180 protein-coding genes and 3 tRNA genes (2 of these 183 only partly in view) are annotated in these 230,686 nt (G+C 45.1%); 101 read left to right on the top strand and 82 right to left on the bottom strand.

Annotated features, from left to right (window positions below; all coding sequences use genetic code 11):
* From BMZ72_RS11485 to BMZ72_RS11395, 19 genes are all read left to right on the top strand, one after another.
* Nucleotides 1–39 carry the 3' end of a glycosyl hydrolase family 18 protein gene (locus BMZ72_RS11485; protein WP_089808355.1) on the top strand. Its footprint begins 4,053 nt before the window's first position, so the window shows 39 of its 4,092 coding nt (coding positions 4,054–4,092); the start codon falls outside the window, past its left edge; the stop codon is at nucleotides 37–39.
* A gap of 232 nt (nucleotides 40–271) precedes the next feature.
* Nucleotides 272–1,726, top strand: a complete 1,455-nt coding sequence (locus BMZ72_RS11480) for a T9SS type A sorting domain-containing protein (protein ID WP_255373185.1) — start codon at nucleotides 272–274, stop codon at nucleotides 1,724–1,726.
* 170 nt (nucleotides 1,727–1,896) lie between these two features.
* Nucleotides 1,897–3,510 carry a glycosyl hydrolase family 18 protein gene (locus BMZ72_RS11475; RefSeq protein WP_089808353.1) on the top strand — a complete coding sequence of 538 codons (1,614 nt, stop codon included), beginning with the start codon at nucleotides 1,897–1,899 and terminating at the stop codon, nucleotides 3,508–3,510.
* Nucleotides 3,511–3,589: 79 nt separating this feature from the next.
* Complete coding sequence (locus BMZ72_RS11470) at nucleotides 3,590–4,759, top strand: carbohydrate-binding protein (RefSeq protein WP_012789855.1); 1,170 nt, start codon at nucleotides 3,590–3,592, stop codon at nucleotides 4,757–4,759.
* 41 nt (nucleotides 4,760–4,800) lie between these two features.
* The gene (locus BMZ72_RS11465) at nucleotides 4,801–6,879 is read left to right on the top strand and encodes a T9SS type A sorting domain-containing protein (protein WP_089808351.1); all 2,079 of its coding nucleotides are present in this window, start codon (nucleotides 4,801–4,803) and stop codon (nucleotides 6,877–6,879) included.
* A 289-nt stretch (nucleotides 6,880–7,168) separates the two neighbouring features.
* A complete protein-coding gene (locus BMZ72_RS11460; RefSeq protein WP_089808349.1) occupies nucleotides 7,169–7,753 on the top strand; it encodes an RNA polymerase sigma factor in 585 nt (194 codons plus the stop codon).
* Between the two features lie 198 nt (nucleotides 7,754–7,951).
* Nucleotides 7,952–8,959, top strand: coding sequence for a FecR family protein (locus BMZ72_RS11455; RefSeq protein WP_089808347.1), 1,008 nt, complete (start codon nucleotides 7,952–7,954; stop codon nucleotides 8,957–8,959).
* Nucleotides 8,960–9,260: 301 nt separating this feature from the next.
* Entirely contained in the window at nucleotides 9,261–12,920 is a 3,660-nt protein-coding gene (locus tag BMZ72_RS11450; RefSeq protein WP_089808345.1) for a SusC/RagA family TonB-linked outer membrane protein, read from the top strand.
* Between the two features lie 11 nt (nucleotides 12,921–12,931).
* The gene (locus BMZ72_RS11445; RefSeq protein ID WP_089808343.1) at nucleotides 12,932–14,386 is read left to right on the top strand and encodes a RagB/SusD family nutrient uptake outer membrane protein; all 1,455 of its coding nucleotides are present in this window, start codon (nucleotides 12,932–12,934) and stop codon (nucleotides 14,384–14,386) included.
* Nucleotides 14,387–14,416: 30 nt separating this feature from the next.
* The gene (locus BMZ72_RS11440) at nucleotides 14,417–15,328 is read left to right on the top strand and encodes a zinc-binding metallopeptidase (protein WP_089808341.1); all 912 of its coding nucleotides are present in this window, start codon (nucleotides 14,417–14,419) and stop codon (nucleotides 15,326–15,328) included.
* A 33-nt stretch (nucleotides 15,329–15,361) separates the two neighbouring features.
* Nucleotides 15,362–16,645: a DUF4302 domain-containing protein gene (locus tag BMZ72_RS11435; RefSeq protein ID WP_089808338.1), complete on the top strand. Its 1,284-nt coding sequence runs from the start codon at nucleotides 15,362–15,364 to the stop codon at nucleotides 16,643–16,645.
* Nucleotides 16,646–16,697: 52 nt separating this feature from the next.
* Nucleotides 16,698–25,640, top strand: coding sequence for an Ig-like domain-containing protein (locus BMZ72_RS11430; RefSeq protein WP_089808337.1), 8,943 nt, complete (start codon nucleotides 16,698–16,700; stop codon nucleotides 25,638–25,640).
* Between the two features lie 148 nt (nucleotides 25,641–25,788).
* On the top strand, nucleotides 25,789–29,829 hold the full coding sequence (locus tag BMZ72_RS11425; protein WP_255373184.1) for a PKD domain-containing protein: 4,041 nt from the start codon (nucleotides 25,789–25,791) through the stop codon (nucleotides 29,827–29,829).
* Between the two features lie 21 nt (nucleotides 29,830–29,850).
* Nucleotides 29,851–30,858, top strand: a complete 1,008-nt coding sequence (locus BMZ72_RS11420; protein WP_089808332.1) for a PorP/SprF family type IX secretion system membrane protein — start codon at nucleotides 29,851–29,853, stop codon at nucleotides 30,856–30,858.
* 38 nt (nucleotides 30,859–30,896) lie between these two features.
* Nucleotides 30,897–32,681 (top strand): OmpA family protein, encoded by a 1,785-nt coding sequence (locus tag BMZ72_RS11415; RefSeq protein ID WP_089808330.1) that lies wholly within the window; start codon nucleotides 30,897–30,899, stop codon nucleotides 32,679–32,681.
* Nucleotides 32,682–32,713: 32 nt separating this feature from the next.
* The gene (locus BMZ72_RS11410; protein WP_089808328.1) at nucleotides 32,714–33,745 is read left to right on the top strand and encodes a PorP/SprF family type IX secretion system membrane protein; all 1,032 of its coding nucleotides are present in this window, start codon (nucleotides 32,714–32,716) and stop codon (nucleotides 33,743–33,745) included.
* A 70-nt stretch (nucleotides 33,746–33,815) separates the two neighbouring features.
* Nucleotides 33,816–34,376, top strand: coding sequence for a hypothetical protein (locus tag BMZ72_RS11405; protein WP_089808326.1), 561 nt, complete (start codon nucleotides 33,816–33,818; stop codon nucleotides 34,374–34,376).
* Nucleotides 34,377–34,485: 109 nt separating this feature from the next.
* Nucleotides 34,486–35,067 carry an RNA polymerase sigma factor gene (locus tag BMZ72_RS11400; RefSeq protein WP_089808324.1) on the top strand — a complete coding sequence of 194 codons (582 nt, stop codon included), beginning with the start codon at nucleotides 34,486–34,488 and terminating at the stop codon, nucleotides 35,065–35,067.
* Between the two features lie 340 nt (nucleotides 35,068–35,407).
* Nucleotides 35,408–37,954, top strand: a complete 2,547-nt coding sequence (locus BMZ72_RS11395) for an outer membrane beta-barrel protein (protein ID WP_177222762.1) — start codon at nucleotides 35,408–35,410, stop codon at nucleotides 37,952–37,954.
* Between the two features lie 82 nt (nucleotides 37,955–38,036).
* Here BMZ72_RS11395 and BMZ72_RS11390 read toward each other — a convergent pair whose 3' ends face one another.
* Complete coding sequence (locus BMZ72_RS11390; protein ID WP_089808320.1) at nucleotides 38,037–39,110, bottom strand: class I fructose-bisphosphate aldolase; 1,074 nt, start codon at nucleotides 39,108–39,110, stop codon at nucleotides 38,037–38,039.
* A 40-nt stretch (nucleotides 39,111–39,150) separates the two neighbouring features.
* Complete coding sequence (locus BMZ72_RS11385) at nucleotides 39,151–39,852, bottom strand: peroxiredoxin family protein (RefSeq protein WP_089808318.1); 702 nt, start codon at nucleotides 39,850–39,852, stop codon at nucleotides 39,151–39,153.
* A gap of 401 nt (nucleotides 39,853–40,253) precedes the next feature.
* Here BMZ72_RS11385 and BMZ72_RS11380 point away from each other — a divergent pair, with 401 nt between their 5' ends.
* Both BMZ72_RS11380 and BMZ72_RS36955 read left to right on the top strand, forming a co-directional pair.
* Nucleotides 40,254–41,114 carry a sensor histidine kinase gene (locus BMZ72_RS11380; protein ID WP_143087669.1) on the top strand — a complete coding sequence of 287 codons (861 nt, stop codon included), beginning with the start codon at nucleotides 40,254–40,256 and terminating at the stop codon, nucleotides 41,112–41,114.
* A 13-nt stretch (nucleotides 41,115–41,127) separates the two neighbouring features.
* Nucleotides 41,128–43,089, top strand: a complete 1,962-nt coding sequence (locus tag BMZ72_RS36955; RefSeq protein ID WP_089808314.1) for a sigma-54 dependent transcriptional regulator — start codon at nucleotides 41,128–41,130, stop codon at nucleotides 43,087–43,089.
* A 3-nt stretch (nucleotides 43,090–43,092) separates the two neighbouring features.
* Here BMZ72_RS36955 and BMZ72_RS11370 read toward each other — a convergent pair whose 3' ends face one another.
* From BMZ72_RS11370 to BMZ72_RS11355, 4 genes are all read right to left on the bottom strand, one after another.
* Entirely contained in the window at nucleotides 43,093–45,396 is a 2,304-nt protein-coding gene (locus tag BMZ72_RS11370) for a histidine kinase dimerization/phosphoacceptor domain -containing protein (protein WP_089808312.1), read from the bottom strand.
* Nucleotides 45,397–45,524: 128 nt separating this feature from the next.
* The gene (locus tag BMZ72_RS11365; RefSeq protein WP_089808310.1) at nucleotides 45,525–46,541 is read right to left on the bottom strand and encodes an NADPH-dependent aldehyde reductase Ahr; all 1,017 of its coding nucleotides are present in this window, start codon (nucleotides 46,539–46,541) and stop codon (nucleotides 45,525–45,527) included.
* A gap of 12 nt (nucleotides 46,542–46,553) precedes the next feature.
* Nucleotides 46,554–47,054 carry a DinB family protein gene (locus tag BMZ72_RS11360; protein WP_089808308.1) on the bottom strand — a complete coding sequence of 167 codons (501 nt, stop codon included), beginning with the start codon at nucleotides 47,052–47,054 and terminating at the stop codon, nucleotides 46,554–46,556.
* Nucleotides 47,055–47,074: 20 nt separating this feature from the next.
* The gene (locus BMZ72_RS11355; RefSeq protein WP_255373183.1) at nucleotides 47,075–47,923 is read right to left on the bottom strand and encodes an oxidoreductase; all 849 of its coding nucleotides are present in this window, start codon (nucleotides 47,921–47,923) and stop codon (nucleotides 47,075–47,077) included.
* Nucleotides 47,924–48,210: 287 nt separating this feature from the next.
* On the opposite strand from BMZ72_RS11355, the gene BMZ72_RS11350 reads away from it, so the two are divergent.
* The 3 genes from BMZ72_RS11350 to BMZ72_RS11340 all read left to right on the top strand — a co-directional run bounded on the left by BMZ72_RS11350 (nucleotide 48,211) and on the right by BMZ72_RS11340 (nucleotide 50,764).
* Nucleotides 48,211–49,089, top strand: a complete 879-nt coding sequence (locus BMZ72_RS11350; protein WP_089808304.1) for a helix-turn-helix domain-containing protein — start codon at nucleotides 48,211–48,213, stop codon at nucleotides 49,087–49,089.
* A gap of 84 nt (nucleotides 49,090–49,173) precedes the next feature.
* Nucleotides 49,174–49,905, top strand: coding sequence for a hypothetical protein (locus BMZ72_RS11345; protein ID WP_089808302.1), 732 nt, complete (start codon nucleotides 49,174–49,176; stop codon nucleotides 49,903–49,905).
* 16 nt (nucleotides 49,906–49,921) lie between these two features.
* Nucleotides 49,922–50,764, top strand: coding sequence for an alpha/beta fold hydrolase (locus BMZ72_RS11340; protein ID WP_177222760.1), 843 nt, complete (start codon nucleotides 49,922–49,924; stop codon nucleotides 50,762–50,764).
* A 44-nt stretch (nucleotides 50,765–50,808) separates the two neighbouring features.
* Here the strand turns inward: BMZ72_RS11340 and BMZ72_RS11335 are convergent, their stop codons facing one another.
* Complete coding sequence (locus BMZ72_RS11335) at nucleotides 50,809–53,160, bottom strand: mechanosensitive ion channel family protein (RefSeq protein ID WP_255373182.1); 2,352 nt, start codon at nucleotides 53,158–53,160, stop codon at nucleotides 50,809–50,811.
* A gap of 443 nt (nucleotides 53,161–53,603) precedes the next feature.
* Between BMZ72_RS11335 and BMZ72_RS11330 the strand changes: the two genes are divergently transcribed.
* From BMZ72_RS11330 to BMZ72_RS11305, 6 genes are all read left to right on the top strand, one after another.
* The gene (locus BMZ72_RS11330) at nucleotides 53,604–54,425 is read left to right on the top strand and encodes a hypothetical protein (protein ID WP_089808296.1); all 822 of its coding nucleotides are present in this window, start codon (nucleotides 53,604–53,606) and stop codon (nucleotides 54,423–54,425) included.
* Between the two features lie 37 nt (nucleotides 54,426–54,462).
* Nucleotides 54,463–54,870: a DUF2846 domain-containing protein gene (locus tag BMZ72_RS11325; RefSeq protein ID WP_177222759.1), complete on the top strand. Its 408-nt coding sequence runs from the start codon at nucleotides 54,463–54,465 to the stop codon at nucleotides 54,868–54,870.
* Nucleotides 54,867–55,901 (top strand): DUF4421 family protein, encoded by a 1,035-nt coding sequence (locus BMZ72_RS11320; protein ID WP_177222758.1) that lies wholly within the window; start codon nucleotides 54,867–54,869, stop codon nucleotides 55,899–55,901. The genes BMZ72_RS11325 and BMZ72_RS11320 overlap by 4 nt, the downstream gene beginning before the upstream one ends.
* Nucleotides 55,901–57,250, top strand: coding sequence for a DUF3943 domain-containing protein (locus BMZ72_RS11315; protein ID WP_089808290.1), 1,350 nt, complete (start codon nucleotides 55,901–55,903; stop codon nucleotides 57,248–57,250). Before BMZ72_RS11320 ends, BMZ72_RS11315 begins: the two co-directional genes overlap by 1 nt.
* Nucleotides 57,251–57,640: 390 nt before the next feature.
* Nucleotides 57,641–57,985 (top strand): LytR/AlgR family response regulator transcription factor, encoded by a 345-nt coding sequence (locus tag BMZ72_RS11310; RefSeq protein WP_089808288.1) that lies wholly within the window; start codon nucleotides 57,641–57,643, stop codon nucleotides 57,983–57,985.
* A gap of 260 nt (nucleotides 57,986–58,245) precedes the next feature.
* A complete protein-coding gene (locus BMZ72_RS11305; RefSeq protein ID WP_143087668.1) occupies nucleotides 58,246–59,193 on the top strand; it encodes a hypothetical protein in 948 nt (315 codons plus the stop codon).
* Between the two features lie 91 nt (nucleotides 59,194–59,284).
* Here BMZ72_RS11305 and BMZ72_RS11300 read toward each other — a convergent pair whose 3' ends face one another.
* On the bottom strand, nucleotides 59,285–59,620 hold the full coding sequence (locus BMZ72_RS11300; RefSeq protein ID WP_089808284.1) for a hypothetical protein: 336 nt from the start codon (nucleotides 59,618–59,620) through the stop codon (nucleotides 59,285–59,287).
* Nucleotides 59,621–59,742: 122 nt separating this feature from the next.
* Complete coding sequence (gene prmC, locus BMZ72_RS11295; RefSeq protein WP_089808282.1) at nucleotides 59,743–60,603, bottom strand: peptide chain release factor N(5)-glutamine methyltransferase; 861 nt, start codon at nucleotides 60,601–60,603, stop codon at nucleotides 59,743–59,745.
* Nucleotides 60,604–60,680: 77 nt separating this feature from the next.
* On the opposite strand from prmC, the gene ribD reads away from it, so the two are divergent.
* Genes ribD through BMZ72_RS11280 form a run of 3 tightly spaced genes read left to right on the top strand, consistent with a single transcriptional unit; the run spans nucleotide 60,681 to nucleotide 63,979 of the window.
* Nucleotides 60,681–61,739 carry a bifunctional diaminohydroxyphosphoribosylaminopyrimidine deaminase/5-amino-6-(5-phosphoribosylamino)uracil reductase RibD gene (gene ribD / locus BMZ72_RS11290; protein ID WP_089808279.1) on the top strand — a complete coding sequence of 353 codons (1,059 nt, stop codon included), beginning with the start codon at nucleotides 60,681–60,683 and terminating at the stop codon, nucleotides 61,737–61,739.
* Entirely contained in the window at nucleotides 61,736–63,376 is a 1,641-nt protein-coding gene (locus BMZ72_RS11285; RefSeq protein ID WP_143087667.1) for a hypothetical protein, read from the top strand. The genes ribD and BMZ72_RS11285 overlap by 4 nt, the downstream gene beginning before the upstream one ends.
* Nucleotides 63,377–63,379: 3 nt before the next feature.
* Nucleotides 63,380–63,979, top strand: coding sequence for an IMPACT family protein (locus BMZ72_RS11280; protein ID WP_089808274.1), 600 nt, complete (start codon nucleotides 63,380–63,382; stop codon nucleotides 63,977–63,979).
* A 101-nt stretch (nucleotides 63,980–64,080) separates the two neighbouring features.
* Here the strand turns inward: BMZ72_RS11280 and BMZ72_RS11275 are convergent, their stop codons facing one another.
* Both BMZ72_RS11275 and BMZ72_RS11270 read right to left on the bottom strand, forming a co-directional pair.
* Nucleotides 64,081–64,977, bottom strand: a complete 897-nt coding sequence (locus BMZ72_RS11275) for a 3-hydroxyacyl-CoA dehydrogenase family protein (RefSeq protein WP_089808273.1) — start codon at nucleotides 64,975–64,977, stop codon at nucleotides 64,081–64,083.
* 39 nt (nucleotides 64,978–65,016) lie between these two features.
* Nucleotides 65,017–65,697, bottom strand: a complete 681-nt coding sequence (locus BMZ72_RS11270; RefSeq protein ID WP_255373181.1) for a carboxypeptidase-like regulatory domain-containing protein — start codon at nucleotides 65,695–65,697, stop codon at nucleotides 65,017–65,019.
* A gap of 168 nt (nucleotides 65,698–65,865) precedes the next feature.
* Here BMZ72_RS11270 and BMZ72_RS11265 point away from each other — a divergent pair, with 168 nt between their 5' ends.
* A complete protein-coding gene (locus tag BMZ72_RS11265; RefSeq protein ID WP_089808268.1) occupies nucleotides 65,866–66,963 on the top strand; it encodes an Mrp/NBP35 family ATP-binding protein in 1,098 nt (365 codons plus the stop codon).
* A gap of 83 nt (nucleotides 66,964–67,046) precedes the next feature.
* On the opposite strand, the gene BMZ72_RS11260 is transcribed toward BMZ72_RS11265, so the two are convergent.
* Both BMZ72_RS11260 and BMZ72_RS11255 read right to left on the bottom strand, forming a co-directional pair.
* A complete protein-coding gene (locus BMZ72_RS11260) occupies nucleotides 67,047–68,402 on the bottom strand; it encodes a Gfo/Idh/MocA family protein (protein WP_089808266.1) in 1,356 nt (451 codons plus the stop codon).
* 21 nt (nucleotides 68,403–68,423) lie between these two features.
* Entirely contained in the window at nucleotides 68,424–69,287 is an 864-nt protein-coding gene (locus BMZ72_RS11255) for a sugar phosphate isomerase/epimerase family protein (RefSeq protein WP_089808264.1), read from the bottom strand.
* A gap of 308 nt (nucleotides 69,288–69,595) precedes the next feature.
* Between BMZ72_RS11255 and pyrF the strand changes: the two genes are divergently transcribed.
* The 3 genes from pyrF to BMZ72_RS11240 all read left to right on the top strand — a co-directional run bounded on the left by pyrF (nucleotide 69,596) and on the right by BMZ72_RS11240 (nucleotide 72,804).
* Complete coding sequence (gene pyrF, locus BMZ72_RS11250) at nucleotides 69,596–70,420, top strand: orotidine-5'-phosphate decarboxylase (protein ID WP_089808262.1); 825 nt, start codon at nucleotides 69,596–69,598, stop codon at nucleotides 70,418–70,420.
* A 134-nt stretch (nucleotides 70,421–70,554) separates the two neighbouring features.
* Nucleotides 70,555–71,733 (top strand): acyl-CoA dehydrogenase family protein, encoded by a 1,179-nt coding sequence (locus BMZ72_RS11245; protein WP_089808260.1) that lies wholly within the window; start codon nucleotides 70,555–70,557, stop codon nucleotides 71,731–71,733.
* Nucleotides 71,734–71,778: 45 nt separating this feature from the next.
* Nucleotides 71,779–72,804 (top strand): FAD:protein FMN transferase, encoded by a 1,026-nt coding sequence (locus BMZ72_RS11240; RefSeq protein WP_089808258.1) that lies wholly within the window; start codon nucleotides 71,779–71,781, stop codon nucleotides 72,802–72,804.
* A gap of 61 nt (nucleotides 72,805–72,865) precedes the next feature.
* Here BMZ72_RS11240 and BMZ72_RS11235 read toward each other — a convergent pair whose 3' ends face one another.
* The 7 genes from BMZ72_RS11235 to BMZ72_RS11200 form a co-directional block, all read right to left on the bottom strand.
* Entirely contained in the window at nucleotides 72,866–73,486 is a 621-nt protein-coding gene (locus BMZ72_RS11235) for an outer membrane beta-barrel protein (protein WP_089808255.1), read from the bottom strand.
* A 25-nt stretch (nucleotides 73,487–73,511) separates the two neighbouring features.
* Complete coding sequence (locus BMZ72_RS11230; protein ID WP_089808253.1) at nucleotides 73,512–74,141, bottom strand: DUF4136 domain-containing protein; 630 nt, start codon at nucleotides 74,139–74,141, stop codon at nucleotides 73,512–73,514.
* A gap of 391 nt (nucleotides 74,142–74,532) precedes the next feature.
* Complete coding sequence (locus BMZ72_RS11220; RefSeq protein WP_089808249.1) at nucleotides 74,533–75,177, bottom strand: HAD family hydrolase; 645 nt, start codon at nucleotides 75,175–75,177, stop codon at nucleotides 74,533–74,535.
* A gap of 70 nt (nucleotides 75,178–75,247) precedes the next feature.
* Nucleotides 75,248–76,132, bottom strand: coding sequence for a hypothetical protein (locus BMZ72_RS11215; protein ID WP_089808247.1), 885 nt, complete (start codon nucleotides 76,130–76,132; stop codon nucleotides 75,248–75,250).
* The gene (locus BMZ72_RS11210; RefSeq protein WP_089808246.1) at nucleotides 76,110–78,590 is read right to left on the bottom strand and encodes a DUF2339 domain-containing protein; all 2,481 of its coding nucleotides are present in this window, start codon (nucleotides 78,588–78,590) and stop codon (nucleotides 76,110–76,112) included. Before BMZ72_RS11210 ends, BMZ72_RS11215 begins: the two co-directional genes overlap by 23 nt.
* Before the next feature lie 388 nt (nucleotides 78,591–78,978).
* Entirely contained in the window at nucleotides 78,979–79,821 is an 843-nt protein-coding gene (locus BMZ72_RS11205; RefSeq protein ID WP_089808244.1) for an oxidoreductase, read from the bottom strand.
* Between the two features lie 86 nt (nucleotides 79,822–79,907).
* Nucleotides 79,908–80,846 (bottom strand): helix-turn-helix domain-containing protein, encoded by a 939-nt coding sequence (locus tag BMZ72_RS11200; RefSeq protein ID WP_089808242.1) that lies wholly within the window; start codon nucleotides 80,844–80,846, stop codon nucleotides 79,908–79,910.
* A 199-nt stretch (nucleotides 80,847–81,045) separates the two neighbouring features.
* On the opposite strand from BMZ72_RS11200, the gene modA reads away from it, so the two are divergent.
* The 4 genes from modA (at nucleotide 81,046) to BMZ72_RS11180 (ending at nucleotide 84,257) form a co-directional block, all read left to right on the top strand.
* Complete coding sequence (modA, locus tag BMZ72_RS11195; protein ID WP_089808240.1) at nucleotides 81,046–81,801, top strand: molybdate ABC transporter substrate-binding protein; 756 nt, start codon at nucleotides 81,046–81,048, stop codon at nucleotides 81,799–81,801.
* A complete protein-coding gene (gene modB / locus BMZ72_RS11190) occupies nucleotides 81,798–82,472 on the top strand; it encodes a molybdate ABC transporter permease subunit (RefSeq protein WP_089808238.1) in 675 nt (224 codons plus the stop codon). The genes modA and modB overlap by 4 nt, the downstream gene beginning before the upstream one ends.
* A gap of 24 nt (nucleotides 82,473–82,496) precedes the next feature.
* Nucleotides 82,497–83,345: an ABC transporter ATP-binding protein gene (locus BMZ72_RS11185; RefSeq protein WP_089808236.1), complete on the top strand. Its 849-nt coding sequence runs from the start codon at nucleotides 82,497–82,499 to the stop codon at nucleotides 83,343–83,345.
* Between the two features lie 165 nt (nucleotides 83,346–83,510).
* A complete protein-coding gene (locus BMZ72_RS11180) occupies nucleotides 83,511–84,257 on the top strand; it encodes a glycerophosphodiester phosphodiesterase (RefSeq protein WP_177222757.1) in 747 nt (248 codons plus the stop codon).
* A 149-nt stretch (nucleotides 84,258–84,406) separates the two neighbouring features.
* Here the strand turns inward: BMZ72_RS11180 and BMZ72_RS11175 are convergent.
* Nucleotides 84,407–84,490, bottom strand: a tRNA-Leu gene (locus BMZ72_RS11175).
* 64 nt (nucleotides 84,491–84,554) lie between these two features.
* Nucleotides 84,555–85,703, bottom strand: coding sequence for a sensor histidine kinase (locus BMZ72_RS11170; RefSeq protein ID WP_012789912.1), 1,149 nt, complete (start codon nucleotides 85,701–85,703; stop codon nucleotides 84,555–84,557).
* Nucleotides 85,704–85,816: 113 nt separating this feature from the next.
* Here BMZ72_RS11170 and BMZ72_RS11165 point away from each other — a divergent pair, with 113 nt between their 5' ends.
* A complete protein-coding gene (locus BMZ72_RS11165; RefSeq protein ID WP_089808231.1) occupies nucleotides 85,817–86,842 on the top strand; it encodes a glycosyltransferase family 2 protein in 1,026 nt (341 codons plus the stop codon).
* A 51-nt stretch (nucleotides 86,843–86,893) separates the two neighbouring features.
* Entirely contained in the window at nucleotides 86,894–87,094 is a 201-nt protein-coding gene (locus BMZ72_RS11160) for a hypothetical protein (protein ID WP_012789914.1), read from the top strand.
* 1,109 nt (nucleotides 87,095–88,203) lie between these two features.
* Here the strand turns inward: BMZ72_RS11160 and BMZ72_RS11155 are convergent.
* Nucleotides 88,204–88,276: transfer RNA gene (locus BMZ72_RS11155), tRNA-Gly, on the bottom strand.
* 75 nt (nucleotides 88,277–88,351) lie between these two features.
* Nucleotides 88,352–88,424: transfer RNA gene (locus tag BMZ72_RS11150), tRNA-Gly, on the bottom strand.
* A gap of 534 nt (nucleotides 88,425–88,958) precedes the next feature.
* On the opposite strand from BMZ72_RS11150, the gene BMZ72_RS11145 reads away from it, so the two are divergent.
* Nucleotides 88,959–90,497: an alpha-N-arabinofuranosidase gene (locus BMZ72_RS11145; protein WP_089808229.1), complete on the top strand. Its 1,539-nt coding sequence runs from the start codon at nucleotides 88,959–88,961 to the stop codon at nucleotides 90,495–90,497.
* Nucleotides 90,498–90,600: 103 nt separating this feature from the next.
* Here BMZ72_RS11145 and BMZ72_RS11140 read toward each other — a convergent pair whose 3' ends face one another.
* The 7 genes from BMZ72_RS11140 to BMZ72_RS11110 all read right to left on the bottom strand — a co-directional run bounded on the left by BMZ72_RS11140 (nucleotide 90,601) and on the right by BMZ72_RS11110 (nucleotide 103,226).
* Nucleotides 90,601–93,132 (bottom strand): TonB-dependent receptor, encoded by a 2,532-nt coding sequence (locus BMZ72_RS11140; protein WP_255373180.1) that lies wholly within the window; start codon nucleotides 93,130–93,132, stop codon nucleotides 90,601–90,603.
* Between the two features lie 384 nt (nucleotides 93,133–93,516).
* On the bottom strand, nucleotides 93,517–95,766 hold the full coding sequence (locus BMZ72_RS11135; protein ID WP_177222756.1) for a DUF4838 domain-containing protein: 2,250 nt from the start codon (nucleotides 95,764–95,766) through the stop codon (nucleotides 93,517–93,519).
* Nucleotides 95,767–95,786: 20 nt separating this feature from the next.
* On the bottom strand, nucleotides 95,787–98,654 hold the full coding sequence (locus BMZ72_RS11130) for a tetratricopeptide repeat protein (protein ID WP_089808223.1): 2,868 nt from the start codon (nucleotides 98,652–98,654) through the stop codon (nucleotides 95,787–95,789).
* 2 nt (nucleotides 98,655–98,656) lie between these two features.
* Nucleotides 98,657–100,153 (bottom strand): glycosyltransferase family 2 protein, encoded by a 1,497-nt coding sequence (locus BMZ72_RS11125; RefSeq protein ID WP_089808221.1) that lies wholly within the window; start codon nucleotides 100,151–100,153, stop codon nucleotides 98,657–98,659.
* A gap of 26 nt (nucleotides 100,154–100,179) precedes the next feature.
* The gene (locus BMZ72_RS11120; RefSeq protein WP_089808219.1) at nucleotides 100,180–101,640 is read right to left on the bottom strand and encodes a glycosyltransferase family 2 protein; all 1,461 of its coding nucleotides are present in this window, start codon (nucleotides 101,638–101,640) and stop codon (nucleotides 100,180–100,182) included.
* 8 nt (nucleotides 101,641–101,648) lie between these two features.
* Complete coding sequence (locus BMZ72_RS11115; RefSeq protein ID WP_089808217.1) at nucleotides 101,649–102,776, bottom strand: HEAT repeat domain-containing protein; 1,128 nt, start codon at nucleotides 102,774–102,776, stop codon at nucleotides 101,649–101,651.
* Between the two features lie 63 nt (nucleotides 102,777–102,839).
* Nucleotides 102,840–103,226, bottom strand: coding sequence for a response regulator (locus BMZ72_RS11110; RefSeq protein ID WP_089808215.1), 387 nt, complete (start codon nucleotides 103,224–103,226; stop codon nucleotides 102,840–102,842).
* 429 nt (nucleotides 103,227–103,655) lie between these two features.
* On the opposite strand from BMZ72_RS11110, the gene BMZ72_RS11105 reads away from it, so the two are divergent.
* From BMZ72_RS11105 to BMZ72_RS11085, 5 genes are all read left to right on the top strand, one after another.
* Entirely contained in the window at nucleotides 103,656–107,078 is a 3,423-nt protein-coding gene (locus BMZ72_RS11105) for a response regulator (RefSeq protein WP_177222755.1), read from the top strand.
* Nucleotides 107,079–107,093: 15 nt separating this feature from the next.
* On the top strand, nucleotides 107,094–107,915 hold the full coding sequence (locus BMZ72_RS11100; protein ID WP_089808211.1) for a CheR family methyltransferase: 822 nt from the start codon (nucleotides 107,094–107,096) through the stop codon (nucleotides 107,913–107,915).
* A 24-nt stretch (nucleotides 107,916–107,939) separates the two neighbouring features.
* Complete coding sequence (locus BMZ72_RS11095) at nucleotides 107,940–108,500, top strand: chemotaxis protein CheB (protein WP_089808210.1); 561 nt, start codon at nucleotides 107,940–107,942, stop codon at nucleotides 108,498–108,500.
* A 54-nt stretch (nucleotides 108,501–108,554) separates the two neighbouring features.
* A complete protein-coding gene (locus tag BMZ72_RS11090; RefSeq protein ID WP_089808207.1) occupies nucleotides 108,555–109,640 on the top strand; it encodes a sensor histidine kinase in 1,086 nt (361 codons plus the stop codon).
* A gap of 73 nt (nucleotides 109,641–109,713) precedes the next feature.
* The gene (locus tag BMZ72_RS11085; RefSeq protein WP_089808205.1) at nucleotides 109,714–109,926 is read left to right on the top strand and encodes a hypothetical protein; all 213 of its coding nucleotides are present in this window, start codon (nucleotides 109,714–109,716) and stop codon (nucleotides 109,924–109,926) included.
* Nucleotides 109,927–110,054: 128 nt separating this feature from the next.
* Here BMZ72_RS11085 and BMZ72_RS11080 read toward each other — a convergent pair whose 3' ends face one another.
* Complete coding sequence (locus BMZ72_RS11080; protein ID WP_089808203.1) at nucleotides 110,055–111,194, bottom strand: FecR family protein; 1,140 nt, start codon at nucleotides 111,192–111,194, stop codon at nucleotides 110,055–110,057.
* Nucleotides 111,195–111,236: 42 nt separating this feature from the next.
* Nucleotides 111,237–111,770: a sigma-70 family RNA polymerase sigma factor gene (locus BMZ72_RS11075; RefSeq protein WP_089808201.1), complete on the bottom strand. Its 534-nt coding sequence runs from the start codon at nucleotides 111,768–111,770 to the stop codon at nucleotides 111,237–111,239.
* A 456-nt stretch (nucleotides 111,771–112,226) separates the two neighbouring features.
* Here BMZ72_RS11075 and BMZ72_RS11070 point away from each other — a divergent pair, with 456 nt between their 5' ends.
* Genes BMZ72_RS11070 through BMZ72_RS11060 form a run of 3 tightly spaced genes read left to right on the top strand, consistent with a single transcriptional unit; the run spans nucleotide 112,227 to nucleotide 118,514 of the window.
* Complete coding sequence (locus BMZ72_RS11070; RefSeq protein WP_089808199.1) at nucleotides 112,227–115,751, top strand: SusC/RagA family TonB-linked outer membrane protein; 3,525 nt, start codon at nucleotides 112,227–112,229, stop codon at nucleotides 115,749–115,751.
* Between the two features lie 19 nt (nucleotides 115,752–115,770).
* Nucleotides 115,771–117,126: a RagB/SusD family nutrient uptake outer membrane protein gene (locus BMZ72_RS11065; protein WP_089808197.1), complete on the top strand. Its 1,356-nt coding sequence runs from the start codon at nucleotides 115,771–115,773 to the stop codon at nucleotides 117,124–117,126.
* Nucleotides 117,123–118,514, top strand: coding sequence for a TlpA family protein disulfide reductase (locus BMZ72_RS11060; RefSeq protein WP_089808195.1), 1,392 nt, complete (start codon nucleotides 117,123–117,125; stop codon nucleotides 118,512–118,514). Before BMZ72_RS11065 ends, BMZ72_RS11060 begins: the two co-directional genes overlap by 4 nt.
* A gap of 596 nt (nucleotides 118,515–119,110) precedes the next feature.
* On the opposite strand, the gene BMZ72_RS11050 is transcribed toward BMZ72_RS11060, so the two are convergent.
* The 4 genes from BMZ72_RS11050 to BMZ72_RS11035 are packed head-to-tail and all read right to left on the bottom strand — an operon-like array spanning nucleotide 119,111 to nucleotide 121,890.
* On the bottom strand, nucleotides 119,111–119,392 hold the full coding sequence (locus tag BMZ72_RS11050; protein ID WP_255373179.1) for a hypothetical protein: 282 nt from the start codon (nucleotides 119,390–119,392) through the stop codon (nucleotides 119,111–119,113).
* A 36-nt stretch (nucleotides 119,393–119,428) separates the two neighbouring features.
* Nucleotides 119,429–120,460 carry a hypothetical protein gene (locus tag BMZ72_RS11045; protein ID WP_089808191.1) on the bottom strand — a complete coding sequence of 344 codons (1,032 nt, stop codon included), beginning with the start codon at nucleotides 120,458–120,460 and terminating at the stop codon, nucleotides 119,429–119,431.
* Nucleotides 120,461–120,469: 9 nt separating this feature from the next.
* Nucleotides 120,470–120,883, bottom strand: coding sequence for a MauE/DoxX family redox-associated membrane protein (locus BMZ72_RS11040; RefSeq protein ID WP_089808189.1), 414 nt, complete (start codon nucleotides 120,881–120,883; stop codon nucleotides 120,470–120,472).
* A 26-nt stretch (nucleotides 120,884–120,909) separates the two neighbouring features.
* Complete coding sequence (locus tag BMZ72_RS11035; protein ID WP_089808187.1) at nucleotides 120,910–121,890, bottom strand: AraC family transcriptional regulator; 981 nt, start codon at nucleotides 121,888–121,890, stop codon at nucleotides 120,910–120,912.
* A gap of 207 nt (nucleotides 121,891–122,097) precedes the next feature.
* On the opposite strand from BMZ72_RS11035, the gene BMZ72_RS11030 reads away from it, so the two are divergent.
* The 5 genes from BMZ72_RS11030 (at nucleotide 122,098) to BMZ72_RS11010 (ending at nucleotide 129,672) form a co-directional block, all read left to right on the top strand.
* On the top strand, nucleotides 122,098–123,363 hold the full coding sequence (locus BMZ72_RS11030) for a Gfo/Idh/MocA family oxidoreductase (protein ID WP_089809786.1): 1,266 nt from the start codon (nucleotides 122,098–122,100) through the stop codon (nucleotides 123,361–123,363).
* Between the two features lie 17 nt (nucleotides 123,364–123,380).
* Nucleotides 123,381–124,829 carry a HEAT repeat domain-containing protein gene (locus BMZ72_RS11025; protein WP_089808185.1) on the top strand — a complete coding sequence of 483 codons (1,449 nt, stop codon included), beginning with the start codon at nucleotides 123,381–123,383 and terminating at the stop codon, nucleotides 124,827–124,829.
* Between the two features lie 97 nt (nucleotides 124,830–124,926).
* A complete protein-coding gene (locus BMZ72_RS11020) occupies nucleotides 124,927–125,340 on the top strand; it encodes a hypothetical protein (protein ID WP_089808183.1) in 414 nt (137 codons plus the stop codon).
* Nucleotides 125,341–125,745: 405 nt separating this feature from the next.
* On the top strand, nucleotides 125,746–128,373 hold the full coding sequence (locus BMZ72_RS11015; protein WP_255373178.1) for a glycoside hydrolase family 2 protein: 2,628 nt from the start codon (nucleotides 125,746–125,748) through the stop codon (nucleotides 128,371–128,373).
* Nucleotides 128,374–128,922: 549 nt separating this feature from the next.
* Complete coding sequence (locus BMZ72_RS11010; protein ID WP_089808179.1) at nucleotides 128,923–129,672, top strand: hypothetical protein; 750 nt, start codon at nucleotides 128,923–128,925, stop codon at nucleotides 129,670–129,672.
* Here BMZ72_RS11010 and BMZ72_RS11005 read toward each other — a convergent pair.
* The 12 genes from BMZ72_RS11005 to BMZ72_RS10950 all read right to left on the bottom strand — a co-directional run bounded on the left by BMZ72_RS11005 (nucleotide 129,656) and on the right by BMZ72_RS10950 (nucleotide 143,681).
* A complete protein-coding gene (locus tag BMZ72_RS11005) occupies nucleotides 129,656–130,894 on the bottom strand; it encodes a WcaI family glycosyltransferase (protein ID WP_089808177.1) in 1,239 nt (412 codons plus the stop codon). The two genes, BMZ72_RS11010 and BMZ72_RS11005, sit on opposite strands and share 17 nt — an antisense overlap.
* A gap of 8 nt (nucleotides 130,895–130,902) precedes the next feature.
* Nucleotides 130,903–132,306 (bottom strand): undecaprenyl-phosphate glucose phosphotransferase, encoded by a 1,404-nt coding sequence (locus tag BMZ72_RS11000; RefSeq protein ID WP_089808175.1) that lies wholly within the window; start codon nucleotides 132,304–132,306, stop codon nucleotides 130,903–130,905.
* Between the two features lie 83 nt (nucleotides 132,307–132,389).
* Entirely contained in the window at nucleotides 132,390–133,127 is a 738-nt protein-coding gene (locus tag BMZ72_RS10995) for an FkbM family methyltransferase (RefSeq protein ID WP_089808173.1), read from the bottom strand.
* Nucleotides 133,124–134,227 (bottom strand): glycosyltransferase family 4 protein, encoded by a 1,104-nt coding sequence (locus tag BMZ72_RS10990; protein WP_089808171.1) that lies wholly within the window; start codon nucleotides 134,225–134,227, stop codon nucleotides 133,124–133,126. Before BMZ72_RS10990 ends, BMZ72_RS10995 begins: the two co-directional genes overlap by 4 nt.
* 4 nt (nucleotides 134,228–134,231) lie before the next feature.
* Complete coding sequence (locus BMZ72_RS10985; RefSeq protein ID WP_089808169.1) at nucleotides 134,232–135,668, bottom strand: hypothetical protein; 1,437 nt, start codon at nucleotides 135,666–135,668, stop codon at nucleotides 134,232–134,234.
* A gap of 11 nt (nucleotides 135,669–135,679) precedes the next feature.
* The gene (locus BMZ72_RS10980; protein ID WP_089808167.1) at nucleotides 135,680–136,582 is read right to left on the bottom strand and encodes a hypothetical protein; all 903 of its coding nucleotides are present in this window, start codon (nucleotides 136,580–136,582) and stop codon (nucleotides 135,680–135,682) included.
* Nucleotides 136,583–136,588: 6 nt separating this feature from the next.
* Nucleotides 136,589–137,230, bottom strand: coding sequence for a class I SAM-dependent methyltransferase (locus tag BMZ72_RS10975; protein WP_089808164.1), 642 nt, complete (start codon nucleotides 137,228–137,230; stop codon nucleotides 136,589–136,591).
* The gene (locus tag BMZ72_RS10970; RefSeq protein ID WP_089808162.1) at nucleotides 137,223–137,918 is read right to left on the bottom strand and encodes an FkbM family methyltransferase; all 696 of its coding nucleotides are present in this window, start codon (nucleotides 137,916–137,918) and stop codon (nucleotides 137,223–137,225) included. Before BMZ72_RS10970 ends, BMZ72_RS10975 begins: the two co-directional genes overlap by 8 nt.
* On the bottom strand, nucleotides 137,915–139,264 hold the full coding sequence (locus tag BMZ72_RS10965) for a flippase (protein ID WP_089808161.1): 1,350 nt from the start codon (nucleotides 139,262–139,264) through the stop codon (nucleotides 137,915–137,917). Before BMZ72_RS10965 ends, BMZ72_RS10970 begins: the two co-directional genes overlap by 4 nt.
* Complete coding sequence (locus BMZ72_RS10960; protein WP_177222754.1) at nucleotides 139,257–141,614, bottom strand: GumC family protein; 2,358 nt, start codon at nucleotides 141,612–141,614, stop codon at nucleotides 139,257–139,259. The genes BMZ72_RS10965 and BMZ72_RS10960 overlap by 8 nt, the downstream gene beginning before the upstream one ends.
* Nucleotides 141,615–141,622: 8 nt before the next feature.
* Nucleotides 141,623–142,387, bottom strand: a complete 765-nt coding sequence (locus tag BMZ72_RS10955; protein WP_089808157.1) for a polysaccharide biosynthesis/export family protein — start codon at nucleotides 142,385–142,387, stop codon at nucleotides 141,623–141,625.
* Nucleotides 142,388–142,445: 58 nt separating this feature from the next.
* Nucleotides 142,446–143,681, bottom strand: a complete 1,236-nt coding sequence (locus BMZ72_RS10950) for an acyltransferase family protein (protein WP_089808154.1) — start codon at nucleotides 143,679–143,681, stop codon at nucleotides 142,446–142,448.
* 330 nt (nucleotides 143,682–144,011) lie between these two features.
* On the opposite strand from BMZ72_RS10950, the gene BMZ72_RS10945 reads away from it, so the two are divergent.
* The 8 genes from BMZ72_RS10945 (at nucleotide 144,012) to BMZ72_RS10905 (ending at nucleotide 152,994) form a co-directional block, all read left to right on the top strand.
* Complete coding sequence (locus BMZ72_RS10945) at nucleotides 144,012–144,908, top strand: hypothetical protein (protein ID WP_089808152.1); 897 nt, start codon at nucleotides 144,012–144,014, stop codon at nucleotides 144,906–144,908.
* A 27-nt stretch (nucleotides 144,909–144,935) separates the two neighbouring features.
* Nucleotides 144,936–145,736 (top strand): FkbM family methyltransferase, encoded by an 801-nt coding sequence (locus BMZ72_RS10940; RefSeq protein WP_089808150.1) that lies wholly within the window; start codon nucleotides 144,936–144,938, stop codon nucleotides 145,734–145,736.
* A gap of 107 nt (nucleotides 145,737–145,843) precedes the next feature.
* Entirely contained in the window at nucleotides 145,844–147,265 is a 1,422-nt protein-coding gene (locus BMZ72_RS10935; protein ID WP_255373177.1) for an RtcB family protein, read from the top strand.
* 74 nt (nucleotides 147,266–147,339) lie between these two features.
* On the top strand, nucleotides 147,340–148,305 hold the full coding sequence (locus tag BMZ72_RS10930; protein ID WP_089808146.1) for an MBL fold metallo-hydrolase: 966 nt from the start codon (nucleotides 147,340–147,342) through the stop codon (nucleotides 148,303–148,305).
* A gap of 603 nt (nucleotides 148,306–148,908) precedes the next feature.
* Nucleotides 148,909–149,328: a hypothetical protein gene (locus tag BMZ72_RS10925; RefSeq protein ID WP_143087666.1), complete on the top strand. Its 420-nt coding sequence runs from the start codon at nucleotides 148,909–148,911 to the stop codon at nucleotides 149,326–149,328.
* A gap of 75 nt (nucleotides 149,329–149,403) precedes the next feature.
* Complete coding sequence (locus tag BMZ72_RS10920) at nucleotides 149,404–149,886, top strand: DUF3347 domain-containing protein (RefSeq protein ID WP_089808142.1); 483 nt, start codon at nucleotides 149,404–149,406, stop codon at nucleotides 149,884–149,886.
* Between the two features lie 27 nt (nucleotides 149,887–149,913).
* Complete coding sequence (locus BMZ72_RS10915) at nucleotides 149,914–152,031, top strand: multicopper oxidase domain-containing protein (protein ID WP_089808140.1); 2,118 nt, start codon at nucleotides 149,914–149,916, stop codon at nucleotides 152,029–152,031.
* A gap of 390 nt (nucleotides 152,032–152,421) precedes the next feature.
* Nucleotides 152,422–152,994: a hypothetical protein gene (locus BMZ72_RS10905; protein ID WP_089808136.1), complete on the top strand. Its 573-nt coding sequence runs from the start codon at nucleotides 152,422–152,424 to the stop codon at nucleotides 152,992–152,994.
* Nucleotides 152,995–153,098: 104 nt separating this feature from the next.
* Here BMZ72_RS10905 and BMZ72_RS10900 read toward each other — a convergent pair whose 3' ends face one another.
* The gene (locus BMZ72_RS10900; RefSeq protein ID WP_089808134.1) at nucleotides 153,099–154,031 is read right to left on the bottom strand and encodes a helix-turn-helix domain-containing protein; all 933 of its coding nucleotides are present in this window, start codon (nucleotides 154,029–154,031) and stop codon (nucleotides 153,099–153,101) included.
* A 106-nt stretch (nucleotides 154,032–154,137) separates the two neighbouring features.
* Here BMZ72_RS10900 and BMZ72_RS10895 point away from each other — a divergent pair, with 106 nt between their 5' ends.
* The 6 genes from BMZ72_RS10895 (at nucleotide 154,138) to BMZ72_RS10870 (ending at nucleotide 162,090) form a co-directional block, all read left to right on the top strand.
* Nucleotides 154,138–154,992, top strand: coding sequence for a bifunctional helix-turn-helix domain-containing protein/methylated-DNA--[protein]-cysteine S-methyltransferase (locus tag BMZ72_RS10895; protein WP_089808132.1), 855 nt, complete (start codon nucleotides 154,138–154,140; stop codon nucleotides 154,990–154,992).
* A 517-nt stretch (nucleotides 154,993–155,509) separates the two neighbouring features.
* Nucleotides 155,510–157,960 (top strand): AAA family ATPase, encoded by a 2,451-nt coding sequence (locus tag BMZ72_RS10890; RefSeq protein ID WP_089808130.1) that lies wholly within the window; start codon nucleotides 155,510–155,512, stop codon nucleotides 157,958–157,960.
* Nucleotides 157,961–158,016: 56 nt separating this feature from the next.
* Nucleotides 158,017–158,463, top strand: a complete 447-nt coding sequence (locus BMZ72_RS10885) for a hypothetical protein (protein WP_012789968.1) — start codon at nucleotides 158,017–158,019, stop codon at nucleotides 158,461–158,463.
* A 187-nt stretch (nucleotides 158,464–158,650) separates the two neighbouring features.
* Complete coding sequence (locus tag BMZ72_RS10880) at nucleotides 158,651–160,027, top strand: DUF5458 family protein (RefSeq protein WP_089808128.1); 1,377 nt, start codon at nucleotides 158,651–158,653, stop codon at nucleotides 160,025–160,027.
* An 87-nt stretch (nucleotides 160,028–160,114) separates the two neighbouring features.
* A complete protein-coding gene (locus tag BMZ72_RS10875; RefSeq protein WP_143087665.1) occupies nucleotides 160,115–161,002 on the top strand; it encodes a hypothetical protein in 888 nt (295 codons plus the stop codon).
* 17 nt (nucleotides 161,003–161,019) lie between these two features.
* The gene (locus BMZ72_RS10870; RefSeq protein ID WP_089808124.1) at nucleotides 161,020–162,090 is read left to right on the top strand and encodes a lytic transglycosylase domain-containing protein; all 1,071 of its coding nucleotides are present in this window, start codon (nucleotides 161,020–161,022) and stop codon (nucleotides 162,088–162,090) included.
* 153 nt (nucleotides 162,091–162,243) lie between these two features.
* On the opposite strand, the gene BMZ72_RS10865 is transcribed toward BMZ72_RS10870, so the two are convergent.
* Genes BMZ72_RS10865 through BMZ72_RS10855 form a run of 3 tightly spaced genes read right to left on the bottom strand, consistent with a single transcriptional unit; the run spans nucleotide 162,244 to nucleotide 165,525 of the window.
* Nucleotides 162,244–164,076, bottom strand: a complete 1,833-nt coding sequence (locus tag BMZ72_RS10865; RefSeq protein WP_089808122.1) for a type VI secretion system baseplate subunit TssF — start codon at nucleotides 164,074–164,076, stop codon at nucleotides 162,244–162,246.
* A 9-nt stretch (nucleotides 164,077–164,085) separates the two neighbouring features.
* The gene (locus BMZ72_RS10860) at nucleotides 164,086–164,517 is read right to left on the bottom strand and encodes a GPW/gp25 family protein (RefSeq protein WP_089808119.1); all 432 of its coding nucleotides are present in this window, start codon (nucleotides 164,515–164,517) and stop codon (nucleotides 164,086–164,088) included.
* Nucleotides 164,518–164,535: 18 nt separating this feature from the next.
* Complete coding sequence (locus BMZ72_RS10855) at nucleotides 164,536–165,525, bottom strand: PKD domain-containing protein (protein WP_143087664.1); 990 nt, start codon at nucleotides 165,523–165,525, stop codon at nucleotides 164,536–164,538.
* A gap of 233 nt (nucleotides 165,526–165,758) precedes the next feature.
* On the opposite strand from BMZ72_RS10855, the gene BMZ72_RS10850 reads away from it, so the two are divergent.
* From BMZ72_RS10850 to tssD, 5 genes are all read left to right on the top strand, one after another.
* Nucleotides 165,759–166,712: a type VI secretion system baseplate subunit TssG gene (locus tag BMZ72_RS10850; RefSeq protein WP_089808115.1), complete on the top strand. Its 954-nt coding sequence runs from the start codon at nucleotides 165,759–165,761 to the stop codon at nucleotides 166,710–166,712.
* 76 nt (nucleotides 166,713–166,788) lie between these two features.
* Nucleotides 166,789–167,649, top strand: coding sequence for a TssN family type VI secretion system protein (locus BMZ72_RS10845; protein WP_089808113.1), 861 nt, complete (start codon nucleotides 166,789–166,791; stop codon nucleotides 167,647–167,649).
* A 45-nt stretch (nucleotides 167,650–167,694) separates the two neighbouring features.
* On the top strand, nucleotides 167,695–168,870 hold the full coding sequence (locus BMZ72_RS10840) for a hypothetical protein (RefSeq protein WP_089808111.1): 1,176 nt from the start codon (nucleotides 167,695–167,697) through the stop codon (nucleotides 168,868–168,870).
* 22 nt (nucleotides 168,871–168,892) lie between these two features.
* Entirely contained in the window at nucleotides 168,893–169,405 is a 513-nt protein-coding gene (tssO, locus tag BMZ72_RS10835; protein ID WP_089808110.1) for a type VI secretion system TssO, read from the top strand.
* Between the two features lie 113 nt (nucleotides 169,406–169,518).
* Entirely contained in the window at nucleotides 169,519–169,905 is a 387-nt protein-coding gene (gene tssD / locus BMZ72_RS10830) for a type VI secretion system tube protein TssD (protein WP_012789979.1), read from the top strand.
* A gap of 129 nt (nucleotides 169,906–170,034) precedes the next feature.
* On the opposite strand, the gene BMZ72_RS10825 is transcribed toward tssD, so the two are convergent.
* Genes BMZ72_RS10825 through BMZ72_RS10815 form a run of 3 tightly spaced genes read right to left on the bottom strand, consistent with a single transcriptional unit; the run spans nucleotide 170,035 to nucleotide 171,312 of the window.
* The gene (locus BMZ72_RS10825) at nucleotides 170,035–170,364 is read right to left on the bottom strand and encodes a DUF2185 domain-containing protein (protein ID WP_218155230.1); all 330 of its coding nucleotides are present in this window, start codon (nucleotides 170,362–170,364) and stop codon (nucleotides 170,035–170,037) included.
* An 8-nt stretch (nucleotides 170,365–170,372) separates the two neighbouring features.
* On the bottom strand, nucleotides 170,373–170,765 hold the full coding sequence (locus tag BMZ72_RS10820) for a hypothetical protein (RefSeq protein WP_089808106.1): 393 nt from the start codon (nucleotides 170,763–170,765) through the stop codon (nucleotides 170,373–170,375).
* A 13-nt stretch (nucleotides 170,766–170,778) separates the two neighbouring features.
* Complete coding sequence (locus BMZ72_RS10815) at nucleotides 170,779–171,312, bottom strand: YceI family protein (RefSeq protein ID WP_089809784.1); 534 nt, start codon at nucleotides 171,310–171,312, stop codon at nucleotides 170,779–170,781.
* Nucleotides 171,313–171,479: 167 nt separating this feature from the next.
* Here BMZ72_RS10815 and BMZ72_RS10810 point away from each other — a divergent pair, with 167 nt between their 5' ends.
* Complete coding sequence (locus BMZ72_RS10810) at nucleotides 171,480–171,926, top strand: DoxX family protein (protein WP_089808104.1); 447 nt, start codon at nucleotides 171,480–171,482, stop codon at nucleotides 171,924–171,926.
* Here BMZ72_RS10810 and BMZ72_RS10805 read toward each other — a convergent pair.
* From BMZ72_RS10805 to BMZ72_RS10790, 4 genes are all read right to left on the bottom strand, one after another.
* Complete coding sequence (locus tag BMZ72_RS10805; protein ID WP_089808102.1) at nucleotides 171,919–172,494, bottom strand: Crp/Fnr family transcriptional regulator; 576 nt, start codon at nucleotides 172,492–172,494, stop codon at nucleotides 171,919–171,921. The two genes, BMZ72_RS10810 and BMZ72_RS10805, sit on opposite strands and share 8 nt — an antisense overlap.
* A gap of 15 nt (nucleotides 172,495–172,509) precedes the next feature.
* Complete coding sequence (coaA, locus tag BMZ72_RS10800; RefSeq protein WP_089808100.1) at nucleotides 172,510–173,451, bottom strand: type I pantothenate kinase; 942 nt, start codon at nucleotides 173,449–173,451, stop codon at nucleotides 172,510–172,512.
* A 48-nt stretch (nucleotides 173,452–173,499) separates the two neighbouring features.
* Nucleotides 173,500–174,858, bottom strand: a complete 1,359-nt coding sequence (locus tag BMZ72_RS10795; RefSeq protein WP_089808098.1) for an NAD-dependent succinate-semialdehyde dehydrogenase — start codon at nucleotides 174,856–174,858, stop codon at nucleotides 173,500–173,502.
* 289 nt (nucleotides 174,859–175,147) lie between these two features.
* Nucleotides 175,148–176,155: a helix-turn-helix domain-containing protein gene (locus tag BMZ72_RS10790; protein WP_089808096.1), complete on the bottom strand. Its 1,008-nt coding sequence runs from the start codon at nucleotides 176,153–176,155 to the stop codon at nucleotides 175,148–175,150.
* A 581-nt stretch (nucleotides 176,156–176,736) separates the two neighbouring features.
* On the opposite strand from BMZ72_RS10790, the gene BMZ72_RS10785 reads away from it, so the two are divergent.
* On the top strand, nucleotides 176,737–179,583 hold the full coding sequence (locus tag BMZ72_RS10785) for a TonB-dependent receptor (protein ID WP_089808093.1): 2,847 nt from the start codon (nucleotides 176,737–176,739) through the stop codon (nucleotides 179,581–179,583).
* Nucleotides 179,584–179,785: 202 nt separating this feature from the next.
* Here the strand turns inward: BMZ72_RS10785 and pyk are convergent, their stop codons facing one another.
* Together pyk and pfkA are read right to left on the bottom strand one after the other, a co-directional pair.
* Nucleotides 179,786–181,276 (bottom strand): pyruvate kinase, encoded by a 1,491-nt coding sequence (gene pyk / locus BMZ72_RS10780; protein ID WP_177222753.1) that lies wholly within the window; start codon nucleotides 181,274–181,276, stop codon nucleotides 179,786–179,788.
* A gap of 11 nt (nucleotides 181,277–181,287) precedes the next feature.
* Nucleotides 181,288–182,268, bottom strand: a complete 981-nt coding sequence (gene pfkA, locus BMZ72_RS10775; protein ID WP_012789989.1) for a 6-phosphofructokinase — start codon at nucleotides 182,266–182,268, stop codon at nucleotides 181,288–181,290.
* A 404-nt stretch (nucleotides 182,269–182,672) separates the two neighbouring features.
* Between pfkA and BMZ72_RS10770 the strand changes: the two genes are divergently transcribed.
* Together BMZ72_RS10770 and BMZ72_RS10765 are read left to right on the top strand one after the other, a co-directional pair.
* Nucleotides 182,673–184,730 carry a prolyl oligopeptidase family serine peptidase gene (locus tag BMZ72_RS10770; protein WP_089808091.1) on the top strand — a complete coding sequence of 686 codons (2,058 nt, stop codon included), beginning with the start codon at nucleotides 182,673–182,675 and terminating at the stop codon, nucleotides 184,728–184,730.
* A gap of 320 nt (nucleotides 184,731–185,050) precedes the next feature.
* Nucleotides 185,051–185,944, top strand: a complete 894-nt coding sequence (locus tag BMZ72_RS10765; protein ID WP_089808089.1) for an SDR family oxidoreductase — start codon at nucleotides 185,051–185,053, stop codon at nucleotides 185,942–185,944.
* Nucleotides 185,945–186,425: 481 nt separating this feature from the next.
* Here the strand turns inward: BMZ72_RS10765 and BMZ72_RS10760 are convergent, their stop codons facing one another.
* From BMZ72_RS10760 to BMZ72_RS36540, 4 genes are all read right to left on the bottom strand, one after another.
* Nucleotides 186,426–187,547: an HU domain-containing protein gene (locus BMZ72_RS10760; protein WP_255373176.1), complete on the bottom strand. Its 1,122-nt coding sequence runs from the start codon at nucleotides 187,545–187,547 to the stop codon at nucleotides 186,426–186,428.
* Between the two features lie 178 nt (nucleotides 187,548–187,725).
* Complete coding sequence (locus BMZ72_RS10755; protein WP_089808085.1) at nucleotides 187,726–189,381, bottom strand: TonB-dependent receptor; 1,656 nt, start codon at nucleotides 189,379–189,381, stop codon at nucleotides 187,726–187,728.
* Nucleotides 189,382–189,402: 21 nt separating this feature from the next.
* Nucleotides 189,403–192,471: a tetratricopeptide repeat protein gene (locus BMZ72_RS10750; RefSeq protein WP_089808083.1), complete on the bottom strand. Its 3,069-nt coding sequence runs from the start codon at nucleotides 192,469–192,471 to the stop codon at nucleotides 189,403–189,405.
* Between the two features lie 338 nt (nucleotides 192,472–192,809).
* A complete protein-coding gene (locus BMZ72_RS36540) occupies nucleotides 192,810–192,947 on the bottom strand; it encodes a hypothetical protein (RefSeq protein WP_177222752.1) in 138 nt (45 codons plus the stop codon).
* A 114-nt stretch (nucleotides 192,948–193,061) separates the two neighbouring features.
* On the opposite strand from BMZ72_RS36540, the gene BMZ72_RS10745 reads away from it, so the two are divergent.
* The 4 genes from BMZ72_RS10745 (at nucleotide 193,062) to BMZ72_RS10730 (ending at nucleotide 196,723) form a co-directional block, all read left to right on the top strand.
* Nucleotides 193,062–193,475, top strand: a complete 414-nt coding sequence (locus tag BMZ72_RS10745; RefSeq protein ID WP_089809781.1) for a DoxX family protein — start codon at nucleotides 193,062–193,064, stop codon at nucleotides 193,473–193,475.
* Between the two features lie 89 nt (nucleotides 193,476–193,564).
* The gene (locus BMZ72_RS10740; protein WP_089809778.1) at nucleotides 193,565–193,984 is read left to right on the top strand and encodes an acyl-CoA thioesterase; all 420 of its coding nucleotides are present in this window, start codon (nucleotides 193,565–193,567) and stop codon (nucleotides 193,982–193,984) included.
* Nucleotides 193,985–193,987: 3 nt separating this feature from the next.
* Entirely contained in the window at nucleotides 193,988–195,244 is a 1,257-nt protein-coding gene (locus tag BMZ72_RS10735) for a CinA family nicotinamide mononucleotide deamidase-related protein (protein ID WP_089808081.1), read from the top strand.
* 42 nt (nucleotides 195,245–195,286) lie between these two features.
* The gene (locus BMZ72_RS10730) at nucleotides 195,287–196,723 is read left to right on the top strand and encodes a dihydrolipoamide acetyltransferase family protein (protein WP_089808079.1); all 1,437 of its coding nucleotides are present in this window, start codon (nucleotides 195,287–195,289) and stop codon (nucleotides 196,721–196,723) included.
* A gap of 307 nt (nucleotides 196,724–197,030) precedes the next feature.
* Here BMZ72_RS10730 and BMZ72_RS10725 read toward each other — a convergent pair whose 3' ends face one another.
* Entirely contained in the window at nucleotides 197,031–197,357 is a 327-nt protein-coding gene (locus tag BMZ72_RS10725) for an RNA recognition motif domain-containing protein (protein WP_012789999.1), read from the bottom strand.
* A gap of 191 nt (nucleotides 197,358–197,548) precedes the next feature.
* On the opposite strand from BMZ72_RS10725, the gene BMZ72_RS10720 reads away from it, so the two are divergent.
* Nucleotides 197,549–198,268, top strand: coding sequence for an HAD family hydrolase (locus BMZ72_RS10720; protein WP_089808078.1), 720 nt, complete (start codon nucleotides 197,549–197,551; stop codon nucleotides 198,266–198,268).
* Between the two features lie 179 nt (nucleotides 198,269–198,447).
* Here the strand turns inward: BMZ72_RS10720 and BMZ72_RS10715 are convergent, their stop codons facing one another.
* From BMZ72_RS10715 to BMZ72_RS10680, 8 genes are all read right to left on the bottom strand, one after another.
* A complete protein-coding gene (locus tag BMZ72_RS10715; RefSeq protein WP_089808076.1) occupies nucleotides 198,448–199,062 on the bottom strand; it encodes a DUF4230 domain-containing protein in 615 nt (204 codons plus the stop codon).
* A 243-nt stretch (nucleotides 199,063–199,305) separates the two neighbouring features.
* Nucleotides 199,306–199,821, bottom strand: coding sequence for a cupin domain-containing protein (locus BMZ72_RS10710; protein ID WP_255373175.1), 516 nt, complete (start codon nucleotides 199,819–199,821; stop codon nucleotides 199,306–199,308).
* Nucleotides 199,822–199,911: 90 nt separating this feature from the next.
* Nucleotides 199,912–200,736 carry a DUF6597 domain-containing transcriptional factor gene (locus BMZ72_RS10705; RefSeq protein WP_089808073.1) on the bottom strand — a complete coding sequence of 275 codons (825 nt, stop codon included), beginning with the start codon at nucleotides 200,734–200,736 and terminating at the stop codon, nucleotides 199,912–199,914.
* A gap of 647 nt (nucleotides 200,737–201,383) precedes the next feature.
* The gene (locus BMZ72_RS10700) at nucleotides 201,384–204,152 is read right to left on the bottom strand and encodes a S9 family peptidase (RefSeq protein WP_255373174.1); all 2,769 of its coding nucleotides are present in this window, start codon (nucleotides 204,150–204,152) and stop codon (nucleotides 201,384–201,386) included.
* Between the two features lie 60 nt (nucleotides 204,153–204,212).
* Nucleotides 204,213–205,094 (bottom strand): DMT family transporter, encoded by an 882-nt coding sequence (locus tag BMZ72_RS10695; protein ID WP_089808070.1) that lies wholly within the window; start codon nucleotides 205,092–205,094, stop codon nucleotides 204,213–204,215.
* A 7-nt stretch (nucleotides 205,095–205,101) separates the two neighbouring features.
* Entirely contained in the window at nucleotides 205,102–205,848 is a 747-nt protein-coding gene (locus BMZ72_RS10690) for a polyprenol monophosphomannose synthase (RefSeq protein ID WP_089808068.1), read from the bottom strand.
* A gap of 69 nt (nucleotides 205,849–205,917) precedes the next feature.
* Nucleotides 205,918–206,691 carry a 3'-5' exonuclease gene (locus tag BMZ72_RS10685; RefSeq protein ID WP_089808066.1) on the bottom strand — a complete coding sequence of 258 codons (774 nt, stop codon included), beginning with the start codon at nucleotides 206,689–206,691 and terminating at the stop codon, nucleotides 205,918–205,920.
* A gap of 9 nt (nucleotides 206,692–206,700) precedes the next feature.
* The gene (locus BMZ72_RS10680; protein ID WP_089808064.1) at nucleotides 206,701–208,053 is read right to left on the bottom strand and encodes a UDP-N-acetylmuramate--L-alanine ligase; all 1,353 of its coding nucleotides are present in this window, start codon (nucleotides 208,051–208,053) and stop codon (nucleotides 206,701–206,703) included.
* Between the two features lie 334 nt (nucleotides 208,054–208,387).
* Here BMZ72_RS10680 and ytxJ point away from each other — a divergent pair, with 334 nt between their 5' ends.
* The 3 genes from ytxJ to aroQ all read left to right on the top strand — a co-directional run bounded on the left by ytxJ (nucleotide 208,388) and on the right by aroQ (nucleotide 209,963).
* Nucleotides 208,388–208,717 (top strand): bacillithiol system redox-active protein YtxJ, encoded by a 330-nt coding sequence (gene ytxJ / locus BMZ72_RS10670; protein WP_089808060.1) that lies wholly within the window; start codon nucleotides 208,388–208,390, stop codon nucleotides 208,715–208,717.
* A gap of 94 nt (nucleotides 208,718–208,811) precedes the next feature.
* Nucleotides 208,812–209,375: a UbiX family flavin prenyltransferase gene (locus tag BMZ72_RS10665; protein WP_089808058.1), complete on the top strand. Its 564-nt coding sequence runs from the start codon at nucleotides 208,812–208,814 to the stop codon at nucleotides 209,373–209,375.
* 174 nt (nucleotides 209,376–209,549) lie between these two features.
* Nucleotides 209,550–209,963, top strand: a complete 414-nt coding sequence (aroQ, locus tag BMZ72_RS10660) for a type II 3-dehydroquinate dehydratase (RefSeq protein WP_089808056.1) — start codon at nucleotides 209,550–209,552, stop codon at nucleotides 209,961–209,963.
* A 103-nt stretch (nucleotides 209,964–210,066) separates the two neighbouring features.
* Here aroQ and BMZ72_RS10655 read toward each other — a convergent pair whose 3' ends face one another.
* From BMZ72_RS10655 to BMZ72_RS10640, 4 genes are all read right to left on the bottom strand, one after another.
* Nucleotides 210,067–211,167, bottom strand: a complete 1,101-nt coding sequence (locus tag BMZ72_RS10655; RefSeq protein ID WP_089808054.1) for a M42 family metallopeptidase — start codon at nucleotides 211,165–211,167, stop codon at nucleotides 210,067–210,069.
* A gap of 64 nt (nucleotides 211,168–211,231) precedes the next feature.
* On the bottom strand, nucleotides 211,232–212,068 hold the full coding sequence (locus BMZ72_RS10650) for a UbiA family prenyltransferase (protein ID WP_089808052.1): 837 nt from the start codon (nucleotides 212,066–212,068) through the stop codon (nucleotides 211,232–211,234).
* A gap of 92 nt (nucleotides 212,069–212,160) precedes the next feature.
* Nucleotides 212,161–213,699 (bottom strand): acyl-CoA carboxylase subunit beta, encoded by a 1,539-nt coding sequence (locus BMZ72_RS10645; RefSeq protein WP_089808048.1) that lies wholly within the window; start codon nucleotides 213,697–213,699, stop codon nucleotides 212,161–212,163.
* Nucleotides 213,700–213,794: 95 nt separating this feature from the next.
* The gene (locus BMZ72_RS10640; protein WP_089808046.1) at nucleotides 213,795–214,238 is read right to left on the bottom strand and encodes a hypothetical protein; all 444 of its coding nucleotides are present in this window, start codon (nucleotides 214,236–214,238) and stop codon (nucleotides 213,795–213,797) included.
* Nucleotides 214,239–214,348: 110 nt separating this feature from the next.
* Here BMZ72_RS10640 and BMZ72_RS10635 point away from each other — a divergent pair, with 110 nt between their 5' ends.
* Nucleotides 214,349–215,350, top strand: a complete 1,002-nt coding sequence (locus tag BMZ72_RS10635) for an acyl transferase (protein ID WP_255373173.1) — start codon at nucleotides 214,349–214,351, stop codon at nucleotides 215,348–215,350.
* On the opposite strand, the gene BMZ72_RS10630 is transcribed toward BMZ72_RS10635, so the two are convergent.
* Complete coding sequence (locus BMZ72_RS10630) at nucleotides 215,347–216,054, bottom strand: hypothetical protein (RefSeq protein ID WP_089808044.1); 708 nt, start codon at nucleotides 216,052–216,054, stop codon at nucleotides 215,347–215,349. The two genes, BMZ72_RS10635 and BMZ72_RS10630, sit on opposite strands and share 4 nt — an antisense overlap.
* Before the next feature lie 285 nt (nucleotides 216,055–216,339).
* On the opposite strand from BMZ72_RS10630, the gene BMZ72_RS10625 reads away from it, so the two are divergent.
* The 3 genes from BMZ72_RS10625 (at nucleotide 216,340) to BMZ72_RS10615 (ending at nucleotide 219,264) form a co-directional block, all read left to right on the top strand.
* A complete protein-coding gene (locus tag BMZ72_RS10625) occupies nucleotides 216,340–216,543 on the top strand; it encodes a hypothetical protein (protein ID WP_089808042.1) in 204 nt (67 codons plus the stop codon).
* A 463-nt stretch (nucleotides 216,544–217,006) separates the two neighbouring features.
* Complete coding sequence (locus tag BMZ72_RS10620) at nucleotides 217,007–218,539, top strand: T9SS type B sorting domain-containing protein (protein ID WP_177222751.1); 1,533 nt, start codon at nucleotides 217,007–217,009, stop codon at nucleotides 218,537–218,539.
* 512 nt (nucleotides 218,540–219,051) lie between these two features.
* Nucleotides 219,052–219,264, top strand: coding sequence for a hypothetical protein (locus tag BMZ72_RS10615; protein ID WP_089808038.1), 213 nt, complete (start codon nucleotides 219,052–219,054; stop codon nucleotides 219,262–219,264).
* Nucleotides 219,265–219,342: 78 nt separating this feature from the next.
* Here BMZ72_RS10615 and BMZ72_RS10610 read toward each other — a convergent pair whose 3' ends face one another.
* Both BMZ72_RS10610 and BMZ72_RS10605 read right to left on the bottom strand, forming a co-directional pair.
* Nucleotides 219,343–219,732 (bottom strand): response regulator, encoded by a 390-nt coding sequence (locus BMZ72_RS10610; RefSeq protein WP_089808036.1) that lies wholly within the window; start codon nucleotides 219,730–219,732, stop codon nucleotides 219,343–219,345.
* Between the two features lie 9 nt (nucleotides 219,733–219,741).
* Complete coding sequence (locus BMZ72_RS10605; protein WP_089808034.1) at nucleotides 219,742–220,470, bottom strand: sensor histidine kinase; 729 nt, start codon at nucleotides 220,468–220,470, stop codon at nucleotides 219,742–219,744.
* Nucleotides 220,471–220,899: 429 nt separating this feature from the next.
* Here BMZ72_RS10605 and BMZ72_RS10600 point away from each other — a divergent pair, with 429 nt between their 5' ends.
* The 9 genes from BMZ72_RS10600 to BMZ72_RS10560 form a co-directional block, all read left to right on the top strand.
* On the top strand, nucleotides 220,900–221,604 hold the full coding sequence (locus BMZ72_RS10600; protein WP_089808032.1) for a response regulator: 705 nt from the start codon (nucleotides 220,900–220,902) through the stop codon (nucleotides 221,602–221,604).
* Between the two features lie 144 nt (nucleotides 221,605–221,748).
* Nucleotides 221,749–222,540: a polysaccharide biosynthesis/export family protein gene (locus tag BMZ72_RS10595; protein WP_089808030.1), complete on the top strand. Its 792-nt coding sequence runs from the start codon at nucleotides 221,749–221,751 to the stop codon at nucleotides 222,538–222,540.
* Between the two features lie 52 nt (nucleotides 222,541–222,592).
* Nucleotides 222,593–224,977, top strand: a complete 2,385-nt coding sequence (locus BMZ72_RS10590) for a GumC family protein (protein WP_089808028.1) — start codon at nucleotides 222,593–222,595, stop codon at nucleotides 224,975–224,977.
* 190 nt (nucleotides 224,978–225,167) lie between these two features.
* On the top strand, nucleotides 225,168–225,725 hold the full coding sequence (locus tag BMZ72_RS10585; protein WP_012790027.1) for a UpxY family transcription antiterminator: 558 nt from the start codon (nucleotides 225,168–225,170) through the stop codon (nucleotides 225,723–225,725).
* Nucleotides 225,726–225,745: 20 nt separating this feature from the next.
* Nucleotides 225,746–226,765: a mannose-1-phosphate guanylyltransferase gene (locus BMZ72_RS10580; protein ID WP_089808026.1), complete on the top strand. Its 1,020-nt coding sequence runs from the start codon at nucleotides 225,746–225,748 to the stop codon at nucleotides 226,763–226,765.
* A 15-nt stretch (nucleotides 226,766–226,780) separates the two neighbouring features.
* Entirely contained in the window at nucleotides 226,781–227,722 is a 942-nt protein-coding gene (locus BMZ72_RS10575; RefSeq protein WP_089808024.1) for a GDP-L-fucose synthase, read from the top strand.
* 35 nt (nucleotides 227,723–227,757) lie between these two features.
* Nucleotides 227,758–229,104: a UDP-glucose dehydrogenase family protein gene (locus BMZ72_RS10570; protein ID WP_089808022.1), complete on the top strand. Its 1,347-nt coding sequence runs from the start codon at nucleotides 227,758–227,760 to the stop codon at nucleotides 229,102–229,104.
* Nucleotides 229,105–229,147: 43 nt separating this feature from the next.
* Nucleotides 229,148–230,245 (top strand): GDP-mannose 4,6-dehydratase, encoded by a 1,098-nt coding sequence (gmd, locus tag BMZ72_RS10565; RefSeq protein ID WP_089808020.1) that lies wholly within the window; start codon nucleotides 229,148–229,150, stop codon nucleotides 230,243–230,245.
* A gap of 9 nt (nucleotides 230,246–230,254) precedes the next feature.
* A protein-coding gene (locus BMZ72_RS10560) for an MATE family efflux transporter (protein ID WP_255373172.1) crosses the window boundary here: on the top strand, nucleotides 230,255–230,686 show its 5' end (the start). The gene runs 912 nt beyond the window's last position; 432 of the gene's 1,344 nt are visible here — the first part of the coding sequence; it begins with the start codon at nucleotides 230,255–230,257; the stop codon falls past the right edge of the window.

Raw genomic sequence — 230,686 nt, 5'->3', positions numbered from 1 at the left:
AGCGGCCGTAAAGGTTCCGCGAAGGTGATACGCCTGTAATATTTTAAATAGAAATTAAGAATTAGGAATTAAGAATGACTGCCATTGCAAGCTTCTTAATTCCTGATTCCTAATTTTTTCGAGTTTCTGTCAACCATGTCAAGCGAGAGTCTGTATGCTGCTTTTTATGTACTGTATTTTCACGTGCTCTTTCTGTGGAGCCGGCTATGATAGCCCGTTTCACTTCCCTCAGAATAAATAAGGTTCACAGTTAACGCTAAAATTCCAACGTATGATGATGAAATTTACACACGTATTTCTTCAGGTTTTCATGATCAGCTGCCTGCTCCTGGCAGCGCTTGAAAGTGTATCTGCACAGTCAGGTATCTATGGCGGCGGTCCTATCTACAAAAACCGCAGCTATGCTATTAATGAGCTCAGAAATTCCGGTTACACCTATGTGGTGGTATGGACCATTCACATCGATGCAAGCGGCAATTTTAACTTCAATGCGGAATTTCCCCTGGTACAGAATGGTACTTATATAGGCGGGAATTCCTATCCGAATTTTGTGGATGATATGGCCAGACTGAAGTCAGCACCGACCAGCATCAACAGGCTGGAATTTTGTCTCAGTGCATGGGGTTCATCCACTTTTACCAATGTGAAAAATCTGATCGCTGCACAGGGTACCGGTAGTACCAGTACGCTGTACAAAAATTTCCAGGCTTTACGCAACACCTTTCCTATGGTAGATGCCATTGGCTTTGATGACGAAAGTGCCTATGATGTCAGCTCTGCTACAGCATTGGCGGTGATGCTGGGCAACCTGGGATTTAAGGTAAGTCTGGTACCATATACCAATTCCGGTTACTGGACCAGTGTGGCGACCAATACAAATAATCAGCGTCCCGGTACAGTAGACAGGATCGACCTGCAATGTTATGCCGGTGGCGCAGGTAATTCTCCCTGTAACTGGAATTTTGGTACCATACCGGTATATGCGGGATTGTGGGATACGGAGAAGTCAACCACACAGGTACAGAATCAGCTGAACACCTGGAAGAACAGTTGCAGTGCGCGTATCAAAGGTGGTTTTATCTGGCTGTATGATGATATTGATAACAGTTCCCAGACGGCCGCCTATGCGACCGCTATCAGGAATGTGTTTGGCGGCGGTACACTGAGTACGGCAGCTGTTACATTTTATCGTGATTGTAATTACGGTGGCCTCGCGATCAGTTTGCCAACGGGAGATTATACCCTGTCCAGACTACAGTCATTCGGTATCCGTAATGATGATATTTCTTCTGTAAACGTCAACAGTGGTTACAGTACCCGTCTGTATCAGAACGATAACTTTGGCGGTACATCCCTCGCGCTGACAGCCAGCAATTCCTGTCTGGTAGCTGCGGGCTGGAATGACGTCGCCAGTTCACTGACCGTACGTGCAGGCAGTGGCGCAAGAACTGCTGAAGATGTAGCTATACAGAAGAGCACTATCCCTGTGACGTCTTCAAAAGGATTCCTGCTCTATCCCAATCCTGCTGCGGGTGAGTTGAGATTTCAGGCAGATGAAGACCTGAGCGGTGCACGTATACAGATCTTTGATCTGAGTGGCCGGCTAGTCATGACTGCCCGTAATATGGCAAACAGACTGGATATTTCCAGGCTGCATGCCGGTGTGTATACCATTGTGTTCAACAGCAATGGCAGCATGATCACCCGCCAGTTTGTAAAACAATGAAAATAACCATTTAAATCGCTGATAAATCCTTTTTGCAGGTTCTGCTTTACACTTCTTGTAATTGAACGTATTAAGGGAAACACTTCTTTGCCTGGAGGCGGTGGGCGGAACTTGCAATCAGTAACGCCGGTGTATGGCCGGCGCATTTTAAATCCCTCAAAACATAGATCATGAAAGCAAAAAATTGGATGAAGGCAGGTCTGCTGTTTGCAGCAGGTTTGTTGCTGTCCGCACAAACTTTTGCACAGTTTAAAGTAGTAGGCTATATGCCCTCCTGGTCTGGTAGCGTAAGCGCTATCCAGTACAGCAAACTGACGCATATTAACTACGCCTTTGCCTTGCCTACTTCCACAGGTGGCCTGCAGCCAATTGAAAACCCGTCTAAGTTATCCAGCCTTGTGAGCAGCGGACACGCCAATGGTGTGAAAGTACTGATCGCAATAGGTGGATGGAATAACGGAGATGATGGCGCATTTGAATCACTGGCAGCCAATGCTACCTACCGTACAAACTTCGTGAATAACGTCATGAATTTTGTTAATCAGTACGGTCTGGATGGTGTGGATATGGACTGGGAATACCCTGACGCGGGTGCTTCTGCCAATAACTACCTGGCGTTGATGCAGCAGCTGTCCACAGCACTGCATAACAACGGTAAACTGCTGACAGCAGCAGTGGTAGGAACCGGTGGGGCCAGCATCCTCAGCGGCGTATTTAACGTAGTCGATTTCTTAAACCTCATGGCTTATGATTATAATAATTACGAACATTCCACTTACACTTACGCATCACAGTCACTGAGCTATTGGGTTGGCAGAGGTTTGCCAGCTTCAAAGGCAATATTAGGTGTACCATTCTACGCACGTCCATCATGGAATAGCTATGCTACTTTGCTGGCGAATGGTGCAAGTCCTAATTCCGATTATTTCGGTAGTGACTATTACAATGGTATTCCTACCATCAAGAGCAAAACCAACCTGGCATATGATCAGGGAGGTGGTATCATGATGTGGGAATTATCACAGGATGCAACCGGCGCCAACTCATTGCTGAGCGCTATCTACCAGGTAAAAGTAGACCGCGGTGGCGGAACACCTCCTCCAACCGGCGGCACCCTCATCCAGGCAGAAAATTATACATCCATGTCAGGCGTACAGGTGGAAGCTACCACTGACGCAGGTGGTGGCTCTAATGTGGGCTACATTGAAACCGGTGACTGGATGGCATATGCAAACATCAACTTCCCGACTTCCGGCGCATACAAGGTAGAATACAGAGTAGCCAGCCAGAGCACAGGTGGTCAGTTATCACTTGACCTGAATTCCGGCTCTATTGTACTGGGTTATCTGAATGTACCTGCGACCGGTGGATGGCAGACATGGACAACTGTTTCACACAATGTAAATGTTACGGCAGGTACCTACTCACTGGGCGTTTACGCACAGTCAGGCGGATGGAATATCAACTGGATCCGCATCACCAAAGTGGCTTCCGCTGCACGTACAACAGCTGCAACAAGTGTGAAAGAGCCGTTGTTTGACAACAAGGTGGTTGAAAAAGCCCCATTACTCTTCCCGAATCCTGTTGCTACTTCACTCAACCTGAGAGGTGACTTCAACCAGCCAGGCGGTGTCATTACCATTTATGATCTGAATGGTAAACAGGTACTGAATGCCAAAGGCGGTGTTACCAGTATCAGTGTTGATAAACTTCCTGCCGGTACATACCTCCTGGTATATGTAAAAGGCACGAAGAGAGTAACACAGCAATTCGTGAAACAATAATCTGACCGCCTGCCTCCGGCAAAGAGTGTTTCCCTTATTTACAAGTCCCTTTTTATTAACCATTTAAACAAAAACCCGTATGATGCGATCATTAAAGATGACCCTTATGTTAACCGCTGGTCTGGCACTCGGTAGTAGTGTCGCGTCAGCCCAGAACTGGCAGCTGGTCTGGCAGGACGAATTCACGAACAGTATAGGCCCTGACTGGGTATTTGAAACCGGCACCGGTTCCGGTGGCTGGGGAAACAATGAACTGGAATACTATCGCCGCGAAAATGCGACCATCGAAAATGGTCAGCTGGTGATCACCGCAAAGCAGGAGAGCTTTGGTGGTATGAATTACACTTCTGCCCGTATGAAAACCCAGGGCAGAAAATCCTGGACATACGGTAAGATCGAAGCCCGTATCGCTATGCCATCTTTCCAGGGCTCCTGGCCGGCGTTCTGGATGCTTGGCAGTAATATCACTTCCGTAGGATGGCCGTCCAGCGGAGAGATCGATATTATGGAACATGTTAACACAGATGCCAATGTACACGGTACCGTACACTGGACCGGCACCAACGGAGGTTATGCTTCCTATGGCAGCTCTACGCCGGTAGGTGTAACAGGTTACCACGTTTACAGTATCGAATGGGACGCCAATGCCATTAAATGGTTTGTAGACGGCGTACAATTTAACGTTATTAACATTGCCGGTAATGTAGGCAGTACGGAAGAGTTTCACCGCGATTTCTTCATTCTGCTGAACTTTGCCATTGGCGGTAACTGGCCCGGCTTTACAGTGAACAATGCTGCGCTGCCTGCAAAAATGTACGTAGACTATGTGCGCGTATACCAGAATTCAGGTGGTAATAACAATCCTTTTTCCACGACTATTCAGGCCGAATCTTATAGCTCTATGTCCGGCGTACAGATAGAACCTACTACTGACGCAGGCGGAGGATCAAATGTCGGTTACATTGAAACAGGTGACTGGATGGCTTATCCATCAGTGACCATTCCTACAAGCGGTACTTATAAAGTAGAATATCGCGTTGCCAGCCAGACTGGCGGCGGACGTTTATCGCTTGACGTAAATGCAGGTGCAAATGTGCTCGGTTACCTGGACGTTCCGTCTACCGGCGGATGGCAGAACTGGACCACGATCTCGCATAACGTGACGATCAACGCAGGTACTTATAATTTTGGGCTGTTTGCGCAGACCGGCGGATTTAACATTAACTGGTTCCGCATCACCAAATTGTAAACCATCATCTTTTAACCAACATCTTCAAACAGTTTTACCCTATGAGCAAAATGTTAAAATATATAGCCGGCACGTCTCTGGCGTTAATGGCGACTGCTGTTACTTTTGCACAGCAGAAAGAACCCTATCGTCTTGGTACACCTGCCGGCCTCCTGCAGGATATCCGTACGCAGGCTACAAAACCACATGCAAGACTGGTAAGCGCTGCTGAACTGAAAGTAGGCCCTGGTACTGTGCTGACCGGTAAAGTAAATACCCGTCGTACAGATGGCAAGAACATGGAGTCTATGATCGGTGAGATCGAAAATGTACCCGGTTCTTCCTTCTTCCTCCAGGTAAAGGATGGTACCGTTACCGGTAACATCATCCTGCGTAACAGCAAAAAAGGTTATAAATATTATACTGATAATACCGGTACTGCTTTTGTAAAAGAAGTGGCCCTGGATTCATTATTGTGTATCGATTATAATAAGGCGCCACAGGAAACAGCCGGCAGAACAGCCAGTGCGAATGATGTAGCATTGGCGCTTGGTGAACTGCAAAGCCGTCCGAACGCTAACGGTGTTGTACTGCTGGACTTCGACGGACAGTATGTATCCGGTACACTGTGGAATAACGGTAATCCCATTAATGCAGCAGCAGCTACGCTGACAGAAGCACAGCAGCTGGAAGTATGGGAGCTCGTAAGTGAAGACTTCCGCCCGTTCAACCTGAATATCACCAACAGCGAAGCAGTATATAATACCTATCCTGCCAACAGAAGAATGCGCTGCATCTTCACGCCAACCAATACAGCTGCTCCGGGAGCAGGTGGCGTGGCGTACATCGGCTCATTCAACTGGGGTAATGAAACACCTTGCTGGGTGTTCAACGGTGGTGTAAAAGGCGCAGGTGATGCTGCTTCTCACGAAGTAGGTCATACTTTCGGTCTGGGTCACGATGGCCGTACCACTCCTTCTGAAGGTTATTATGCCGGTCATGGTAACTGGGCGCCTATCATGGGTGTAGGTTATTATGTACCCGTTGTACAGTGGAGCAAAGGCGAATACACCAGCGCTAACCAGCTGGAAGACGACCTGGCTAAAATTTCCAGCAGTACTTATGGCGTAGGTTACAGAACAGATGACGCAGGTGGTTCTACCGGTGCTGCTGCTGCACTGACTGTTAACACCGGCGGTGCTGTTAACACCAATGGTGTGATCGAGCGTACCGGTGATGTGGATTTCTATAGCTTCACTACAGGAGGTGGTGCATTGTCGCTGAATTTTGCGACACCTACCCGTCATCCTAACCTGGATATCCTGGCTACATTATATAATAGTGGTGGCGGCGTAGTGGCAACCAGCAATCCAAATGACCTTTCTGCTGCTATCAGCGCAAACCTGAGTGCAGGTACTTATTATGTATCTGTAACGGGTACCGGTTATCTGAATCCATTGAATACAGGTTATTCTAATTATGGTTCACTGGGTAGCTATGCGATCACCGGTTCTATTTCCTCCGCTACAGGTGCAGCCGCTACAGTATATAAAGACTGTAATTATGGTGGTTATGCAGTAACCCTGCCGGTAGGTAGCTATACCCTGTCTCAGTTACAGGCAAGAGGCGTAGTGAATGATGATATCTCTTCACTGAAAGCAGCCAGCGGATATGAGGTGATCCTCTATCAGCACGACAATTTCGGTGGTGATGCCTACGTGTTCAGAGGAGATTTCTCTTGCCTGGTAGACCTGTCATTAAATGGTGCACCGCTTAATCTGAATGACTGGACCTCTTCTGTGGTGGTACAGCCATCAACAGCCGCTGCTGCACGTACAACAGGAACTATACAGTATATTGAGAAAGTGAAAACAGAAGAAGCAGCTGACAGCAAACTGAATGCGACCTTGCATGTGCTGCCGAATCCGTTTGTAAATGAAGTGGTTGTGAGAACTACAGCGACCACAAAAGAGGGTTATCTGTATGTAAGCGTATTCGCACTGGACGGTAAGACCGTACTGCCGGCGAAACGTATCGTAAATGGCGAAAGGATCGATCTGTCAAACGTTGGAACCGGCGTTTACCTGATTAAGATCTTTAACGGTAAAGACACCGAGATCAGAAAGATCGTCAAGCAGTAATAATTTTCCTGTCTGACAGGATCATTTAATGGGCAAAAAACGGGAGTACCACCTAAAAAAGGTGAGGCTTCTGTTTTTTGCCTTTTTTGTTTTCTCCTTTTCTACAGCAGTAAATACATTTCAAATACTTTTAATTTAATTTTTTGTTATAAAATGCTATACAATAAAAAGAATTGTTACTATTTTATAAGTCGAAAAGATGGAGAAAACATTGTAATGAAAACCCGGAGCCATTAAAACTGCCGTATAATTTGTACCCGGAGGGGGCGAATTATATAAACGACGTGATATGAATACACAAGATGCCGAGTTAGTTATTAAATTACTTGCCGATGATGTAACAGCCTTTGATGCCCTGTACTGGAAATACCACCAGGCAGTCTACCGGAATATTTTCAAGTTTGTTAAGGAGCCCATTGCAACAGAAGATATTTTGCAGGAGGTCTATGCCAGACTATGGGAAAAGCGGAAAGATATTAATGCCGGTCAGTCCGTAGCCGGCTGGTTGTTTGTAATCAGTTTTAATCTTTCAGTAGATTATCTGAGAAAGAAACTACGCGAGCATACTTTCCATAAGGAGTTGTACAATCTGAATATTGATGCTGGCGACTGGGAAGATAATCCTGGTGCTTATGAAGAACAGTATCACCTGCTGGAAGAGGCTATCTCACAGCTGTCTTCCAAGAAACAGAAGATTGTCACCCTATGTAAGCTCGAAGGTAAAACATACGATGAAGTAGCAGCAGAAATGAAGATTTCCAGGAACACCGTCAAAGAGCATTTATCCATCGCGATGACCCGTATTAATGAATACATTCAGAAGAACAAGGAGCACAAATATGTGTTGTTGCTGCTGTTGTTCCTGAAGAATTAGTTCGTAAACCCGTGACAGACTGCCGTTGCATGATAACGAAACGCAACGCCGGCGCTGTTGTACAACCAGAAACATATGTCAATTATCAACCAAAATCATTGTGGACACATTATTAATAAGAATATGTAACAAATTTCGTAAACGCACCCACCCATATGCTGAGGAGCACCGTATTTAGGTTAAATAATCATTAAAATAGTGCAGAACAGGAAGGAATACCTAAAGCAACTGTTGCAACAAAAGGAGTGGAAACAGGAAGACCGGGATTGGCTGCTGCAGTATTTAAATGAGAACGATCTAAAGGATCTGCAGGATGCAGCGTCAGAAGCCTATAACGCTGAACTGCAAAGCGCAGACCCTGTACTGGAACGAGAACACTCAGCGCGTATACTGGAGCAGATACATCAGCGCATCAGCGTACCGAAAGGCGCTGTAGTGAGAAGTATGTGGTTTAGTCGCTGGAAAGTAGCTGCTGCTGCCATTATTATCCTGGCTGCAGGAGCAGGCATCCTGAGCCTGTTCAGAAAACCCGTAAAACAGCTTTTAGTTACAGCGGAGAAACAACGGAAGACATTTACACTGCCTGATGGCACTATCGTGTATCTGGAACCCGGAACGACTATACAGTATGCTACCAGCTATGGTAAAGAGGAACGTAATGTGACACTGACAGGTGAGGCGCTGTTTAAAGTAGAAAAAGATGATGCACATCCTTTCATTGTAGCTTCATCCCTGATCAGCACCAAAGTACTGGGCACCTCTTTTAATATGGAGGTAAGAAACAGTTCTGAAGCAAAAGTAGTGGTGCTGAATGGTATGGTGCAGGTGGCGGCAAAAGGAGAGGAGAATCAGAAAGGGAAGGAGTTGATCCTGACGGCCAACAAAAGTGCAGTATATAATAAGGACACGCATCTGCTTGAAATGTCTGATGCCACAGACGATGCACGGTTTTATTCGCAAAAACAACAAGGACGGTTTGTATATGATGGAGAAGAAGTTATAAAAGTAGTAAACGACCTGCAGAGATACTATAACGCGGAGATCAGATTAGATAAAAGAATACAGCACTGTGCATTTTATGGAGATGTAAACATTGTGGATGACCTGGAGAAGGCACTCGATCTGATCGCAGTGTCGCTGAACGCCAAAATCGATAAGGATAAGAATGGAAACGGCTATATAATTGCCGGAGGTAACTGTCAATAGGACAAAAGACACATCACCAGCAGTTAACCTTACCTGATGCCTTAGAATGTACTGAGCATACACATGTATGCTAGCCAGCTTGTTATTATACGTAGATTAAATATTGCACACAACCAAACTAAATCGCTTTATGACGAATCAGGAAAGAACGCCATCCGGTTAACTATACCCTATTTAGGTTAACTCAGTAACGATAAGAATTGAACTGCACCGCAGCTGGTGCCCTATTGCCCTGGTCCCGCAAGGACTGGTAATGGGAATGCTATTTCCCGAACCGAACCAAAATCAAATCATACACGAAATGCTGAAGAAGGCAACCCTATCCCTCCGCCTGATTGTGCTTGCGCTGCTGATCCTGTTGTCACAGGCTATCGCAGTTCCCGCAAACGCTTCAGGAATACAGGATGCGCTCGACAAGAAGATTTCTCTGGAACTGAAAAATGTGTTGCTGAAAGAAGCACTCGACCAGATCGGTAATCTCGCAGAAGTCTCTTTTATCTATGCAGGCAACAAAACGATTGTCGGCAATAAGGTAGATGTAAACGCTCACAATGAAAAAGTGAGTGACCTCCTTAAAAAGCTGCTGAAACCTTTAGCCCTTTCCTATACGGTTGTATATGACCGTGTAGTGATCCGGCCCGTTGAAAAAAAAATGGAAGGCCTCTCCGTACCGGAAAGCGAGCGCCAGGTAGCGCCGCGTACCCAGGATATAAGAGGTACAGTAGCGTCCCCAAAAAATGAAGCACTGCCCGGTGTGGCTGTCGTTATCAAAGGGACTACCCGTGGTACTACTACTGATGAGAAAGGATTTTTTCAGCTCAAAGGCGTTCCTGCCGATGCGATACTGGTATTCAACTTTACCGGTTATCAGCAGCAAGAAGTGAGTGTGGCCGCTTATAAAAGCGGCGTGATCAATATTCAGCTGAAAGAGAAAACAACCAAACTACAGGAAGTAGTGGTGACCGGTTTCCAGGATATTGATAAAAGCAAATTCTCCGGTGCTGCTGCCCGTATTAAAATGGATGAAGCCAAGATCGATGGTATGGCAGATGTAAGCCGTATGCTGGAAGGCCGTATCGCCGGTGTGGCCATACAGAACGTATCCAGCACCTTTGGTACAGCGCCTAAAATACGTGTACGTGGTGCTACCTCTATCAATGGTGATAACAAACCACTGTGGGTGGTTGACAACGTGGTACTGGAAGATGTGGTGAATATATCTAACGATCAGCTGTCCAGCGGAGACCCGACCACCTTGCTGGGTTCTGCGGTAGCAGGTCTGAACCCGAACGATATCGAAAGCTTCGACATCCTCAAAGATGCGGCAGCTACTGCATTATACGGTGCACGTGCGATGAACGGCGTAGTGGTGATCACTACCAAAAAAGGACGCTCCGGGTTAAAACCTGTTGTTACCTACAGTGGTAATTACAGCACTCAGCTGAAGCCTAACTATAACAACTATAATATCATGAACTCCGCCCAGCAGATGTCAGTACTGGCAGAGCTGGAGCGGAAGGGCATGCTCACTTCCGATATTCTTTCCCGCGGTGATATCGGTGTATACGGTAAGATGTATGAAATGCTGAATGCAGATGATAAAGGTAATTTTCCGCTGGAAAATACACCTGCTGCAAAACGCAAATTCCTGGAACGTTACGCTTCCGCTAATACTGACTGGTTCGATATCCTGTTTAAGACAAGCTTTATACAGGAACATTCCCTGAGTATCTCTAATGGTAATGACAAGGGTCAGTCCTATTTCTCTACCAGCTTTTATCATGACAACGGTTGGACAATTGCAGATAAAGTAAGCCGCTATACGCTGAACTTCCGCAACAACTACAAGATCTCTGAAAGAGTGAGCACCGGTTTCTCTGTACTGGGTTCTGCCCGTCAGCAAAGAGCACCGGGTGCCCTGTCCCGTACCAGTAACCCCGTAGAAGGCCAATACGACCGCGATTTTGACATTAATCCGTTCAGTTATGCACTTAATACCAGCCGTACCCTGACCGCCTACGATCAGGACGGAAAACTCGAATATTTCAGAAGGAACTATGCGCCGTTCAACATCATTAACGAATCGGCTAATAACTACCTGAACCTGAGTATGATGGACCTGCGTCTCCAGGGAGATGTATCCTGGAAGGTGACTAAAAACCTGCGTTACGAATTTGTTGGTGCACTGCGTTATGTGAAATCTTCCCGTGAACACCAGATCACTGAGAACAGTAACATGGCAAATGCTTATCGTGCTGCTGACAACGCAACTATCGCAGAGAATAACAAATTCCTCTACCGCGATCCGAATAATCCGGATGCCTTACCGATGATCGTACTGCCTTATGGTGGTTTCTATAACCGTACAGAAGACCAGCTGCTCAACTTCGACTTCCGTAATAGTCTGAACTATAACACAACGATCAATCAACGTCACAGCATTACCGCCATGGTGGGTCAGCAGGTGAAGTATGCAGACCGCCAGAACTCCTCCAATACTGGTTACGGTTACCAGTATAACAATGGTGGGGTACCTTTTACCGACTACCGTATACTTAAGCAAACCATCGAAAGCAGCTTCCCATATTATGGTATGGCCAAGGATTATGACCGCTTTGCGGCATTCTTTGCAACCGCTACCTACGGACTGGATGGTAAGTATAACCTGACCGGTACTACCCGTTATGATGGTTCCAACAGACTGGGACGTTCCAAGAGCGCCCGTTGGTTGCCAACATGGAGCGTGTCTGGTTCATGGAATATCGATAAAGAAGATTTCGTGCAGGACCTGGGCTGGGTAGATTACCTGGCGCTGAGAGGAAGCTATGGTCTGACGGCAAGTCTTGGCCCCGCTACCAACTCCAACATCGTATTCCAGACAGTTAACTCTAAAAGAACACACCTCGATGAAGTAGAATCAGTGATCAAAATTGCTCACCTCCAGAATGATGACCTGACATGGGAAAAGCTCTACACAACTAACATCGGTCTGGATGGTACGCTCTTCAACAGACGACTGAACTTCTCCATCGATGCTTACCGCCGTAATAGTTTTGACCTGATCAGTATCATCAAAACATCTGGTATCGGTGGTGAGACTTTCAAAGCAGCCAACTACGCAGATATGAAATCGAAAGGTATAGAACTGCTCGTAGGCGGCGATATCATCAAACGTAAGAACTGGGGATGGAAAACCAGTGTGACCTTCGGTTATAATACCAATAAGATCACCAATGCGAAGAACATCCCGCGCATCTTCGACCTCGTAGTAGCAGAAGGTGGTAACAAAGAAGGATATCCTGTAAGAGGCCTTTTCTCACTTGAGTATAAAGGACTGGATCCGCAGACCGGTGCACCACAGTTTGTTGATCAGCATGGTGGTGTTAGCAAGGATGTATTCCTGCAGGACCTGAATACAGATCACCTGGTATACCAGGGCCCTGTTGACCCGCCTGTGAATGGTGGTGTGAATAACACCTTTCACTATAAGAGTTTGTCTCTGAACGTATTCGTGACTTACCAGTGGGGCAATAAGATCCGTCTCTATCCTGCATTCAAAACATCCTATTCTGACCTGGATGCCATGCCAAAAGAATTCTATGACCGCTGGATAATGCCGGGTGATGAGAAGGAAACACAGACACCTTCTATTCTGGATGGACTGGAGCAGGCGTTCCTGGGTGGCGCTTATCCTTACAACAACTATAACTACTCTACTGCAAGGGTGGCCAAAGGAGATATGATCCGCCTGAAAACGGTATCACTGACCTGGCTGGCGCCAGCACCTGTACTGAGAAGAACAGCCTTTAGCAATATCTCAGTGACCGGCGCTGCTATCAATCCATGGCTGATCTATGCTGACAAAAAGCTGAGAGGACAAGACCCTGAGTTCTTCAACACAGGTGGTGTTGCACAGCCGATACAGAAACAATTTACACTATCCTTAAAAGCAGGTTTCTAAATAAGATGGTTATGACGAAATTTTTTACAAGAGCATCTGTTATCGCGGGATGTTTGATAACCATGGCCGGATGTAATAAATATCTGGATAAGTCGCCGGATAGCACCTGGACAGAGCTGGATTCACCTGCAAAGGTATCCCAGTTGCTGGGCACCGCTTATCCACAGGCCAACTATATCGTGTTTGCGGAAGCCATGACTGACAATGTGGAAGATAAAGGCGCCGGTGTTACCGACAGAACGAACCTCGACCCTTACTTCTTCAATGATGTATCTGCTACAGAACAGGATTCTCCGGAATACTACTGGCAGGCCTGTTACGCCGCTATCGCAGCAGCAAACAATGCGTTAAAAGCCTGCGAAGCAGCTCCCGATAAAAGCCGTTATACAGCCCAGAAAGGGGAGGCGCTGGTAGCAAGAGCTTATGCACACTTTATGCTGGTAACGTTCTTCTCCAAATTCTATGATGAAACAACTGCCGCCAGTGATCCGGGTATCCCTTATGTAACAGAACCGGAGAAAATAGTAAATAAACAATATGAGCGTAAAACAGTCGCCTATACTTATCAGATGATCGAGAAAGACCTGCTGGCAGGTATGGCACTCATCAGTGATGAAAACTATGCAGTGCCGCGCTATCATTTTAACAGGTCGGCCACCTACGCATTCGCCACCAGGTTTTACCTCTTTAAGAAAGACTATCAGAAGGTGCTGGAATATGCGAACCAGGTATTCCCTAACAATGACCTGGCCAGCAATATGCGCCCCTGGAATACAACCTATAAAACACTCAGCCCGGCTGCTATCTGGGATACCTACGCAAAGGCTACCGAAAACGCGAACCTGCTGCTGGTGGAAACCCAGTCCATGTATGGCCGCTATGTAGCACAATACAGATACGGACTGACCTATAATAAACAAATTGAGATACTCGGCAGCAATGTAACAGGTGGCAGCTATGCTTATCCATTATACTACTACGGTACAAGAGATTACTTCGTACCAAAGCTGACAGAGTATTTCGTAAAAGCTTCTGTAAACGCAACGATCGGAGACCCTTATGTGATGGTGCCACTGTTCACGACAGAAGAAGTATTGTTCAACAGGGCAGAAGCGAATGCTTATCTCGGTAACAACAATGAAGTACTGGCTGACCTGAACCTTTTCGCCAGCAAACGCATGACCAATTACAATGCTGCTTCACATAGAGTCACACAAACCAAGATCAGGACCTATTACGGTATTACTGATGTGAAAAACGGTCTGCTGCAAACCATACTTGATTTCAAACGCGCAGAGTATGTGCAGGAAGGACACCGCTGGTTTGATATTCAACGCTACAAAGCAGCTGTTACCCATTACACTGATAAAGGTGCAAAGATGGTTCTGGAAGCTGGCGACAAACGCCGTGTATTACAGATCCCGGCTGCTGCCACCAATTCAGGTATCACATTGAATCCAAGATAATAGCAACCATTCATACAAGAACTCACAGATATGAAACGTATAAAAATATTCTTCTTGCTCCTGACACTAGCTGTATTTGCAGCCTGTGCAAAGAAAGAAGACGATCTCAGTGGTGTGCAAGATATCCCGGGCCTGGGTGGCGATACCTGGGTACCGGGATCTTTAGATGCCTGGTTACATGACACGATGACTGTTCCCTATAACATTGAAGTGAAATATAAATGGGACCAGTTTGAGTTTGATGTAACAAAGACCCTGGTGCCTCCAAAGGAGGAGGTTGTGATCCCTGCGATCAGGGCGATCAAAAAAGTATGGATAGATAATTACATCAGGGAAGCGGGAGAGATCTTCTTCAAAAAGTACTGTCCTAAGTTCTTCATCCTGTCAGGTAGCGCCAGCTGGAATGACAATGGAACGATTACACTGGGTACCGCAGAAGGTGGCCGTAAGGTAGTGATGTATCTCCTCAATGATTTCCGTACGAAGGAAATGCCGGGGTATAAGAAGAGTGATACAGGCAACGTGAAACAGATCTTTCATGTGATAGAACATGAATTCGGACACATCCTGCACCAGACAGTAATGTACCCGGTAGAATTCAAGAAGATCTGTGCAGGTTATTACACCGGTAACTGGAACAATATCGCTGACTCTGAAGCAAGAAAAGACGGGTTTGTAACAGCATATGCCATGTCCAATGAGAACGAAGACTTTGTAGAAATGATCGCTATGATGCTGATAGAAGGAAAGGCTGGTTTTGACAGAATAGTGAACAGTATTCCGGAAGGATTCAGTGTGAACGGAAGTTCTCAGGCACAGGCAAAAGAAAGGTTGCGTCAGAAGGAAGCAATGGTGGTGAGTTACTTCAAAACTGCCCATAAAGTCGATTTCTATAGTCTGCAGGACAATACCAGAAAATCCATCGTACAGCTGCTTTATTAAGCCTTTATCAACCAAGATCAATCAACACTCCTTATGAGAAAAAATCTATCATTATATCTTTTACTGATCATCGTCGCACTGGCTTCCTGCCGGAAGGAGTACGATGATGTATTTGATGAATCGCCAGACGAAAGGATTAACGAAACACTCGCTGCCTATAATAAAACGCTCATTGACGCTCCGAATGGCTGGAGAGCGCTGGTATATCCTTCTGCACTGGAAGGCACTGCCTTTGGCTTTTATTTCAAATTTGACGGCAATAACAGAGTAGATATGTTTTCAGATTTTGACTCTGTGTCTGCCGTAACGGTAAGGACCAGCAGCTTCCGTCTGAAATCATTACAGCAACCTTGTCTGTTGTTTGACACCTATTCCTATATCCATGTACTGTGTGATCCGGATGCCAGCAAGAATGGCGGATACTATGGAAAGGGTTTATTTTCTGACTTTGAATTTGCTATAGACGGTGTCTATGGTGATACCATAAAACTTACAGGACGTCTGAATGGCAGTAAAGCCATCTTCGTCAAAGCTACCTCGCAGGAGGCACAGGATTATTACGATAAAAAACGGAACTGGGAGTTCAATAAATTTTCCCGGTTCCTTACTTATTTCAAACTGCTGACTGTGGGAAGTAACAAGTACGACATATATGTCGATCAGCTGTATCGTCGTATTACCTTAAAGTGGGTCTCCAATAATGGTGAGAAAGAGTTTCGGACTAATTATTATTTCGATAATAATGGTATATCGTTCACAACTCCTTTCAGAGATGGCGCCGTGTCTTTTGCCGGTTTCTCTGACATCAAATGGGATGTATCTGCACAACGCCTGACTGTAAAAGCAGGTGAGAACAGTGCCGTGATCACCAGTTCCATCAAACCCCAGGTACTGGATAAAGAAGCCGGAAAACGCTGGTACAATACGGCTGCTGCCACTGAAAGCTACTGGGCATCGCTGAGCGGTTTCCATGTTGACGGTGTGGATGATGCATATGGCGTGACAGGTATTGCCGGCTTCAACTTCATGTTTTATTACCCCGTTTACGATGGCGAATATGACTTTGCCGGTATACTGCCAGCCGATCGTCCCTTTGGCCCCGCTTTTACCCCGGTGTTCAATACCAACGGTACTGTAACATTTGACTTTTCGGGACTCGCCTTTGGGCAAATTCCTGAAACTGCTTCTGCAACCGTTGGCAACATCATTACCAAATATCAGGAAAGTGCAGGCTTCTATTTCGTGCAGACAGGCGAAAGTTCCTATGACATGGTCAATGCAAAAGATGCCAGAACCTGGATCACCTGGCAGCAGTAATGGCATCGCCCATCGCATTATTTAAAGAAAGAAATACTTAAAACAAACAGCCATGAAAAATCAGCCTGTTTCTGTATTATACAAGGCTTCTTTATACCTGATCATGTTGCTGCTATCTGGCCTGCATACTTTTGCACAGATAGACATCCCGATCGGGTCTAACAGCGGTGTCAATGGTAGCACCGGTTACCCCTGTCCATTGCAGGATTATTACGAAGGTTCCCGATCACAGTTCCTTTATCGGGCCAGTGAGCTGACAGCCGCTGGTATGCAACCGGGTTATATCAATGCAGTAAAGTTTACTGTCAATAGCCTGAACAGTACCGGTATTGTCGAGGACTACACGATTAAAATCGGCAGTACTACCATAGCGACGCTTGATGCAGGCAGCTGGGTACCTGTCAATACAACTGTTTTTGGACCGGTGAACTATCAGCCGGTTGTTGGTGTGAACGCTTTCAACACTTTACCCACTTTTTTCTGGAATGGTACGGATAATATCATCGTGGAAGTATGTAATGGTGGAGACAACTTCACCAATAACCCAAGTGTAAGATGGACAACAGGTCTGGGTTTTAATGGCTCTCATACATTCAGGTCGGATAACCTGGGTAACCTCTGTGGTACGGCAAATGTCTCCAACACAGGTACCATGACCACCCGTCCTGATATCATATTTAATTACACACCTGCCGCTGCGTGTACAGGTACGCCGCAGGCAGGTACGGCTGTTTCGACACAGACCACTGTCTGCTCAGGACAATCGTTCTCTCTTTCCCTTAGCGGAAACACCGCTGCTACCGGTCTGACTTACCAGTGGCAGTCTTCTACAGATAATGTTAACTGGACCAATATCACGGGTGCCACAACGCCTTATCTGCCTAACAAAATACAGACAGTTACGACCTACTACCGTTGTGTGGTAACCTGTTCCGGCAGTGGCGCTGTAGCTAACTCCACCGCTGTACAGATAAGCAGTCCGGCACTGGTACGTGGTGTCTTTACCATCAATAAAAATGCGCCTGCCGGTAACGGTAACTTTATTTCCTTCAACGCAGCTTACGATTATATCAAATGCGGTATTGACAGTGCAGTTGTATTCAATGTAGTAGCAGGCAGCGGCCCTTATGATGAACAACTGATCATCACTCCAGTGGGTGGTGCATCTGCAACTAATACGATTACATTCAACGGTAATGGCGAGACCATCACCAATCTTTCACCGAGTACGGCAGAGTGGGCAGTGATCAAACTGAATGGTGCGGATTACTTTACATTTAATAACCTGAAAATAGTACCGAAAGGTACCACGTCCTCTCAACGTGGTATTGGTGTGCAATTGCTGAATGACGCTGATTTCAATACTATCAAAAATTGTACGATCACTTTACAGGCGACCATTACTTCTTCCAGTTATGTAGGTATCGCGCTGAGCGCTTCTGCTACAGATCCGGTAGGAAGGGGAGCAGCTAATTGTGATGACAATACTTTCAGTGATAACACCATTATTGGTGGTTATTACGGTATTACACTGGTAGGTAGTTCTTCCGTGGCCAACCAGCGTAACAAGGTGACTGGTAACACCATCACGGAGTCTTACTACAGAGGTGTGTATGTGCACGGTGCATTTAACGCGCTGATTAAGAATAACAAATTCAGCCGTCCTACCCGTGATAATGTAACTACCTATGCAGCAATTCACCTGCAGGACCTGAGTACCAAAGTGATCATCGATGGTAACAGGATCAGTAATCCTTTCGGTGGATTGCTGACCACCACTTCTTCTTTCTATGGTATCTTCCTCGAGAACGTAGAGGCTATTTCCCAACTGGAAAACGAAGTGACCAATAACCTGATCTATAATCTGAATGGTCAGGCAAACCGTTATGGTATCTATAACAGCAATGCAAGTAACGTTAAGATCTATCATAACACCATCTCCATGGATGGTACTTCTACTTCGACCAATAATACTTATAAGATAGCAGGGTATATACAGACAGGCGGCGCAGCAGGTGTTGAGTTTATCAACAACATTATCACACTGACCACGACTTCCAATATCGCGCAGTTTGGTCTGTATTATGGTAATGCATATCCTAATACGGATGTGATCTCTGATAAGAATGACATCTTTATCACCCCAACAGCAAACAACAAGTATACCGGTTACTACACCAGGAACCTGCCTACCTTACCTGAATGGCAGGCAGCCAGTCAGCAGGATGCTGGTTCATTTGCCGTGAATCCGTTATATCAGGATATTGCTACCGGCAACTATTCAGCCAGCAATGCCAGTCTGAATAACAGGGGTAGTGTGGTAAACGTTGCGGTGGATATCAACAATACTGCCCGTAACATCAGTGCACCGGATCTGGGTGCCTATGAATTCACGCCGCCACCATGTGTTACGCCGCCAACAGGAGGTACGACACAGCTGAGCAAACAGATTGTATGTGCCGGTACGCCGGTACTGGTAAGTCTGGCGGGCAACTCTATGGGACAGACACAGACCTATCAGTGGCAAACTTCTCCAACACTTGGTGGTACTTATACAAACCTGGGTACTTCTTCTGAGTATGCGGATACGACTATCATTGCCAACACTACACTGTACTACAGGGCAGCGTTGACCTGTGGTGCGAATACCAGCTATTCAACACCAATACTGCTGACAGTAAACGGCGCACTTGCTCCGAACACTTATACCATCGATAAAACACTGCCTACCGGTGGTCTGAACTTTACCAGCTTCAATGATGCCAAGCAGGCAATGATGTGTGGTATAGCTGGTCCGGTGATCTTTAATGTGGTGGCAGGCCGCACAACTTATGAAGAGCAACTGATACTGGATTCTATCCCTGGTGCATCTGCGGTAAATACCATCACCTTCAGAGGTAACGGTAATACGATCCACTATTCAAGTGCTGATGGTGCTGAAAGAGCGGTGATCAAACTGCGTAAAGCGGATCATATCACTTTCGACAGTCTGAGAATAGATGCTACCGGTACCAATACCTATGGATGGGGTGTGCAGTTGTACAATCATGCCGACAGTAACGTGATCACCAAATGTGAGATCATTACAAAGGCAGACGGTACTACCGGCGACCACGCAGGTATTGTGATGAGTACATCAGAAACAGATGCGGCAAGCTCAGGCAGCAATGCATTCAGTGTTGGTAATACCTTTAGTAAGAATAAGATCTCTGGTGGTTACTATGGTATCACCGTGATGGGATACACCAACGCCGGTACATCCAATAACCGCATCATTGCAAATGAAATAAAGGACTACTATAGCAGAGGTATTTACGCTTCTTACACCGGCTTTACCCTGATTACAGATAATATCCTGACCCGTCCGACCAGAACTGGTTCAGACTGGACCTTGTATGGTATTTCCCTGACCAGCAGACATAACAATGCGAAAGTACTTCGCAATGCGGTGTCTAATGGTACGCCATCACCAACAACCAACACGGTATATGGTATCAGCTTTGACAACGTAAACGCTGATGATACCAAACAGGATACTATCGCCAATAACATCATCTACAATATGAATGTAGACGGTAGCCGCAGAGGTCTCTCACTGACCTGGTCTACCAATATTATTGCGCTGCATAACACCATCTCCATTGACAGAGAAGGCTCTGCGCAAACATGGAACTCTTCTTATGGTGCGTATATCTACTTCTGTAATACCAGCAAGTTTATCAATAACAATATTACAGTCACCAGCAGCGGTAACGAATCGAAATATGCGATCTACCTGAGCGGAGATGCGGATATTCAGAATAACAACTATTATGTAAAAGCAGGTGGTAAGGAAAACTATACCGGCTATTTCAACGGTGCCCGTAAAACATTGGGCGAGTGGAAAGCTGCTACACAGAAAGATACTGCTGCTACAGACTATGATCCGATCTATGCTGATCTGCCGAATGGTAACCTGCAACCGGCGTTCTATAAAATGGATAATACCGGTGTGCCACAGGGTGTAGCGACAGATATCCTGGGAAGAAGCAGAAGTACGACTACGCCGGACGTAGGTGCTTATGAAATCAGTCTTCCATTGTGTCAGACCCCGATCAATGCGGGTAAGGCAGTGGTAGCTCCGAATAACAACATCTGTATGGGTACCCCGGTTAGTCTGGACCTGATCGAGAATACCACTGCAGGTCGTCTGACCTATCAGTGGCAGGCATCTTATTCTGCTACCGGTCCATGGGTGTACATCAGCGATACTGCTTATGTACCAGGATTCAAAACAGAACTGGGTGCCAATAACTACTTCCGTTGTCAGCTGGTATGTAGCGGTACAGATACAGCCTGGTCAGAAGTGGCCTTCGTAAACATGAACCAGCCACTGATCAAGGGTATTTATACGATCAATCCGGCAGGATCCGGCAACAGGAACTTCCCTTCATTCACAGCAGCAGTAGCTGCCATGGAATGTGGTATCGCAGGTGAGGTGATCTTTGATGTGGTACCTGGTACGTATACAGAACAGGTGTATATGCATAAGATCCCTGGTGCATCTGATACCAGCCGTGTGACCTTCCGTAGCCAGAATGGCGACCCTGCATCTGTTACCCTGACATACGCAGGCACAACAGCAAGAAACTATGTACTGAGACTGGATAGTGCCAGCTATATCACTTATAAGAATATCACGATCACTGCCACCGATGCCACCAATGGCCGTGCAGTAGTTTTTGGCGGTAATGCTGTAAGAGATAGTCTGCTGACCAATAAGATTAATGTGCCGGTTGCGACTACAGACAATACAAATGTAATCGGCGTATTTGCCGACGACTTCAAAGGTGGCAGCATCGCTATCGTTGGTAATACGATCAAAAACGGTGCAAGTGGTATCCACTTCTCCGGTACTTCTAATGATGATGAAGTACGTGGCCTGTTAGTCGATAGCAATCATGTAAGCGGCGTGTTCGCCAGCGGTATCAATATCAATTTTGTCAGCCGTCCGGTGGTATCCAGAAACATTGTGGATATTAAGAGTCCGATGACTGCATCAGGTTATGGTATCGTACTCAGCTCCGGCGACAGCGCTTATAAAGTGATCGGCAATACCCTCACCATCAGTAACCTGAGTACTTCCATCTGGGGTATCGCATTGCAGGATTGTAAAGGTTCTGCTGCTGCTACCGGTCTGATAGAAGGCAACAAGGTGATTGCTGTAACTGGTAATACCGGTATGATCTGGGCACTGGCGAATGTGGGTTCTTCTTACAACACGACGGTGAATAACGTTGTGTCTGTAAAAACCACCGGTGCTGTAGCCTACGGTTTATACAGTAACGAGGGTAATAACATCAACTACTATAATAACTCCGTATACAATGCCTCTACAGCGGTAGGTGCGAATGTAACGGCTTACATCTCTCATACAAGTCCTGCGGATGGTAACGTGAAACTGCGTAACAATATCTTCTCTAATGAAGGTGGCGGTCTCGCAGCTGAAATAGCGCTGAGCGACTATATCAACAGTGACTACAATACTTATTATACAACAGGTACGACACTGATCTCCAGAAGTGGCACAGGTGATGACTATGATAACCTGACTGACTGGATCGCGGCTTCTGACCTCGATATCAGTTCCATTGTACACAAGCCTGCATTTGCAAGCATCAATACACTGGAACCTGAGCTGACAAACCCTGATGTATGGGCTATCCATGGCCGTGGCGTACAGATACCAGGTAACGACCACGATATCAACAAGAAAGCAAGACCGGTAACGCTGACCGCAGGTGTACCTGACATGGGTGCGTACGAATTCCTGCCAACAGCAGTACCTACCGTATTACAGGCGATCCCGGCAACACCGGCTCCTGGTATTACACAACAGTTCCTCTATGGATCTGACACGGTAGCGAAGATCACATGGGACCCTAATACTGCCGTACCGGCTACTATTACCCTGAAACGTTACTCAGGTGTAGTACCGCCAAATCTGGCACAGGGTACGCCATTCATGTACTTCTATACAGATGTGGACGTCACAGGTGCGGGTAATTATAAATTTAACCTGGAGCAGTTCTATGTGGATTCCTGGCTGGGTTATATGGACAGAGAGAAGAACGTGCGTCTGGGCAGAACAGATGCTGCGAATACCTGGATCGTTAATGACAGCAGCACAGTAGATGTAGCAAGGAATATCATCGCAGATACAGCACTCCATTACCTGGATAAATTCACCGGTCTGAGAGGTAAACTGATCTTCGAACCGAATGGTCCTGTTGGTGCAGATACTTCGAATACAGGTACACGTTTCTGGGTAGCATATGGTCATGACAGAAGTTTTATTACCGACAATGACCAGAACCTGGCGCTACACTTCGTAGCAGGTGCTACAGCAGCACATGTGGTAGTGAAAGTGAATGGTACTGCATGGGGTAGAGATTATACTGTGCCTGCAAATGGTTCCTTTACTACTGACTTTATACCAAAATCCGGTCTGAGCGATGCCCGTCTCTCCGGTGAAGGTTTATATCCTTTCGGTATCAGCATCGAAAGTGATGCACCGATCAACGCTTATGCACACCAGTACAGCTGGTCTACAGCAGGCGCTACACTGTTATTGCCTGTAGGTACGTATGGTTATGAATACCGTCCGATGACCGCCCGTCAGTATGCAGATGCAGATGCTTTCTCCTGGTTCTACATTATTGCAGATAATGACAGCTCGGTAGTAGAGATCACGCCTTCACAACTGACAGCAGGCGGACACGCAGCAGGCATACCATTCCAGGTAACGCTGAACAGAGGTGAAGTGTACCAGGTATTAGGTGCATCGAAAGACCTGAATGAGGGATATGACCTCTCCGGTAGTATCGTTCGTTCTATACAGAATGAGAAAGGCAAGTGTTATCCGGTAGCCGTATTCTCTGGTAACAGCTTTAGCTCCTTCGAATGCGGTGGTTCCGGCGGACCGGTTGGAACAGATGGAGAGAACATCGTACAGCAGAACCTGCCGGTGCAGTCATGGGGTAAAACATTCATGTCAGCTCCATCTTCCGGTATGACAGATCCTGTTCGTCTGATGAATAACATTTATCGCGTACTGGTGAAAGATCCTGCGACGATCGTGAAAAGAAATAATATACAGCTGCCATTGAGTACGCTGATCAATAACAGCTACTATGAATTTGAAAGTAAAGTAGCAGAGTATATCGTAGCTGATAAACCGGTAACTGTTGCGCAGTACTTCGCTAACGATGGCGCATGTGGCAACGCAGCAGGTGGAGACGTGGAAATGGTATATCTGACACCTGTAGAACAAGGTGTGAAGAAAGCTACTTTCTATCGTAATGCGGATGCAGGTGTAAGTGCCAACTTCATTTCCCTGGTGATCCATAAACAGGGTCTGAACTCCCTGCTCATCGATGGTAGCAATGCATTCAGCTACACCTTCAACCATCAGAACAAGGCTGACTATGTGGTGGTTGTAAAACGCTGGGATGCCAGTGAGGGGCTGAGCACTGTGAAGAGTGATTCTGCATTCACCGCTATTACCTATGGTTTCGGATATAATGTCAGCTATGCATATAACGTAGCAATGCAGATCAGGAACCTGAACATACAGCCTGCATTTACCAATACAAATAATCAGACGACTGCCAGGAATGCTTATACCTGTGCGAAGACGCCGTTCCGTCTGAGTGCTACCCTGCCAATGATACCATCGACACTGACATGGCAGTTGAGCGAGGTTGCTAACCTGGCGCCGGCAACAGATATTGTATCCAACAATCCGGTAGCTGCTGATACACTGGTGATAGATGGTGTGACATACTATCAGTTCCAGCTTACAACAGACTATACTTTCTCTGCTCCGGGTGATTATGTGATCCCTGTGAAAGTGACCGACCCGGCTATCGAAAGCTGTGATAACAGTATCACCACTTATCTGAAAGTGAAAGTAATGGCTGCTCCGCACGTAGACTTCGCCATCAGCTACAACGGTTGTATCAGCGATATCGCGGTACTGAACGGAACAGCAACAACAGAGAACAATGCAGCGATCAGCAAATGGAAATGGCTATTTGGCGACGGTACGACTGCTGATACACGCAATGTGACCAAACAATACCCTGCTGCAGGTGAATACACAGATACCCTGCGGGTGATCACGAAAGACGGTTGTGTGGGAGATACTGTGAAGAAGATCGTTGTAAATGAGCCAGGTGCTGCTGCACTGATCGCAGACACACTGATCGTATGTGCGCACACAGATGCCACATTCACGATTCAGAATGCAGATGCGAATGCTACCTACAACTGGTATAATTCAGCAACCGGTGGTGCATTGATTACCTCAGGTCCTGCACTGGAAATCAAAGACGCGGTAAGTCCTGCGGTATACTATGTGGAAACTACCACGGGCGGTTGCGCCGGTGTAGCACGTACACCAGCCACCTTACTGGTGAAACCACAACTGGCAGTGCCTGTACTGAGAGTAGATTCGATCGGTGTAGATCAGATCCGTTTCACCTGGAATGAGATCGCGGGTGCTGAAGGTTACCTGGTATCTACAGATAACGGAGCTACCTGGACAGCGCCATCTTCCGGCGGAGAAGGACTTGAACATGTAGTGAAAGGCCTGAAGCCACAACAGTCAGTGACCCTGATGGTGAAAGCTACCGGTTGTGAGGATAAAGTATCACAGGCTGTTACAGGTAAAACATTACCAGACGGCGTATACATTCCATCAGGTTTCTCGCCAAACGGTGATGGTCTGAATGATACATGGCAGGTATACGGCGCTATAGTAAGAGAAATTCATTTCATGGTGTTCAACCAGTGGGGTGAGAAAATATTCGAATCCAATAATCAGAACCTGGGATGGGATGGTAGTTACAGAGGTAAGGCGCAGCCTTCCGGTGTATACATCTACATCTGTAAACTGAAATTGGCTGATGGTACCAGCGTCGAAAGAAAAGGTACGCTCAACCTCTTGAGGTAATCTAAAAAATGGTTTTATGGAGAAATGGACATTCAGATCAACCCAACAATTCTTTGCTTGCTATTGCTCTCCGCCTGCTGGCGGGAGCAACAGCAGCAGGATGTTGCTCCGCAGCTGCTCTGCTGCCTTAATAATCCTGTTAACCTGTTTGCAAACCTATGGTCAGAATTTATCCAACAGAGGAAAAAGCTTCTGGGTAGGATATGGCCACCACCAGTTCATGGAACCCAACAGAGGTAACTCACAGGAAATGGTACTCTATCTGAGTGCGGAAGAACCTGCTAATGTTACCGTTACTATTGATGGCACCACCTGGTCAAGATCTTATACAATTCCTGCCAACACTGTTATTGCAACCGACCAGATTCCTAAGACAGGTACTTTTGACGCAAGACTTTATTCTGTACCGCCTACTTTCGGTGGTACCGGGGGTGAAGGTCTGTTTCAGCGGAAAGGTATTCATATCGTCAGTGACGTTCCTATTGTAGCTTATGCACACATCTACGGTAGTGCTTCATCCGGCGCGACCATGCTGATGCCGGAAGATACCTGGGGATATTACTATGTTTCACTGAACAGTCAGCAGGACTATGACTTTGACTGTTTCTCCTGGATGTTTGTCGTTGCAAAAGAGAATAATACGGTAGTAGAAATTACCCCTTCCGTACCTACCCGTAATGGTAAACTGCCTGGTGTGCCATTCACTGTTACCCTGAACAGGGGAGAGATCTATCAGGTGATCGGTGCATCGCTTGGTGGAAGTGCCGGACATGAAATGACAGGTACGACTGTCAGATCGATCGCAAATGTAAATGATACCTGTTTTCCTGTAGCGGTATTCTCCGGTAGTAGCCGTACAAGTATTGCCTGTGTTGGCAATTTCGGCTCCAGTGGTGATAATAACATTCAACAGGTATTTCCATCACAGGCATGGGGAAAACGTTACCTCACAGCGCCAAGTTCTGTTGATAATACGCCCAGCAGTTTTATGACCAATCCTTATAAGGTGGTGGTAAAAGATCCGACCACTGTGGTAAAGCGTAACGGCGTACAGTTAACAGGCTTGCTGAATAACTCATATTATGAATACGAAAGTAACACGCCGGATCTCATCGAAGCGGATAAGCCGGTATTAGTTGCACAATATATGTCATCTACAGGCGCCTGTAACAATACGGGTGGAGATGGTGACCCTGAAATGGTGTACCTGAGTCCTGTGGAGCAATCCATTAACAGGATCGGATTCTACAGAAACAACCGTGAGAACATTAACGTGAACTACCTCACGATGATCATACCCACCAACGGTCTGAATACACTGACGATCGATGGTGTGGCCAACTCCTGGAATGTGGCGATCCCACACCCGAATGTGCCGGGCTATTCTGTCGTTGTCAAAAGATGGAATGCCACGCAGGCCCAATGTATTGTACAGAGTGATTCCGCCTTTACCGCGGTAACTTATGGTCTGGGATCGGTAGAAAGTTATGGTTATAACGCGGGTACGCTCATCAATAACCTGAATGTGATCGGAGTTATCCACAATGAACAGGATACCTCATCTTATAAAAATGATTTTACCTGTACACAAACACCGGTTGAACTGTCCGTGCTGCTGGCATACAAACCTACAGAGATGCACTGGAATATCAGTAAACTGGGTAATGTCGTAACACCAAATGCGGATGTGGCACAGACGAACCCTGTGCCGCTGGGAGAGGAGCTGGTGAATGGTGTACCATATTATAAATACACCCTGCCAGGTACCTACCTTTTCAGTACGATCGGTAAATATGAAATTCCAATCGTTAACACACATCCAAGTATCGAGAAGTGTGATCATAAAGAGGAAGTAAAGATTTCTGTAGATGTAAAACGTAAACCTACTGCTTCGTTCACTACCGATTTCACCGGTTGTACAATGGATACAGTGTATTTCAAAGCAGATAGCAGCGGTAATGGTTATACAATTGACCGCTGGAAGTGGACATTCCCTGGTGCTGTAAAGGATAGTGGAGCCATTGTACAACGCAGATTCCCGGTAGGACAGCAGAATATTGCACTGAGTGTGATTTCAAAAGAGGGTTGTCTGGCAGATACCGTTATAGCTGTGAATGTGGTAGCGATCCCCGTAGCTGATTTTACCACAGCACCAGCTGCTGTGTGTGAAGGAGGTAGTGTACAGCTGACGGACCAGTCCACTTACGGAGGCACAGCCCCTATGAAGAACTGGTACTGGAATTTTGGCAATGATACGACTGCATCTGTTGGTACCGACACTGTGCAGAAAGCCCATTACAGCAGATATGGTACTTATACAATAGCACATGTGGTGAAAGTAAGTGAACTATGTGTGAGTGATACGGTAAAGAAAACAATCGCTGTCAATGCTAATCCTGTTTTAGGATTTACCTATCCGGATACCTGTCTACTGGCAACCGGTGAAGTACAGTTCAACAGTACGACGACAGCACCAGACGGACAGGCCATCAGTACCTATGCATGGGATTTCGGAGATGCGAATGCTACTCCTGCCAACCCTAATACAGCCACTATTGCTGATCCGCTGCACAGCTATTCCAGGTTTGGGACCTACACAATTAAATATGCGGTGACCACTGCACAGGGATGTATGAAAGATACAACTGTACAGGCCACCTTCAATCTGAAACCAGCGCTGACATTTGGTGCGACATTGCCTGCTGTTTGTATCAATGACAAAACAGTCATCTCTGTAGCAAAGGCAAGCGTAACCAACGGCGTGACCGGTACGGGCATCTACAAGGGGAATGGTGTGTCACAGGCGGGTATCTTCAATCCGTTGACAGCCGGCGCCGGCACACATACTGTCTGGTATGTATTTACCGCACAGGGTGGTTGTACAGATTCTATTTCTGCCACCATCACCGTGTATCCGAAACCACAGGCACTCTTTACTGCCAATGCAGATGTTTGTCTCGGTGAGGCAGTCAGCTTCGCAGATCAGTCTTCTATTACCACCGGCAACATTGCTACCTGGAAATGGATCTTCGGAGATGGCAGCACAGAAAACCGTACCGACAATACCACATTTGATAAGACTTATACAGCATGGAAAAACTATAACGCCAAACTGGTCACTGTCAGTGATCACGGATGTATCAGTGATACGGCAGCAAGAACGGTAGCTGTACATGCGCTGCCGGTGCCTGACTTTGCACTGCCGACCAATATCTGTATGCCGGAAGGAGCTGCGCAGTTTAATAATCAGTCAGCAGTGCCTGATATGTCAACCCTGGCTTATCAATGGGCATTCGGTGATGGCGGCACAGCAACAACTGCTTCTCCTTTACATCATTATCAGGATGCAGGTTCCTATACAGTCGTACTGACTACTACATCTGTATATGGTTGTACCGCTACAAAAGAGAAAGTGCTGGCTGACTTCTACGCACAACCAATGGCTGATTTCACCGTATCACCGGATACGCTGTGTCAGGGTGCTGATAATGTCTTCACCGACAGAAGTGTGGATGCCAATAACAACATCGTATCATGGGCATGGACCTTTGGTGATGGTAACGGTTCGACCGATCGTAATCCTGTAAAACGCTATACAGAACCAGGCGATTATCCTGTACAGCTGGTGGTTGCCAATGGCGCAGGTTGTGTATCCGTACCGTTCACCAGCAATGTTGTGGTATATCTGCAACCAGTGATAGATGCAGGTCCTTCCTTCATCGTTGCGCAGGGTAGTCAGGTGAGATTTGCACCAACTGCAAACGACTCTTCGCTGAGCTTCCGCTGGACACCACCAGATGGACTGTCTGATCCTACTGCACTGCGACCGGTGCTGAATGCGATGGAAGACCAGATCTATACACTGACGGCGATCGGAGAGGGCGGTTGTATAGCGACAGACGAAACCTCCGTGAAAGTCTTCAAAAAAGTGAGTATCCCTAATGTGTTCTCTCCGAATGGAGATCAGATCAACGACAGATGGGTACTGACCAATCTGTCTGATTACGCGGAGTGCACAGTAGAGATCTTCAACCGTTACGGACAACAGGTATACTATTCCGAAGGATATAAGACGCCATGGGACGGCACCTATAAAGGCCATTTATTACCGCAGGCCACTTATTACTATGTCATTAAACTAAACAATGGTACAGCCCCAATGACAGGCTATGTAGTCATCTTACAATAACATCTGAAAATATCGACCAAAATGAGAAATATACTATCTATCATCCTGGTATTGCCCTTTCTGATCTTCATAGGGAATACAGCAACAGCACAGACAGATCCGCATTTTTCCCAGTACTATGTGTATCCGTCATGGCTCAACCCGGCACTGACCGGTGCATTTGATGGCCAGTACCGCATTGGCGCCATCTATCGTAATCAATGGGGAAACATCAGCGATCCGTTTACCACGTATGGTGTTGCCGCCGATTTCACGACCAACAAACAGTTTAATTTCGGCGCCAGCGTATTGAATCAGAAAGCAGGCGATGGTGGTTATAACTACACGACTGCTTACGGAAGTGCTTCCTACACCGGTGTACGCTTTGGCGCTGAAGGATACCATCGCGTAGTATTCGGCTTACAGTTCGGTATGATCCAGCGTAGGTTCGATGCCTCCAAATTAACATTCGGAGATCAGTGGAATCCTATTACCGGTTACAATCCCGGTACGCCTAGTGCGGATGGTTTCAGCAGAACATCCTCTACTTCTTTTGATGCAGGAGCCGGTGTACTGTATTATGACGCGGAACCAGGAAAGAAGTATAACATTTTTGGCGGTTTCGCCGTATCGCACCTGACACGTCCGACCGATCAGTTCAGCGTTACTGGTGATGCACGTTTCCCTATGCGTTTTACAGGTCATGCAGGTGTGAAACTGGCAGTGACGGACGCGATCAGCATAACCCCTAATATCCTGTACCTGAGACAGGGTAATGCAGAAGAGAAAATGGCCGGTGCTTACGGACAGCTGTTTGTAAATCCGATCACAGACGTATTGCTGGGTGTCAACTACAGGTTCAAAGATGCGGTATCCACACACGCCGGTTTTACCTACAAGGGTGTAACACTGGGTGTAAGTTATGATATCAATACTTCTGAACTGAGCAAGATGGCAAGAGGCTCCAACGCCTTCGAACTGTCACTCACTTTCATTGGCAGAAAGCTTTTCAGATCACAGGAAGTGGAGTTTGTTTGTCCGCGTCTCTAATATGAACCTCATCCGTCAACACGTATCAAAAGAAGAACATGAAACGTATTTTTCTTACCATAGCAATGTTTTCAGCAGTAGCCATCAGCAAGGCGCAGGTAGCGTACAACTATCTGAGAGCTGCTGACTATTACTACAAGAATGCAGAATATAGCTCTGCTGCACCTTATTACGAAAAATACCTGGCAGGCGCCAGGAAGATTGTAAGTGATGCAGCATACAGACCATATAATACACAAGCGTCTGCAAAGAAGTCGCTGGCAACTGTCAGCAGCGAACAGCAGGCTATTTACAAACTGGCAGAAAGCTACCGTTTGTTGCACGACTATAGCAAAGCTGTACCCTGGTATGCAGAAGCAACTGAGTTTGATAAAACGTCTTTCCCGTTGGCAGGTTACCACTATGCGGTAGCTCTCCGTGCGCTGGGAAGACATGAACTGGCAGAGAAAGCATTTACTGACTTCCTGACCTATTATACTGTAGAAGATAACTATCGTGCTACCGCACAGCGTGAATTACAGAACCTGCGTTTTGTGATCGCTGAAATGGCTAAACCAGATCTGAACCTGTACAAGGTAGAAAAGGCGCCGGCAGTGATCAATCCTGTGGGGGCTAACTATGCACCGGTATGGTATAAAGAAAATGTGCTGGTGTTTACTTCTACCAGACCCGATAAAGATGTAAAAGGACATGCTTTTGTAAACCGCCTGTACAGTGCGGATTATGCAGCAGGACAGCCTGACACTGTAAGCCATCTGAACATACCGCAACCTAAGGATGTGGACCAGGGAGTGATTGCCCTGACACCTGATGGTAATACATTATTCCTGACCCGCTGGACAGTTAAACAGGGTAAGAAAAGCGCCGCTATCTACAGTAGCAAAAAAACAGGCGATACCTGGAGTGAGCCGGTAATACTCGATACGGTGCTTAATGTGCCTGGTTTCAGTGCACAACAGCCCTTTGTAACCCCTGATGGCAAGCGCCTGATCTATGCGAGTGACAGACCGGGAGGCGCAGGTGCATTTGATCTCTGGGAAGCGGAGCTGAATGGAGAAGGCACCCCTTTCTTTACAAAGAACTTAGGACCTGTTGTAAATACCCCATGGAATGAGGAAGCGCCTTATTATCATGCTGCATCCGGTTTACTGGTATTCTCTACTGATGGCCGTGTGGGTATGGGCGGATTTGATTTCTTCTATACAAAGGAATCTGCAGGTACATGGGCTGAACCTGTGAACTTTGGTTATCCGGTGAATTCTGTGAAAGATGATATGTATTTCACCAGCAAAGGCAGTAAAGACAATATCCTTGAATCTGTATGGTTGTCTTCTGACAGAGATGCGGCCTGCTGCCTGGAACTGTTTTCACTGAAGAAAGTTGTACCACCACCACCGCCACCACCGCCAGCACCAAAACCGGAACCACAGATCATTGCACTGGAGCCGCCAACAACAGACGGACCTATTGTACTTGAAAATGTGTATTACGACTTCAATGAGTCTTACCTGCAACCTGCTTCTTTCCCTTCACTGGACAGACTGGTAGCTATGCTGAAGAAGTATCCGAAGATCACGATCGAGCTGAGTGCACACACAGATAGCAAAGGTTCGAATGACCTGAATGAAAAATTATCCGATGCACGTGCGAAAAGCTGTGTTGACTACCTGGTAGGTCAGGGTATTGAAAGTGCCCGTCTGCAGGCAAAAGGATACGCTGCTTCCCGTCCGGTAGCACCAAACACCAATAAGGATGGTTCTGATAATCCTGAAGGCCGTGCGCGTAACCGCAGAACGGAGTTCAAGATCCTCAGCCGCGAATAAGCTAATGCACACCACTAAAAAACAAAAAGCTTATGAAAAGAAAACCATTGTTGCTGCTGTTGCTGGTAGTCTTATCGCAGGGCTTACATGCACAACAACAGCCGCATTATACACAGTATATCCTGAATCCTTTCATTATCAATCCCGCAGTGGCTGGTATTGAAAATTACTGGGATGTAAAGGCAAGTCACCGTCATCAGTGGACAGGACTGAACGGAGCGCCGGTGACGACTTACCTGACAGTGAATGGTCCGCTTCGCAAAAGCGATTACCCTGTAGCCAGTGTAACCGGTTTAACCCCTCCGGGAGATAATCCCAGGGGCCGGGCATACTGGCAGGAATACACCACACCGCCGGCACATGCAGGTGTGGGTATGACCATCTTAAATGATAAGACAGGCCCGTTGAACAGGTTCTCCATCAGCGCAACATATGCACATCATATTCCACTGTCAACAAGACTGAGCATCAGCGGAGGTATCTCTGTAGGTATGCAGTCCGTATCGGTAGATGCGGCGAAGTTACAGTTCCAGCAACCAGGTGACCCGGTAGTAGCATCCAGTGCACTACTGAATAAATGGAGACCTGAGGTGAATGCAGGACTGTTGTTGTACGGCCCGGATTTTTATTTAGGTGCGGCTGCCCAGAATATCGTTCCCCAGGAGGTAGCCTATGATAATGGTAAAGTAGTGGGTGACTCTCTTTACAGAGGGAAGCTGGTGCCGCACCTGTTTTTCTCCGGTGGTTACAGACTATGGCTGAGCGAAGATTTTACCCTGCTGCCATCTGTGATGGTCAGACTGGTCACCGCAGCGCCGGTAAGCTATGATGTAAATGCAAAGCTTATGTATCGTGACCGCCTGTGGATAGGCAGTTCCTATCGTGTGAAGGATGGTTTTGCTGCTATGCTGGGTGTGAACATCAGTTCCACCATCAATATCGGCTATGCCTACGATTACACGACCTCTTCACTCAATGCAGTCAGTAAGGGCACACATGAAATACTGATCGGATTCCTGATCGGTAACCGCTACGGCGATCTGTGTCCCCGGAATAATTTCTGATCAACGGATAGAATGACACACTTATAAATTATTAAACCAAACATCTTAACCAAAACACAAACAATTACTTATGAAACGAATTTCCAGTTTTTTCTTTGTTGCAGTTATGTTCTCTTTAATGGTAGGTATGGCTTCCTGCGGAAAGGATGGTGATGTAGGACCTGCGGGACCTGCCGGTGAAAATGGCTCTAAAGGCGACAAGGGAGATAAGGGAGACAAAGGTGACGCAGGTTCTGCGAATATTATCTACTCCGAATGGCTTGAAACACAATTCGCACTGGATACTGCCAGCGGTGAGTACGAATGGGGTGTTGAAGTACCTGAAATTACCAGTGAAGTACTCAACACAGGATTGGTGAAAATATATTTCAATCTGTACCTGGCTACAGATCCAAGAGTATCATCTGTGCCTTATGTAGAGGGAGATCTGTATATCAGAGATCTGCTGGCTGAAGGTGGATTGATACTGTTAAGTAACTACAATGTAAGTACACAGACGAACTCCTCTGGTCAGAAGAGATTCCTGGTAAGATATGTGATTATTCCTGGTGCTGCTGCAGGACGTGTATCCAAAGGCATCAACTGGGGTAACTATGATGAAGTAAAAGCTTACTTCGGTCTGAAGAACTAGTTTACTAATGACCATCTCCATCAAAACCACATGTAAGATGGCTGCTTTATCCAGGGCGGCCGGTTTTTTTAAACACCTTTTTTGCCCGGTATTTTAAAAAATTAATGACATGAACAGCTATTGTGACCTGACAGATGAAGAACTCATAAGATTGTACAGATCCGGCAACGACCGTGCATTTACTGTACTTGTGCACAGACACAAGAACAGGATCTTTACAACCATCATGCTGTTGGTAAAAGACAGATGTCTGGCGGAAGATATATTCCAGGATGTGTTCATAAAGATCATCAATGCCTTCAATGAAGGCCATTATCTTGACAACAGCCGCTTTATAGCCTGGGCCGTCAGGATTGCCCACAACTGTTGTATCAGCCATTTTCGTAAAAAGACAGCAGCTTTTGCCATTATCTACAGAGATGAAATTTCCAATCAGATATACCACCAGGTAGAAAGTCAGGAACAACGTATTATCACCAGAGAAACGCATGCCTCTGTACAAATGTTGATAGATCGTCTGCCTGAGGCACAGCGGGAAGCGCTTATCTTAAGATATTATGCCGACCTCTCCTTCAAAGAGATCGCCCAGATCGTTAATGTAGGTATTAATACCGCATTGGGAAGGGTGCGATATGCCGTCATGAATATGCGTAAAATGATGGAAAGAGAAACAAGCCCTGAAGTCGTATAAAAGCTCCGTATGGAGCTTTTTACCGCTTTTATCCCCATACCGCAATCAGTATGCAGTAGGTCCATTTTTTTAATGGCTATCTCCCTAAAAATGACTAAATTCATCAGGTAAACAGCATTATGCTGCGAGGATACTTTTGCCACTTTACAGGATACCCGGAATCATGATTGTTTGTTATTAGCCGTATAGTCAAGTTAACCAGTTTGCCCGTTAGCCCGTAATCAGCAGTATCCATTCAACAGGTCTGAAATGAATTCCATATATTCTTATGAAGAGGATCTTCCTGCTCATTTGTTTTTTTTGCTGCCTGCAAGGGTTGTCGGCGCAAACAACATATAACGTGTCAGGTACCATCAGAGACACTACCGGCCAGGAAATGATTGGCGCTAACGTGTGGCTGATGGCCGGACGTGATACCCTGCATACTATCAGTAACGAAACCGGCAGATTCTCTTTTCAACAGGTGCGCCAACCTATATTTACCATCCGTGTCAGTGTGCTGGGATATGAAACCTGGTACCGGGAATTTTCCTTTCGGGATGCCGGTGCACAGATCGACCTGCCGCTGATTAAACTTACCATGAAGACCAGTGAACTGAAGGAAGTCGTGGTAAAAGGAAAACTCTCTCCCGTCATCATAAAGGAAGATACCATAGAATACCGGGCAGACCAGTATCGTCTGCGGCAGAATGCTGTCGCGGAAGATCTGCTGAAACGATTACCGGGCATGCAGGTGGATATGGAGGGGAATGTCCAGACCATGGGTAAGAAAATTACCAAGGTCAGGATCAACGGAAAAGACTTTATGATCGATGATATCAAAACCCTGACCCGCTTACTCCCGGTTGACCTCATCGACAAAATACAGCTGATCGACGACTATGGTGATCTGGCCAGGGCGACCGGCAGGAAAGTAGGAGAACCGGAGAAAATACTGAACATACAGACCAAAGCCGATCTGGAAAAGGTATATCAGGCACAGGCACTGGCAGGAACAGGCAATGATGGCCGGTATAATGCCGCTCTGCTGGCTAACTTTTTCAGTGAAAAGCAACAACTCTCTATAAACGGTAATACGAATAACATAACGGCACAGGTAGGAAATACGGTTACTTCTACGGGCAACATCAACTACAGGGGTAATTATTCGAAAGAGTTTTCTATGAACGTAGGGGTGATGGGTGGACGCACTACCAGTGAACTGGAATCCCTGAGTACTGTAAAGACGGTCACAACCGACGGTACATTATCCAGTGTCAACAGCAGTAATAACGGCAGCCGGAATGACAACTATAACATCAATATCGGAACAGAATACAAGCCGAAGGAAGGAGATATGATCAACTTCAATATCAATGCAGCCGGCAATAAGAGTTTCAACAACAACTTTACCAGCGCTATTCAAAGTGGTTTACAACGAAAGGATCAGATCACCTCCAGCAGCAATACGAATAATACGCCCGTCTATCTGGCGGGTCTCTTTGCGACACACCGCTTTTCAGGACTGGGAAGGATACTCTCCCTCGGATTGTATGCCAATACGACCAACAATAAAAATCTGCAGGATGGTATCGATAGTCTGCGTTATTACAATCCCGATAGCACCGTTGCAAAAGATTCCGTATTACATCAGTTGTTAGACAAGCAGAACAGGAACTTCACTGCAAACGGGCAATTGTCCTATGTAGAGCCGCTGGATTCCGTGAATAGTCTTGAGTTCCGTTATTCCCTGAACTACAACCGTACGGAGAATATACAGGATACCCGGTGGATCAATGCAGATGGAAAGATCAACCGTATCGATTCTCTCAGTAATAGCTACTTCTATACGCAAACACAACATCAGATCGAACTGAACTACCGGCGGGCAAAAAATAAATGGGATATGACCTTTGGTATGCGGCTGTTGCCAGCAAGTCTGAACAGCAGTATGGCGGGTGGCTTAAACAGGGCGGTAGTTAAAAGCAACAAACTGGTGCCGGTCTTCCGCATACAATACAAATTACCGAGACAGGCTATGATGAGTTTATCATATGCAGGGAATGTGATATTCCCAACCTATCAGCAATTGCAGCCTGTTCCGGATCTGACGAATGCACAGTTTCCTATCATAGGTAATCCTGATCTGCGACCGGCTTTTGCGCATTCTCTGTTTTTCAATTATCGTAATGCGGGTCTGAATACTTTGTTTGTACACCTTTCGGCTAACTATACACAGGATAAAGTGGTGACAAATGTCTCACTTGTCAAGGATAGCTTTAATACTGTAAAGCAGGAAACCCGTTTTCTCAATACGGATGGTGATTATAATTTCCGCTTTATTTACGGATGGTCTTACCGGATAGATGATGGTAAGTATAATTTATTCCTGGATGGAAACAGTTCGTACAACAATAATATCCTCTACATGGATAATGTGCGGAAAACAGGACAGAACCTCGTGATCAATCAGTCATTAAGAGCAAATATGTTGCGTGAGTGGATGGAGCTGACAGGTGGTGCATCCTATACTTACAACCGCAATGTCTATGTATTGCAGGAGAATAATATTACGAATATCAATACCTGGAACTTTAACTTCAATGGCAAAGTATATTTTCTGAAAACATTCAGTCTGTCAGCTGATCTTACCAAACAGCTGAACAGTGGGTTTAGTGGTGCACTGACAGCAAATCCGCTGCTGGTCAATGGAACAATTGAAAAAATGTTTTTCAAGAGAAAGCTGACCTGCCGTTTGCAGGGATTTAATCTGCTGGACGAGACCTCCAGATTGTCGCAGACGATCAGTGGAAATACGGTAGTGGAGAACCAGAACAGGTTACTTGGACGTTACTTTATGTTCTCTTTGCAGTGTGATCTGCGCATGTTTAAGGGAGCCCGGAAATAGTTGATCTTTATTATGAAGAGGCAAATAAAAATGGCATGTAGTGTTAAAACTGCATGCCATTGTTTTTATGCAGAACATAACGTTAAGCAACATCAATTTCCTTTGATAAATAAATGTCCTGTATGCTATGCAGCAATGATACCCCTTCTTCAAACGGACGCTGGAATGCTTTTCTGCCGGAGATGAGTCCCATACCCCCCGCACGTTTATTGATCACGGCTGTTTTAACAGCTTCTTTCAGATCGCTGGCGCCAGACGATGCACCTCCGGAATTGATCAATCCGATACGTCCACTATAACAGTTCAGTACCTGATAGCGGCAGAGATCAATCGGATGATCGGTAGCCAGATCAGTGTACATTCTTTCATCCAGTTTGCCATAGCTGCTGCTACCCATATTAAGTGCTTTGTAGCCACCGTTATTTTCAGGCAGTTTTTGTTTGATGATATCTGCCTGTATGGTTACGCCCAGGTGATTCGCCTGACCGGTAAGGTCTGCTGCTACATGATAGTCTTTTCCGCCGGTTTTAAAGGCGTCATTACGCAGATAGCACCAGAGGATGGTCGCCATACCGAGTGAATGTGCTTCTTCAAATGCAGCGGCTACTTCTGTGATCTGGCGGCGTGCGTCTGCAGAACCGAAATAAATAGTTGCGCCAACTGCAACAGCACCCAGGTTCCAGGCATCTCTTACCGTGCCAAACATGATCTGCTCAAAACTGTTGGGATAGGTGAGCAGTTCGTTGTGATTGATCTTGACGATGAATGGTATCTTGTGTGCATACTTGCGAGACATGAGTGCCAGTCCGCCGTAAGTAGTAGCCACACCGTTACAGCCGCCTTCAATAGCCAGTTTAACGATGTTCTCCGGATCAAAATACATCGGATTCGCAGCAAAAGAAGCCCCTCCGCTGTGCTCGATACCCTGATCGATAGGTAAGATCGATACATATCCTGTTCCCCCCAGGCGGCCTGCGCCATATAATTGTGCAAGGCTTCTTAATGTCTGGGGCGTTCGGTTGGAAAACACAAAATGTTGGTCGAGAAAATCAGCTGAGGGGAGGTGTAATCTTTCTTTCGGTACTTTGGTACATTTGTAAGTGAGCAGATCCTGGGCTTCGTCTCCGAGTATGCTATTGATTTTTTCTGGAGTCATGGTTTTGTGTTTTTTGTGATATGATGGAATATATAATTACTTATAACACCTGATCAATTGCCTTTGTTAACTGCTGGCGTATAGTTGCCTGACCACCCTTTGTAACAAACTTAATAATCCCTTCTTTGTTGATTACAAAGCTCACAGGCCAGGACGTCACATTATACGCCACATCTGTGTCGTGAGAGTCGACCAACAGGTTATAATCAAATGTATGCGCTTCCAGGAAATCAGTCACCTTTTCCTTATCGTTATAAGTCATCGCCAGGAATACCACATCTTTCGATTGATAATCTTTGGTCAGCCCGTTGAGTTCCGGCATTTCCTGTATGCAGGGCGGACAAGTGACAAACCAGAAGTTTAGTACGACTACTTTTCCTTTCAAATTTTTCAGTGACCATTTTTTGCCGTTAATATCCAGGAGTGTAAAACCAGGGGCGGGCTTATCGACCATATCATTCAGTAATTGCTGCCTTTTGGCGCTGGCCTCCTGCATCTTTTGGGCCATTTCATCGGTGATTTTAACAAGATGCATGATACCTTCCCTGTCATCTTTGGCATTGTGACTAAATACGAGTCTGCCGGGTCCCCAGGCAGCGCGCAGGCTATCCAGTTTGTCAGCCGGGAGTACCTTCCCGTTTGGCAGTATGTATTTGGTATTACGCCTTGTTTGTGCAGATAGCTGTTTACTGATACCACAAACAAAAAGAAAACAGGCAAGGAACAAAACGGTTGTCTTCATGAAAATGGGTCTTTGGGTTGATTAAATGTATGTTTGTTGAAGGTATGAACAAAGTAAAATGTTACCAGTATGCGACTGGCATTCCCTACTGTTAATTTATCCTAAAGAGGCTTAACGACTTCCGTGCCAATGGTTAACCAATTGATTATTAGCAGATTGTTTTTTAGCCTAAACAGTTAACACGATCATATTTCGCAGATCAGCGAAATATAACAGATCTCCGAAACCCGGTTTTTGCTACAAGTTATTATAAATCAGTTTATTAAAGAAATGGCATCACGCTTGTTGCACTTGTGTCGAACTGACCAGGATACCGGATAAGCAGACTGTCCGTTATTCAGGTAAGCAGTTCGGTTTTTCATGGATCGGATCCATTATTATCAATTGATAGCATTTTCGCTTTGAACACACTACCTGTTGCCTTCACCATTACTCACAGCTTTATGTGCCTGCATTCCACATTTGTTAACGCCGGTGCCGGGTATCCGGTATATGCCATTGCAGGCATCGTGTTACTGTTGGTAACTGGTATTGTGATCTGGCGTCAGAGATGGCGGCATCACCAGGCGCTTGATGAAATAAAAAGTTTACGGTGTAAGCTGTATGAGTTTGACAGGTATCTGGGAAATATTACCCGCGAAAAAGACTGGTTGATAGAAGAAACACATCACCGGGTAAAGAATAACCTGCAGATGGCGATCAGTTTGCTGAATACCCAGTATACCTTTCTGGCAGACAATGAAGCACGTCAGGCGGTCCGTAATACACAACACAGAATGTTTGCCATTTCGCTGGTGTACCAGAAACTGTATCAGGAAGATGCATTGTCAACGATTGATATTCCCCGGTATATCAGCGAACTGTTAGATTATCTTAAAGATGAATATGAGGTAGATACCGATATAGACTTCAACCTTAAAACAGTACCTTTAAAGCTCGATGTTACACTCGCTATACCCTTCGGACTCATTATCACAGAAGCCATCAGTAATATTTTCAGACATGCTTTTACCGGCAGGGAAAAAGGCAGTGTGTACATCTCTATGGAAAGCAATAACGGCAGGCATTATAAATTGCTGATAATGGATAATGGGGTAGGACTGCCTGTCTCTTTTGATCCCTATGCGGACACGTCTATGGGATTCATGCTGATGACAGGGCTAAGCCGGCAGGTGAGAGGAACCTTGCATATTTACAATGATAACGGTGTTACGGTTGTACTGGATTTTCTGAATGATGGCAGACTGCCGGAGAACTTATAAATTACATTGAGAAATGACCATGAAGGAAAATATACTGATCGTCGAAGATGAATTTATCGTAGGAAATGATCTCAGACTGATGCTGATCAAGGCAGGATATGCCGTTTGTGGTATCGCCGCTTCTGTGGATGAGGCCAAAGCCATGATAGAGCGGAATAAGCCGACCTGGGTATTGCTGGATATCTTTCTGCTGGATGGATCATTAGGAACTGACCTGGCCGGATATCTCCGCCAGAAAAATATCGGATTTATATACATCTCTGCGAATACGAATCAGAGTATACTGGAAATTGCCCGTGCTACCAGACCTTACGGTTTCCTGGTAAAACCTTTCCGGGAAAAGGACCTGCTGATCATGCTGGATATTGCCAGGTACAAACATCAGAATAATCTGCAACTGTCATTGCAACGTGAGCAGTTAATGCAAAAACAATTGCAGCAGATCATTGAGGCTCCCTTTGAACTGACTGATAAGATTGCCCGTATCCCTGATGTCTTACAGACATTCGTTCCGTTTGATTATCTCCATATTGCCATCACCGGTAAAAAACAGCATACACTGGAAGAACTGAGCTTCCAGCGAACAGGCTATGATGAGTATGAACAACTGGACAACATAGCATTGTGTAAGACTTTGGGTCTTGATAGAAATAGCATCCTGTCCGAAAAAATTGCACAGCTGCAAAATGAAAAAGGAGGGTATCTGAATGATGCAGAATTCAGACTATGGATAGCTGATAAGACATGGGAAGGTAAACTGGGTAATCATCTGCGTTTAAACGCCAGACTGGCTGTTGCCGTGATGTTGCCGGCCGGTAATATAGCTGTCATTTCTTTTTACAGCCGCAATGCTGACACGTATACGGAAGAGCAGTTTACCTTGCTGGGAAGAATGGAAAATGGTATCCGTCAGTTACTGGAACAGGTTCAGCAAAAGTATGATCCACTGAGTGCGCGTATTGTTGCAAGGAAACGTGTGGAAAAACCGGTTATAGACAATGATAACCTGTTTGAAGGAATAGTCGGCCGTAGTCCTGCTTTTCTGAGTGTATTACACAGTATCAACATGGTATCTGCAGCACCCAGTTCTGTACTGATACTGGGTGAAAGTGGTACTGGTAAAGAACTCATCGCGCGATGTATACACAAACAGTCTCCCCGTAAGAGTAAACCACTGATCACGGTGAATTGTGCAGCCTTGCCTGCTGAGCTCATAGAATCTGAATTGTTTGGTCATGAGAAAGGCGCATTCACGGGTGCTACTGATAAACGCGCAGGTAAATTTGAACTGGCTGATGGTGGTACGATCTTCCTGGATGAAATAGGTGAATTGCCGGTCGAATCACAGGTAAAGCTGCTGCGTGTTTTGCAGGAGAAAGAGTTTGAAAGGGTAGGAGGTAGCAAGGTCATTAAGATAGATGTACGTGTGATCGCCGCTACAAACCGAAACCTGGAAAAAGAAGTAGCAGAAGGGCGTTTCCGGTTAGATCTCTATTATCGTCTGAATGTATTCCCTGTAGAATTACCATCGCTCAGAGAGCGTAAAGATGATATCCCTTTGCTGGCACAACATTTTGTAGATAAACTATCTGAGAAGTTAAGCCGTAATGTCACAGATATCAGTCCTGATGCCTTAAAAGCTTTGCGTTCATACGACTGGCCCGGGAATATCCGTGAGATGGAACATGTAATGGAAAGGAGCCTGCTGATGACAATAGGCACTGTTCTGAAACAGATCATGCTGCCAAAAGTCGTTACACAACAGGTAGGGACAACTATCTCCTCTTCCGATGGAAACAGGATCAAAACCCTGGAAGAAATGGAAATAGAACATATTCTGCAGGTATTGAAAAGCTGTAAGGGAAAAGTATGTGGTGTCGGTGGTGCAGCGGAGCTGTTAGGGCTGCCACCCAGTACCCTGAATTCCAAGATCAGGAAGCTGGGGATCAAAAGGGATTTTCATTTTAAAGATTAGTACTTAAGCCGTATAGTTGTGCTTAGTTTGCTCCTTTGCGCCGAGCAGATTTATTTTCTGTACGATGATCCGGATATGAAATCCTTCTTTATTTTTACACTCCATCGTTCCTCCCAGCTGCCTGGTTAATCCCTGCATCAGGTTCATGCCAAGCGATGAACTGGTACTGAGATCAAAGTCTGGCGGAAGTCCGGCGCCATTATCACTGATGCTGAGCAACAAGCCCTGTTGCTCCTGCTGTCTGAACGAAATATTGATCTTTGCATCCTCCTGCCGCTCCTTAAATGCATATTTGATCGCGTTCGTAATTGCCTCGTTAAGGATCAGGCCCAAAGGTACTGCCTGTGATACATCCAGCATCAAGCGTTCTATATCCATCATGAATGCGATCTTTCCCCGCGTATCAAAACTATCCTGCAGGTAAATAGCCAGTTCGAAAATATAATCCCGCATATCGATACCGGACAAATTATCACCCTGATATAATTTCTGATGTATCAGGGAAATGGAATTCATTCTGTGCTGGCTTTCCCTGATGACATTTAATGCGGCATTGTCTTTCAGGTAGAGGGACTGCGAGTTCAACAGGCTGATAACGATCTGCAGATTATTCTTTACCCTGTGATGAATTTCTTTCAGCAGCCATTCGCGTTCATTGACCAGTTGTTTAAGTGAATCATTTTGTAGATTGATGGAAGTCTGTTTTTGTTCCAGCTGCTTGTTCGCCTGCTGTTTCAGCCGATAGCGGCTATATCCAAGTAATAGTATCAGTCCGAGTAACGCTATACCGGCAAATAGCAGATTCCGGGAGATCGCTTCACTGCTCAATGCTCTTTTTTGGAGGTCGTTCTGCTTTTGCAGCATCTGTATATCATTTGCCTTATTGGCGATGTCGATATCTTTTTTCTCTGTTTCAAACTGTATTTCCATTTCTGCAATCTGTTTGTCGTGATTGCGTTTATTAACGGTGTCCAGTATGGCTCTGTATTGCTGATAATGTGTAATAGCTGACTGATAATTGCCCATCATGGAATCTGCCATGAACTGATACCGCTCTATACTACCACGTACTTTCAATTCTTTGGTGCTATCTGCAATTTTCTTCAGTATGTCTATATGTGGCCATACTTTGCTGACTTCCTGTTTGCCCAGAAATAAATTGATAGCAGCATAGTGAAAGTTAGCGATATAGGGTTCAGAAGCATGATCTCTTCTGACCAGCGGATTGATCTGGTTATAGTAACGTTCCGCCTGTGTATATTCTTTTACAACAGTATGCGCTTCCAGTAGTATACTCACAAGGTGTATGAGATAGGTCGTATCCCTGATGGGGTACCTGTTTAGTACTTCTGTTAAAGCTTTTATGGCTTTTCTGGGTTGATTTGAATGGATATAGGGTGAGCCTGTATTGGAAGTGATCAGTATAATGGCAGAGGTGTCGTTATTTCGTTTGGCATAAATGAGCGCTTTTTCAAATGCTTTAGCAGCATCTGCAAAGTTGTTCATGTAGTTGTAGATATATCCCAGTCTGTTGTAGGTAGCAATGGCAGTACCACTACTATCCTTTTTACGTTCTATCAGCCGGGTGCCTTTCAGCTGGTAATCGAGTCCTTCTTTCAGGTGTCCTGTCTCTACACTTACAAAGCCTAACAGACTGTATAAGTCCTGTATGTCCGTATAATGGGCTGCCTGGTAGAGATGGAGTGCTTCTTCCAGGTATTGAAGCGCCAGTCGTGGATTGCCTTTAAAAGCAATCAGATCTCCCAGAAACTTAAGTGCATCAGCCTGTTTGACGGGATCTGCGCCTGCCTGTTTCAGCAGGCGGACTGCCCTTGTGTAATAAACGATCTTGGTATCTAGTTCTAATTCATTGTCTATGCTGTAATAGGTAGATATCTCTATATAGGCAGCTGCGGCTTCTACCGATGCAGGTGTATTCTCCGGAAAGTAACTGATGGCTTTCTCTGCGTATGCTTTTCCTGATTTTCTATCGTCTTTTTCCCGGTATATCTGTGCCAGCAATGCGTATGCCCCACCTTCTCCTTTGGGAAAGGCCAGTTTATGGGAAAGTGCAATAGCTTCTTTGGCGTAAGATAGGGCTGCCTGCATATCCACTGCTTCGCTTCCCGGTTTATTCACATAAAAATTACCTGTTTCTATGAACAGGCGGACCTTGTTGCTGTCTGCTACAGCATTGGCGAGTTTGTGGAGTAACGTTTTCTCATTGTCACTCTTTTGTGCGAAGACTGCTGTTGTACACAGTAGAAGAATAAATACAATATGATATTTGCATATATATGAAGACATGAAATGCTAGGTTTATACGGGTAGAAACCACTGGACAAACTTAGTCAATCATTACTGAAAACTATCAGAATTGTCGTCGTTATGACAATATACCCATCCGCCTGAAGACGGACGGGTGTCACTCACTATTAGAAATCTACATCTAAAACAACGCGGTAATTCGCTTTGCCAGATTCAAGATGCGCAATGGCATCATTGATCCTGCTCATAGGAAAATGTTCCACCATGGCGCGGATATTATGTCTGGCCGCAAAGCGAAGCATTTTGTCAAAGGCACTTCTGGAGCCGGCAGGAGAAGCAGATACCACTGCCTGTGGTATTAACAGCGACAACACTGTTACTGGTATTGCCTCGTAAGGAATACCTACAAAGTGCAGTCTTCCCCTTGGTGATAGCATGGAAATGATCTTGTCCCATTCGAGTGTTACGCCTACAGTCACGATGATCAGATCGAAATGTCCTTTCAGTGATGCCCATTCATCGCTGTTCCGACTGGAAACAACATGGTCTGCGCCTAATTTTTTCGCTTCTTCAAATTTCGCAGGTGTAGAAGAAAACGCTGTTACCTCAGCTCCCCAGGCATGTGCAAACTGTACTGCCAGGTGTCCTAGTCCGCCCACGCCTATAACGCCTACTTTATCAGTAGCCTGGACGCCGTATTCCAGTAACGGATAAAACACGGTGATACCAGCACAGAAGAGTGGTCCTGCGTCTGCAGCACTGATACCTTCAGGTACCGGTATTACCCATAACCAGTGCGCTTTAATACGGTTGGCAAATCCGCCATGATATCCCAGTACGGTAGCTTTCAGGTTTACACATAAATGTGCGTCTCCTTCCAGACAGGGATCGCAGTGTCCACAGCTTTCTTTATTCCAGCCAACACCTACTGTTTGTCCGATAGTCAATCCTTTGGTTTTTGCTACTTCACCCAGGGCGACAATCCGGCCTGTGATCTCATGTCCTGCTACAAGCGGAAATGGTAATCCGAAGTCGCCATTTAAAACAGCAAGGTCTGTGTGACATAATCCACAATTCTCAATAGCTATCTCCACTTCCTCTGCTGTAACGGAAGATAATTCATAACTGTAGGGTTGTAGTTTCCCCTTTGGCTCCAGCTGAGCCCATGCATTAACTGTTGACATATTGCTGCTTTTTTATTCTGCAATGGGGAGGCCCATTTTAATCCAGTCTTCTCTTACAGGGCCATATAGCTCCGGTAACGGGAGCTCCAGGATGCGCATGATAACCGACATCTGACTGCGATGATGGATCTCATGTTGTACAAGCAATGAGAGCACATCTCCTTTTTTCCATGCTTTGCCAAAAAGGAGTACATCACTATCAAGGATATTATCCTGCCAGTGCGTCTGTACGGCTGAACGCATCCGCTGGTGATAGTCTTTATATATTTCAATAAGCTGTGATAAGTCAGCAGGTGTAGGTTTTGCCGCCAGTTCATCCTGGTCTAACAAACCTACCTGCATGCCAATGTCGCTGATGACCTGTGAAATATGGAATGCCAGCCGGTCCAGTGTGCGTACGTTATCATGTACTTTCACATTCCTGGTAGTTGTTGTCAGTAACGAAAAAACGCTGACTGTTTTATGCACTTCAAAGTCCCAGTCTCCGATAAACGCCGTTATGCTGTGATACATCTGTTAAATGATTGATGACGTTATTTTTTTACAACATGATCTGTACTGACTGACAGCGTTATCCAGCGGGCAGCTTCTTCCAGCGTAGCTGCTGCGTTGTTCCTCAGCATTTCAACAGCATCTGTACCTACAGGCAGATGCAAAGGCGGGTGATCTGTATGTGCTATCTGTATGACTACCTGGGCCAGCTTTAAAGGATCACCAGGTTGTTGTCCGTGTAGTTGTTCGGGAATCTGTCTCACCTGTCCGACTGTATCCGCATAATCATCTATCTTATTCACACTTTCCTGGTAAGAACCTTTGCCGAGGAAGTCAGTGGAAAATAATCCAGGGGCAAGGGAAGTTACTTTAATACCTAATGGCGCTACTTCTTTCGCAAGTGCTTTTGAAATACCTTCTACCGCAAATTTGGTGGATCCATAGATACCCCAGCCGATGACGGAGTCATAACCAAAGAGAGATGAAATGTTAATAATATGACCGCTTCTGCGTTGCCGCATAGAGGGCAATACAGCCCGCAGTACATTCAGCAGACCGAATACGTTTGTATCATATTGTTTTCTGACTTCAGCGTCAGAAGCTTCTTCTACACCAGTCAGCATGCCGTAGCCTGCATTATTGATCAGTACATCGATCTTCCCAACTTTTTCGAGGGCTGTTGCTACTGCCGATTTTACCTGCGCTTCATTGGTAACATCCATCGTCACAACCGTAAGTGCTGCCGGTTTACCTAACGCCGTAAATAATTGATCTGCACCTGAACGAACAGTAGCTACCACCTGGTCACCTGCTGTCAATGCCGCTTTTACTATTTCCAGTCCGAACCCCTTGGATGCCCCTGTTACCATTAATACTTTCTGTGATGCCATATTGATCATGATTTGAGATTGATAAATTGTAGGAACTGACATCAAAATTACCTGTCTGTATAAGCAGGATCAATGGATGGATGATTCTAGAAAAGGTATGCTTCGTAGCTATAGATAAAGAACGTAGATCGTGTATTACCGGCGACGAAAAACAGTGTTATCAGCGAAATATCGCTGCCTGGGTACTTTGGGTGGTATTTAAATGATTGATATCCATTGTTTTGTTTAGGTGGCATGTTATTCGGGTTTATGGGAGAACAATAGGGAAAACCTAAAAATCAGGACTTATGATAATGAGACCAACATTTGCCCCGGATAGCGTTATCACCGCAACCATCAGTGAACGTCTGCTAAACGCAGGAACTTTTTCCATCGAAGAGATCAATGCGAAAGAGGCATACATTATAGAAACCTCCACACAGGATAATCATTATAAGATCATACTACTGACGCAGGGGGATTGTTATTGTAATCTTGGTCCGGTTAATCTGCATATGAGCGCTTCAAACATTGGGATCATACGTCCTAAACAGGCCTGTACGATGCTTGTCGATGAGGGAACAACAGGTTTTTTATTGTCTTTCAGTTATGACTATCTCCAGTTGATCGCCGGTACGCCAGGTATTATATTGCCCAATCTGCACGCAGGTTTATCTGAATATTATACAATATCGGCGACGACTGTCGAGCGTGTGCCTATTACAGAAATTGCGTTACAGATTGCTGAAGAGCACCGTTCTTTTTCCTCACTCAGGGAAGAGATGATCAGGAGCCTGTTCCGGGTTTTTATACTTTACGTATGCCGGCTGAATAAAGTGAAAGGTGATATTGATTATAACAGATGTCCGCCGCTCGTAAAGCGCTTTTTCACACTGCTGGAAAACTATTTTCTGACATTAAAGATGCCTGCTGACTATGCGGACCTGCTGGCGGTTACTCCCGCTTATCTGAATGAACTGGTGAAAAGAAGCTGTGGTTTTACAACCAGTTATTGCATACAACAAAGGATTGTAGCAGAAGCCAAACGCCTTATTATGAATTCGGAATTAAGTCTGAAGGAAATTTCTTACCGGCTGGGTTTTGATGATGCTTCTCACTTCAGTAAGTTCTTTAAAAAATTCACAGGGAAACGTTACTCTGATTTCCGCAGACAAATTATCAACTGATCATAAGCATACCATAACTACCGCTAACGATACATTGATAGCGTTGTGATGTGCTGCTAACTTCGATAACAGATACAAACTTTTATGAAAAATACAAATGAGTTATTAAGCCGGGTGCTGGAAGCCCATGGCGGAATGGACAAATGGAATGCTTTCCAGCATATCGAGGCACATGTACAGATCGGTGGACTGACATGGACGATTAAAGGACATGAAGGTATACTTAGCGATATCGTGTTCACCGGCGCATTGCATGAGCAGAAAGCCAGCTGGGAATCTATTTATTCACCAGGATGGACATCTGAATTTGATGCCGGCCGTGTAGCGTTGCTGGATGCCGAAGGTAAAGTGGTAGAAGAGTTGCGCAACCCGGGAGCTTCTTTCGCAGGTCATACTATTGAAACGCCCTGGAGCCGTATGCAGTTGATCTATTTTTGCAGTTATGCGACATGGAACTATCTCACCACTCCTTTTAATTTTACTTTACCTGGTTATGAGGTAAATGAAATTGAACCATGGCAGGAAGGAGAGGAGACATGGCGCCGACTGGAAGTGACATTTCCTGGCAATATCGCGACCCATAGTAAAAAACAGCGCTTCTATTTCGATCAGCACTATCATTTAAGAAGACATGATTACTGGCCTGAAGTACTGGGTGGAGCTGCTGCAACACAGATCATAGATGGCTATAAAGAATTCTCCGGGATTAAAACCGGTACGGAGAGAAGGATCTATATCTTGAATGATGCAGATAACAGTTATCAGACGGAGCCCGTACTGGTATCTATCGATGTACTGGATATACAGTTTTCCTGACCATAAAATGACCACCATGCATACACCGTCCAATGACCACGCAACTGCACCCACTCAATATATTGAAGCAAATGGTACCCGTTATGCTTACCGTTCACTGGGAGCGCCGTCTGACATTCCATTAATATGTTTTCAGCATTTTACCGGTACCCTGGACAACTGGGATCCTGTGATCACGAATGGGCTGTCAAAAGGCCGTCAGCTGATTATTTTTGACAATAAAGGCGTGGGTCTCAGTTCAGGTACGACGCCTGATAGTGTTGCAGAGATGACAACAGACGCACTGGCATTTATAGCCGCATTAGGTATTCGCCGGTTTGATGTACTAGGCTTTTCTCTTGGTGGATTTATTGCACAGTACATGGCGCATATCCGCCCTGACATTATCAGAAAGATCATCATTGTAGGTGCTGCACCACAAGGCGTGAAAGTACTGCATACCTTTCCTGATCTTATCGCCCGTGCAATGCAACTGGATCCCCGGGAACGGTTTTTATTCATTTTCTTTGAGCAATCGGAACGTAGCCGTAGCAAAGGGCTGGCGACGCTTGGCAGACTGTATGAGCGAAATGCAGACAGAGATTCCGATGCTTCTGTGCAGGCAATTGGCGCGCAGCTGACGGCTATTACCAACTGGGGAAAGCAATCACCTTCTTTTGATATTGCATCTATACAACAGCCTGTATTTGTTGTACAGGGCAGTAATGATGAAATGATGGATACATATAATTCTTATGAGCTGTTTAAGCGTTTGCCTGATGCAATATTATCGTTGTATCCGGATGCCGCACACGGATCATTTTATCAGTATCCCGAATTATTTGTAAGTCAGGCGGAGTATTTTCTTGACAGTTATTGATCCCGGAGCAGCATTCATAAAATCTGTCACAGTGTAACGTGATTTTATGGAAGCTGCTCTTTATCGTTATCTTTTTTTTCTGCTGTATCTTCTCTGATAATGTGTATATCCTGCTGCGGGAACGGAATACTGATGTTACTAGCTTTAAATACCTGATCTATATTGACAATCAGATCACTTCTGACTGGAAAACCATCATTCATATCTCTGACCCAGAAGAACAGCTTCACATCAATGGCACTATCACCAAATTCCTGGAAAATGACAGCCGGCGCGGGATATTTTACAATTCTCTCATCTGCCTGCATAATGGTGATCAGTAGTTCCTGTACTTTTTTCAGATCAGTACCATAGGCAATGCCTAGCATCAGGTTCATCTTTCGTTTGCTTCCTCCTAATGTCCAGTTGATCAGGTGTGAATTTAACAGGTCGCCATTGGGCATCACCATATCAGCTCCATCGCCGGTAGAAATAACACTGCTTCTGAAACCGATGGATTTCATGGTGCCTGACTGGTTGTCTATTTCTACCACATCACCTACGTTCACTGGTTTTTCAAAGGCGATAATGAGTCCGCTGACGAGGTTATTAACGACCGTCTGTAATCCGAAGCCGATACCCACACTCAGTGCCCCAATGACAATGGCAAGTTTATCCATAGGAATGCCTGCTGCTGCGAAGGCGAAGAACAAACCAAGACTGATGATGCTTATTCGTATCAGTAGAAGCCAGCTGCCTATTTTAGGTTTTTGTGCCTGTTGGCCGGAAGCGGGTAGGTGTCTGTCAGAAGCAAAGTAAGAGACGATCTTAGATATCATTACAGAGAGTCCCATGATGAGAATAAACAACAGGAGTGTATTAATAGAGAAGGTATAGTCTCCTACATTTCTGTCCTGTGACAGGAAGTCCTTTACAGGTCCGGATATCAATCTGAATGCGTAGAAATTCCGGCCGAAAAGGATAAACCATCCTGCAATCATAAAACAATAAAAGAGGATAGGGGCTCTGTCGCCGACACGGGAGAAGTTGATAAAGAAAAGCTTTTTATCCTGACGGGTGTATACATGTGCGGCAAGGCTGATACCCTCATTGATAATACGGACAGTCCATAGAAACATAATAGCTATGATAACATTGAAATAGCCACTGGTAAGCAGTGTTTTCGCAAAGTTATAACGGCCGCAGAGATTGGCAATGACAGATGCAAGTTCAAGTATTGCCAGCAAACCAATAAAATATACGATCCATTGTTCTCTTAAATCTTCTTTCCTGCCTTTCATAATGGCCCGCAATCCGACAACAATACCAGCCGCTGCAAGTAGCAACATCCCCCATCTTTCAATCCGGGATGCCTGTAGTAGAACATTATCGGCACAAGCCAGCAGAAACAATAGTATTAATGCCATCCATATCTGCATCCAGAAACCTTTAATAAAGCCCTTAAACATAACAGTGAGGGTCAGTGCAGGAATAATCCAGATGATTGCACTAAAGAGAAAAGGAGGGGCGGGCAGAATGAACTGGAATACATTTAGTACGATGAAGATGGCAGATAACACAGGATAGCGTAATACTAGTTGTCCGTTAAAGTCTTTGTTTAACAGATTTTTCTGCCGGTATATTCTTTTGAGAGAGACAAGGTAGATGGCAGATAGTACCATGAGCACAAATAATAGACATATATTGCCAATGGTGTTTTCTGTATAGAATAGCAGTGTAAGCGAGCTTTTGGCCTTTGAATAGCGAAGTGTTTCCCGGAATGGCTGGTAAACAGTATCATCGGACATGGATAATTCACGACTGAAAGTACTGCGATAGATCGTATGCTGATTGGACTCTATTTCCTCCTGCGTACCTGCAATTTTGTATACCTGCAAATTAACCTGTGTTTGCAGCGTCTGTACATCACTCATTGCTTTTTTTAATGTACTGTCGATGGGGCTTATTTCACGTGCAACCACAATCAGTTTTTGCAGATATTTCATCAGTGTTGCAGAGTCATCCGGGAATGCGAACATGGCTGAGTCACTGGTCAGGGAATCTAACTGAAAACGGAAAGAAGACAGCCGGTGTTGAAAGTTGTCAAGCGTCAGTTTGTTTTTAAGTGCCCTGCTTTCAAGCACTTTCAGGAGATTATAGGTAGTCGTCAGATCTCTGTATGTGATCAGTGATTGTCTGTGTGTAAGTATGCCGTCGCTGGCAACTTCGTGCCAATACTGGATGTTTAACAGGTCTTCATTGATACCTGTAGTGTCCAGTCCATTCTTCAGGTATGTTTTTGCCCGCTGCATTGTCCGCTTTACTGTTTCCAGTATCTGATCCTGTAGAATAGCCGCCTTATCGCTCTCCCGTTCAGCAATACTTTTCTTTTTAGTTTCTTCTGCGAACTTTTTCATCCGCTCTACAAAGTTTTGTGGATTGGTGTCTGCGACAGGCTCGTTTTTTATGCTGTCTGTATGTTGCGCATATAATATGGATGAGCTGTATATAAAAAGTAGTAGTAATAACAGGGGGCGTAGTACAGACATATGCAGATTATTATTTGGGCGTTGCGGATTTGTCTACCGGATACAATCATTCTCTTATTGAAAATAACCAAGTTTTATAACTTTTCACAGTCCGGTGGATGGTATTTTCTGTTATGCTCAGTCCGGTATAACCCTTTTTCAGTCAATAAATATTCAGTATCTTTTGAACATTTGGCGGGCCTTAGTGTTATAAGATGTATTGCTTATATGACGAAAAGGATAGGAGTGAACCCGGATAATTATCTTCTTTATGTAAATCTTCACCTGTTGCTATGCAAACACCCAAACTACTCAGCCATTTACTGTGCCTCTTGATAGTTATTTTATTTTCTCAGCAAACAAAGGCTCAGACAGAAAAGAAACATGATATTGTATTAAAAAATGATGGCGAAGAAATGAAAGGCGATGTAACTGCTATCAGCGATAGTACGATCACATTTAATTACGCCGGGGAGAAACTTGTCTATATAATAAAGAAGGCAGATCTTTCAAAGATCACTTTTGCCAGTGGTAGAGTACAAACCTTTAATAAACCGGCAGCAATCGTAGAAAATAGAGCGCCGGTGGCACAACCGGAGACTGCATCCAATAAAGAGGATAGAAGAAATAAAGTAGCTATTTTACCTTTTTCGTTTGTAAAAGATGGCCAACCTGCGGCTCAGGAGGTCAGTGAGGAAATTCAAAGTGAATGTTATGCGATGCTGAATAAGCATGCCGGCGTCTATGAAATTGTAAGTCCGCGTGCGATTAATGTAAAATTGAGTAAAGCAGGTATTTCGAGGGTGAACATACTAAACTATAGTATGAGTGAGCTTTGTGAAACCCTTGGTGTGGAATACATATTAGATGGTATGGTTACCCAGAACCGTACGACGCAAACAAGTTATGGTAACAGTACTTACACGAACAAGGAAAATGAGAATGATAAGTCAGGTAAAAAGAAAGGTAGCGGGACTTCCAGTACCTATGCTACAAATTTGCAGAATTATCAGACAGTCATGGATATGAAAATCTACAATGATAAAAGTGAGGTCATATACAATCAGAACAGAAAGGCCTTCTGGAATACAGAAGATGCGTATAAAAATACGATGGAGTATTTAATAAAGCGTTCTCCTATTTATAATAAATAATGTTGTCCTGCAATCACTCACCTCAAAAATGAAAAGTATGCGTAAATACTGTTGTATTGCTTTGTTACTTGTCAGCCTATTGTTGTCTTTTGATTCTTTTGCACAAGCCACCGGACAAGTGTGTTTTATACGCGCGACCGGCTACGTAGGGTCAGCAGTTAACTTCCGCGTGTTTATCGATGATAGCCTCGCCTGTAAAATGCAGAATAAGACGTACTCTATCCATACGGTAAGTGCGGGCGAACATACAGTTTCAGCCAGTAGTGGCGGATTAGGTTCTCATAAGAAATCCACCCCATTTAAAATAACTGTGGAGGAGGGGAAAACAATCTATGTAGATGTGATATGGGCTAATACGGTTTCCTGTGAGGAGATAACAAAGAACTCTGCAGAGCTGAAGTTGAAGAAACTTAAACAGAATACTAAATGCATGGCCGGCGAATGAGAGGTCGGTTATGGTTGTTGAATAGTACCCTGTTGCTGATTTTGTTGCTTTATAGCGGACTGGTTATTGCCCAGGATACCGCCTTTCGTAGAAACCCGTCTGACAGTGGATGGATTGAAAAATTCAGTGATCAGATCAACATTAAGTTAGCCCTCATCAATACAGCTGATGCATTGGTGTTACAGGCCGATAGTGTCAGGCAGGTGTTACAACCTAATCCATCGGAGTTATTCCGCCTTTATGTGAATTACAGATTTATTTCATTCTACATCAACTATGTCCCGCATTTTTTACCCGGCAATAATGATGACGATGAAAAAGGACGTACATCAGGTATCGGGTTAGGCACCAGTCTGAATTTTCGAAACTGGTTCACAGACCTGTATTTTTCACACACTAAAGGTTATTATCTGGAGAATACAAAGGATTACCGGCCCGACTGGCAACCGGGAGATCCTTATTTTCAGGTGCCTGCCATGCATGTAACCCGTTTTGAGGGGCAGACAGGGTATAATACGAACGCCAGACATTCGCTACCAGCTATCATCTCTCAGACAGAGCGGCAAATGAAAAGTGCAGGCGCGTTTATACCAAAAATATTATACAAGTATGATATCATCGATAACCGTACGCAGGGCACTTATTCTACGCAGAAATCGCAGAATGTGCAATTAATGCTGGGAGCTGGCTATCAGCATACGTTCGTTGTCAAAAGATCACTGTATGCGTTTGGTGGATTTACACCTTCATTTGGTTATATCTTTTACAAAGTAACTACGAGAATAGGCCCGGAACGTTTTACGTTTAATAATCGTGGCCCTATCTATCAATGGGATGCCAAATTTGGATTTGGGTATAATGGTCATCGTCTATTCACAGGCACTTATCTCAGTGCCTATTCCGCCAGATATGCACAGGGATTGTCTACTGTAGTGGATCAGGATGTGAGTGTATTTTTTCAATTGTTCGTTGGTGTACGACTGTCAGCTCCCAGATTTATCAGTAAGAAAATGGATAAAGTATTTCACTGATGGGAAGGATAATATTTTGTAGCATACTATTGTCTGTTATTGCTTTGCAGGGTTTCTCCCAGCTAAGAGGAGATACTGCTCGTCCGGTGAAAAAGAAATTTCTCAGAGCTGCCGGCGAACTTGTCATTACAGAATTATTGCCCTGGTCGTTCAATCGCTTTGTACGAAAAGCTGAATTTGCAAAAGTGAGTTTTAAAAGTATCGGTACCAATCTAAAACCATCCAGCTGGGAATGGGATGATAATAATTTTAAGACAAACCAGTTTGCACACCCCTATCATGGTAATTTATATTACAGTACATTTCGCACAAATGGTTATTCTTTCTGGCAGTCTGCGCCTGCGGCTTTCGCGGGTAGTTTTCTCTGGGAAATAGCAGGTGAGACGCATTTCCCCGCTCCCAATGATTTTATTAATACCAGTCTGGGAGGGATCGCATTAGGTGAGATGACTTACCGTATTGCCAATAAGATTGTAAACAACGGCGCCGTGGGAATGAAACGCCAGTTACAGGAAGTCGTAGCGTTGGTTATTAATCCGGTGAACGGATTAAATCGCATTCTTGATGGGAACTGGGGACGGGTATATGGTGATACTGATAGCACAGCATTGGCTGTTTATCTGAACATTGGTACGCGCCATTTTAATATCCGTACACTGAATGAATATACAAAGGGGAATAATGAACTGTATTTTCGGTTACGTCTGCTTTATGGCGACAGGTATAAACCTTCCAATATCCCATTTGAAAGCTTTTATGCACAGATAGAAGCAGGCGGTGGTGATTCAACCTATCTGAATACTGTTCAGGTGATCGGTGCATTGAAGACATGGACGCTGCAGGAGAGTCCTGATCAGCTGCATCTTTATTCAGTAACGATGAATTATGATTTCATCAAGAATAATGCATTTCAATATGGCGGGCAGAGTTTCACATTCAGACTATTATCAGACTGGTTTAGAAAAGGGAAAACGAAACTCTACACCGAAATAGGAAGTGGGATTGTTGTGTTAGGCGCCGTTCCGGATAAGTATCTTTATTATGGCGAAGGACGTAACTATGATTACGGTCCGGGTATTAGTCTGACGACAAGCGTATTTTTAAATGTAAATAACCGTTTTGAAACGGAGCTGAATTATAAAGGCAGTCGTTTTAAAACAGTGAATGGAAATAATTCTTCTTTTATATTGAATACATTATCGGCAGATGTAAGAGTGCGGATTGTAAAAGATTTTACACTCGCTGCGGGGATAGGTCAGTATACGTTAAACGGGTTTTATAAAGGGTTCCGGAATGTAGCAGAAATTTATCCTTTTGCCAGGTTTTCTGTAGGGTATAAGTTTGATTAATTGCTAAATTACAGTCGTGCTATAGTCTGATAATACTTATCCTCCGCTAGTCCTGCCTTGAAATCGAAGCATTGACACAGCATAAGTACTATCAGACTATAGAAAGATGTTTTCCGGAAAAAAAATAGTGTCAAATTGATCTTGTAATTATTATTTTTTCATAAACTTGCAGTATAGTTATACCCACCCAAAATCAACTCAAAATGACCTATTCAATTTTCATTCCTAATGCTATTGCCATGAATTCTCCTATGTCCACTGTTGCCCTGAGCGCATTAACTGTATCTTATTTTTCCAACCTACGACTATCCCTACTACTATATTCCCTAGCAGGCCTAAACCATTTCTCCCGTATGTTATTCCCTTCTTTCAACCTTCACAACTTATCTTATGTACGAACATATTCTGGACAAACCAATATTACTTCCCCACAAAGGCAATATTTATAAACCCGTCATCTTACGAGATATTATTTATGCAAAAGTAGATGGCGCTTATATAGTTATAAAGTACGTCAACGGTAGTACAGTTCCCTTTGAATTAAGCATGTCCAGGCTACAGGAAATGCTTCCTCCCACTCACTTCTGCCGCATCAGCAGAAATTATCTGGTCAGTATCACCCATATTGACTTTCTTGAAAAGAACAATCACACAATTACAATAAGTAAAGAGTCGCTGCCCCTGAGTGAGAATTTCAGGAAGGAGTTTTATGCCCGTTACCTGCTGCCAGTTTAACGACGGGATATTCGTAGGGCGATTTCCGGCCTTTATGAACCATTTTAACCTGTTTGTACGGTTTGTTATTTGTGGTAGGCTGAATCATCTTTAATATTGCTTTATCAATCTGATTTATAGATCACACCTGGCTGGTAGCACGCTGCAGCCAGGTGATGATAAATGATTTTATAAAATGATAGTAGTTAGCTGCTATTGTTAATGACAAACTATTGCCTTCAGTTTTGATTTTATTATTGACCTTTTAAACATTCATTATTATGAACACATTAATGTACTTCGAGCAGATTATCAATGTAGCATTGGATGAAGAATTTGAAGAAAGTAAAGAATTACGGACTGAGTTTATTGAAGCTGTTTTGTACGGTGGATCCCGGCACAGAAGAGCGATTAAAACAAACTTTATCTTTTTCACGGAAGAGTTAAAGACTGAAAGCGAAACATTGGTAGCGATCCGTAAGCACCAGGGAAAGTTAATTGCGTTAATGGATAAAGTGTTTTCATTTATTCCTGTTCAGTATCAGGAGGATACTGAATTACCGGAGGAACAAGATACGGTGTACCTCCTGAAATATCTTTATCAGAGTCTTCTGTCAGGGTTACATTACATTGAGCGGAACTTCACCCGCTATATAGATCACGACATCAGTATTCCTGCAGGTGAACGGATCGCATTGTCGAAACGGGCGCGTGAACAGCTCCCGTTGATTATGGATACTCCACGCATGCGTGGAATTGGAGATGTACTAAGGGATATCGTTACCAAACCTTTGTTACAGTTGCTATCGGATAACGAAGAAAAAGAGCTCGTTACCTTGCGGAAGAAAACCTATTTAGAAAAATTAATGAAGCAACTGCGCTCATTTACGCAGACTGGTGAGGTCCTGGCAACAGTTGTTATGGAAGCCCAGTTACACAGCTTATTACAACGGATCAATTTTAATAGTACGGCTTATATAAATTATTTGATCAGTGTGATGGATGATGAGATCAACGAACAGCGTTCTCATCGTGAGAAATGTACGAAGATCATCACACAGCAAAGAACGATCAATAAATATGTGACGGAGAAGAAGATCGCATACGACGTTTATCAGATGCCCTTAAAAGATATATTACTGGAATGGCTGAGTTGTGAGTTGGATTGCTTTGAAAGTATGATCAGGCTGGATGTGATGACCCAATCTCAGGGGCATTGTTTGAACTAATCACGCATGTTGGGGTTTCATTGTAAAACTAATGGGGCAATAGTCTTGTTGCCCCGGATTATTATTGCTCCGCCCGTTTTCTGTTTGAGTTTTAACACTCAACCAGTGTAGCGTCCTCAAACGTTTTTACGATGTTAACACTGGCATTGATAGCGCCCAGGATATATCCTCTCTGCTTTTGCAGGGCGGTATTGTTTTCGGTGGAAGTGTGCTGATAGATCTTAAAAATAGAGGAAATTTCTTTTTTCAGTACTCCTTTTACGTGTGTGTTCTGACACATAAATGCACAGTAGGCAAGTGCGATACAGGTTTTAAGGAGCGTATTCCTGAATTCTTTACGGTCTTCTTCCGTAAATAAATACTGTTGTTGCAAAGACTCACGCAGGTGTACGAGGGTCTTTAGCTGATTGGCTAGTGACAGATGCATTGGTAGGGTGTTTACATTGGATTATGGATCTAACTTGTCTAGTTGGCTGTGTTGCGATTAATGGTAAAACCTGATGATATGTGAATATACGTAGTTGGGAAGATTCTGCCAAGGGGAAATTATTATTTCCACACCCCCTTCACCATCCGCTCCTTCCCAAACAGATCCCTCTTAATCTCCACTTCCGCATATCCCATACCTTCCAACACTGCTGCTGTCTCTTTCCCAAACGCCTCATTGATCTCAAAATACAAGGCTCCGCCACTCCGCAACTTCTCTTTCCCCATTAACCCGATTTCCCGGTAAAACAGCAGTGCGTCCTCATCCGGCACAAATAAAGCCAGAGAAGGCTCGTATGATACCACCTGTTCCTGCATATCCGCGCTTTCACGCTGACAGATATACGGTGGATTACTCACAATGATATCAAACACCGGCAGATGTGCCCATGCTGTTTTATCAAGAATATCTACCAGTTCAAAAGTAACGTCCAGTTGCTGCTTTACAGCGTTATCCTTTGCCGTTTGTAAGGCGCCTTCACTTACATCTACTGCCTGTACCAGGGCCTGTGGCAGTTCCTTTTTGATGGCAAGCGGAATGGCACCGCTGCCGGTACCGATATCCAGTATCCGGGGATGGGGGAGTGATGCGGTACGGACATCCTGTACGACCCATTCCACCAGTTCTTCTGTTTCCGGACGGGGAATCAGCACATGTGGATTTACCTGTAGCTCCATACCATAGAACCAGCTGGAACCAATCACATATTGTACAGGCTCATGAGCCAGCAATGCTTTTACAGCGTCGGTCAACTGTTTGTGCTGTGCTTCTGTCAGCTCCCGTTCTTTGTACACGATCCTGTCCATTTTAGACATACCGGTCAGATACTCCATGACGATATGTGCGATATTGGCTGCTTCACGCTGGCCCTGTATGGGTTCCAGCGATGTGACGATATGTGTAAAGGCGGTCTGTATAGTCATATAAAAATGGGTCTTACAGGGAAAATCCCTGCTGAAACGATATTTTTGCACACAAATGTATAATATCAGACGCGATCATGGACAGCTCTCTTGATGAATTTTACATGCAAAGATGTCTGCAGCTGGCAAAGCTGGGGGCAGGAAATGTAGCACCCAATCCGATGGTAGGGGCTGTATTGGTGTATGAAGGCCGTATTATTGGTGAAGGTTATCACCGGCAGTATGGTTTTGCACACGCAGAAGTGAATTGTGTGCATTCTGTAAAACCGGCGGACAAACACCTGATCCCGGCGTCTACGATGTATGTAAGTCTGGAGCCCTGTGCGCACTACGGCAAAACGCCTCCCTGTGCAGAACTGATCGTATCTCAACAAATAAGCACCGTAGTGATCGGTTGTGTAGATACCTTTTCTCAGGTCGCGGGTAAAGGTATTGAGATGTTGCAGGCTGCAGGGATCACTGTAAGAACAGGGGTACTGGAAGCTGCTGCCCGCGAACTGAACAGCCGTTTTTTCACATTCCATGAACAAAAACGGCCGTATATCATACTGAAATGGGCGCAAAATGCAGATGCTTTTATGGCAGGGGCAGACGGACGACCTGTTCGTATCTCCAATCCACTGACCGACAGACTTGTACACCGCTGGCGTAGTGAGGAAATGGGCATACTGGTAGGGACAAATACCGCTGTTGCGGATAATCCCCGCCTGAATAACCGTCTGTGGACAGGAAAAGACCCTGTCAGAATTGTGATAGACCGAACGTTAAAAACACCGCGTGATTATCATCTCTGGCATGGACCAGCCACCTTGTTCATCACCGGTGAACAAGCAGGAAAGCAGGATACAGCAGAAATGGTAACAGCAGATTTTACGCAGCCTTTGCTGCCGCAGCTGATGAAGATCCTGCATGGCAGACGTATCCTGAGCGCACTGGTAGAAGGAGGCGCGCATGTATTAAGGGAAATGATAGCAGCAGGATTGTGGGATGAAGCCCGTGTCATCATTGGGAATAATCCATCGGCTCAGGGCGTGAAAGCGCCTGTATTGCCATATGCGTTGCTGAAGGAAATACAAACACTGGAAAGTGACCAGATACTGTTTTACCGGAATAGAAAGGAGGAAAAGACGGCATGATGTATTTACTGCGTCCTATATACCTGTTGATCGTATTTTGTTGCTGTATGCTCACTGCCAGTGCCCAGAAAGATAAATGGGTGGGTACCTGGTCAATGGATTATAAACCCTGGCCAACTACCGGAGGGATTAAAATGCAATTGCAGATTGGCAATCCTGTCTATAATACCTTATATCCTGCACAGCTGAAGGTGATCTACCCACCGTTTTCAGGCACTTATGAAATCTTACTGGCAAAGAAGAATGACAGGCAACTGGGGATTGGCCGTAATAAATATCCTGTTGCCGAAGCACCTTTCCGGCTGGGTGCCTGGATGCTCTATCTCAATGGTACATTGAGCTATGAGGCAAAGAGTACGCCGGAGCTTTCAGTACAGCGTATGTGGATCAACTCGCAGGACTTATACATGCAGGGATTGTATGATGATGATGAGATATATGCATACATGAAAGACCTGCTGAGGGAACTGCTTTCCCGGAAAGAAATCGCACTGAAGAAAATAAATAATACGCCCTGGCAACATAAGGATATTCAACGTATACTTCATCCTGAAGGTGATTCTATCTACTTTGGGATCTATGATAAAGTAGATATTTACGATAGCATTGTACCGCTTTCTATCAGAGATGAAGATGCGATCGATAAAGATACCGTGACGCTATTGCATAACGGAAAAGTATTACTGGATAAAGCCTACATCAATGAAACCGGTAAGGTGTTTCAGTTGCCCCTGGATACCGGTATCAACATCGTTACTTTATTTGCAGATAACTATGGCCGCCTCCCGCCAAATACGGGCGCATTCCGGGTGAAAAGTTCTACCGGCGGATACATTTACGATTTCACAGATCGTCCCAACCGCTACGCTACTTTCCTGGTAGCACAACTGAACCGTGTGCCACGTAAGCCTGTTATAGATAGTGCAGCGCAAAAGGTTAATCTTAATAAGCTAAGCGCTGATGTCAAACAGGGCACATCAAACACTGTCAGTGTGAATACGACAGGCAACCGGCCTTCCATCATAAACGGGAAAGTTGTATCGACACAAGAGACTACAACAGGTACTGCTACCGGACAACAATCAGCTGTAACCGGCATCGATGATAACCAGTCAGGTGGCAGTACCGCTGAAATAACAGCCACGCAGCATGGTGATATCTCTACCCTGAAAGGCAGGCATTCCGGTCCTCCGGGATGGGATACGGTTAAACCGGTATTGCTGAAACATATTGATGATAAACGTATCACCGAACGCAGGAACAGTTTGCTGGAAAAGACATTTGAAGTCGATGAAGCAGAGATCATGCTGGAACTGTGGGATGATGCGGCAGAAGATGGAGACAGCATTTCTATCCGTCTCAACGGACAGGAAGTAGTGACAGGATTTCCGGTGAAAAAGAAGCGTCAGCAACTGAAGGTAACCCTGCAGGAAGGAGAGAACCGCCTGATCATGGTGGCGGACAATCTGGGCAGCATTCCTCCCAATACAGCAGTGTTGCGTATTGTGGCCGGCACTTTACGTAGATTTGTAAGCATTAAGACGAATATGAAGCAGAACAATATGCTGCTGATCGTATATGAGCCGAAGCCAGTTTCTACCGGCAGATCCGGGAAAGGGAAACCCCGAAAAAAATAACGCATGGAAGTTTACTATACAATAGAAAAGTCTGCAATGGCAGAATTCAAGGACAGGGGCAGTAAATTCCTGGCCTATGCCTGGCCTGTGAAAACAGTGGAACAGGTGAAGGAATGCCTGCAGGAGATCAAGAAAGAACACCCGAAGGCAACGCATCACTGCTTTGCTTACAGACTGGGCACTGACGGATTGCAGTTCCGTGCCAATGATGATGGAGAGCCTTCTGGTACGGCTGGTAAACCCATCCTGGGACAGATAGACAGCAAACAGCTGACAGATGTACTGGTAGTGGTAGTACGTTATTTCGGAGGAACATTGCTGGGCGCGCCAGGGTTGATCAATGCCTATAAAGTATCCACCTCAATGGTGCTGCAACTCGTACCGGCAGTGCAGAAGAATGTGGAAGCAAAATACCATCTCAGTTTTGATTATACGATCCTGAATGAAATTATGACAGTTGTGAAACAGCAGAACTGTACAGTTTATTCACAGGAACTACAACTGTTTTGCGCAATGGATATCGGCGTGCCGAAAGCAGTACAGGAGCTGACCCTGTTAAAACTGAATGATATAAGAGGACTGGAGATCAAAGCAATTAAGTAGGAATTGAAGAACATCCGTATAAATTAAGCGGCGTCCACCATATAGTGGACGCCGCTTAATTTATACGATATGCGTAGCTTGTTACAGCTACATGTTGATGGCTAGTTTCTGTTAGAGAACCGGCTGCTGACTACCAGGTCTTTACTGCCTTTCTCATATTTGTAAAACCCTTCACCACTTTTAACGCCCAGATAGCCTGCTGTTACCATATTCACTAACAGCGGACAGGGAGCATATTTCGGATTACCGAAGCCGTCATGTAATACGCGCATGATGGACAGACAGACGTCCAGTCCGATGAAATCAGCTAATTGTAATGGCCCCATGGGATGCGCCATACCCAGTTTCATCACGGTATCAATTTCAGCCACACCAGCCACACCTTCGTACAATGAATAGATCGATTCATTGATCATTGGCATGAGGATGCGATTGGCGATAAAGCCGGGATAGTCATTTACAACGCAGGGTATTTTGCCTAATTTTTCAGACAATGTAACGATGGCGTCAGTCACCTCCTTGCTGGTCGCATAACCATTGATGATCTCTACCAACTTCATGACAGGTACCGGGTTCATGAAATGCATGCCAATGACCTTTTCGGGTTTTTTGGTCACAGCTGCGATACTGGTGATAGAAATAGAGGAGGTGTTGGTGGCCAGGATGGCATCAGGAGCTGTGTGCTGGTCCAGTTCACGGAAGATCTTCAGCTTTAGTTCCGTATTTTCTGTAGCTGCTTCTACAACCAGTTCAGCGGACTTTACACCGTTCGGAATATCGGTGAATGTAGCGATATTCTGTAGGGTCTGCTGTCTGATCTCTTCTGTGATAGTGCCTTTGCTCAGTTGGCGCTCCAGGTTTTTGTCAATAGTTTGCAGCGCTTTTTCCAGCGCGGGGGCAGAAACATCAATGAGGTTCACTTTAAAACCGTTCTGTGCAAATACGTGCGCGATACCATTTCCCATGGTACCTGCGCCGATGACAGCAATTTGTTGCATGGTGTATTGATTTAAAGAGATGGTACTCAGGCCATCCGGCTAGTAGCCATAATCGGTACCGCCGTAGCTGTAGTTGTTATTGTTCTGTTTTTTGAAGTCACCCCTTTTCCAGGCCTGGATAAACTGTGCCCATGCCATCGGGTTGAGGATATTCTGTGGAGGCACCTGACCGGCGTAGTACAGTGATTGTGCCTGTTTGTTCAGGAACATATTGGTTGCTTCACGTGCGTCCGGTGGTGTATAACGGGAAAGTGCGCGCATACGGGCATTCTCGGTGTTCTTACGGGCCAGTTCATATTCGTCATCCGGAATGTCGGTGCTTACAAATGCCTTATCAAACTCTTCTCTGGTAGGGTAGGGTCTGATAATGGTTACCGGCAGATATGTGGTATCATCCACCAGCAGTTGTATCATGGAAAAATTGTTTCCCGGGAGGTTCATCGGGATCTTATAGTCTTTCTTTTTAAAACCTACGGCACTGAATGTCAGGGTATCTCCTTTAAAGGCAACGATTGAAAACACACCCTGGCTGTTGGAAATAGTACCACGGCGTTGTCCTTTTACCAGTACACTTACTGCTGGTACTGCCCGGAGGCTGTCCGCTGTCATGGTAATACCGGAAATCTGGATAATGCTGTCTTTAAATTGAGATAGCTGGGCCTTCACCAGGAAAGGGAGAAACAGGAAGGACAACAGTATGTAGGTACATTTCTTATTCATGCCGCCTCTAAGATAAATTATTTGTTTTAAAACGTTGGCCATAGGATTGTGTTCCAGTCAATATAGAGGATGAATGGAAACGAGATTGACAAAAACTATGACAGCGGGGACAAATTAACTCTCAATTGGGTTAACTTTGCATCCTGGAATTAAAATTAACAACTATTTATGATCACTACGGAGCAGATATTGAAGGCTTTGAGCAATGTGGAAGAGCCTGATCTGGGGAAGGACCTGGTAACACTGAATATGGTGAAAGACATTGAGATTGATGGTAATAAGGTGAAATTTACCGTTGTCCTCACTACCCCTGCCTGCCCGCTGAAAGATCTGATCAGGAATGCTTGTGTGAATGCAATTCACCACCTTGTAAGTAAGGATGCGGAAGTTCAAGTAAATATGACAGCCAATGTAAACTCCAACAGGAAAGATGCGAGGAGTGTATTACCTAACGTGAAAAATATCATCGTTGTAGCTTCCGGTAAAGGAGGTGTAGGTAAATCCACTGTAGCAGCTAACCTGGCCCTGGCACTCTCCGAAGGCGGTGCTAAGGTTGGACTGATGGATGCAGATATTTATGGTCCGTCCGTGCCCATCATGTTCGGTATTCGCGGAGAACGCCCGATGATGGAAACTGTAGAAGGAAAAGGCATGATCGTCCCGATAGAGAAACATGGCATTAAGCTGATGTCAATCGGGTCTCTGATAGATGAGAAGCAGGCAGTTGTATGGCGTGGCCCTATGGTCAGCAGCGCATTGAAACAGTTCCTCACAGATGTGAACTGGGGCGAACTGGATTACCTGGTAATTGACACCCCTCCAGGTACGGGCGATGTACACCTGACACTGGTACAGACCGTACCGGTTACCGGCGTAGTAATGGTGACCACTCCGCAGGATGTGGCTCTGGCTGACGCTAAAAAAGGTATCGCAATGTTCGGTGGCGGTCAGATCAACGTACCCATCCTTGGTCTGATTGAAAATATGGCCTATTTCACACCGGCCGAGCTGCCTAATAATAAATATTACATATTTGGTCAGGAAGGTGGTAAACGTCTGGCAGAACAGCTGGAAATACCATTCCTGGGTCAGATACCACTGGTGCAGAGCATCCGTGAAGGTGGTGATGATGGTGTACCGGCAATGGTGGGTGGAGATAATCCGACTAAACTGTCATTTATGGGTACTGCCAGCATCGTAGCGCGTAACATTGCTATGAGAAATGCAAATGTACCGCCTACCAAGATCGTTGAGGTCTTTGTATAATAAATCAATGTTCTTCTGAATAAAAAAGCCATCCGCCGAAAGGCGTGATGGCTTTTTTCGTTTTTATAGCGCATCTGATACCACTACATGATAAATGGCTTACCACCCACCATCACTTCCTGCGTTTTTTCGTCGAAAGTTGCTTTCAGACCAGTACGGTAAGCCGCATTGGCCATGATCAGCGCGATAGAGTGAGAATAAGCGGCCTCGATAGGTGCGTTGGCTGGCTTGCGGTCGCGTACACACTGCATCCAGTTACGTACGTGTGCATTTGTCAGCGGATCACCACCCATATTGGCGGAGGTTGCTATTTTGGTTTCGTTGGTCGCCAGTGTCATTTCCGGCAGCAGATTGGCATGCAGGCCCATTTCCTGTGCTTCTCTTTCTGTTAAACCACCCGCAGGCGTGATCTTGTTCTTATCAATATCAATAGTACCACCATTGGAATAGTACATTTCCTTGGTACCTCCGGAAGAGTTCGAGAAACGGGAACTGTAGGATACCTGGAAACCGCTGGTTGGATCGTTCTGCGGACCATAATCAAATACTGCGGTAATGGTATCTGCATTCACGCGACCGTCTTTCCACATATAAATACCACCGTTTGCTACTGCTGAACGTGGGTGTTGCAGACCCGTAAACCAGTGTACCGTATCGATCTGGTGTGTCATCCACTGACCGAAAATACCAGAAGAATAAGGCCAGAACAGACGATATTCCAGGTATTTACGCGGATCCCAGTTGTCTTTCGGACGGCCAGCCAGGAAACGTGTCCAGTCAGTATCTTCCTGACGGATCTCTTTTACCAGTGCTGGTCTGCGCCAGCGGCCCGGCTGATTCACGTTCCAGGTCATTTCCACCATGGTAATAGGGCCGAATTTGCCTTCTTTGATGAAGTTATTAGCCGCATGGTAACTGTCACCGCTACGACGCTGTGTACCTACCTGGAAGATCTTACCGGAGTCTTTTACCGCTTTCAGGGCTTTGCGGGCATCGTCCATGGTTTCTGCAAATGGTTTTTCGCAGTATACATCCATTTTATTGCCCACCGCCTCTATTGTATGATAGGCGTGCTGGAAATCGGCAGTGGCAACCATTACCGCATCCAGGTCCTTCATTTTATATAATTCGTCGTTATTGACACATGCCTTGATCTCATGACCTGCTTTCTGTTGCAGGAAAGCCTTTCCTTCCTCACGTCTGCGGCTCCAGATATCAGACACCGCGATCATGTCAAAATTCAGTTCTTTATGGTTGGAAAAGAAGCAGGGCAGTAACGTTTGTCTTGCACGGTCAGAAAAGCCTACCAATCCGACATTGACCCTGTCATTGGCGCCCATGATACGGGCATAGCTGCTGGCAGGCAGACCCATGGCACTGAGTGTTATACCTGCGGAGGTAAGCAGGGAATCTTTCAGGAATTCACGACGTGATTTCATTCTATATGAGATTTAAAGTGTTTATTGTTTTTTGTAAGCGTTGCGGATCTGCTGTTGCATGTATTCCAGCGTAGGACGGGTCTGTGCAGCCATATCGTCCCAGCGGCATTCCAGAGAGATCCGGCCGGTATAGCCGATATTGCCCAGTGCCGCGATATATGGCGCTACATCATCACCGGTGGAGCCGGGAGCTGTACGTTTTTCCCTTTCGGCAATGTGGCAATGCACCAGGTTCTTACGTGCCTTTTTTAACATTTCAGGCGATTCATGCTCCTTGAGCATATGATAGATATCGGCAGTCAGTTTGAAGTTAGGATGGCCTACCGCCATTACGACAGCATTGGCTTCCTCCAGGGTGGTTACGAAATTCGTCTCAGTGGTGTTCAGGTTCTCTATAGCGATCACGATCCCATATTTCCCTGCTACGACCGCCATTTTGCGGCAAAGATCGACGAACTGCATAGTGGCGGAATCTTTATTATATCCGTCCGGCAGTTTACGCGCATTGCCGCTTCCCAGTACGATCAGTTCAATACCAGCCCGTTTGGCCCTTGCCATCACCGTTTCTACATAGTCCAGTACCTTTTTCTCATCCACATCAGCACCCGTCAGGCGGATTTCAGCGGGAAAGAAGCTATTACAGGTCTGTACCTGGCACTGCATCTTCCGCAGCTGGGCCAGTTGTACATTAAAGGTGTCATCTGAGATGGCAGGGGAAAAGAGCTTTTGTACGCCTTCCTCTATATAGGCGTAACCAGCAGCATGTAACAAACTGTCATTTGCACGGGAAGTACAAACACCAACCTTGGGTAATCCGGTTTGTGCATTCGATTGCAAAGCGTGCAGGAATATCGCAAAAAATAGCAGCCAGGAATAGTTTTTCATAATTACTTTTTCATGAACGGGAGGCTAAAAGTTAGGAACAATATTTTATAAATCCAAAAGGTCACTATAGGATACTGCCGTTGCCCGGTATGTATCTCGCTGAAAAAGAAGCGGTTTGCAATAATAAAACAACAGCAGCGGTATTTAGGGTACATGACCGGGAAACCCTCCCCGTCGTCTTTCCGATAGTTTTCCTATATTTATATTAGTCCGGGAACGCTGCACTGTATTTCATATTTTATTAATATTTTCATTTCAAACGGCATTGCTTAAGTTTTACTTAACTTTGCGCCCCAAATCAATCTTTTATGAACAGACAGGAACTGGTGAATCTGATTAAAGAGAAGCAATCTTATCTCTGTGTGGGATTAGATACTGATCTTCAAAAGATCCCCCGACATCTACTTTCCCATCCAGACCCCGTATTTGCTTTCAACAAGGCTATTATCGATGCGACAAAGGATCTTTGCGTGTCCTATAAGATCAATACTGCCTTCTATGAGTGTATGGGTATCCGTGGCTGGGAAAGCCTGCAACGTACGGTGGAATATATCCCTTCCGGGCTGTTTACCATTGCAGATGCAAAACGTGGAGATATTGGCAATACCTCTACGCAATACGCCAAAACATTCTTTGAGACATATAACTTCGATGCAGTGACCGTAGCGCCTTATATGGGCCGCGACAGCGTACTGCCTTTCCTGGCTTTCAATGAGAAATGGACCATTATGCTGGGCCTTACCTCCAACGAAGGCAGCGAGGACTTCCAGTTACAACAGGCAGGCGATGAGTTCCTGTACGAAAAGGTGATGAAAGCCGGCATGAACTGGGGTACACCTGATAACCTGATGTTTGTGGTGGGTGCGACGCAGTCCGCTCAGCTGGGATACATCCGTAAGCTGGTACCTGATAACTTCTTCCTGGTACCCGGCGTGGGAGCACAGGGTGGTAGTCTCCAGGAAATCTCCGCACAGGCAATGAATAAAGATTGCGGATTACTGGTAAATGCCAGCCGTTCCATCATTTATGCCGGTAACGGCGAAGATTTCGCCCAGGATGCCCGTAATGCCGCACAGCAGTTACAGCAGGAAATGGCCGAATACCTTAGTGTAAAACAGACCTTAGTTCCGTAATTCAGTCCGCTAACAGCGGCTGAAATATAGCAGTCCATAGTCAGCATTCATCTCCTTTCCCGGAATGTTCGCAGACTATGGACTTTTTTTGTCAGTGAATCATTAAATTGAGACAGACTTAAAACGTGTTCCACATGCTTAAAGACCTGTTTCAATCACCCGATTATTTCCACGTAGATGGTTTGTTGACCGAAGAACATCTCATGGTGCGCGATGCCGTACGTCAATGGGTGAAAAAAGAAATATCCCCGATCATAGAAGATGCCTGTCAGCAGGCAAGTTTTCCCGCTCAGATTATCAAAGGTTTAGGTGAACTGGGCTGCTTTGGTCCGACCATCCCTCAGGAGTATGGCGGCGGCGGCATGGACCATATAGCTTACGGACTGATGATGCAGGAGCTGGAAAGAGGAGATAGCGGGGTCAGGTCTACAGCCTCTGTACAGGGATCACTGGTGATGTATCCCATCTTTACCTACGGCAGCGAAGCGCAAAAACGGAAGTATCTGCCTAAACTGGCCAGCGGGGAATGGATGGGCTGCTTCGGACTTACAGAGCCTGATCATGGTTCTGATCCGGGTAGTATGATCACTCATTTCAAAGATGCAGGCGATCATGTGATCCTGAACGGCGCCAAAATGTGGATATCCAACGCACCTTTCGCACAGATCGCGGTGGTATGGGCAAAGGATGAGGAAAGAAAGATCCGCGGACTGATCGTAGAACGGGGTATGGAAGGATTTACCACACCGGAAACCAAAGGGAAATGGAGCCTGCGGGCCAGTGCTACCGGAGAACTGGTATTTGACAATGTAAAAGTGCCAAAAGAAAATATACTGCCTGACGCAAAAGGATTAAAAGGACCGCTTGGCTGCCTTTCTTCCGCCCGTTATGGTATCGCCTGGGGAGTAACCGGCGCCGCCATGGATTGTTACGATATAGCGCTGCGTTACGCGAAAGAACGCGTACAGTTTGGTAAACCAATTGCCAGCTTTCAGCTTACACAGAAAAAGCTGGCGGAAATGGTTACCGAGATCACGAAGGCACAGTTAATGAACTGGCGCCTGGGCGTACTGAAAAATGAAGGTAAAGCAACGGCCGCACAGATCTCCATGGCCAAAAGGAATGCCTGTGAAATGGCAACCCGTATTGCCAGAGATGCCCGGCAGATATTAGGGGGAATGGGCATTACCGGAGAATATCCGATCATGCGCCATATGATGAACCTGGAAAGTGTGATCACTTATGAAGGGACACATGAGATACATTTGCTCATTACCGGACAGGATATCACCGGACTGGATGCATTCCATTGATAACAGTTTCCGACATATATATTCATTAAACAACAGCCAACTATAATGACCAGCAGACCGGATTTTGCAGGATGGGGGATCCTTTTATGTATTATTCTCAGTGCGTTTATCCCTGTATCCGCGCAGCAACTGAGGGAAGTATCAGGACCCGCACAAGGGACCTATTTTATCATAAAATATCTCTCAGACGATACAACTGATCTGCGTCCGCAGATAGATTCCATTTTCAGTGTCATTGATAATTCCCTGTCGCTTTACAAGCCAGGTTCTCTGATCAACCGTTTCAATGAACAAATGTCCGTTGAGATGGACGAACACATGGCCAATGTAGTACGTCGTTCTATCGAGGTCAGTAAGGCCACCAAAGGCGCATTTGATATCACCGTCAAGCCACTGGTAGATGCCTGGGGGTTTGGTGTGCATAAACCAGCTGTCAGAATGGTACCCTCCGCAGATACCTTGAAACGTATACTGCGCTATGTCGGTTACAGCTATCTGAAGGTGCAGGGAAGAACGCTTATTAAAGCAAAGAAAGAGGTACAGATCGATTGTAATGGTATTGCACAGGGATATACCACCGATGTGATTGCCTGTTTTTTACAGGAGAAGGGTATCGCCAATTACCTTGTGGATGTAGGTGGAGAATTAGCCGCCAGTGGAAAGAACCAACGGGGAAGGATCTGGACAGTAGGTATAGAAACGCCCTCCGCACAGGTCCAGGATGCGCCTGCGCAGGCGTTACAGGAACTGGATAACCGTGCTATTACTACCAGCGGTAACTACCGCCGTTTTTTTGAACAGGGAGGAACACATTTTGCCCACAGTATCGATCCGGCTACCGGAGAAGCTTTACATAGTAACATTATTGCCGTAACCGTAATGGCAAAAGATGCGATCACCGCAGATGGATTTGACAATGCACTGATCCTGATGGGGGTGGATAAAGGACTGGAATATGTCAGGAAACATCCTGCATATGGGTTGGAGGCCTATTTCATCTATAAAGACAAGACAGGTAAGATCGCTGTTGCATTTTCCAAAGGATACAAGGACATGATCCTGTTAAAATAGAAAGGTTCCGTGTATGCACGGAACCTCCCTGAAAAGTGGTTTTTTATAGTATACAGCATACTTAGTTGATGTGAAATCTCAGCCCCACATTTGCCTGTAGCACGTTATAACTTGTGATCTCCTGCTGTTTATAAGGCGAATAACTGTATTGCACACTGGCATTGAACAGTAAAGGAGAGCCTTTGCCAAATGGAATATTGACCCCTATTTCAGGAGAAGCGGCAAACTGCCAGCTGTTATCTCTGTCAGTAAACTGACCGTAATATTTATTGTAAAGCATATTCACTGTACCCACACCCAGACCTACATAAGGAATGATGGCAGCATCAGGCTTTGTCAGCTGATATTGCACGGTTGCCAGTATCGGCGTTACCTGTAAGGTACGTGTCTGTACAGCGGAAATATCTGTTCCTTTATCGGAATAGACAGCACGCGGCACACGCTGATAAAATTCCTGGAATCCGCTTCTGAGGCCAATAGCCAGCTGGTCGTTCAGCTGATATTGTAAACCTGCCCGCCATCCGCGAAAGCTGGTTTTATCAGTATAGTTTTTCAGGGAGCCTAAAGGCTGTGCGATTGAATAATCTACGTTGATGGATAAAGGAGAACGTACCTGCGAAAAAGCGCTTTGTACGCCCAGAGAGGCAATCATCAGCAATATCCAGAGCTTTATACTTTTCATCTCAGTCTCTTTTAAAGTGAATTCATTAATTGTTGGTTGCTTTCAGATAGGTAGATTGCGCAAAAACAGCAGATACCATACTGTCCACATTGTTGATGTTCCATACACCACTACCGCGTAGCATCGCGTTCCATACGGCTACCAGCTGATTGTTGTGCGGATTTTTGAGGTCAACCATATCTATTGATACGGCACGCTCTTTCTGGTATACCTGGTAATAGGTCGGCCAGTAGTAACCGTAACCAGGATAGCCCCAATAGAACGGATCGTAATAGCCACCGATACCTGTCCAGTATCCCGGATCGTAATAGATCGCACTATACGTATTGTCTATACGCGTAAGGTTAATGGCCAGATCCGGTTTTGCGGCTCTGTCTATACGCGTGTATCCTCTGGCTTCCAGTGCCTGGGCCACGTCAGCGATCAGTTTCTTATCATAGTCGGTTGATGCACGACCTTCGCCGGAATTCGTTGCTACCGCCACTGAGTCGACAATACTGAACGTTTTATAGGATGAGAAATTTACGCTGTCGTCGTAGTTGGTTACATAAATTCTGGATTCCTCTTCTGTCATATCTTTCAGCGGATCTTTACTGCAGCTGCTGATTGACAGTACGCCTAATGCGGCACACATTAATAACATGACTCTTTTCATATTCACGGGTTTTATTTTGTTGTTCTTTCAGGCAGGTAAGGGAAGAAATGAGACCTTATTCTGTATAATAACAGATAACATGAAATGTGCCAATGGCTTTCGCAGTTTGTAATAGCACAACTTTATAACGTATTTGAACAACTGATGTTACATGAGGTTTATCCGGGAAATGTTAAGGTATTCCTAAAACGTGCAGAGCAGGTAGTAAACAGTTATGAATTATCTGCAGGGTATTTAACTGCTTCCTATGAGCACAAGGCACGTAAATAAGACTAAAAGTATTTCTTAATATGAGTCCGGTAGAGATATCGGTCAGATGGGTATAAGGTTAAATAAAAGAAAGCGGCGATTCAGTATCTCTGAATCGCCGCTTTCTTTTATCTATAAAAATTTATGAATGTACCGCAGAAAGATAAACGGCCTTTTCTGCCAGTTCGCTTTTAAGCTGCATAGCAGACGTAAAATGAATGCCATCAATGCCGCAGGCCGCTGCACCACGGATGTTACGCTCATTATCGTCAATGAACAGGGTAGAAGATGGATCCAGCTCATAACGGTCCAGCAGGAGGTTATAGAAAGCTGCGTCCGGTTTACGGATCTTTTCTCTTCCTGACACAACAATACCGTCAAACCACTGGAGGAACGGATAAGTCACCAGAGCCAGAGGAAAAGTCTCATTAGACCAGTTTGTCAATGCATACAGCTTAAACTGATTGCATTCTTTCAGCTCTCTGAGTACCTCTACGGTCTCCTCGATCTGCCCACCAAGCATTTCCTTCCAACGACCATAAAACGCCCTTATTTCGGCCTCAAATTGCGGATGTTGGGTGATCAGCAGTTCTGTGCCATCCTGCAGGCTTCTGCCTGCATCCTGTTCTTCATTCCAGGCGGAAGTACAGATATTGGAAAGAAAAAAGTCGGTTTCTGCTGCTGTCGCAAATATCTTATTATACAGATAACGCGGGTTCCAATCTATCAGCACGGCGCCAAGATCAAAGACCAGGTTGGAATAATTTTTAGTAGCAGCAGTATTCATGTGGATAAAGGTAATATATTTTATAAATTAGGGAAAAATATAAATTGTTGCAATGATGCAGAAATCAGTCTTATTTGTTTTCACGCATATCTCTGAGTAATCTGATGGTAAGCAATGAGATGAGTATGATGATACCTATTATGCCTGCCCAGATCCATCCTTTGGTTTTAAAGATTGTAGGTTCTTCTTTTGTAATAGTTGTTGGCTTTGGAGATATAACGCCGGGAGCCACTGTGATATTGTCCGCCTTCAGTACAGGAATACGGACAGGCAGTTTGCCCGCAAAATAAGGCAGGTCATATACTGGCGCACTGAGCGCCGGATTGCCGGTCTTCACCACATAACTTTTTCCTTTTTCCAGCCAGGTAGTCAGGTGATAAGCCGCCTGCCACGCATGCACTGTTTTTATTTTGAGCGCCTGGTTGTCTTCATTTTCTATCACAATGTAACACTCCGTCGTTTTCAGCGGTGTACGCAGTTTAATGATATTGGGCTGTCCTGTAGCAAGGGCAAACCGCTCGCCGGATGCAATACCTGATCGCCAGTCATCCGTGATATACGCGATACGGTAATAATAACCGGGTGTATTGATCTGGAATTGCAACTGCCTGATCAGGGAAGCATCTGCAAATTGCAGATGCAGCACCGTCCGTGTGGCCGGCGCTTCTTTTACCGGTGTAACTACAGGCGCCGGTAAGGCAACGAACTGATTGCTGTCGCAGGCCAGGATATAGGAAACAACTTTCTGCTGATCATAGATCCTGATATCTCTCAGATCTGCGCCATTGCTTTTAGCTACCAGGGCAGGTGTCACCGGGATATTGTAAAACCCCGAATCAGGTGTAACAGGCAGGTTCGCCTGCCACGCAAATTCCTGTGCGGTGGCAGACAAACCCGTTATTGTCAGTAATAAAGTGAATAACTGTATGAACTTAGCTGGCTGTCTTGTCTTCATCGGTCAGTAGTATTTTTTTCAGGCGCTGGTACATAAATGAAATGACCAGCAGCAGGATACCCAGGGAAATAAATGCGGCGATCTTACCACCTTCTGAAAGGTTGCGCAGATCGAATGCAAAAAGCTTCAGTAGTGTAAGCGCGAACAGGCTGATGGAGATAATACGCACCTGTTTTGATTGCCATCTGAATCCCAGATAAATCAGCGTAAAAGCAAAGGCGCCCCATAAGATAGTATATCCCATGCGCTGACTGGTATTCTCCAGTTCTGCATGTTGTATACCCGTTAGTGCTACAATATGATCCAGTGAAGCACTCAGCACATACAGCAGCACAAAGGTGGCTACCCATTGGATGATGTGTATAGCATCTTTTTTATCAGATGCTTTCACTGTCAGATACGCCTGATATAACATTGTCAGCAGCCCTGCGATCAGCAGATAGGACAACAGGAAATGAGCGAGTGGCTGATGGTTTTCCAGGTAAGCAGTGCGCACATCGATGATTACCCAGTTGTAATAGACGATAAATACGATGAACAGGATAGCCGACAGTACAATGCCTGCCAACTGCAGAAAAATATGTTCCTTTCTGCTACGGTACAATACAAAGGAGAGAAACGCGTAATTGTAGATACCTGAGCAGATAGGATTGATCGCAGGTGCATGCACGTTCGTCTGATAGTAAAGCTCCAGTATACCCGTTGTATAGATAAGCGCCACCGCCAGCAGACCGAAAGCATATCTTACCGCAGATACGGGTGTTTCCGGCAGGAACTTTTCTTCCGTTTCTTTCTTCAGTAAATGTCTGATGATAAATACCGCCGCTATACATGCAGCGCCTGTAATAAAGCCCTGGTTCAGTAATGGCCACATATCGCGGGACTGCGCATAGCGCAGATCACCGTATACCTGTTCCCAGTCCATCAGCAGACTGAATGTCATCATTGCAAATACGATACAGGCGGCGTACTTCATCAATGGCAGACGCGAACGCTGGAACAGCCATAATAACAATACAGCCTCCGCCGCCCAGAATAAGGTAATATGATTGCCATTCAACTGCACCGGTGCTGCAAGGCTCAAAAAGCTCAGGGTAAGACCGATCAGCAGATATATCAGGTTCTTATCAGCATGCTGATTACGATACAGTGAATAAGCAAAAATGAAATTAAATATAGCGATACATGCAGTGAATAAACCCTGGAACATGCCATTGTGTATATGCGCAAGGATGACCATACCCGCCGCGTAATACAGGAATGTATTGCTCAACAGGATCATGATCTCCGTTGCCTTGAATTTTACCCGCTGTTTCAGGTTATTCACCACATTCATCAGGAAGAATACAATGTAAAACAGCGTCGCAAATACCAGTGCCGTTACATAAGGAACAGGTTTGCTGGCTTCATTAAGGATGCTGACAGACAACCAGCTGCCAAACAGAATAATGGTAGCCGCATAGCTGATAATATTTACAATATTCCATTTCTTATAGTATGCCAGTATCAGCATACCAACATTCAGGATCAGTATATAGGTAAATAAAACAGCCGCATTACCCGCGCCGGTACTCACCAGCAGGGGAGAGGAGAATCCGCCCAGTATAGCAAATACAGCCAGTTCTTTTCTGTCATAGCTAAGTGAAAGCACGACTGTAAATGCCGTGATCAGTATCATCATGATAAAGGCCACTGTCTGACTGATCAGATGGTATTGCTGGAAAGCAATAGTCATACTGAAGTAAAGTACCGCTACACCACCGCCTACCAGCACAGAGCTGAATGCATTGAATGTTTTGCGTAAACGGTGTGCAACACCGATCAGGATACCGCCGCAGAGAATACCGATGAAAGTACGGCCGGTTTCATTGATCCAGTTATTGTCAATGGCGTATTTCAGGAAGAAACCGATACCGATAACAAGGATGGCAATACCAATTTTGTTGAACAGGTTTTCCCCGATAAACTTCTCCAGATCCGGGTTTTTCTCCCAGAAAGATGGTTTAGGTTCCGCTGATGGTGGAGGTGTAAAGGCAGTTGCCTGCTCAGATACACCGGAAATATCCGCGGTACCTGTTTGTTCGTTGCCTGGCAATGTTGCTTCATAAGCAGTAAATGCTGCTTCCTGTGCAGGCGTGGGGGCTGGTTCCGGTTCCGGCGTAGCCGGTATATCGATAATGGGTGTTGTTGTTATTGGGGGTGGAGGAGGTAGTGGTACATCCTCTACGATCGGTGGTGGTATATACGGTTTGGGTTCCGGTCTGACAGTTGGTTGTCTGTCCCAGTCCCGGCGTGGTGTATATTCTTCCTGGTGGGAAGATGGACCCGTTTCCTGTTGTTGTCGCAGTAATCGCTCCAGTTTGTATTCCAGTTCCACCAGTTTACTTTTGAGCGAGTTCCCCGTGTTAATAACAATGATCAGGATTACAATTAAAAGGATGAACGTAATTACAGCCATAAGCTATAGGTATTTAATGGGAATAATGCATTGAGTATAGTCCATTATTGATAAAAAGCCCCGCATTCACAGGAACACGAGGCTATATCAACATTGCAACTGAGTAAACGAATTTGTTGATGGATTTCCGGAGCAATACTTACCAGATATGTATGCTGTAGGTTGTTTGCCCTGTGCTGACAGTTTTCAATGGCAAAAGGGGAAAAACGACCTCCCATGCGTGAATATATGCTGGTTGAGATGCGACCTTACTCTCTAGTACTCAACAAATATATTCTATTTTTTAATATAAAGTAGTCTTTTATTTTTTGTATGGATATCTCCAATATAAAACCACCCGCTGTAGTCATACATCGGGTGGTCAAGGCTCTGGGAGTGGGTTGAAAGCTTATTTAAAGTCGGTAGACAGCGTCACTTCGCGGTTGGCCGCAATTCCCTGTTGCAACATATCTATCTTATAGTTTGCAAATTGGAGAGCATCCGAACCCAACAGCAGACGTAGTGGTGCTTCCGCTGCTTTTGATGTGGCAATGATCACAGCCGCCAGTTTAACCGGATCGCCTAACTGTGTGCCAGGCACCTCTTCTTTATGTTTGCGTTTATCTTCCTGAATAGTACTATACGCAGCTATCGGATGTTCCGGAACGGTAATAGAACCACTGCTCAGGAAGTTTGTACGTACATATCCTGGTTCGATGATTGTTACCTGGATACCGAATGGCTTTACTTCCTGTGCCAGTGCTTCGGAGATGCCTTCTACGGCGAATTTACTGCCACAATAGAGGCCCCAGCCAGCACCTGCGATCAGACCAAATACACTGGAGAGATTGAAGATCCGGCCGCTGCCAGCTGCACGCATATGTGGTAATATGGCACGGGTAACGTTCAGCAAGCCAAATACATTGATATCAAAGATTGCCTGGGCTTCCTTTGCAGATGTTTCTTCTATACCACCGATCAGGCCATAACCCGCATTGTTCACCAGTACATCAATAGCTTTAAATTGTGCAATAGTGGCATCTACCGCTTTCGCGATGCTTGTTTCATCATTCAGATCAACCTGTAAAGGGAGGAATTGTGGGGAAGTATTGCCTACCGCTTTTTTCAATGTATCGAGGTTACGGGCGGTAGCCGCTACGTTATATCCTGCTGCGAGTAACTGATTCACCAGTTCAAGACCAATACCCTGCGAACAGCCTGTTGCAAACCATGTTTTTCTTTGTGTGTCCATAATTCTGATGTTTTAATTTTATGACACAAAGGAACAAACATTGCGCTGTCAGGGACTTGATCAAACCGTAACAATACTTGTGAGTTTCAAATATTGACCTGCAACAGGGCATTTTTCCTGAATCTGGAAGGTGAGATATGTTCTTTTTTATTGAAGAAAGAGGTAAACGCAGCATGTTCTGAGAACCCAAGGGTATAACTGATGGCATTAATGTCCCAGTCTGTTTGCAGCAACAGGACCTTCGCCTCATACAGTAACCGGTCCTGTATATGTTCCCGCAGGGTCTTGCCGGTCTGGTTTCTCACGAGTGTATTCAGATAGTTGGGGTGTACATTCAGCTGATCGGCAAACTCACCCGCTGTTTTCATTTTCACAACGTCGTCCGTCGTTTTTACCTGGAAATTGGATTCCAGCAACGAAAGGAACCCATGTATATAGCGATAGTTATCAGGAACGGCCGAATTAACCAGGTTCCTCCCTGCCCGCTGACTTTCCAGCAGGATCATCTGGAGATGCAGGAGGATGGCCTGTTTTTTATCTTCGTTCTGTCCGCGGTCTTCTTCCCATATCTGTTCAAATGATCTGTTGATATTAGCAGATTGTGCCTCAGTGAGTTGGACGACCGCATTGGCCGGTTGGAAGAAAGGGTAGTTCCGGAAGAGTTGCAGTAAATGTGTCTCCTGCGTGAAATAGTCAGGGTGGATCAGGCAAAAGTGTCCACCTGTTTCAGCGGAGGTAGTCTGCCAGGACATGATTTCATCCGGGTGCAGAAAGGCGATCTCTCCCGCATTCATCAGGTACTGATGTAGTCCGACGGTAAGGACGCCCGTCCCTGCCGTCATATGGAAGATCTTGTAAAACTGCCGGCGGTTAGGGGAGATGTAGTCCTTTACAGGATAACGTTCTCTGTTCTCCACACTGAAATATTTTGCATCAAGCGGATACAGTTCCACATTTAAAAGGGGAACTTTGAAATTTTCATTTGCAAAACTTTCCAGCCCAAGGCGTGGCACATCTTTTTCCATACTGAAAGTTACAAATTTTATCGGCCCCATGAGACAGGAGAATCAGGAATTGGTCAGGTATATGATAATAGAGTGTTACTTCCAGGGACTCAATTCCGGATAGTTAATTCCTGATTGAAAGACTATGTGCGTTTCCCGTTATTAATAATGCTAATTTTGTTATACGACGACATCTCGTTCATTCATCTAAAGTGGGATTATGAAGAAACTATGCTTTCTCTTTATACTGAGTCTTGTTGTATTGCAACTGTCCGCACAGACAAAACTAACGGTTGCTGTTGCTGCGAATATGCAATACACCATCAGGGCCCTGATAGCAGAATATAACAAGACGGACAAAACAAAGATAGATGTGGTGATAGGCGCCTCCGGTGGTCTTACACAGCAGATCATGCATGGTGCGCCGTTTGATATTTTTGTTTCTGCGGATAAAGCGTTTCCACAGAAACTGGCTGAAAACAACTTTACACTGTTGCCGCCAAAAGTATACGCAAAGGGACTGCTGGTATTGTGGAGCGCAAAGCCAGGTATCCGTCCGGATGCCAATATGAAAGTATTGCTGGCCGCAAATATTAAAAGCATTGCGATCGCCAATCCGAAGACTGCGCCTTATGGCAGTGCGGCAGAAGCTATCCTGAAAAAGTATGCGCTTTATGATAAAGTAGCCGCCAGGCTGATAAGAGGCGAAAGTATCACCCAGACAAGCCAGTTTATTGCGACGCAGAACGCAGATATTGGTTTTACGGCAAAGTCGATTGTTATTTCTGAAGAAATGAAAGGTAAGGGTACCTGGGTGGAACTAAACACAAAAGACTATCCGGCTATCGAACAGTCAGCCGCTTTGCTGAAACATGCACAGGAGAATAATAAAGCCGCGGCGGAGAAGTTCTATAACTTCCTGTATTCTGCAAAAGCAAAAGCAATTTATCACCAGTTTGGATATATCGTAAAATGATAGAACTGGATCCTATATGGCTAACTTTAAAACTGGCACTGAACACGACCCTGATATTGTTCATCGTTGCGGTGCCTTTAGCATATCTGTTATCTGTTAAGAAAACAGTATTCAGTCTCTTTATTGAAGCGATTGTCAGCATGCCGTTGGTATTACCACCAACAGTGATCGGGTTTTATCTTTTGCTGGCGTTTAGTCCGGCGAACTTTTTTGGTCATTGGCTGGAAGAAACCTTTGACATACGTGTCGTGTTTTCTTACAGCGGGTTACTGATCGCTTCCGTTATCTATAGTCTGCCGTTTATGGTGCATCCTGTTCAGTCAGGATTCTCCTCATTACCGCCAAGTCTGAGAGAAGCCAGTTATTCCCTGGGTAAATCAAAATGGGAGACCTTTTTAAAGGTATTGTTGCCTAATATCAAACCATCACTATTGACAGGTATCGTACTGACATTTGCACATACCGTGGGTGAGTTTGGTGTGGTGTTGATGATAGGGGGAAATATACCCGGTAAAACCCGTACAGGTTCTATCGCTATCTACGACGAAGTAGAGGCATTCAACTATCACAATGCAAATGTCTATGCCGGCATTCTGCTGGCCCTGTCTTTTTCTATCCTGTTAGTGCTTTATGCATTTAACCGGAAGGCAGGACAGTCGAAATTCTATTAATCTGCAAATAGCTATATACAGCTTATGATTGATTTCGCTTTACAGAAGACTTTACATACCGCAGAAGGGGAGTTGCCATTCAATGTCAGCGCGCGTATTGAAAGAGGGCAATTTGTAGGCTTGTATGGGGTGTCCGGCGCCGGAAAAACTTCCGTATTGCGTATGCTGGCTGGCTTTATGAAACCGGATGATGGTTATATAAAAGTGGGGAGTGATTTCTGGTTTTATGGCGAAGAAGCATTTCATATGCCCACACAACACCGGAGTATCGGTTTTGTATTCCAGGATTATGCCTTGTTCCCCAATATGAATGTGGAAGAGAATATCGCGTTTGCTTTACGCAAAAACGAATCCCGTACGATCGTGGATGAACTGCTGGAATTGACAGGATTAAAGAACCTCGCGAAGCGAAAGATCCAGACCCTTTCCGGCGGACAACAACAGCGTGTTGCATTAGCAAGGGCAATCGCAAAAAGACCTGCTTTGTTGTTACTGGATGAACCTTTATCTGCACTGGATAGTGGTATGCGCGCACAGTTACAGGAGACTTTACTGGATGTGCATAAACGCTATGGACTAACCACCATCCTGGTGAGTCATAATGCAGAGGAAATGGTGAAGCTGGCTGATACAGTGATTCACCTGGAGAATGGCAGATTTCAACGGCAGATGCCTCCAGCGTCATTCTTTCTGAATGGGGAGGATAGTTCCGGTCTGAAGGGAAGAGTAGTATCCATAGCACCAAATGGAGAAGTAGTGGTACAGATAGAGAGCGGCGTATTGCGGTTAAAGTCGGTCAGACAGGACGTGCGTGTAAACGATCATGTGGATATCTCGTGTGATGTGGATATGTATCATTTGAAGAAATCATAGGCAGTAAATATTACCATCCGCTAACGTTAATTAAATGTTGCGGTATTGCATAGGAGCAGGAATGCATTTACTTTTATTGTGTATAGCATGTTGGTGAATGTTCAAAACTACGATGTGAAACAAACTGTTCAAACTCTTCTGTTTATTGCGCTTTTATTAGCCGGGATGCAATTATCCGCACAATCTGGACCTTCCACAAAGCCTAATCTTCTGATTGCTCATAGGGGTGGTATCGTTGATAGCACCGCCGGTCAGAATAGTCTGAAGGCACTTACAAAGGCGATCGCCAAAGGTTACTGGATGGTCGAGGTTGATCTGCGAATGACCAAAGACAGTGTCCTCATTACACACCATGATAAAAACTTCCGTCAGTCTTTTGGCCTGGACTCTGCCGTATCTTCCATGACCTGGGAAGCTATTGGTAAACTCCGTGGTGTTAATGGTTATCGTGTACAGCGATTTGAAGACGTACTGGCGCATTGCAAAGGGAAACTGGGTGTGATGATAGATAATAAGCTGGATGGCAATGATACGGCTGTCTGGACCCGGTTGATCACATTATTGAAAAAGTATGATCTGTATAAGAGTGCGCTGATGATCGGTACAGACGAATCCACAGCATACTTCACCGGAAAGATCAGACTCAGTTGCACCCGTCAGCAGCTGGAAACCAATATTAATAGACCTGACTATAAGGCATCCAATTATTATCTTTTCTCGGATAAGATCAGCAGGGAGGATTACGAATGGGCACATCGTCGTAACATTCTGGTGGTAGGTGTGATCAATGCCTGGGCATTCCAGCCGGGTGAATCGGTATCCAAAGCAGAGGAGCAGGCAACAACGTTGAAGGCGGCAGGCGTGCAATGTTTTCAGATTGATTCCCAGTATGAATCACTGTTTCAAAAGTAAGGAAGAGCCGGGTTTGTGAAAGGGGGGCAGCTCCTGAGTCCGGAAAAAGGGGCAAAGTATATACGGGATAGAGAACTATACATTAAGAAGAACACGCAATCATCTCCCATAAATAAAAAAGCGAAACGATCTAAACCGTTTCGCTTTCGTGCGGAAGAGGAGATTCGAACTCCCAAGCCCTTTCAGGCACTACCACCTCAAAGTAGCGCGTCTACCAATTTCGCCACCTCCGCAGCTCTGAAGTGGTGCAAAATTAATCGGTTTTTGATAACGAACAAATTTAATTAGTAATTAACATCATTTTCTTAGTAAAATTCTAAAGGTCGTTCCCTTGTTAAGCTCCGACCAGCGTACAGTTAGCCGCCCTTTATGGTATTCTTCAATAATTCTTTTTGCAAGGGATAATCCCAGTCCCCAGCCCCGTTTTTTGGTGCTAAAGCCGGGTTTGAAGACTTTTTCGAAATTAGCTTTCGGGATGCCTTTACCATTATCGGTGATGTCAATGACGATGTTTGTGGGATGATTTTCTATATAAAGATCGATGGTGCCTTTTCCTTCCATGGCATCCAGCGCATTTTTCAGCAGGTTTTCAATGACCCAGTCAAATAATGAAGGCGATATCATCGCAGGGATTTCATGTTCCTGGCAATGCATGGTCAGGATGACTTTCTGTGGTGCTCTTTTCCGGATGTAGGTGACCATTGATTCCACCTGACTGACTACATCGCGTTCTTCCAGTTGTGGTACACTGCCTATTTTGGAGAAACGTTCGGTAATGAGTTTCAGCCGGTCTACGTCTTTACGTAATTCCGTCGCAACCAGTTCGTTGCCTTCATTGTCTTTCAGGATCTCTATCCATGCCTCGATGGAGGAGAGGGGAGTCCCCAGCTGATGGGCCGTTTCCTTGGCCATACCCACCCAGAGAAGGTTCTGGGTAGCGCGGTTGGAGGTGGACAATGCAACCAGTACGATACTGATAAACAGGGCGACCACGATCAGCTGAATATAGGGGTAATAGCGTACCTGTTTCAGGATCAGTGAGTCACCGTAATAGATATAATTATAAAGGTTGTTTTTGGCATCGATCTCCATAATAAACGGCGGGTGCTGATTTTTGAAAGTGGTCAGCTGGTTTTCCATGTATTTGGGGTTGCCGGCCAGTTTGGTCGTATCGAGATTACGGGAGTCGATGATGTGACCATTCTCGTTGGTGATAATAACGGGAATGCTGGTATTATTTGTGATGATCTCTACGGCCAGGTTCAGGTTCGCTTCATCGGAAGCCTGGAGCAATTCACGGTTGGCAGCCACCCAGGTGGCTACTTTCTTGGTTTCTTCTTCTTCCAGTTTGCTGGCGATGCTGCTTACGTACCAGATCGTACCCACAATGATGATCACCGCTGTGGATACCAGTACAAACTTCCAGCCTATAACCTGTTTAAACATACTGGGGACTAAATTAAGTATAATGTGCAATAAGTGTTGTGTAGTCAGAAGCTATTATAATTTGTTGCATATTTGTAAGGGAAAAAATATTATTCACGCGTAAAAGAGTGCTTTTGTCTGTATTACCATCGGTAGCTGTTGTTATATTGAATTGGAATGGACGTAGTTTTCTGGAAAAGTTTCTGCCATCAGTATGCAGTTCCACTTATGGGAACCTGCAGTTATATGTGGCGGATAATGCTTCGACAGATGATAGTGTGGCGTTTGTGCGTGAAAAGTTTCCGCAGGTCAGCATTATTCAGAACCCCACCAACGACGGGTTTGCAGGTGGCTATAATATGGCCCTGCAACATGTAAAGGCGGATATATATGTATTACTGAATCAGGATGTGGAAGTGGAACCTGGCTGGATCGAGCCGGTTGTGGCACAGATGGTGCGCGATCATCATGTAGCTGCCTGTCAGCCTAAATTACGTTTCTACCATAACAAGCAGGAATTTGAATATGCCGGAGCGGCAGGAGGATGGATGGATATCCTGGGATATACCTTCTGCAGGGGCAGAATATTATATACCACCGAAATGGACGAAGGACAGTATGATGATGCACAGGATATTTTCTGGGCAACAGGTGCAGCCCTCTTTATCCGTTCGGCCTGTTTTCATGAAGTAGGCGGCTTTGACGCCAGTTTCTTCGCCCATATGGAAGAGGTAGATCTGTGCTGGCGACTCAAAAGAGCAGGTTACCGTATCTGTTATTGCCCGGACTCTATTGTATATCATGTGGGAGGCGGGAGTCTGCCGCAGGGTAATCCCCGTAAACTGTACCTGAACTTCCGGAATAACCTGATGATGTTGTGGAAAAACCTGCATCCGGCGGACCGCTGGATCGTTTTATCCCAGCGTTTCTTCCTGGATCTGCTGGCGGCTGTGAAGAGCCTGGTGGCAGGTAAACCTGCCGATATGAAGGCGATATGCAGGGCTTATGTAGATTACCGCCGCTGGCGGAGGAATTATAAATTATCGTCTGACCGGCTCCCACAGAAGCGTTTGCTGGAGTTGTCAGGGGTTTTTCATGGTATCATGATATGGCGTTATTACTTCCTGAACCGCAAGACTTTCGGGACTTTGGAAAAATAACTTGCAATATTATTTGACATGATGTAAGTTTGCAATGCGAAATAAATAGCTATGGAACACAATACTGTTGAAAATAAGAGCGACTTTACCGGTAGCTGGGTATCATCTTCCCGTTTCCTGTTTTACGTGACAATCTTCTGCCTGCTGTCATTTGTTTTAGGTGGATGTTATAATCTGTTTAAGCACCGTTACAAGGGTAAACCTGAAGTTGCTGTACCAGAGAATACACTGTACAATCCGAAATATAAATAAGAGACTTAATTATATTGGTAAAAGCCTCCCGGTACTACCGGGAGGCTTTTTTTTGCCTATCCCGCCCGCTGGAGTGCCTCATACGCCTGTCTCTCCAGGTGACATCCGGATCAAGTCCACGTCTGGTCCATGTGAAAAGCACGTATTAAGTTGATAATCTTCTCTTTATAGCCACTGAAAGGTCATAGGAATAAATTTATAACTGTCTGTTTATCAGCCTTTAGATAATACGATGTGCTATAAGGATACCTCGCGATCTGCATTTTATGCTTTCTCTTCTGAAATCCCCCAACATGTAAATATTCATCATCTCATTCTATGAGATCTGTCAGATTCGGTTGAGTATTAGCTAGATAAGCAAGATATCCCGTAGGCTATTTATAGATAAGCCGTAGATAACCCATAGATAACCCGTATCTATAAGATTGGGATATATACGGGTTATCTACGGCTTATCTACGGGATATCTATGAGATACCTTCCTGATGCAATCAGGATAAAGACGGTACAGAAAAAGCTTACGTTATAGTCCTTATATAGGGTTACAGTGACCCTGCTTTTAATCCTGGTGAAGGTTTACAGCTATCAGATACAGGAATAGCTTTACAGGCTGGTGAATGTTTCAGTGGACCTTTGATAAGGTGAAATGACGCCTCAATAAAGAAAAACCTTACAGCTGACATATCTAATGCAGGATTGGCTTTACAGGCTGGTGATTATATCAGCGAACGTTTACAAGGTCAAATGAGCTCTCTTAATAAAGAAACATCTTAAAGTAGACGTATCTAACGTAGGATTCGCATTACAGGCTGGTGATTGTTTCAGTAAGCATTTTACGGGGAGAGGTTATTTGATATGGGAGATAGGCACCAGAGATTAGCTTGTTGTTATCAAAAGGGGACAGCGTGATATGAAATACACTCAGAAGTGAATGGTTTTCAATTATGTAGCTAATTTTCAAAAGATAAACTGTTTGGATGAACTATGAATGGTAAAAGAGGAAATCTGTAGACAGCAATGAAGGAGAAACACTGCCGGGAAAGAAGATAAACAGGGCTTTAAGGGCATAAAAAAAATCCTGATGTATAACACCAGGACTTTTAACAGAGAGCGGAAGACCGGGCTCGAACCGGCCACCCCGACCTTGGCAAGGTCGTGCTCTACCAAATGAGCTACTTCCGCGGGTAAAAGAATCAATTGAATGTAGTGAATGACTACCTGAACTGATCTCTATTTGTAAGAACTTTTATAACAGAGAGCGGAAGACCGGGCTCGAACCGGCCACCCCGACCTTGGCAAGGTCGTGCTCTACCAAATGAGCTACTTCCGCAGGTGAAAAATCAATTTTATGTGGCAAATTGCTTACTTAAAACTGATCGTCTTATTAAGAACTTTTTTCGTTTTCCGTTCGCGTTGTTCGCGATTGGGATTGCAAATGTACAACATTGTTTGAAATCACAAAATATTTGTGCAGTTTTTTCAGAAAAATATGCAATATATATCGGACTGATTATCGCACTGTTTGTTCTTTTGTCCGCTGGAATGCTTTGCAGCAAGGTGTTTTGTAGCGTATGTATGACGGAGTCAGGGATATTGTCTTTTGTTGTATTTTTTATAACATGACAACGTTTTCGTATACCGGATAGGGAAAATATCAATGCTTTATCAGACTATCTCACCCGGTTGATCAATATAAATATATCATGTTTATCCTTAGTGCTGATGCTTCCTTTTAAGCCCCGACAAGACCTTATTTAAGAGAATAAAATAGTTGTATGATTGACATTTATTTTCTCTATCTTAGCAACCATTCCACGTCTTCACAAAAGATCTGCCTAAGTCAATTGTACATAAATTCTAAATTATGAAGAGCAAGTTGTCCTTCCTGTTATTACTGCTGTGTGCATTCGCAGCACAGGCACAAAACACTGCAAGTCTGGTTATTCAGCCTAAATCAGATCATACCATCAGCCGTCATATTTACGGACATTTCTCTGAACATCTCGGCCGCTGTATCTATGATGGTTTCTGGGTTGATCCCGCATTGAACGTACAAAAGAAAGACCGCATCCGCCTCGACGTTGTAGATGCACTGAAGAAGATCCATATTCCCAACCTTCGCTGGCCGGGTGGTTGCTTCGCAGATGAATATCACTGGCGCGATGGTATCGGTCCAAGAGAACAACGTCCGAAAATGGTGAATACCAACTGGGGTGGTGTAACAGAAGACAATAGCTTTGGTACGCACGAATTTCTGGAGCTCTGTGAACTCCTGGGATGTGAACCCTATGTTTCCGCAAACGTAGGTAGCGGTACCGTAGAAGAAATGGCCAAATGGGTGGAATACCTCAACTTCGATGGTATCAGTCCGATGAGCGCCATCCGTAAACAGAATGGTCATGCAGCTCCCTGGAAAGTAAGCTTCTGGGGCGTAGGGAATGAAAGCTGGGGTTGTGGTGGTAATATGACACCTGCCTTTTATGCAGACCAGTATAAAAGATACGCCACTTATGCGCGTAACTATCCCGGCGCTCCATTAAAAAAGATCGTCAGTGGTGCAAACGACTACGACTTTAACTGGACAGAAACCATCATGAAACAGGTGCCTTTGCATCAGATGTGGGGTGTTAGTCTGCATTATTATACTGTACCACTAACCTGGAACAATAAAGGCTCTGCCACCAGTTTTAGCGAACAGGAATACTTCACCACTATGAAGAAATGCCTGGCAATGGATTCACTCGTGATCAAACATTCGGCGATCATGGATAAGTATGATCCTAAAAAACGTGTAGCCCTGGTGGTAGATGAATGGGGGATCTGGACGAATGTGGAACCTGGTACAAATCCGGGCTTCTTATACCAGCAGAACAGTCTGCGCGATGCACTGATTGCCGGTACCACACTCAATATTTTCAACAACCATAGCGACCGTGTGAGAATGGCAGAACTGGCACAGACCGTCAACGTATTACAGGCACTGATACTGACGGATAAGGAGAAAATGCTGCTGACACCTACCTACCACATATTTGACCTGTATAAAGTACATCATGATGCGCAATACCTGCCTGTTCAGCTGAACAGTCCTGCATATACTTCCGGCAACGAACAGATCCCTGCTGTGAATGTATCTGCTTCACAGGACTCAACAGGTGTTGTACATATCTCACTGGTAAACCTGAATCCTACTCAGAAGATCACCGTATCTACCAGTTTACAGGATGTGAAGTGGAAAACAGTAAGTGGTCAGATCGTAACTTCCGGCAAAGTGACCGATGTGAATACATTCGATCAGCCAAACAAGATCCACATTGAGAAGTTCAACGGCGCAAAGAAACAGGGTGACCAGCTGGTAGCTGAATTGCCACCTGCTTCTGTCGTAGTACTGGAACTGAAATAAAGCGGTATAGATATTACCCTGGAGGGTAGCACAGAGAACAAGAGAGGCTGTTCGCGGAATGCGGACAGCCTCTCTTTTATGATAGGTAATTGACCAGATAGTATTACTGATGATAAGAATAACGGATTGTCACGCCATAGGTGCGTGGATCACCCAATACAGCCGCATAATGACCCGCATTACCCGCCGCTGGCAGTAACTGCTCGAAGTAGTCCTTATTCAGCAGATTACGTCCCCATACAAAAACAGTCAGTCCGTTCAGCGCACGAAAACCTGCACGGGCATTGAACAGGGTATAACCGTCAATATTCAGGTATTTGGATGGTGACGGACTGGAAGAGAAAGAAGAGCGGAAATAGGCATCTGCGCCCACAAAAAAGCGGGCATTCTGTCCCAGGATGATACCCGGATTAGAAACGATCTCTCCACCGATAGAACCTGCCCACTTTGAAATACCTGGCAATTCTCCGCCTGAAATATCTTTAAAAGCAGCTGATCCACCTGTTTCCTCCAATGGTACCGGTGCGTTCTTAAAAGAAACATATTTACCATCTGTATAGGCCAGGGAGCCATACAGGGACACAGCACTGTGTATCCGCAGACTCGCATCCAGTTCCACGCCCTGCACCCTTACTTTTTCAGCATTGGCCAGATAACCACGGTTTACACCCACTTCTGCGGTCTGTACCTGCGTCTGATAGTCTTTGATATCTGTTCTGTGGTAGACGATATTCGCCGTGGCATTCTTGCCCGGAGATGTTTTAACGCCGATTTCAAAGTGTTTTACAGATTCAGGATTGATCCTCGCCAGTTCAGTCATGACTTTACCGCCCGAGGTAGGTAAACCTCCAAGATTCACACCGATTGGTTTATAACTGGTGGAATAGGTCGCAAATGCGTTGATGGCTTTAGTTGGTTTATAAGCAAGTGTCAGCTGACCGGAGACATTGCTTTCATCTACATCCGCATTAAAGGTCTGATTGGTATATACAATGTTTTTCAGTGCGATCAGATCTGGATCGTCTGTTTGTAAACCGCCATATGTCTTACGGTCGTAGTCTACTTTTTTCTTGTCGTAGTTGTAGCGCAGACCAGGCAATACATGTATCTGATCGGTGATGGCCCAGTCTAACTGACCGAATACAGCGCCGCCGAAAGTCTTCAGACGGGATACCGTTTTTATACCATAACCATCAAATAAACCTGGTGTAGCCCATAATTCGCTGGTGGAACTTTGAGAGAAACGCCACTGCGCATCGCCTGATTCTTCAATATGCGCCGGATCTGTTTTCAGGTCCTGCCAGATGCCAAATACACCTATCACACCGCTCAGGCGGGAAGTCAGATCACCGGCATAGCGTACCTCCTGTGTCCATTGCTTATGTTTGGAAGTCGCCTGTGATAACTGTAATACCGCCAGACCGGTAAAATCCCTGTCATTGGATGGATCCCAGTTCCAGTAACGCCAGGCAGTAGTAGACGTCAGTGTACCACCGCCTATTTTGGCGTCTACATTCAGGGAAACGCCGCCCAGTTCATTACCAGAGCGCCATGGGGTATTATGGTCTACCAGCCGGTCGAACGGATTCTCGCTGGGCAGTTTATAATTCAGGTCAGCAATGATCTGTTTGAACTGTCTGTAGGCAGGTCGTAAGGTTGGCGCCACACCTGCTACTACCTGTGCATAACCTTCCGGATGCTGCTCGGAATTGTCCGCAGTCAGGGTGATCTTCACCTTGTCTGATGGCGTATACAACAGCTGTCCGCGTAAGCCCAGGTTATTAAGATCATTGATGTGTTTTTGTGTTACCACATTATAGAGCGTACCATCGCGCTGCGTACCGGAGAAGGATACGCGGGCGGCAAATTTCTTACTGAGCGGTCCTGATACGGCTGCTTTTGCCTGAATATATCCATAGTTACCATAGCTTACTTCGAAATTAGCTTCCGGAGTAAAGCTGGGCTGTCTTGTGGTGATATTGAAGGCGCCTGCGGTAGTGTTTTTACCGAAGAGCGTACCCTGTGGTCCGCGTAATACCTCCACCTGCTCTATGTCAATAAAGTCAAGTGTAGTCGCTGCCGGACGGGCATAATACACCCCATCTACATAGAAGCCGACACCCGGGTCAATACCATCGTTCGTCAGACCGAAAGTAGATCCGACACCACGGATGTTCAGTGTCGTATTCCGGGGATTGGAGGAATATAATTGTACGGTAGGTACAATCTCTTTCAGGCGGTTAACATTAAATGCACCGGCATCTGCTACCAGCGATCCGCTGATTACGGAGATCGGAATAGGTACCTGTTGTGCGGTTTCCAGACGCCGGCGGGAGGAGATCACGACTTCCGACAGACTGTTATCGCTGGATAAGGTAATAGCCAGCGGGCTTGTTGGAAGACTGGTTAGTTTTACCTCCTCCAGTTTATATCCCAGGGAACTGATTAACAGGGTAAATGGAAATGCCCTCCGCAATGGAATGCTGAATCGTCCGCTTGTATCTGCAATAGCGTGAACATTGGTGCCCTTGATTACCACAGTTGCCCCCACAACTGATGTCCCCTCACCATTTTTTATCACGCCTACAACAGCATCCTGGGAAAATGCTGTGCCGGCCAAAAGTAAAATTGGCATAAGGAAGAGTAATGATTTTCGCATAATTAAAACATATTAGGTGATAGTAATTCAAACGTGTTTTGGGTACAGACATGCAGATAGCACAGCATACAGGTGACTCTTATGCTACAGACTTACAGTATGTAATTAAGTTAATCCGCGAGATTGAAAAGCTGTTGTTTCATCTAAATAGTCATGCATTCAACAGACTGCATACTACAGGTTGATACGCATCCCTGTTGCTCGCGGAATCGACATGCTGGTGGCTCACGTCAATGATAGGCAACAGAATGCTATTAGTCTAGTGAATTTGTAGACAAATATATAAATAGGAATGCAACAATGGAAATTTTCAGGGGAAATCTTTTAAAAACAGCTGATCGGGCGCTTATTATCCCTCCGTTACAATACGTAGATCTCATCGCAGCAGATAGCCGCCTTTTTGCCCATAGGAGCGTCTCTCCAGTCAGGGATCGTTTGCAGACACCGGCCTGTTACCCTTATATAACGGGCTTTTACATTAGGTAGTGAGAAACGGTAAGTATTGACCTTTGCATCATATTCTTCTGCGGTAAGAGGGTTGCCTGGCTGTTTACCAGCAGGGGTGAAGTTCGTTCCATCCACAGAAGTTTCTATAACAATATCAGTGGGATTAAAAATATAATGACGTGCATCCTGCAGGAAATTCATCTGTATCTCTTTGACTGTCTGTTCAGTACCCATATCAACGGTGGCTATCAGGTCTTTACCATAGATAAACAGCCAGTTGATGCTGAAGTCCTTATCACCCTGTAATCCATCTGTCAATGTCTGTTCTCTTTTCGCAGGATAATCTTCTGCCCAGGGATTTACAAGGATCACTTTTCCGTGGAATGCCAGACTATTGATCCATTTGCGGGAGAAGATCTGCTCCCATTCCTGTTGATAGGCATCTGCATTGCTGCCGCCTTCAGAGAGTTCTTTTACGCCCGCCAGTTTGCACTGCGCAACGAATTTCTTTACACGTTCCGGCCAGCGTGGATTGACAGTGAAACCATTTCCTTCGGGAATAAGATAACCGAATTTCTCTGTGCCGAAAAAACGGGATTGTTGCAGCACCGTATATTCCAGCGGCAGCCGCGTGTTGTATACTCTTGCCAGTAATGGATCATTTCCTTCCACTGCTTTTTCCGCCTTATCCAATAAGGAAGAATACTGATCGATCGCTTCCGGGGACAGATAATTTTTGTAGTTATTAACAGGATTGCCGTAGATATCCAGTTGCGTTTTGGTATTGTGCAGCGTGGTTGTCAGGGCCTGGAGATATTGTGCGATAAATGGCCCTGCTTTGCCATAATAACCGTTAAGAAAATCACTGGTGATCTCTTCTGTTGTCAGGCCGGGGTTCCACAGTAATTTAGCCTGCAGATAACTGTTATAGGCGGCCATATCGCTATATGTATCGCCACTGCCCTGAGAAAAGACACCCTGTACCTTATGCGCCGCGAGGTATTGCAGATTTGCCTGCTGGTTGTTATAGTCAGGAAAAGGCGCCAGGTAGTTAGTGAACTGTGTGGTATAATCCCACAGGAAAATATGATCCGTCACAGCGCCCCATCCATCCAGGTCTCTTCTGAAAGCTGCGGCAGAAGGAATACTGCTCAATGGTTCCTGACGATATGCATCGATACTGCTAAGCATGATGTATACATTGCCTGCCGGCTTTGTTTTTAAAGGTGGATGCGCGGTATACTGATAAGCAAGTGTTGTAAACTGTTGTTGCGGAAAGAGTGCTGCGATACGGTTGATGAAACGAATCAGTGTACCCTGCGGACCACCCTCTGCTGCATTGACCTTGCTACATTCATCACAGGTACAGAAACCTCCCCCATCTTCGGGTGCAATAGACCAGTACATGGCATCCGGATTATCAGCGATGGCCTTACGGAAATAGTCTGCCATGAAGGTATAAACACCTTCATTACTCAGACAAAGCTGACTGGCCTGTCGTTTTCCATTGACAAGCGCGTAGTACTCAGGATGTGTAGCGAAATAGTTCTTTGGTGGTAGTATTTTAAAGAAAGAATGTCCCCATAGCCCCCACAGATCTTCAAAGCGGTGGAGTTTGTGCCATTCCAGGTATTCATCATCGAATGCGGCAGGGTAGTAGGTTTCCCGGTACAGAAAGGCGGGCGTCTGTTTATCTCTCAATTGCTGCGGTAACTGCAGGTGTTTAGATACAGGTACAGTGACAGGTATGTCTGCATATTTCCGGCAACCGAAATAGTTCTCCAGTAAAGTATAGACCCCGTACAAAATACCTTTGCCGGTACCACCCTTAATACATACATCCTGTTTGTTGGTGACGATCAGGAAACCTTCTCCTTTTACTTTCTCCGGGTAAAGAGCAATGGCATAATAAGTATTACCTATAAAGATGCCTGGCTGGTTTTTGTGCGCTTTTTCTGAGATGATCTGCAACGAAGCACCTGACAGGCGTTTGATATAATCCTGTAGCAGGGTAGCGGCTTTCGTTTCATGTCTGGTCGCTTCATCCGGCAGGACAATGACATATTTTGAACTGCCAGCTGACACCAGATTGATATTCTCTTTAGAGGACTGACAACTATTATAGGTCAGCAGCGTCATAATAAGCAGTAGGCTGTGCATCATCCTGAACATGAATAAAGTGATTAGAATTTACGTTGCAGGGTTATATAGATGTCGTACTGGTTCTGAAAATCGGTATTGGTCACTTTCTGGTTGATCCATGTACCGAATATGCCTGCGGTAGTACGGTATTTAAATGTTTTCTGGTAACCTGCTCCCACACTACGGGTCAACAATCCTGCCAGTTTAGGGAATTGTATCAGACGGCTGCGGTCATCCGGAGAAGTACCAAGACCCGCTGTGAATGAGATATAATCCTGCTGACGGTTCATATAATAACGCGTGGTCAGGTTATAGGAAGTATAGAATTCCGGAGAGTCGCTGATGAAATAAGCCCTGAAATTCACCCAGAAATCCTTCCAGGTCTTCGCGATGGAAGCAACGCCGGAAATACTGTTGGAACTGTCCGCATTCAGATAACGCACACCCAGTTCGCCTTCAATATCATGTTTAAACGTTTTGAAGATCGAATAGGCCAATCTTGTTCTTGGGAATACCACCTCGTTTGAATAGGTCGCCAGTGCATAAGAATACAGTTTCGGATTATGCGTATAATATAATTCCGCTTCTCCCTGTAAGCCTGTTCCCTGCTGACGGCCGGCATAGTTCAGACGTGCGGCATAAGAACCACGTTTGAAGAAATGACGGTATTCCAGCGTGGCGATGTTATACTTTGTATCCTGGTAGTCGTAGCTGGAATGCAGGAAGAACATCCCAAACTGGTTCTTCATTGTTTTGCTGTGCAGATAATCTGCATAATCCACATTGACAGGATTGCCATTCAGTTTTACAACTGAATCTGCTGCTAATGCCGCTTCTGTATACATTTTTTTGTTCTCCAGCGTAACGGCTCTCTTTTGTATGAACGACTCATTGTTTGGGTAATAACGGATACCCTGGTTCGCATAGGCCAGTGCACTGTCATATGATTGTTTACCATTCAGCAGATTGATGCTGTATTGTAATGCGAGAGAATCTTTTCTGTTGATGTTGAGTACCTGTCTGTATAAAGCCAGTGCACTATCCGGTGCATTATTCCGCTGATAGGTATTGCCTTCTGCAATGAGTCCGTCGGTATAAGCAGTACGATATTTAATCGTGAAAGGATAGCGTTGCATCAGCTGATAGGAAATAGCATTTGCTTCGCTGTACCGCTGCATATCGGTCAGAATACCTGCTTTCTTTAGTAACAGGTCCTTATTATCCGGATAATATTGTAAAGCCTGATCTGCATAGACAAGTGCGCTGTCGGACTGTCCAACCGCTGTTTCCAGGTTGATCAGGTAATTGAGTGCTTCAATATTGTTAGGCGATTGTGCCAGTACGGCCCTGAATTCACCGGCTGCCATATCGTACTCTTCTGCCTGCATCAGTTTACGGCCAGCTGTCAGGCGCAGGTCTACCAGATTGGCGCTGTATTTAGCATCCTGGGGATGCTGATTTAAGAGTTGGGCAGCGATATCAGCTGCTTCATCATATTGACCTGTTTCTGAGAGTACGCTTGACTTTTTCAGCAGGAACCTGCTGTTATTGGGATAAACCGCCAGTGCTTTGTCTAATACTTCCAGTGCGTGTATATGATCTTTCTGATTGATATAGGTATTGGCCATCAGATCCATGGCAGTTGTATCACGGGGATCGGTCTGCAGGGCTTTATCAAATTCGGCCAATGCCAGGTCATATTGCTGCTGTGACAGATAATCACGTCCACTGGCTATTTTAAGGCTGGTATAACGACTTCTCTGATCGGCTGAACCTGCACTGTTATAACGTAATCTCTCGGCCAGAAGGGCTGCTTCTGTGAATTTACGATCGCTTTCCAGTACATCCAGTTTAAGCGATAACAGGCGCTGGTCATTCGGATTGGTTTTCAGTCCGCGGTTGATCCAGGCCAGTGCCTCCCGGTAAGCGCCACGGGACATACTCATACCGATCACCTTATCCAGCGCTTCCCTGTTCCCGGGATTCTTTTCTGCGATACCTGCATATAACAGGAAAGGGTCTGTATTGGAATACCAGGCAGCAGCTTCCATACGTAAAGCTGTTTCGGTACTACGTGCTTTTGCATCAGCTGGCCAGCGTTTTAGTATCTGTTGCAGCTGATCGATAGCGCCCGCATAGTCATGCATATCCTGAAGTAATCCCAGTTTACGCATCATCAGGTCATAGGAACCCGGGTTGGCTGCCAGGGCTGCATTTACCTGCTCAATCGCTTTGGTATAGCTGCCACTTCTTACATACATGCTATTGATGGCTGCTTTGGCTTCTTCATTGTCAGGGTCCAGCATCAGGGCTCTTTCATAGTTCTCCTGTGATAAGAGCTGGTTGTTCCGCTGCTGGTAATAATGTCCCGCCAACAGGTAATGCCCGGTATAGGCGCGTTGTACGGTTGTATCACCTGCATATTTATCCAGCAGGTTATTTGCATAAACACCGCCCTGGAAGAAGCGCTCTGCCGCATCCAGTATCCCCAGCTTTTTCAGCATCAGTTCTTTGTCAGACGGATAATGATAGAGTCCTTCATCCACATAACATTCGGCCTCTTCATATTTCTTTGCACCCAGTTCAATATTGACGGCATACAGGTATGCATCTTTATACATCGGGTCTTTGGCCAGCACCTGTTTCACATATTTTCTCGCGAGGTCTGCATTACCCGTCAGCATGTATAGTCTGCCGAGTAACAACTGCTGATCTACAAAATCAGGTCTTTTCTCCAGCGCTTCTCTGGATAGCTGGATCGCTTTCTGATAATGATTCAGTTTCGTTTCCTTTACTGCTTCATTGTATAGTTCATCGGCGTCTTTTCCCTTGCTGAAGATCTGTGCCTGTACCTGTAAGGAAAGACAGAGTACCGTTCCGGATAGTATATATTTGAAAAGAGACATCATGTTTAAGTGTTTGCTGGTTTCTTCTGTCCGAATCCCTGACGTTGCATATTTCCCCAGGTATGTTTTTTACCGGTGATAAAGTTGAAATAGCCACGGAGTGCGAAGAATACGATCAATGGATGGTAAACGAAAGGTTCGATAAATGCCATTGAGGCAAGCCCTATCACTTCTCTCCAGGTTTTATAATGTTTGTAGGTGATCTGGTCCCATAATACTGCCAGCGTCGTGATCATCACAGAATAGAGATATACGAAGAGCAGTAAGATCAGTGCATTATGCCAGTTGATATTACCAGTGATGATCTGGTAGATATAATAGAGGATACCGGTGAATTCAATGATCGGCGCAAGGAATTCAAAGAAGAGGTTATAAGGCAGTACGATCAGTCCGAGTTTACGGTAACGCGGATTGAAGATCACCTTACGGTGGATGGTGATGATCTCTGCCAGACCACGTCCCCAGCGGGTACGCTGACGACTGAATACTTTCATATTAGGCGGCCCTTCTGTCCAGCATTGTGTAGTGGGAATATAGCGGATCGCGTATTTTAGTTTGTTGTCGATCATATAGGTACACATACGCGTTACGATGTCCATATCTTCCGCGAAGGATTTACTGTCATAACCACCTGCCTTGATCGCAATTTCTTTATCAAACAGTCCCAGACCACCTGATACGTTGGGTACACAGTTGATTACGCTCCATCCCATTTTACCCAGTACATAAGCACGCAGGTATTCCATTTCCTGGAAGCGCGGGAGCCATTTTTCCGGTGGACGTACACGGGTGATCACTCCTTCGTCGATCTCACAGGAGTTGGCGATACGTAGTGTGGCGCCGGTGGCAATCACACGTACGCTGTCTTCCTTAACGTGTATATATCCACATTCCGGACAAGGTTCACCGATCTCCTGGATCTTATTATGTTCCTCATCCATGAATGGTTTTATCATGCGCAGCAGGGTATCTTTTTCAATGATACAATCTACGTCTGTACACAGGAAGTAGTCGTAAGCAGCGGCATTGATGCCGGCATTGGACGCATCGGCTTTACTCTTACCGTTTACTTTATCGATGACAACCAGTTTATCGTAAGCGGTATTGGTGGATTTAAACAGGCGCTTTACGGGCTGGGATTTGATACGTTCATTATAGGCAAAATCCACTTCCTGTAACTGAAACTCATTGATCAGTTTTGTAAGCGTATCATCTGTGCTTCCGTCATTGACGATGATCACTTCAAACCGGGGATAGTTCAGTGTGAGCAGGGAGCGCACGTTGGAGATGATCGTTACGCCTTCATTAAAGGCCGGAGCGATGATGGATATGCCGGGCGCCAGGGGAGACTGGAGCATTTTATTATAATCCACGTAACTGTTCTTTCGCTGGAACCGGATGATGCCCCGGAGCGACAGAATGGCCAGTAGTGCATACATGAACAGCATCGTACAGCCATACACAAATACAAAGCCTTCGTAAAAATTTCTAAACAGTTCCACAGTATCTTCCTTGGGTTTTATTATGATTATTTGGCAGTGACCGTAGCTGCTGCCTTTTGTGTCGTCTGGAAGCCGCGTCGCTGCATATTGCCCCAGGTACTCTTTTTACCCGTGAGGAAGTAATAGTAGCCGCGCAGGGCGAATATTACGATCAGCGGATGATAGAGAAAGAATTCCAGAAATGGTGTCGTACAAAGCAAAGCCACCTCTTTCCAGGTTTTATAATACCTGAAGGTGAGCTGATCCCAGAGGATCGCTATTGTAGTGATCATTACGGAATAGGTATATACAAACACGAGCAGCAGCAATGCCGTAGGCCAGTTGATCAGGCCCAGACATGCCATGACGATATAATAAATGATACCGGTAAATTCTATGATCGGCGCCAGCAGTTCAAAGAAGAAGTTGTACGGGAAAATGATCAGTCCCATTTTTCCGTAGCGGGGATTGAAGAACATACCGAAGTGCGCATACATCAGCTGTGCAAGACCTCTGGCCCAGCGCGTACGCTGACGGTTGAAGATCTTTACGGAAGCAGGCGCTTCTGTCCAGCAGAGCGTTTTCGGTATATAACGGATGGCGTAATCGATCTTGTTATCCTTTGCATAACGGCACATACGGGTCATCAGCTCCATATCTTCTCCAAAGGAACTATGGTCATATCCACCGGAGCGGATAGCAATTTCCTTGTCAAAAAGGCCTAATCCACCGGATACATTCGGTACACAGTTCAGCAGGCTCCAGCCCATTTTACCCAGTACAAAAGCACGGATATATTCTACTTCCTGGAAGCGGGGCAATAACTGACTGGGAGGGCGCATACGGGTCATTACCCCCTGATCAAATTCGCAGGAATTGGCAATACGCAGGGTAGCGCCGGTAGCGATCACACGTTTCTTTTCTTCCTGCATCACCGGTTTGATCAGTTCCAGCAGGGTATTTTTATCCAGGATACAATCCACATCAGTACATACAAAGTGATTGTAGAGTGCTGCATTGATACCAGCATTTACGGCATCGGCCTTACTTTTACCATTTACTTTGTCTATGACCATCAGTTTGGCATAGGCCGGATTGGTGGATTTATAGATCTTTCTGACGGGCTTGGTTTGTATTTTGGCGTTGTAGGCGAAGTCGACGGGCACCAGTTCAAACTCATCGATCATCTGCTCCAGGCTGTTATCAGTACTACCGTCATTGACGATAATGATTTCATACAGGGGATAGTTAAGTGTCAGGAGCGAGCGCACGTTGAAGATGATGGTAAGGCCTTCATTGAAGGCAGGCGCCAGTACGGTAATGCCGGGCGCAAGGGGAGAGCTGAGGAGGATATTTTCCTGATTGAACTTATCCTTCCTTGCGTAGGCGCGCACGGATATCATCGAGAACACTGCCAGCAATGCGTAGGTGATCAGCAATATGCTACCGTAAATAAAAACAGTGCTTTCATAAAATCTCCCTATCGTTTCCCAGATATTCTGCTCCATCTCGATGATTAGAATTTAATTAACGGGTTCATGCTATGTTTCAGGATCAGTTTATTCTCTGCGGTAGCGGTATCTATCAGTTCCTGGATAAGACCTTTTGCCGCCCACTGATTTTTGATCAGTGATTTGGCAGCGTGCTTACGCACATCAAAGTCTGTCGCATGCAGGAATTCCTGGCGGAGGAAATCCACATTACGTCCGCTGTTGATACGACCAATGGCTTTGAGTATCTCCAGCCGGCAGTTCAATGGCTGGCTATTGTACATATGCAGAAGCTTTTCCTCCACATCTTCAATCTTCAGTTTACCAAGACAATTGATCGCATCTGCACGCAGGTAGTGATCTTTTGTATCGAGCAGTCTTACGACAGCCGGTACGGCGCTGACCTGGTTGTAGTGTACGACCAGTTTCAGACAGAAGGATACGATGCTTTTATTGGAAGAGTAGGTGATCCATTGTGCAAAGTTGGGAATGGCAATATGTTCGGTAGTGGAAATGATCTTGAAAAGTTCTACCTGGTCCCACATGAGCAGTGGTTCGGTTACCACGTCGAAGAACTTGAACGGTTCGTTTTTACTGAGCTTGATATAAGCATGGCGGGCGGCAGCGCGTAACTCACGGTTACGGCTATTGGTCAGCGGAAGGATGGTTACGTCCGCAATGGACATATTCATATTACTGAGTTCGGCCAGTGCCTGTACTTTTTTATCCCATTTGCGGGACTTCATCTTTCTGAGAGAGTCCTTGTCCAGTTCCAGCTGAATATACAGGTTCCTGAGCTGTTCACCCATGGAGCCTCTTACATTATTACGGTATTCTATCAGTCTGGCGATGAGTGCCTCACGTGCCCATCTCTTCTCAAACACAGGCAACCGGAACACTTCCACCGGCAGGATTACCTGGTCGGCTGGTACATTGCTGGCCAGCTCGTCATTGAGCAGTATATGCTCCATGAGGAGGTCATCAATGACAGGGTGCAGACTGGCGAGTTTCTTTTCCCGTCTATAGGCGCGGTACCTGCCTGTAAGAATGGACAGGTAAGCTATCACGGTACATGTTACCGCGATAAAAATAAATATAATAGCAATCTGAATGTTCAGGGATGCACCCCTGAAGTCATAAAGGCTGTATTCCATATAGGACTGGTCAATTGGTCAAAGGTTTCACAAAGGAGAGTAAACAATGAATGAGTGCGCGCTTTATTTAGCGGCGTATTGTATCAGTAGTCTTTTTACACGGATCAGTAGTTCGCCGGGAATAACCGGCTTTTTAAGAAAGTCATCTGCGCCCAGCTTGAAACCCTCCAGGATCATCTCTTCATTCCCTGCATTTGAAACAATTATTACAGGAATTGGTTTGGCGTCCTTTCTTGTTTTTACTTTACTCAGGATCTCAAAACCATTGGCGTATGGCATCATGATATCGGTAATGATCAGATCATAATCGTAATTGTTGTCTTCCAGCCGCTGGAATGCTTCTTTTCCGTTTGTCACATGTTCTATCTTATATTCTTCCTTATGAAGTATCCTTTCCATGATTTTAGGCATTACTTCATCGTCTTCTACGAGCAGAATTCTGGTACTCATAAATTGGCTTTTTGTATAAAAGAAGCAGCTGTGAGATGTTGTCCCTTCAGCATTGTTCAAAGGTATTAAAGTGTCAAATATTAAGTAGCTGAAAAGTATCTGCTGTAATCTGTCATTTACAGGGAAGTATTCCTTTCAAAAAAGTCTTAATGGCTTAATCCCTATATATACTGGAAAACACCGTCCAGGGATTGCCGGAACGAAAAAATAATCTATTTATTTATATTGAAAAAAAACATAACCTATTGCAGGTGTCGGATGTATCAGTTGTGTTGTGTATGCAGTACAAAGTTACGTGCCTCTGTTTAAAGATAACCATATTAACCTGAGAAATATATATGACACATAAGGTGTAGTATAATGGGCAGCGACTATTCCCTATATTTGTCAGGTCGTATTGTCATAATCCTATTTGTACGCTTACTTGATATGAAAAATACCTTAAAACTTCGCTTGTATATAGGTTTTGCCCTTGCCCTTATTTGCGTGACCGTCGGAGGTATTTTTTCTTACGTCACTTTTACACATCAGCGGACAGAAGGGAAGTGGGTGGAACACTCCTATGAGGTCATTACAAGTGCACAACGTCTCAACAGATACATTTACGAGATAGAATCGGCAGGCGCGGCTTACCGTACTACGCATGTCAGCAGATTTTTACTGCCTTATCTTCAGACCGGTCCGAAGGTATTGCCGGTAGCTCAGGACCTCCGGAAGATGGTAGCTGACAATGCACCACAATACAGGAGGGCCGGCAAGCTCGAGAATAGTGTTATAGCACTCTTAAATTACTGGCAGGATCTGCGTAGGGATTCTGTGAATGTATTTGCAAATCCGCTTAAGATCACGCAGGACGAAAGGCCGCTACTGGATACTGTACATAATCAGATAACAGAAATTATTGTTGAAGAGCGGGCCCTGTTAATTACCAGAACGAGCTCCAATGAAGCATCTGTAGGCAGGGCGATCAATATGCTGATCGCGAATACGGTCATCATACTGCTGATCGCTGCAAGTCTGATGATCGTGTCTTTCCGGGAGCTCTCCGGCAGGATGAAGATCCAGCAGGAGCTACGCAGACGGCTCAAGGATGTGGAAGACCTGAACCAGCAGGCGGGCGAGCAAAACTGGTTACTGACTGGGGTAGCGCATATCAATGAGAGTCTGAGTGGCGAAATGGAAACGCGTGTGCTCGCCACCCGTTGTCTTGAAGTAATGGTCAAATATCTCAAGGTACCTGCTGGTGCGTTTTACAGGTTTGATAAGACTGAAACGACATTGAAACTGTGTGCTGGTATTGCTTTACCGGTAAAAGTTAAAAAAGAGTATGTTTTAGGAGAAGGAGTGACCGGTCATGCCGCTACTAAAAAGGATATTACTATTATAGAACGTGTCCCTGCTACCTATTGGAATATTGAAACAAGTGGTGGTAGTGCGCAACCAGGCGCTATTATCTGCCTGCCCCTGTGGCACAATGAGGAACTGATGGGGGTGATGGAGCTGGTGACTTTCGGAGAGATCTATCCGGGTACGCTGGAACTGCTGAAGACCATCTCAAATGCCATCTCCGTCGCGATCAATGCAGCAGAAGCAAGAGCCAGCATACTGGAACTGCTGGAGCGGGTACAGGAGCAGAAAGAGATCCTGGAAACCCAGCAGGAGGAACTGAGACAATCCAACGAGGAACTGACCCGTCAGTCGGAAATATTACAGGCTTCTGAAGAAGAGCTCCGTGTGCAGGAAGAAGAACTGCGTCAGATCAACGATGAGATGACGGTACAAAACAAAGCCCTGGAAATTGCACGGCAGGAGCTTTCCCTGAAAGCGGAAGAACTGGAACAGAGCAGCCGGTATAAATCGGAGTTCCTGGCGAATATGTCGCATGAACTGCGTACACCACTGAACAGTGTGTTGATACTGGCACGGTTACTGGAAGAGAATAAAGACCGTAATCTGAGTAGCAAGCAGGTGGATTATGCCGGTATTATCCACAAATCCGGTTCAGACCTCCTGAAACTGATCAATGATATTCTTGACCTTTCAAAGATAGAAGCCGGCAAAGTGGAAATGCAGATTGAACCGGTATCTGTCAGCGCCATGGTGGGTGACCTGGAGCAATTGTTCAGGGTGGTGGCAGATGAAAAGGGGATACATTTCTCTGCAGAAATAGCCGCCGGTGTGCCTGCAACGATTCAGACGGACCGGCAGCGTCTGGAGCAGGTGATCAAAAACCTGTTATCCAATTCGTTTAAGTTTACGCCTAAGAACGGTAACATACAATTGCGTCTTACGGCTGCTGTTGATGGTGTACATATAGCAGTAAGCGATACCGGTGCCGGTATTCCGGTGGATAAACAGCAGCTGATCTTTGAAGCCTTCCGTCAGGCAGACGGGTCTACCAGCCGTAAATACGGCGGTACCGGTCTGGGACTTTCCATCAGTAAAGAACTGATGAAAAGACTGGGAGGAGAGATAAGACTGGAAAGTAAGGAAGGACAAGGTAGTACTTTCACGGTTGTATTGCGGATGGACGGAATCGTGCCCGTACAGCAGCCAGTTGAGACGCCCATTCTTCCGCCACCAACCCTTGTAAAGGAAGCCCCGGCGCCGATACCGGTGACGGTAACACCACCGCCGGTTACAGAGGCGCCACAGGTAGAAGATGACAGAGACAAACTGAGTAAGCAGGACAAGCTGGTGCTGATCATAGAAGATGATATCAGTTTTGCGACGATCCTGCGGGATTTTGCGAGAGAAAAAGGATACAAGACGATTGTCGCTTTGAACGGAAATGATGGATTATTCTTTGCCCGTAAATATCTGCCGGCGGCCATATTACTGGATATGACCCTGCCGCTGATAGATGGTAACAGCATTCTGAAGATCCTGAAGAGTAACGAAGACCTGCAACATATAATGGTCCATGTGATATCAGCCGGTGAGGTTTCCTTACAGGTAAGAGACAAAGTAGAAGGTTATACGCAGAAGCCGTTGCAGGTGACAGATATAGAGTCAGTATTCACAGGTATCAGTGACCGTTTACAGGCCCGGTTTAAAAAGGTGCTGGTGGTATCAGATGGCGTATTACTGCATCACCCGTCCTTACAGTCAATGAGTGACGAGCGGCAGTTGCAGACGCGGTATCATCGGGTAAGTGATCTGGAGGCAGCAGGCAAAGAATTAGTGGAGAAGAATTATGATGCATTGATACTGGACGCCGGAACCAATATAACGGACGGTCTGAATAAATTGCACAAGCTCAGGCAGCTGGCCACCAACAAAGGAATGCCTATCATTGTTTATCTTGATCATGATATTTCAGAAGCAGATGAACTGCAACTGAAGAAGGAAGCAGCAGCTATTGTAAGAAATTCTACGTTTTCGACGGACAGGCTAATGGATGAACTGGAGCTGTTCCTGTACAAATTGCAGGAGACGACCCCTCAGCTGAAAGCGGAGCTGTTAGCATCAGAAAGCACATTGTCGGGGCAGAAAATACTGCTGGCAGATGACGACATGCGTAATGTTTTTTCTCTAAGCGCCCTTCTGGGTGAACAGGGAATTGACGTCATCACAGCGGCAGACGGTAAGGAAGCACTCGAACGGCTGGAAGAGCACAATGACATACGACTGGTGCTCATGGACATTATGATGCCTGAAATGGATGGCTATGAAGCGATGCGCAGGATCAGGGCAAATGGTCGTTATAAGTCATTGCCGGTAATCGCCCTTACGGCCAAGGCAATGGCGGGCGACCGGGAAAAATGTATCGCAGCAGGCGCCTCCGACTATATCGCCAAACCGATCGATAGCAGTAAACTTTTATCACTCATGCGTGTGTGGATGGTGTAAATCTTATTGTTTGTTATGAAAGAGGAAATCTTAAATGCAGATTTCCTGGATATCATTAACATTGTCAGGTTACAATACGGGTATGATTTCACCGGCTATGCACAGGCTTCCATAAAACGGCGTTTGCTCCGTTTTATGGGGCATATGCGGCTAAGTTCCGTTTTTGAACTGAAGCACAGATTAGTTAATGACCAGGAATTCTTTTCCAGGCTGGTACAGTATATCACTGTGAATGTGACGGAAATGTTCAGGGACCCCCAGTTCTACCGTACATTGCGTGAACAGGTATTGCCAAAACTGGCAGCCTATCCCAATATCAAAATATGGCATGCGGGTTGTTCTACCGGGGAGGAGGTATTTTCCATGGCCATCCTCTTGCAGGAAGCCGGACTGCTAAGCCGTACGAAGATCTACGCAACGGATCTGAATCCGGCTAACCTGGAAAAAGCTGTCACAGGCATTCTGCCACTGGACAATATGAAAGACTTTACGCAGAACTACATTCAGTCCGGTGGACTGGCAGACTTTTCTAATTATTACACCGCCAGATATGATAATGTGCTGATCAAAAAAGAACTAAGGGAGCATATTGTATTCTTCCAGCACAATCTGGTGACAGATAAAGTATTCAACGAGTTTCAGCTGATCTGCTGCCGGAATGTATTTATTTATTTCAACCGGGAACTGCAAAACAGCGTCTTACAGTTGTTTTATGACAGTTTATCACCCCGGGGATATCTGGCGATGGGTATTAAGGAAACGATGCGCTTCGCGGATATTCACCGGAAATTTGAGGTGGTACATGCCCAGCATAAGATATACCGGCGTAAAGAATAGCAGACTATAAGATTATTACCGTGTATGAACAACAGATTTGACGTCATAGTCATTGGAGGGTCGGCGGGCAGCCTGTTAGTGCTGACGGAGATCCTTGATGCCTTGCCTCACCAGCTGGCGCCTCCGGTCGTGATTGTATTACATCGTCTCCGGAATGTGCAGAGTGAAATGGGGCGTTTATTGTCTACCAGGAGAAAGATCGTTGAACCGGAAGATAAAGAGCCCGTGCGGGAGCATTGTATCTACCTGGCGCCGCAGAATTACCATCTGATGGTAGAAGCAGAAAGGACCTTTATGCTGGATTATTCCGAATTGGTGAATTATAGTCGCCCGTCCATTGACGTGACGTTTAGTAGTATTGCTGAGGTATATGGTGCAAGGACTTTAGGTATCTTGCTGAGCGGCGCGAATAAGGATGGCGCGGAGGGACTTTGTCAGATTATGGCGGCAGGAGGGACTGGCCTGGTACAGGACCCGCGTACAGCCTCTTTTGAGGCGATGCCGCAGGCAGCGATTGACATGTGTCCGGGAGTGATCCCCCTGGGAATAGAAGATATTAAGAAATTTATAATTGGTGAAACGTAAATGTATAAATCGTCGTATATACGATCAAAATAGCCGTTAAAAGAATTTAGAAGGATGACTAAGAAATTTACTATTCTGCTGGTGGATGACCGGATGGAAAACCTGCTGTCTCTGGAACAGATGCTGCTTGCTGATAACAGGACTTTTTTGCAGGCTACATCGGGGAATGACGCACTGAGGCAGGTATTGAAGAACGAAGATATAGGGTTGATCATGCTGGACGTGCAGATGCCCGACATGGATGGTTTTGAAGTAGCACGGTTATTAAAAGCGAATCCGAAAACCCGCGATATTTCGATCATTTTCGTAACAGCGATCAATAAAGATGAATATTATGTGCTGAAGGGATTTGAGAAGGGGGCGGTGGATTACCTGTCCAAGCCTTTAGATATCAATGTGACCCGTGCCAAAGTCGACGTCTTCGAGCGACTCTACTTTTATCAACATGAATTAAGGCAGGCATTAAAAGACAAGGAGCTGATCAATGGTCAGCTGGAGCGTTTTATGCATGTGGTGGCGCATGACCTGAAATCGCCATTATCAGGAATTGCCGGCCTATTGCTCCTGATGAAGGAAGAAGAGGAAATTATTAAGTCAACTTTCCTGTCGGAATATACGGACCTGGCGATCAATGCTACTACCCAGCTGGCGGACATGATCACGGCTATACTGGATTACAGCCGGGAGCATCAGTTCCGGCACAAGGAGGAGGATGTGGAGGTCAATGAGCTGTTACAACAGCTGATAAAGCTGCTGTTTCCTCCGGCGAAGGTGGAGATATCCATCGTGGACGAGATGCCGGTGATCCATACCAGTCGCCAGAAATTACAGCAGGTCTTTCAGAATCTGTTGAGTAATGCGATTAAGTACAACGACAAAGAGAAGGCGGAGATTACGATCGGGGGTAAACCGGATGGGGATTTCTATGAATTTTACGTTAAGGATAACGGTCCGGGCATAGAGGAAAAGGACAATGAGCGCATTTTTAAGCTCTTTGAAAAAGTGGATAATGAGGACGACAAAGGCACTGGTATCGGGCTCAACATCCTGAAATTACTGGTTGAAACCCAGGGAGGAAAGGTTTGGGTAGACTCCAGGTTAGGCGATGGCAGTAGCTTCCATTTTCAGTGGCGCCGATAAAAAAGCGCTCAGGTAACGAAAAAAAAGCATAAATTAATAGTTGAATGATAGGAATAGCCCATTCAATATGTGTATGACAGAGTTTTATTTATATTCAGACAGGGACAATGAGCAGAAGTCTGCAACCGGTAATGAAGAAGAGATATTACATACCGGTTCGGGAGGTGCATTTGATGAAACTGAATCCGCCGCTGACGAAGCTGAGTGGGAGATGACAGATGAGCAACTGGACGAACGACTGGAAAATCCTGAAAAGAAAACCAAGAGAAAGCGACCAGCTTATTGATTGATATAGATTCGTTTACGATAGGGCATAAAAAAAACCGGCACTAAAGGAATAAAGTACCGGTATTTCATTTTGCATTGTTCGTAAACGAAGTTTATAGTATCTGCCCCGTATTTTACCGGGAGTTACTATTTAATATGTATAGTATCATTTTTGTAGTAGTATTCTGCACTTCGGATGATCTCCAGCGTCTCCAGGAATGAACCTATTCCTTCGGACTTGTCGATTTGTCCATTAATGGTCTTTTCTGCAACGGCGGGATTGTCAGGTACGATCTTCACATCATACCACCTCTCGAGTATGGGAATGATGTCTTTGAGAGGTGTTTTGTTGAACGTATATTTCCCTTCGAGCCATGAAAGTACGTTGTTTTTATCAAATGGACGCGTATTGATGCCTTTTTGAGTAGTATATTCTGCTTCTATGCCTGGTTTGAGTACTACTTCCTGCTTACCGGCCAGCACTTTTACGGCGCCTTGTACAAGGGACACAGCTGCTTTGTCCGCATTATAGGTATTTACATTAAATTCTGTACCAAGCACCTGTATGGTGGTTGCAGGCGTGTGTACTGTAAACGGCTGTTCTGCTGCTGTGGCTACTTTCACGTAAGCTTCTCCAGTGAGAGTGATCTCGCGGGTCCGGCCATTGAATCCGAAAGGGAATTGCAGGGTGCTTCCTGCATTCATACGAATTTCTGTGCCGTCTGCAAGTCTGATGGAATAATCTTTGCCGGGAGGTACTACCAGTTTATTTAGTCCGCTGTTGTTTCTGTCCGCAATGAAGGTCAGCGTATTATGACTGGTGTTGAGTGTCACGTTTCCTTCTTCAATGCTATAGTGCTGCTCATTGCGGGAGAGATCGAAGATCTCACCATTTTCGAGTTCAAGGTAGACACTTTTCGGCGGAATCTGCTTACGACTGTCAGCCAGGACTTTAGAGTTATGGTTGGTTTTTGTGAATTGGTATATTCCGAATGCGCCGGCTCCGACGAGGGCGGCTGCGATGAGTAGCTTTTTGAATGGGAAGCGAGGGGTTTTGTAATACGCCCTTCTTTCCATAACGCCTTCCATAATTTCGGCGGCGGACATTGTTTCAAAATCTTTCCTGCGCTGCTCGTCCTTCAGGAAGAACTGCTGAAGATCTTTCCAGGTAGCGGCTACTTCAGCATCTTTTTTGATGAGAGCGTCCACTTCTGCTTCGTCTTCAGCATTCAGGCTGCCTGTAAGCTTAAGCAATAATAACTCGTGTATGTCATTTCTTTCGCGCATGTACTTCTCAATGTGACAATACCAGTAATAAAGCTTTAGTACTTACAGGATTTTTTTCAGTTTCTCCTGTAATTTTTTGCAGGCGGTATGAATGTGTACGTTCACGGTATTAATGGAGAGCCCCATATCGAGGGCTACTTCCTTTCTTTTTTTTCCTTCAATATATACCTGTGTAAAGATATTGGAGGACTGCAGCGGCAATGTTTTAATTGCTGCTGAGATGGAACGTTTAAGTTCTTCTCTTTCCAGGCTGCTTTCTGCTTTGGTGACAAAGTCCTGGAAAAATGACCATGCATTTTTCTTATGCTCTTCGGTGTCTTTCGTTTTTATATGCCTGTAGCATTTGTAACGAAGAGATTGGAACAGGTAGGACCTTATATTGGTTTGTACGTTTGCAAGCGAACGTTTTTCCCATATTTCAATAATCAGGTCCTGTACCATGTCTTTGGCTTCCTGGCTATCTTTCAGTAGCCTGTAAGCTTCAGCCCAGAGAGCTTTTGCATGGTTCTGGAATATAGCCTCGTATGTGACATTATCGTCTGCCGTTTGCAGATCGTTAGTATTCGCATGACGCATTATATAACCCCTTTACTATTTACGAATGTGATGCTGAATCCCCGTTGGATGCTGATTTTGCTGTTTAAAAAGCGGGGCGAAAGTACTAAACACATAGATGTTATTTTGAAATTAACTTATGGGTACTCATGTTAATGATTTGTAAATGCGATCCTGATGTAAGTACGTTAACAATGCTACAGTCTTGTAAATGCTTGTCTTTTAATTCTTTGGGTAAAGCTAGTAATCGTGGATGTCTTTTATTGAGATTGTTATGGCACTGAGTACATATACGGTAAAACACATGGATTGGATTTATGGTTTGCAAAAAAAAGAAAATTTTTTCCGCTAAAGCTTTTTTGGATAAAATGTCACAATACTACTTGAACACACTGTTACCATGTAAAGTTTCATCAGATCAGGCCAGTGCAATTGTGGAGTAAACGATTTTATTGACCACTCTAATTTCTGATAATTATGTATCACCGTTGTTGGGACTGTATTTTATACAGCCTCGGGGTCTTTGTTTTATTTATATTCCCTATTCATCCTGTACAGTCACAGGAACAAAGCAGCCAGCAGAGAGTATCCCTGCAATATGACAACATCCAACTCGCTGATTTTTTCCATATCATTTCGCAACAGACAGGATACATTGTTTTCTACGATAATCAGATTGTTAATGGGCAACTTAAAGTAACCGTGCATGTGGATAATGTACCGTTGCAACAGGTGCTGGAAAAGATATTACCTGAGAAAGGATATGCCTGGAAAATGAAGGCTGGTAAGCTCTTCATCTTTAAAGGCAATAAGGATATTAAGTCTGATAAAAAAGAAATAAAGGAACCGGTATATACTGCCAGAGGTATCATCAGCATGTCTGACGGTACGCCGCTGGAAGGCGCCAGTATCAGCGTAGCAACTACCGGTGCTGCCATTACAAGAACAAATGAAAAAGGTCTTTTCTTCTTCGATACCAATACCAGTGATACACTGATCCGTGTGAGCTACACAGGATTTAAGTCACAGGAGATCAGAATGAAATCAGGTGTATCAACCAATGTCATATTGCAACCCATGATCACTGATCTCGCTGCGGTTGCCGTAAGAAGTAATGGTTATCAGAAGATACCGCAGGAAAGAGCAACGGGTTCTTTTGTACAGATCAATAATCAGTTGTTCAATCGCAGAGTAGGTGCTACTGTACTTGAACGTCTGGAAGGTATTGCCAGCGGTGTGTTATTCCCCAATAAAAACATTCCTCCCTATTCCAATGAAGCCTATATTTCTGTACGTGGCAGAAGCACCATCCTCGCAAATGCACAGCCTTTAATAGTAGTAGATAATTTTCCCTATACAGGTGATATTAACCTGCTCAATCCGAATGACGTGGAGAATATCACTGTATTAAAAGATGCAGCTGCAGCATCTATCTGGGGTGCTTTTTCAGGGAATGGTGTAATTGTGATCACAACAAAAAGAGGTAAACTGCATCAGCCGTTTAAAGTGGAAGCCAATATGAATATTACTGTCGGTGCGAAGCCTGATCTTTATTATAACCGTGCTTTCCTGCCTGCAAATGAATTTATAGCTGTAGAGCAATTTCTTTTTGATAAGGGTTTTTATGATGATGATCTGTCCAATACTTTCACGTATCCTGTTATTTCACCGGTAGTGGAATTACTGGATAAAAAGCGGAGCGGACTAATATCAGCTGCAGAAGCAGATGCCGCTATTAATAAGTACAGAAACCTGGATATCAGAAAGGATTATGAGAAGTATATGTACAGGAATAGTGTGAATCAGCAATATGCGGTGAATATCAGTTCTGGTGGGGATAGGAGTGCGTATATGTTGTCCGTGGGATATGACAGGAATTTGAGTAGCAGGGTGGGGGCTGCATCGGACAGGTTTACGTTGAATAATTATAGTACGTTTAATTTTTGGAACAGGGCGGAGTTGTCGACGGGCATTTCGTTTACGATGAATAAAAGTGATAATGGAATAAGTAGCCAAATCTATCCTGGCGGTGGAAAGCTTGTATATTATCCTTATGCACAATTGGCGGATGCCAATGGAAATGCATTGGATTTGCCAAAAGATTTCCGATATAGTTTTATTAGTAACCTGCATGATGAAGGGTTATTGGATTGGACGTATAGGCCATTGGATGAGTTGAAGTTCGCGGATAATACTACGCGGCAGTATCATATTCGGCTGAATCCAGGGTTGAAGATACATATTATAAAAGGGCTGGACGCGGAGATCAGGTATCAGTTTGAGAAGCAGTTATCAAGAATTAAAGAATACAATGGCATCGAAACGTATGCGACCCGTAGCGCTATTAATCTTTTTACGCAGATTGAAAATGGAAATGTTAACCACCCCTTGCCTTTGGGTGGTATGATGATAGAAACAAACGGAGAAATCACAAGTAATAGTTATAGAGGACAGTTGAATTTTAATCGGGAGTTTGGGAGACGTCATTTCATTACAGCGCTTGCTGGTGTCGAGCAGAGGGAGAGCATTACAGAAGAGGGAACACATACTTATGTAGGCTATAATAAGGAAAGGGGTACATATGCTACCACATTGGATTATTCAAGATATTATGACAGCTATATGTATCTGGGAGAGGCAGGATATATCCCCGGAATAGGACCTTTAAGGAGATATAATAATGAATTTATTTCTTACTATGGGAATGCAGCTTATACACTTGACGGAAAGTATATCTTTTCAGGTAGTGCAAGGCTTGATCAGAGTAATATTTGGGGGGTCAATACCAATCAGAGAGGAGTACCACTATGGTCTGTGGGGGCGGCATGGAATCTTGACGAGGAACGTTTTTATCATTGGGATTTATTTCCTGTATTGAGATTAAGAACAACTTATGGTATCCATGGAAACTATGATCCGTCTTTAACAGGTAAGCTTGTAATTTCTAATTCAGGCGTAAATGGTGCGGGGCAACCGACAGCAGGTATCGAAAATCAGCCCAACCCTGATTTAAGGTGGGAAAAATCTGCAATGCTCAATGCAGGGGTTGATTTTGAAATAGCGAATCACATTTTGAGGGGAAGTATTGAGTATTACAGAAAAAGAGGAACAGACCTCATTGGCAACCAGCTGGCGGCGCCACAGACAGGTACCTATGGCTATAAAAGTAATTCGGCAAATATGAGCGGTGGAGGAGTGGATGTGATGCTGACATCTATCAATGTTAATAGAAAAGTTGGCTGGACAACAGATTTTTTGTTTAGCTACAATTGGGACCAGATCGTTGAATATAAAATATCTCCAAACTTCAGGGGGATTGTAGGAAGCGCAGATGGGACAACGTCAATGTTATATCCTACTATAGGAAAGCCTGTATATGGACTTTATAGCTTCAGGTTTGCAGGATTGGACGCAGAAAACGGTGATCCTTTAGGTTATATCGATGGTAAAGTAAGTAAGGAGTATGATAAAATAATATCCGCTGTTAATCTGAATGATATAAAGTATCATGGTCCTGCCCGCCCCACTATATTTGGAGCACTACGTAATACCATATCATATAAGTCATTTACATTATCAGCGAATATCGCATTCAAAATGAGATACTATTTCAGGAGATCTTCCATCTCATATGAAAACCTGTATAATGCCTGGCGGGGACATATAGATTATCTGAGCCGTTGGCAGAAACCGGGAGATGAATTACATACAAACATACCTTCTATGACTTACCCACAGGACCGGAATAGGGAAGAATTTTATCAGTATTCTGAGCCTCTTGCAAACAAAGGTGACCATATACGCTTGCAAGACCTGCGGGTGAGTTATGCTATGAGTCCTTCTTTTTTGCGTAAAATCGGAGCAAGTGGTTTTCAGGTATATGTCTATGCTAATAATATTGGAATTCTCTGGCGTGCAAATAAATATAAGATAGATCCAGATTTTATAATGATCGAACGTGTGCCCAGATCATTTTCTTTCGGATGTAAATTTGAATTATAACGCATTAATCCTTTGAGCTATGCCGAAGCATTTGTTGTACATATCAGTACTGTTTGTGTTATTAGGGTGTACCAAAAAACTCGATACGAAACCGGATCAATCCAAGACCGTACCTCAAACTATTGGCGATTTTCAGGCATTGCTGGATAATAGTGATATTATCAATGCTTTCATTCCTGCATATGGAGAAGCTGCTGCCGATAATTATTATATAACCGATGCGCGTTTTAATGCACTGCCCCTTAATGGTATGAGGCAAGGGTATATATGGGGAGATGATATTTTTCCTGTTAATGATTTTATATCGGACTGGTCAGGTAATTATATACGCATAAATCTCTGCAATCTCGTGCTGAACGGAATGAGTGAAATTTCCGAAGGTGTAGGGAGTTCGGCATATAATAACCTTCAAGGTTCTGCCTTGTTTGTTCGCGGAATGTCTTTTTATCTGTTATCAGGGATATTCTGCAAACCTTACGATAGTGCTACGGCGGTTTCCGATCTGGGTATTCCACTAAGATTAAGTCCGGATGTGAAGAAAATTTATCAGCGTGCGAATTTGAAGGAAACTTATGATAGAGTTCTCAGTGATTTAAAAGATGCAATTCCGTTGCTTCCCCGTGAGCCTTTGAACAAATTGCGTCCATCTAAGGTGTCGGCATATGCATTGCTGTCAAGGATATATCTGGGATTGGGTAACTATGCAGATGCAATTAAATATGCGGATAGCTCGTTGGCTATTTATAATGAATTACTGGATTATAATACTGTATCGGATGAAGGAAATCTACCCTTTGAGAAATTTAATTCGGATGTAATCTTATATGGTATTTTATCTCCTTTCGCATTGCTTAGTATGACCAGTTCATATATTGACACAACGCTTTACAAACAATTTGAGGAGAATGATTTAAGGAAGTCCCTTTTTTTTAGAATAGGATTAGCTGGTCAGATATTATTTAAAGGGACTTATTCCGGCGATGTTTTTGTACAATTTGGAGGCATCACAGTACCTGAGGTTTTACTGACACGCGCGGAATGTAATGCAAGAGAAGGAAAAATATCCGCAGCTATGTCCGATCTGAACACCCTGCTCCGCAAAAGATGGAAGTCAGGGACCTATATAGATCTGGCATTGGGAGATGCTCAGGTAGCGCTAAAAAAAATACTGGATGAACGAAGAAAGGAATTGATATTCAGGGGGCTTAGATGGTTTGACCTGAGACGCCTGAATAAAGATGCCCGCTTTGCAAAAAAACTTACCCGAAAAATTAACGGGAACGTATATGAATTACTCCCTAATAGTCCCAGATATGTTTTCCCTATTCCTGAAGAAGAAATTGTGTCAAGTGGGATACAACAAAATGTAAGATGAAATTTGTTTTGCAATGTTTGTCGCTATTGACCATGTTTGGTATTTCTTCTGTCTCAGCGCAGGATACAGAGACGTTTGCAAACACCCCCTCTGATGTGAGGCCGGTTATAACCGGACAACATGTGCCTGATTTTACGTTATATAATGTATTAAATCATGAACAGGACCAGGCGACATTCAAAGACTTTAAAGGGAAGGCTATATTAGTTGATTTTTGGGCGATTTTTTGCCAGCCTTGTCTGGCCCAGTTCCCTAAACTGCAACGTCTGCAAGAGAAATTTGCGGATGATCTGCAAATTGTCACTGTTACCTATGATAGTCTTTCCAAAGTTAAAAAATTGTTCGAGAATATTCGATATCAGGGATTTAAACTATTAACCGCTACTAATGGCCCGGCCGGATTGAATGATAGCCTTTATTTTAGCTTTCCCCATAAATATATTCCTCATTATGTATGGATTTCCAGGAATGGAACCGTGATCGCCTCTACAGGGCATGAAGCGTTAAATGAGGATAATGTAAAAGCTTTGATCGACGGGAGGGACTTATCTCATCTTGATGTAAATAAAGATAGCATAACAGAGGTAAAACATCCTGCAATGTTTTCATATCAGGAAGCTGATATAGCTGAAAGGATGATGTTAAATGATTCCATTACGGGAATGCTTGCCTATTCTATGTTGTCGGGATATAACAAGAAATATCCACCCAGTTCAGGTATAGATTGCCTGGGGATTTATAACGAAAGGAGGTTGCGAATATGGAACCTTCCATTGAGTACGATGCTGAGATTTGCATTTGGAGAGCTAAGTCCTGACCCGAGAGAGCAGCGACTTGTACCGGTACCAAGAGTTTTTTTTAATATCCGCAATAAGGCTAATTTGGAAAGGCTAACGGTAAATTATACACAGGCGCCGGCAACTGCAACTGATCTGTATTGTTATGATCTTATTGTACCGGATAAAGGAATGAGAATGTTGCAGGAAAGGATGAAAGAAGATATCTATAGATATTTTGGTGTAAAGGGGACGATCGTGAAAAAGAGATTGGCGTGTTACGTCTTATATGTAAGTGATAGCAGTATGCTGAAAACTAAAGGTGGTGATCTGGTCGAGGAGGGTAACATTTACTATCTGAAACTAAGGAACGTTCCATTTTCAAAATTAGTGGAACATATCAGATCGTTTAATGAGGGCGGCACAGCTGCTTCCTATCGGGGTCTGGAGTCTGCAATTATCATAGATGAAAGTCACCTTTATGCTAAGATAGATATAGACCTTGCAGCTAAAATGAATGATGTGCAGGCATTAAAGCGTGCGTTACATGCATTTGGTATTGAGCTTTGCGAAGATGAGAAGAATATCGATGTATTGTTATTGGAAGACTAGTAAGTTCATCTAAAATGATTTAAGACCGAAAATGGTAACCATGGAAGACGGATTTCTTCTGATGGTGACAGTATTGGCTCCCTGCAGCTGTGTTACATATTGACTCGAGCTGCCTGCAGCTATATAACAACATTGTATTGATGCACTGTAAGGGCATTCATTGTTAATACTTACTCCCGATGATGTCGGCACAGTAGAACAAAGGTTAAGTCTATTGGTGTTACTACTGGTTGCATATGCGCCCAGCGCACTAAATAGAAAAACCGCTAAAGTTGGATTCAGCTTAATGTATTTCATTTTACCCCATGATGTTTTAAAAATGCACTTAGTCGCATTCAAATTTCACAAAATATTATCCAGCTGGATTTATCCAATCAGACATAATTTGATACCATTCCGGCATTCTCAATAATACTGGTGATGGGATCTCATAAAGATATGTGGTTGATATGTGCTCTATTCCCGTTCGTAAAGATACGAAAGGACGTTGCTTTGGGGTATTGGTTGGAGTGTCTAATGTTTGTCCATATTAGCATATAATGAGGTCCTATATTTGTAGTATACTTTTTTATACGCTAATATGGACAAAGTTCTTATTATTTGAGGCCAAAAATTACCGTCATCTGCACCGGGCTCCTTCTGATAGAAACCGTTCCGCTAGGTTGCGTTTGAGTAACATATTGAGAAGTACTTCCCGCAGAAATGTAACAACATTGTACTGCCGGAGAAAAAGGACATTCCCAATTAATAGAAGGCCCAACTGTTGTTGGAGTTGTTAAACAGATATCAATCCGGGTTGTCTTTTTACTACTCGCGATCGCCCCCAATGCACTCAATAATAACACCCCGGCCAGATAATCCATTTTCATTTTTTTCATGTTTGCTTATGTTGAATGAATAAAAATATGATCCCATCAGGGTAACTCATACACCGAAATCCTGTCCTTATAAGTCACCACTAACCGCTTACCAACCACCCTGAATGAACTCAGTCTCTTCACATTTCCAAGCGGTACATAAAAACTCTCCAGATACTTCCCGCTCCCCGCATCATACACATCTATCACCGTCTCCCGCTGATCTGTAGCCATTGTTTCATTATCAGCTTTCAACAGACTATTCACATATAACTTCCCGTCATACACCTGGCTCAGATAATTGATCAGCATACGATCTCCTTTGGGCTTATATAACATATCATCACTGCCCGTCTTATTATGACTAATATATTCACCATGGGACTGTGTAAAAGTGTCAATCGTATGTGCAGGTGCATGCTTTTGTAAGCTCGTATCAAAAAGCAGGATGTTATTACAGAACTGTCTTACATAAATACATTGCGTGTTTTGTGCATCATATAAAAGATTGCCGCTGGAAGATAGGTTTGTATCTGTAAACAGACCATCTGTGTGATAAGCCGATGTATATAGGTTCAGACGACAGAAAGATTGATCCGTATCATTGCCTGTGAAATATCTCAGTATAAAGCTGGAATCGCTGATTTGTACTGCACCGGTATAATTCCCTGGTGTATTGATCCTGGTAAGTTTCTTCGCTGGTATATTATATCTGAAAATACTGGCCATATTGTATGCATATAGAAAAGCATCCGGATAATGCACATAGACACTGAATCCGTTGGCCAATCCTGCTTTTACACTATCCAGCGGAAGAGGGATTGTTTGCAGCTGATGCAGACCTGTATCCGCATAGGTAATAAATGATGGGTCGCCACTATGGAAGTAAAGAACACTATCGCTGTTGCCCGCTACAAACAGCATATGAGGCACAATAGCAGATGCCAGCAACTTTACTTTATTATTATTGAAAGTCCGGTTAAAACCATGTTTTGTGTCAAGGGGTCTCCTGGAATTGCTCACCAGGAAGAACATAATACCGCCAGTCAATAGGGTCAGCAGTAATACTGCAAATAGTCTTTTGATCATAAAATGTGATTATTTCTTTTTGAATGGTAAGAAGAAAATGCCAGCCATCGCAATGAGGGTAAATACGATGTTAAAGATGAAATGCTGGTCCCAGTTCATCTGCGATAGAATACCGCCGCAGGAACAGGGAACGAAATAACTGTAATGCAACATTGCATAGATATAGATCGTGAATGCCAGCATCATCGCATAAGAGAGATAAAATCCTGTCAGCCGGGTGCCGGGAATAACAAGCAGGGCGGCTATCAGTAACTCAAATGAAGGTAACGACCAGGCAAGGAGACCGGCATATCCGGTTACAAAGGGTGACTGTCCCAGCTGATATTCGAATGTATCATACTGCATCAGTTTACTGATGGCGGCATAAGTGAAGAGTGCTACCAATAACACTGCGGGTAACTCAATGAATAGTTTACGTGTCATAACGGATTAACGCTTGTTTAAATAGGTTATATGTGTCTGTTTCGGATATTTAGTCTGACGACCTTCGGTGAACAATCGAAATGTTTTCTGAATTCGCGGGTGAAACTGGAAAGATTGCTGTAGCCTACTTCCTGTGCAATATGAGCGAGCTTGTTGTCAGAAGATTGTAACAGCTGCATCGCACGTTGCATCCGCTGTTCCTGGAGGTAGGCGAGAACTGTCTGTTGCTCGGATTTCTTAAAATCTTTTTTAAGCTTGGACTCGCTGATGAAGAAAGCCGCAGCAATATCTGACAGAGTGATTTTCTTACTCAGATGCCGGTTGATATACACCTTGATATCAAAGATCAGGCGTTCATGTACCTCACTCCCGGAAGGCGGCAGTGCAGTTTTCTCCAGATTGTCAATGGCCGCCGTGATCAGTTCCGTCAGCTGCGCATATAAACGCAGCTGTTGAATCCCGTCTCTTACCACCGTTTGGCGGATATCGTCTATCAGCTGCCTGAATTTCGGTTCCATCGGCTGTGGACAAACAGAAGACTGAAAAGGTAGCGGCGATGTCAGTAAGGAACGTACCAGTGTGGATGCAGGAACAATGTCTGCAATTAATGTAGGTGGAATATCTATCTGGATAAATTCACTCAGCCCCGCAGGAAGTAGCATCTCATGCGGACCTGTATTCATTTTTAGCAACCGGTATTCGCCGGCGGATAATGAAATCTTACCCTCCGTCGGTACAGACCAGGCAACCGTTCCGCGTAACATGATGTGCAGGGTCAGCGCATCATTTTTACGACGGACCCGCATCACCGTTTCTTCTTCTACAAGCGTAGTGACATTCATAATACGGCAACCGTGGATAGCAATGATCTGTTCTATCCGGGTAAATACAGGTGTGGATCTGAAAATGGGTTTGGTGAAAGGATAGACATATGCTTGAAACTCCTGTGGAATGACCTGCGAGGTTTTCACCTTCTCGGGCAACAGGATATCAATAAGAGACGGCATGTGTTGTGTGTTAATGGTGAACGGTTCTCAGGGATGTTTTGTTAAGGATTAATACGGGCTCAGATGTTGGCTAACGGTATATACGATCTGGCACTGAACGAATATAGAGAATTTTTACTGCAAAACGATAACCCGCTTATCACAGAAATATACACTTGCAAAATCATTTTTATATCTTGCTCCGGCTTACTGAATTTTAACCATAACATGGAGCAGAAAAAGAATCAGTCCAGAAGGACCTTCCTCAGGAATGGTATAGGCGCCGTTGCCGCATTTACAATAGTGCCCCGTCATGTTTTAGGGCGTGGGTATCTGGCGCCCAGCGATCAGCTGACAAAGGGTGTGATCGGTACCGGTGGGATGGGAAAAGGACATTTCGGATATGCCGGTACCAGAGTAGTGGCTATCTGTGATGTGGATAAACTGCATCTGCAACAGGCGCAGGAGGTACTGGGTGAAGGGGTAAAAACCTTTGACGATTACCGCGAATTAATACAGTTACCTGAAGTAGATATCGTACACATCGCTACGCCGCCTCACTGGCATGGAATTATGTCTGTCGAAGCCGCACGTGCAGGAAAGGATATCTGGTGTGAAAAACCCATGACGCGTACCATAGGAGAGGGAAAGCGGGTGAAAGAAGCCGTACAGCAATACGGGCGGATGTTCCGCCTGAACACCTGGTTCCGGTTTGAGGATAATTTCTATGGAATGAATACGCCGGTAAAGCCGGTTAAGAAACTGGTTAACAGTGGTATGCTGGGCTGGCCGCTTACGGTGACATTGAACCGCCATACCGGTTTCGACTGGAAACAGCATTGGGTGGGAAAAACAAATCTTCCTGTAACACCGGTGCCAGCTGAATTAAATTACGACCGCTGGCTGGGACCTGCTCCATATAAGCCTTATCATCCCGACAGGGTACATCAGCGCTTCCGGGGATACTGGGACTATGATGGCGGCGGACTGGGAGATATGGGACAGCACTTCCTCGACCCGGTGCAGTATATACTCGGGAAAGATGATACCAGTCCGGTCTCTGTGGAAATAGATGCCCCCCAGCAACACCCGGACGCAGTAGGCACCTGGAGAAGGATCACCTATACCTACAAGGACGGATGTAAGATCATCCTTGATGGTGAAGGCACAGATGAAAAAGCTGCATTTATCGAAGGACCTTCCGGTAAGTTGTACCCTGGTTTCCGCTCTGATATTCCCGATCTGGCGAAGAAACTGGCAGCATATCCGGACCCACCGCCACAGGTGACTGATTTCCTTATTTCCGTAAAGGAGCGCCGGCAGTTTGCCCTGAATGAAGAGAATGGACATCGCTCCTGTACATTGGTAAACATAGCAAAGATCGCACTGCAGGTAGGTCGTTCGCTGGAGTTCGATCCTGAGCGACAGGTATTCCTGTATGACGATGCCGCTAACAGCCTGATTGACCCACCTGCCCGCACTGGTTGGGCTTAACAGACAACTACAATCCTATGAAAAAAAAGATATTATTCTTCATACTGATGCTGAGTTGTGTCACACTGTCTGCACAACAAAAGCAAAGCCCTTATGCAACGAGGATCAACCGGGTGCTGAAACGGATGCCTGCAGATAATCAGTTACAACTGGATAGTTGTATGCAGCAGATAGCAGCGCTTGGCATTAACGGACTGACTGAAATGGCCTGTATGCTGCGTCTTCCCGGGAAAGGAGACAATACAGCCCTGCAATACGCGTTGAATGGCTATGCCAGTTACGTGGCCGCCGCTACAAGAGATTCCCTGCGTACCAAAGCAGTAAAAGCATGGGGTAGAGCGCTTAAACTGACCACGGATGCAAGTGCTAAAATATTTCTGATAGAACAGTTACAGTTCTTTGGCGACAATGCCGCTATAGCATTATTAAAACCTTACCTGCAACAACCTCGTTACAGTGATCCTGCTATTCGTGTACTATCGCAGATAAAGACTTCTGCATCCCTGATTGCCATGGAACTGGCTTTGGATAAAGCAAAAGGGAATAGTGAAATAGCATTGATAAAAGCCCTGGGCGATCGTCGGTATATAGCCGCTGAAGGTGCAATCACATTACGTGCTTCTTCAGCTGATCCGGTACTGAAAAGAACAGCATTGTTTGCATTGGCAAATATTGCCAGCGAGGACAGCGAACCAGTACTATTTGCGGCAGCTGAAAAAGTAAATTTCTCCTATGATTCAACAGGCGCCACAGCGGCCTATCTGTTGTTCATCGATAATCTTGGCCATAACTGGCCAACAGCACCTGCACAGACCGCGGCTAATAAAGTGCTCCGGCAATGCAAGGGAGACAGTCTTTCACATGTACGTATCGCGGCATTGAAAACTATTGTGGATATTATGGGAGATAATGCGACCAATACCTTAACACTGGCCGCTGATAATAAAGATCCGCAATACGCAGCAGCAGCCCTTGCCATGGCAGGAAGATTCATGAATGGAGCCAATGCCGATGTCTGGCTGCAAAAAGGTGAACGCTCGCAACCTGCTACCAAAGCGGCTGTCATTACTATGCTGGCCGCCACTAAACAACGTGTTGCAATATCATTGTGTACAAAAGCGTTAAAGGACAGTGATGTGCGTGTAAGGATGGCTGCCATTGAAGCCAGCGCACAGATGCAAAGCCCGGAGATGCTAAGTCCTTTGCTGGTAGCGATGAAAACGGCTGATTCCACAGAGGTCAAAGCCATCGGTAATAGTCTGCTGAGTATCAGAAGCCGAGATGTGTCCGGTTATGTAGCAGTGGCGCTGCAACAAGCACCTCCCTTTGTACAGATCACTTTACTGCATGTACTGGCGTATAAGAAGGCTGCAGACAAAGAACGTTTTATCCGGTTGTTGCTGAATAGCGAAAATCCGGATGTCGTAACAGCAGCTAAAACTACACTGGAGGCCGTCAGGGAGTAAATCTCTTTTTATGGCACTTTATTTGTTAATGATATGATATCTGATAAACGTTTATCATATCAATCTATATTAAATCACTATCAATTCGGCTCTCATTATGAAATCACTGTTGCTTCTGCCTATGTTGCTGTTAGGTTGCGTATTCACCTTCAGCAGCTGCACCAAAGAAGAAATAACCCAGCAAGTTGTTATACCTAATAAAACTATTCAGTTTGAAGTAAAGCCTGACGCCTGGAAATATGACAACACCACAAAAACTTATTATGCACAGATTCCTGTTCAGGAAATAGACGATTACGCTAATCAGAACAGTGGTATCCTTGTATATATTTCAGATGATCAGCAGTTATGGGAAGCAATTCCTGACGTAATCAACGGCTCTACTTATATCTACACTTACGAAACCGGTAATCTGTACCTGGAAATACAGAATGTTGATGGTACGACGCGTAACCCGCCTACCAGATCTGTATTTACCAAAGTGGTGATCGTAGAGTCAGATCCTGCATAATATTTATTAATTGCCATATATGAAGGGTGGAAGGTGATCATGTCACTTTTCACCTTTTTTTATGTATGAGCGGTAACCTGCCGGTAAGTACTTTACTGGAGGAAACCTGCCCCTTTATTGCCGGTAGTAACTGTACCTTTGCAATAGTAATTACGTTATCTGACAACGTAGTATACAGTTGTAGGTTTAAACAGTGCTGGTTTAGTCTTATGCCGGCAGTTTTTTTAATACTTCCCTTCCCTGATAGTTAATTCACAAATAATGGTGAATTATTGATTTTTGTGCTTCCTGTCTGCCGTCTATCCATTATTCCCCCTCTGGTATTTTGATTTTGGCTTGTCAACGTATATTTTTGTTTTTATCAGTGAATGAGGCATTTCTGCCTGTAAACTTTTCATGCACATTATGGTTCGGAAATTACTGAATGCGACAGGTCTTTTACTAGCACCTTTTTTACCATTGGCTGCACAGAGCCAATATGAATTAAACAGTGGCTGGCAATGTAACAATATTGCGAAAGTGACTGTAAAGGGAGAGGCGCTTTCTGCCCCATCCTACAAACTTTCAGGCTGGATGCCGGCAACAGTGCCCGGAACAGTACTGACAACATTACTGAATAACAAACTGGTGCCGGATCCTTTCTACGGCATGAACAATGAGCGTATTCCGGACATTTACAACACCGGTAAAGATCATTACACTTATTGGTTCGTAAAGGATTTTGCAGAACAGAAACCTGGCGCCGATGGTCAGGTATGGTTGCACTTCAGGGGTGTGAACGACGGTTGTGATATCTACGTGAACGGTCATCGTCTGAACCCAAATACACATTTCGGTACCTATCTCAGACATTCCTATAACATCACCCAGTGGCTGGCAAAAGATGGTAAGAACCGTCTGGCAGTGGTAGTATATCCTCCTGCTGTCGTAGGTAATCCTAATGGTGGCCAGGGTGGCGACGGTACTATTGCAAAGAATGTAGGCCCTCAGTATACAGCTGGTTGGGACTGGATTCAGCCAATGCGTGACCGTAATACCGGTATCTGGGATAAGGTGACCATTGAAAAAACGGGCGCTGTACATATTAAGGATCCGCAGGTGATTACCAAAGTCGCAGGTGTAAGATTACCGGAAGGTCCACAGGCGCCGGCGACTGTAATGGTAAAAGCAACACTTGAGAATGCGACCGCTAAGAGCGTAGAAGGTACACTGCGTTATAAACTGGCAGGTAATACCATTTCACAGAAAGTAACACTGGCAGCGAATGCAACTACTTCGGTGCAATTGCCTGACCTGGAGCTGAAAGAGCCTAAGCTCTGGTGGCCAAGTGGTTATGGTCCGCAGCAGCTCTATAACCTGCAACTCGAATTCGCAGAAAATGCAGGTGTAGATGACGTTGAAGAGGTAAACTTCGGTGTAAGAGAGATCCAGACCTATTGGAATGCACACACCAGCAGCCGCGAGATTGCCGTAAACGGTCAGAAGATCTTTATCAAAGGTGGTAACTGGATCACTTCTGATGCGATGTTCCGTTTCAGCAAAGAGCGTTACGATGCAGAAGTACGTTTCCACAGAGATATGAACCTGAACCTGATCCGCATCTGGGGTGGTAGTCTGACGGAAAGACCTGAGTTCTACGAAGCCTGTGATAAATATGGTATGCTGGTGTTCCAGGATTTCTGGATGTCTGGCGACTGTAACGGCAGATGGGTAGACCCGATGAAAAAAGAAGACCAATGGACACGTCGTCGTTATCCTGATGACCACAACCTGTTCATAGAATCAGTGGCTGACCAGATCAAAATGCTGCGTAACCATGCTTCCCTGGCTTTCTGGTGTGGTGGTAATGAAATCACTCCTCCGGTAGATATCCTCGCCGCAATCAAGGATTCCCTGCTGCCTTCCCTGGATAATACCCGTTTCTTCTTCCATTATTCCAATACCGACAGCATGTCTTACAACAACCTGGGTGGTAATGGCGATGGTCCTTATAATATACAACCACTTTCTGTTTTCTGGAACGAAAGAACCTTCCCTTTCAACTCAGAAGTGGGTTCCGTAGGTGTGGGCGATTATGAGTCACTGGAAAGATTTATCCCAATGGCGAATATGAAAGTGCCTGAGAATAAAAAAGGTGGGGTGGATTCTGTATGGGACTATCATAAATATATCCCTTATTTCGACCAGGTTGACCCATATGGTAAGCCGAAAGATGTAAAAGACTTCGCGAACAAGGCACAGCTGGTAAACTATGACCAGTACCGTGGATTGATGGAAGGCTTCAGCGCCCATATGTGGGACTGGTATACAGGGGTGATCATCTGGAAAACACAGAACCCATGGACGGCCCTGCGTGGTCAGATGTATGATTATTACCTCGATCCGAATGCCTGTCTGTATGGTAACCGTACCGGTGCCGCACCGCTGCACGTGATGTGTAACCCGACCGATGGTAACATCTTCACTGTCAATAATACCTTCAGATATTATACAGATGTAATGCTGCAACTGACAGCGTACGATATGGAGGGTAAGAGCAAACAGCTTACCCAGGTATTCACGGAGATCAGTCCGAAGACGGTACAGAAGTACCTTTCTGTGAAGCATGGTCTGGATAGAATGGCTGCTAAAGAAGGTGTATTCCTGTCTTTACGCCTGCTGGACAAAGACCAGAAAGTGATAGACGATAACCTGTACTGGTTCCCTGACAGCACCGGCAATTATTCCGGTTTGCAGAAAATGAAGGCGGCCAAAGTACAGATCGTTGCACAAAAGGCTGCTAACGACAGTATTACGGTGAAGATCAGCAATCCTGCCAATGGTCCGGTAGCGTTCTTTAACCGCGTATCACTGGTGGATAGCAAAACAAAGAAGCGTATCCTGCCTGTATTCTATAATGACAACTATGTGTCCGTATTACCGGGAGAAGAGAAACTGGTGACTATCAGTGGAGAAGCGATCGGTAAAAATGGTAACGCTGTGGTAACCGTTTCAGGATGGAATCTGGCTGAACAAACGATCAGTATCAAATAGTTAAAAAAGTATCAGTTTTTGATAATTTCAAGGGTCGGGATCACCATTCCGGCCCTTGCTGTTTTTATCCCTGAATATGGCGATTTTTGGCTTTTCGGGTAAAAAAACACTCCTTCGCCTAGGAAAAGTGAAAAAAAATCACTAGTATTTTTAATGTGTATAAGTAATTGTAAATGATCGCCTTTTAAGGCCTTTTTCGGCTCTTATTGATATTAACTTACTGTATTATTAATATAAAAAAATATTAATAAATAAACTATTTACTATATTTATTACTCGGTTGTACACCTTTTGATGTATTGAGCCAACAAAGAGATTGTCGTTTATATCTGATTTTATCAGTTTTTCCCTATATGGAAAAATCAGGTACAGGCCGGTCAGTGTCGGGTAGACTGGTAGTGTTGCAACAATACGGATTGAGATAGCAGGAATGAAAGAGTCAGCGTATACCTATATCCAATATCCTGTAACCTTATGATATCATTTAAACGGAATCTTATTTCGAAATATTGTCTTAAAAGTATTAAGGGTTTTGATGAATATTCAGCAATGCGGCATAAGTATATATTATTAGCATTCGTTATTGGAATTTCAGGGTTATTAGTAGCCTGTGGTGGTGGTGGTGCAGGCGGTGGTAAAGAAACCGTATGTGACCTGGGACTGAAACCTAAAATATCCTCTAACGCACCTTTGGGCCAGAATGACACCCTCAGGTTATCAGTTTTTGGTATCGATGAACCTAAAACTTATACCTGGCAGGGCCCCGGCGGTTATGTATCTCATGAAAGAGCTCCTGTAATCCCTAATCCTCCAAAGGGAAGCCAGACTTATACATTAAGTGTGGTAACTAATGGCGGTTGTACTTACACAGCTACATCTGATAAGATCACAATAACCGGTCCATGGAATCCATGTGGCCTGGATAGTAACGTGTTGAAAATAGTGAAGGCGACTACCATGTCCTTCAACCTTGTTACCGGTATGGTAAGTGGTTCCAACTACCTGATCAGAGCAGAAAGTAAGAATCTGGCTATCTGTGATTTTCAGTTCCCAGGCAACCAGCCTCCTACGGAAGGTACTTACACTATTCAGGTAAATGATGGTGTGATCGCTCCGGGTAGAGTAAGGATCGTATCAACCGTTAGTTCGCTGCAACCATTCTATGGTGCATCAGGTACAGTATATGTTGCGATCAATGGTACTACCACAATGGTTAGTTTCTGTGGTGTGAACTTCACCTCCAGCAATGCGGGTGTGACCAGTACCACTGCAGGCGCCAACATTATGTGGATGCCCTGATAGCAGCCTCCATCCTCAACATTATTTTGTCAATAGAAAGATATTCAAGAGCATATCTCCGGGCGTTTCCGGGGATGTGCTCCTGGCTTTTACTGACAGCCTGTAATATACCGGTTGTCAAAGCCCGGGCATCATCGGCCGGTACCACAATCCCTATTTCATTTTCCGTTACCACTTTATGAAGACTCGTATGTTCATTCGCCGTAACAACCGCTACGCCGCCGACTGCAAGGATAGTGGTCAGTTTTGAAGGCATCACCAGGTCTCCCGCACTCGCTTTCTGTATAACCAGATGTACATCCGCCATATTCAGTAAGCGGTTAAAGTTGTCAAATGGTTCCGGATCCCTGAATTGGATATTATTCAATCCTTCTGTCCGTACCTGCTGATGCAATTTTTCCCTGTAGGGACCTGCGCCGCAGATCAGAAACTTGATATGTGTCTGGTCCCTTACCTGTTGCGCTACCTGCAGAATAGCTTCCAGCCCCTGTTTTTCTCCGATGGCGCCTGCATACAGTATAACTGTATCACTACCCGCAAAGCCATACGCCGTTTTGATCTGGTGTTTATCTTCCAGTGGATGGAATAGCCTTACATCCACCCAGTTTGGAAAACTGGTAATAGCATGCCTGCTTTTCTCCCTGATCTTCTGGATCATACCCTCGGAAATGCTGCTGATAATATCAGCCCTGCGCAGTATAAACCTTTCAATGCCGAAAAGCATTTTTATCAGAGAAGGGGATGATATCATCTGCAGATCCCGGGCTGCCTCGATCTGTAAGTCCTGTACGTGATAGATGAAAGTCGCTTTTTTAAGCCTGCTGTATAATACGCCTAACAACCCCAGATGAAAAGGTGGCGCCACTACCATTACGAAGTCGGCTTTTTTCCTGAATAACTCCATTAACAGTTGAAAAGAAGCACTGATCGCAAAGCTGAAGTCCATCAGCAGGCGTCTGCCACCGGATGGCTGTGCAGGGATATATTGCGGGCACCTGTGTACCTTCACATGACCATAGTATCCTGTTTCTTTTTTATACCAGTATCTGCTTTTAGTATAGGGCGGCTGTATTTTCCATTGCGGATAATGCGGAAAAGAAGTGATGACTGTACAATCGTAACCATTGTTCGCCAGCCATCCGATCATCTCTCCATTGTATTTTCCCACACCTGTCAGTTCAGGGGCAAAGTTGCCCCCTATCAGTAATAAACGTTTCGACATATCAGCTATTAGTACGCATTTTTATCTCCCTTGATCATGTTCATCATTGTCTGGAAGATGATCTGGCAGTCCAGCCAGAAACTATAATTTTCTATATACCAGATATCCAGGTCAACGCGTTTCTGCATTTGTCCTGAAAACCGGGTTTCTCCTCTGCAACCGTTCACCTGTGCCCAACCGGTAATACCCGGTTTTACCATCTGCCGCAGCATATAATGCTGGATGGTTTCTCGTGCTTCAATATGAAGGGGAGTAGCATGGGGGCGTGGTCCTACAAAAGACATATTCCCCATCAGTACATTGATACATTGTGGTAATTCATCAAGGTTGGTCTTACGCAGGAAGCGTCCTATGCTTGTGACGCGCTGATCATCCCTTGTGGCCTGCAGGAATTTACCATTGCTGTCCACTTCGGATGCCTGTACTTTCATTGAACGGAACTTATAACAGGTGATCTTTTTGTTGTTCAGTCCCCATCTTTCCTGTTTGAAGATGACCGGTCCTTTGGAGGATATTTTAATAAGTAACGCTATCAGTATAAACAACCAGCTGAATGAAATCATCATAGTGAGCGTAAAACAGATATCAAATGCACGCTTCAGCCGCTGATGCCCGGGATCGTCCAGGGCAAAGGAACGCAGGTTGACCAGTGGTATGTTCCCCAGCAGATTGACACTGGTTGTAGGCGTACAGTATTGCTGCATATCTGATATGAGTTGTACCCTTTTGGCAGCTCTTTCACTGGTGACGATGATCTGCTGCGTTTGTTCCCTGGAAGATTCCGGTAGCGCAACGATTACATCATCAATTTCATTCGACTCCAGGATATTGGTTAGCTCTGAGATCTTCCCCAGATAACGGCCGTTCACCAGCGAGTTGGTCTGATCATCCACAAAACCAACACAGTTATAACCGAAATGATTATTAGCTGTGATTGTTTGGTAAAAATTCATACCTGTTTGCCCCGTGCCGACGATCAGCACGTTTTTGGGATTGCGGTGAAGAGACCTCCAGCGTAATGTGAGTTTCTTAACAATATACTTGGTCGTAATAATACCCGTGAAGATGTACACTCCATACAGTAATGTGAAAGTACGGGGATAAGGGTATGATTTAAAAAAGTAAAAGAACAGAAAAGACAATATGCATACATGCAGCAATACGTTTTTCAGGATGGCTACAAATTCGAAGGAATAAGAGGACGTCTTCCGGTAGTCATCATACATCCGGAGAGAAGTTCCCGTGACCGTCCATATGAACAGACTTGTCATCAGCAGGAGGACATTAAAATTGGATAAGAATACATCTCCCTTATCTGCGATGTATTGCCTGGTCAACAGAAAAGCGGCAGTCAGTACCATGTAGTCGACCGTCTGCCTTAGAAACTGGGTAGCATGAATACGTCGTTTCATATGGATGTACTTTTATACTGGTGCATGATAGAATTGGGGTGCGAATATGAAATAACGTGCTCTTAAGGTTAAACTCCGGAAGATTATTTCCTTCTTTTGTAGAGAAGGTCCATTTGGAGTATCTGCAGATCATCTGTTTGTAAAAAGCCTACCGGTGCGATAAATTCGAAGCCAAGCTCCTTTACATAATTGTGCATTTCATCGAACAATGGCTCTCCGTCATACATCTGTACGAAAGATGTTTCAAACAGGAGATAGTCTATTTGCCCAAGACAATGAACGGCGCCTTTCAATACTTCCTTTTCAAAACCCTGTACGTCCAGTTTCAGCAATACCGGCGCTTTTACAGGTAATGTAGGCAGCAGATCATCCATACACTTTACAGGTACTCTGATCTGATCTGCTTCTGCCGTCTGGGGTAACAGCTGCTGCTGAAGGGTAGATACATGTAAGGCGGAGCTGGCATGTGAATAATGATTCGCATAAAACTCCAGCACACCGTTTGTACTGCCCAATGCAAAGTTGTAGGTATGGATCCGTGGAATATGCCGCGTATTCTGTTGTAAGGTAGAATACACTTCCGGTATGGGTTCGAAGGAGTGGATCCCTGCGCCCGGATAAAAATGTTTGGCAGAAAGTGCAAACTGGCCCCTGTTGGCGCCTACATCCAGGATCGTGTTTACTTCCGGAATGTAATGCTTACAGTTGTGTAACAGTTGCGTGGAGGCGATAGATACGCCCTTCTTCAGTAGTGAAGTTAATCCTCTGCCGGATTGTAAAAAGACTTTGGCAGCGTCTGCCAGTTTGAAGATAAGGTTCATGATGCAAATTTGTTGTTCCAGCAATCTTTATAAAAACGTATTGTTTCCCTGACACTCTTTTCCCAGGTGAACAGGCTTGCCTGTGCGATCCCGGCTTGTATGACCTCCTGCCGGAAGCTGTTGTCTTCCAGTTGCAGGATCTTTTCCGCAAATGATCTCGCTGTTATTTCTGTCGCCAGTAGTCCGGCATTGCCTACCACTTCGGGCATAGAAGTACAGTTGGTCGTTACCACGGGGCAACCGGCCTTCATCGCTTCTCCCGGAGGGAAACCAAAGCCTTCGTAGCAGGAAGGATAAAGCAGACAACTGGCGTGGTTGTAAAGCGTATTCAGATCGGCAGGACGTACATTCTCCGCAATGAAGTAACGTCCAGGTAGTTTTTCTTCTATCAGCTGCTTCTCCTGTTTATGCCAGGAACCTCCACCCGCTACTACCAGCATATAGGTGGATGGAAGCAGGGCAACGGTGTCCAGCGCTATTGTGAAGTTTTTGTAATTGTCCCTTCCGCCTACATACAGGATGTAAGGTTTATTGATGTCTGCAGGAAGGGGAGCAGCATGGGCAGCTGTTTTATTTAACGGGAAAAAAGTATCGGCAATGCCGTGGTACACTACCCTTAATTTTGAGGGATCGGTATCGGGGAAGAAATGCAGTAATTCTTTTCTGGTACTATCTGAAATACAGATAATGCCATCCGCCCGTTTGATGCCGTAGGCCTTCTGCTGTGTATTGGCAAGCCCTCTCGGAAAACGGGTGGCTATTCTGCGCTCATGCGCGAAATCATGTACAGTCATGATGTTCAGTACATTTTTCTGGGGGGATACGCGCAGGTAGCCGGCGTGGAATATGGCGCTATGGGGCAACGTATATTGCAGGGGCAGATAACGCAGATATTTTGGGGGAATCCAGCTTTCCCGGATACAGGGATGCTGCTGATAGTTGAGCTGCCGTTCAAAGATGTTACCGGGATTAAGCCCTGCATTCAGAAAACTGACAGGCAAACCTGCATTGCACATTCCCTGCAACAGTTCATACCAGTAAACTGATACGCCACCTGCTTTTTGTATGGTAAATACGATATTGTCCAGGAAAATCTGCATAAGCCTAGTAAGAATGTTTCAGTTGATATATACCCGGTTCCGGTGATTCGTTTTCATCGTGTGCACATAAGAGTGCCGTGACAATAAGAAAGAGATCGATCTGACTGAAGAAGAAACAAACCCATATAAAAGCAAAGTAGCTGCTCTGAAATACGGGGATCTCCTTCCTTGTATGTGTAAGTATGAAAAAGAAAATGATCAGCGAAAAGAAGCCGAATTCAGCGAGTATGTAAAACCATCGCATGTTGAGATTGTGTCCCCCTACGCCATTGAGCCTGTTCTCATAGTTCATCTGTCCAAAGAAATACCGGGCAGGAATAAATGTACTATTACCCGCTCCGTAACCGGATAACAGCAGATAAGGCTGATCCTTTAAAAAATCCACCACCGGCAGTTCCATGTCACGTTGTAAGGGCATACCTAACACAACATTGTCTTTCTGCCAGATCTCATTATCATACCTGTATACAGATCTTTTAAACACCAGCTGATACATCGCGCTGTTCTGATTCTTTGCATACAGTTTGATGAAATAGTCTTTCGATTCATTAATGATGAGAAACAGGCTGATGATAATACCCAGTGTGCCGGCTATCTTTATGCGGGTTGATGGAAGGCGTCCCACTATCAGGAAGGTGATACCTGCCGCCAGCATGTTGATCCAGAACGTTTGCGATACGGTGAGTAAACCCATCAGTATGCTCAATGCAGCCAATCTGTATTCTTTGTCATGCAAAAAAAGAGGAATGGACACTGAGAGGAATGCGCTGAATACTTTTGGTTCCCCAAATAAAGCCTGTACACGCATACCAAAAGCGGAGCCGGAAGATTCTACCATGTACCGGTGTTGTAAACCGATGAGTTCTCCCAATGTCTCATTACGCAAAATCAGCTGACAGAAGATCTGTAATGCGGCAATGACAAAAGAGAACTTCGCGATCTTTTTCATGACCTCCGCATAATAACTGAAAGACAGTTGCTCCTTATCCTGTAATAGCTTGGCGCCTATGGCAAACAGGGGTAAGTATGTTTTGATATAAAAATAGATCGGTCGCAGATAGAAGTCATTCTGTTTGCCCGGGGGATAATAGAACGGATCTTTATACAGCTGGACAGTCAGAAAGATCACCAGACTGGATAATGCCGGCAGGACAAGTAATAACAGGTATCGCCGGTTAATAAAGATCTGTCCTTTGATAAGATAATGTAGCTGCTCAACGGTGAATGCGACGCTGACAAAGAATGTCGCCGTAAAGGTAGGACCGATCCTCAGCATCGTATACGCTTCTGTAGAGAAAGCATACAGTAACGCTTCCAGTGCAGTGATACGCCCCTTATAATGCAGATGCAGCAAGGCGCCGGCAATGACCAGTGGCATGGTCTCCTTGAAAACCTCCACATATATATTACTGCTGACAAGTAAATTATAGATACTATCCATCGCCTTCCGTTTTATGATATGCGTTTGTACAGACTGTACAACAGCGTATTATTTTTTACCATCTTTTTGACCACATGAAAGAAGTAACTGGATCTGAATACCGTATCTATTGTATAATTATCCGCTTCGTCGTCGAGCTTAGTGGATGAGGGATGTTGAATGTCCGGAATAGTGCCATATACCATCTTCTTAAACCAGGCAGGTTCATTTCTGGTATGCGTGGCATCCTTACCATAACCGATGTTTCTGACCAGATTAGTATTGGGAGTGATCGCTATTCCCTTATTAAAAAGTACGGAGAGGAACCACTGGGTATCCCAGGTAGTCACCTTTTCCTCAAAGAAGGTGTCCAGATCTCTTACGAATTGAGGCGGCAAGTCTTTGGTGGAATAATGACGATATCGTTTCAGTGAGAAGTCATAATACCGCCACGCTCTTCTCCAGGTAGCCCATCCCCATATATGTGCATAACGGGAGAAATAATAGGAGCCATCACCTCTGCTGAGGCCGGCCTGGTAATTACTACCGCCTATATGCATGATACGGTCGTTATCCCGGTAGCGTTCCAGCAATTGTGTACAGAGTGTGTAGAAAGTAGGGTCCGGCAGACAATCATCCTCCAGTATAATGCCTTCCTCCACTTCAGAAAAGAACCAGTCAATGGCGCTGCTCACTGCCCTGGCGCAACCAAGGTTGTGGTCTCTGAACAGGGTTTTTACCTCACATGGCCAGTCTATATAATTGAGTACGGTATCTCTGGTCTCTTTGCACAGACTATCCTCTCCGGCTTTATACGGGCGGGGGCCATCTGCTGCTACGAACAATTGAGCGGGTCTTTGCATACGGATAGTTTCCAGTATACGCATGGTCTGACCAGGACGGTTAAAAATGAGTAATAAAACAGGTGTATTCAATGTGCTTTATTTTATAGCCTCTAATGCAACTGCGCTCTCGAATCTCGATGCCTCTTCTACAAGTCTGAACATATCATCCGGACAGTCATTGAACTGGCAGGTCCTGACCTGTTTGAATCCTGCCTGTTGTAATATGTTGGTGAGTGAAGGGGTATCCCACATATAGAGATGTTCCCTGTTGCCCAATGTGGTTTGAATGAGTCCTTTGAAGCCACGTAGTCTTTGCTTTTTACCCAGCATGGTCTTCTCCAGGAATTTGGTATTCGCCTCTCTGTCATGATTCGAAAGGTCCTGTACATATTCGCGTGCTGCACTTTCCAGGTCAGGTACCACACAACGGAAGTAACCGCCCGGACGCATCATTTTATACGTGTTCTGTACTGCCAGTACGCAGTCATCATATGCCAGATGTTCCAGCACATGAGAGCAGTATACGCCGTCACAGGAGTTTGGATCTATGCCTGGTAATTCTCTCAGAATATCCCCCAGTAAAACATCTTCAGGAAAGGTTACATGCATCCTGTTCTTTAGCAACCCACCGATCAGGGGCAACTGTTGTATACGCAGTGTCGGTGATGCATCAAAATTTTTCCAGCCTTTAGGTGCTGAAAAAGGGCCACAACCATATTGGACATATAACTTACTCATGACTCATGTTTTTAAAGAAATAGGTATAATACGTTTTCGCGAAAATGGCATATCCCTCCTGTTGCATGAATTGCCCCAGTTCGCAGTTATCCATATCGGAAAGCAGGAACGGATTGGATTCTACCAGTATGTAGGTGGGCCGGTATTTCTTCCAGTTATTCGACCGGAGCACATCCATATCCAGGCCTTCCGCGTCAATTGTGAGAAAATCAATAGATCTCCCTGCCGGCAGATAATGATCGAGTATATCTGCCAGTGGCCAGGTGTCGATCTTCTTTTCTTTGATCACCTGGTATTTGGGGTCCTGTGTATATTCTTCCACCTTATCCGGTGAGAAGGTATTTAGTGCCGGTTCGTTGAATATGTGGTAGGTCAGCTGCTGCCTGGTGGCTGATACGCCCATCTCCAGGTTGACATCCTGCGGCCGGTATTTATCGAACAGCGCCTTTGAGCCAGGCATGGGGTCGATGTTGATACCTGTCCATTTCATTTTATAAAACAGGTAAGTGTTGGACACCCGGAAAGGATGATGTGCACCGACATCAACATATATACCATTAGTTTTATTGTCAAAGATCCTTTTCAGAATGAGATCTTCTCCTTCGGAGCTATAAGCCGGCGCCAGATACCGGATCTGTGGGGCAACTTTTGAGGCCAGGGTTGCTAATATTTTTTTTACACTCGTCATTTCGTCAAATACTTTTCACGGATTACTGATAAAAAATTGTCTGCAAATATTTTGAAGGCGTCGAACATATACCTGACATCCGCCACTGCTTCTGCCGGGTATAACATTTTTTGCATCAGCAGGACAAGCCTGCCTGTTTTGTCGAGCACCACCAGTGAAGTACACACCGCCATATAAGATACCACAGTGGCGATAGCGGCTCCGATTCCGCCAAGGGATGGTATCAGCAGTATGTTGATGAGAATATTTACAACAAGGCCTGCGACGCTGGCGTATAGATTGGTTTTGTAGGAACCTTCTATCAGCTGATACTGCATCAGCGCAGTACAGAGAAAGACGGGAATATTTGCCCAGATGTGAATAGACAGAATAATACCTGATTTAGGATACTGTATACCGTACAATACCTGTATCACAGGCGCCGCAAAAAAGCTCATGGCTAACGCGATCATTGTACTGGTCCAGAATGACAATCTTAACCATCTTTCCATCGCCTGTATATATGCATCCAGGCTCGCCTTCTTTTTGGTGATCAGTCCGGGCAGAAGGGCAGTAGCAATCACCGTAGGCAGTGCATACCATAATTCAGAGATCCTGGCCGCCGCTGCATATTCTCCGACCTGTACCGCTGTGCTGAATGTATCCAGTAACAACTGATCTGATTTCAGATAGAGCACGATCAATACACCTGTAAACATCAGGGGCCAGCTGTGTAACAGCAGATACCGTATCTCCGTCAGGCTGACAGCTGTGATCAGGTGTCTGTTAGACTTACGCAGATAGTTGAACAGTATAATCAGATACGTCAGTAACAGCTCTGCAAATGACAGCCACAGGAAAACTAATAGGTCGCTATCCAGATAGATGAATACAATTTTGATAATACAGAAAAGTGTAAACAGGACCACCTTGGGTATGATCACCCGCTGTACCTCATTCTTCGCCTGATAGAAATAGTCAAATACATCGAAGCTTTGCAGAATGATGGTCAGACCGGTTATCAGTGTACAATAAAGGTATACAGGCGAATCGTGCTTCGTAAAGTATACCACTGCCGTACAGACCAGAAATGCCAGCAGACCGGCGCCAAAGCGGATCACCAGCGTAGAGGCAATAATGCCGTTTTCCCTTTCGGGATGAGAAACAACTTCCTTGACAACTACCTTATCCAACCCCAGTATCGCCAGACTACCTACAATGGCCGTAAGGGCCAGCGCATAGTTCCAGATGCCGAATGCCTCCGGACCAATATGCCGCGCGATCATCGCCATCGTTATAAGACCGATGAAGAGCCTGGCCAGTTTATCTGCCAGCAGCCAACCGCTATTTGTAAATATTTTATGCAATGCGTTGTTTCATTTTTTTAGCTAATGAGGACCATACCTTCTCTTTTTGTGCGTTCTCCGAATAAGAATAATGATCGTAATAGTAATAAGGATAGAAAGAGTCCTGTTCTATACCATTGAAAATGACACCTGACTTGCGGAAGAAACTATCTTTGACAGTTTCCGCAACCGCCGCCATCTTTGATTTCAATGTGAAATTGTAGCGTACCATGAAGAGTGTACAGTCCACATAAGGTGCAAGACTCTTCGCATCAGATACAATACCGATCGGTGCTGTATCTATCAGTATGTAGTCGTAGCGTTGTTTCAGTGTTTCCAGCAGGTTCCGCATTCTCGCGCTTTCTATCAGTTCCACCGGATTGGGGGGAATAGGACCCGAAGAGATTATATGCAGATTTTCTGTGCCTGGCACCTTTTTAATGATCTCTTCCAGTGTTTTACTCTCTACCAGATAGCTGGTAATACCCACCTGGTTGTCTAATCCCAGGGAACGGGATAATTTCGGCTTACGCAGATCAAGTTCCAGCAGGATCGCTTTTTTATTGTTAACCGTCAGCGCATTACCAAGGTGTGCGGTCATAAAGGTTTTTCCTTCACCGGAAATACTGGAAGTGATCATGATGGTCGCCGGACTATGATGCTCATTCAGCAGGAAACGGAGGTTCGTACGCAGGTTGAAGATCTGTTCCAGCAATACTGACCTGTTATGAAGAGAAAGGTCTTTTTGTCCTGTTTCATCCTGATAGATCTCTGCCATTACTGGTCTGCCGAAGGCTTGTTCAATCTCTGATTTATCCAGTACCCTGTTATTGAGGAAGTATTTAATGTAGATATACACCGTGCAGAGCACCAATGCCGCTGCCAGGAAGCCAACAAATACCAGTGTTTTCTTGGGGGATTCCGGTTTGGCAGGAATGAAAGCGGGCGCGAGTACCTTATTGTCTGTCACATTACTGGCGTAAGAGATCGCTGCTTCCTCTTTCTTTTTCAGCAGGTGCAGATAAAGGTTTTCCTTTACGCTCTGTTGTCTTTTGATATTGATATACTCTCTTTCATATGCAGGTATATTGGCGATCTTAGCCTGTATCTGGTTCACTTTTGTCTGCATCTGATTTTGCGCTACTCCTGCATTACGTTTATATCCGGAGATATAATTCTTGATCGTATTTCTCGCATCTAGGATCTGCGCATCCATATTCTGTAGGATCATACTACCTGGTTGCAGCGACATTGAGAGGCGTTTCTTTTCTTTCAGTAGCTCTTCATACCGGTTGATCATACCTGTCAGTGCCTGATCGACATTACCGAGTACAGGTGCAAAGGGGTAATCCGTACCGGGATCATTGATATAAGACTCCACCTGATCAAATACGGACAACTGCATATTCGCATCGTTCAGTTTCAGATCGGCTTCCTTCACCTGTTCCAGCGCCAGTTTAGAACTTCCTTCTATATCTGTAATGCCGCGCTGTACTTTAAAACGTTCCTCCTGTTTCTCCAGGAATCCCAGTTCATCTCTCAATGAATCGATACGTACGGTGAGGAAACGGATGGTCTTTAAGGCAACCCTGTTCTTATCATCCAGTGTATATTCATTGTAGGCATCCAGCAAAGCATTCAGGAAGTTGGCCGTACGTGCGGCAACACGATCTTCATAGGTGACCATCACTACGGTAGCATCCCTGTTCACCAGGGCAGTACCGATATCATCTATTTTATCATAGGCCAGTTGTTCTACTGAATCCACCTGAATGCGGAAGGTATGATTAGCCGGATCTATAGATGGATTGTAAGTAATACTGAAGCGGTCTTTACCAATAAAGAAAGGATCGCCGGAGTGTACATGAAAGACAACGTCTTCATCTTTCGGATTATCGACCCATTTGACATTCAGTAGATTTTTATCAGGTGTGATGTCCAGTTTGTAATTGCCTACACGTGCACTATCGCTGAGAAAGTTCAGCTGTAAAGGATTCCGGTCGTAGATCTCTTCGTTACGGAAAGTACTCTTCTGGAAGTAACGCACATTAAAACGGTTCTCCCTTATCACCTTTTCAACAAGAATGGGCGACTTTAGTACCTCCATTTCATTTTCGATATTCTTGCCATTGTTGAAGATGGACAGCGATTTGAGCATATCTGATTCTTCCCCGTTCTTCTTTTCATCCTTCAGGTACAATTTGGCGCTGGACATATACCTCGGACGGGCGTATTTCAGATATGTCATCGCGCCGGCAGTAGCAATGAGGAGCACGATCAGATAAAGCGGCCAGTGAAAGAGTAGTTTTTTGAACAGGTCTCCCAGATCGATCAGCGCATTTTTATTATTGAGATCTTTATTTCGGTTCATTTGGTGTATCATTTAACAGAGACGATAACGATGGTGGTGATTAAGGAAAGAATGCCGATGGCTGCCGGTAAGAGTTGCACCAGCTTCGATGTGCCAAACAGTTTGTTAGAGCCGGGCTTCACATAGATGACATCGTTGTTGTTGAGATAATAATATGGCGAGGCCAGTGTCTTGCCATCATTGAGGTTAAGGGAGACATATGTTTTCTCTCCGTTCACCTCGCGTATGATCATAATATCGTTGCGGACAGCAGTGGGGTTCATGTCACCGGCCATACTGAGTGCATCCAGTAAGGAGGCTCTTTCACCGGGTACCCGGTAAGAGCCGGGATGGGCGACATCACCCAATACCGAGACCCTGAAATTGGCTACACGCGTCGATACATACGGATTCCTGATCGTCTTGTTGAGTTCCTGTGCAATGATGTCATTGATCTCTGAAGTCGTTTTTTCTTTTACGTACACTTTTCCGATCAGCGGCAGACTGACAAACCCGGCGCTATCTACGATGTAGCCGGGGTCCATGCCCTGCTGACTCATAGGAGAGGAGTTGACTGCCGTTGGATTCAGAATAAGTGAAATGTCTTTGTCGATCGTGGTAATGGTAATTTGTAAGATATCCCCTGGCTGTACTTTGAAGGATTGTAACCTGTTGGCGGTTTCAATTCCGTTGATTTTCTCCAGATCATTGAAATAGGTGATTTTTTTGGTGTTGACACAGCCTGTAAGAAGGGCGGCGGCAATAAATAACAGTAAATGGATTTTAGCTATCATATTCGATTTTGATTAATAAAAACAAGTGATAACAGTAAGGCGTTATTGGCACTATGTATTACGTGGTAATTTGATTGTTGACGGCGGTAACGGCTACCGGTGCAGGCTTCCTGAGTAGCCGCTTTCTGAATAGTTCCTGAATGGGAAGCTCAAAGTAATAATGAGTAAGTATACTTAGTGGAATCAATACAGCATAGAAAACCAGCAATGTAAGTGGCGAGTGAAATACCTCCCTGCTGATGCCCAGTACATCCACCATAATGAAGAAGGTCACCATCAATGGGAAATGCAGCAGGTACAATGCATAGCTGGCATTACCCAGCACCAGCATCCATTTTATTTTCAGTCCGCCCCTGGTCGTTTCCGTCAATGCAAGCGTCAGTATAGTGATAGGCGATATAATGGTACGGAAGAAGGTATTACGAGACAGATTGAACAATGCGGTATGAAAGGCCTCATCCTTTCCTGGTAATACCGTTTTCAGCAAAGGCATAGAGAAATCCCTGATGTAAGAAAATGCATATTCGCTCACGACAATAGCCCAGAGGATGATAGCAGCTATGGTTACGCCATTCGAAATACGGTGCAACTGTTTTTTTTCTGTCATCCATGCATAGATGTGATAGGTGAGTCCGCCAAGAAAGAAGGAATAAATACCCTGTCCGATCATGGAATAGAGGTACTGTATAACTGCACCGGCTACGATCATAGCCACGATCAGCCCTTTGTTCCGATGCAGTTTTCTCCACGCGATCAGGAAGAAGAGCAGGTACAGGAGCAGCTCTACGGATACCGACCAGGAAGGACCGTTGAATCCGTTCAATGCAGGCGTCTTTTCAAAACCCCAGCTGTGTATTACCAGGAAATTAAGCAGGAAGTGGTAGGTGTCGTTGTTCTGAATGATAAATGTGTGCCCGTTCATACTGAACATCACGTACTGTATCAGTGCGATCGCGATCAGCGTGATAAGGTGAACAGGATACAGCCGCGTAATCCTGTAACACATGAAATTGCCAAAAGGTGTTTTTCTGTCCGCGATCTTATCCGCGTAAAACCAGAAGAAGATGAATCCGGATAACAGGAAGAAGAGGTCCACCGCAAAGAAAGCGTGGTGGTAAAAAATTGATAGGAAGGGAAATAAAGGCAGGCCCAGCTCTTCAAGCGGTTTGGTTTGCAGGGTTTGATCGGTATAAAAATAGAATTGCCAATGGCACAGAACCACAATAAGAGCAGCAAAGCCTCTTATGGCATCCAGGCTGAAAAAGTATCTTGGTGAGGACGTGTTAGGAGTCATGGAATGGCTATCAGATAGAACAATAAAATTCCTTATAACGGCTGGGGGACCATTATGCAAATGAGAATTTTGCAGATTTTATTGATTATGCATTCGTAGACTCAGGCAAGTTAAATCAAAAATATCATTTGCACAAAATTGCAAAAAAAAGATAAGCAGGCGGAACTACGCCTCTGTCATATTGAGTATCCGCAGAAGAGTCGCTAAACCGGATATGTTAGAAATTATTACGAAATGAACAATATTTATATTATTTCTGTATTTATGAGTTGACATATTTTCGGAGAGCACTCCGTTCACCTAACTCATACCATGTTTTTAATGAAACGAATGACGAAATTGGTTAATGTCCTGCATCATTTTTTGTATACCACCAGGAAAGCCCAGCAAACAGATCTTTTATTGTTAGGTACCCTGTTAGCCCGTCAGAACAAGGAATTGCCAGTGCTGGACAACATTGCAGCCGCCGAATTCAAAGTGTTTTCACAAACAGGAGACGATGGTATTATTCAATACCTCATCAATAAAGTACACATACCGGAAACAACCTTTGTTGAATTCGGTGTGGAAAACTATGTTGAATCCAACACGCGTTTTCTGTTGAAATATAATAACTGGTCAGGCATGGTGATCGATGGTGCTGAAAAGAGTATACGTTATATACAGTCAGATGATATTTATTACCAGCACGACCTGAAAGCCGTAAAGGCATTTATCACCACAGATAATATTAATGAACTGATCGGTTCGCAGGGACTGAAAGGAGAGATAGGATTATTATCTGTAGATATTGACGGTAACGACTATTGGGTGTGGAAAGCTATTAATATAGTTGACCCCGTTATCGTGGTAGCAGAATATAATAGTGTATTCGGTATAGAGAAAGCTATTACCGTGCCCTACAAACCGGACTTCGTAAGAGAGCGTGCGCACTACAGTCATCTTTATTTTGGCGCATCGCTGAAAGCGCTGTGTATGCTGGCCGAAGAAAAAGGATATGCATTTGTCGGATCCAATTCTATAGGTAATAATGCTTATTTTGTGAAAAAAGATCGTCTGGGATTGCTGAAAGCACTGACACCTGAAGAAGGTTATGTATATTCCCGTTTCCGTGAAAGCCGCGATAAAAAAGGGAACCTCAACTACCTGTCTGGCCACGATAGATATGAATGCATTAAAGGTATGCCCGTGCACAATGTTGTGACAGGTGTACAGGAACAACTATAAACTAACTCCAATCCAAACAATCAACCAATGAATGTGCTCACAGACACCCTAAGGAAAGTCTATGTATTCATCTTTGCACGCAAAGCGCTCTACTCCTTTAATCTGCTGTTATATAAACTGAGTATGCGGGGCCTGGGTATCATGAACCATGAGAATGATGATATCAGCGGAGAAAATGCCTTTGTTAAATATATGCTCTCCACCGGCAGACTCGACTCAGGAGTGATCCTGGACGTAGGTGCCAACATCGGCGGTTATTCTGTCATGTTGCGTAATAAAAAGGTCTCGCTCCCGATCTATGCATTCGAACCTCATCCGGTTGCATTTAATAAACTCGAAGAAGCAGCTTCTGTGCATCATTTTATTCCTGTACCGAAAGGCGCAGGGGAAACTGCGCTGACCACATATATTTATGACTATGTGGAAAACAAAGGCTCAGAACACGCCAGTATGTATAAAGAAGTGATCGCCGACTTCCGCAAAAGCGAGGTGGAAGAAATTCCAATTGATCTGACAACAATAGATGAGTTTATCGAAGATAACAGACTGTCCCGGATCGCCTTGCTGAAAGTAGATACCGAAGGAAATGAGCTCAATGTATTAAAAGGCGCCCGTAAAGCGATTAAAGACGGTATCATCGGCGTTATTCAGATCGAATTCAATGAAATGAATGTCATCTCACGTACCTTTTTTAAAGATATCATCGACATTCTGCCGGGATATGACTTTTATCGCCTGTTACCAGATGGTCTGAAAGACCTGGGTGAATACAATGTAGCCGCTTTTGAGATCTTCGCTTTTCAAAATATTGTGGCTATAAAACGTTGATCAATAAATAGTTTTATCATTTCTGCTAAATAATTTTCAAGTGCGCAGAAAAAGTGCGCACATAGTCCTGAATATTGCATTATTATTATAACCAATAACAAATGCATATGAACAGGATTAATGGTAACGATCTGTTAGCTATCGGTTTTACTGAGGGAAAAATATTGGGCCTTGCACTGCAGGTACTGGAAAAGAATTACCAGGACGCAGATCGTGATATGGTCCTGTCTATGATGAAAGCATTGGCGGAAAAACCGGAGTTATACCTGGATCATGAGATACTGGAAGACCTGGCGACTAAGATCATTGAAGAAGCCAGCGCGCCAAAAGATGAAACAATCGAACTGCGTGAAACTGCAAAGGAATTTGCAGTATATGGTCAGGAGCATATTGACGAAGGAGCTGTTAAGCAAATGAATATTGCCATGCGTTTGCCTGTTACAGTAGCGGGTGCTTTGATGCCGGATGCGCATCAGGGTTACGGTCTGCCGATAGGTGGTGTACTGGCTGCGAAAAATGCCGTGATCCCTTACGGTGTAGGTGTGGATATCGGTTGCCGTATGGCCCTGTCCATCTTCGATATTCCGGAGAACCATTATTTTGAAAATCCCGATTTTTATAAAAGAGAACTGATTGCACATACCCGTTTTGGTGCAGGACATGGCTTTGGTCAGAGCGAGCGTGTAGACCATGCAGTATTAGACCGTAACGAGTTTAACATGAATCAGCTGGTGAAGAACCTGCGTGATAAGGCATGGGCGCAGTTAGGTTCTTCCGGAGGTGGTAACCACTTCGTGGAATGGGGTATCATTGAATTCTCTGAAGCAGATAAACCACTGAACATTGCAGCAGGCAGATACCTGGCATTATTGTCACATTCCGGATCAAGAGGACTGGGTGCGACACTGGCAGGTCATTATACCCGTATCGCTAAAGATATCTGTAAACTGCCAAAAGACGCCGCAAACCTGGCTTATCTGGATATGAACAGCGAAGCTGGTCAGGAATACTGGCTGGCAATGAATCTGGCAGGTGATTATGCTTCTGCATGTCATGAAGTGATCCATGAGAAAATGGCGAAAGCTATTGGCGGACAGCTCCTGGCAAAAGTGGAAAACCACCATAACTTCGCCTGGAAAGAGAGCTGGAATGGGGAAGAAGTGATCGTACACCGTAAAGGGGCTACGCCTGCCGGTAAAGGTGTAATGGGGATCATTCCGGGTTCTATGACCGCACCGGGATTCCTGGTGAGAGGTAAAGGAGAAGACCTGGCGATTAATTCCGCTTCTCATGGCGCAGGACGTCAGATGAGCCGTACACAGGCAACTAAGAATATCAGTCACCAGGATATGAAAGCGATCCTGCAGGCCAATAATGTGACATTGATCGGTGCAGGTCTGGATGAAGCGCCTATGGCGTATAAGGACATCAATGTGGTGATGAATGCGCAGAAAGACCTGGTAGATGTGGTGGCGAAATTCACCCCAAAAATGGTGAGAATGGCTGATGACGGGAGCAAAGAAGACTAATTACGGCTGGGCTTGTTGGACTGAGCATGAGTTTTGAGAGAGAGAAGACAGTGTTCATGTTAATTCCAACAAGTATGAAAAAGCAACAAGCACTGGTTAAAATTAAAGCATGTGCAGAACATGATTGGTTTTCTGTAGCTCCCGGCGTATGGGGCGTACGCGATAAGATTGTCAATGTTTACTTTGTACACGATCCTTCCACCAACCACTGGGTACTGATCGATACAGGTCTGCCTGGTGCGGCTGCAAGGATCAGGAAGGTGTCAAGGGAATTATTCTGGCCCCAGGCCACTCCCGCAGCTATTATTCTGACACACGGCCATTTCGACCATATCGGCGCTGTAAAGCAGCTGGCTGATGAATGGGATGTACCGGTATATGCGCACTATCTGGAAGCGCCTTATCTGACAGGACGCTCTGCTTATCCGCCACCTGATCCGACAGCAGGCGGTGGATTGTTTACCTGGCTCTCCTTTTTGTTCCCGAAAGGCCCCATTGACCTTGGAGGAAGATTACTCCTCTTACCCGAACAGGGTAACGTTCCCGGACTCAAAGAATGGAAATATATCCATACCCCGGGCCATGCTCCCGGGCATATCAGCCTGTACAGGGAACATGACGGTGTACTGTTAGCCGGAGATGCCTTTGTAACTACCCGTCAGGAATCATTGTTTTCTGTCCTGAAACAGGAAAGAAAGCTGTCTGGTCCTCCCCGCTACTTTACATACGACTGGGCCGCTGCGGAGAAATCAGTGCAGTCACTGGCTGCCTTGCAGCCTTCCATCGTAGCTACCGGTCATGGACATATCATGGAAGGAGAGGCCCTCGCCGCATTACAGGAACTGGCAGACAACTTTCGCCAGGATGCTGTACCGGCTCATGGACGTTATACGGGAGATCCTGCTGTTGCAGGTATCAGCGGGGTAGAGTACATCCCTGCCTCCAATACCCGCAAAACCCTGCTCCGTACTGCCGCCGTACTGGCCCTGGTGGGGATAGGCGCATTGCTGGCCAGTGAAGCAAAAAAGAGATATAGCTAATAATCAGTTGTATATAAATGCCTGAGCATAAATGAAAATAGCTCCCGTCGATGGCGGGAGCTATTTTATTAATTAAGGATGGGGTTTGGCACATGGCCTGTTGAAAGAGAAACGATTACACCTATGTTGATATTATAACTTTGTTTCAAATAATAATAATCCTATATTGGTTGCGTTATATTTTGTAACGCTCGTCACTATTCCACTTTACAAGTTCCGCTCCATGTGAACGGAGCGAAACCTGCGAAAGTGAAATTCCTGTCCGATGAGTATGCAAATTACTATAAGAGAACCAGTTAAGTAAGCGTAATACTGCGGAAGATGCTGCGTATAAATACGGATATTTCCAGATCGATACAACCCGTAAAGCAGCAGCCGCGCCTCCATAAAAATTTATAATACTATCCTTCAAAATGACCAGAATCAAACAGCTAATCGTACAGAACGCCGAAAACCGGGAAACAGCACATGCCCTGCTGATAGTAGCCTTCTTATTGATGGCAGCCGCCCTGCTCAAAAGGTAACAACGGCCATAAATTATATAACAGGCGCTTGAAATTATATAACAAAGCTTCCGCTTTGGGAGCCTATCTTTGTCTTCACATGAAGTCCAGGACGACTATATCATTTCGGGCGCTTTTGCTACTGATCGTATTTCTGATGAATACGGCGGTAGGTTTTGCCTGCGCACTGGAGTCAGGTCTCTGGACAGAGAGGCATCATGATACGCATCAGATGCATGACATGCACGATATGCATGGAAAGCATCAAATGGATCATGCGCCAAAGAAATCCTCACACCGTTGCTGTGGAGACGGTATGATCCGATTTGAACTGCTGGACAAAACCCAGTCCCATCACGATGAGATCAAGTGGCTGCCATTACAGGCCGTGCTTTTTCCCGTGAGATGGCTGTCCGTTCCTCCGGTATCCTGGTCCGCAGCTCCACACAGATATGTTATACTTCATCAGCACCCGCCCCCCATTGATATCCGGGTGTCAATTCAATCTTTTCAGATTTGATTTTGTTTGAATGATCAGCTGCCTTACTACTAAGGCAAACAATTTTCTATTCTTCAAACACTAAATCAGATTACAATGAAAAGTCTTATCATCGCAACCACTATATTATTAGCTACTTTCTCTGCACAAGCTGCAAATCCTGCTTTATCTAAATTGTTATCACTTTACTTCGATGTAAAGAATGCACTGGTGAGCAGTGATGCTACGACTGCAAATGCAAAAGCCGCCGAATTCGTAAAAGCGATCAGTAGCGTAGATATGCACGCATTATCAGCAGCAGAACATGAAGCATTTATGCCTTTGCAGGAGAAACTTACTGCGGATGCCAGCGCTATTGCTGCCACCACAGACCTGAACAAACAACGCGAACAGTTCAAATCTTTCTCCAGTAATTTCTTCACACTGGCCAAAGCCACCAGGCTTTCCGATACACCGGTATACCAGCAGTACTGCCCTATGCAGAAAAGCTACTGGCTGAGCAATGAAGCTGCGGTAAAAAATCCTTACTACGGCAAGCAGATGCTTACCTGCGGAAAAGTAACAGAGACGCTGAAATAATTAACAGAACACGCACAAGTATTCAACATGAAACGTTTTCTGTTAACAGTGATCGTATTGCTGTCATATTACTTTGCTTTCTCCCAGGCGCCCCGCACCGTTCGTTATGACCTGTATGTCTCAGATTCCATGATCCATAGTCATGGTAAAATGATCCATGCAATGGTGATCAATGGTGGGATTCCTGCGCCCGTATTAACCTTTACAGAAGGTGATACCGCCGAGATCTATGTGCATAATAAAATGGATATGGAAACATCCGTACACTGGCATGGGCTGATACTGCCCAATCGCTATGATGGTGTCTCCTATCTCACGACTGCACCTATTAAGGCCGGAGAAACGCATCTCTATAAATTTCCGCTTGTGCAGAATGGTACCTACTGGTACCATTCTCACACCATGTTCCAGGAACAGAGTGGTATGTATGGCGCCTTTATCATCAAAAAAAGAAATGCACCTGATCAGCAGGAACATACCTTGCTGCTGAGTGACTGGACCAATGAAAATCCTGTTCAGGTAGATCGTTCATTGCATATGGCGACCGACTGGTATGGGGTAAGAAAGAACAGTGTACAGAGTTATGCGGAAGCGATCAGAACCGGTCATTTTTCCACTAAAGTGACCAATGAGTGGAAACGCATGATGGCCATGGATGTGAGTGATGTATACTATGATTATTTGTTCAGTAATGGTAAACCGGTAGAGGTACAGCCTCAATTCAAAAAAGGAGATAAGGTAAGACTGCGCGTCGTAAACGGTAGTTCTTCCACTTATTTCTGGCTGAAATATGCTGGTGGAAAAATTACCGTTGTTGCCAATGATGGTATGGATGTGGAACCTGTAGTAGTAGATCGTCTTATCATCGGTGTTGCAGAGACGTATGATGTGGAAGTGGATATTCCTGCGGACAGCAGTTATGAATTCCTTTCCACAGCAGAAGACCGTACCCGTTCTACTTCCGTTTTTCTGGGCGAAGGTCCGCAGCAAAAAGCAGCACCATTGCCACGCCTCAAATATTTTGAAGGCATGAAGATGATGAACGGCATGATGAAGATGAACGGTCAGATGGATGATATGGATATGTCTATGAGTTTGCAGCAGATGGATATGAATGCGGTGATGTATCCGGAAGATCCGGGTGTTACGTTAAACTACGCGATGTTAAGATCGCCTGTAAAGACAACGCTGCCGGAAGGGCCTGTAAAGGAGCTGCATTTCAATCTGACAGGTAATATGAATCGTTATGTATGGACGATCAATAATAAAACAGTCTCTGAATCAGATAAGATCCTTATAAAAAAGGGAGAGAATATACGCATCGTGTTGTACAATGGTACGATGATGCGTCACCCGATGCACCTGCATGGGCATTTCTTTCGTGTGCTGAATGGACAGGGTGAATATTCTCCGTTAAAGAACACGCTGGATATAATGCCGATGGAGACAGATACACTGGAATTTGCCGCTACAGAAAGTGGTGACTGGTTTTTCCACTGTCATATTCTCTATCACATGATGAGTGGTATGGGACGTATTTTCAGTTACCAGGATTCTCCGCCCAATCCGGAAATTCCTGATCCGAAAAAAGCGATCAGAAAGATCTATGCAGATGACAGAAAAATTCATTCTGCTGCGAGGATCGGTCTGGAAAGTAACAGCAGTGATGGAGAGATCTTATTTGCCAATACACGTTACCGCTTTCAGACGGAATGGCGCGCAGGTTATAATGGTGAGAATGGGTATGAAACGGAAAGCCATTTCGGACGTTATATCGGACAGATGCAATGGTTGTTCCCTTATATAGGATGGGATATGCGTTACCGGCGTATGCATGAACCGGAGAAGAATCTGTTCGGACAGGTCAGTACAAAGAATCGCCGTAATGTATTGCATGCAGGTCTGGAGTATACTTTACCGATGCTGATCGTTGCAGATGCATCTGTTGATACGGATGGCAGATTACGCTTTCAGTTAAGCAGGGAAGATGTGCCTGTGACCCGCAGATTACGCTTCAATTTTATGGTGAATACGGATAAAGAGTACATGGCCGGTTTCAGATATATTATGACGAAGTATTTTTCTTTCTCTACACACTACGACAGCGATATGGGACTGGGCGCCGGTATTACGATCACCTATTGATAAGTAGCGCATTTCTTTCTGCCGGATAAGTTACAGGGTATATAAAAAAACGAACGGGTGTATGATTACACCCGTTTCTACCTAAACCTACAACTGTTTATTACTGTAATTATTTTTTTCGTGTTTCGTGACACAAATGTAGCACCTCGAAAGGTTATATGAAAAACCAATATTTCGGTTTAAGAAACCAATTTTTCGGCTTGTCTAAAGAAAAACTTGCCATCGGAGAAATTGGCTATTTTTTCCGTGAAATTGGCATTGACCAGCAACTGATTACGATCTACTTTTGTGTCATCAGATTTATACAGCAGCTGCGATATAAAAGAATCAACAAAAGACGAATAGCAACAGAATATAAGATTAACAGAAAAAGATTTAAAACGAAAGACGATGAAAAAGACAATTAAGACTGGCGTAACTACATTAGCATTATTATTAGCAGTAGCAGTAGGCGTAAAGGCACAAACGAAAGGAAATAGTGATTCACAGAGACCATCATTCTCTCTGAGTGTTGGTCCGGAGGCAGGAATACCGGTTGGAAGTTTCAGTGACTATTATAAATGGTCCTTAGGCGGTTCCGTACAGGCAGATTATGCTATCATCAAGAAGACTTTATATGTAAACCTGAATGCAGGATTTGCAAATGTATTCGCTGATGATATCCCTGGTCTGGATGATTTGCAGTGGATTCCCGTAAAAGCAGGGTTAAGGTATTATCCCTTCCAGCGCAATAATCTGTATGTACAGGGCCAGGCCGGTGTGAACTTTATCACCAACGGTCCGATTGGCAACAAAACAGCAGCATTCACCTATAGCCCACAGATCGGTTATCTGATTCCACTGGGTAAAGGAAATTATCTCGATGCTGGTGTTAAATTCGACGGCAATTCAAAATTTGTAGATGGTGGCGATGCTGCTAATCTGATAGGTTTGAGAGTTGCTTACACATTTGGCTTGAAATAAGTACAGTAAGATAGGACATAATTGTTTAAGGGGTTTATAATCAAATGAAGTAGGGCCTCCCTTTTGGGAGGCCCCATTGTTTTTTATGCGATGGATAGATAATATTAAGCGACAGATAACTTCTTGAAATCAGAAGGATTTTCGTCGGCAAACTTTTTAAAGAAACGACTGAAATGTGAACTGGTATCAAAGTTCAGCTGATCCGAAATTTCCTTTACACTGAGAGAAGAAGTGGTCAGCAATAATTTCGCTTCCAGATACAGCCGGCTGTGAATGACCTGTAAGGCATTTTTACCGGTTTCCTGTTTAACGATCTCACTCAGATGTTTGGCAGAAATATGTAACATATCCGCATACTCCTGTACCGTTCGTTTATCCAGAAAATGCTCCTCCACCATATCACGGAAATTGATGAAAGTGGAATACTGTCTTGTTAACTGATGATTCGGTCTGCTCTCCTGGCATTTCTCAAATGCACGGTTCACTTCATACAGTAGTTCTACTACCTGCAGGCGTACGATCTGCAGGAAAAAAGGACTACCTTCCCGGTACTCGCGGTCTATTCTTTCGAACAGCTGTTTTGTTTTCTGGAAATGAATGTCTGACAAGGTGTATACCGGTGCGCAGGAAGGATTCAGATCGATCAGCGGATCAAGCGCACTTTGCTTGATAAAACTATCGGTGATAAATTCCTTCTTGAACATGACCATGTATAACAGCAGGTCGTCAGAAGCATTGTCAAATGAGGTAGTATGTTTTGGTGATACGATGTGCAGGGATTGCGGGCCTACATCAAAAGTAAAGGCGCCAATCGTTTTCTGGCAGGTGCCACGGATACATAAAATAATTGCATAGTGGTCAGTCCTGATAGGCGGGCCACTTTTTACGCTTCCCTCGTTGCTCAGTACAGCAAAATTGTCAGGGTGAAGCAGCTCATCGTATTTATCCATCCCGAAACTTTGTGTCACCGGTTTGTCAAGTGACAGATAATAACGTATCGTGGACGGTATATCGAATATTGGCAGGTTCGTGTTCATAATCAGGGTGCAAAATTACGGTAAAAATCAGTGTAAAGAACTCCGCAAGAACCGGGTTTAAGTCATAAAAGCGAATAGCTACTTTTGTATTGTAAATGAAATAGATATGACTACACAGGAACTAACTGATTATGAGCGTATCGCCAGGGCGATTGAGTATGTGAAGGAGAACTTCAGAAAACAGCCTTCCCTGGAGGAAATTGCGGAAAATGTTTACCTCAGCCCGTACCATTTTCAACGTATGTTTACGGAGTGGGCAGGGGTAAGTCCGAAGAAATTCACTCAGTATCTCAGCGTAGAATACGCCAAGACGCTGTTAAAAGAGAAACAAACTTCCCTTTTTGATACCGCCATCGAAACCGGCCTCTCAGGTACCGGCAGATTACATGATCTTTTTATGAAAATTGAAGGTATGACACCGGGAGAGTACAAAAACGGGGGAGAGGCTTTATCCATTAATTACAGTTTTGCAGAAAGCCCGTTTGGGCCCCTTATTCTGGCGGCTACTCCCAAGGGACTCTGTTACCTCGCATTTGGAGAAAACCGGGATCAGGCCTTCCGGGAGTTACAGGAACAGTTTCCTAACGCCCGCTATACCCAGGTACTGGATATGATCCAGCAAAATGCACTGTACTTTTTTACCCAGGACTGGAGTACACTGGGAAAAGTAAAACTGCACCTGAAAGGTACCCCATTTCAGTTAAAGGTCTGGGAAGCACTTTTACAGATTCCCATGGGCGATCTTTCTACTTATGGAAAGGTAGCGATGGCAGCGAAAGCTGACCGGGCCTATCAGGCAGTAGGTACCGCTATCGGGAATAATCCGGTTGCTTTTCTTATTCCCTGCCACCGTGTGATAAGGTCAAATGGTGAATTTGGTGAATATCATTGGGGAGGTACCCGAAAAATGGCCATGATTGGTTGGGAAGCAGCAAAGAGTGCTTCGTTCGACTCGCTCTGAAAGTCCCATTACACCGCTATTGCGCCGTTATTATGCCGTTACCGCTACGCTCATGAGCGTAGAAATAACGGCGTAATAGCGGTGTAATACGGAGATACATCGAAGAACTGGTAAAATATTGGAAGGGACATTCACATTTTTATAACTATTCCCTGTTACACCTATATACCCTAATACTTACAAATAAGGGATAATTTTAATCCTTCTTTTGTCGTTGTTGATGGTCTCCGATGGCCATAAAAAGAGCATCCACACTGCTGTAGGAATGCCGTTAAAATGTCTATTTTGCGTAAGTTCTAAATGATTGAAGAACAATTATATATACTGATCAAGTCCACCTTATCTCCACCTCATCTCCGGCGCTGTAGTATCTACCCGTCCAGCGTAATAAATATTTCATATACATTTTAGCAGTATCTTTACTTCAATTAATAAAAACCCGATATTACATTTGTGTTACAGACCATGTAATATTTAACCCTTTAAACTGTTAACTGAAAAACCTTGGAACGCCCAAATGACCCTGACTACATATACCATATATGCTCCTGAGGTGCAATCTGCTATTCGCATTGCACAGGCACTGGCCAAAGAACATCACCATGCTAATTATACGCCTGCCCACTTATTGCTGGCATGTCTGCACAAGGAAGTCGGATTGACGCCGCAGCTACAGGCAATGGACATCGATACTTATTATCTCGAAGAATGGGCAGAGGTAAGACTGGATAGTGTACCCAAAGCAGGTCGTTTACCGGAAGAGCCGGAACCAGACGAATATGCAGCGAATGTGTTGCAGGAAGCAGATGCCGTAAGACTGGAATATGATCTGGATGCAGCAGACGCCTGGTGTGTGCTGGTGGCCATCAGTACGCCGGGTGTAGGTTTCTCTTTCGAGCAACTGAAAACATTCCCGTTACAGCGGGCACAATTGCTTTCGCATTTCAATAAAAAAGAGAGTAACGGCGTAGCACCAAAGACGACCATCGTCACGGGTAAAAGCGTCGCGCAGAAATATATTTATAAGCTCACCGATCCGCAGCGTCTTCAGACGAAACATGCGCTGGCAGGCCGCGATGCGGAAGTGCGTACGATGATGGAAATACTGACCCGTAAAGGACGCTCCAGTATTCTTATCACCGGAGAAGGCGGCGTGGGTAAAACCGCTCTGGCGGATGCGCTGGCAAGAGCCATTGTGCAAAAACAGGCGCCTTTGCAATTACAGCAGACCGATCTCTATGCCCTGGATTACGGTGCATTCATAGCGGGTGCTGCATATAAAAATGAACTGGAAGACAGGTTGCAGCAGATCATGGCGCAATTGCAGGAAGCTGGTCGCCACGTACTGTTCATTGACAATCTGCATACCCTCCTGGATAAACAACCAGGATCAGCAGGAGGTATCGGTAATGTGCTGAAAGCGGCTATGAACAAGGAAGATATCACGCTCATTGCGACCAGTACCCCGGAAGGTTTCCGTAAACTCATAGAGCCGGATGGACTGCTGCGTCATTGTTTTGAAGTGGTACAACTGGCAGAACCGGATGAATCGACCGCAGCCCGTATGATCCAGGCAGTAATGCCCGATTATGAAAGCTATTACAACCTGAAAGTAGCACCGGAAGTGATCGGTGAAGCAATTAAACTCTCACGCCGTTATCTGAAGGAAAGAAGTTTGCCGGACAGCGCCGTGAACCTGCTGGACCGCACACTGGCTGCCATACGTACGACACAGGACACCGGAAAGATCACCCTCGATGATCTCAAAGGAAAACTGGAAGCGGCAGGAGATACGCGGGAGGAACTGCTTTGGTGGTACCAGCAATGTATGCAGCGTTATAGTGCGCTGGTCACAACACGGCTGCAGCCACAGCAGGACATCTACAAAATTGAAAATGAAGCAGCCCTGAAAACGGCCTTACTCGATATTATTTCCCAGCTGGAACCACTGGTGGAAACACAGCATGTTGCCGTGACAGGCACCGACCTGGCTACGATGATCGCAGAAAGTACCGGTATTCCATTGGGTAAGATCCAGTCGGGTGAACGCGAACGGCTGGTGAATATGGACCTCGAATTGCGGAAGAGAGTGGTAGGGCAGGATCATGCGCTTAAGACCGTTTCCGAAGCCATTCTGGAATCCCGTTCCGGTCTCAGCAGACCAGGACAGCCAATAGGCTCATTTTTCTTCCTGGGACCGACCGGAACCGGGAAAACGGAATTAGCGAAATCTTTGGCAGACTTCTTGTTCCAGGATGAACGGTGCATGATCAGATTTGACATGTCCGAATTTAAAGAAGAACACTCGGCGGCATTACTATATGGCGCTCCGCCGGGCTACGTGGGATATGAAGAAGGGGGACTGCTGGTAAACAAGATCCGCCAGCAACCTTATGCCGTAGTATTATTTGACGAAATAGAAAAAGCGCATCCATCAGTATTTGATATTTTCCTCCAGATAATGGACGAGGGCAAATTGCATGACCGCCTGGGTAAAACCGGTGATTTTTCAAATGCCCTGATCCTGTTTACTTCCAACATCGGTAGTGATGTGATCGCCCAGTCATTCAGACAGGGAGTGATCCCCGCTTCACAGCAACTGATGGAGATCATGGCCAGAAATTTCAGACCCGAATTTCTGGGCAGGCTGACAGAGATCGTTCCATTTGGCCCCATTCAGCAGGAAAATGTCGTGAAGATATTTGATATCCACCTGAAACATCTGTTGCAGTTATTAACGCAGCAGCAAATAGCCCTCGACGTTTCTGTCGCCGCAAGAGAAAAGCTGGCAGCAGAAGGGTATTCGCCGTTATATGGCGCACGTCCATTGAAAGAAGTGATCCGGAGCAGACTGAGAAAGCCCTTGTCACGGATGATCATAGAAGGAAGTCTGCAACCCCATACGACCGTTAAACTGGATATTGACGCTCAGGGTGAGCTACAATGGCAAACCAGCGCGCAGGGATGATCAGGCGAACTGACAGAAGAACCATAGAACATTTATTGTTGTAAAAACCAATTGATATGAATGACAATTACGGGATTGGTGGTAATGAGGTGAAACTCGACGCCAATGAAGCCATTGTTGAGATCTCTCATAACCGGACCCTGTTTGCTGAAAAGTTGACCCAGCAAACGCCTGTTAAACCGGAAATCGTGCAGGGACTTACCACTGTAGAAGGAGTATTTGAACATTACAAACCGGCTGTAAACATGTTGTTCCATGATGCAGAAGGACGTACTGTTCCGGAAAACCTGGAATTCCACAACCTGGGCGACTTCGGTATTAAAGGAATTACCGCTCAGAGTACATTCCTCGACAACCTGGCCACAGAAAAAGAACAGTACCTGAAGATCATGAAACATCTCAAAACAAATAAGGTGCTGAAAGCAGCCCTTGCCGATCCTGCTGCCCGACAGGCACTCCTGGAATCGATAAGGTCATTAGTGGCTGATCTTGAAAAGAAATGATTGAAGAAAGAAATCATCCCAGAATTAAGAATTAACAATTAATAATTAAGAATTAGAGTATAAAGCCTGATGCATTTGTTATCCGGCAGTCAATACTCAGAGCATATTAAGCCCACTAATTCTTAATTGAAACATGTAAGACCCAATTCTTAATTCTTAATTCCTAATTCCTAATTGAACAAGTCTTATGGCTGAATTACAAAAACAGCAGGAGCAGCAGGATCAGCTGCAGAATGCCCCCTCCCAGCAAACCGCAGCTTCTCTACAGGAGAATATAGATATACTCGCAAAATTTGGTGGCTTTGATCTCCTGGAAGGTGCGATCGAAGGTGTACAGAACCTTAACCCCGATCGTAAAGCACGTCGTAATATATTTCTTACAGAAAACACCAAGAAAGGTGAACGCGATAAGCTGAAAAAAACACTTGAACTCTGGGAGAAAGTACTGACAGAAGCACAGGACCTGCCTGATATGGTGAGCTTCTGTACAGAACATTCAGAACAGTCAGAGCGCGTATTGAATAATAACCTGGGAGAAGCGGTAGAAGCGACCCGTGAACTTGAACAGTCTTACCGTAACGTAGCCCTGTTCTTCAAAAATACAGAGTCAGATAAGGTAAAGAATGTAGCCTTTATCAACGTGGAACAGGACCAGCTGAAAGACCTGGACAACACCCGTTTCATCGATGCCATCCACCAGGAACTGGTGAGTAACTACGATCGGCTGGATCTGCGTGATAACTATAGTCTGCTGGTTATTCCGGGCTATCTTGGTTCAAACAAGGTACTGGAAAAATGGGCGAAGATCGCTTATGAAAATAAGACGATGCTCATCACAGATTTCTCTCACCTGGATGCACCGGATGATGTGATGGAAATGTTTGAACTGGCTAATCTCACCGGCGGTGAAGTACACCGGTCGAATGTGATGATGACCTGTAACTGGCTGGTAGGCCGTGGTAAGTTTGATGAGATCAACGAACAGGATAATCTGTATGTACCACCATCAGGCGCACTGGCAGGTAAAGTATATAAAACACTGATGTCACAGGTGACCGCCGGTAAGAAATTCGGTGGTATGAATGAAGTAGACGGTGTGAAATTTGAACTGAAGAAGAGCGAAATTGCGGGTCTGGAGAAAATGGGTCTGATCCCTATGGTAAAAGAATACGGCAAGGTAATGGCCTTTAGTGCGAAGACCTTGTTCAACGGTGATAATATCGGTCTGCAGACCTACTCCGTAGTACGTGTATTCGACTACGTGACCAAGGTACTGATGGACTTCCTGAACCGTCGTGCATTTGAAAACTTCAATGCCAACACCCGTAAAGACCTGATGAAACAGATCATACGGTTCCTTGACAGCATTACCGGTCCCGATAAGCTGATAGAGGACTTTAACGTACGCAGATTCGAACAGGATCCTATACAAAAAGATCGTATCCACCTCAATATTCACCTGAAACCGTACTTCCCGGCTAAAAACTTCCTGATCAAAATGGAAGGACATAAAGGGGAAGATGCGACAGAATGGGATACTGAATATGAACAGGATAAAGCATAATATTAAAACAGCAAGGGCTGATCATGAAGGATGGTCAGCCCACTGTTTTCATCACTAAAAAATTTCAGGAAAGGAAAAGATTATCAGATGAAGTATGTCTTAGCAGGCGCCTTCTGTTTTTTATTGTCATGGTGCAATGCACTGGGACAGTCACAGACAGATAGCATTATTACAACTAAAGGCGCTGTCACCCTTATTACCTGTGGATCCGCAATTACCACTTTTCAGATTGGAGATGGCAAGAACGCAGACTATGATTATCGCATTGTAGACGGTAATGTTGTATTTATCCGGCCGGTAGTGGCTAATCCAAAGCCCACCAACCTGGTGATCCGTGAAGGAGATAATATACATTACATGATACTGGCTTTCCGTGAAAGAGCAGAATTATCGAGGTTGAAATATACCCTTTCTGCCAGCGGATCAGCTAAAAATACCGGCAGCACAGGTACTGGCGCCGGTAGCAGCGGTGGTACTGCCGCAACAACGGGGGACAGCAACGAAGCCGAAGAAACAGCACAGGAAGATCCGGCCGTGGCCGCAGGGATCGATACTGTTACTGTGGGCAATATTGCAGAAGATTTTCGTAAACAACGTAAAGGCGGTCATCAATATGAAACAACTGCTGATGGTATCACATTGACGTATTCACAGGCGATGAGCCTGAACAACCTGGTTTATTTCAGTTATCATGTCAGGAACCGTTCAGGTGAACCATTTGTGATCAGTAAAGTGTCGCTGATGCATAAAACGAAACAGGATACCGCATCACTATTTACGATGCCGGTATTATACCGAAAAGGTACAGAGGCCATCGCAGGAAAAGCAGATGAGAGTATTGTATTTGTAGCGGCTGCCCGTGATTTTAAAAAGAATGATGAAATTATCCTGGTGATGTATAATAAGGCGAATAAGAACCAGATCGTGTTATACACACCTGCCAGCGCTTTACCAAAATATATGATCAGTAAATAACACGTGCCATCGTGCGTATGCAACTCAAAATATTGTTTGTTGTCAGTCTCTGGCTATGCGCCTTGACAGGCAGTGCCCAGCAGGTGAATTTCTGCGGGGAATTCGTGCCTATGGAGCGTGATTTCGTTTCCTATAAATTAATGGACGTCATCAAGGGGCATCTGAAGTACCGCAATTTTCTGCCGGTGCTGAAAGCGAAGACGGACATCTATTTCCCTGTGATCATTCCCATACTGCATCAGTATAATATACCAGAAGATTTTAAATACCTGCCTGTAGTAGAAAGTGGCTTTACGAATGCCACTTCTGCTGTAGGCGCACAGGGTGTATGGCAGTTTATGCCTGAAACCGCAGCAGCCATGGGACTGGCGGTCAGATATGATAATGATGAACGTAATCATCTGCTGAAATCAACACATGCAGCCTGTCGTTATCTGCAGCAATTATATAGTCAGCTGCATTCCTGGACATTGGCAGCAGCTGCGTATAATGCAGGCGCCGGTAATATTTCCCGTAATATGAAAAGACAGGGAAGTAGTGATTATTATCAGCTGGTACTGAACGATGAAACTGCGCAGTATATCTATAAGATCATTGCTATCAAGCAACTGTTTGAGAGTCCTGAATTGTATATGCCTGGCTTTGGGTATAATGTTTTCAACAAGGGGAATGCAAATATGTCTGTGTTTTCTACGCCAGCTTCCAGCATCCGTCAGCCAGGACAGACAGTAACTAAACAGGTGGAAAATAACTCCGGAGATTTTAAATCTATCCGTATTACTGTCGATACAAAAACCCGCGGTAAGACACCGGTAGCAAGTGCTGCTTTCGCTGCGAAACTGCAAAAGAATAATACATTTGAAGATGGTCAGCTGATCAGCATCCTGTTACTGGATGACCTGCAGGCCAATGGTGTGTATATCCGTAAGAATACAAAGATCTCAGGTCGCGGATGGATCGTCAGCGATCGCATTTATGTGGACCTTGGTTTTGGCAATACGATTACGTTATGTGATGCAGGTGGAAAAAAAGGTGTGCCTGCTGATGCGTTGAAAGCCGGACAGGATGTGCGGTTGTTGAAGATATAAGAGAGGTTAATTAAGAATTAAGAATTAAGAGTTAGAATGCAGCGAAGATCGCAATAAAATATTCCATAAATAAAGAGGCGTCCAGTTTAAGTGGGCGCCTCTTTATTTATGGAATGACTGTTGAAATAATTCTTAATTCTTAATTTCTTTAACTCACATCAATACCTCATTCATATAGATCCTGTAAGGATAATTATTGGCTGAACGCTCTTTCAGCTGTGATAGTAATTCATCTTTGAGATACACGAGATTTACCGCCGCATAAGCTGTTGTAGGTTGTGACAGTGTTAGCCTGATATCCAGTGTCCGGGTATATCCTTCTGTGGCGCCAGGTAATACAGAAACACCTTTTGCGACGCTTACATTGCGGAGTTCATTACCGACTACATAACGGCAGAGCGCTTTGATATCTTCCGGTGTTACTACACGGTCCCGGCTGAGCAGGTGATAACGGTAAAGGTTTACTTTTTCGTCGATACTGAGCCTGTCTTTACCACCTTGCGTATTGGAAAGGAGCGTGATAGAGCCAGGTTGTAACTGTACGCTGCCATACTCCTGCAAACGCGTTCCCATACGGATATTATTCGCCACACTACCATTCGTGGTAAAGAATTCGATAAAGAGGAAGTCTGCCTCTTCACGTGGTTTTACCATGAGATATGGGATATTACCACGATTGACACCTGGTTGTAATTGTTCTTCCAGGGAGGCGATCAGCTGATGTAGTTCGCGGATACGGTTGGCAACATAATCATTACGCACTTCTTCAAAAAGCGAACTTTCATCACGGATCACTTCGATAAGATAGGCGATGATCTCTTTTGCTTCACGGGTATCAAATCTGCCGATACCGCTGCTACGCACAACCAGTTCACCTTCCTGCATTTCTCCGGCTGTTGTGAAGTTGCGTACGTGATAGTCAGTACCACTCGTATCGTGTACGCGTTTAACATCAAAGTAAATATCAGCAGTATGCAGCGGCATGATGTTAAGATAGCGGTTCAGGCGCTGCGACTGTTCATTGATACGTTTATTGACAACAGGGAAGCAGTTGATATTGCAGAACAGATCTTCCAGTAAAGTATGCCGGATGGTTTCCGGGAATTCAATTCTGATCCAGTGTGTATTGGGCTGGATCTTATTGAATGCTGCTCCGAATATATGTTGCAGCGCTTCCGGGGCGGGGGATTGCAACGGAAGCGAAGTAGGTTTGCTGATGGTCAGAAACTGATGACGGAAGCGATGCAGGATCTGTTGGCTGTAACGGGTGTTGGTATCAAAGGCAGGATGCATGATATTATCAACATCTTCAGCAGCAGCATCCTGGCTCTGGCTATAACCGCTTTTTACGGTCAGTTCTGTATCATTGAGATAGAAGCGTGCCAGTGGGAGGTAGTAATAAAACATCTCCTGCTGATGAACGTTTCTGAGGTCAAAAAAGAAGGACATTTCTTCGATAGAGGAGGGGCTGCCTTCCAGGGAAAGACCTATCCACAAATGATTGGGAGGCGTATCTGCCTGCAGATTACCCTGCAATATCTGCTCTTTGAACCAGTGGTCACGGGTTTCAAAAAGACGGTTACCGATGGCCATGTATTTGACCTGTCCGCGGAACAGGCGGTGCCTGGTCAGGGGCATGAAGAAAAGGTCTTTTGAATTGAAACCGCTCTTAGAGGTGTAGAACAACTGATGTTCTCCATCGATGATAGTAGACGGTTCATTACTGCCGGCATGTAATACGCCGTAAGCTGGCTGACTGCTGGTGATAGGTTCCGGCATCATGATCTGCGCCAGTCTTTCCACCAGTCTTGCATGAGAAACGTCTACTTCGCCTGATATTTTTTCAAGTTCGCTGGAACAGGCTTCCAGCAGGAGTTGTACAATGGGATCGAAAGAAGATTCCACTTCTGCATCCGGATATCCCCAGAGTCTGGCGGCCGTTTTGAGCATCCGGTCTTTTATTCGTTCTTTCTGTTCTCTTGGCATGACATAGGTTTAATCGTACGACAGCGGACTTACATAAAAGAAGCTGCTGTAATGGAATGGAGTTTTATTGCGGGCCAGTGTACCGGTGATGGTCACCCGTATCTTTTTCTTGACCTTTCTGGCACTGATCCCGTTGAGTTCTTCCTGGCTTACCATGGCAGAAACCCGCACCTGCGTAATACGCTGTTCATAACGCACAATGGCGCTTTTTACGGAGAGTTCCACCTGTTCCTTGACTTCGTTGTTGGAAGCCCGGATATCGAAGTCAAAATCCCATATCCGGCAACCGTACTGGGGGTCATCTTTGTTCTCCCCGAGTACGGTTGTAATGAGCAATTGTATATGCTGGGCCACCGAGTCTTCCAGATTGCAGTCAGGAAGGTCCTTTTTTTGCAGGATCCGGGAAAAGTCCAGTGGCAGTTTATAATACTGGTTCTTCATATTGGCAGTCTGAAGTGATTAGAATATACCGAGGAATTTCCTGTCATATCTCACCCTGATCTCTTTCACACAGCCGTTCTGATCCTTAATGAGGTTGACCAGCTCGATCTTAAAGCGCTTCTTGCCCCTGATGCGGGAACAAAAGTGTGCAAAAGTGTCAGTGTCTTTATCGTTCAGTAATACCCTTGCATTCATGTTGTCGCAGAGGTAGGACGAGAAGTCGGAAGCACTTTTCTGTTTGTCTACTACTTGTGTGAGGAAGAACTTAAACTCATCATCCGAAACAGACGGTGTTTTAGGCTTTTCCGGCACCGGAGCAGCACCTGCGTTAGGATCGACTGGTTTAGGGTCTTCAGGGAAAGGAATGGGGTCAAAATGGTCATTTCTGGGCCTTTGAGGACCTCCTTCGAAGACCGTAATATGTTTTGTTACCATTTTACTGCTGTCTCCGTTTACGATCAGGGACAGGATGCGTTCACCGGGAGTGCCGAAGGTATACTTCACAGAATTACCGGAATGCACTTCCGCATTGGGCTGAAGCAACTGCCAGGACCAGCTGCTGGCGCCAGTCGTATGGTTACTGAAGGTAACCGTGCGGCCGGTGAAGACCTCTTCCGGACCTTCTATTACGGGGTACATGTCGCCACTGTTAACAGGTGTTTTTTCAGGAGCTGCATTGATGACAATCACTTCCTGGCGCCAGTCGCATTTTCCACGATGGAGGATAACAGTGTAAACCCCTGCTTTGCTGAAGGCATGGTATACCTGCACACCCGGTGCGGAGGCAGTGGAATCTCCAAAATCCCAGTTGACGCCGGCTATGCCGCCGCCTTTAAGATCGGCTCTGAAGGTGATCACTTCACCAGCAGTAAATGTGGTGGATTTACCCGCATGCTGCTGGCTGGCTAATACAATGGCAGCGTCTGTACATACTTCCTTATTGGAGGCCTGGAATGCCAGCAGAACGATGCTGATCACCAGTAAAGACAGGAATGTATACAACACCATCGGGTCAATATGGCTTGTAATCTTGCTAAAGGGTCTATACGTACTTACTTTACGCTCATTTTGGGTCTTGCGCGGGGTCATGGGTTTTTCAATTTCTGCAATTTTAAATATTTTTTTACATAAATGACTAAACAACCTACATTCGTATTTCAATTTTTTAGTTAATTGCTGTGTCGGTTGAAAGCCTGAAGAAGAACCCTGATTAATCGAAAAACCTAAATTTTAACCCGTTGATGGTAAATAATGCCCAAAAAGCCGCAGTGCTCGAAGAAGTGATCGATCATATACGTCGTCTCCATTATGACGTACGCGCAGAAGTTGTTGTCGGAGAACTGCTGGATAATGATGTGCAGGAGTCGGAAGTCGCAGTACAGATGCAGAACGTTTTTACAAGAGCTTTCAATAAAGATATCTTAGATGCACAATTAGATGATTCACAACCATATCATCCTTTCATTACTTTAACACTCTCCCGTGACGGACTGTATGATCGTTTGCCGGAAGGCCTTTTTCACGCCTTTACAGCCCAGAAACAGCAGGAAGTGAGTGAGATGGTAGCCAACTATAAAAAACACCAGCAGGAGGAGCAGGAAGCCCGTAAATTCTTCCGTCCGCTGGAGCATGAATTCTTCCTGCAACGCGTATTTCTGGAGCAAAGGGAGAAACACCTGTTATTTGATGCGCTGGGAAAGGATGCAGATGAATTATTCTTATCTTTCTGGGGTATTCCTGAGGGATTACCCAAAGAACCCGTAAATAAACTTATCAGGTTATTACCGTATATTCATCGTATTGCAGGCAACCTGCCTTTGGTGCAGTTATACCTGCAGGCTATATTGGATGAGCCGGTGACCATTACATGTGAAAACGGACCTGTTGCCGTATCCTCAGGTACACAGACCGGCCTTGGAGAATGCAGGCTGGGAATAGATACGATGACAGGAAGTCTTTTTTATACCGATATGCCCAGAGTCATTGTGAAAGTTGGTCCTCTGCAACATCGCCGGGTATACGATTTCCTGTCCTGGCAGCCTTATGGTAAATTACTGGAAACCTGTCTTGGCTTTCTGTTGCCGGCGGATGTTGAAGCCGAAACTTTACTGGAGCCACATCCGGATGAAAAACAAGTAGTTGTAAACGATAGCCGTCAGAAGGAAGGATTAATGGGATATAATTTTTTCCTATAGCATTAAATGGAACTATTTTTGCATCTAATGTTGGCTCTGTAGACTGTTTTAACCCTTTTCCCCAATTGGAAAACTTATGATACTTAAAGCAAAAATTTATCTTGTATTAGCCGCTATCATGGCGGTAGGCGCTCTTATCGTGGGATTGCTGAGCCGTTATATTAAAAACTTTACCCTATATAAGAAAAAGGCATTGTGGTATCTGTTTCTGATCACCATTGTATTTGCCGTGATCAGCTCGATACCTTTCCTGTTCACACATCAGAACCTGGTCAGCCAATATTTGTTTTACCAGGTATGGTTCCTTGGATTGGGTATTGCGCACTGTCACATTATGTACACCCGTTTCTGGGCGAATGAGCGTACGCTGACCTCAGAACTGGCCTTCATTGTGGCCATTTATCTGTTTGGTGGTGTAGGCTTCATGCTGGTACAGTTCCTTTTCACCAAAGGAGACTTTCTGTATTATCCCATGCTGACCTGTTTCCTGGCTTTTGCACTGCCCACTTTTGTATACAAGACATTCGAAAAGATGATGGCTATTCCTGCGAAAGTGCATAAATGGTGGCAATATCCTGCGTATCATGAGCAGCCGGAAGTGAATGAAGATGATATGAAAGATCTGATCGTCATCGGCTTTGAACTGGAGAAGAATACAAAGGATATGGACCGTACCTATTTCAGGGCACGTACCCCTATAAAAATGGACCTGGGCGACCTGTTTTATCACTTCGTGAATGACTATAATGACCGTTACCCCAATACACCAATAGATGTACTCGATAAGAACGGACAGCCTTATGGATGGGTATTCCACCTGAAATCAAAATGGCTGGGTATAGCGCGTACACTTGATCCCGAAAAGCCTGTTTTCATGAATGGTATGCATGAGAATAGTGTGATCATCTGTAACAGGGTTGTGCTGAGTAACAATTGATCCCTCATACAAGTAAACAATCTTTTTTGACCAAACAATCATCCCATGGCAGAACCGCTCAAATATTTTCCCGTCAACTGGGTGGATGGAATGAAAATTAAAAAGCAGCATTTCATAGAAACTGAAAATGCAATGCTTGATCAGATCCGGGATGCTATCTCCAGCGGTTTGCATGCGCAGAACTATGGACTATTGCCGGCTAAAGCAGAGAGTAAGGAATCCCTTCGCTGCTGGTTCGTAACAGATAATCAGCATCAGTGGCGTATTAAACTTACAGAATGCCGTGCCGTGACTCCAGGAGGCGCACGCATCGAGATCCCGGAACATACCGTACATTCTCTGAAGTATGCAACTACATTCCCTGAAATATCTTACAGGTGGGATCCGCTGCATACAGAACCTGCTTATTACATCCTGATACAGGTAGATCCTTTCGATCGTCAGCCAAGTGGTGAACCGCTGCTGCATGAAGATCCGCCACGTTTGCCATATGCTACGCCCGAATATGAGTTGTTCATACAACCCGCATCACAGATGCCACAGGGGCAGCTGGGCGCTTATCAGATGATCCTGGGACGTATCACTGTGAAGGATGGACGTCCGCAGCTGGATGATGATTACATCCCACCCACCAGTCTTGTATCAGCACATCCGGCACTGGCTGATCTGCATCAGGAACTGGACCAGTTCCTCGGTTATCTGGAGCTGCATGGTGTACAGATCGTACAGAAGATCTACGGTAAAAACCAGAACAATGATCTTGCGCAGGTCGTGTTGTACATCACAGAAAGGATGGTGCAATACCTTGGTACACGGATCTCACAGTTCCGCTGGTTAGGTTTGTATCAGTCACCCGCAGAGATGCTTGAAGTAGTAGCAGGACTGTCCAGGACAATGAAAAACGCGATCGACTTACGTGCACATACAGGTAAGGAAGAATTGCTGAATTATCTGTCAGAATGGTGTGAACTGAGACAGGGAGAACTGGAAACACTGATGGTGAACTGTTCGAATATCCGTTATAAGCATACAGACGTCAGAGAATGTCTGGAGCCTATGATACCTTTCGTACGTGCGATCAGTAAATTGTTTGAAAGTCTCAGCAGACTGGATTACATCGGCAGCAAAACTGACAAGGGCATCTTTGTCAAGGAAGAATCTGCAGAAGATTCAGAATACCTGCGTAAGCATAAAACCAAAAGATGGTTTTTCACAGATTGATTTATTTATAACACTATAATACATGCGTGTACTAAACAAACAGGAGAGAACAGCTGCATTTCTTTGGTTCCTTCTTTTCTTTGTCGTTTCAGTTGGTCTGTTCGTACTGGCCGTATTTTTTAATTATCAGGTGCCTGCAAAAGAGAATGATGATCTGCGTAAGCAGCTGACTTCATTCCGCCAGGAACAAGCGTTTCAGGGAGATTTTCTGCAAAGGATGGAGAAGGTGAAGAATAATCTTGACTCTATTAATCTGCCTAATCAGAATGCAAATTATATGGACCAGGTAGTAGCGCAGGATCTTGTTACGATGCGTAATACTATTCCGAAAGAATCAGTGACACACTACGGACTGTACAATAACATTATTCAGAACCTCCTGTCTATTCAGCAAGGTAAGCAACAAATGAGAGGATTGCAGAATGCACAGCAGACAATAGCTGAGCTGAAAGAGAAGATTGCCGATCTCAACCGCGAACTGGAAACAACGCGTAATGAACTTGATTATAACAGGCAGATGATGAGGTCAAGATGAGTTAAATTTTTGGTTGTATTAAAGGATTAATTTAAATTTGAAGGATAAATAACTACATAAATAAATAGCTCATTTTTGTTAATTCTTTATTGCAAACCTTAAACATTTAACCCATGTCCTTCAAATCAGTGTTTGAAGTAGCTGGCAAAAAATTGGTGGTAAAACACTGCAGCTACGACCTCACCCAAGAAGTAGACGCTACCGGTCGCCCTTCGGCAATCACACGCGGTGGCAGAATCCGTTTAATTGTTGAATCAACAGGAGAAACAGATCTCTTTGAATGGATGGTAAACAATTTCGAAAGAAAAGATGGTACCATTACTTTCTACAAGAGAGACTCTGATGCTCAGTTGAAACAATTGAGCTTCAAAGAAGGCTATCTGGTAAAGTTTGAAGAGTCTTTTGACGCTGATGACAAAAACCCGATGAGCGTTTCATTCACCATTTCAGCCCGTGAATTAAGTATGGGCAGTGGCACCCATATTAACGAATGGGTTTGATTGGTATAATTTGTTAACTGAACGTAATTGTACCATAGCCCTCGCGAAAGCGGGGGCTTTTTGGTTTTAGTGTATTGGTGAACGTTATAATAAAATGAATTGTAACTGTAATGTGAATAAGTGGTCGTACTAATCCACAACTTCACAGAATTTATTAGTGCCTGGTATACGTTCCAGTCTTACACCAATAGCCATATGCATATATGGTATAATAGCAGGATCCAGGTTAGCAATTGTGTTAACTTTATACACGCCGCTATTATCGTTATTTGCCATATACTCCAGGGATTCTGTCCCATCGAAAAAACGCCAGCCGCTATCTTCATTGTTCATTGGTGCTGATCTGTACATATAGCCGACAGGCGCACCATCAACAGTAATTCTATCTGTAGCTAATGCGAATCCTTTAGATGGTAAAAGAGAGCGTATCTGATCGGGTTGTAGTATGAATTTTTTCATAATTGCTCTTAAGATTTAATACCTGCAAACGGCTTTACGACGAACCAGGCAAGCGCCGGAAACAATTGCATCGGTATCACCAGGCCAGGAAACAATTCCGGTCTGTCTATCTCCAGGGGAAGGCTCACCATAAAAGGAATACTCATGCTTAACATCGTAGTTCCTACAACCAGTATACTCGTTAATCTCTCTACATCCTTTTTGAAGAAGGAACGGATCGTATAGCAGAATAAAGCGATCAGCATACCGGCGAAGAGACAGGCACTGAAGATACTTGTCGGAGAGACAAGCTGTGCAAAGCTTTCTTCTATCGCAGCTGTGTAGATGCGATGGTAAAAAAAAGCAGCAAGTCCTGAAAGAAGGCCTGCTGCTATTCCTGCGAGGAAATATCTTTTAAACATGCAATGATAATGCTTATTGTATAACAGGTACGCTTACCTGCAGTTTGAATACATCATCCACTCTGCCGCCTGCTTCACCGATACCAAAGTCTACGCGGTTCACATCGAAGTTACCTGTGAAGGTACCGCCGTTGCCATTCTTTGCAAATGTAAAAGGAATTGTAAAAGGTTTTTTCACACCATGCATTTCCAGTTCACCCTGTGCATCATAACCTGTAGCAGTTTTAGTCACTTTGGAAGATACAAAATGGATGTCGGGAAATTTAGAGGCATCAAACCATTTACCACCTTTTGCATGTGTGTTCTTTAAGCCGTTACCGGTGTTGATGGAGCTTACCGGAATTGTTACGTCAAATTTGGAAGCAGCCAGATTTTTCTCATCGAATACAACCTGTCCTTTCAGATCTTTGAATATGCCGTTGGCGCCTGAGCCAGAAAATTTAACAGAGTATCCTTCTGCGATCTTCCAGTTCTGGGAGGAGACGAACGTGAAGGCAGAAGCAAATAGTACAAGCGCAAATGCTAATGGATAGAGTGCTCTTTTCATTGTAATGTTCATTTATGTAAATGACTGGTTTCAAAAGTAATGTGATAAATGCTCTACTGCAAAAAGAATACCTATAAATTAATGTTAATAAGTGGCTATGGTAAAAGCTAACATATGTTAGTTCGCCGGGTACTCATTTCAGGGAACTTTGTACCAAAATCAAGGTTATGGCATTCTTATCCGGACTTTTAACAATAGGCTTATTATTACTGCTGACAGGCCATCTGTTCAGTATTGCCTGGTTACAGCAGCTGCAAAATGACGCAGTGATCGCTGCGGCAGTCATGTTTGTACTGATTGGTATCATGCACCTGGCAACGCCCCGTAAACTGACATATATGATCGGGGGCTGGCTGCCCTATGCACTGGAGCTGGTCCTGATCAGTGGCGTACTGGAAATTGTATTCGGAATAGGATTGCTGGTACCGGCAGTGAGGATCTATGCGGCCTGCGGGTTGATTCTTTTACTGATCGTCATGTTTCCTGCAAATATCTATGTAGCGGTAAAACAGTTGCCCGCTCCCGGCGGATTACCCGCTAAACCCTGGTATACCTGGAGCCGCCTGGCCTTTCAGCCGGTTTATATCGCATGGATATGGTGGTGTGTCAGGTAAGGCCTTTGCGGATCCTGCTGAGGCTTTCAGGTTCAATACCCAGGTAGGAGGCGATGTATTTCACAGGGATCTGCTGTACGACCTGTGGATATTCTTCCAGCAGCTGTATATATCGTTCGCGCGCTGTGAGTTGCAGAAAAGCCAGTTCCCGGCGGTATTTACGGAGATACTGGTACTCCGCCAGCAGACGGCCGGTCCTTTCTGCTTCATGACTTTTACTATACAGCTCCTGCAGATCCTTATAATAGAAAGCAAAGCCATTTACAGGCGTTATAGCCTGCAGTGAGACGATGGATGGAGTCTGTGTGATAAAGGAGGCATAAGCGGTCGAAAACTGCCCCGGAAATGCGAAATCGAGGCATACTTCTTTATCCTGATGTAGGGTAAAGACCCGGACAATGCCGGAACTGATAAAATAGATGGCAGAAGAGACCCTGCCTGCATGAGCAAGAAAAGAGCCGTTGCTGCATTCCATGGGTTGCAGTAACGGCTCAAATAAGTGCCAGCTATCTCCTGAATGCTTATCAAGCTGTAAGAGTGCCTGTTTTATCGCAAGGATATCTGGCATATGAAATATTTTAGATCAGATCCTTCTGAGTTTCAGCGACTGGACGAAATGATGGTTGCCTTTTTCCAGTATCAGACTGGCCCGGAAACGGGTAGGCAGGATATTCAGTTCCAGGTTGGGCTTATTGATCTCATTCCAGATATTGGTAGCGATCACTTCTGATTCAGCATCAGAAAGATGGGCATACCGGTGGAAATAGGATTCCGGGTTACGGAAGGCGGTCTGCCGCAGGGATTTGAACCTGGAAATATACCATTGCTGTAAGTCGTCCAGTTCCGCGTCCACAAAGATGGAGAAGTCGAAGAAGTCGGATACGAAAATAGTCGGTTCCTTATGCTGCTGCCGGTGTCTTACCTGCAATACGTTGACCCCTTCAACAATTACGATATCAGGCGATTCTATCCACTTTAACTCGTTGGGCAGAATATCGTATTCCAGATGACTGTATACCGGTACGGAAACCCTTTCCCTGGCAGATTTTACATTGGTGAGGAACTGTATCAGGCGGCGGATATCATAGCTTTCGGGAAAGCCTTTCCTGTTCATGATGCCTTTTTGTTCCAGCACCTTGTTAGGGTAGAGGAAACCGTCTGTTGTAACCAGGTCTACTTTCGGGTGATTGGGCCATGCAGATAACAGGCGCTGCAATACACGGGCAGTAGTACTTTTACCTACTGCTACGCTACCGGCGATACCGATAATGAAAGGGACTTTCAGGAACTGACTGCCCAGAAAGCTGTTCGTGGCTGCGTGTAAGCGTTGTGCTCCGCTGACATAGAGGTTTAGCAACCGGGAGAGCGGTACATATATCTGGGTGATCTCTTCCATTGTCAGCGGTTCGTTCAACCCCTGCAAGGTCTCGAAATCATTCAGTAGGTGTAACATAGGATCGTCACTCCTTTTTGCCCATTCCTCCCTGCTGATGGTAATATAGGGAGCATAATTATTCCTCGTCATGCAGATTTTGTTGCCTGTTTACTTGTTGTACCTGTAAATTTCAGGCTGCTAAGCTATGTAAACCGTTTTAACATTCAAAAATTCATGTGTGCCTTCGAGGGACAGTTCTCTGCCGTAACCGGACAGTTTTACGCCACCAAAGGGCAAACGGGCGTCTGAACGCACCATGGCATTGATGAACACATTTCCGCTATCTATTTGTCTGGCCAGCTTTTTAGCCTTGTCAAGATCGCTTGTCCAGAGAGAGGAACCAAGTCCGAAAGGCGTCTGGTTAGCCAGTTCGATCGCATGGTCCTCATTTCTGGCCCTGATAATGACTGCCAGTGGCCCGAAAGTCTCTTCATCAAAGGCGGTCATCCCTTTTTGCACGTTTGTCAGCAGGGTAGGGGCGAAATTAGCCGATTCCTGTTGTCCGCCCAGTGCCAGTCTGGCGCCCTGGTTAATGCTCTGCTGTAGCTGCTGGGCCAGTTCGCCGGCCAGGTCAGGACGCGCCATTGGTCCCATATCAGTAGCCGGATTGAAAGGGTCGCCCTGTTTCATTTCCCGGAGGATACGGCTGACCTTATCCGTAAAGTCTTCCGCTACTGCTTCTTCCACTATCCAGCGTTTAGCGGCGATACAGGACTGACCGGCATTTTGCATCCGGGCTTTTACCGCTGTCCGGGCGGCATCTTCCAGATTAGCGTCTTTCAGGACAATGAAAGGGTCGCTGCCGCCCAGTTCGAGGACGGATTTCTTGATATATTTTCCCGCCAGCGCACCAACACTTTGACCGGCAGCAGTGCTACCTGTCAGTGTGACACCCTGTACACGGCTGTCCGCGATAACGGGTTCGATATGTTTGGAATTGACCAGTAATGCCTGGAAAGCCCCTTCCGGAAAACCAGCCTGCAAAAAGACGTCTTCTATCGCCAGGGCACAGCCGCTGACATTGCTGGCATGTTTGAGTAGTCCGGAATTACCGGCCAGCAGATTGGGGATGGCAAAGCGGAATACCTGCCAGTAAGGAAAGTTCCAGGGCATGATCGCCAGGATAATGCCTTTGGGCTCATAAGATACATAGCTCTGCCGCGCATCTGTGCTGATCAGTTTGGGTTGTAGCATCTTAGCGATATGTTCTACATAATACTCGGCAGTAGTGGCACATTTCAGGACCTCTGCTTTCGCTTCTTTCAGTGTTTTGCCCATTTCACGCGTGATAATGGCCGCATGCTGGTCTACGTTCGTCTTAAGTAACTGTGCCAGTGCAAGCATCCACTCACAACGCTCCTGCAGGGAGCTGTGTGCCATATGACGGAATGCCTGATGGCCCCATGCCAGTCTCTGTTCTATGTCTGCCTGCGTATGAGAGGCATATTCTGCTATTGTTTCCTGATTATACGGGTTGATGCTCTGAAAGGTGCTCATAAGAAAAGAGTTTATCTTATAACTGACAACATGTATGCCGTCTGCAATGGTGTAAATGTACTGTTTCTGTATAACCTGGGGAGCATGCCCGGGTCATAAGGAGAAAACCAGTGATGACCGGAGTTGCGGGCATAAAAATGAGGATGTATCAAAATTAAACGAACGTTCTCGGAATTGCTTAAATGACTACCTGATGCCCTCAGGTACCTGAAATAAAAGGAGGCTGCTCAATACTTTTGAGACAACCTCCTTTTCATTTTACCGGTATCTGGATAGCGATATATCGCCGTTAACATTGTTCGTGGAAAACCTCCGCAGCACAACCGAAGTATTTGTAGAACGCGGCATCCAGTGCAGCATAGTTCCTGAAGCCTGTAAGCCGTGCAATACTGTCAGGTGGCATACCTTTAATAGCCAGCAGTTTGGTACTGAATTCCATGCGGTACATGTGAATAAAAGTGCGCAGGGAAATACCATTCAGTTGCCGGAAGCCTTTTTCAAGCAGATTTGTGCTGATGTTGAATTGTCCCGCCAGTTGCTTCACATTGATGGACTTGTTAATGTTCAGTTTGACGTATTCTTTTACATAATCCAGCGTCAGGATCTTCTGATCGGTCAGCTCGATTTTTGATTCGCGGATATGGAGTATCTGCCGGAGGAAATGTTCCAGCATCAGCTGGCATTTCTTTTCGCGGTAATATTTGCTGGCCTGCTCGTTAAAGTTACATTGTCTGATCTCATGTATGAGCATCATGAAATAAGCATCCATAGTCACCTGACCAGGCTCGTTGAGCATGCCGCCCATCTCGTCTTCTACCTGTTTTACTTTCTTCTGGAACTTATTGTACAACGCTGCAAAGGGCTTCTTTTTCAGCAGGCGGAACAAGGTTTCATTTTTAAAAGCAATGTGGAAAAAGCAGTGTTTCCCCGGAGGCAAAACTGCGATATTGATCTCTTCCAGGTAAAAGAGATTGACTTCCCGGGGTTTTAGCTCAACCCCTTGTTGACCGTTGACATAGGCGTCGACTTCATTGTCGTCCATTGAAACGTGCAGGTGCAGAGACGGGATAAGAGGAGTGGGCAGGATCTCCGTTTCCGGAGCATTGCACACCACATGGTGTTCAAAGATCTCAAAAAAGCCTGCCGTAATGCGTTGAAGAAAAATGGTCTTTTGCTGGTCGCCGTGTAGCACTTTGCTGGAGTGGAGCATAATCTTGCTGGCAAATCTTTTAGGAACATCTGAGGGGGAGTGCAGCTCCCTGAAAAATTCAATGGATTCTGCTGAAAAGAGGTACATCTTTAGATTGGTTTTTTTGATTGAGAATACAGCATATTATTTATGCCGGGCTTACGCCTGTATAAAACATTCGGTAATGTTATGCGATGCAGAGAATAACAGACATGACCATCTACTGCGCGGGGGGGCTGGAAAACATGGCGGCTGGTTTCCAGGAACCGGGTATCTGGATTCTCTTATTAACGGTATAACAAGACGTGGAAAATCACATGTTGAGCAATTTAACTATCACAATGACATCGTATAGTTGATCTCTTTAATTAGAGGCTGCGTTTACTAGCTGCGCATAAAGTTATCTTTTAGTTTTTGCTTAAAAGTTAATGACTCGTTAATGCTTGTCGATTGTTTTTCCATTAACTGGAAAAAATGATCATGAGAAGATTAAAATGTTGATTTATAAGTGACTCGGTTAAACAAGTGTTAATAGATCGGTGTTTATTATATGTATGCCGACCTATAACAAATAGAATGAATATATGCGTTATAACATTTAAGTATATACTACTCAGTAGCGAAAGGGTGTTTTAACTATATGTCTGAAATAGGTTATATTTATCTATAACCCAAACCAAAAGCAATATATGATGTCAACCAGGAGTCTAAATCGAATCGTATTATTATTGTTATGCCTCTATGTACCATTTGCTGCTGCATATGCACAGAAACAAAGAATCACCGGTAAGGTAACGGATGCCACCACAGGCGTGCCCCTGGAAGGTATTACCGTGCGGGTAAAACTGAGCGGTACGGGTACGCTGACGGGTAAAGACGGCGCCTACGCCATCGAGGCTAAATCAGACGATGTGCTGGAACTCAGCGCTATTGGGTTTAAACCATTATCCGTGCCTGTCAATAGCCGTACCGTGGTGGATGTTCAGCTGACTTCTACGGTATCGGAACTATCACAGGTCGTACTGGTAGGTACCCGTTCCGGTGGCCGTGCAAGGATAGAGACACCTGTACCGGTAGACGTGATCTCCATGAGCCAGACCGCCTATCCGACGGCAAAAATGGACCTGACTGCCCTGCTGAATGTGTCCGCTCCTTCTTTTAACTATAACAAACAGAGCGGAAGCGACGGCGCCGACCAGATCGACCTGGCTACCTTACGTGGTCTGGGACCAGATCAGACCCTGGTGCTGGTGAATGGTAAACGCCGGCATCAGACGGCCTTTATTGCCGTATATGGTACCCGTGGCCGTGGTAACTCAGGTACTGACCTGAATGCCATCCCGGAAGCCGCTATTGACCGTGTAGAAATACTGCGTGACGGTGCATCGGCCCAATATGGTTCTGATGCGATCGCGGGTGTGATCAACATCATCTTAAAGAAAGAAGTGAATCACCTGTACGTGAATGCCGGATATGCCGGGTATTACGATCATAAATACAATACCCATTTCGGTCAGGACCTGAACCAGTATAAAAGCGGTGGCGCCATTGATGGTAACGCCGTATCTGTAGGTCTCAGTTATGGTGTGCCTTTGGGTAAGAATGGCGGTTTCCTGAACTTTTCAGGCAATTTCCTGAAACAGGGAAAGACCTACCGTCAGGTACTGGATACCAATCTGGCCAACAAAGACGCTTTGCCGATTAACGTAGTAAGACGCTCTTATGGCGATGCTTCAAAAACTACAGGTGGCGGTATGCTTAACCTGGAACTGCCTTTTGCTGACGGAAAAACCACTTTTTATGCGTTTGGGGGCTATAACTATAAGTTCTCCGACGCATATGCCTATTCCCGTCACTTTAATGGTAATAACCCCAGTTCCAGCGGACATCCCGACCGTTTCCCCACAGACGCTAGCGGTAACCTGATCTTCTATAAGGATATCATGTACCCGGTATCTTCTCCAGGTGGTGCTGCTAATGACACCGTATTTGATCCGCATATTCAGAATAAGATCAGGGACTGGTCAGCCGCCGCAGGTATCAAAGGAGAATTTGGTAATGACTGGACCTGGGACCTGAGTAACACCATCGGTCGTAACGACTTCCACTTCTATGGTGATAAGACCTTTAATGCTTCTATGGGAGCAAATACGCCTACACACTTTGATGATGGTGGCTTTTCCTTCCTGCAGAATACCGCTAACCTGACCGTTGGTAAAGAGTTCAGTGGTGTGGCACAGGGTCTGCACCTGGCATTGGGCGCTGAATACCGTTATGAGAAATACCAGATCTATGCGGGTGATGCGGCCTCTTATACAAACTATGATCCTACTTTCTTCAAAGCAACCGGGGCACAGGGGTTCCCTGGTTATCGTCCGAGTGATGAAGTGGATGCCAACCGCTCCAATATCGCCGGATTTGTAGATGCAGAACTGGATGTGACAGACAAATGGCTGATCGGTGCAGCTGTACGTGCGGAGAACTACAGCGACTTTGGTTTCACGAGCAACTATAAATTTGCAACCCGTTATAAAGTAACTTCTAACTTCAACCTGAGAGGTTCTGTGAGTACAGGTTTCCGTGCACCTTCCCTACAACAGATCAACTTCAGTTCACAGTATACTAACGTACAGGGGGGAACTATTACGGAAGTGAAGATTGCGCCTAACAGCAATAGTATTACCAGAGCAGCGGGTATCCCTGACCTGAAACAGGAAAAATCAGTCAATGCGAGTCTGGGTTTCACCTGGAAACCTGTGAGTGCATTGTCTGTAACGGTAGATGGTTACCTGGTAAAAGTAAAAGACAGGATCGTGTTATCCGGTCAGTTCAGTGCATCAGATACAACCCTTTCTCCTGAACTGTATCAGACGCTGAATGATCTTCATATCGATAACGCGCAGTTCTTCGCGAATGCGGTGAATACTACCAATACTGGTGTTGATATCGTGATAGATTATAACAAACGTTGGGCTAATCAGCGTTTCAGGGCTTTAATAGCGGCAAACTTTCAGCATATGAAGATCGATAAGATCAACATACCTGAGAAACTGAATGATAGCTATCTGCATAGAAAATCCTTCTTCAGCGATCGTGAAGAGCGTTTTGTACTGGCATCTGCACCGCCGGTGAAGATCGGTCTGAACCTCGATTATGGTATCAATAAATTCGGTGTGAGCGCGCATGTCACTTACTTCGGCAAGGTTGAGCTGTATGGATATGGCTGGAGCGGAGACCTGGCAGGAACTGGTATCAATCCTGTTGTAGGACTGGATAGCGATCCTGATAAACTGGTGCCTGAGCTGTTCAAATACAAAGGTAAGGCAGTGACTGATCTGGCAGTGAACTACAAGCTCACCAAACAGCTGAACTGGTTTGTAGGCGCTGATAATATCTTCAATGTACATCCTTCACTGGGTGTGGTAGATGGTGCGAGATTATCTGCTTATGACAGTGAAAGCGGTGGCGCCTGGGATGCGGTACAGATGGGCTTTAATGGTATCAGGCTGTTTACAAGATTTGTCCTGACATTATAAAAATAATTAAGAATTAAAAATTAAGGATTAAGAATTGAATGCAGCGGAAGCCAGGCCGGACAATTTTCCGCATTGTCTGTAGAAAAGATGGTCCGGTATTGTGACTTCAAACGCTTACGCTCAGTTCTTAATTCTTAATTAAAAAGGAAAGGCGTTCACCATCGGTGAACGCCTTTCCTTTTTATGTTGTTCCTTTAATTGCTTATTCAGCAACTGTAGAAATCTTGATCGTGTTGGTTGGCAGGTGCTCTTTTACAGGCGTGCTACCAGTGTTTACCACAACGTCACCTGGTTTTACGAAACCTCTTTCTTTCAGGATATCGATCTGGTCAGAGATGATCTCATCCAGGCTCTCTTCTCCATCATAGTAGAAGGCACGTACACCCCAGCTGAGGCTCAGCTGATTTACCAGTGTTCTCTCTTTGGTGTAGATGAACAGTGGAGAACGAGGGCGGTAGCTGCTCAGCATAAAGCCGGTGTAGCCGCTCTGTGTCATACCGATCAGTGCATCTGCATCCAGGTCTTCCGCCATTTTACATGCATTGTAGCACAGTGCATCGCTCAGGAAGGTTGGAGAGTGACGGTGAGGGATCAGGTTACGGTTATAGATAATGTCTTCTTTTTCAACTTCGTCGATGATCTTTCTCATGGTCTGGATTACCAGCTCAGGGAATTGACCAGTTGCAGTCTCACCGCTCAGCATTACCGCATCAGCACCTTCCAGTACAGCGTTCGCTACGTCAGTGATTTCGCTACGGTTAGGACGGGTACGGTCGATCATGCTTTCCATCATCTGTGTAGCCACGATTACAGGCTTAGCACGGTGGATACATTTACGGATAATGTCTTTCTGGATCATCGGGATCTGCTCAACCGGCAGTTCCACACCCAGGTCACCACGAGCGATCATTACGCCGTCGCTTTCCCAGATGATTTCCTTCAGGTTAGCAATTGCCTCAGGTTTTTCGATCTTAGAGATCACCTTCATTTTGGAATTGCGTTCTTTCAGGCGTTTACGGATCAGGAGGAGGTCATCTACGTGTCTTACGAAGGACAGGGCAACCCAGTCACATTCGTTGTCGATGATGAATTCCAGGTCGATCACATCCTTCTCAGTCAGAGCCGGGAGGGATACTTTGGTATCTGGCAGGTTGAAGCCTTTTTTAGAAGACAGTACACCTGGCAGGCTTACTACTGCTTTGATTTCCTCGTTAGCAGTAATTTCTTTTACAACTGTTTCGATTTTACCGTCATCCAGCAGAATTTTCTGGCCTGGTTTAACGTCTTTGTGCAGGTCTGCGTAAGATACATAGATCTTTTCTGCATTACCTACCACTTTCTCATTTACGAAGGTCAGGATCTGACCAGCTACCAGTGGTAATGCGTTGTTTTCTATTTCACCAACACGCAGTTTAGGGCCTTGCAGGTCAGCCAGGATGGCTACATTGTAAGGCTCAGTTTTGTTGATCTGGCGGATATACTGGATGATACGCAGTTTATCCTCATGAGAGCCATGTGAGAAGTTCAGACGGAACACGTTAACGCCGGCGCGTACGAGTGCTAATAATCCTTCATAAGTATCGCAGGCTGGGCCAACGGTTGCTACTATTTTCGTTTTGTGCAGGGAATGTGCACGGGAAGCTGCATGATCCATCTGTTTGTGTACGTATTGTGATAAATCTTTTGTACTCATAGCTCTATTTTTTAACTCGCAAGTATTTTAACCATCTTTAACCATTCCGGATCAAGGTGTTCTTTAGCCTTGATTGCCTGCTCCAGAGGTGTATATTGGATTTTGTTGTTTACAATGCCTATCATTACGTTAGAAGTACCGTTCAACAGTGCTTCTACGGCTGCGTAACCCATACGGCTGGCCAGAACACGGTCCTGGCTGGTCGGAGATCCACCACGCTGAATGTGGCCAAGGATGGTTACGCGGGTATCCAGCTGAGGGCAACTGGATTTTACCATGCGTGCTACTTCTTCTGCACCGCCGGCAATAGAACCTTCCGCTACTACGATGATATTTACCAGCTTTTTGCGGCGTTCGTTGGTCTGGAGATCTTCGATGATGTCTTTTACATCGATCAGGTGTTCCGGCGTCATGATGTGCTCAGCACCAGTAGAAATACCACTGTGCAGGGCAATATAACCAGCATCACGGCCCATAACCTCTATAACAAATAAACGGTCGTGCGCATCAGCAGTATCGCGGATCTTATCGATCGCGTCTACAGCTGTGTTCACTGCCGTGTCAAAACCAATAGTGAAATCGGTACCTGCAATATCCTTATCGATAGTGCCAGGGAGGCCGATACATGGGATATCAAACTCCTTGCTCATCTTGTAAGCACCGTTGAATGAACCGTCCCCGCCAATAACTACGATACCGTCAATGTTGTGTTTCTTCAGATTTTCGTAGGCTTTAGCTCTTCCTTCAGCTTCGTAAAATTCTTTACAACGGGCGGTCTTCAGAATGGTACCTCCGCGCTGAATAATGTTAGCCACAGATTTGGACTCCAAGGGAAATATCTCGTTCTTCAGCATTCCCCTGTAGCCATACATAACACCATACACATTTAACTGATGGTAAATTCCGGTTCTTACGACTGCACGAACAGCGGCATTCATGCCCGGCGCATCGCCACCGGATGTAAGGACTGCGATGTTAGAAACTTTTTTCATAGTTATGTTTATTTCCCTCTCTACGTTTTTATGTTGGATTCAGGGAACCCCGACGTTAGTTTAAGCTTCCTATTACCCTTATATACCCCAAACGTGTGATATTGCACTCCCGATAACCATTCTTCTCCTGTACGTTTTTTCCTGAAAATCACGCTGCTTATGCATAAATTGCCAGAGAAATATCTAAGTGGCGCACAAAAATAACATTTTGCCCTAGCTTTCTAATAGTATTCTGATGAATTACACGAAATTTTCATTTTTAATTAACTAACACAACAAAATTTTTAAAAAATATACATAGATATAATTTAAATACAAACCCGCAAATGTTTCAAATGAAAACAAGTCGATCATCTCGCCCTATCTTTACCGCATTGTATTTACTAATGATAACAGGACCCGTAATGGCACAACAGTCAGGAATTACTTATCCGAAAACAAATAAAACAGACGTTACAGACAATTACCATGGCTCCACCGTTGCCGACCCGTACCGTTGGCTGGAAGATGATAATAGCCCTGAGACCAAAGAATGGGTAAAGGCTCAGAACGCTGTCACTTCCGAATACCTTAGTAAGATACCCTTCCATGGTGCAGTCCGCAAAAGACTGGAAGAACTCTGGAACTACCCCAAGATAGGCGCTCCCTTCAAAAAAGGCGACTATTATTACTTCTTTAAAAATGATGGTCTGCAGAATCAGTCCGTGCTCTACCGTCAGAAAACCCTGAACGGTACACCTGAAGTCTTCATCGATCCGAATAAGTTCTCCGCCAGCGGAACAGTCGCGCTGGGTAGCATTTCCTTCTCCAAAGATGCGAAATATATCGCCTACCAGATCGCGAAAGCCGGTTCAGACTGGCAACAGGCCTTCGTAATGGACGTGGAAAGCAAGCAATTGCTGAAGGATTCTATCGACTGGATCAAGTTCAGCGGTATCTCCTGGAGAAAGGACGGTTTCTATTACAGCCGCTACGACAAGCCGACTGAAGAGAGCAAACTGTCTAAAAAGAACGAATTCCATAAAGTATACTACCATAAACTGGGCACCTCCCAGGACGAAGACGCGCTGATCTTTGAAGATAAAGAACACCCGCTGCGTAATGCCGGTGCACATGTAACCGAAGATGAGCGTTTCCTAATCCTGAGCCAGAGCGAAGGAACTTCCGGTAACCAGGTACTGTACTGGGACTTACAGGATCCTTCCCAGAAAGGATTTAATCTGCTGGTGAAAGGGTTTGAGTTTGAACCCAGCATCGTAGACAGCCATGGGGATAAACTCATCCTGCTGACCAATGAAGGGGCTCCCAACTATAAAGTAGAGCTGATCGATCCTAAAAACCCTTCCAGCCGCCAGTTGCTCATTCCAGAGCAGAAAGAAGTGTTACAGGGTGTAGGTACCGCCGGGAGAAGACTTTTCGCCAGTTATCTGAAAGACGCCGCTTCCCGTGTAGCGCAATATACATATGATGGTAAACTGGATTGGCAGATCGAATTGCCGGGTATCGGTACAGCCAGCGGTTTTGGCGGAGAAGACGGTGACAAGGAGTTTTTCTATTCCTTCACTTCTTTCGTAAATCCGGTTACGATCTATAAATATGATATCGCCAGTGGTAAGTCAGCCCTCTACGCTAAAACGGAAGTTAAATTCCACCAGGAGGACTACGAAACCAAACAGGTATTCTTCAGCAGTAAAGATGGTACCAAGGTTCCTGTATTCCTGTCTTATAAAAAAGGACTTAAGAAGGATGGCAAAAACCCGGTACTGCTCTATGGTTATGGTGGATTCAATATCCCAATGACCCCTGGATTCAGCGTTTCCAACCTGTTTTTCATGGAACAGGGAGGCATCTATGCAGTCGTTTGTCTGAGAGGCGGCAGCGAATACGGAGAAGCATGGCACAAAGGCGGTATGCTGGAAAGGAAACAGAACGTATTTGACGACTTTATCGGCGCAGCCGAATTCCTGGTAAAGGAAAAATATACCAGTCCTTCCAAACTGGCGATCCGCGGTGGCTCTAATGGAGGTTTGCTGATAGGCGCCTGTATGACACAGCGTCCGGACCTGTTCAAAGTAGCCCTGCCGGCAGTAGGGGTGATGGATATGCTGCGTTTCCAGAATTTCACCATCGGATGGGCATGGGTAACAGAATATGGTACCAGCGCTAAACCAGAACAGTTCAACTATCTGATCAAATACTCTCCGCTGCATAACCTGAAAGCAGGTACGCAATATCCGGCGACGCTGGTCACCACTGCTGACCATGACGACCGTGTGGTACCAGCGCACTCTTTCAAATTTGCGGCAACCTTACAGGCTGCCAGTGCAGGTCCTAACCCGACGCTTATACGTATAGATACCCAGGCCGGCCACGGTGCGGGTAAACCTACTTCCAAGCTGATCGAAGAGGCTGCAGACGTTTGGTCATTTACAATGTATAATCTCGGTATGAGCTTTAAATAAGCGTTACTCATAAGATAAAGTCCCCGGGGCTGTCTGCTGTATGGCAGACAGCCCCTTTGCATTCAGGCTGGTATAATGCGGCAGAGGTATCATCATGACCGGCCGGCTTTTTGCGGGAAAAGAGGGAATCGTATGGCCGTGTGGGCGATCTGGCCTGTCGGGGAGACATGTACCTGTCAAAGCCCTTCAAAGCCCCGTTCTGCCTATGGATTAAAGGTTATAGCATTACGGATAAGGAATCAATATAATCCTGCGATCACCTTGTAATTCGTAACCGGTATTTGAAACTGAATTCGTAATTTTAGTAAAAGGCATAGATCATGAAGGTATTAATCACAGGAAGCAACGGATTATTGGGCCAGCACCTTATTCCCGTTTTTTTGGAGGATAGCCGGTATCAGGTAATAGCCAGCGGAAGAGGACCTAACCGTCTGCCGCAACAGACCGGATATATCTATGAAGCCACCAACCTGCGGGATTCCACCAGCGTAAAGCATCTGCTGGATAAATATCAGCCGGACATTGTCATTCATGCTGCTGCTATGACCCAGGTAGATGACTGCGAACGTAACAAGGATCTCTGCTGGGATACCAATGTAGCTGCCACCCGTTACCTGCTGAAGGCTGCCGAAGCACATAACACCTTCTTCATTTTCCTGTCTACCGATTTTGTATTCGACGGTTTAAAGGGACCCTATGCAGAAGAGGATGCGGTAAACCCCATCAGTTATTACGGCTCCAGCAAAGTGGCCGCCGAAAACATGGTACGTGGCAGTAAACTGCCATGGGCTATCGTACGTACCGTACTGGTATATGGTATCGCAGCTGACTCCAAACGCAGTAACATCATCACCTGGGTGAAAAACAACCTGGAACAGGGCAAAAAGCTGAAGGTCGTGGATGACCAGTGGCGCACCCCAACCCTCGTACAGGACCTGGCAGCCGGATGTAAGCTGGTAGCGGATAAAAAAGCCGCTGGTACATTCCACATCTCAGGTAGCGAAACGCTGACCCCTTATCAGATGGCAGTACAGACTGCCGGTTATTTTAAACTGAACACACAGTTGCTTGAAAAGGTAGATGCTAAAAGCTTCACGCAACCTGCCAGGCGCCCTGCTAAAACTGGTTTTGTCATAGACAAGGCCGTGAAAGAGCTGGGTTTTGCTCCACATAGTTTTGAAGAAGGACTGGAGATCCTGTCAAAAGAGATCTAGTGTATTTGTAGCTCCATTTCCGATTACATAGGCTGAAGATTGTTTCTCAGGAAGGGTCTGCTGTTGTCAGGGCTTAGGCGAAGCCTTGTCTCTGTCCTTTAAAAGTTGTTTACTTTTTAGGCAGAGTCTTACGCTGCGGTTTCAGATGGGCCCCTTGGCTGACGCGCTTTGAAGTTTCTATATGGGGCTTTGGGAGGTCGTGTTGGGCTTGGGGATATCTGTTGAATTTCGGTTAGGCGGATGGGCATACTTCAAAGCGCTAAGGCCAGGGGCTCCATCTGAAAGCCTTCGCTGTGACAGGGTTGACAATAGTCAATAAGACTCTGGGATATACTGGCTGGTAGGCGGGGGGAGGTGTAAAAGTCGGGAAGGTAAGATAAGTGAATAGTACATTCTTATATATAAGACATATAAAGAAAAAGCCCGTCAGCTCATACTGACGGGCTTTTTCTTTATAGATGATAGTCTATTATTATTGTTGTTATGGCCGCGATGGCTGAATAAACACCTTGAATTTAGGCTTGTATTTTTGCTGGATAGAGTCCTTTATCGTTATTGTATCCGCGGCTGGTGTCCTGAATTGCTCCGCTACCATGAAGGAAGAGGAGTCAGCGTTGGCCAGTAAAACAAATTTTACTGGTTTGTCTTTCTGCCAGCTTGATTGTTTTTTGAACATATCGTCAGCGCCTTTTCTGGTCTTATATGTAGCAAAAATGACATCATAAGACATCTCCTGTGCACTCGTGGCTGCTGCGGCTGTAGCTGCTGCTTTTTCTGCGCTGTCGGCTTTTGCCTGACTGGCGGCAACGGGTGCTGCCTCTACAGGAGCAGGATTCACTGCACTTTCGGCTCTGGTGATCTGGGGACGGTTCTTATTAACAGAATACCATACGATACCAGCTGTTACTACACAGGCGACAGGAATGGCCACCCATAACCAGCGTAATTTGGAGGGGATCTCCTGCGCATATTCATATTCGTAGTCATTACCGCTTGTTCCTGTAGTACCGGTGCTGCCAGCGGCCACGGTAGATGCCGGTGTTGATGGCGTAGCGGCGACTGGCTCCGAAGCAGGAGTGGGGGCAGGAGATGAAGAAGATGAAGATGAGGAGGAAGAAGACGATGGAGATGCCGTCAGATGGTCTACCACCTGTTTGCCCACCATTTCTCTGTTCCCTACTGTCACTTTATGGATTGCGTCCTGGCGTATTACCGGACTTACATGCAGCACGTCACGTGTAAGGGCTGGAGGTTCCTGTTCAAAGGAAATCCTGCCTACGTTGTTCGCCTGTAGTTGTCCTACACCCGGAATGACAATTGTTTCGCCATTTTTAAGCACTTTCCTGAAATCCTCCAGGTATTTCTCCATTTTCAATTGCGCAATCGCAGGCACCAGGTGCTCCTTTTGCGAAATCCATTCCAACAGGCCGCCGTCATTCGTCAATGTCTCATCAAAAGTGATGATCTCTCCGGGAGGTAATATCATTTTGCTGGTAACATCGTAACGAGCGGGTGTGTGTGTCAGTCTGAACACGCCTAGTTGGGGCAGGCAACAGATATGCTGCCTGAACAAAATTTCCTGTATGTATTGCTGTAGTACCAATTACGTAGATATTCCTGTTATTGTAAAATGACCCTCTGTATCAGTAGAAAATTGGGAATTGAAAGCAAACATCAGGAATCTGTTTAAAAAGTGGTATAGTCGACAAGTATTATACTAAAACACTATTTATACAAATTTCTGATGCCTGGTTTCCAATCGTAACTGCAATTGTACGACTTTAAAATTTAATCATCACACCTCCCAGCACATTCAACCCATAAGTCTGGTATCCATACCAGCGCTGATATTTTGAATTGAAGAGGTTATTTGCATTCACCCAGATGTTGAAATTCTTGCCAATATCATAGTTAGCACCTGCGCTGAGGTCCCATTTACCTTTGGTTTTGTCAAAGTCCTGGGTAGCGAATACCTGGTAGTAAGTACCGCCCAGGTAGTACAGATTTGCATTCAGGTGCAGCTTTTTAGCCAGGGTATATTGTGCGAATGCGTCAGCCTGGAATGGGATCAGGCCCCATGGCTTGATCTCGCTCTTCTGTTTGTTGTAGTTGAACCAGTCAAAAGCCAGTCTTAACTGGAACTTCTCTTCCTGGATGTAACCTACTTCCGCATGCAGATTGAAGGCTCTCAGTTCCTCCTCATTCTTAGTATAGAAGGTTTTGCCATCAATACTGTCATTCACGAACAGCGGCATATTGTGCCAGGTAACAGCGGCAAATTTGGTGTTGTAATTGAAATGACTCCCGATCGTTCCTTTGATACCGGTGTATTTTTCTTCTACCCTGGTATTCAGGATTCCTTCACCATAGCTGCCCAGGAAAGGATTCTGGTTGGCCAGGTTACGGAAACTGTTCTTATTGATATAAGAGATCCATCCACTGCTCAGGATCACTTTTTTGTAGATGATATGCGATTCGTTCACGATGTCCGGCAGCAGATAGAACTTACTGTTGGTCCAGGTCGGATTCACACCTGCATGCAGCATAAAGCGGGGCTTTACGATTTCCAGGGCAGGGTGGATCGCCACTACGTTGTTATTCACCTGCGGATGATCATCTTCTTTAAAGGAAGAAAGGTCAAAAACGCCTTCTGCTTTGATATAGATGTCTTCAAACAGCTGCTTGGATACCGGTACCTTGAAGACTACCGTTGGTTCCTTGCGCTTATATGCATCGCTGAAGTAAATGAATTTGGCAGATGGTTCAAATCTGAAAGCCCAGTCATTCAGCGGTCTGTTTTTTACACCTACCTGCGCGGTGAACTGGTTGAAGTTCTGTTTTACATCATTTTTACTGAACTCCAGGGTGGCGTGATCATAACCGTAATAGTGTATCTGGTTACGGTCATATCCGATGCTACCATTGATCTCCCACAGCGGGGTGAAGTAGGTGCCTGAGCCGAGTATATTCAGTGTGCTGTAATCCTGGTTTTTGATATCACCCTTGGAAGAGGTGTAGTTCACATACACACCGAGGTTGTATTTCTCCTGACGGCCGGTACCAAAACCTGCCTGGATCAACGGTGTGCTAAGGTTGCCATAACCTGCCCTGATAAAGTTGTTCTGTAATCTGCTCAGTGAATCTTTACCCAGCGCCAGCGGCTTCAGTGGAATCGGCTGGTACATGAAGTAAAGGTTCAATGCCGGTACCTGGTATTGTAAAGCCGGACGACTCGTGTCAAAAGAAGGCAGTGATGCGGTCAGGTTCAGTTTTGCCGCATCCCTCAGCTTCGGACGGTAATTGGAAATGATGTCAATGGTCTCTTCCTTGAGATTATCTTTCTCTTTTTGCGCGAATGCCTGCTGCTGCGTCAGGATACCTGCACTGCAACCTGCTACTGCCAGAAACCGGTGAATATTTTTGATATAAGCGTTCATGCTAACGTAATTCGGAATTATTTACTTGGATTTAATTTTAGAGGCAGCTTTTTCGTCTGCTTCTACTTTCGCCAGTTTATCTTTCGCTTCCTGTTTCAGCTCAGGGATCTGACAATTCTCTGCAATACTCTGGAAGGTAGCTTTTGAATTGAAATAGTCTTTCTGGCGGTGGTATACATCACCCAGCAGGATGTAGGATTTTGCAACCCACATTTCATAACCAGGCGTATTCTTTATTACATCAAAACCTGCTTTTTCAGCACCTGCCAGATCATTCTTCTGTAACAGACAGTAAGCAATGTTATAGCGGGCTTCAGCACCAATTTCTGACTTCGTCAGACCGGCTGCTATTTTGTATTCTTTGATCGCTTCATCGTAGTTACCACCTTCCTGTTCAGCGCGGCCCAGGTAAGCATGACCTACGATCTGGTCATCTGTACTGATGTTGCTGCTGGAGAGCAGGATCTCTGCATAACTGTTCACCTCATCCCAGTGTTTCAGCTGATAGTTGCTGCGCAGCAGACCACGGGTAGCGGCGAAGGTGTTTTCTTTGGTGGTGGAAAGGTCCTGGAGCTGCAGATAGTAAGTGCGGGACTTTTCATAGTTCTTCACCTGATAGAAGTTGATATTCGCGGCCTGTAACGCAGCACGTTCTGCATACAGACTGTTGTTCTTGGTCAGTACGAACTCATAACCAGGTAATGCGGCTGTATAATCTTTGTTGTTATACGCACACTCTGATTTGTAGAAGTTCGCAGGCAGTACAAATGCTCCGTTAGGGAAGCGTTGCAGGTAGCTGTTGAATGCGGGAATTGCACCAGCACAGTCGCCATTGCTGAATTTGGATTCAGCGGCTGCATAGCTCAGGGAGTCTTCAGCAGAAGCGGTGATGGTTTGTCCGGATGCTTTCAGCAATGCGATATAAGCATCGGTTTTACCCTGACCTACATAGATATCTTTTACAGCAGTCAGTGCGGCATTGGCTTCAGGAGAGTTTGGATATTTTTCAATTACCTGACGATAGTAGGAGAGTGCCTTCTCATCATTGTCTTTATTGAAGTAGCAGAGACCCAGTTTCAGCAATGCACGTGGTGCATTCGGACCATTAGGTTGTTTCTGCAATACGTTTTCCAGGTAAGGGATTGCTTCGTTGTATTTCTCTTCTGCCAGATAAGTATTCGCGATCTCCAGATCAGCATCATTACCAAAACCTGAGCTCGGGAATTTGTTACCCAGTTGTTTCAGCAGGGCCACTTTTTCATTGGTCTTACCCTGGATACCCAGAATGATACTTTTCTGATAGGTAGCATAGTCGGAACCTGGCTGATTGTTGGCGATGATCTTCTCATATAACGCCATTGCTTTCGGATAGTCTTTCAGCATGTAGTAACAGTCAGCACTACGGAGAGCAGCATCTGTGGTGATACGTGCAGCGTTTGGTCCGGTAGTGCGTTGTGCCGCTTCAAAGTGCTGTAAAGCGCGGGTATAATCTTCAGCTTTCAACAGTGCATAACCCATATTGTAGCTGGCCGTCTGTGCATTGGCTTCACCGGAAGAAGGCACAGCGCCGGTCAGATAAGTATTCAGGTGACTGATGGCATCCTGTGTTTTGTTCTGTCGCATGGAAATTTCCGCTTTCCAGAAATGCGCCAGCTGCACAAGATTTTTATCGTAAGGATTTTTCAGGGAAATGTCCAGCAGACGGTCAGCTTCTGCCAGTTGCTGGTCATTGATCACCTCTGTAGCACGACCGTAAGCTACTTTCTGGTAAGCTTTCAGTACAGCAGGAGATTTCTCCGGCATTGCCTCGATGATGGTCAATGCGTCGTTATAGTTGTTGGTATTCGCAAAGAGATTTACCAGTATTTCGCGGGCTTCTTTGGTGTAAGCAGAACGCGGATAGGTATTGACAAAGCTGGTCAGTTCAGATACAGCGGCATCCTGATAACCCAGTTCGTAGGACAGTTTACCGTAGTTGAAGCGGGAAATTTCCTGTTGCTGTGGATTAGCGCTGTTGCGTGCACAGAAGGCGAATGCGTTACGTGCATTGGCTTTCTGGTTGGTGCGCAGATAACAGTCACCCAGCAGGTACATGGAGTTTTGTCCCAGGGAGTCTTTTTCGCTGCTTAGTTGTTTGAAACCGTTGATTGCTTTGCTGAAGTTGCCTGTCTGGTAGTAGCTGTAAGACAGCTGATAGATATCTTCTTTTCTTACCTCTTCTGCATTGTCATTGAATTCCTGCAGATAAGGCAATGCTTTCTGGTATTCTTTTCTTTCGAAATAAGTCTGCCCCAGCAACTGTTTCAGTTCGGCTTCGTAATACAGTCCGCCTTTCTTAACAAGCGGTTCTCCGTAGCTGATCAGCTGATCTTTCTTATTCTGGAAATAATAGATCTCAGCGATATAGTAAGGAACGATGGCGCTGTATTTAGGTTCATTTACCACGCGCTGGAAGCTGGTGAGGGCTTCGTTATACTGACGGTTGTAGTAAGCGATGAAACCGTAGTAATAGTTGGCCGGCATGTAGTATTTACCCTGTACTTCCTTGATGGAGCCGAACAGTGGTTGTGCCTTCTGGAAGTCTTTTACGTTGAAATAGCAATAAGCCAGTTCAAACTTTGCTTCTGCGATTTCGGCGTTGGAAAGGTTCTCGATATTGGCTTTTTCGTACAGCGGAATGGCTTCCTTGAGCTTATTCTGATGGAAGTAGTACTTCGCCAGCTGGTAGCTGACCAGCTGCTCCCTTGCATTGTTGTTGTAGTTGGCGAGGAAGTCCAGTGCCAGTTTTTCGCCATTGGCCTGACCGAGTTTCAGTGCACAGACGGTGTAATAATACTGGGCGTCTGTCTTTACGAGACTACGGCTTGTCTCCTGGAAATAGCCAATGTTATCGATCGTTTGACGGAACAATTGCATGGCCACGGCGTATTTTTCCTGCTGGAAAAGTTGCTGGGCGTCCTTGAAAACTTTATCCGGCTCTGTATATACGCGCGTTTGCTGTGCTTTCGCCGCAGGTGCAGCCAGTATACAGAAAGAGGCCAGGAATAAGTACCAATGTCCGGAAACAAGAAACTTTCTTATGAATTGCATGCTTTTAACCTGTTATAACTTAAATTATGCGTTTAAAACGAACCCCGCGCAGAAATTATTTCTGTTCAGGATCAATAAAATATTGTTTGAGGGAGACAAAAACAGCAACAAATATAGCTATTGGATTTAATTAAGCTATACACCGTCTGTCTTAGATGGCGGGAACCGGATGGCCGGCACCTGATACGCGGAACCTGTCTCTGATACTGTTTGCCCTGATCCTGAATTAAGGTGTTGACTTGCAAGAATTAAACCAACTTAGACAAAGAGACGGGGAAAACAGGAAGATATGCACATGTATGTGGATAATCCCTGCTTATATTACTTGCCACCGTCAGCTACCTCATTTCCATTGACTGCAGGGACCCATTTAAGGTGGTAGTGAGTCCTGTCGGGGCTCCGGGACCTGCATCCGGGAAAGGAAAGCTTAATGCTGCCTGCGCCTGATAGCCTTTTAATTGTTTATTATTAATCATATTTTTGGCGCATTCTATGACCTGAAGGGGAAACCAGATTTTCTAATATACCTGAAAATGCCTCGGTGACAAACGATGGTAATGAACATTTTACAGGTAAAACCAGATTTCTTTATGAGTAAACTATTTACTTCGCGTGTGAACGCCGGCGCCGTTAGCTTTGCCATGCTGGTATTACGGGTGGTATCCGGCGGTATGATGTTCACACACGGATGGGCAAAACTGAATACTTTTTCAGCTAAAAAGGACGGTTTTCCCGACCCATTGCATGTTGGACATGCCGTATCGATGTCACTGACTGTCTTTGCAGAAGCGCTTTGCGCTGCATTGATCGTGGTAGGATTGCTGACACGCCTGGCGGCAATACCGCTGGTGATCTGTATGGGAGTGGTGATATTTATGGTAAAGAAAGGAGCGCCATTGAATGAAAATGAAATGGCTATTCTGTTCCTGGCAGCGTTCATCGCTATATTGTTTGCCGGTCCTGGTAAATTCAGCCTGGATCATGTATTTGGAAAAGGAAAATAAACTTAGCACCTGACAGAACGCCTGCCGGGAAACACGGAATGTATTTTGCGGTAAGCGTTCTGCATCGGGTTTTTATCAAGCAGTATATTATGTTTACACAGACGACACAGATTCGCGTACGATATGGAGAAACAGACCAGATGGGATACCTTTATTACGGCAATTACGCATTGTACTATGAGGTAGGACGTGCGGAAGCCATCCGGACGCTGGGTTTTACCTATGCGGAACTGGAAAAACAGGGCATCATCATGCCGGTAGCCGAACTGAATTCCAAGTACCTTCGTCCGGCTTACTATGATGATCTTATAACCGTGAAGACTATATTGAAGGAACTGCCGGTCGATCATAAGATCCGGTTCCATACTGAATTATATAATGAGAAAGGCGAATTATTGAACGTAGGCGTGACCACCCTGGTATTCCTGCATGCAGATACCAAACAGCGTTATGGAATGCCTCCCGTTATGATGGAACGCCTGGCTCCTTTTTTTGAGAAAAGCCTGTAAATCATGACAATACAAGCGGATAAGGTAGTAGCTACCATCATCACGATCGGAGATGAACTACTGATAGGACAAACGATAGATACGAATTCTGCCTGGATAGCGCAGCAGCTGAATGCGATGGGTATATGGGTACACCGCCGTGTAGCCATCGGAGATGTAAGAGAGGCGATCCTGGATGCATTGGAGGAAGAAGGGGCGGTGTCTGATATCGTGTTGATCACGGGAGGACTGGGTCCTACGGCGGATGATATTACCAAACCCGTTTTATGTGAATATTTTGGCGGAACACTGGTAAGAGATGAAACTACTTACCGCCAGGTCATGGAATTTTTTGAAAGCAGGGGATTGCCAGCCCTCAAACGGAATGAAGATCAGGCACTTGTTCCTGACGTAGCCACCGTGTTGCACAATACCAGGGGTACTGCGCCGGGGATGTGGTTTGAGAGAGATGGAAAGATTTATGTTTCTATGCCCGGTGTTCCTCATGAAATGAAGGGACTGATGACAGACCATGTCCTGGCACGTCTGCAGGAGTATTTTCAGACGCCTGCCGTTGTACATCAGACCTTACTGACATCCGGTATGGGAGAATCTTTTGTGGCAGAGCGACTGGTGCATTTTGAGTCCGCGCTTCCACCACATATCAAACTGGCATATCTGCCGTCCTATGGGCTGCTGAAGCTGCGACTGACGGCTTCCGGTCCTGATAAACTCTCTACTGCGGCTGCGTTGTCTATCTATTTTCACCAGATGAAAGAGATACTGGCGGATATCACAGTATATGACCAGGATCTGCCGATGGCAGAGGTATTGGGTACCCTGTTGAAGGAAAAAGGTAAGACGGTAGGCACGGCCGAAAGCTGTACCGGTGGCTTTATTGCCCATAATATTACACTGGTGCCGGGAAGTTCTGCCTGGTATAAAGGCAGTATTGTGAGTTATGCGAATGAAATTAAAAGCAGTCTGCTGAATGTAAAGCCAGAAACGCTGCAGGCCAATGGTGCAGTGAGTGAGGCGGTAGTGCAGGAGATGGCAAAAGGGGCGCTGGCGCAGCTGAAAACAGACTATATTATAGCCGTGTCAGGCATTATGGGACCCGACGGCGGGACCCCGGAGAAACCTGTGGGCACCGTATGGATAGCAGTTGGTAGTACGAAAGAACTGGTAACAATGAAGTTCCACTTGCGTTACGACCGGTTGAGTAACATACAAATAACAGCAACTTATGCGATGAATGAATTGAGGAAGTTGATAGTATAAACCTTACTTTTGTTTCCGTACCTAAAAGCTAAACACAATTTTATGGCCATTGTAGAACTGGTAATGCCCAAAATGGGGGAAAGTATTATGGAAGCCACCATATTACGTTGGCATAAGAAGCCGGGAGATCAGGTAAGAGCTGATGAAACCGTGCTTGAAATTGCAACGGATAAGGTGGATAGCGAAGTACCTTCTATTGCCGACGGGGAGATTACCGAGATACTCTACGCAGAAAATGACGTCGTACCGGTAGGTACTGTCATCGCACGTATCAATACTACTGCTGATGCCGGCTTTGCAACTGCAGCTCCGGTAGCGCCACCGGCTGCACAATCCACGCCTGCTGCCGCAAGTGAAGAAGTGAATGTTGTAACAAATGAACCTGCCAGTGCACCTTACGAAGCGCAGTTTGTGACGAGCGGCGCCCGTTTTTATTCGCCGCTGGTGCTGACAATTGCACAACAGGAAGGCATCAGTTTCGCCGAATTGGAAAAAATACCAGGCACCGGCAATGAAGGCCGTGTGACCAAGAAAGATATCTTAAACTTCGTAGAAGCGAAGAGTAAAGGACATGTTCCTGCCGCTGCTGCTGCACCTGTTCAACAACAGGAAACTGCTGCTCCGGTAGAACAGCCTGTAAGCCGTCCGGCAGCTACGACGCCTGTTACCACTGTTCCGACTGCAATGCCAGTCAGCAACAATGGAGTGACTACTCCACAGGCAACACAACAACCTCCCGCCGCTCCTATAAGCATGGGTAGCTACACTGGTACTGTGGAAATCATTGAAATGGACCGTATGCGTAAGCTGATCGCAGAGCATATGGTACGCAGTAAACATACCAGTCCGCACGTAACCAGCTTTGCAGAAGCAGACGTGACCAACATGGTAAAATGGCGTGATCAGATTAAGAAAGAGTTCGAAAAAAGAGAAGGAGAGAAGATCACTTTTACGCCGCTCTTTATCGAAGCGCTGGTAAGATGTATCAAAAAGTATCCATTGCTGAACAGTTCTCTGGATGGTGATAAGATCATTCTGAAAAGAGATATTAATGTCGGTATGGCTACAGCATTACCATCAGGTAACCTGATTGTTCCGGTGATCCGCAATGCAGACATGCTGAACCTGGTAGGTTTAACCCGTCAGGTAAATCATCTCGCAAATGCTGCCCGTCAGAACAAACTGAAACCAGATGATACACAGAACGGTACCATTACGCTGACCAACGTCGGTTCCTTTGGTAGCCTCGCAGGAACGCCGATCATCAACCAGCCACAGGTAGCCATCCTGGCGGTAGGTGCTATTAAGAAGCGTCCGGTAGTGATTGAGACACCACACGGTGATACCATCGCGATCCGTCATATGATGTACCTGTCCATGTCTTACGATCACCGTATCGTAGATGGCGCATTGGGATCTACTTTCCTGAGTGCCGTGGCACATGAGCTGGAGCATTTCAATCCTGAAAGAGAGTATTAATACAATGAAGAATCAGGAGTTAAGAATCAGGAAGCTTGATTCTTAATACTTTTTCAGATATGATATTCAAAGTTAAAAAAGCGTCTGGACGTATGGTTCAGGCGCTTTTTGTTTAAATAATTAACTTTTTTCAAGGTGTTAATTGTGAAGAAGGTTATTTATGGAATAAATAGTGATTTTCGCCTTGGTTATCTCTGGAAACCTCCATTATACCAGGAATAATCTCTAATGATATATATAAATAAAGAGAGCTCCATAAAGGAGCTCTCTTCAATTTCTTGACCGTGATAAGCTTGGGCCAACAGAATTAATAACGACCACGGCCGCCGCCGCCGCCGTATCCACCGCTTCCACCGCGATTAAATCCACCACCTCTTGAGTTATTATTCGGTTGTTTAGGTCTTGCTTCGTTTACCATCAATTGTTTGCCTTCGATTTCAGTACCGTTCAAACTATCCATAGCCTTGCTACCTTCTTCCTGGTTGGGCATTTCCACGAATCCGAAACCGCGTGAACGGCCAGTCTCGTGGTCCTTGATAATTTTAGCAGAAGTAACCTCGCCAAATTCGCTGAATATCTGGTGAAGGTCTGCATCGTTCAACCTGTAGTGCAGGTTGGCTACGTAAATGTTCATGACTAAAAAATTAAAAAAATGAAAAATAATATTGAAGATAAAGAAATAAGTTCAATAAAAACATCGCATCCGGAAATAATTTCATAAACAAAACATACCGGTAACACAGACCAGAATTACCGCTCCCATTTTATGGATACTTGCCCATTTTTTTGTAAATTAATAGGTATAATCCATTAAATTAATTTGGTATGAGTAGCCTGAGCGAGACGTGGTTTGCGGACGGTTATATCGATTTTGAGCAGAAAAAGTATACTTTATTAGCCTATCTGCAACAAATAACCCGCTATTTTAATGAAAATAAGCTGTATCCCCAGCTTTCAGATGTTATTTTCCATTACAACAACCTGGTAGCCTTCAAGGAAAATAAACAATTCCTGCAACAACAGTTCCCTAAACGCCTGACAGCCATCAATATGGAGCGACTGCAATTGCTTTATGAACAGATGGTTTCGGACGATGAACTGATGAAGGAACTGGAAAATATTATTCAGTACGCCATAAAAAAAATGAATGGCGCCATCCGGGAAGGGACTGAAATCTATGAATTTGTAGAGGGAAGTCTGAATATTTCACCGGTCGGACTGATCCCGCTGGACACACAGGAGGGCTATCTTTTCCTTTGTGATGGCCGATACAGGGATATAGTCGTGTATGAATACCGCCTCAGTATTTTTGAAAGACATGATGAAAAATACCGAGGTATCCATACGCATTACCTGGATACCTTTTCAAAGGATCTTGTGCATACCTGTGAACATATTAAAACAACATTGATCCGTCAGTATAAAAAACTGCCGAATCCGGCGGTGTACCGTATTGAAACCAACCTGGTATTCCCTGTAAATGAGACTTTGCTGCCTATCGCCAAGCGTTCTCTGGTGAAGTACATTGCGACAAATGCTGCCTGATGAAGAGACGGTCGGGAGAAGATCAGGAACTTTGTCAGGTAAGTAATTCAGGTATATTGTCACCGAAAGGGCCTTCAATTTAAAGGTCTGGGTCTTGTGTTTTCTGAAGCGTCTTCTTATAAAACGCATCAAAGCAAATGCGGGCTGGCGACATCTGCATGGTATAACTCCGTTCTTTCTTAGTTCAGCAATACCGGCGCACTATTCCCAAAAATCACTTCCAGCTCATGATCCTGCAGGAAAGGTTGGTAGTATTGCCTGATAATTTTTGTCAGCTTTTCTTTGGATTGATTGATATACAGCTGATTGTTTTCCAGCTGCTCGCGGGAAGTCTGGTACAGTTTACGCTGTACATCTGTATAGGTTTCATCGTCCTGGAAGAGGAGCCAGCCTTTACGGTTGGAGGTCTCCATTTTATCTACTTTCAGTTCGTAACTAAGCAGTTTCGGCTGGGGAATATTGATCGTGATCTTCTTATCAGAAACAGTTACTTTAAAACTCTTCTCGTCCACATTGATGCCATATTTGCCTGTATATGGAACAGACACCCAGATCGTATTCTCCATAAAAGCCTTCTTCAGATTGGTCGTCCATTCTCCATCATCAGTGATATTACTACGTTTGATCGATGCATTCCCCTGTACCTCCAGACTCGCCAGTTCCGCGATCTCCCGCACGATCTGACTATTAGAAAGGATACTCTGACTCACACTTTTGCTGCCGAATTGTTTACCCAACCAGAACAGGAGAACAGCGATAGCAATGAAAAAAACTAAACGAAAAAATCTTTTCATAACGGAAGAGATAGTTGCTGCAGACGATCATCCTTCATGGATCATCGCCTGTAGAGACAATGTTTTAGTTAGTAATGTATTTGACGGGCTGCAAACCACAGGCCATGGCCCAGTCAGATCTTGTGTTTCAGTGTTGTGCCCTTTGCATATAAGTTGTAACTCATACAGTAATAGCTGACGACCACAGCGAATATAATATATATGCCGGATAATTGCCAACTGATATCAGTCAGTCGGTATATGTCAGCCGTGTACCAGTGAGGCGATCAGTCCCGCATGCTGAGGATATACGGCCCGCAGATTGTCTTTGGTGGCCAGTTCGAAATCCGCAAAGTCGAATCCGGGCGCCACTGTACAACCTACCAGTGCAAATCCACCGGGTACTTCTACCCTTGAAGCAAACCAGTGACCGGCTTTTATCACGAGCTGGGGCTGTTCGCCATCCTCAATATTGAGACCTAGTTTGTGTACTGTCAGCGCTCCTGAAGGATCAATGTCATAGATCGCCAGGGAATGGCCATCGTAGAAATGCCACATTTCATCAGCTGCAATACGGTGAAAAGCAGAAAACTCACCTTCTTCCAGCAGGAAATAAATGCCGGTCGACGCACTCCGGTCGCCTTTCATTGCCGGCGGCAATACCGCTTGTTTAAACTCCCATGAAGAACGGTAGGTTTCCCTGAAAGCGCCACCTTCTACATGTGACTGTAAGTTGAGATGTTCGCGCCAATAGGCGGCATTGTGTCTTGGGTTTTGCATATCACAAAAGAAAGAAAATAGCGCGAAATGAAAAAGCCGTCCCGTGAACGAGGCGGCTTTCTTATTTTTCATTTTTTTAGTCAGAAAATCTTAGGCCACGGCTACTGGGCGTGCTACCGGCATTTGTGCGATAGCTGTCTCCTGATTCAGTACCGGCACTTCTCCTTTGAAGAAGAGGAAGTCTTGTATAAATAAAGCCTGGCTGTAATAATCGTTATTTGTGATAAACGTCTGCCACTCTTCCACATTCATCCGCTGCATGTGACGCATCGCATCTCTGAAACGCAGCATACGGGCATATAACTGCGGCGTCAGACCAATCACCTCCATGAACTTACGCTCCATAGTGTGACGGGAAAGTTTGAATTTCTTCGTCAACCACTCAATATTCGTGTATCCCTGTGTGCTTAGTATGTAGTCTGCAATCTCATCTACCTGCTTCAGGTTGTGTGATTGTCCACACATCATGTTGGTAAACGCATTGTTCAGTACTGCATCCAGGGTAGTAATGTCGTTGTGTGCAGCAATCGTTCCGGCCAGGTCTTTCCAGCATTCACGGTCCTGCTTCAGCAGATCGCGGAAGTAGTTGTTGAAAGAGGACATATCCAGTCCTGCCAGTTTATAACAACCATATGCATTCAGCTGTATCACTGTCATTTTTACCGGTCCTTTCACCATGATCTGATGATGACAGGTAAAGTGTCCTACTACAGATGCCTCAGGCAATGTAAAGGATGCATGTTGTGTTGGCTGGAAAATTACTTCTCCTTCCTGCAGGAATACCATATAGAGGTCTCCAAGAGAAAAAAGATTCTGCGGCAGATTAATAAGTCCGGAATTCGCGCTCTGTAAATGATAATACTGCTTAACATAGGGTGCCAGCGAAGTTGCCGGTTGGTAGATACGGAAATTCATAGGAACATGTATAAGGTTATCAGATCGTCACATTCACAATGTCGGCTAGGTCTTCAATTATCAATACAAACTTAGTCGTTTATAAGTATATAAAAAAAATTAATTTGAGTAGATTGAAAGACAGTCAATTGCGGCAGATAAATTGGATAAAAGCCTTTATAAGTCATGTTTCAGGGCGGTTTTCGGGGTACCGGGACGGAGGAAATGATATAGCTGGAATAAGTAGTGTTTGAGGGAAAACAGGAGACCGTTCAGGAATATCATATTATTAATTGCGGATAAAAGATCTGTGTTAACGTTGCCCGTTGCTTCGATGTACACCGTCATTACACCTTAATTACGCCGTTATCTCTACGTTCATGAACGGACAGGTAACGGCGTAGTAACGGCATACCTTCGTTGCAAAGCGTAACAAGCAACGATAACTGATTATAAATGAGTGCTTAAGAGCTGTTTTGAACGAAGAAGGCTTGTAAATTTGAGATAATCAATTGATTATGCGGAAAGTGGTGTTGGACAGTGACGCTCCGGGGAAATTAACAGGTGGCGCCCGTTGAGGAGAAGTTGGTTAATCAATGGGCACTCGCTTTCTCAAAATAAAAGAGCCGGTCATCAGACCGGCTCTCCCAATATTTCAATTCACTTAATTATTGCGCATTTGTGCCGGTTTCCCAACCCCAGTTCCTGCCTTTCTCTGTCGCCGGTACACCCGTCTGCATCCATTCTGGTGCAGGTGCATTTTTCAGGAAGTGATCAAAGAACTGCTGCTCACGGCGTTGAATATCCTTTCTGTTCTGACGCTGTATCAGGTTGTGTGCTTCATTGTTGTAGTTTAGCATCCATACCTGTTTGCCCAGTCTGCGCAGACCGGTGAACAGTTCGATACCCTGATACCAGGGCACTGCACCATCCGCATCGTTACTCATGATCGCCAGCGGCGTTGTTACTTTTGGCAGATGGAACAAAGGTGAGTTCTCAACATACAATTCTGGTTTTTCCCACAATGTCGCACCAATACGACTCTGGGAACGCTCATACTGGAATTGACGGTTCATACCGCTTTCCCAGCGGATCCCGCCATAAGCACTGGTCATATTTGCTACCGGTGCGCCTGCCCATGCTGCTTTGAATAAAGACGTACGGGTGATCAGGTAAGCCACCTGGTAACCGCCCCAGCTCTGTCCCTGAATACCCATGTTCAGACTGTCCGCCCATGGATGTGCCGCCACTGCTCTTGCACCACTGACGATATAGTCATAAGCGCCCTGACCCGGGTGACCATTTTCATAGGTCACATCCGGTGCCAGCACCAGGTAGCCACGGCTTACAAAGAAAGAGATGTTTAATCTTGATGGAGTAGGAGCTGGTGGGTTGTAGCTGTATAATCCATCGGATAATTTCTCATAGAAATACAACAGTACAGGGTATTTCTTTGTGCTGTCGAAGTTTTCCGGTTTGTAGAGAATACCTTCTGCCGGTTTGCCGTTGTAGGCTGTCCATTTGAACAGTTCAGCGGTTCCCCAGTTGTATTCCTGCTGTTGCGGATTGATATGACTGATCTGTTCTGCCTTCGCCAGGGAAGTACCGGTATACAGATCAGGTGACAGCACATAGCTTGATTTTGTGAAGATATAATCAGGCGCATTTTCTGCCTTTACAGGATCGCCGAAGGTGTAAGGTCCCAGCACCAGTAATGCAGGCTTTACAGGCGCTTTTTTGAACGTGCTGAACGTCGTATAGAAACCGTTTTCTTTGGTAGTCTCGTTAAAGGTTTCCAGTAACAGTGCCTGTCCTGGCGTGAAGAAACGCTCTTCTTTATTCAGTTGTACATAACGGAAACGCAGTTTCTGCTCGCGGCCATATCCTGCTGTCAGCAGTTGTGGTGCCGCTTTTCCGGAAGGATCTACCTGCCAGATATCGAAACGGTCATAGATGTAAACTGCTTTATCATCTTCCAGCCATCCTGCCATTCCGTATGGACCAGGCATGTCCGGATGATCGTCATCTTCTTCAGCAAGAGAAACCGGTATTTTCTCCGTGATGTTGCGGGTGGTACCGGTACTTGTTTCGTACGCATACCATTGTTTCTGCTGCAGATTATACCAGGTGATATAACGGCCTGCCGGAGAAATACGGCTAACGCTATCGAGGTTCTCCTGTAGCATTTTGCGGTTACCATTTTCCAGGTTGACGAGGTAGGAGGTCTTCAGAGAATGACCTGTCCATTGCATCGCCACGCGTTGTCCTTTATCAGTATATCCCAATGCGTAAGGGCTATTACCTCTGTTCGCCAGCTGGATGTTTTCCATATCCTTATCGGCCAGCTGTAATACCTTTTGTGTGCCAGGATAGTAAACTGCCTGATAGCTTTTTTTCAGGTCCTTATCCAGGTTTTTCAACTGCATGGGTTGCAGGTAATCATCCTGATAGTTCCAGATGTCTACTTTAGCCACTTCGAAATCTACGATGTTGGTATCTTTTGGTGGCTGTATCGGCGCTGTTCCGAAGAACAGACGCTGACCGTTTTCGCTGAACCAAACCTTACTATCCGGACTTACAGACCAGTTGGCAGGGAAGGAGCGGCTTGTTTTATCTGCTGTGATCACGCCGCTATCCTGTCCGGTACGGTAGTAATACAGAGAATAGAATTGCTGCAGGGCTTTTACGCTATCGCGCGAGCTGCACCAGGCAGCCTGTTCGCCTTTTTCATCAAAAGTGAACTGCTTACGTAAAGCGGTTCCGCGGCTGATCGTATCTGCTTTATGTGTGGCCACATTCCACAGTAATACGGCGGAACGGGAGAGTGAGTCTTTTTTATCGGTGACAACTTCTGCCAGCAGACGGTTGCCCGGTTTGCTGAAGATATAGTCCTGTACATTGCGGATCGTGTCTGCGGTCTGTTTATCCAGATAGTAGATCACGAGGTGTCCGCTGGTGGTATCTGCCTGTGGTTTCTCTTTCAGGTAAGCCAGTACACCGGTACCTTTTTCAGGTGTTTTGAAGGAGCGTACGGCGGGTACCTTATAGACATTGTTATTGCCGAGGGTGACAATACCCAGGGAGTCTTTCGGCATTTCAGACGGCTTTTTCTTTTTGATCTTTGCCTGTCTGGTAACTGCAAAAGGCGCCCTGATAGAGAAGATAGCATAGCGGCTGTCTTCCGTGATCACGGGATTTGCGCCGCGTGGTACTTCCAGGCGTTGTTTGGTTTTGTTATTGTAAATGAAGAGAGAGGCGTCACCTTCCTGTGGGGTGACTGTATACACGATCCATTGTCCGTTATTACTGATCGCTTTGTTGCCAATACTTTGCCAGCCATCGTATACAGAATGATCCAGTGGCTTTTTCGCTGGTTGTTGCGCATAGGTCAGTAGGGAGAGGCCGGATAAAGCCGCTACACACATGAGTTTTTTCATACTGACTAAAATAGAAAAATCACAATAATTGAGTAGATTTTTCCGGATGGACGGTTAAAATCAGGCATGAGAATGCTTCAGGGTGCGGGCGACCCGCGTCATTTGTAAAGCGACTGATAAAACGATGCAGGCCAATCCGATATAAAATGCGTAGGTCAGCTGTTTATTCTCGTGAAAGAGTATAAAAGCGATGACGATACTATATACCGGCTCCAGATTAAAGGAGAGGTTTACTGTAAACGGAGAGATCTTTGTGAGTGCATTCATCATCAGCATATACATACCCACGGTACAGGCCCAGGCCAGGATCAGCAGGTAGCTCAGGTCTGCCGTAGAGGGCAGGGAGAGCGGTTGAGGGAAGAAATACAGGTATGCAGGCAGCAGGATGGTCAGACCAATGAATCCGGCTGTCAGCTCGTAGAAGGTGATGGTAGGCGGATCGTATTTGACGATCAGGCGTTTATTGAAGATGGTGAACAACGCTGCAAACATCGCGGAAATGATACCGAGAATGATCGCAGTACGGTATTGCGTATCAAAATGGAAGATCATGAAGATGCCCAGCAGGGTGATACCGCTTAACAGCAACTCTGTTTTATCCAGCCGGCCCCGGTTGATCAGTGGATCGAAGAGGGCGGTGAACAGGCTGGTCAGCGCAAAGCAGACCACGGCAATAGATACGTTGGAGTATTTGATACTGGCATAAAAGAACAACCAGTGTAATACGACAACCATACCTGTCAATCCGATCGGAAGGATCTGTTTGAAATTCAGTTTGGTGAGCATACCCCTCCAGCGGAAGAGTATGTATAAAGTGATGATGGTGAAGAGTAGTCTGTACCAGACCAGCATTCCCTCATTCAGGGTGATCAGTTTACCCAATATACCCGTAAAACCTGCCAGAAATACCGACAGGTGTAATTGTATCAGTGCTTTTTTCATTGCCCGCTTATTCGCTATTTCTTACGCGTCTTTCATACTTGCGGAACAGGCTTTCCCATTGAATTTTGAGTACACCCAGGACACCTTCTTTGATGATGCCCTTACTCATTTTGGAATATCCTTCTTTACGGTCTTTGAAAGTGATAGGTACTTCTTTGATCTTGAAGCCTAACTTCCAGGCCGTGAATTTCATTTCTATCTGAAAGGCATAGCCCACGAACCGGATCGCATCCAGGTTAATGGCTTCCAATACCTGTCTTTTATAGCAGACGAAGCCGGCAGTAGCGTCTTTTACCCTTATCCAGGTAACAAAACGTACGTATACAGAGGCGCCATAGGAGAGCACAGCTCTGTCCCAAGGCCAGTTTTCGGTTTTACCACCTTTTACATAGCGAGAACCTACGGACACATCGCCACCATCCTTTGCGCAGGCATCATAGAGCCTGTTCAGGTCAGCAGGACTGTGGGAGAAATCAGCGTCCATTTCGAAAATGTACTGATATCCCTTTTCCAATGCCCATTTAAAGCCATGGATATAGGCGGTGCCTAAGCCTTGTTTGCCACTTCTTTCTACCAGGAATAATTCGCCGGAGTGGGACTGCTGCAAATTCCTAACAATATTACCGGTGCCATCGGGCGAACCGTCGTCCACGATCAGTATATGAAAGTTTTGTCGCAGGGCAAAAACCGCGTCAATGATGTTACGGATGTTATCCTTCTCATTGTACGTGGGAATTATGACGAGCTTTTCCAATCTAGCAAATGTTGTTTTAGGAGTGCGAAATTAGCACAAACCCCAGATAAAGTATGGTTTTTGCAAATATTAAATCTTTTTTAACATCATACTATGGTAGATCTCTGTGAGTTTCTGCTTGGTATTGAGCGGAAAATCAGCTTTCATCATCCAATCATAGTATTGAGGTTCAATTTTGAGTACTTCGCGTACTGCGCGGCCTTTATATTTACCGAAATTGAACATTTCCACTCCATTCTGTATAACCATTCTTCTGGCAAAGTCAACGTAGTCGTCTTCTTTGGTGAATTCGGCCAGTGGTGCTACTTCTGCCTGCAGCTGCTCATAACGGCTTAACTGTGCTTCCAGGATCTCATAGGTTGCAAGCGCGTCTGCTTCTGCGCTGTGCGCATTCAGCAGGTCTTTATCGCAATAGAACTTGTAAGCGGCGCTCAGCGTACGTTTCTCCATCAGGTGGAAGATCTTCTGTACGTCAATGAACTTACGGTCTTTCGTGTCAAAATCGAGGCCTGCACGGAGGAATTCTTCTACCAGCAGGGGAATATCGAAACGGTTGGAATTATATCCGGCCAGGTCACAGTTTTCCATGTACTGGCGTAATTCATTCGCACATTGTTTGAACGTCGGACAATCTTTAATATCCTCATCACTGATACCATGGATAGCAGTGGAGGCCGGAGGAATAGGCATGCCTGGGTGTATCCTTTTGACTTTTGTCTGAACAGACTTGTCAGGGAACACCTTGATAATAGCAATTTCAATAATACGGTCCGTAGCCACGTTGGTACCGGTCGTCTCCAGATCAATTACGGCCAGCGGCCTTTTAAGTTGCAAAGAGGGCATGACTAATTTTTATAGATACTTTTTCAGCGAATTTACGTCCAATCCTTCATAATCACCCGAACTCATCATCAGCAGGTTCGCATCTTTGTACTCCTGTTTATCCAGGAATGCAGTTAAATGCTCTCTGCTGGTGAAGATCTGCAGGTCTGCGCGGCCAAAGCCCTGTGCTACCACATCGGGCATCAGTTCCGGCATACGTTTGATCTCCAGTGCGTGTTTGCTGTAGAACACAACCGGTATATCGGCTTTGTCCATACAACCCTGGTACTGTACCATGAAGTCTGCATTCAGACTACTGTAGGTATGCAATTCCAGTACGCCGATCAGTTTGCGTTGCGGATACTGGTCACGCAGTGCGCTCATGGTTGCTTTCACCTTGGAAGGGGCATGTGCAAAGTCACGGTAGATGGCGCAATGATCATTTTTACCCACCAGTTCCAGTCTTTTAGCGGCGCCTTTAAAGGTAGAGATTGCCTTCAGGAACACTTCATCGCTGATACCCAGTTCGTTGCAAACAAGACGGGCAGCATGCATGTTCAGCAGGTTATGGTCGCCAAAGACTTCGAGGTCGGTCTGCTGATCGCCGAAGTGAACAGTGGTAACACCATTGCTGATCTGATGTGTAGGAATATCGTAAGGAACAAGTTTCAGGTGAAGACCTTCAGCCTTTACCAGTTTCACCAGTTCCGGGTCAGTATTGTTGTAAATGAGCGTATGGCCGGCTTTCATCGTACGGAGGAAAATGGCGAACTGCTCAAGATAGTTTTCAAATGTTGGGAATACGTTGATGTGATCCCAGGCGATGCCGGTCAATACCGCAATATGCGGGTGCAGGAAGTGAAACTTCGGACGTTTTTCGATCACAGAAGCCGGATATTCATCTCCTTCACAAACGATCACGGGCGCATCAGTAATATTCACTGACTGTGGGAAACCTGCCAGACGGGCGCCTACGAGGTAGTCAAATGCCTGACCAGACTGTTGCAGTACGTGCATGATCATCGCCGTGGTAGTCGTTTTACCATGGCTGCCGCCCACTACTACCCTGTTCTTCTGCTGACTTTCCTGGTAGATATATTCGGGGAAGGAATAGATCTTCAATCCAAGCTCTTTCGCCTTGATCAGTTCAGGGTTGTCTCCGCGGGCGTGCATACCGAGGATAACGGCGTCAAGGTCTGCCGTAATACGGCTTTCATCCCAACCCATCGATGCCGGTAAAATGCCTGCCTGTAAGAGATTGCCTTTCGCAGGCTCGTAAATCTCGTCATCACTGCCGGTTACCTGGTAACCTTTGATTTTCAATGCGATTGCTAACTGGTGCATCACACTGCCACCCACAGCGATAAAATGTACTTTTGCCATATAATATTAACCGGATTACCTGCGTTTATCGTTATATTTATGTGTCTAAGGGAAAAAGGAATGATATTATAGCTAAAATCTTTAATATAAATTTTATATTTGCAAAGTAACGTCAAAAATTGGCGATTAAAAAAGTGATATCACCATTCCCTATGAAATTTCATTATTCAACTAAACATCCCTTTATGCAAGTATCTTATCTGAAAGTTTTGGTCGGCGCCTGCCTTTTCTTTATCTTTGCGGCTTTCTTAACTTCTTGTGCATCACAGAATAAGTTAGGTTGTCCGATGAAAATTGGTAAAGTGACGCACGGGGCAAACGTGAAGGATTGTTAATGAACTGGATACCACTTACGACAGAAACGCAGTTATCAGAAATAAAGGAATCATCAGTAACCAAACCGGTAGTTATCTTCAAACATAGCACGCGTTGTTCAATCAGTGCAGTAGCTAAGTCCAGACTGGAAAGAGCTGCCGCGCCGGAAACGATCTCCTTTTACTACCTGGATCTGATCAAATTCAGAGACATTTCAAACAGGATCGCAGCGGATTTTAATGTTGAACATGAATCACCGCAGATTTTGCTGATCCGCAACGGGGAATGCGTGTATGATGAAAGCCACAGCGGCATCTCTATGGATGAAATTGTGACTCATTCAAATTAAGGAAGCATTTTCACTATTTATTCCAAAGAATTTAGTACCGGCCGATGGCCGGTATTTTTTTTGCCCTAGCTTTGTATCCTATTAAGCTGAGAGAATGAAACATCGTATAGTTGTAGCGGTTACGGGAGCCAGCGGATCCATTTACGCCCGGCAATTACTGAATAAATTGCAGGCGGCTTCCGCACAGACCGACCAGATAGCACTGGTGATGACCAATAATGCCCGTACCGTCTGGGAGACAGAGCTGGGAACAGACGATTACAGGCAACTTCCTTTTAAAACATACACACAGCAGGACTTCCACGCGCCTTTTGCCTCTGGTTCCGGCAGATTTGATACCATGATCATCTGTCCCTGTTCCATGGGTACCCTGGGCCGTATCGCCACAGGGATCTCCAATGACCTGATCACCCGTGCAGCGGATGTAGTGCTCAAGGAAAGAAGAAAGCTGATCTGCGTTGTCAGAGAAACACCTTATAATCTGATGCATATTAAGAATATGCTGGCGGTAACAGAAGCTGGTGGTATTATCTGTCCGGCTACGCCTTCATTTTACAGCGTGCCTAAGACAATAGAGGAAGTGGCAGCAACTGTCGTAGACCGGGTGCTCGACCTGGCGGGAATAGAGCAACAGACGTTCCGCTGGGGAGGAGAGTAGGTGTAAAAAATTAGGAATTAAGAATTAAGAATTGAATACAGCGGAGATAGGAGCGAATGGAGCAGTCAACCGGAATTTGAATGCGATGAAGATCGGAGTGACGGATGGCTGTGGATGGGTTGTGACATCAGCAAGCGTTAATAACAGCATTTTATTAATACGAATCATCAATATATGCAGATAGCGATTATCAACGGACCTAATTTAAATCTCCTGGGAAAGCGGGAGCCAGGTATCTATGGAAATGAGTCTTTCGAGTCTTATTTTGAAAAGCTGAAAGCACAGTATCCCGACGTGCAGCTCACTTATTTCCAGAGCAATATTGAAGGTGAAATGATCAATCATCTGCACGAAACAGGTTTCTCCTATGATGGTATCCTGCTCAACGCAGGTGGTTATACACATACCTCTGTGGCCCTGCGGGATGCGATTTCCGCTGTTAAGACGCCGGTACTGGAGATTCACATCAGTAATATTCACGCAAGGGAAGAATTCCGCCATAAGAGCATGATCGCGCCTGTTTGTGTAGGTAGCATCTGCGGACTGGGAATGAAAGGCTATGCACTGGGCATTGCTTATTTCCTTTGATCTTATAATTACAAATATGCTTAAATAGAAAGGGGGAGTATGCCTGTCGTGGCGTACTCCCCCTTTTTTATCTGTCCTTCAGTATGCCTTAAATCCTGTTGATTTACAGGTATTTGAAGTTTGTTTTTGGTGTGATATTCAACAGTGTCTGGTAGATCAGCTGGATGGTGTTTTCGATATCATCTCTCTTGATCATTTCCACGGTCGTATGCATATAACGTAATGGAATACTGATCAGGGCAGATGGTGTACCATCATTGGAATAAGCAAAAGCATCCGTATCTGTACCAGTGCTGCGGCTTACTGCATGACGCTGGAACGGAATATCGTTCTTTTTAGCAGTGTCGATGATCAGATCACGGAGGATGTTGTGTACCGCAGGACCATAGGTAATGCTTGGACCACCGCCACAACGGATTTCACCTTCAATGTTCTTGTTGATCATCGGTGTTGTACTGTCGTGTGTAACGTCTGTAATGATCGCTACATCAGGTTTGATCTTTTTAGCGATCATCTCGGCGCCACGTAATCCTACTTCTTCCTGTACTGCGTTGACAATGTACAGTCCGAATGGCAGCTTCTGCTTTTTCTCTTTCAGCATACGCGCTACTTCTGCGATCATAAAACCACCGATACGGTTGTCCAGTGCACGGCAGATGAAGTAATCGTAGTTCAGTTCCTCGAAACCATCTTCAAAGGTCACCACACAACCTACATGTATACCCAGGTCCTCTACCTCTTTACGGTTGCGTGCGCCGCAATCCAGGAAGATGTTTTCTACTTTGGGTTGTGGGTCTTTACCCTCTGTGCTACGCAGGCGGGTATGAATAGCCGGCCAGCCAAACACAGCTTTTACGATGCCTTTTTCTGTATGGATGTGTACGCGTTTGGAAGGCGCGATCTGCTGATCGGAGCCTCCATTGCGGATAACGTATATTAAACCTTCAGGAGAAATGTAATTGACAAACCAGGAGATCTCATCAGCATGTGCCTCTATCACCACTTTAAACGGGGCTTTGGGATTGATAATGCCGACTGCCGACCCATAAGCATCCACATATTGCTCGTCAATATATGGCTTCAGGTATTCCAGCCACAATTTCTGTCCTTCTTTCTCAAACCCGGTAGGGGATGGATTATTGAGGTAATTCCTCAGGAACGTAAGCGCCTCTTTGCTGAGTATGGATTTTTGCTTTTTAGACATTGCTGTTACATGTTAATTGCTGCAAAAGTAAGTGTTTGGCAGCTTACAGCAATCCGGGTACCGGCTATATGTTGGCAATGATAAAGTGAATCAGGGAAGACAACATGACCATGCCGTCCACCACGAAATAATAATAATGATCAGAGCGGTTTTTCAGGGTGTATCGTGTAATCAGCGTTGTTATCGCTACCGGCGCCAGCAGCACGGCAGTCAAAAGCCAGTTGTCTATTGGGTACAGCGCCAGGGCAAACAAGGCAGATAAGGTCAATGACGTGAAATATAATCTTCTCAGGTTGCGGGGAGTCAGCCAGGTAATGAGTGAACGGATACCTTCCCTTTTATCAGATTCCAGGTCTCTGTAATCAAATAACATGCACAGCGCATATACCAGGAAGAAACGGTGTAAGGCAAATAACAGCAGGTCATGTGAATAAGGTATCTTCTCAATCAGCACCGGCATTACGGTGGTTACATAGATCCATACGGTGGTCAGGAAGATGGTTTTCCCTATCGCGATCCTGCGCAGCCACACAAAAGCTTTCTGTGGCAGTTTAGGGGCTGAATAAAGGAAGGTCAGTACGGCCGCGCCACTAAGTGCCAGCCAGTGTTCTTTCAGCAACCAGAAGCCGTACATTGCGCCAATAGCGCCGGCCGCACATAGGCCCAGCTGTAAACTTTTATGTCTTGCACCCCACAGGATGCGTTCAGAGGTGGAGTAATCGGCAGGCGTAAGGTACCAGTGAAAATTATAGCTGCACATAGTAGCGCAGAATACAAAGAAGTAATAGGCGCGGTTGATGTCCTGTACATGCAAAAGAGCATTGGTCTGCCATATCATGACGATGGCAATACAGGCGACGTAGATGGAAGAGAAAAGAATAAAATTGAACAGGCCGCGCATGGTTCAATTAAGAATTAAAAAATTAAGAATTGTGAATTGGCTGCGAAGATCGGTGTAGAATTCTTAATTTTTTAATTCTTAATTCGTAATTTTTATAAAGGGATGTTCCCGTGTTTCTTCCTCGGCATGCTCACCACCTTATTCTCCAGCATAGCGTAGCCTTTGATGAGCTTAATACGCGTCTGATCGGGTACGATCACTTCATCGATATATCCTTTTTCTGCCGCCAGGTAAGGGTTGGCAAAGCGTTCCGTATACTCGGCCACCAGTTCATTCATGCGGGCTTCCGGATCGGGAGCTGCGTCGATCTCTTTCTTGTAGATGATCTCTACGGCGCCTTTGGGTCCCATTACGGCAATTTCTGCCTGCGGGAAGGCGAAGTTGAGATCGGCGCCGATATGTTTGGAGTTCATTACACAATACGCACCGCCATAAGCTTTACGGGTGGTAACGGTGATCTTGGGTACGGTGGCCTCGCTTAACGCAAAAAGCAGTTTGGCTCCGTTGGTGATAATACCATTCCATTCCTGGTCGGTGCCGGGCAGGAAGCCAGGTACGTCTACCAGTACCAGCAATGGAATATTAAAGGCATCGCAGAAGCGGGTAAAACGGGCGCCTTTTACAGAGGCATGGATATCCAGTACGCCGGCGAGATGTGCCGGCTGATTGGCTACGATACCGATACTTCTGCCGGCGATGCGGGCAAAACCTACGATAATATTTTCAGCAAAGTCTTTATGTACTTCCAGGAAGCTATTTGTATCCGTCAGTTCACTGATGACTTCTTTCATGTCATACGGCTGATTGGAACTGGGGGGAATGACGGTGTTAAGGGTTGACCTTATTTCATCACCCGCATCGTATGGGTAGACAGGGGCGTCTTCCTCACAGTTCTGCGGCATATAACTAAGCAGTTGCCGGATATTACGGATACATTCTACTTCATTGCCACAGGCAAAGTGGGTGACACCGCTTTTTGATGCATGGGTATGTGCGCCGCCCAGTTCTTCCGCCGTTACCTCTTCATGTGTAACTGTCTTAACAACGTTAGGGCCGGTTACGAACATATAGGAGGTTTCTTCCACCATCAGGATAAAATCCGTGATGGCAGGAGAATATACGGCGCCGCCAGCACAGGGCCCCATAATGGCGGAGATCTGTGGAATTACGCCGGAGGCCCGGGTATTGCGGTAAAAGATATCTGCATAACCACCCAGGCTGACCACGCCTTCCTGTATACGTGCCCCGCCACTGTCATTGAGACCGATCAGGGGAGCTCCGTTCTGCATGGCAAGGTCCATGATCTTACAGATCTTACGGGCATGCGGTTCGGAAAGACTGCCGCCGTATACGGTAAAGTCCTGTGAAAAGACATATACCAGGCGTCCGTTGACTGTACCGTAGCCGGTTACGACACCATCGCCGGGAAATTGTTCCTGGTCAGTGGTCATCCCACGGTTACGGTTATGCACAAACATGTCGAATTCTTCGAAGGAGCCTTCGTCGAGCAGTAGCTGTAAGCGTTCCCTTGCAGTAAGTTTTCCTTTTTTATGTTGAGAGGAGATACGTGCCTCACCGCCGCCAAGCATGGCTGTCGCGATCTTGTTCTGGAGTTCGTGGAATTTGTCCATAAATCAAATATAAAGACAAATAAGAATTAACAATCAGGAATTATGCCTTTTAAAGGATGGAATGCCTGATTACTAATTCTTATTTGCTGATTGATTTATTGGTAGAGGACTTCTAACTTCGGCGTCACAATAGTATCACTGATATTACCTGCATTATCGGTAATGAAAACGAGATAATGTAAACTGTCTTTCAGGATCGGTTGATCACCGGTCTGTGGAAAGTCTGTTGGTTGCAGATGTAATATAACTTCCGCAGTCAGGTTGGTCCCTTTGTGTGCATCCACGCCGGGCATCGGGCGGGATTCAAAAGCGGTATCAAGTGGTTTGGTATCGTAGATAGCGGCGAAATTGAAGGAATTTTCAATATCCCCGTCACCATCCTTTACCTGGAAGTTAACATCCATCCCTATTGAAGCAATCACAGGGGAGGAGGAATACGAGAGGAAAGTGAGCATAGGCTTGGTGCCGATGGAATCCTTTCCGCAAGCGCCACAGATAGCTGCCACTGCAAACAGGGATAAAACGAGTATTTTCTTCATATAACAAACGTACATTATTTTTTTAAGTCTAGCTAATGCCTACAGATGAGCGGCACCACTGAGTTATAACGTAAAATGTCGTTTGATTGTTACGTATACCCTAAATTTGTATGTTCAAAGCAAGCGACATGAGTGGCATTAATACGGCAGCACTATTTACATTACAGGAGCAGGATACGGAAGCAGCGGCCCTGGAGCTTTTCCGGTACCAGTACAGGGAGAATGATATTTACCGGGCTTATACTGACGCCCTGCACCGGAAGCCTTCCGACATACGCTCATTGCTGCAGATCCCTTTTTTACCTATACAATTCTTTAAGACACATACAGTTACCTGTGGCTCCTTTACGCCAGAACTGGTGTTTGAAAGCAGTGGTACCACCCAGACGATCAACAGCCGGCACCTGGTAAAGGAAGCTGCTGTCTATGAACAGAGTTTTCTGGCTGGTTTTGAACTGTTTTATGGTCCTGTTTCCGATTTTGTGGTACTGGGACTGCTGCCATCCTATCTGGAGAGACAGCATTCTTCCCTGGTATACATGGTCCAGGATATGGTAAAACGGAGCGGACATGCCGAAAGTGGTTTTTACCTGTATGAGCATGATAAGCTGGCGGCACATTTACAGGAACTGGAGGCGCGTCAGCAAAAGACGCTGCTGATAGGAGTGACCTTTGGGTTACTGGACTTCGCAGAACGCTATCAGCTGCACCTGGAAAATACGATCGTTATGGAAACCGGTGGTATGAAAGGCCGCAGGGAGGAGTGGACCCGCCAGCAGGTGCACGGTTATCTGAAAGAAAGACTGGGCTGTAAACAGATCCATGCAGAATATGGCATGACGGAGCTATTATCACAGGCTTATTCCTATGGCGATGGCTTATTTACTACTCCGCCATGGATGAAGATATTGGTCAGGGATGAAAATGATCCTTTTCAGTTGTCAACCGCCAACGCTTCCGGCGTTATCAATGTGGTAGATCTCGCGAATGTATATTCCTGCGCATTCATTGCTACAGACGATATCGGCAAACTACGTGCAGACGGAAGTTTTGAAGTACTCGGCCGTCTGGATAATTCTGCTTTGAGAGGTTGTAGTCTGATGGTGAGTTAAACCGCTGACAAACGCGCTTTTTCCAGTAATGCTTCCAGTTTTTCCGGTTGTGTTTGTATGGACATCAGTTCCTGTATATAAGGGAAACTGCGGTGGTCCATGCCGAATTTTGCCATGAGATAGGTATTCAGGGCATCGGTATGTTGCGGCTGTTCCAGGAAACTGCGTAAGAAGTAAAGAAAGTGTTGTCTTTCTTTTTCGATGATAAGCGCCAGGGCGATCTTTTCCTTTAATGTATTTTCCGGTGTTGCACGGAATAACTGTAAGACCTGTGTGAACTGTGCATCTGTCAGTTCTTCATAATGAGCAGGCAGGAAATCAAAACAGAAATACTCCACAGCAAAATCATCCATAATACCAGCGCTGAGCTGATCTTCCTCTATAGTGTACCAGGTAGCCCAGTCCAGTAACTCCTGTATACTGATCTGCTTACTGAGCAGTGCTTCCAGGTGATGGATCAGTCCTTTACGGGTAGGTACGGTGCCGGAAGTATGTTGAATGCTGTCTACGATATCTGCATAAAAGGCATCATTCATCTGGTGCGCCGCAGCGGTGAGGAACTGGCTGACCTCTTTATGAGCAGTAACAGGAAGCAGATCTGCTGTTTCAGCAAGGATCTCGGGTTTTGTTTTATGGCCCTGCAAATACGATTTGATCAGGGATATAAAGTAGGTGGAGGTGATATAAGGCAGCTTATCCTTCATACTTACAGGTTTAGTCTCAGATGCTCATTGATTATGCTAAATGCTGCATCGGGAATAGTTATCAGGCATAGGTCGCAGTTCGGTTCTGCAACTGTAAGGTACCACTAAAATCCCGGAAAAAACAGTGGAATCCCGGAAAATGATCAATCCGCCGGAAAATTTTAAGAGATTTTTCACATATACAAATCATTGAGTACTATAGACGTGCCTGCTTTTACTGGCATGGTTTTGGAACTTTTGTTATCCTGAGTAGACTTATATTTTAAACCATAAAAAATCAAGGTTATGGCAATAAGAGACAGGTCGATCGGTAGTACCGGTCTGGAACAGGGAGGTCCGAATCTGGGTAATGACTATAGTCGTGATATCACCCGTGAAAAGACAGCAGACGATACATTGAAGGTGATCATCCCCAAAGACAAGAAAGAATCGTCTGAGAAAAATAAAGACAAACGCGACCCTGAAAGGCGCGACAAAGCACACAGATGACAATGGGTTAAACTACCCTTGCTTGTCCAGAAAAAGAGTAGTTTAAACATAGTTTTTGAGATCATCTGTACTCATAAAAGGCATAGGTTTTCCTATGCCTTTATTTTTTGCTGTAGAGTACGCTACTACATTGAGTATTAATTGGATAAGCGAGTTAAATTTTAAGAAAAACATTATATTATAGTAAAACATATTGTATCTTTATTGAACTGGGAATGTAAACTCAAAGCAAAGCCATTAATTTAATTAGCGGAGGATTCTCCATATCCTCTTCACCATACCTGTGAATTAAATCAGACGAACCAGCTGGGCTGCTTTTCCATATCCATTGGAATTGCTAATCACAAGAACAAGACGATGTTTTATTGATTGTGTTCTAACTAATATTCCTATGATTGTAACTAACCAGGCCGGCCACACCCGGCTAGTGGGAAAACCATGTTGTTATCTCACATACCTTTCTATGAAGGTATGTGTACTATGTCTGATACTGTTGTTGAGCTGTCTGTTGAATGTAGCATCTGCGCAGCATCTGACTTTGCGAAATTCCTCTCTGGAAGGAAAACCCGGTGTTAAAACAGCGCCCACAGGTTGGCTGGTTGCTGCCAATACACCAGATGTATTACCTGGTGCGATGGGTATATTAAAACCTGCGAATGAAGGGAATACCTTTGTTGGACTGCAGGGCGGACCGGTATACAAAGAAGGGATAGAGCAGGCGCTGGCAGAACCGCTGGTGGCGGACAGGAGCTACAGTATGTCCTTTGATCTTGCGTTCAATGAAATGTATGGTCATAAACATTGCTATGGAAATCTGGCCATTTTCGGTGGAAGCGCACCCGGCGATACAGCAGAATTACTATGGACTTCCGGCAGTTTTACCGATACTGCCTGGCGCAGATGGAATGCGATATTCACACCTAAGCAGACACATACTTACATTGCGTTGTATGCTTATCCGGCGGAAACATGTCCTAACAGTAGCTTTGGCGTACTGGTGTTTGTTGACAATCTTTCAACTATCAGACAAATACTGCGTACCGAATTAACTGCTACCACTTCCTGTAAGAATGAAGGAACAGGTAGCGTGCAGGTAAAAGTGAAAGGAGGAGCGGAGCCTTATAGGTATCTCTGGACACCCGGCAATTATACTACGCCACAGGTTTCTGATCTGTTGCCGGGCGTATATTCAGTAACAGTTACTGCTGCCAATGGAGTGACGGCAAAAGGCGCTGTAGAAGTAAGCGCTTCTGATCTGCAGACGGAGAAAGCCGTGACGATATCTGATTGTGCAGGAGAAAATAAAAACGCCATTACATTGGATATAAGCGGCGGACTCCCGCCATATCATCTGTCAGTAAATGGTGAAGCAACACATGCGCGTACATTTAATCAGCTGCAGCCTGGTAATTATGTGTTTGTATTAAAAGATCAGCAGGTGTGCAGAGATACCTTTAATATTTTTATTCAGGAACCTGCGCCACTGGTGATCCGTAATATTGCTACAGAACCTTGTAGCTGCAGTGAGGTGAATGACGGTATCATTCGCTGGGAAGTAGATGGCGGTACGCGTCCGTACAAATATCGGATCAATGGTGAGACGTGGCAGCCGGATAGTTTGCATCGTAATCTCAGGGCTGGTGATTACCGTTATGAGGTAGAAGATGCAAATGGTTGCGGGGACGCAGGAAATACTGAGATCAAGTCTCCTAATCAAAATTGTTTTGTGATGATGCCGTCAGCGTTTAGTCCTAACAGTGATGGTTCAAATGATGTGTTTCGTCCGAGGATCTATGATGCGGTGACCAATTACCGGCTGAGTATTTTTAATCGCTGGGGGAGTCTGGTATTTCAGACAAACGATCCTAAAGTAGGCTGGGATGGTTACTCCCGTGGTATACCACAGACGCCGCAGGCATTTGTGTATGTCTGTACATTCACTACCAGTAAAAATGAACCCAAAGAATACAGGGGCGCTGTGATGCTTGTGAAATAAGCTGCGTATTGGCCCCTTTAAGCTTGTTTTTTGCCGTTTTGATGCAGAGGAGATGTATTTACCTGCGGTACATGACCGGGCGCCTGATAGTCTTTCTATACTTTGATAGTACTCATCTTACATTCATCCTTCATTCAAAAACGAAGGTGAAGCGGAAGATGAGTGCTGTTAAATTTTGATTTACAGCTATTTATATGAATATTAGGTGTCTTTTGTCCTGAATGCCCCCTATTGAGGCAAAAATTGGGGTTGACACGACGCATATACGGCGTATATACGACGCATCTATGCCGGAGCTATACTTCATCTCTGAAGAGGGTTTATGGGCAGTTTCATGTTAACAGGGTATTAACGATTGATAATCAGATATTTCGTTATTTCGGCCTGTCGGAAAGACAAATGGTATTACAAACCCTGTAGCTATGGTAAATTATCCTCATGTACCAGACAGCAGGCCATGTGTAAGCATCCACTTAGTAAACCAGCATTATTAACTCCAAAAACTAACCATCATGGCAGAACACCGTGTATTTTTTGAATTACCCACAACAGAATTAGGCAAAGCCGATGCGACCTTCCAGGTGAAGAGAGACGGAAAAATACTGGGCACTATCCATATTTCTCATGGCGCCCTGGAGTATCAGCCTAATGGCTTCATGAAAAAGAACAGCATTAAAATTGACTGGACAAAGTTTGATAAACTGATGAGGGAAAGTGATCAGTAAAAGCAGTTTGTTTTTATACAATGGCAATAACACAGGTGAGCACCTCACCTGTGTACCATGTTTTTATTTACGCTGTTATTATTTTTTTGCTGCAATCATGGAATTTCCCAGCAGACGTTTTATCTCTTCGTGGAGATGTGCAAATACAAAAGGCTTTGTGAGATAACCTGCTGCTCCTTTCTGCATGACGAGTTCAATTTCATGATCTTCATTTTTTGCGCTGGCAATTAATACGGGAATTTTCGACAATTGCGGATCTGCGCGAAAACTATCGAGTAATGCATATCCATTCAGAACGGGCATTGTAATGTCGCTGATGACGAGATCAGGCAGATATCTGGTGGCGATGGATAATCCTTCCTGACCGTTACTGGCAGTATACACGGTGTAGTTGTGTAGTTCAAGCAGGCTTTTCAGTGTATCTAAAAGTCCGGCTTTGTCTTCAATTAAAAGAATTCTGGCGTTCATGTGTATATTTTACTGACAGGTATCAGGGTACCTGAAAGTAACTGTAAAAACCGTGCCTTTGTCCGGCTGGCTGTTGACGGTGATATCTCCTTCGTTAGCGGTGATAAATGATTTGACGATACTGAGACCGAGGCCTGTACCTGAAATGCCTTCGGCATTGCTGGCTCTGAAATAAGGCTGAAACAATTGCGGAAGATCTTTTTCCGGAATGCCGATGCCATCATCTGTAATTGTGATCACAACTTTTTTTTCCTGGTAGTCCAGATGAAGTACCGGATCACTTTTTCTGGAATACTTAAATGCATTGCTGATAAGATTAGAGAGCACGCGTGAGAGTTGTGCAGCACTTGCACATATTTCTTTTGGCGTACCTGTGACATGGATGATCAATGATCTGCCATCGTCTGGAAAGGCCTGGTACTGCTCTTTTAAGGGAGATAGCAGTAAGCCGATGTCCATCATCTCTCTGTTGCTTTGAATGTTGCCATTAAGAATATTATTTATCGTCAGCATTTCGTCCACCATGCTGTTTAAAGCAAAAATTTCAGATGAAATCCGTGATAAATTTTGCTGATAAAAGGCATTCATGAGATGATCGGCCTGTAATTTGCTAGTAAGCAGGTCGACTATTGAATTTATTGTAGTGAGTGGCGTTTTGAATTCATGTGCAGTGATCGCGATAACATTACTTGCGTTGCTAAGTAATGTATCGCTTCCGGAAGAATTAGTGGAGTCCATTGTTCTATAGTTTACAATCGCCGATGGTTAAAATTTATAAGATATGAGCTCAACAATATGTAGACAATCTCCACAAGTGTTGAATACACAGATTTGAAGCAATTGAAAGGCAAAATACTTAATAAAGGAATAATTAACCAGTGAGTATTTAATTTAAAAACGTATTTTTACTAAACCAGTGACACATGACGTGAATTTTGAGAAAAGTTAACCAAAAGATTATATTGTAAAAAAATACAATAGATTAGAAACTAGGCCATTAGATATTGAGTCAAACCGACCTTAATCTTTATTGTTCTCGCAATCAATGAGTTACAAATTTGCCTTATAAATTCTCGTTTTTGGAATTATTTTTGTGACACCAAGCCATACATATATGCCATATTTTTTTATTGAATCGATTATAAACCTTGTCAACTTATTACCCCTATGATCAATATTGGAATTATAGAAGACAATTATTTCCAGTTGAACAATTACAAAGAGTTTTTAGAAGATTTTCAGGAGTGTAAGGTTGTTTTTGCTTGTAAGTCAATGGAGGAGTTCAGAGCACTTCCATTCAAGGAAACAGAGGTGAACGTAATATTACTGGATATTTCGCTGCCAGGGGAATCAGGTATACAAGGGATGCAGGAACTGAAACGTATCTACCCTGATGCCAAGCTGATAGTATTATCAGGGCACGATGGAAAGCATTACGTTATTGAATCGATCCGTCAGGGTGCGAGTGGTTATATTATTAAGACCAGCCGTTTGATGGAGATCTATCATTCAATCATGGATGCAGTCAGTGAAGGTGGAACGCTGTCGCCAAAAGCAGCACACTTACTGATCAATTATATCGCCAAGGATCCATTGGAAGATATAAAGCATAAGCTCACCAAAAGAGAATACGAGTTGCTCGCGCTGCTCAAGGAAGGCTACTCGTATAAGGAGATGGCAGAGAAACTTTTTGTAACTGTGTTCACGGTAAATCAGCACCTGAAGAAGATTTATCAAAAACTTAATGTTGCCACCAAATCAGAATTAATTTCGAAGATCTGGTCAAATAGTTTGTATTCTTTCTTTTTAATTACGAATTCTTGGATTTTTTTTCAAATGCTTTCATTTGAAAATATGATGCAGTTCATTTAAAAAACGCTACTGCTTTTAGTAAGCACGTTTGTGTTATAAGTGCGTTTTTTACTCTCTTTAGTAGTAGTGATGACAAACGCTATAAACTAATATTGTACTACGGAAAGCGCGGAAGAAAAACCTTTAAATATTCAAAACGGTAAGATGATTCTAAAGAAGGATTATTTACGTTATATCTTTATTATTCCGGTCCTTATCTGCTGTTTCTTTTTTACATCTTGTGTCAGTACGAGTAAGTCGTTGTATTTCAAAGACCTGCCAGATACTGTTATTGCCCCTGTAAAAGGAAATTTTGAGCCGGTAATACATAAAAATGACGTATTACAGATTGTTGTTAGCAGTATGAACCCCGAGGACGCTGTTGTATTTAACACCCCAAGTGTTACAGCTGCCGGAACTCCAGGAGGTGGTAGCCAGGCAACGGGTTACCTGGTAAGTGCACAGGGATATATTGAATATCCCATACTTGGTAAAGTCAAAGCAGAAGGACTCACCAAAGAACAACTTACAAAGCAGTTGCAGGATGATTTAAATGAACGGAAGCTGCTCAAAGATCCGGTTGTTACAATTCGCTTTCTCAATTACAGGGTGACTGTTATAGGCGAAGTTGCTCACCCCACAGTAGTTAATGTCAACAGTGAGAAAATAACAATTCTTGAAGCGCTTGGATTGGCAGGAGATATCACCGTCTACGGTAAGAAAGAAAATGTAATGCTTATCAGAGAGGTTAATGGCGAAAAGACGATCAGAAGACTCAATCTTAATAGTACCGACGTGCTGTCATCTCCTTACTATTATCTACAATCCAACGACGTAGTATATGTCGAGCCTAACAAATCGAAAGTCGCCGTCGCAACTGGCAGCAGGACTACGATTCCAATCATCATCAGCACACTGTCTCTGATAGTGCTTTCAATTGATAGACTGGCACGCTGATTAAGCTGATGTCACACCAATATTTTCATCCTACAAACTTGTGTTGAGAGTCATGCAACAGAAAGTAATCAATACGCGCACAAAGAGGGAGGAGCATACAGGTCTTCTGGAAATGATCAGGCATAAATACCAGCCTTACTGGCCACTATTTGTGATTGCGTCAGTAATTTCTCTCTCAATAGCATATGTTTACCTGAGATATGCAACCCCATTATATAAGATGACTTCTTCTTTGTTAATCAAGGAAGATACACGTCCTACCGAGAGTTCTATCATTGAAATGATGGACCCACTCGGCAGAGGCAAAAAAGTTGATAACGAAATTGAAATCCTCAAATCCAGAACAATTGCAAAAACAGTTGTAAGGAATCTTAACCTTTACGGAGAAGTCTTCGAAAAAGGCAGGATCAGGGATATTTCCATGTATAAAAAAGGTCCGCTGCAATTCAATTTTATTGATCCGGATCTGATCAGTCCTGACGAGAACAAAATCGTTGAGCTGCAGTATGATTATAAAGGACAGAAAGTTTCCCTTGATGGAAAAATGTATCCTTTGAATGATACTGTACATACAGAATGGGGCCGTGTGGTGATCAAACCTGTTCCAGGCTACAATCCTGCAGGACAGCATGGTGAAGGATATTATCTGCGTGTAGCAGGTGATAAAGTACTGGGAGGCGTTTTCTTGGGTAACCTGAAGATCGCTGCTGCTACCAAAAACTCCAATGTACTCAGACTGGAATACGTTGATCCGGTACCTCAGAGAGGTATGGATCTGCTCAACGAGGTGATGAAAGCTTATGATAACGCGTCTATCGATGACAAGAATAAAACAGCGTCAAAAACAATGGCGTTCGTTGAAGACAGGCTGCGTATCATCACAGCGGAATTGAGTCAGGTAGAAGGTCAGATTCAGGAGTATAAAACAAATGAAGGAATCGTTGATATTGGCGAACAGAGTAAGATTTTCCTGAACGCAGTACAGGATAACGATGTGAGACTGAGCGAAGCAGATATGCAGTTATCCACACTCTCTGCGGTTGAACAATATGTAAGAGGTAAGAAGACAGAAGATAACCTTGTTCCGGCTACACTGGGTATTGCAGATGCAACCTTACTGGGTATGCTGGGCAAGTTACAGGATGCAGAACTGCAATACGAAAGACTGAAAAGGACAACGGGTGAAAACAGCCCGGTACTGGTTAGTCTGAGTGCGCAGATCGACAAACTGAGACCTGCTATCATGGATAATATCATCAGTTTACGCGCCAACCTTGAGGCTTCAAGAGCTAAACTGAGTACACAGAACAACCGTTTCATGAGCATGCTGAAAGGCGTGCCAAGCAAGGAGAAAACGTTGCTGGAAGTAAGCAGACAACAAGCGATCAAAAACAATATCTATACATTCCTGCTGGAAAAACGTGAAGAAACGCAGCTGCAATATGCTGCTGCGATTTCTGACAGCCGCATCATTGATCTGGCAGAAGCAGAGTCTTTCCCTTTCAGTCCGAAGAAATCAATGGTAATGGCACTGGCACTGATCGCCGGTATCGCCGTTGTAGCTGGTTTCATCGCTGTGAAAGACCTGATGAACCACAAGGTGATGTTCCGTTCAGATATTGAAAAAGGTACTTCTGCACCGATCATTGCAGAGATCATGTTCGACAAGAGTGGCGCTATCGCTATCACAGAAGGTAAGCGTACACCTGTTGCAGAACAGTTCAGGGCATTGAGAACCAGCTTATCTTATATAGGTATCAATGGTGATAATAAAACGATCCTGGTTACCTCTTCCATCTCCGGTGAAGGAAAGAGCTTTGTGGCAGTGAATCTTGCACTGAGTCTTTCCCTGACGAAGAAAAAAGTAGTGTTGCTGGAGTTTGACCTTAGAAAGCCAAAAGTAAGTAAGATCCTCAATGTGCCACACCATCCGGGTATCAGTAATTACCTGGTAGGACATTCATCACTGAATGATATCCTCAAACAGCCAATTGAGAATAATGAATACATGTACCTGCTTTCCGCAGGTGTCATTCCGCCTAATCCAACTGAGCTGATCCTGAACGGCAGACTGGAACACCTGCTGGCTACATTGAGAGCGTCCTTCGACTATGTGATCATTGACTCCGCTCCGGTAGGTCCGGTAACAGATGCCCGTTTGCTGGCGCCGTTTGCAGATGCAACACTTTATGTGGTGCGTCATGAAAGAACTCCGAAGTTTAATCTCAAAATGATTGAAGACCTCTATGAACAGGGAGATCTGGGCAAACTGAATATCGTATTCAATGGTCTCAAGATGCGCGGTGTGCCAGGTTATGCATATGCTTATGGCGGAGGCTATGGCTATGGTAACGGACAGGGATATGGCTACGGCTATACAGATGATCACAAGAACGGATCTGTGAAGAAAGGACGGTTTACAAAGATTTTTAAGTAAGTAAATAAGGGTGTTCCGGTGAGGATTTCACCGGAATATCTCTGACATATATTTATTGAAAACTACTCATCATGTGACTGAGGAGGCGAAGCTATGCCACTTCTCTTCCTTTTCTTCCCGCCTTTTATAATTTCCACCTTATCGTTATTCATTCATTAATCATGCTTTATTAACTTCTAAACCCACTGAAATGGAACAGAAGACACACACCTGGTATGCAGTTTATACTAAACCCAGATGGGAAAAAAAAGTAGCCGATGCGCTTGTTCGTAAGCAAATCGAAACTTACTGTCCAATAAACAGAGTAACTCATCAGTGGAGCGACAGAAAAAAGATCGTTGAAGAACCTCTTTTCAAGTCGTATGTTTTTGTCCGCATTCCTGAGGACAAGAAAACACTCGTCCGCGAAACAAGCGGTATCGTGAATTTCGTTTACTGGTTGGGAAAACCTGCCAGCATTCCTGATCATGAGGTAGAACTCATCAAACGTTTCCTGCGTGAATACCAGGACGTACAGGTGGAACGCTTCCCGATCCAGGAAGACGATCTGATCCGAATCACTGCAGGTCCGCTGATGCACCAGCACGGAAGGGTAGTGGAAGCCGGTAAGAATACAGTGAAAGCTGTATTGTACAGCATGGGCTTCTCCCTGATCGCTACTGTGAAAACAAGTGATCTTATGCTGGTTAATAACAATGCTAAAGAATATTCCGGTGCGGCGAAGGCCAGCGTCGGTAATGTTATCTAAAATATCAACCCTGGACATCTATGCTACACGTATTATTATGTGGAGGGTCAGGAACCCGTCTCTGGCCACTATCAAATAAACAGACGCCTAAGCAATTACTGCCTTTATTTGATGGGCAGAGTTTATTGCAATTGACTTGGATACGTAATAACAATTTCTGTGATAGTGTGATGGCCGTGGTGAACGAACAACAGGCTGACATGGTGAACAGTCAGCTGCAGGAAGCAGGTGCGATCGATATCCAGATGATGGCAGAACCTGTAGGCCGTAATACCGCTGCTGCAATTGCACTGGCGGCATTCTCCACAGATCCTGAAAACGTTCTGCTCATTACGCCTGCCGATCACCTGATCGGAACACCTGATCTGTATGCTGAAACTATTCAGAAAGCAGCTTCACTCGCAGCAGAAGGGCACCTGGTGACCATCGGTCTGCAGCCAGCTTACCCTGAAACAGGATATGGTTATATCCAGTATTCCGGTTATGATGTAGTGCGCTTTACAGAAAAACCAAACGCTGTTACAGCTGAAGCAATGCTGCAAAGCGGTGACTATCTCTGGAACAGCGGTATCTTCTGTGGAAAAGCCGGTGTGCTGTTACAGCAACTGCTGGAATACGCGCCTGAAATTTATGCAACAGCCGCAGAAGCAGCAGCTATCTGGAAAGAAACCGGTGTTATTCCACTGGCGGCAATGAGTGCGATCCCATCTGACAGTATTGACTATGCGGTACTTGAAAAAAGTGATATCGTAAAAGTGGTACCAAGTGCGATGCAATGGAGTGATGTAGGCGGTTATGAAGCATTGGCGGAAGCGCTGGCAAGTCATTATCGCTACAGCAACAATCAGGCAGTATTCATCGAAAGCGATCCGGTTAACAGTATGGTCATCGGAAAAGATAAACTGGTAGCATTGGTGGGTGTGGAAAACGTGGTAGTGGTGAACACACCGGAAGCACTGCTGATCTTACAGAAAGGAAAAGGACAGGAAGTAAAACAACTGCATCAGTGGGTGAAGGAAAACAGACCCGAGCTGCTGTAAACAATATAGAACCGTATGCAACTGAACGATAAGATATATATAGCTGGTCACCGTGGAATGGTGGGCGGCGCTATCAGCAGAAGATTACAAACACTGGGATATAATAACCTGGTGACAAGAAGTTCCGCAGAACTGGACCTGCGTTCACAGGCTGCTGTTAATGAATTTTTCGCTACAGAAAAGCCGGATTATGTATTCCTGGCTGCAGCAAAAGTGGGTGGCATTCATGCCAACAACACCTATCGTGCAGAATTCCTGTACGATAACCTCATGATGGAGGCTAACATCATTCACGCTGCATGGCAGCATGGTGTAAAGAAACTGATGTTCCTCGGCAGCTCCTGCATCTATCCTAAAATGGCGCCACAGCCACTGCGGGAGGATAGTCTGCTGACAGGTCCACTTGAGCCAACCAACGAACCTTATGCGATTGCAAAGATTGCGGGTATCAAATTATGTGAAGCATACCGTGACCAGTATGGCGCCAACTTTATCAGTGTAATGCCAACAAATCTGTATGGTATCGGCGATAATTATCACCCTGAAAATTCACACGTACTGCCGGCACTGATCCGTCGTTTCCACGAAGCGAAAGAAGCAGGTGCAGCGAGCGTAACAGTTTGGGGAAGCGGTACACCAAAACGTGAATTTCTTTATGCCGATGATCTGGCAGCTGCCTGCGTTTACCTGATGCTGCATTATGATGAGAAAGAACTGGTAAACATAGGAACTGGTGAGGATCTGACCATCCGCGAACTGGCAGAAACAGTAAAAGAAGTGGTAGGTTACACAGGAGGTCTGGTTTTTGATACATCCAAGCCCGACGGTACGCCGCGTAAACTGATGGATGTTTCCAAGCTGCACAATCTCGGCTGGAAACACAGCGTAGCGCTCAGAGAAGGACTGGCGCAGGCTTATGCCGACTTTTTACAGAAAACACAGATGGTCACATTGTAATATAAATTGTTTAACCGCGTCTCAACTTTTATAAAATGAAAGCAATCGTAATTGGTACTGGATACGTAGGCTTGGTTACCGGCGCCTGCCTCGCAGAAGTAGGTACGCAGGTAGTATGTGTGGATGTTAACGCTGAGAAGATCAATAACCTCAAAAACGGCATTTTACCTATTTATGAACCGGGTCTCGAAGAGATCGTTACCCGTAACTATAACAATGGCCGTCTGTCATTCAGCACTAGTCTTGCTGAAGTGATCCCTGGTGCAGATATCGCGTTTATCGCGGTAGGAACGCCTCCGGGTGAAGACGGTAGCGCTGATCTGCAATATGTATTGCAGGTGGCAAAAGAAATCGGTACACACATGACCGATTACCTGGTGGTGGTGACAAAGAGCACGGTGCCTGTTGGTACGGCTGTGAAAGTGAACAGGGAAATTAAACAGGCGATGATGGACAGAGAAGCACTGATCGATTATGATGTAGCTTCTAATCCTGAGTTCCTGAAAGAAGGTGCAGCGGTACAGGATTTCCTGAAACCTGACCGTATTGTGGTAGGTGTAAATACCGACAGGGCAAAAGAAGTGCTGGAGCGTCTGTACCACCCATTCCTGCTGAATGGTCGTCCGATCATCTTTATGGACATCGCATCCGCAGAAATGACCAAATATGCAGCGAATGCAATGCTGGCGACTAAGATCTCCTTCATCAATGATATCGCGAATCTCTGCGAACTGGTAGGTGCTGATGTGAATAAAGTGCGTAAAGGTATTGGTAGTGATGCACGAATCGGTAATAGCTTTATCTATCCTGGTATTGGTTACGGTGGTTCCTGCTTCCCTAAGGATGTAAAGGCCCTGGTACGTACCGGTATGGATTATGGTCACGGACTGCGTATCCTGGAAGCGGTAGAAGCGGTGAACAACGATCAGAAACGTGTATTGTTCAACAAGATCAACAAACATTTTGATGGTCTGCTGAAAGATAAAACATTCGCAGTATGGGGCCTCTCTTTCAAACCTGGTACTGATGATATGCGCGAGGCTTCCAGTCTGGTACTGATCGAAGCATTGCTCGAAGCAGGTGCGAATGTGCGGGTATTTGACCCGGTAGCGGCGCACGAAGCGAAGAAGACACTGAATGACAGCGTAACCTGGGCAACTGACATGTATGATGCTGCTGACGGTGCTGATGCAGTGTTGCTGGTAACAGAATGGAACGAATTCCGTCTTCCTGACTGGAACCGCATTAAACAATTAGTGAAAACCCCTGTTGTATTTGACGGCAGGAACATTTATGATAACACATATCTTGAGAAAAACGGTTTTATCTGTTACAGCATTGGTATCTCCCAGCCGGCAGTGAGCGTACTCTCCAGAGGTTAATTACTTTATTTCCCCCCACTTATCTTAATTAAAAAACATTAGTATGAAAGTTGCTTTAATCACCGGTGTAAATGGACAGGACGGTGCGTACCTGGCAGAGCTGCTGCTTGAAAAGGGATACATGGTGCATGGTATTAAACGCCGTGCGTCTTTGCTGAATACAGACAGAATTGACCATTTATATCAGGATCCTCATAGCGAGAATGTTCGTTTCAGATTACACTACGGCGATATGACCGATAGTACTAACCTGATCCGTATCATCCAGGAAACTCAACCTGACGAGATTTACAATCTCGCTGCTATGAGCCATGTGAAAGTAAGTTTTGATACGCCGGAATATACTGCGAATGCAGATGGTATAGGCACCCTGCGTATACTGGAAGCACTGCGCATTCTGAAACTGGAACAAAAAACAAAAGTATATCAGGCGAGCACTTCTGAGCTGTATGGTCTGGTACAGGAAGTACCACAGAGAGAGACAACTCCTTTCTACCCACGCAGCCCGTATGCTGTCGCTAAATTATACGCTTACTGGATCACTGTTAACTACAGGGAAGCATACGGTATGTTTGCCTGCAACGGTATCCTGTTTAACCATGAAAGTCCGCTGCGTGGCGAAACTTTCGTAACACGTAAGATCACCCGTGCAGTTGCTGCGATCGCGCTGGGTCTGCAGGATAAGCTGTATCTGGGTAACCTGGATGCACAGCGTGACTGGGGACATGCGAAAGACTATGTGGAAGCAATGTGGAGAATCCTGCAGCAGGATACACCGGATGATTATGTGATCGCAACCGGTATCACGACAGCAGTACGTGAATTCGTACGTATGGCGTTTGATGAACTGGGTATCGAACTGAAATTTGAAGGTAAAGGTGTTGAAGAGGTAGCTTATGTAAGCGCCTGCCGTAATAAAGAATTCATTCTGCCCATCGGCAAACAGGTACTGGCGGTAGATCCGGCTTACTTCCGTCCTACAGAAGTAGAACTGCTGATAGGCGATCCGACCAAGTCTAAGACAAAATTAGGCTGGGAACCTAAATACGATCTGCAGGAGCTGGTAAGCGAAATGGTCACCTGTGACGTGGAAATATTCAGAAAGGACAGTAAAACTCAGTGGGAACAATTGGCAGGATAAGAGCTTGCTTTGCCGGAATCTGTTATGCGCGTAAAAGTATTTAATCAGTTATCGAATAATCCTAAGTACACCAAAACACTGCAATGGGTAAAACTGGTCAGCGTGACTGGTTTCGCCCAGGTTTTTGTACAGGCGGTCAGTTTATTCAGCGGTATCCTCGTGATCCGTATGCTGCAACCTGAAGAGTACGCATTGTACACGCTGGCTAACACCATGCTGGGTACAATGACAGTACTGGCCGACGGTGGGATCTCTACCGGTGTGATGTCTCAGGGTGGAAAAGTATGGCAGGACCGTGATCAGTTAGGCACTGTCCTTGCGACAGGGATGGACCTTCGCCGCAAGTTTGCGGTGGGCAGTTTACTGGTGTCGATACCGGTGCTCATCTATCTGATGCTGCACCATGGTGCCAGCTGGCTGATGTCAGTACTGATCGTTCTC

This window comes from Chitinophaga sp. YR627 (assembly GCF_900114995.1).
GTDB lineage: Bacteria > Bacteroidota > Bacteroidia > Chitinophagales > Chitinophagaceae > Chitinophaga.
This window is presented reverse-complemented; position numbering and strand designations above follow the sequence as displayed.

What these genes read in the sequence shown, in the direction of transcription:
- BMZ72_RS11480 (WP_255373185.1), top strand. Translation starts at nt 272, where the DNA reads ATGATGATGAAATTTACACACGTATTTCTTCAGGTTTTCATGATCAGC.
- BMZ72_RS11475 (WP_089808353.1), top strand. Translation starts at nt 1,897, where the DNA reads ATGAAAGCAAAAAATTGGATGAAGGCAGGTCTGCTGTTTGCAGCAGGT.
- BMZ72_RS11470 (WP_012789855.1), top strand. Translation starts at nt 3,590, where the DNA reads ATGATGCGATCATTAAAGATGACCCTTATGTTAACCGCTGGTCTGGCA.
- BMZ72_RS11465 (WP_089808351.1), top strand. Translation starts at nt 4,801, where the DNA reads ATGAGCAAAATGTTAAAATATATAGCCGGCACGTCTCTGGCGTTAATG.
- BMZ72_RS11460 (WP_089808349.1), top strand. Translation starts at nt 7,169, where the DNA reads ATGAATACACAAGATGCCGAGTTAGTTATTAAATTACTTGCCGATGAT.
- BMZ72_RS11450 (WP_089808345.1), top strand. Translation starts at nt 9,261, where the DNA reads ATGCTGAAGAAGGCAACCCTATCCCTCCGCCTGATTGTGCTTGCGCTG.
- BMZ72_RS11445 (WP_089808343.1), top strand. Translation starts at nt 12,932, where the DNA reads ATGACGAAATTTTTTACAAGAGCATCTGTTATCGCGGGATGTTTGATA.
- BMZ72_RS11440 (WP_089808341.1), top strand. Translation starts at nt 14,417, where the DNA reads ATGAAACGTATAAAAATATTCTTCTTGCTCCTGACACTAGCTGTATTT.
- BMZ72_RS11435 (WP_089808338.1), top strand. Translation starts at nt 15,362, where the DNA reads ATGAGAAAAAATCTATCATTATATCTTTTACTGATCATCGTCGCACTG.
- BMZ72_RS11430 (WP_089808337.1), top strand. Translation starts at nt 16,698, where the DNA reads ATGAAAAATCAGCCTGTTTCTGTATTATACAAGGCTTCTTTATACCTG.
- BMZ72_RS11420 (WP_089808332.1), top strand. Translation starts at nt 29,851, where the DNA reads ATGAGAAATATACTATCTATCATCCTGGTATTGCCCTTTCTGATCTTC.
- BMZ72_RS11415 (WP_089808330.1), top strand. Translation starts at nt 30,897, where the DNA reads ATGAAACGTATTTTTCTTACCATAGCAATGTTTTCAGCAGTAGCCATC.
- BMZ72_RS11410 (WP_089808328.1), top strand. Translation starts at nt 32,714, where the DNA reads ATGAAAAGAAAACCATTGTTGCTGCTGTTGCTGGTAGTCTTATCGCAG.
- BMZ72_RS11405 (WP_089808326.1), top strand. Translation starts at nt 33,816, where the DNA reads ATGAAACGAATTTCCAGTTTTTTCTTTGTTGCAGTTATGTTCTCTTTA.
- BMZ72_RS11400 (WP_089808324.1), top strand. Translation starts at nt 34,486, where the DNA reads ATGAACAGCTATTGTGACCTGACAGATGAAGAACTCATAAGATTGTAC.
- BMZ72_RS11390 (WP_089808320.1), bottom strand. Translation starts at nt 39,110, where the DNA reads ATGACTCCAGAAAAAATCAATAGCATACTCGGAGACGAAGCCCAGGAT.
- BMZ72_RS11385 (WP_089808318.1), bottom strand. Translation starts at nt 39,852, where the DNA reads ATGAAGACAACCGTTTTGTTCCTTGCCTGTTTTCTTTTTGTTTGTGGT.
- BMZ72_RS36955 (WP_089808314.1), top strand. Translation starts at nt 41,128, where the DNA reads ATGACCATGAAGGAAAATATACTGATCGTCGAAGATGAATTTATCGTA.
- BMZ72_RS11370 (WP_089808312.1), bottom strand. Translation starts at nt 45,396, where the DNA reads ATGTCTTCATATATATGCAAATATCATATTGTATTTATTCTTCTACTG.
- BMZ72_RS11365 (WP_089808310.1), bottom strand. Translation starts at nt 46,541, where the DNA reads ATGTCAACAGTTAATGCATGGGCTCAGCTGGAGCCAAAGGGGAAACTA.
- BMZ72_RS11360 (WP_089808308.1), bottom strand. Translation starts at nt 47,054, where the DNA reads ATGTATCACAGCATAACGGCGTTTATCGGAGACTGGGACTTTGAAGTG.
- BMZ72_RS11355 (WP_255373183.1), bottom strand. Translation starts at nt 47,923, where the DNA reads ATGGCATCACAGAAAGTATTAATGGTAACAGGGGCATCCAAGGGGTTC.
- BMZ72_RS11350 (WP_089808304.1), top strand. Translation starts at nt 48,211, where the DNA reads ATGATAATGAGACCAACATTTGCCCCGGATAGCGTTATCACCGCAACC.
- BMZ72_RS11345 (WP_089808302.1), top strand. Translation starts at nt 49,174, where the DNA reads ATGAAAAATACAAATGAGTTATTAAGCCGGGTGCTGGAAGCCCATGGC.
- BMZ72_RS11340 (WP_177222760.1), top strand. Translation starts at nt 49,922, where the DNA reads ATGCATACACCGTCCAATGACCACGCAACTGCACCCACTCAATATATT.
- BMZ72_RS11335 (WP_255373182.1), bottom strand. Translation starts at nt 53,160, where the DNA reads ATGAAAAAGTTCGCAGAAGAAACTAAAAAGAAAAGTATTGCTGAACGG.
- BMZ72_RS11325 (WP_177222759.1), top strand. Translation starts at nt 54,463, where the DNA reads ATGCGTAAATACTGTTGTATTGCTTTGTTACTTGTCAGCCTATTGTTG.
- BMZ72_RS11320 (WP_177222758.1), top strand. Translation starts at nt 54,867, where the DNA reads ATGAGAGGTCGGTTATGGTTGTTGAATAGTACCCTGTTGCTGATTTTG.
- BMZ72_RS11315 (WP_089808290.1), top strand. Translation starts at nt 55,901, where the DNA reads ATGGGAAGGATAATATTTTGTAGCATACTATTGTCTGTTATTGCTTTG.
- BMZ72_RS11310 (WP_089808288.1), top strand. Translation starts at nt 57,641, where the DNA reads ATGTACGAACATATTCTGGACAAACCAATATTACTTCCCCACAAAGGC.
- BMZ72_RS11305 (WP_143087668.1), top strand. Translation starts at nt 58,246, where the DNA reads ATGAACACATTAATGTACTTCGAGCAGATTATCAATGTAGCATTGGAT.
- BMZ72_RS11300 (WP_089808284.1), bottom strand. Translation starts at nt 59,620, where the DNA reads ATGCATCTGTCACTAGCCAATCAGCTAAAGACCCTCGTACACCTGCGT.
- prmC (WP_089808282.1), bottom strand. Translation starts at nt 60,603, where the DNA reads ATGACTATACAGACCGCCTTTACACATATCGTCACATCGCTGGAACCC.
- ribD (WP_089808279.1), top strand. Translation starts at nt 60,681, where the DNA reads ATGGACAGCTCTCTTGATGAATTTTACATGCAAAGATGTCTGCAGCTG.
- BMZ72_RS11285 (WP_143087667.1), top strand. Translation starts at nt 61,736, where the DNA reads ATGATGTATTTACTGCGTCCTATATACCTGTTGATCGTATTTTGTTGC.
- BMZ72_RS11280 (WP_089808274.1), top strand. Translation starts at nt 63,380, where the DNA reads ATGGAAGTTTACTATACAATAGAAAAGTCTGCAATGGCAGAATTCAAG.
- BMZ72_RS11275 (WP_089808273.1), bottom strand. Translation starts at nt 64,977, where the DNA reads ATGCAACAAATTGCTGTCATCGGCGCAGGTACCATGGGAAATGGTATC.
- BMZ72_RS11270 (WP_255373181.1), bottom strand. Translation starts at nt 65,697, where the DNA reads ATGAATAAGAAATGTACCTACATACTGTTGTCCTTCCTGTTTCTCCCT.
- BMZ72_RS11265 (WP_089808268.1), top strand. Translation starts at nt 65,866, where the DNA reads ATGATCACTACGGAGCAGATATTGAAGGCTTTGAGCAATGTGGAAGAG.
- BMZ72_RS11260 (WP_089808266.1), bottom strand. Translation starts at nt 68,402, where the DNA reads ATGAAATCACGTCGTGAATTCCTGAAAGATTCCCTGCTTACCTCCGCA.
- BMZ72_RS11255 (WP_089808264.1), bottom strand. Translation starts at nt 69,287, where the DNA reads ATGAAAAACTATTCCTGGCTGCTATTTTTTGCGATATTCCTGCACGCT.
- pyrF (WP_089808262.1), top strand. Translation starts at nt 69,596, where the DNA reads ATGAACAGACAGGAACTGGTGAATCTGATTAAAGAGAAGCAATCTTAT.
- BMZ72_RS11245 (WP_089808260.1), top strand. Translation starts at nt 70,555, where the DNA reads ATGCTTAAAGACCTGTTTCAATCACCCGATTATTTCCACGTAGATGGT.
- BMZ72_RS11240 (WP_089808258.1), top strand. Translation starts at nt 71,779, where the DNA reads ATGACCAGCAGACCGGATTTTGCAGGATGGGGGATCCTTTTATGTATT.
- BMZ72_RS11235 (WP_089808255.1), bottom strand. Translation starts at nt 73,486, where the DNA reads ATGAAAAGTATAAAGCTCTGGATATTGCTGATGATTGCCTCTCTGGGC.
- BMZ72_RS11230 (WP_089808253.1), bottom strand. Translation starts at nt 74,141, where the DNA reads ATGAAAAGAGTCATGTTATTAATGTGTGCCGCATTAGGCGTACTGTCA.
- BMZ72_RS11220 (WP_089808249.1), bottom strand. Translation starts at nt 75,177, where the DNA reads ATGAATACTGCTGCTACTAAAAATTATTCCAACCTGGTCTTTGATCTT.
- BMZ72_RS11215 (WP_089808247.1), bottom strand. Translation starts at nt 76,132, where the DNA reads ATGAAGACAAGACAGCCAGCTAAGTTCATACAGTTATTCACTTTATTA.
- BMZ72_RS11210 (WP_089808246.1), bottom strand. Translation starts at nt 78,590, where the DNA reads ATGGCTGTAATTACGTTCATCCTTTTAATTGTAATCCTGATCATTGTT.
- BMZ72_RS11205 (WP_089808244.1), bottom strand. Translation starts at nt 79,821, where the DNA reads ATGGACACACAAAGAAAAACATGGTTTGCAACAGGCTGTTCGCAGGGT.
- BMZ72_RS11200 (WP_089808242.1), bottom strand. Translation starts at nt 80,846, where the DNA reads ATGGAAAAAGATGTGCCACGCCTTGGGCTGGAAAGTTTTGCAAATGAA.
- modA (WP_089808240.1), top strand. Translation starts at nt 81,046, where the DNA reads ATGAAGAAACTATGCTTTCTCTTTATACTGAGTCTTGTTGTATTGCAA.
- modB (WP_089808238.1), top strand. Translation starts at nt 81,798, where the DNA reads ATGATAGAACTGGATCCTATATGGCTAACTTTAAAACTGGCACTGAAC.
- BMZ72_RS11185 (WP_089808236.1), top strand. Translation starts at nt 82,497, where the DNA reads ATGATTGATTTCGCTTTACAGAAGACTTTACATACCGCAGAAGGGGAG.
- BMZ72_RS11180 (WP_177222757.1), top strand. Translation starts at nt 83,511, where the DNA reads ATGCAATTATCCGCACAATCTGGACCTTCCACAAAGCCTAATCTTCTG.
- BMZ72_RS11170 (WP_012789912.1), bottom strand. Translation starts at nt 85,703, where the DNA reads ATGTTTAAACAGGTTATAGGCTGGAAGTTTGTACTGGTATCCACAGCG.
- BMZ72_RS11160 (WP_012789914.1), top strand. Translation starts at nt 86,894, where the DNA reads ATGGAACACAATACTGTTGAAAATAAGAGCGACTTTACCGGTAGCTGG.
- BMZ72_RS11145 (WP_089808229.1), top strand. Translation starts at nt 88,959, where the DNA reads ATGAAGAGCAAGTTGTCCTTCCTGTTATTACTGCTGTGTGCATTCGCA.
- BMZ72_RS11140 (WP_255373180.1), bottom strand. Translation starts at nt 93,132, where the DNA reads ATGCCAATTTTACTTTTGGCCGGCACAGCATTTTCCCAGGATGCTGTT.
- BMZ72_RS11135 (WP_177222756.1), bottom strand. Translation starts at nt 95,766, where the DNA reads ATGATGCACAGCCTACTGCTTATTATGACGCTGCTGACCTATAATAGT.
- BMZ72_RS11130 (WP_089808223.1), bottom strand. Translation starts at nt 98,654, where the DNA reads ATGATGTCTCTTTTCAAATATATACTATCCGGAACGGTACTCTGTCTT.
- BMZ72_RS11120 (WP_089808219.1), bottom strand. Translation starts at nt 101,640, where the DNA reads ATGGAGCAGAATATCTGGGAAACGATAGGGAGATTTTATGAAAGCACT.
- BMZ72_RS11115 (WP_089808217.1), bottom strand. Translation starts at nt 102,776, where the DNA reads ATGGAATACAGCCTTTATGACTTCAGGGGTGCATCCCTGAACATTCAG.
- BMZ72_RS11110 (WP_089808215.1), bottom strand. Translation starts at nt 103,226, where the DNA reads ATGAGTACCAGAATTCTGCTCGTAGAAGACGATGAAGTAATGCCTAAA.
- BMZ72_RS11105 (WP_177222755.1), top strand. Translation starts at nt 103,656, where the DNA reads ATGAAAAATACCTTAAAACTTCGCTTGTATATAGGTTTTGCCCTTGCC.
- BMZ72_RS11100 (WP_089808211.1), top strand. Translation starts at nt 107,094, where the DNA reads ATGAAAGAGGAAATCTTAAATGCAGATTTCCTGGATATCATTAACATT.
- BMZ72_RS11095 (WP_089808210.1), top strand. Translation starts at nt 107,940, where the DNA reads ATGAACAACAGATTTGACGTCATAGTCATTGGAGGGTCGGCGGGCAGC.
- BMZ72_RS11090 (WP_089808207.1), top strand. Translation starts at nt 108,555, where the DNA reads ATGACTAAGAAATTTACTATTCTGCTGGTGGATGACCGGATGGAAAAC.
- BMZ72_RS11085 (WP_089808205.1), top strand. Translation starts at nt 109,714, where the DNA reads ATGACAGAGTTTTATTTATATTCAGACAGGGACAATGAGCAGAAGTCT.
- BMZ72_RS11080 (WP_089808203.1), bottom strand. Translation starts at nt 111,194, where the DNA reads ATGCGCGAAAGAAATGACATACACGAGTTATTATTGCTTAAGCTTACA.
- BMZ72_RS11075 (WP_089808201.1), bottom strand. Translation starts at nt 111,770, where the DNA reads ATGCGTCATGCGAATACTAACGATCTGCAAACGGCAGACGATAATGTC.
- BMZ72_RS11070 (WP_089808199.1), top strand. Translation starts at nt 112,227, where the DNA reads ATGTATCACCGTTGTTGGGACTGTATTTTATACAGCCTCGGGGTCTTT.
- BMZ72_RS11065 (WP_089808197.1), top strand. Translation starts at nt 115,771, where the DNA reads ATGCCGAAGCATTTGTTGTACATATCAGTACTGTTTGTGTTATTAGGG.
- BMZ72_RS11060 (WP_089808195.1), top strand. Translation starts at nt 117,123, where the DNA reads ATGAAATTTGTTTTGCAATGTTTGTCGCTATTGACCATGTTTGGTATT.
- BMZ72_RS11050 (WP_255373179.1), bottom strand. Translation starts at nt 119,392, where the DNA reads ATGAAAAAAATGAAAATGGATTATCTGGCCGGGGTGTTATTATTGAGT.
- BMZ72_RS11045 (WP_089808191.1), bottom strand. Translation starts at nt 120,460, where the DNA reads ATGATCAAAAGACTATTTGCAGTATTACTGCTGACCCTATTGACTGGC.
- BMZ72_RS11040 (WP_089808189.1), bottom strand. Translation starts at nt 120,883, where the DNA reads ATGACACGTAAACTATTCATTGAGTTACCCGCAGTGTTATTGGTAGCA.
- BMZ72_RS11035 (WP_089808187.1), bottom strand. Translation starts at nt 121,890, where the DNA reads ATGCCGTCTCTTATTGATATCCTGTTGCCCGAGAAGGTGAAAACCTCG.
- BMZ72_RS11030 (WP_089809786.1), top strand. Translation starts at nt 122,098, where the DNA reads ATGGAGCAGAAAAAGAATCAGTCCAGAAGGACCTTCCTCAGGAATGGT.
- BMZ72_RS11025 (WP_089808185.1), top strand. Translation starts at nt 123,381, where the DNA reads ATGAAAAAAAAGATATTATTCTTCATACTGATGCTGAGTTGTGTCACA.
- BMZ72_RS11020 (WP_089808183.1), top strand. Translation starts at nt 124,927, where the DNA reads ATGAAATCACTGTTGCTTCTGCCTATGTTGCTGTTAGGTTGCGTATTC.
- BMZ72_RS11015 (WP_255373178.1), top strand. Translation starts at nt 125,746, where the DNA reads ATGGTTCGGAAATTACTGAATGCGACAGGTCTTTTACTAGCACCTTTT.
- BMZ72_RS11010 (WP_089808179.1), top strand. Translation starts at nt 128,923, where the DNA reads ATGCGGCATAAGTATATATTATTAGCATTCGTTATTGGAATTTCAGGG.
- BMZ72_RS11005 (WP_089808177.1), bottom strand. Translation starts at nt 130,894, where the DNA reads ATGTCGAAACGTTTATTACTGATAGGGGGCAACTTTGCCCCTGAACTG.
- BMZ72_RS11000 (WP_089808175.1), bottom strand. Translation starts at nt 132,306, where the DNA reads ATGAAACGACGTATTCATGCTACCCAGTTTCTAAGGCAGACGGTCGAC.
- BMZ72_RS10995 (WP_089808173.1), bottom strand. Translation starts at nt 133,127, where the DNA reads ATGAACCTTATCTTCAAACTGGCAGACGCTGCCAAAGTCTTTTTACAA.
- BMZ72_RS10990 (WP_089808171.1), bottom strand. Translation starts at nt 134,227, where the DNA reads ATGCAGATTTTCCTGGACAATATCGTATTTACCATACAAAAAGCAGGT.
- BMZ72_RS10985 (WP_089808169.1), bottom strand. Translation starts at nt 135,668, where the DNA reads ATGGATAGTATCTATAATTTACTTGTCAGCAGTAATATATATGTGGAG.
- BMZ72_RS10975 (WP_089808164.1), bottom strand. Translation starts at nt 137,230, where the DNA reads ATGAGTAAGTTATATGTCCAATATGGTTGTGGCCCTTTTTCAGCACCT.
- BMZ72_RS10970 (WP_089808162.1), bottom strand. Translation starts at nt 137,918, where the DNA reads ATGACGAGTGTAAAAAAAATATTAGCAACCCTGGCCTCAAAAGTTGCC.
- BMZ72_RS10960 (WP_177222754.1), bottom strand. Translation starts at nt 141,614, where the DNA reads ATGAACCGAAATAAAGATCTCAATAATAAAAATGCGCTGATCGATCTG.
- BMZ72_RS10955 (WP_089808157.1), bottom strand. Translation starts at nt 142,387, where the DNA reads ATGATAGCTAAAATCCATTTACTGTTATTTATTGCCGCCGCCCTTCTT.
- BMZ72_RS10950 (WP_089808154.1), bottom strand. Translation starts at nt 143,681, where the DNA reads ATGACTCCTAACACGTCCTCACCAAGATACTTTTTCAGCCTGGATGCC.
- BMZ72_RS10945 (WP_089808152.1), top strand. Translation starts at nt 144,012, where the DNA reads ATGACGAAATTGGTTAATGTCCTGCATCATTTTTTGTATACCACCAGG.
- BMZ72_RS10940 (WP_089808150.1), top strand. Translation starts at nt 144,936, where the DNA reads ATGAATGTGCTCACAGACACCCTAAGGAAAGTCTATGTATTCATCTTT.
- BMZ72_RS10935 (WP_255373177.1), top strand. Translation starts at nt 145,844, where the DNA reads ATGAACAGGATTAATGGTAACGATCTGTTAGCTATCGGTTTTACTGAG.
- BMZ72_RS10930 (WP_089808146.1), top strand. Translation starts at nt 147,340, where the DNA reads ATGAAAAAGCAACAAGCACTGGTTAAAATTAAAGCATGTGCAGAACAT.
- BMZ72_RS10925 (WP_143087666.1), top strand. Translation starts at nt 148,909, where the DNA reads ATGAAGTCCAGGACGACTATATCATTTCGGGCGCTTTTGCTACTGATC.
- BMZ72_RS10920 (WP_089808142.1), top strand. Translation starts at nt 149,404, where the DNA reads ATGAAAAGTCTTATCATCGCAACCACTATATTATTAGCTACTTTCTCT.
- BMZ72_RS10915 (WP_089808140.1), top strand. Translation starts at nt 149,914, where the DNA reads ATGAAACGTTTTCTGTTAACAGTGATCGTATTGCTGTCATATTACTTT.
- BMZ72_RS10905 (WP_089808136.1), top strand. Translation starts at nt 152,422, where the DNA reads ATGAAAAAGACAATTAAGACTGGCGTAACTACATTAGCATTATTATTA.
- BMZ72_RS10900 (WP_089808134.1), bottom strand. Translation starts at nt 154,031, where the DNA reads ATGAACACGAACCTGCCAATATTCGATATACCGTCCACGATACGTTAT.
- BMZ72_RS10895 (WP_089808132.1), top strand. Translation starts at nt 154,138, where the DNA reads ATGACTACACAGGAACTAACTGATTATGAGCGTATCGCCAGGGCGATT.
- BMZ72_RS10890 (WP_089808130.1), top strand. Translation starts at nt 155,510, where the DNA reads ATGACCCTGACTACATATACCATATATGCTCCTGAGGTGCAATCTGCT.
- BMZ72_RS10885 (WP_012789968.1), top strand. Translation starts at nt 158,017, where the DNA reads ATGAATGACAATTACGGGATTGGTGGTAATGAGGTGAAACTCGACGCC.
- BMZ72_RS10880 (WP_089808128.1), top strand. Translation starts at nt 158,651, where the DNA reads ATGGCTGAATTACAAAAACAGCAGGAGCAGCAGGATCAGCTGCAGAAT.
- BMZ72_RS10875 (WP_143087665.1), top strand. Translation starts at nt 160,115, where the DNA reads ATGAAGTATGTCTTAGCAGGCGCCTTCTGTTTTTTATTGTCATGGTGC.
- BMZ72_RS10870 (WP_089808124.1), top strand. Translation starts at nt 161,020, where the DNA reads ATGCAACTCAAAATATTGTTTGTTGTCAGTCTCTGGCTATGCGCCTTG.
- BMZ72_RS10865 (WP_089808122.1), bottom strand. Translation starts at nt 164,076, where the DNA reads ATGCCAAGAGAACAGAAAGAACGAATAAAAGACCGGATGCTCAAAACG.
- BMZ72_RS10860 (WP_089808119.1), bottom strand. Translation starts at nt 164,517, where the DNA reads ATGAAGAACCAGTATTATAAACTGCCACTGGACTTTTCCCGGATCCTG.
- BMZ72_RS10855 (WP_143087664.1), bottom strand. Translation starts at nt 165,525, where the DNA reads ATGGTGTTGTATACATTCCTGTCTTTACTGGTGATCAGCATCGTTCTG.
- BMZ72_RS10850 (WP_089808115.1), top strand. Translation starts at nt 165,759, where the DNA reads ATGGTAAATAATGCCCAAAAAGCCGCAGTGCTCGAAGAAGTGATCGAT.
- BMZ72_RS10845 (WP_089808113.1), top strand. Translation starts at nt 166,789, where the DNA reads ATGATACTTAAAGCAAAAATTTATCTTGTATTAGCCGCTATCATGGCG.
- BMZ72_RS10840 (WP_089808111.1), top strand. Translation starts at nt 167,695, where the DNA reads ATGGCAGAACCGCTCAAATATTTTCCCGTCAACTGGGTGGATGGAATG.
- tssO (WP_089808110.1), top strand. Translation starts at nt 168,893, where the DNA reads ATGCGTGTACTAAACAAACAGGAGAGAACAGCTGCATTTCTTTGGTTC.
- tssD (WP_012789979.1), top strand. Translation starts at nt 169,519, where the DNA reads ATGTCCTTCAAATCAGTGTTTGAAGTAGCTGGCAAAAAATTGGTGGTA.
- BMZ72_RS10825 (WP_218155230.1), bottom strand. Translation starts at nt 170,364, where the DNA reads ATGAAAAAATTCATACTACAACCCGATCAGATACGCTCTCTTTTACCA.
- BMZ72_RS10820 (WP_089808106.1), bottom strand. Translation starts at nt 170,765, where the DNA reads ATGTTTAAAAGATATTTCCTCGCAGGAATAGCAGCAGGCCTTCTTTCA.
- BMZ72_RS10815 (WP_089809784.1), bottom strand. Translation starts at nt 171,312, where the DNA reads ATGAAAAGAGCACTCTATCCATTAGCATTTGCGCTTGTACTATTTGCT.
- BMZ72_RS10810 (WP_089808104.1), top strand. Translation starts at nt 171,480, where the DNA reads ATGGCATTCTTATCCGGACTTTTAACAATAGGCTTATTATTACTGCTG.
- BMZ72_RS10805 (WP_089808102.1), bottom strand. Translation starts at nt 172,494, where the DNA reads ATGCCAGATATCCTTGCGATAAAACAGGCACTCTTACAGCTTGATAAG.
- coaA (WP_089808100.1), bottom strand. Translation starts at nt 173,451, where the DNA reads ATGACGAGGAATAATTATGCTCCCTATATTACCATCAGCAGGGAGGAA.
- BMZ72_RS10795 (WP_089808098.1), bottom strand. Translation starts at nt 174,858, where the DNA reads ATGAGCACCTTTCAGAGCATCAACCCGTATAATCAGGAAACAATAGCA.
- BMZ72_RS10790 (WP_089808096.1), bottom strand. Translation starts at nt 176,155, where the DNA reads ATGTACCTCTTTTCAGCAGAATCCATTGAATTTTTCAGGGAGCTGCAC.
- BMZ72_RS10785 (WP_089808093.1), top strand. Translation starts at nt 176,737, where the DNA reads ATGATGTCAACCAGGAGTCTAAATCGAATCGTATTATTATTGTTATGC.
- pyk (WP_177222753.1), bottom strand. Translation starts at nt 181,276, where the DNA reads ATGAGTACAAAAGATTTATCACAATACGTACACAAACAGATGGATCAT.
- pfkA (WP_012789989.1), bottom strand. Translation starts at nt 182,268, where the DNA reads ATGAAAAAAGTTTCTAACATCGCAGTCCTTACATCCGGTGGCGATGCG.
- BMZ72_RS10770 (WP_089808091.1), top strand. Translation starts at nt 182,673, where the DNA reads ATGGCACAACAGTCAGGAATTACTTATCCGAAAACAAATAAAACAGAC.
- BMZ72_RS10765 (WP_089808089.1), top strand. Translation starts at nt 185,051, where the DNA reads ATGAAGGTATTAATCACAGGAAGCAACGGATTATTGGGCCAGCACCTT.
- BMZ72_RS10755 (WP_089808085.1), bottom strand. Translation starts at nt 189,381, where the DNA reads ATGAACGCTTATATCAAAAATATTCACCGGTTTCTGGCAGTAGCAGGT.
- BMZ72_RS10750 (WP_089808083.1), bottom strand. Translation starts at nt 192,471, where the DNA reads ATGCAATTCATAAGAAAGTTTCTTGTTTCCGGACATTGGTACTTATTC.
- BMZ72_RS36540 (WP_177222752.1), bottom strand. Translation starts at nt 192,947, where the DNA reads ATGATTAATAATAAACAATTAAAAGGCTATCAGGCGCAGGCAGCATTA.
- BMZ72_RS10745 (WP_089809781.1), top strand. Translation starts at nt 193,062, where the DNA reads ATGAGTAAACTATTTACTTCGCGTGTGAACGCCGGCGCCGTTAGCTTT.
- BMZ72_RS10740 (WP_089809778.1), top strand. Translation starts at nt 193,565, where the DNA reads ATGTTTACACAGACGACACAGATTCGCGTACGATATGGAGAAACAGAC.
- BMZ72_RS10735 (WP_089808081.1), top strand. Translation starts at nt 193,988, where the DNA reads ATGACAATACAAGCGGATAAGGTAGTAGCTACCATCATCACGATCGGA.
- BMZ72_RS10730 (WP_089808079.1), top strand. Translation starts at nt 195,287, where the DNA reads ATGGCCATTGTAGAACTGGTAATGCCCAAAATGGGGGAAAGTATTATG.
- BMZ72_RS10725 (WP_012789999.1), bottom strand. Translation starts at nt 197,357, where the DNA reads ATGAACATTTACGTAGCCAACCTGCACTACAGGTTGAACGATGCAGAC.
- BMZ72_RS10720 (WP_089808078.1), top strand. Translation starts at nt 197,549, where the DNA reads ATGAGTAGCCTGAGCGAGACGTGGTTTGCGGACGGTTATATCGATTTT.
- BMZ72_RS10715 (WP_089808076.1), bottom strand. Translation starts at nt 199,062, where the DNA reads ATGAAAAGATTTTTTCGTTTAGTTTTTTTCATTGCTATCGCTGTTCTC.
- BMZ72_RS10710 (WP_255373175.1), bottom strand. Translation starts at nt 199,821, where the DNA reads ATGCAAAACCCAAGACACAATGCCGCCTATTGGCGCGAACATCTCAAC.
- BMZ72_RS10705 (WP_089808073.1), bottom strand. Translation starts at nt 200,736, where the DNA reads ATGAATTTCCGTATCTACCAACCGGCAACTTCGCTGGCACCCTATGTT.
- BMZ72_RS10700 (WP_255373174.1), bottom strand. Translation starts at nt 204,152, where the DNA reads ATGAAAAAACTCATGTGTGTAGCGGCTTTATCCGGCCTCTCCCTACTG.
- BMZ72_RS10695 (WP_089808070.1), bottom strand. Translation starts at nt 205,094, where the DNA reads ATGAAAAAAGCACTGATACAATTACACCTGTCGGTATTTCTGGCAGGT.
- BMZ72_RS10685 (WP_089808066.1), bottom strand. Translation starts at nt 206,691, where the DNA reads ATGCCCTCTTTGCAACTTAAAAGGCCGCTGGCCGTAATTGATCTGGAG.
- BMZ72_RS10680 (WP_089808064.1), bottom strand. Translation starts at nt 208,053, where the DNA reads ATGGCAAAAGTACATTTTATCGCTGTGGGTGGCAGTGTGATGCACCAG.
- ytxJ (WP_089808060.1), top strand. Translation starts at nt 208,388, where the DNA reads ATGAACTGGATACCACTTACGACAGAAACGCAGTTATCAGAAATAAAG.
- BMZ72_RS10665 (WP_089808058.1), top strand. Translation starts at nt 208,812, where the DNA reads ATGAAACATCGTATAGTTGTAGCGGTTACGGGAGCCAGCGGATCCATT.
- aroQ (WP_089808056.1), top strand. Translation starts at nt 209,550, where the DNA reads ATGCAGATAGCGATTATCAACGGACCTAATTTAAATCTCCTGGGAAAG.
- BMZ72_RS10655 (WP_089808054.1), bottom strand. Translation starts at nt 211,167, where the DNA reads ATGTCTAAAAAGCAAAAATCCATACTCAGCAAAGAGGCGCTTACGTTC.
- BMZ72_RS10650 (WP_089808052.1), bottom strand. Translation starts at nt 212,068, where the DNA reads ATGCGCGGCCTGTTCAATTTTATTCTTTTCTCTTCCATCTACGTCGCC.
- BMZ72_RS10645 (WP_089808048.1), bottom strand. Translation starts at nt 213,699, where the DNA reads ATGGACAAATTCCACGAACTCCAGAACAAGATCGCGACAGCCATGCTT.
- BMZ72_RS10640 (WP_089808046.1), bottom strand. Translation starts at nt 214,238, where the DNA reads ATGAAGAAAATACTCGTTTTATCCCTGTTTGCAGTGGCAGCTATCTGT.
- BMZ72_RS10635 (WP_255373173.1), top strand. Translation starts at nt 214,349, where the DNA reads ATGTTCAAAGCAAGCGACATGAGTGGCATTAATACGGCAGCACTATTT.
- BMZ72_RS10630 (WP_089808044.1), bottom strand. Translation starts at nt 216,054, where the DNA reads ATGAAGGATAAGCTGCCTTATATCACCTCCACCTACTTTATATCCCTG.
- BMZ72_RS10625 (WP_089808042.1), top strand. Translation starts at nt 216,340, where the DNA reads ATGGCAATAAGAGACAGGTCGATCGGTAGTACCGGTCTGGAACAGGGA.
- BMZ72_RS10620 (WP_177222751.1), top strand. Translation starts at nt 217,007, where the DNA reads ATGAAGGTATGTGTACTATGTCTGATACTGTTGTTGAGCTGTCTGTTG.
- BMZ72_RS10615 (WP_089808038.1), top strand. Translation starts at nt 219,052, where the DNA reads ATGGCAGAACACCGTGTATTTTTTGAATTACCCACAACAGAATTAGGC.
- BMZ72_RS10610 (WP_089808036.1), bottom strand. Translation starts at nt 219,732, where the DNA reads ATGAACGCCAGAATTCTTTTAATTGAAGACAAAGCCGGACTTTTAGAT.
- BMZ72_RS10605 (WP_089808034.1), bottom strand. Translation starts at nt 220,470, where the DNA reads ATGGACTCCACTAATTCTTCCGGAAGCGATACATTACTTAGCAACGCA.
- BMZ72_RS10600 (WP_089808032.1), top strand. Translation starts at nt 220,900, where the DNA reads ATGATCAATATTGGAATTATAGAAGACAATTATTTCCAGTTGAACAAT.
- BMZ72_RS10595 (WP_089808030.1), top strand. Translation starts at nt 221,749, where the DNA reads ATGATTCTAAAGAAGGATTATTTACGTTATATCTTTATTATTCCGGTC.
- BMZ72_RS10590 (WP_089808028.1), top strand. Translation starts at nt 222,593, where the DNA reads ATGCAACAGAAAGTAATCAATACGCGCACAAAGAGGGAGGAGCATACA.
- BMZ72_RS10585 (WP_012790027.1), top strand. Translation starts at nt 225,168, where the DNA reads ATGGAACAGAAGACACACACCTGGTATGCAGTTTATACTAAACCCAGA.
- BMZ72_RS10580 (WP_089808026.1), top strand. Translation starts at nt 225,746, where the DNA reads ATGCTACACGTATTATTATGTGGAGGGTCAGGAACCCGTCTCTGGCCA.
- BMZ72_RS10575 (WP_089808024.1), top strand. Translation starts at nt 226,781, where the DNA reads ATGCAACTGAACGATAAGATATATATAGCTGGTCACCGTGGAATGGTG.
- BMZ72_RS10570 (WP_089808022.1), top strand. Translation starts at nt 227,758, where the DNA reads ATGAAAGCAATCGTAATTGGTACTGGATACGTAGGCTTGGTTACCGGC.
- gmd (WP_089808020.1), top strand. Translation starts at nt 229,148, where the DNA reads ATGAAAGTTGCTTTAATCACCGGTGTAAATGGACAGGACGGTGCGTAC.